This window comes from Brucella pituitosa (genome assembly GCF_965577835.1).
GTDB lineage: Bacteria > Pseudomonadota > Alphaproteobacteria > Rhizobiales > Rhizobiaceae > Brucella > Brucella pituitosa.
The window spans coordinates 288,356-514,981 of the sequence record NZ_OZ264092.1 but is presented as its reverse complement, the minus strand read 5'-3'; the positions used below and the strand labels follow the sequence as shown (position 1 = coordinate 514,981).

Below are 226,626 nucleotides of genomic sequence, written 5' to 3'. Positions count from 1 at the left end.
TCTTCGGCTCCATTATCTTCGGCATGGTGTTGATTGGCCTGACCTACACGACGATTGATCAGGACTGGTATCTGGTGTTCCTTGGCGGGATGCTGCTGATCGCCGTTCTCTTCAACAACTTCATCCGCAAGCGCGCCACTGGCGAGCGATAGGTTTCAGCATTCACGCGGTTTCGAACGGAAAACCGTTCCCACTTTTCCTGAAACTGTGTTGATAAAAGGGATTTGTCATGACAACCCCAATCATTGAAGTTCGTAATCTTGTCAAACACTTCGGCCCGGTTATTGCACTGAACGGCGTTTCACTGAGCGTGGAACCAGGGCAGGTGCATTGTCTGCTCGGCGATAACGGTGCCGGAAAGTCGACACTGATCAAGACTCTATCAGGCGTACATAAACCGACCAGCGGCGAGTTCTTTGTTGATGGCAAGCAGGTTGTCTTCAACAGTCCACGCGATGCGCTGGATCACGGTATTGCGACGGTCTATCAGGACCTTGCTATGATCCCGCTGATGTCTGTGATGCGGAATTTCTTTCTCGGACGCGAACCGACCAAGGGGATTGGACCAGTTCGCTGGTTCGATGCACAGTTTGCCGAAGATGTGACGCGCGAAGAGATGAAGAAGATCGGCATTGATGTGCGCGATCCGCAGCAAGCGGTTGGAACGCTTTCGGGTGGTGAACGGCAATGTGTGGCGATTGCGCGTGCGGTTTATTTTGGCGCTAAGGTGCTGATCCTTGATGAACCGACGTCCGCTCTTGGGGTGCGCCAGACAGCTATGGTGCTGAAATACATCAATCTCGTTCGCGAACGTGGGCTCGGCGTCATCTTCATCACCCATAATGTGCGCCATGCCCATGCCGTCGGTGACAAATTCACGGTTCTCAATCGCGGGGCCACGCTTGGAACACGCACCAGAAGCGATGTTGATATGGATGAGTTGCAAAGTTTGATGGCGGGCGGTCAGGAACTGGCTGATCTGTCGTCAGCACTTGGTGGACGTGTTTAAGCCAGTTATTGGAGTTAACAATGAGCGGACAATTGACCGGTAAGGTTGCTGTCATCACCGGCGGCACTCAGGGACTTGGTGCGGCCACCGCGCGGCTTTTCGCAGAACGGGGTGCAAAAGGCATCGTAATCTGCGGGCGTTCAGCGGAGAAGGGCAAGGCACAGGTAAGTGTCCTGGAAAAGCTGGGTGCGAAGGCCGTCTTTGTTCAGGCTGATCTCGAAAAGATCGAAGATTGCCGCAAAGTAATTGCCGAGGCTGATCGGTCGTTTGGCAGGATTGATATCCTCGTTAATGCGGCAGGGCTGACAGATCGCGGTGATATACTCGACACCACGCCGGAATTGTTTGATCGGCTTTTTGCCGTCAACACGCGCGCACCGTTCTTCCTCATTCAGGACGCAGTCAAGCTCTTCCGCCGCGACAAGGTAGAAGGCGCGATTGTCAATATATCCTCCATGTCTTCCATGGGAGGTCAGCCCTTCATTGCGGCTTACTGCGCTTCCAAAGGTGCGCTTGATACATTGACCCGCAATGTCGCTTATTCGGTGTTGCGCAACCGTATCCGCGTCAACAGCCTCAATATCGGCTGGATGGCATCGGATGGCGAAGATCGTATCCAGCGCGAGTTCCATGGCGCGCCAGCCAACTGGCTTGATGAGGCCGTCAAGGCGCAGCCATTTGGTCGCTTGATCGATCCCGCCGAAGTTGCCCGTGCGATTGCGTTCCTGGCATCTGAAGAGTCCGGCCTAATGACCGGCGCTATCGTCAATTTTGATCAGTCGATCTGGGGCGCATACGATTCGTCACCACATCCTGAAAAGCCACTTTGATGTTCTTGCCAGATTATTCTGTGCAAAATCCTTCATAAATGTGCAGGATTTTTGCACCGGATGGTCAAAAAACTCAGATCTCTCGCGATCCTGCTTGCTCTTACAAATTCTTGTGATTAACCAATCAATCCTTAGATACCGTTGAAATTGCGCTAAAAGGATGAGAAATCGTGGAGCAGGCAACGAGCGGAAAACGCAAAGGCGGACGCAAAGCGCTTTGGGCAGCTGTAGCAGTCATCGCCATCGCCGCAGCAGGTGCTGTCGGATATAAGATCACTCTTGAGAAAACTATCAACGCTCAGCTTGAAAGACGTGGCGGTAAGGCTGCTTCGGTTTCTGCCGATTTTCTCGGTCGTATTCATCTGACCGATGTAGTTCTGCCACTGAAAGACGGAACGAATGTAACAATCGCTTCGATTGAAGGTCGCCCGAAAGTCCTGTTTCTGAATGGTATGTTGGATGCCAAGGGCATCAAGACCGAAATCGCTCAGTTCAAGATTGAGATGCCGAGCGTTCGTGTTGACGATGCGAATTTCGATATCCAGATGTTGCGCGACACCTTCGGTAATGGCGAGCTGAGCCTTGCTGAGCGCGTGGGACGCGTTTCGGCCAAGCGTATGTCAGTGCCGGAAATCAACATTGTTCAGATTCTGAACGATAAGGAACAGAAGACGTCTTATAAGGACGTCACTCTGGAAGACATCGTTCATGGCCATGTCGCGCGCTATTCTTCGAGCGGCGCAACCTTCGATCTTGACCTGTCATTGCCTGATGAAAACGGCACGATCAACGAAGAGCGTATGGCTGGCACGATCGGTGTTTCCGAGGGCAAGGATATCGACGGCGTGTTCATCGCGCGTCTTTATACGGAAAAGGCTGGCCCGAACGATACCGAAGCCAATCCCGTTTACGGTCCTTTTTCGGCAAAAAATATTGTCGTGAAGAGCACGAAGACGAGCTTCAGCTACGATGAAGTTCGCAGCAATGGCTTTACCATGCGCCTGCCTGCAGAGCCGTTTACGGAAACACTGCAGAAGCTTGAAACTGTCAAGAATATCGAAGACCTTTCGCTAGAAGAACGTAAAGAGTTCTTCACACGCCTGATCGGTCTCTTCGACACGATTGGCAAGGGCGATGTCGAACTCGTCGGCATGAAAATTCAGCCTGGCGAAGGCAAGGAAGGCGAAGGCAGCATCGACAAGATGGCGATGGCTTTCGACAACAAGAAGCTGGACATGTCGCTGAACGGCTTTTCGGCTGGCAATGGCACAGATTATGTAAAGCTGGAAGAGTTCTCGCTTAAGGGTTTCAACTGGGCGCCTTCGGCAGAAGCGGTGACGAAATTTGCCGGGTTGAGCGACGAGGAAATTGAGAACTTCCCGTTCACAACGATGCTGCCTGAATTTGGCACGTTGGTCGTCAAGGGTATTGATGCCGATTTGCCGGGCGACGAGCATGCCAATGATGACATCGATGTTGAACAGGATCAGGATAGTGCTGCGACACCACCTGCAACCGGTCTGCCTGAACGCATCAAGTTCAGCATGAAGAGCTATGAGCTTGCACTGAACAAGCCATATAACGGCATTCCGACCGATATACGCGTTGCATACGAAGACATGTCTTTGCCGGTGCCAGCGAACAGCAACGAAGAAATGTATCAGCAGCTGCGTAAGCTCGGTTATGATCGCGTGAGTATTTCTTCCAATCTGGAAGCCAATTGGAACGAAGCGGACCAGAGCCTCATCATCAAGGACCTTTCGGTCAGCGGCAAGGATATGGGCAAGGTTTCCATGTCTGGTCTGATGGGTGGTTTCACCAAGGAGTTCTTCTCCGGTGACAAGGTGCTGGCACAGGTTGCGCTTCTGGGTCTGAAAGCTCGTGAAGTTAAGCTCAAGATCGAAGAGCAGGGCATTATTGCCAAGGGTCTTCAGTTCTATGCCGATGAAAACGACATGACGGTCGATGAAGCGCGCAGCACGCTAACGCTGATTGCGAGCGCGGTACTGCAGGAGCTCGCGGCTGATCAGCCGAAACTTCAGGATGCGATTACGGCATTCTCCACTTTCATCGCAAAGCCGAACATTTTTGAGCTGACCGTGAAATCCAAGTCCGAAAAGGGTATTGGTGCATTGGAAATGGTTGCTGCATCGCAGGACCCACTCTTAATGCTCGACAAGGTCGATATCGAAGCGAAAGCTGAATAAGGGGCATTATTCCCTTTATCAAATGATCAACAGGAAACGCCGGCTTTGATCAGCCGGCGTTTGCTTTTTTTGAGCGCTTTCAGATAGGGTGGTAGAAGTAAAATCCTCCATCATTCGGATTCACCAAATGCTAAAAAACATAAACCCACTGCTCACCGGATCACTTCTCGAAGTGCTTGCAGATATGGGCCATGGCGACGATCTGGTTATTGTTGACGCCAATTATCCCGCACAGGCTTCTGGTGTGCAGGTTCTGGACTTTCCGGGCATCAGCGCGACTGATGTTGCAGAAGCTGTGCTCTCGTTGCTGCCGCTCGACGACTTTGTCGATAAGCCAGCAGCCGTGATGGAAGCACCGAATGAAACGCCTGCGATTTTTGGTGAGTTCGAAGCCATCATCGAGAAGGCTGAAGGACGCAAGATCGCGGTCGATCCGATTGAACGCTTTGCATTCTACGATCGCGCGAGTGCTGCCTATGCAGTCATTCGCTCTGGCGAAAAGCGCCTTTACGGTAATATTATTTTCAAGAAGGGCGTTATTCGCTCGTAACTGAAATAAAATAAGCCCCGCAATGCGGGGCTTTTTCTTGGCGTGGATTTTTATTGCTGTGGCTTAGGCTCATGATGTCCCATCTTGCCCATGTCGCGGTGATGCTGACCTTTCGGACCATGGTGATTGAACTTCTTTGCGCCTCGCAATTCGTGGCGATCAAGTTTGCCGTCTTCGTTGCGGTCAAGGGCCGCGAATTCCTTCTGGCGCTGCTTTTCAATCGCTTCCAGCGTTATCTTGCCGTCGCCCTTCACGTCGAGGCGGCGCTCCATGCGGTCGGCTGCGCGGCTCACCATACGCTTAAGCGCAAGCGCTTCGATTTCATCGCGAGAGAGTACACCGTCGCCATTGGTGTCAGCGGCTTTCAATTCATCCATACGAGAGAATTTCTCAAGATCAATCGGACCGCGTTTTCCCTTGGCTCCATCATTTTGCGTAATGGAAGTATCCGTCGCTGACTTGTCTGTATTTTCGCTCGATTTATCCTGCGCGAATGCAGGGGTGGATAGCAATGCCGATGCGATTACAGCGATATACAATGTCTTCGATTTCATAGTGCTTTGACTCCATCACTCTATACAAGGGCGCCGTTGATTGGCGTGTGAGTAATGTCGGCCATATTAGGTGAACCTGATATGAACAGGCCAATTAACAATTCGTAATGTTATGATGGATTCTTTGCGAGGCGTCTTTCCCTGAACATAGAGAAGAGGCCCGCAGCCACAACGATGCCCGCGCCGGTGATGACATTCCACGTCAGTTGTTCATGGAACACAAGCACAGCGATGAAAGCGCCGATGACGAGCTGCAAATATGTAAGTGGCTGTACTTCACCGGCTTCAAGAATGTCGTAGGCTCGAATGAGGCAGTAGTGGCTTGCAATTCCACAGGCGCAGAGCGCTGCCATCCACGGCCAATCGTGTGGGGCAATCGATTCCATATGAAACAAGCCGACGGCCGTGAGGACAACCGCGCCGCCGATGCCCGTATAGAAGAAGCTTGTCATTGCGCTGTCGTATTTGCTGACTGCACGCGTTGCGATGACATAAATGGCAAACATCGTTGTTGCAGTCAGCGGGAACAGCAGGTTCCAGTCAAAATAAACATGCGTTGGGTCGATAATGAGCAGAACGCCGAACAGTCCGACGACAATAGCGGTCCAGCGCCGCCAGCCCACCTTTTCGCCAAGGAAGGGCACAGAGAGCATCGTGACGAGCAGAGGTCCAACCTGGAAGATTGATTGCGCCATCGCCATACCAACCCTGCTAAGGCCAAATACGAAGACAACAATTTCCGTTGCGAGCAGCACGCCACGAAAAATCTGCAATACGGGTTTCTTGGTTGCCGCTGCACGGGCAATTCCCCCGGACCGTATGGCAAGCAGAATCACGAAGACGGCAAAAGCCCAATACCGCACCATCGTGATGAAGATGGGCGAGTAATGCGATCCAAGATACTTCGAAATACCGTCCTGCGCAGCGAATATGGCGACGGCAACAAGTGTAAATGTGTAACCAAGGCTTTTGGGGGTCATGGGGCACTCATAATCCCACCGTGCCGGTTTCGCCATGTTTAATTATGCATGGCTGTCGCTATTTATGATCGACATTATTAGGGGTTCAAAAGAACACTCATCGCCGAACAGATGAATTCTGCCGGATCATCCGGCTATCGTGTAATCAGCGGTAACTCTTTGAAAGAAGAGGAGAAAATGGTGGGTGATGTAGGGATCGAACCTACGACCCGCTGATTAAGAGTCAGCTGCTCTACCAACTGAGCTAATCACCCACTCGCTTCTCCGAGGCAGCGGCCCCGGTGAGGTGAGCGGTTCTATAAAGGCCGCTTTTCTGTCTGTCCAGCCTTCAATGGAAAAAAAACGAAAAAAAGTTTGATTGATTTCGAAAAGCCCAGAAATGCGCAGTTTTCTGAAAGTGGCTTCTGCACGCATTTCGAGCATAAGTGGCGGATAATCGTTTTAATTGCTGATGAATGATCCTTTCAAAGGAATCAAATCATTCATGATTCTATTTTTGAATCATTTTTTCTGTTCGACGTTGTAACCAGCCTTGCGAATTTCCATATCAGCAAAGCTCGATCAGAATACGTCCAGGCCACGCAACACGGGGGATTGGCATTGTTCGTTTGGGCTAAATCATCTGCGCTGCAAATGTCGCAGTCATGTCATCAATTTTTGATGCTTGTCTGAGATGCTTCGGCATATAAAAGACTTGATAAGCAAATATGAATTTTGCCATTGAGTAAAAATGCTGCAAGCGTTCGTAACGCGCAGGCAGGCGAGGGGTTCATGCACCGGATTGTCCTCGTTTCAGAAAACCCGAAGTCGCCTCAAATTTGGGGGCTGCTTCATAATCCGGTTCGCGGCATTTTGAGGACGGAATGGAAAGCATAATTAGCGATCTCGGGCAGTTCATTTCCGATCATCGGACGTGGGCGGGCCCTATCGTGGGCGTTATTGCCTTCGGCGAGTCTCTCGCTATTATCGGAATGTTCATTCCAGCTACCCCGATCATGCTCGCGATTGGTGGTCTGGTGGGGGCCGGAATCGTGGAGCCCTGGCCAATCATCATCGGTGCGATCATCGGTGCAGTTATCGGCGATATCGTTTCTTATTTCCTTGGCTGGTGGCTTGGTCGCAGCATTATCCATAAGTGGCCGCTGAACAAACACCGTAGCGGTGTAGCGCGTGCGCGCCTGCTGTTCAGACGTTATGGTTTTTCTGCAGTCTTCCTTGGGCGTTTCTTCGGTCCAATACGTTGTACCGTGCCGATGGTCGCTGGTATGATGTCTATGGATCAGAAGCGTTTTCAGACAGCCAACATTCTCTCAGCCATGGTTTGGGCGCCTGTCATGTTCCTGCCAGGCTGGCTTGCTGGTCGCGGTTGGCTTGCTGGTCGCGATTCAGGCGTCTTCGCCAAAGTGAACGGTGACCACATGTTCTGGTTTGTCATCGGCATAACAGTTGTCACTATCGTGGTAACTGTTATCGGCATGCGCTTCTTCAAAGGCCGTCCGCGTCGCGAGCGCAAGCGTGGCGTGCATGTTTCTCCAGCTGAATAGCATATGGTCTTGCGCACGGGCTGCGCGTCTGCATAATGCAGCGATCATATGTTTATATGACAACATGGCATTCAGGAGCAGGCAGAGAGCCTGCTTCGTGTCTCTTTAAAAGGTTCATCGCGCTTTATGCCCGACGACAGTTCTGACGATTCGTCTTCACGAAGTCCCGCTCCCTGTATGGGAGCATCGGACTTAAAGGGCTTTGAGCTTTCTCACGCCGTTTGCAGTTTCTTTTGGCCGATCCGTGTTTCAACGGTTCGGGAGGGAAACGCATGCGGCGTTTTTTCTGTTTCCTTGTTCTTCTGATTCAGAACACCGACCTGCTGAAATCAGATCGGCGTTCTAATTGTTTGTTTTAATCCGCATCTTGTCCGAAAACCGTTCATACTTTCGGGATGCGCCCTTATAGGAGCCGACACATCATGGATTGGTCCATGGACTGGATTGCCGACCCCAATGCCTGGATAGGTCTCGTGACATTGGTGGTGCTGGAAATTGTTCTCGGCATCGACAATCTCGTCTTCATCGCAATTCTGGCCGATAAACTTCCGCCCCATCAGCGTAACCGTGCGCGTATAATTGGCCTTACCCTGGCCTTGCTGATGCGCCTTGTGCTGCTCGCATCCATCTCGTGGATTGTGACATTGCGCGAGCCGTTGATTACCGTGATGGAGCTTTCGTTCTCCGGCCGCGATATCATCATGCTGGTTGGTGGTCTGTTCCTGCTCGCCAAGGGTACGATGGAGTTGCACGAGCGTCTTGAAGGCGCACATGGGCCCAAGAACACCCGTGTTGCACATGCAATCTTCTGGCAGGTCATCGTTCAGATCGTAGTCCTTGATGCTGTCTTCTCGCTTGATAGCGTGATCACGGCTGTGGGCATGGTGCAGCATCTGCCGGTCATGATGATTGCTGTCATTATTGCTATCGCAGTGATGATGCTGGCTTCTCGTCCTCTGATGGATTTTGTCAACAAGCATCCGACGGTTGTTATCCTCTGTCTCGGCTTCCTGATGATGATCGGCTTCAGCCTTGTCGTTGAAGGTTTCGGCTTCCATATTCCAAAGGGCTATCTCTACGCAGCCATCGGCTTCTCGGTGTTGATCGAGGCTGCTAACCAGATGGCGCGCAAGAATCGCGAGAAACTGGTGACGACCAATGATCTGCGCGAAAGAACTGCGGGCGCGGTGCTTCGCCTGCTGGGCGGTTATCGCGACGATAATCCTTTGTCTGATACGGTCGATGTCATCGCGCAGCAAACTGCTGCAAGTGACGTCTTCTTGCCAGAGGAGAAAGAAATGATCCGTGGCGTTCTCGATCTTGCAGATCGTCCCGTGCGCTCGATCATGTCGCCGCGAAACGAAATCGAATGGCTTGATCTGGATGAAGATGAAGCGGAGATTCATCAGGCGATCCGCAAGCTTTCCCATTCGCGCGTCATCATTGCCCGTCGTCAGGTTGATGAGTTTGTTGGCGTCGCTTCGGTCAAGGATCTGTTGCTTGATATGAGCGATAAGAAGCCGATTGATTGGGATAATCTCGTCAAGCAGCCGCTCGTCATCCACGAAAACGCGAATGTGTTGCGGGTCATGGAGCAGCTTCGTGTTTCACCCGTGCAGCTTGCGATCGTTGTAGATGAGCACGGCTCCTTCGAAGGTGTGGTGACGCCCACCGACGTGCTTGAGGCAATCGCTGGCGAATTTCCTGATGAGGACGAAGAAGCTGCGGTCGCAGAATCAGACGGGCAAGGTGGCTATCTCGTTGATGGCTTCACCGATATTCGCCGTCTCAGCAGCATCCTGCAGCGCGATCTGGTCGATGATAGCGACCGCTACACGACACTTGCAGGCTATGCGCTCTGGCATCTCGGTCATCTGCCTTTGGGCGGTGAAAGCTTCATTGCGGATGGGTATCAGTTCACGATCGAAGCGATGAACGGTCGTCATGTCGAAAAGGTCCGCATCAGGCCTGTTGACGACTACGAAGTGTAAAATGGAATAATTTTGCGGGCAGCTATATGGTTGCTCGCAAAATATTTCCCTCTGTTAACTCCCATAAAATAAGTGGGATATTGACTTTATCGCAGAAGCCTTCAAAATTAACGCATCGTTCATTGTTGCGGCGAAAGCGTGGCCCTAATTGGCCCCCTGAAATCGTAGCATTGACTGGTGATCGCGAAACGGGCGCGAACTGGAGGCTTTTATGAACCGCAAACTTCTATTGCTGGCGCAAAGTGTAAAAGATGCTGTGCTTCGCATGACGGCTTATCTGGAGCAGCCTTGGCGTGGCATGAAGCTGAACGCCGAAGAAATCGCCGAGCGTCGTCGTAGCCGATTAGATCGCGGCGAGCAAAATTTTCTGTGGTGCTGGCAGCATCGCGGATTTTGGTGATGCCTAGAGCATTTCCTGTTTTTCTTGAATCATTGGTAATGTTCTATCTCTTTATTTTTTCGCATTATCCGACGCAAAACCGCTTCGCACTTTTGCTGGAAATGCTCTAAACGTTGAAAAAAGTTTTGAAAGCCGGGAGCGAAAGCTTCCGGCTTTCTCGTTTTTATTGCGCTTTTTTGCCTGTCTTTGGAAAAATATTCTCAGGCCAATTTTGCCGTTAGATGAGGTTTCCAAGAACGGCTATGAAAGTAGTTTATATATTTAAATCAATGATTTAGATTGATTCTTGCTTGTCTCTCTGTAGATTTGTTTCCCAACAGAAGTCGATTTACGGGCGCTTTGCGCAAGCAAAGTGAGAAGGGTGCGATCTATGAAGAAAATTATTCTATACGCGGCTGTTGCTCTCGGTTTGGGCGCAGCTCCGGTCAACGCGCAGGAGCCAAAGGAAATCCTCAACGTATCCTATGACATTGCGCGTGAGCTTTACGAGCAGGTCAACAAGGCGTTCGTGGCTGACTGGAAGGCCAAGACTGGCGAAGACCTCACCGTCAATCAGTCTCATGCCGGTTCATCCAAGCAGGCACGTTCCATTCTCGAAGGTCTGGAAGCCGACGTTGTTACCTTCAATCAGGTGACAGACGTTCAGGTCTTGCATGACAAGGGCGACCTGATCCCGGCCGATTGGCAGAAGCGTTTGCCAAACAATTCTTCGCCTTACTATTCGTTCCCGGCTTTCCTCGTGCGGGAAGGCAACCCGAAGGGCATCAAAAACTGGGATGATCTTGCTCGTGATGACGTAAAGGTCATTTTTCCGAACCCAAAAACCTCGGGCAATGCGCGCTATACCTATCTGGCGGCTACCGCCTACGCCAATGAAGCTTTCAAAGGCGATCAGGAAAAGGTTCATGAGTTCATCGGCAAGATCTTCAAGAATGTGCCGGTGTTCGATACTGGCGGTCGTGGCGCGACGACAACCTTTGCAGAGCGCGGCATCGGTGATGTTCTCGTAACCTTTGAAGCCGAAACACGCGGCACTGAAAAGGTTCTGGGCGAAGACAAGTATGATGTCGTTGTGCCTGAAGTGAGCCTGCTTGCCGAGTTCCCTGTAACGGTGGTCGATAAGGTCGTCGATAAGCGCGGTTCACGCAAGATCGCAGAAGCTTATCTTAATTACCTCTATGCACCGGAAGGTCAGGAGATCCTTGCGCAGAACTTCAACCGCGTCCACGACAAGGATGTGATTGCCAAGCACAAGGATATTTATCCGGATGTACGCCTCGTAACCGTGGAAGATGCTTTCGGCGGTTGGGAGAAAGTGCAGAAAGATCACTTTGCCGAAGGCGGCGTACTTGATCAGCTCTTCACGGCTAAGTAAACAAGACTACCTGGCGAGGGCACCCAGCTCTCGCCTTTCTTTTGGAAAAATCCAGTGTCGCTTCTGAGCATGAAACGCAATTCGGTGCTGCCGGGGTTCGGCCTAACCCTTGGCTGCACTTTGCTTTATCTGGCTATCATCGTAGCCCTGCCGCTTCTGGCAATGATCCTTAAAACTGCAAGCCTTGGCTGGAGCGATTTCTGGACCATCGTCACATCGGATCGCGCACTGGCAACCTATCGCATAACGTTAAGTGCTGCAGCCGTTGCCACGATTTTCAACGGACTGTTTGGCTTGCTGTTAGCTTGGGTGTTGTCGCGCTATCAGTTTCCGGGCAAGCGATTGATCGATGCAGCAGTTGATCTGCCATTCGCTCTTCCGACTGCAATTGCCGGTTTGGCGCTGGTGACATTGTTTGCGCCGAATGGCTGGTTCGGGCGCTATTTGGAGCCGTTGGGTATCAAGGTTGCTTATGCGCCGCTCGGCATCATGATCGCGATGTTCTTCACCAGCATTCCTTTTGTCATCCGTACAGTACAGCCGGTGCTGGAAGACATGAGTGCGGATGTAGAAGAGGCCGCCCGCAGTTTGGGCGCCAGTCCGTGGCAGATATTTTCACACATCATCTGGCCAACCATTTTCCCAGCTTTTCTGGCTGGCGCGTCGCTGTCATTTGCACGCAGTCTGGGCGAGTTCGGATCAATTGTTTTCATCTCCGGCAATCTGCCCTTTGAAACAGAAGTGACGTCGCTGCTCGTCTTTATCCGGCTTGACGAATATGACTATCCTGCCGCCGCAGCGCTGGCTTCCGTCATGTTGCTGATGGCGTTCTTCATGCTTCTCGTGACCAATCTCATTCAGGCAAGGCAACTTCGTTATGCAGACCGTTAGTGCGAGCCTGCAGGCGCGCAATGCGCCCGGACCAGTGCGCAACCTGCTGATCTGGCTTGCGACCATTCTGTCGATCATTTGCATTGGTGCGCCGCTGGCACTTATTTTCTCCTATGCTTTCAGCAAAGGCGTTGGTGTCTTTTTCGGCGAAATCCTCAAACCCGATACGCTGCATGCCATTTGGCTTACTATTCTGACTGCAATTGTGGTCGTGCCGATCAATATGGCGTTCGGTGTCTGTGTTGCATGGCTCGTCACGAAGTTCCGCTTCCCGGGCCGCAGGTTGCTGATCACCTTCGTCGAAATCCCGTTCTCTGTTTCACCGATCGTTGCCGGCGTGACCTATCTCTTCCTCTATGGTTCGCAGGGGCTGCTTGGGCCGCTGCTCGAATCCTATGATGTGAAGATCATGTTCACGGTTCCGGCGATCTTTCTGGTGAGCCTGTTCGTGACATCGCCATTCGTGGCGCGCGAACTCATTCCGCTGATGGAAGTGCAGGGCAGCGATGAGGAAGAGGCGGCGCTTACGCTTGGCGCCAACGCGTGGCAGACATTTTTCTATGTCACGCTGCCCAATATCAAATGGGCGCTGCTCTATGGCGCTGTGCTTTGCAATGCGCGTGTCATGGGCGAATTTGGCGCCGTGTCGGTTGTATCGGGCGCTATTCGCGGGAAGACCAACACGCTACCGCTGCAGGTCGAGCTTCTGTTCAACGACTATAATGTTGCCGGCGCGTTTGCCGCTGCTTCAACACTGGCCGGCATTGCGCTTCTGACGCTCGTTCTTAAGATTTGGCTCGAACGCAAGCAGCATAGCTAAAAAGAAACCGCCCGTTCTCTAGAGCGCCGGGCGTCCTATTGGACGCCCAAAGGTCGCTCTAACACTTTAAAACTAGAGCATTTTCTGTTTTTCTTGAATCATTAGAAACGCTCTATCTCTTTGTTTTTTAGCATTATCCGACGCAAAACCGCTTCGCACTTTTGCTGGAAATGCTCTAGTTGTCACGGGCGGTTCGCGGTCACGCTGCTTGGGAGAGCGTGTTTGTTATGGGCTCGCGGTGAAGCGAAGAGGCGAGGATTGAGCCTTCCGGCCAGCGGCTGAAACCGCTTTCCACATTGATGTGTCCGGCATGGCCAACATCAACGAAGCCTGAACCCCAGACATTTGCGAGCGCTTCTGCCTTGGCGAAGCTCATGTAATTGTCATTGCGGCTTGCAACGACGATCGACGGGAAAGCCAGCTCATGACGCGGCAGGGGAGCGAAACTCGCAAAGCGGCTGTCTCTGCGGGCCATGGTTTCAACGTCGGCTGGTGCGACCAGAAGAGCGCCTGCAACGTGAGCCGCAGCCGGGCGGCTTGCGAGATGCGATACAAGAATACAACCAAGACTGTGGGCGACCAGAACTGCGCCGGGGTTTTCGGCGAGTTTGGCTTCGAGCGCGTGCATCCAGTCGGATAGCACCGGATAGTGCCAGTCGTCCTGTTCGACGAGCACTGCTGACGGATCGTCATGCAACCATTGGCGCTGCCAGTGGCCTGCTTCCGATCCCTTGTAACCGGGGATGATCAATGTCGCAGGCATGCGTTAGTTCCTCTTGGAAAAAGCCTTGGGAGGCTGGTTTCGCTCTGCATCGGGAGGGTATGCGAAGCAATTTCCAAGATAAGGGCTGTTTGATGCCGTTTTAAGGAAGATTAATTCAATTTGAGGCGGATAAGTGAAAATTATACCCGCCCCTCAGGCACTATTTCTTTTGCTTGTCGTTCCAGCGGAGAACGAATTGCGACTTCTCGAAAACCAGAACCACAATCAGCGATATGGCGAATGGTATCAGAAGGTAGAGCAGGCGGAAGACAATAAGAGCCGCCAGAACGTCAGCCTGATCCATATCCGGCAGACCGGTTAGAAACACCAGTTCAAGAACGCCCAGCCCACCCGGTGCATGGGATATAAGAGCTGCCGAGAATGAAACCAGAAAGATGCCGAGAATGATCAGGAAGCCGGGATTCCCTGCTTCCGGAAGCGCAAAGTAAATAATGCCAGCAGCGCCGATAAGTTCGAGGGGAGCCACGATGAGCTGTTGGGTCACAACTGGCAGGCGCGGATATTCCAGACGAAACTTGCCGATCTGCAATGGGCGCAGCTGTAACCAGCTACCGAATATATAGAGAAGAATGAAAGCCAGCATCAACAGCGCAATGACAATCGATACCGTCGGCGTGAGATCGGCATTGAAACGCATGAGAATATGCGGTTCCAGCAATAGGACAATGCTGGAGGTTATGATCACGCCAAGAATAAATGTGAATGAGCAGAAGGCAATCAGTACTGCAATTTCACTGCCCGGCATACCTTGCGAGGAATAAGCGCGGTAGCGGACAACAGCGCCGGAGACGACTGATGCACCGATATTGTGCGACAATGCGTAGGTCGTAAACGAACAAAGTGCGATGAAGAGCCAGGATATTTTGCGGCGCAGGTGAAGAAGCGCGATGCGGTCGTAGCCTGCAAGCGAGCTATAAGCGAGAAGTGCTGCAGCGGTTGCAAGCAACCAATGATGAGCGCGGATCGCATAAAGACTGTCCAGAACATCATCGAGAGAGATGCTGCGCAATTCCCGATAGAGAAGCCATGCCGAAATAACGACTGCGCAGATGCCTATTACCGGCCAGATATAATCCTTGAATTTCATTAACTGGCCACCGCACATTCAATTCGCATGTTTTCCCCTTTTGCTCTTCTATCGTTCTGAACCTTCAGGTTGCTTTAGCTTCAACCGATGGTTCGAATGGTGCGTGAGGTGCCTGAACGCTCTCGCTCCGCTTCTCATTTTTAATTGCTCTCTCCATGGCACCCGCGATTTCCGCTTCGCCAAGAATGACGGAATCTGCACCAAGATCGTGCAGATATTGTGCTTCAGCCGGCGAACAGGCACGCACAATGATGCGCAAGCCTGGGTTCGCCGCGCGGGCGAGCGATGTAGCACGTCCCGCTTCAAATGCATTTGGTATAGCAATCACAAGATTGATTGCTTCCTCAGGATTCGCTGCTTTCCATATTTCAGCATCAGAGGCATTACCCGCAATAGCTTCAATGCCGATTTCTTTCAATCTGAAATAAATCTTGGGCGCATCTTCGATGACGAGGAAAGGCATGTGCTTTTCCTGAAGGTTTGCGGCCACACGCTTGCCGATTTGGCCATAGCCGACAATGATCGTGTGTTGTTTGAGACCAGTCAGCGGCAACGGTGCAGGTTCAGATACGTCCACATTCGTTTCGCCCAACTCTGCCGAGGTAATGTCGTTACCCATACGCTTCTCGATCCATGGCCGCATCCGTTCAGCGACGATGAACATGACTGGATTGAGGAAGATGGACAGGATTGCGCCAGCGAGAATCAAATCACGACCCTCGGGTGGTAGCAGATTGAGGCTGACACCGAGTCCGGCCAGAATGAACGAAAACTCGCCGATCTGTGCGAGGCTTGCCGAAATGGTCAGAGCAGTGCCGACCGGTCGGCGAAAAGCGCGGACGATGAAAAACGCAGCGACTGATTTTCCAGCCAAAATGATGGCGAGGGTTGCAATCAGGGGCAGGGGATCGCGGATGAGGCTCATCGGATCAAACAACATGCCCACGGAAATGAAGAACAGAACCGCGAAAGCATCACGCAGCGGCAGGGATTCTTCTGCAGCCCGATGACTGAGCTCGGACTCGCTCATAACCATGCCTGCGAAAAATGCACCAAGTGCGAAAGATACGCCAAACAGATGGGCCGCACCGAACGCGACACCGAGCGCAATGGCAAGAACACCCAGTCGGAAAAGTTCGCGTGAGCCAGTCTGAACGATGACGTTCAAGACCCATGGAATTACCTTGCGTCCAACCACCAGCATAAGCGCCACAAAAACGGCCACCTTTGCGATAGTGAAAAGAATGATGCCGCCAATACCGAGGCCGAGCCATGCGACGATTGGATCGCTTGCTGCGGCCTGGTCGGTCTGGCCGCCGATGCTTGCAAGCGCAGGCAAAAGAACCAGCGCCATGACCATGGCCAGATCTTCGACAATCAGCCAACCAACGGCGATGCGCCCCCGCTCAGTATCGATGAGACGAAGATCCTGCATCGCGCGCAAAAGTACCACTGTACTTGCGGTCGAGAGTGCAAGACCAAAAACCAGCCCGGCTTTCACATCCCAACCAAGCGCCAGGCCAAGGGCTGTGCCCAATGCTGCTGCTGTCGCAATTTGCGCCAGCGCGCCGGGAACCGCAATGGCTTTCACTGAGAGAAGATCTTTAAGGGAGAAGTGAAGACCAACGCCGAACATCAGCAGAATAACGCCGATTTCAGCCAGTTGGAGAATGAGTTCCTGATCGGCGACGAAACCGGGCGTATGCGGACCAGCAATGACACCAGCAAGCAGATAGCCGACGAGGGGAGAGATTTTAAGACGGGTGGCAATGGTGCCGAAAATGAAGGCTAGGCATAACCCAATGACGATTGTCGCAATCAAAGGCGTGTCATGGGGCATAGGGGTGCCTTCCCGTTCTTCAGTCTTATAAGATTGTCATGGAAAGCCGGGCATGGTCGAAACCATGCCCGGCAATGAGATTACTTCTGCGCTGCCGCAGTGTCTTCAAGCGCCTTGTGCGCTTCCTGGCGGTGCTGCCACCAGTTACCCAACAGAAGCAGGATAGGTGCCGCAATGAAGATCGACGACGAGGTCGCAATGAAGATACCGAACAGCATAGGCACAGCAAAATTGTGAACGGCGCTGCCGCCCCAGATGGCCATTGGAAGCATACACAGGAATGTCGTGACCGATGTGTAGATACAGCGGACGAGCACCTGATTGATACTCATATCGACAATCTCGCGCAGTGGCTTCGATTTATAAAGACGCATGTTTTCACGCATGCGGTCATAAACAACGACCTTATCGTTTACCGAGTAACCGATAGCGGTCAGAAGTGCTGCGATGGCCGTCAGGTTGAAGTCGAGCTGGAATAGCGCGAAGAACCCAACCATTTTTGTAGTGTCGAGGATAAGCGTGATGATCGCGCCCATCGCAAAGAACCACTCAAAGCGCCACCAAAGATAGATGAGCATACCGAGCGCCGAAAGCACGACGGCGATGAAGCCGGAGCGAGCAAGCTCGCCGGAAACCTTCGGTCCGACTACTTCTGTGCGTTCGATCTTTACGCCAGCATCAAGCTCAGTCACGGCTTCGCGCATTTTGTTGACGGCAACCGTCTGCGCTTCCTCGCCACCATCCTGACGCTGGATACGGATCAGAACATCATTTGGGCTACCTGCTGATTGGAGGGCAACTTCACCTAATCCCAATGTAGCAAGTTTCTCACGCAATTGCCCCAGATCGGCAGGCTGTGATGTAACGATTTCAGCCTGAATGCCGCCCTTGAAGTCAATGCCATAATTGAGGCCCGGCTTGAAGAACAGGCCAATCGACAGGATCGACAGAACGATCGAAACACCAATGCCGATAAAGCGCGCGTTCATGAAGCTGATATTCGTCTTTTCTGGAACGAACTTCAGGAATGGCTCAATGATGAGTACTTTGAGCTTACGCTTACGAACGTACCAGGCCATCGCCATGCGGACGAGTGTGACGTCGGTGAACATGGAGATTGCAATACCGAGCATCATGGTGATCGCGAAACCGCGTACCGGACCTGTACCAAATGTAAAGAGCAACAGGGTAGAGATCAGCGAGGTAACGTTCGCATCCACAATGGTCGAGAAAGCCGCGTGGAAGCCCTTGTCGAGGGCGGCCATGGCGCCCAGGCCTCTTCGCGTTTCTTCGCGGATACGTTCGTTGATAAGAATATTCGCATCAACCGCGATGCCGATACCGAGAATGATACCAGCGATACCCGGCAATGTAAGCGTCGCTCCGATAAGGCTCAATGCTGCGAAGGTCAACAAGGTGTGGAGCAGAAGTGCCACGTTGGCAATTGTACCCCATACGCCATAAAGGAGCTGGATGAAGACGGCTACGAGAACGAAGCCGATGATGCCTGTAACGAGACCCATCTTGATGGCGTCGCCGCCCAGATCCGGCCCAACGGTACGTTCTTCGATAACGGTTAGCGGGGCAGGCAGGGCGCCTGCGCGCAAGAGTGCCGAAAGAACAACACTGTCCTGAACTGTGAAGCTGCCGCTGATCTGGCCGTTACCACCCGTGATTGGCTCACGAATGACCGGTGCGCTCAGCACCTTGCCGTCAAGAACGATAGCAAAAGGACGATTGACGTTCTTGGTCGTAATATCCGCGAACTGACGTGCGCCAAGGCTGTCGAAACGGAACGAGACGATTGGCTCATTGGTACGCTGATCAAAGCCAGCGCGGGCATCAGTCAGGCGCTCGCCGGAGAGGGCGATCTGATCCTCAATAGGATATTTGATATTCGGATCTTTGGAATCCGGCAGGATGCTGACACCCGGAGGCGGTGTATCGTTCGGATTGGCGTCCGCTACCATGTGGAAGCTCATCTTCGCGGTACTTCCAAGAAGCTGACGAAGCTGCGCCGGGTCCTGAAGGCCAGGAAGCTGAACAACGATACGATCGGAACCGACGCGCTGAATCGATGGTTCGGCAACGCCGACCTGATCCACACGCTGGCGGATGATTTCAAGGCTCTGCTGAAGAGCCGAGTCCAGACGATAGTTGAAGCCCGCTTCTGTCAGTGTCAGACGAATCTGATTGTCACTGGAAGTGACGTCGATATCGTTGATCGCTGTACCGAAGCCGCTGGTATTGACCTGCGAAATCAGAGTGCGCAGCGCAATGTCGGCCTTTGCACGCTGATCGGCATCCGGGATGCTCACAATAACAGCATCACCGACAGCACGGATTGATTGCGGCTGAATGCGCTCGGTGCGCAGCTTGCTGCGTGCGTCATCGAGCAAGGAGCGCAGGCGATCTTTCTTGAGAGTAGCCGCGTCCACTTCGAGAACGAGATAAGAGCCGCCACGCAAGTCGAGACCGAGCGTAACCTGTCGTTTGGGGAACCATGACGGCAACGCGTCGAGGTGCTGCTGTGTGAAGAAGTTGGGCAAGGCGATAATGACACCGATCAGAACGATCAGGCCATAAAGCACAGCGACCCATTTAGAAGTACGCATGAGTTGAAATTCCGGATATTGAGTACTTCAAATTTCGTATCAAATACAAAAGCTTAAAGCACATTTCTTCGTAAGTGATTCAGGACTGGCAGTGCCAGTCTCAAAGATGGTCTTTCAGGCGCGCAATGGTGGCGCACGAACCGAAGCATAAGTGCTTCGCGAAAGCCTCAGAAACCTGGTGGCGCTTGCGGCTTCGACATGCTTTGTGTCGAAGAAGGCCAGTTCATTTGGCGATGCCGAAAGGCCAGCGCCATTTCCGTCAGGATAAGTCGCTTTGATTTTTGCAGCAACTGCCTCGGCAAGGACCGCGCGCATTGGCTGGGGTGCAGGCGTCGATTGCTGACGAGCCGGTATTGCAGGTGCATCCGCGACCTGTTGTGCGGCCATGTTTTTAGGTGTGTTGCGGCAGGCTTCGTCACCGAGTGCAGAAAGGTCCACAGCAAACATAAAGGCTGCAAACGACAGGACGCACGTCACAAACAGCATGAAACCATGCTGACGATGACGATCAGTGTGCTGATCCCTGTTGTTCATGCCCTTAATCAAAACGCTCGGACTTTCCTCTACAGTCGTTCCGCAGAAATTAGCCAGTGCCAGAGCGGTTCTCCCAATGGTCTAACCCGCTCTAGTTATTCGATTTTATGCAAAGCCCGATAGGAAAAGTTCGTCATCTTATCGGTACTTAGCGTTGACACCTACAGCATCGATTCACAAATTGGAATCTATTTCTGTCGTGTTTCGCTTGTTGGTGAGAATGAAGCGGGTCAACATGGTTTTGAATCTCCGGTGCGGGAAAACAGATCCATCCTCGTCTGGGCACGCTCGATTATAAAACCGATTTCGATTTTCAGACCAATGTTGTAGGGGTTGTTTCCGCTTTAACGCGCTTTATGTTGAAACAGTGATCGTGAAATTGGCAGAGTTCAAATTGGCATATTTACCGACGTTCCGCGCCATTGCATTTGCAATGACCACTTTTGCTGTGTCGCTTGGAGCGCTGGATAGTTCGTTTGCTCAGGATAGCAAACCTGCTCAGCCTGCTGCCGCGCAAGTGGCGCCAGCCCCAGCTGCGCCAGCGGGAACGGCCGTTCCTACCGCTCCTGCACCTGCTACGAATAGCGCGCCCGTATCAAGCGTGGTGCAGCAGCAAAAGCCGATTATCAACGATCTCAAGCAACAAACCAAAACCATCAACGATCAGTTGCAGAAGTCTGCAACCAGCGATGAAACGCTGGCCAATCTCAAGCTGCAGCTTGATAGCCTTTCCAAGAAGCTGCTTGATGCCGGTGTAGCGTTTCGTCCGCGTCTGACCGAAATCAACACGCGCCTTGAACAATTGGGTGCAGCCCCTTCGGGCGATCAACCGGCAGAGCCAACTATTGTCGCAGAAGAGCGTGCGCGATTGGCTGCTGAAAAGGCAGAAATCAATGCGGTCATTGGCGAAACCGAAGACGCATCGCTTTCAGTCAATCAAATGTCGGCAAGAATCGGCAATATGCGCCGTGATTTGTTCACACAGACGCTGTCACAGCGCGTCAGCCTCGACCTGACGCTTGGATCGGAAGTGACATCGGCCGCAGGCGACCAGATGGTTTCGCTATGGAGTGTCGTGAAGTCGTGGTGGCGCTTCGTTTTCACTTTCAAGCTGAACTCGTTTCTTGCAGCGGCCTTTTTCGCATTCGTTGCAGCACTGATCATCCAGCTTGGCGCGCGCCGTATGCTCGGTTCTCTTTATGAGCGTGATCCGACAATTGAAGCACCGTCCTATCTGAGCCGCTTGTCCGTGGCTTTCTGGTCAACAGCTATCCCATCGGGCGCGGTTGGGGTTTTCCTTGCCACAACATATTTCTTTCTTAACTACTTCAATGTCTTAAGACCCGATATTGCAGCGCTTTTACAGTCGCTCTTTATCGTTCTGGGCATTGTTTTCTTCATCAGCCGGCTAGCATTTGCCTGTATCAGCCCTTACACGCCCGCGTGGCGGCTGGTGCCTGTTGCCCCCCGTCCGGGACGGGTTCTTGTCTGGCTGATTACGGGTATGGCGCTGATCAACGGGCTCGACTCGTTCTTCGGCAAAGTCAATCAGATCCTTTCTTCACCGCTTTCGCTGACAATGGCGAAAAGCCTGCTCTCAACCGTAGTAATCGGCGTTTTGATACTAATCATCGCGTTGTTGAAACCCATTGAGAGAAACGGTGAAGAGGGCGTCCGTCCCTGGCCTAAAGCATTTCGGATTTTCCTGATTATTATCGGGCTTTTGCCGATCTTTGCGGCAGGTTTCGGCTTTATCGGTCTTGCACGTTTTGCGGCACAGCAGATTGTCGTAACCGGCGCCTTCCTTGTCACGATGTATCTCGGCTTTCTGACGGGACGGGCGATTTCGGAAGAACAGGCTTTCGCTTCCAGCCCGATTGGGCGCGTGATGCGTGACCGCTTTCATTTTGATGAAGCGACTCTCGACCAGATCGGGCTTGCGGTTGGCATTCTGATCAATTTTGTCGTGGCATTGGTCGGCATACCGCTTGTGCTTATGCAGTTCGGTTTCCAGTGGTCGGAGCTGAAAAGCACATTCTACAATCTGATGACGGGCTTCCAGATCGGAAATATTTCCATCTCGCTGATGGGGATACTGACGGGTATCGCACTTTTCGTTCTTGTTTATCTGATGACGCGCTGGTTCCAGAACTGGCTCGACAATAGCGTCATGGCGCGCGGGCGCGTCGACTCAGGCGTGCGCAATTCGATCCGCACAGTGATCGGCTATGTCGGATTGGTTCTTGCAGCACTTGTCGCGGTATCTGCCGCAGGTTTCAATCTTTCCAGCCTGGCACTGATTGCCGGCGGTCTGTCACTTGGTATCGGTTTTGGTCTTCAGAATATCGTCCAGAACTTTGTTTCCGGTCTGATTCTGCTCGCTGAGCGGCCATTCAAGGTTGGTGACTGGGTTGAGGCGGGAACCGTCAGCGGTATCGTCAAAAAGATCAGTGTTCGTGCGACAGAGGTCGAAACGTTTCAGAAGCAATCGATTGTGGTTCCCAATTCCACGCTTATCAATGGCAATGTCGGTAACTGGACGCTTCGCAACAAGCTTGGCCGCATCGATATCAATGTGCAGGCAGCCTATACGGATGAGCCGCGTCGCGTTCACTCTTTGCTGCTTGAAATCATCCGCAGCCATCCGTCGATCTTGAAGAATCCGGAGCCGTTCGTTGCGTTTCAGAGCATGACTGACTCGCTGATGATTTTCGATGTCTATGCGCATGTTGCTGATATTACATCGACTGGTGGTATCAAAAACGAGCTGCGATTCCAGATTGTAGAGCGATTCCACGCGGAAGGTATCCAGCTCGCTTCGTCCTCAACCGATCTCGTACTTGGTGTTTCTGAAATCGAGAAGCTTTCGGAGCTGGTTAATAAGGATGTCTCCCGCGCAGCAAAAACGCGGAAGGAAAAGCCAGCAGAGCCTGAAAAGGCTGAAAAGCCGGAACATGATGACAAGGTCTGAATAAACGGGTGTAATTTATGAACATGTCGTTCAGTTGCAGTTCAGTTTTGAAGCTTTATAAATGATCATGAAAAGGGGGCAGGCACACTGTCTCGGAGCAATGGGGCCGAATATCAGGCTTGTAGCGGGAGCGGCGGAAACGCTGAAACGATATGAACAGAACTCAGGTCAATTATGCTGGCAAGGTTGCGATTGGTGCGATGCTCGCTATTTCGTTCTCCATACCGAGCCTTTATGCTGCAACCGTTGCCAATAACGACAGCGCAGCGCAGACTATTGTCGTTACCGAAGGCGCTTCCAAGCGTGAAATGCTGGTTGCACCGGGTGAGACGGTAGACTTTTGCAATGGTGGCTGCTTCGTAACATTCCCGAACGGTGATCGTGAGGCGCTGAAGGGTGACGAAACGATCACGATTTCAGGTGGCAAGGCGACTATTCAGTAAGCAACTGTGTGACATTGAAAAGCCGGGGTGTTCGCCCCGGCTTTTTGTTGCCTGTCATCAACTGCGCGGCTTGAGGTTTTCCGGATCGTAAAGCGGCTTGTAGCCAATTGATACGACTTCGACCGGATAGGTTTCGCCGAAATATTCCACGTTGAGCTTGCGACCTTCCTGGCAATAGGACCAAGGCAGATAAGCAAGTGCGATGTTTTTGCCGATTGTCGGGCCGTAAGCGATGGACGAAGTGAACGAACGGCGGCCGAGGTCATCGACCAATGTTTCGCCGGTTTCCGGATCCATAACTGGCAGGATGCCAACCGGATAACGAGCGACGCCTTTGGAATCGACATTCTCGCTCATAACCAGCGTGCAGAGCATGGCTGGCTGGTGCTCGCGAGCTTTATATTCAAGGTGTTTGGCCTTGCCGCAGAAATCCGCTTCCTTGACCTTTGGGCGCGCGAGGTCGGCTTCGAGCAGATTATACTCGGTGAGCAGGTCCGCATTTTGGAGACGCAGGCTCTTTTCCATGCGGCGCGTATTCGCATAGGTTTCGACGCCCACGGCAATAGCACCAGTCGAGCGCAGCGCATCCCAGATGGCCAGGCCATCCTCATAGCGCATATGCAATTCCCAGCCCTGTTCGCCAACATACGAAATGCGGAACGCTGTCACGTCCTTGCCAGCAATACGGATCGGCTTGATGGCTGCAAATGCAAAATTCTCGACATTGAGACCATCGGGATCTTCAACGACTTTCTTGAGATTGTCGCGCGCATTTGGTCCCCAGATGCCAATGGTTACGTATTTTTCCGTGACATCGGTGATGGTGACGTCAAAGCCCTTATCTTCGGCTACGCGGCGCATGTAATGGAAATCGCGCGGACCAGCATCAGCGCCGTTGATCATACGGATGTGGTCAGCCATGCGGATTGCGGTGAAGTCAGCACGAACCATGCCTTCATCGTCGAGGAAGTGGGTGTAGATGCCTTTTCCGATATTGGCATCGCCGCCGATCTTGGCAGCACATAGCCATTCCATCAGCTCGACATGATCTGGGCCTTCAATATCGTACATGGCGAAGTGCGAGAGATTGATGATGCCGCAATCATCGCTCAGAGCCAGATGCTCGGCGTTGGATACGCGCCAGAAATGGCGGTTGTCCCATTCGTTCTCACGCACCGGGACGCGGTCGCCATATTTTTCCAGCAGGTGCTCGTTGGCCGCATAACCGTGCGCGCGCTCCCAGCCGCCGAGCTCCATGAAATGGCCACCTAGCTCCTTCTCGCGTTCATAGAATGGCGAGCGGCGAATATTCCTGCCCTTGGAGAATGGCTCACGCGGATGGACTGCTGGGTTATAGACCTTCATCGCGGTTTCAGTGCAGCGATCCCAGATGAACTGCTCAGTCATCTGATGCGGATAGAAGCGCGAATAGTCGATGGCATGGTGGTCGATGGAAGTACGGCCATCGGTCATCCAATCGGCGATGAGCTTGCCCATGCCGGGGCCATCCTTGACCCATATGGCAACTGCATACCAAAGCCCGCGCACCTTCTGACTTTCGCCCATGGATGGGCCACCATCGGTCGTGACCTGAAGAAAGCCATTGAAGGAGTGGCTTTCATTGTAGCCCAGTTCACCAAGGATCGGCGTCAGTTCGATGGCGCGTTCGAGCGGCTCAAGTACCTGTTCCATGTCGAGATCGCGCTGGGATGGTGAAAGACGGGCTTCATGCTTCTCCAGTAGATCACGCGGATGGCAAAGGCGCGGATTGGTTTCCTCGTAGTAACCCCATTCGATCTGGCCGCCTTCAGCAGTCTTCGGATCGCCGGTGTCGCGCATATAGGCCGAGTTGCCCTGATCACGCAGAAGCGGCCAGCCGATTTCCTTGCCGGTTCCGGCAAATTCATTATACGGGCCGAAGAATGTCAACGGATGGTCAATTGGCATCACCGGCAGGTCTTCGCCAACCATTTCGGCAATCAGACGACCCCATAGCCCCGCACAAATGACCACATAATCCGCTTCTATCGTACCGCGATGGGTGACGACTCCCTTGATGCGACCGTTCTCAACAACAAGCGACTGCGCCGGGGTATTGGCAAAGCTTTGCAGTTTGCCTGCAGCTTCGGCCTGATCGATCAGCTTGCCAGCAACCGTCTGCGAGCGAGGGATGACAAGACCCGCATCTGGGTCCCACAAGCCGCCCTGAACGAGGCTCTCTTCAATAAGCGGAAACTTTTCTTTGACCTCGGATGGTTCCATCAGGCGGGCGCGGGTGCCAAAGGCTTTCCCAGACGCCACTTTGCGCTTCAACTCATCCATACGGGAATCGTCACCGACGCGGGCAACTTCAATGCCGCCAACGCGGGCGTAATGGCCCATCTTTTCGTAGAAATCGATGGAGTAGAGCGTCGTCCAGCACGACAGGAAGTCATGGCTGGTGGCGTAGCAGAAGTCGGATGCGTGCGCTGTCGAGCCAATATCGGTGGGGATGCCGGATTTATCGATACCGACAATATCGTCCCAGCCACGCTCAATCAGGTGGTGGACGACCGACGCGCCAACGATGCCGCCGAGCCCGACAATGACTACTTTCGCCTTCTTAGGAAACTCTGCCATTTTATGCGATCCCATTTTGTATTTGATGGAATCATAGTGATTGGCATGGACCAACAATTGTCATTCTACGACATAATCACGGCGTGGGGCGACCGAAGCTTATTGGTTGCTGCACGTCGGTGCGTATGCGCATGGTCTGACCATGTATCAAGCTGATGATTTGATTCAGGGGTTAGGCTTATCGATATGATTTTAAAAGAAAAGCCGCATCGTGAGAGATGCGGCTTGTGAGGCAGAAATGGCGGTTAAGCCGCGATGAGCATTTTACGATCAGCGCGCTCCTGCTGTGGCGAACGCCCGTAAAGCTCACGATAGCACTTGGAAAAATGCGACGCGGAAACGAAGCCACACGCGACGGCCACTTCGACCACTGGCATGGATGATTGCAGCAGCAGATGCCGCGCTCTGTCGAGGCGTATTTCGAGATAGTAGCGCGCGGGCGAGCGCCCCATCTCCTGGCGGAAGAGACGTTCGACCTGACGACGCGACAGGCCAATATTATGGGCTACGTCGATGAGTGCTTCTGGTTCAGAAAGATTAGCCTCCATCATTTCGATGATGGTGAGTATCTTCGAGTTCTGAATGCCGAGACGTGCGCGTAATGGCAGACGCTGACGATCATGTGGATTGCGAACCCTGTCGGTGAGGGCCTGTTCGCAAATTCGATTGACCAGATTATCGTCAAAGTCGTCGCCGATGAGCTTTAGCATCATATCAAGCGATGCCGTGCCGCCTGCGCAGGTGTAGATGTTGCTGTCTACCTCAAAGAGATCGGCATAAACCTCCGCCTTTGGAAAGGCTTCCGAAAAACCGGGCAGGTTTTCCCAGTGAATGGCACAGCGTTTGCCAGATAGAAGGCCTGCTGCCGCCAGAATATGCGCGCCGGTACAAAGACCGCCAACCGCGACCCCGCGATTGTATTCCTCGCGGAGCCACGCAAAGACGGACTTGTTGCGGAAGTCTTCGACATAGACGCCGGAGCAGACAAACACCATAGATGGGCGCTGTTCGCGCTGCAGAAAGCGGCGCTCGTCTTCCAGCGACGCATTGACCGCGCATTCCACGCCATTTGACGCTTTAACCGGCTTGCCATCAGTGGAGGTGAGCCGCCAGCGATAGGCCTCATAACCCAGCATTCGATTAGCAATGCGCAGCGGTTCGATCGCTGTCGCAAATGCGATCATCGAGAAGTCAGGGACCAGAAAAAAAACAATAGACCGCTTAATCGATGAAGCTTGATTCATAGCCTGATCGTTCCCATTCTCGAAAGCCTTTACTGCGGTTCCCGACGCAATTCAGGCTTTGTGCCTCCGTCATGACATGGGGACCTCATTCAGGCCCAGTCATCCGGTCGCATTTTGACCGGTTATCCTGTTGCAACAGCCCGGATTTATAGGGGGTAGGCTATGACGCAAACAGGACAGACATATTGAGACATAGAACTTTCAGATTGAATAGTGCGGCTAAATGCCTGCCGTATAATGGCATCTATATGTCGCTAAATTGAGGGCAGGGCTTATCCTGCCCTCAATTGTCTTTTTGCATTGTTACTATTTTGGGTTTCTGGTGATGCCCGGGAGGCGATCATCCACGCAAGGCCAGCCAATATCGTGCAAGATATGCTCCGGTAAAGCTTCCAGCATTCTGCGGCTTTTCTTGATGCGCCGCTGATACGCCCAGTAAGAATAATACGAGACTACTGATGTAATCTTATCTTGCAACCAGTACGGGATTATCGTTGGGCGCGAACCGCATTCGCTTTTCAGTGCTTCACATTGAATGCTCATTTTCGTTCTCCTGACAAAAAGTGAGACCAAGTGGTTGAGTTGAGATGCTCTGATCTCGATGTTGACAGCTTGCGACCATCTTGACGTTCAATCAAATGAAATATAGAAAGGTATAACATCAGAAAAATTGAACTAATAAAATGCGGATTCCACTATGACAGCGCCGGTTCAGCATCCCCTGCCAATGCTCGATATTGATGTGCTGCGTACATTTGCAGCCATTGCAGATACGGGTAGCTTTTCGGCGGCGGCAAATGTGGTGTTTCGCACGCCTTCAGCCGTTTCGATGCAAATCAAGAAGCTTGAGGAGCAGCTCGGTGTCGCCGTCTTTGAACGCGACGCCCGGTCTGTGACACTGACCAGCGATGGCGAAGTGCTGCTTGGCTATGCACGGCGTTTGCTCGCTCTCAATCGCGAAGCAGTAGCAAAATTTGTGGCCCCGACCGTTACGGGCGTGGTTCGGCTCGGTTCGCCGGATGACATTGGTGAATGCGTTTTGCCTCTTGTCTTGAAGCGCTTTGCTGAAACCCATCCGGGTGTAACTGTTGATGTGGTGATCGATCAGAGCAGCAATTTACGTAAGCGATTGGATGAACGTCGTCTGGATGTGACGCTTATAAACCTCTCGCATACGGTCCCGAGCAAAGGCGATGTTGAGATATTGCTCGATGAAGAGCTGGTGTGGGCGGGCGCTAAATGCGGCACCGCCTATCGCCGTGATCCGCTGCCACTTTCAATATGGGAAGAGGGCTGCGCCTGGCGGGGAAATGCGCTGGAGGCTCTTGAGAAGTCTGGACGTCCTTACCGCATCGCCTATATGAGCTCTCATTCAACAGGCCAGCGCGCTGCGATCATGGCTGATCTTGCCATAGCACCTTTCGGTAAAACCTTGCTTGGTGAAGGGATCGTCGCTCTTGGTGCGGAACATGATCTCCCGCAGCTTGGGCGTTATCAGCTTGGGATGATTATCAAGCCTGATGCGCGGCAGCATATTCAGGTTGTCGCTGAACATTTGCGCACTGTCTTCGAAGCCTATCGGCGTAGCGGTCGTTTCGATACTTTTCGTAATGCGTGAGCGAGCAAGCAAAATCTTGGGAAGTTTTACTCATTCCCTCTCTTGCCAGCAAATAAAGCTGCTCTAGATTTCATATGTGACAGCCGACTAACGGCTTCACCGCCAGAATGCCCGGCAGCGCGCGTCAGGTAGTTTGGGAGGCATATTTGGTTGAATTGAACATCTCAATGGAGAGACTGTTATGAAGTTATCCCGTATTGTCCCCGTTGCCATCGTTCTGTGTGCTTTCACGCTAGCATCTTGCGCGAATACGGTGCGTGGCGTCGGACGTGATGTCAAAGGCACCGCGCACGCTGTGCAGGAAACTGTTGAATAAACTAAAATGGTCCGGGCTCGTTACCTGGACCATTTTTTTGAGCAGTTCCAGTTTAGACTGAAACGTTGAAACCACTCTGACTTTTTTACGTATTATCCTACGAAAAACCGCTTCACGCTTTTGCTGGAAGTGCTTTAATTTTGCAGGAAATAACTTACTTTCATACTCATGTCTGGACGGGTTTTATACGCGATTGTGGTCGTGGTGATACCCGTCTCAGGAACCGTGATTTGCGCCTCATTGATAAGCGCAGTTATACGCTCGTTGGGCGTTGCTTCTCCAAACCACATGACCAGAGTGGGTCTGGCAGCATTTGCCGCACCAAAAGGCGTTTCGGGGTGAATGACCTGAAGCGACGGATCAAATAAGCGGAAATTCCCCGGGATCTGTGCATTGTCTGTGAGGATAGTCTTAAACTCACCGTGCTGCTTCACTTCATCATAAAGCCGCTGATATTCCAGTTGCCCATAAGGCGGTGTGCTTGAGCCATATGTCAGATAATAACCAAGAATAGGCGGTACGATCAGTGCCGCAAAAATGCTGACCCTCGCGAAATCGCGTAGAGCATTACTACCAGCGCGATAATGCGAAAACCAGGCAGCGGTCGCTGCAGGCAACAAGAATAGTACTGGCTGCAACCAACGATCCTTAATATTGTTCACGCCTGCAGCAACGACGCCAAAAAATACGATCAGCATACCGATCACCAGCAGGTGACGCATGAATGTTTCGCCGGGTGAGAATGGCTTTGGCGGCGATGTACGTTCTTTGAAATGAATGAGTGCGATAATTCCGGCAATCGCAAGTACAACGATCGAAAACAGAAATGCCGCTTCAACGAAGCTTCCCACGCCGTTCAAACGATCTGCAAAAAGATTACCGGAAGCGCCAATTTGCAGCTTGGCAGATCGGGCGATGACGCTTGATTTATGCGCCAACATCCACGAACCGGTCGGTGCGAATGAAGCGCCGAAGGCAAGAATGGTAACCAGCGAGAGCTTGGAAAGAAGGATTCTTCTATATTCTGGAACAGACAGGCCGGTAGCGATCAGCATGATAACGAAGATCGATGCGTTGAATTTACCCAGAATGGCCGCCGTCATGGTAATTCCAAGTACGGCTGCCGAACCCACATGACGGGAACGCATGTGCCAGGCGAAAGCCAGGAAGGCCCAACCACATCCTGCTGTACCTGCGATGGAATGCGTCAGCGCTCGTTGAGATTCCCAGCCAATCTGCGGCACGAGAAACAGCCCCAGCATCGATGTGGATGCAACAATGCGCGAGAAACCGAGCAAACGCATTGCGCCAAACACGCTCAGGAACAAGCTTGCAAGCATGCCGAATTTGACGATTTGCAGCGTCAGCATTGAGGTGCCAAGCACCGAGGCGGCGATATTTGTTATCCATGTATAGAGCGGGGGCTGCGAGCCGCCATATCCCCAATCGAGATAGCCGATATTGGCGAGCTGCTCGGCATCATCAAGGCCAGCACCATTTGATACAAGCGTGACAAAAACTGCCTGGAAGGCGAAATAGCAAAGGACAAAAAGCACTGCCGCCGGCAGACCGAAGGTATTTTTTTCGGCTGAAGGTGCCGTTATTGGTCTTGTTGTATTCAAAATCTATTGGCCCCAGAAAGAATTAGGTTTTGTTCGGCTAGCAAGCAGCGGCTAGCTTTCACAGGATTGTGGCCTTAATTCAATCGCAGCAGCTAATTCTTATGCAAAAATCACGGATAAGTTATAATTATAACAACGGCAAAAACCGCGCTGCCTCGTCAGGTGCACGGTCTTGCCAAAAACGCATGGCGTTCCCGCCAAACAATACACAGGCGGGAGAGACTGAAGCTCCGGTACGCAGTACCAGATCCGGAGCAACGAGAGGGTTTGACCCGTCTCTTGCTCCCTTTTAGCGCAACATCGTTACCGGACGGTTATCAGATACTTAAGCAAATCTAAACAAAGCAAGTTTTTTCACTTTTCTGGAGAAAAACTCCTTAGAGCGGTTCCAGTTACGGTTGAAACGTCGGAACAGCTCTAAATCTTCGTGCATTTACCTCGGGCATAACGACATCGTATTTTTTACCCAGAAGTTTTAGTCCCCCGCTTTGGTTGCGCGTAGAAAATTGATAATGCCCGAAAAATCTTCTCCGCCATGGCCGTCACTGTCGAAGCGGCTGTAAAGTTCTTCCGCATGTGCTCCCAACGGTGTTGCTGCGCCAGCACTTTTAGCGGCTTCCTGCGAAAGCTTCAGGTCTTTCAACATCAGAGCTGCTGCAAATCCGGGTTTGTAATCACGATTGGCGGGCGAAGTTGGCACTGGGCCCGGTACTGGGCAGTAGGTGGTCAGGGACCAGCATTGGCCGGAGGATGTTGAGGCTACATCGAACAGCGCCTGATGAGAGAGGCCCAGTTTTTCGGCCAGTACAAACGCCTCACTGACGCCAATCATGGAAATGCCCAGAATCATGTTGTTACAGATTTTCGCGGACTGTCCCGCACCATCGCCACCGCAATGGACGATTTTGCCGGCCATAGGCTTGAGAATTGGCTCTGCTTTGCCAAATGCGTCATCGCTGCCGCCCGCCATGAAGGTGAGCGTGCCTGCGGCAGCGCCGCCTGTCCCGCCAGATACAGGCGCGTCGATCGAAAGGTGACCGTATCTGGTCGCGATCTCGTGTGCCTTGCGCGCCGAATCAACATCGATTGTCGAGCAATCGATGAAAACTGAATCTTTTCTGGCTTTAGGCGCGATGTCTTCATAAACCGAAAGAACATGTCTACCTGCGGGCAGCATGGTGATGACTGCATCCGTATCGCTGACAGCGTCCGCAGCACTTGCAGCAATCTGGAGCCCGTTGGCTTTCGCTTCCTCAAGATGAGCAGGCAATAAATCGAAACCTATGACCTTATGCCCGGCTTTTACCAGATTGGCGGCCATTGGGCCGCCCATATTGCCGAGGCCGATAAATGCGATAGTGGCCATGATTTTCTCCCATTCAATATGTGTATCAGCGTCCGATCAGCTGGCGTGCAATGATGACGCGCATAATCTCGTTTGTACCTTCAAGGATCTGGTGAACGCGCAGATCGCGGACAAGCTTTTCGATGCCGTAATCGTGCAGATAGCCGTAGCCGCCAAGAAGTTGTAAAGCGTCGTTGGCGACATCAAAACCTGTGTCTGTCACAAAACGCTTGGCCATAGCAGACCACTTGCCTGCGTCGTGGGTTTTGCGGTCGAGCTTGCTTGTGGCCGTGTAAAGGAGCTGGCGTGCGGCCGAAAGCTCGGTTTCCATGTCGGCGAGGCGGAACTGCAAAGCCTGAAAACGATCAATCGTCTGGCCGAAAGCTTTGCGCTGCCCGCAATACTCCAGCGCTTTGTTAAGTGCTGATTGCGCACCGCCCATTGAACATGCGGCGATGTTCAGCCTTCCGCCATCAAGTCCGGCCATTGCAATCTTGAAGCCGGTACCTTCGTCGCCCAAACGATTGGCAACTGGAACGCGGCAATTGTCGAAAATGACTGTGCGAGTTGGCTGCATATTCCAGCCCATCTTGTGCTCATTGGCTCCAAAAGACAGTCCGGGTGCATCTTTCGGCACAACGAGAGTAGAAATTCCTTTTGGGCCGTCCTCGCCGGTACGCACCATGGTAACGTAAAGATCAGTCGCGCCAGCTCCAGAAATGAATTGCTTGGTTCCGTTGATGACATAGTGTTCGCCATCACGCTCAGCGCGCGTACGAAGGGCTGCCGCGTCGGAACCGGAGCCAGGCTCGGTAAGACAGTAGCTTGCGAGGGTTTCCATAGATGTCAGTTTGGGCAGGAACATCTGGCGTTGGTTTTCATCGCCAAATGTGTCGATCATCCACGCAGCCATATTGTGAATGGAAATAAACGCCGAAAAAGCCGGACAGGCTTCGGCCAGTGCCTCAAAAATAAGGACTGCATCCGAGCGCTTGAGCGCTGAGCCGCCGACATCGTCGCGCACATAAATACCACCCATCCCCAGTGGGCCGGTTTCTTTAATGACATCTATCGGAAAGTGTTTGTCGCGATCCCACTGCAGCGCGTGAGGCGCTACAAAATCGGCAGCAAAACCACGCGCCATCTCTTGAATAGCGAGTTGGTCTTCGTTGAGTTCGAATTGATTCTGGTCCGCCGTATCCATGGTTTCCTCCCTATGAGCACCGCGCCTCCTAGCCCGACTAGATCACAATGGCGCGTTGCTGCCAACGCTCCATTGGAATAATGTTGCTCACTTTTGTAATAATCGGATGCGCATTTTTGCATATAAGCTTGCGGAAAGGTGCAGCGATTGCCAGTCGCAGAAACTTGGGATAGGCACGGGACATGACACGCGCGATCATGTTTCAGGGAACGGGTTCGGATGTCGGCAAAAGCGTGCTTGTTGCGGGTCTTTGCCGGGTTGCCCGCAATCGCGGACTGAAAGTCCGGCCATTTAAACCGCAAAATATGTCCAACAATGCAGCCGTCAGTGACGATGGCGGCGAAATTGGCCGCGCGCAGTGGCTGCAGGCATTGGCTTGCGGTGTGCCATCATCTTTTCATATGAATCCGGTTCTTTTGAAGCCGCAAACCGATATGGGCAGTCAGGTGATTGTTCAGGGGCAAGTGCGGGGAGAGGCCCGCGGGCGCTATTATCAGCAGTTGAAGCCGCAACTTATGGCGGCGGTGATGGAATCTTTTGGCATTGTCAGTGACGGCGCTGATCTTGTACTGATCGAAGGAGCCGGTTCGCCTGCAGAGATCAATCTGCGCGCTGGCGACATTGCCAATATGGGCTTTGCCACCCAGGCCAATGTGCCGGTGGTGCTGGTGGGAGATATTGACCGGGGCGGTGTTATTGCATCGCTGGTCGGTACGCACACAATTTTGTCGGAAGAAGATCGCGCGATGGTGCGTGGTTTTCTTATCAATAAGTTTCGCGGTGATATTTCGCTGTTTGATGATGGCTTGACTGCGATCACAGACTTCACGGGTTGGCGGTCTTTCGGCGTCGTTCCGTGGCTCAAAGCAGTTTCACGTTTGCCTGCAGAAGATTCGGTCGTGCTGGAGCGGGCAACGCGCGGTGATGCCAAAGCTTTAAAAGTGGCAGTACCAATGCTGCCGCGTATAGCAAATTTTGATGATCTCGATCCATTGAAAACAGAGCGCCAAGTCGAGGTCGTCATGGTTCCACCGGGGCAGCCATTGCCACATGATGCGGGCCTTGTCGTTCTGCCGGGAACCAAATCCACGATAGCTGATCTGATTGCCTTCCGTGAAAACGGTTGGGAGCGAGATTTACGGGCCCATGTGCGGCGCGGCGGGCATGTGCTTGGCATTTGTGGTGGGTTTCAGATGCTCGGAAGCCGCATCAGTGATCCTGAAGGCATCGAAGGGCAGGTTCACGAGATTGAAGGACTTGGATTGCTCGACGTTGAGACTGTGATGGAGCCGGAGAAAGTTGTGCGTAACGTCGCGGCCCGCTCGGTGCTCTTTGATACAGCTCTTGAAGGTTATGAAATTCACATCGGTCGCACTGGGGGGGCAGATGTTATTCGCCCGTTTGCCCGCATTGGCGATCATGATGATGGAGCCATGTCAGCGAATGGCCGGATCATAGGGACATATCTGCATGGTGTTTTTGGAGCAGATGATTTTCGGCAGCATTTTCTCGCAGCACTCGGCGTAAGCAGCTCAGGCGGGAATTATCGTGCTGGCATCGAAGCGGCACTTGATGAGTTGGCTGAAGGTTTGGAAAGCTGTCTGCATATCGACGATCTATTTAGTTTGTCCTAATTTTAAATCAGACGTTATGAAACCCCAAAGAATTTATTGCAAAAATCATTCCGTAATAAATTATTTCTAGCAATTTTTGCGACAGAATTTATTGCGATTTATAGTTTAGTATTTATGTCTTAAATATAGAATAATATTTACTTGAATTGATATTTTATTTGTATTGTTTTTAGAGGTAATTGTGAAGTCTGATTCAATTTTATTAGAAAATACTAATAATAATTATACGGATTTGAATAAGAGGTTTTTGTATTTTTCTATTGCCTTCACAGGTGTATTTATAATTTTTCCGCAAATTGATCTTGCTGTATCAAGATATTTTTTTAGTTCAGGTTCTTTCTTTATTTCTGAGAATTTTTTTTGGACTTCTCTAAGAGATATGCATCGGTCAAGTCAGTGGTTTTTTTTGATCGCTGTGTTGGTCTTGCCGGTATTGTATGCGGTGTGGCGATGCCCGCTTCCTTCAATTGCACCGCATAAAATTCTCTATGTCAGTTTGACCTTTATCCTTGGGTCGGGGGCCTTGGTTCAAGGCTTGAAGATACTCATAGGGAGAGCGCGGCCAAGGCATTTGATCGAGTTTGGCGGTTTGTCCGATTTTACGCCTGCATGGCAATTGGCGGGCATATGTCGCAACAACTGCTCATTTCCATCAGGAGAATCGTCTGCAGCAGCAGTGATGTTATCTCTGCTCGTTTTTGTTCCTGCCCGCAGACGTAAGGTTGCCGCGCTTATCCTTGTACCATTGTTGGTGCTCATTTCGTTGAATCGTGTGTTTATGGGTGCGCATTTTCTATCGGATGTGGTTATTGCCTGGACGCTGATCGTTGGTCTTATGCTTTGGCTGCGGCCTAGAGTTTTGCGTAATGCGGATGCAATTGACAACTGGGTAAGGCTTCGAGGGGAGGCTGCCCGCAAGCGTCTATACCCGATAGGCTGATTGACGCCGCATTGGCGAAGGCCTAGTGTCGATTTATGCAACAGGTTTTGCCGGGACGAAGCCCCGGCGATACCAAAAGGGAATGCGACGGACGGACCCAATCCGGGCGTCTTTATCGCAGCCGACCCCGCGACTGTAGAGCGGAGAGGGATGAGGCAAGCCGGTTAACCGGCAGCCACTGGAAACCATCAGCGTTTCTGGGAAGGCAGCTTCAGACCCTGCGACCCGTGAGCCAGGAGACCTGCCTGTTGCGTGAAGGGCATTATGCCCGCACCTGATGGGAGGTTTTCCCTGCTGCCTGCACGGAGGTTGTCATGGCTGCGCATAAAGAAAATTCACTTTCAACTACACTCCCTCTGCCACTTGCTGCCCGTCTTGGTACTGCGGTGGTTTCGCTCATGCTCGGCGCTTTCCTGATCTACGGCGTCGGTCTCGCGCATTCGGATACGCTGCATGATTCGGCGCATGACACGCGTCACTCTTACGGTTTTCCTTGTCACTGAGCAGTTAAAGCGTCTGTTTTAGGATTTGGTGCTTTGCAGCGCCCGATGGTGAATGGCCGTCGGCGCGAGTTTTTTGTTGAGGGACAAGAATGTTGATCCGTTATCTTCTGGCCACGCTTGCTGCTGGCCTTCTGGCAGGGCTTCTCGTGACGCCTGCCATGTATTTGAAAACTGTTCCGCTCATCATTCAGGCGGAAACTTATGAAGACGCTGGCGGCGGTCACAGCCATGGTGAAGCAGAAGCTGCCGCGCCACATGATCATGCCGCTGCTGCAACTGCTGCTAGTGAAGGTGAAGAAGCTGGAGCCGAACTGCCGTTTGGTCGTCTTGGCAATACATTGCTTGCCAATCTCGTGGCCGGTGCAGGTTTTGCGCTTCTGCTCGGCGGTGTAGCGTTGCTGCTCGGTCGTCGCATCACCCCGCAGAACGGTATTCTCTGGGGTATGGCTGGTTTCTTTACGGTCGCTTTCCTGCCAGCTTTAGGGCTTTCGCCGGAATTGCCTGCGATGCCCGCTGCGGATTTGGCTGAACGTCAGCTTTGGTGGCTTTCCACGGTGGTCTTGAGCGGTGTTGGTATTTATCTGCTGGTTCTGCGTGGAGAAGTGGTTTCCAAGATCCTTGGTCTGGTGCTGATCGTTGCACCACATCTTTATGGCGCGCCGCATCCGGAAGATATTTCCTCGCCAATTCCATCGCTGCTGGCCTCGCAATATGCTGTCGCATCTCTGGCAACCAACCTCTTTATGTGGGCTGTGATCGGTCTGGCACTAGGCTGGTTCATTCAGACTTACGCAAAGTCGGAAGTGGAAGGCTGATAGGAATGGCTTCGTCAGGAAAAATTACATTCGTTCTCGGCGGAGCCCGTTCCGGTAAGTCGTCTTATGCAGAGAAACTGGTTGAAGACTCAGGACTTCAGCCAGTCTATCTGGCAACTGGACGCGCATTCGACGAGGAAATGGAAAGCCGCATCTCCATTCATCGCCATCGTCGCGGAAGCGAATGGCAGACGGTGGAGGAACCGCTTGATCTTGTTGGAATGCTCGAAAAACATGCAAGGCATGACCGCTTTGTGCTGGTCGATTGCCTGACACTCTGGATCACCAATCTGATGATGGCAGAGCAGAATATCGCTGCTGAAACTAAGACACTGATAGCGGCGTTGCGCCAGCTTTCAGGTCCGGTTGTATTCGTTTCGAACGAAGTTGGACTTGGCATTGTGCCGGAAAATCGGATGGCGCGGGAGTTTCGCGATCATGCCGGTTTTTTGCATCAGGCCGTGGCATCAGTGGCGGATGAAGTTTATTTCATGGCGGCAGGTCTGTCGCTCAAAATGAAGGGATAATTCGATGCAGGGACAAAAGATTCCAGCGACCGTGATCACCGGCTTTTTAGGTTCGGGCAAGACCACGATGATCCGCAATTTGCTGGAAAACGCCAATGGCAAACGTATTGCGCTCATCATCAATGAGTTCGGCGATCTGGGCGTCGATGGCGGAATTCTGAAAGGTTGTGGTATCGAAAGCTGCCGTGAGGAAGACGTGATTGAACTCAACAATGGTTGCATTTGCTGCACTGTTGCCGATGATTTCATTCCGACCATGACCAAGCTTCTCGACCGTGCGGATCGTCCTGATCATATCGTGATTGAAACGTCGGGTCTGGCGCTGCCACAGCCCCTGGTCGCAGCCTTCAACTGGCCTGAAATCAAGACGCAGGTTACGGTTGACGGCGTGGTGACTGTGATTGATGCAGCCGCCGTTGCTGAAGGTCGTTTTGCCGATGATCACGACAAGGTGGATGCACAGCGCGCAGCGGACGAATCTCTTGATCATGAAAGCCCTTTAGAAGAACTTTTTGAGGATCAGATTCATGCGGCCGACCTTATCGTTCTGAATAAGGCCGATCTCGTTGATCCATCGAAACTCGATATCGTGAAGGCCGATGTGGCTGAACGCTCAACACGCCGCGTCAATATGGTGTCGGCAAGTTTTGGCAAGCTTGGTGCCGATGTACTGCTCGGTCTTGGCGTGGGTACGGAAGACGATATTGCCAACCGCAAGTCGCATCATGAAATCCATCATGCTGATGGCCATGAGCATGATCACGACGAGTTTGAAAGCTTTGTTGTTGAAGCAGGCTCTGTTGCCGATCCGAAGGCATTTACCGAGAAGCTTATGGCCGTGATTGCGGAACATGATGTTCTGCGTCTCAAGGGCTTTGTCGACGTACCGGGTAAGCCGATGCGTCTGGTTGTGCAGGCCGTTGGTCCGCGTATTGAGCATTATTTCGACCGCCCATGGGGCAAAGATGAAGTGCGCAATACGCGCCTTGTCGTCATTGGTCTGCATGAGATCGATGAGCAGGCAATCACCAAAGCCGTGAAAGACGCTGTTTCGTAATGCACTTATTGCTTGCCCAGAAAGGAACGATCAGCGACGGCAACGAGGCCATCGATCTTGGCCAGACGCCGGGCGAAATATTGTTCCTTTCCGCTGCTGACACCGAATTGGCCAGCCTTGCCCAAGCTCATAAGCTTGTGCAGGGCGGGCCAAGTCTGAGGCCAAGTCTAAGGCTCGCCAATTTTCTAAGCCTTACCCATCCGATGTCAGTGGATACCTATGTGGAGCGCACGGCACGTCACGCGAAGCTGATCGTGGTGCGTATCATTGGTGGTGAAACCTACTGGCCTTATGGGCTTGAGGCACTGCATGCTTCTGCGCTTGCGCATGGGGCAAAGATAGCCGTGCTGCCGGGCGACGACAAACCTGATCATGGTCTGGACAGATTTTCCAATGTGCCTGTCAGCGAGCGCGAGGCACTTTGGCATTATCTGATCGAAGGCGGAGCGGCGAATACGAGCGCTTTCCTCAGCTATTGCGCTGCAATGATTTCTGGTTTGGAAAAGCCGGAAGAAGCCACGCCCCTATTGAAGGCTGGTTTGTGGTGGCCGGGTGATGCGGTGTCGTCGCTTGATAGTATTAAAAATCATTGGCCGAACGCAGACGCGCCAGTTGCTGCAATAATCTTCTATCGTGCTCTTGTGCAAAGCGGTCAGACGCAACCGGTAGAAGCGTTGATTGATGGCTTGAAGACTCAGGGTCTCAACCCGCTGCCGGTTTTTGTTTCAAGTCTCAAGGACCGGCTTTCCGCTGCCGTAGTCGACGGTGTGTTTGAAGATTGCACACCGGATATCGTGCTGAATGCTACCGGTTTTGCTATTTCCTCACCAGGAGCAGAACGCAAACCGACTGTGCTGGATAAACGCGGCAACATGGTTCTGCAGGTGATTTTCTCAGGCACGCCGAAGGCTGTATGGGAAACATCACAGCAGGGTCTGCTCGCGCGTGATCTTGCGATGAATGTGGCACTTCCGGAAGTCGACGGGCGTGTGCTGTCTCGCGCTGTGTCGTTCAAATCGGCAAAGCAGTTTGATGCTTCCGTTGAAGCCAATATCGTTACTCATGAGCCGGATGACGGCCGCGTGGCTTTTGTGGCAAAGCTTGCCGCGCGTTGGGTGCGGCTGAGGCGCAAGAAATCGCCGGAGCGTCGTGTTGCGCTGATCCTTGCCAATTATCCAAATCGCGACGGGCGGCTAGGCAATGGCGTTGGGCTCGATACGCCAGCCGGTACTGTCGAAGTGCTGCGCGCCATGAAAGGTGAGGGCTATGTAGTCGGTGATATTCCAGCCGATAGCGATGCCCTGATGCGCCAACTTATGGCTGGGCCAACCAATGCCGCACGCGATGGACGCGAAATCCGCGAAATCATTTCCCTGAATCAATACAAGCGCTTCTTTGAAATGCTTCCCAGTGTGATTCAAGGTGAAGTGAACGCACGCTGGGGTGCTCCGGAGAACGATCCTTATTTTGCGAACGAGCTTGATGCCTTCGCATTGCCGCTTATGCACTTTGGTGAAACGCATGTCGGTATTCAGCCTGCGCGCGGGTACAATATCGATCCGAAAGAAACCTATCACTCGCCTGATCTGGTGCCGCCGCACGGCTATATCGCCTTCTACGCTTACTTGCGTGATGTGGCAGAGGTCGATGCCATTGTGCATATGGGCAAGCATGGCAATCTGGAATGGCTGCCCGGCAAAGCGCTAGCGCTATCGGAAAATTGCTATCCCGAAGCGGTCTTCGGGCCCACACCGCATGTCTATCCTTTCATCGTCAATGATCCGGGTGAGGGTACGCAGGCCAAGCGCCGTGCGGGTGCTGTGATCATTGATCATCTGACGCCGCCGCTGACACGTGCGGAAAGCTACGGCCCCCTCAAAGATCTCGAAGCGCTGGTCGATGAATATTACGAGGCGTCGGGTGTTGATCCGCGCCGCCTGTTGCGGCTCAAAGGTCAGATACTCGATCTGGTGCGCGATATCGGTCTTGATCGTGATGCGGGCATCCATGCCCATGACGATGAAGACATGGCGCTGCAAAAGCTCGATGCATATCTCTGCGATCTCAAGGAAATGCAGATCCGTGATGGCCTGCATATTTTTGGACTGGCGCCCGAGGGGCGATTGCTCACCGATCTGCTGGTCGCACTTGCACGCGTTCCGCGCGGCATTCCTGTTTCGCTGGGTGGTCTGCCCGGCGATCAGAGCCTGCAACGGGCTATCGCCAGAGATGCGGGGCTTGGTGATGAGTTCGATCCGCTCGATTGTGCAATGGCTGATCCGTGGGTCGGGCCGAAGCCTCAATTGCTTAATGCTGTAAGTCCGGCAAGCTGGCGCATTGTCGGCGATACGGTTGAACGGATCGAATTGCTTGCGGCGCAATTTGTTGAAGGCTCGGCGAATTGCCCTAATGATTGGGTACAGACAACTGCTGTGCTGCAATCCATCAATGAACATTTGCGGCCCATGGTGACATCATGCGGACCTTCGGAGATTGAAGGCTTTCTATCGGCCATTTCGGGGCGCTTCGTTCCGCCGGGACCGTCCGGTGCGCCAACACGCGGTCGTCCTGATGTTCTGCCGACTGGACGCAATTTCTTCTCGACAGATAGCCGTGCTGTGCCGACACCGGCAGCGTGGGAGCTGGGTTGTAAATCAGCTGAACTGCTGATTACGCGTTACACGCAGGATCATGGCGAGTGGCCAACCTCGTTCGGTTTGACTGCATGGGGTACATCCAACATGCGCACGGGCGGCGACGATATTGCACAGGCCCTGGCGCTCATCGGCGTGAAGCCGGTTTGGGATATGGCTTCACGTCGGGTCACGGGCTACGAGATCGTGCCAATCGCTAAGCTTGGTCGCCCGCGTGTGGATGTGACTTTGCGCATCTCCGGCTTTTTCCGCGATGCCTTCCCGGAACAGATTGCTCTGTTTGACAAAGCTGTTCGCGCTATCGGTGCACTTGATGAAGATGCAGAAGACAATCCTATCGCTGCGCGGATAAAAACGGAGCGAGAGCGGTTGATTGCAAGCGGCGCAGATGAAAAGACCGCCGAACGCCGTGCCGGTTATCGCGTATTCGGCTCAAAACCCGGCGCCTATGGCGCAGGTTTGCAAGCTCTTATCGATGAAAAAGGCTGGGCCGGTCGTAATGATCTTGCCGAAGCATGGCTTGTCTGGGGCGGCTATGCCTATGGCGCTGGCGAGGAAGGGCAGGCCGAGCGCGGACTTCTTGAAGAGCGGCTTCGTTCCGTGCAGGCCGTGGTGCAGAATCAGGATAATCGCGAGCATGATCTGCTCGATAGCGACGACTATTACCAGTTTGAAGGCGGCATGGCCGCAACCGTCGAGAAGCTGACTGGCTCAATGCCGGAGGTTTATCACAATGACCATTCGCGGCCTGAAAAGCCGGTGATCCGCACGCTGGAAGAAGAGCTTTCGCGTGTGGTGCGTGGACGCGCCGCGAATCCCAAATGGATCGCTGGCGTGATGCGTCATGGCTATAAGGGCGCAGCTGAAATTGCGGCTACTGTTGATTATCTCTTTGCCTTTGCGGCCACGACCGGCAAAGTCGGCAATCATCATTTCGAGGTGGTCTATCAGGCTTATATCGCTGATAAGGCGGTGCATGATTTCATGCTTGATAAAAACCCCGCTGCACTGAGCGAAAGCGCATCGAAGCTCTATGAGGCCATCGAGCGTGGCTTCTGGGCGCCGCGTTCCAATTCAGCACGTTTTGAGCTGGAAAATCTTATGAAACTGATTCCGGGCGCTTGATCCCGAAAAGTTGCAGACTTTTCGGATAAGATCACGCGTTAACAAGGAGGCATTAAATGGCTGAGAAATCTGCAAAACTTCTTTCGATGACGGAAGAGGAACTGAATGCCCGCCACGCGGATAAAATGCGCAAGAAGAAGGTCGCACGCGACAAGATACAAGCCACCAAGACCGAGGAAAAAGGGCTTGTGATTGTCAATACCGGCAAGGGCAAGGGCAAGTCGACCGCAGGTTTCGGCATGGTTTTCCGCGCGCTCGGTCATGGTATGAAGATTGGTATTGTTCAGTTTGTCAAAGGTTCATGGGATACTGGCGAACGTTGGGTGCTGGAGAAATTTCCCGAACAGGTGACGATTTCTGCACTTGGCGAAGGCTTCACCTGGGAAACGCAGGACCGTGCCCGCGACATTGAAATGGCGCGCGGTGCCTGGGAGCAGGCCAAGGCGATGATCATGGACGAGAGCTATGACATGGTGCTGTGCGACGAGCTCAACATCGTGCTGCGCTATGATTATCTGCCCGTCGAGGAAGTGATAGAAGTACTAAACGCCAAGCCGGAAATGAAGCATGTCATCATTACCGGCCGCAATGCCAAGGATGAACTTATCGAAGCCGCAGACCTTGTCACCGAGATGGAAATGATCAAACATCCTTTCCGTTCGGGCGTGAGAGCACAAAAGGGTATCGAGTTCTGATCATGGTGGCGAGCTGGCAATTCTGGGCATTGATGTCGGCGGTCTTCGCCGCCCTGACCGCGATTTTTGCGAAAATTGGTATTCAGGGCATCAATTCAGACTTTGCTACGCTGGTCCGCACGCTGGTCATTATCGGTGCATTGTGCCTGTTCCTGACCATCACCGGGCAATGGCAAAGGCCGGGCGATATTTCCGCAAGATCATGGCTGTTTCTTGTGCTGTCGGGCCTTGCCACCGGGGCGTCGTGGCTGGCTTATTTTCGCGCGTTGCAGATTGGCGATGCGGCGCGCGTTGCCCCCGTCGACAAGCTTTCGGTGGTGCTGGTGGCCTTGTTTGGTGCAGCATTTCTCGGCGAGCGCATGTCTGCCATCAACTGGTTTGGCATTGTGCTGATTGGCTGTGGCGTGGTGCTGGTGGCGTTGCGTGTTTAAAAACCAATCCACTGGCGTAGCGGATTGGTTCCGTCCATCAGCAGACGAACCGCGAGTGCCAAACTAACAACAATCAGCAACGGCTTGATGATGCGGGAGCCGATCTTCATGGCAAGGCTTGCGCCGATCTGCGCGCCTATGAACTGCGCGATGCCCATGCAGATGCCGATTTTCCAGTTGATGACGCCAACAAGCGCAAAAGTGGCGAAACCCCCGACATTGGACGCGCAGTTGAGCAACTTGGTGTGGGCCGTAGCTTTCAGGACGCCGAAACCTGCCAGCGCGACAAAAGCTAGCATGAAGAATGAGCCGGTGCCGGGACCGAACAGGCCGTCATAAAAGCCGATCAGCGGAACGATTGTGACGCCAAACAGAAATGGACCGATGCGGCGGGTGCGGTCAACGTCGCCAAGGCTTGGCTTCACGGCAAAATAGACGGCAATTGCAATGAGAAGCATTGGCAGTGCTGCGCGCATAATATCGACCGGTAGCACAGTCGCCAGCAACGCGCCAAATACAGAACCGATGAGCGAAGCGAGCGCTTCCGGCCATTGTTCTTTGATATTCACATGGCCTTTGCGAGCATAGGCGATTGTTGCGGAGGAAGAACCGAAAAGCCCTTGCAGCTTGTTTGTACCGAGCGCCTCCACTGGGGGAATGCCCGCAAGAAGCAGAGCGGGGATTGTAATCATTCCGCCGCCACCCGCGATGGAATCAATGATCCCGGCAATGAAAGCGGCCATAGTCAGAAGGAGCGTTAAGGTGTCGAAGAATTCAAGCATGGAGGGGGATTCCGGGATGAGATGGCGCAACATAGAGCAGACAGTCCCGTTACGCCAGCCGGGGTGCGACTTAGAGTATTTCTGGATTAAGTTTACTCATTTTGTTTGACGCAGATCTTGGTCCGAAAACCGGTTCCTACTTTTCGGGATTTGCTCCAGGCGCTTCCGAAAATCCTTAGCTGTTGCATTGTGGCGCTTGCGTTGTTTACTGGTTAGGGCATCATTGGAAAAAGTTGCTAACACAACACAGGAGAGGGTAGCCCATGAGTGAAAGCATTTTCGAACGCATCTCTGCGTTTCTCAGCAAAAAAAGCGCTGTGCAGCGTGTTGCCGAAGATCCGGCCCTCGCTTCGGAATTGCTTCTCCTGCTTCATGTGGTCTTCGCAGACGGCGACCGTCACCCGGCTGAAATTGCTGCTTTCAAAGCGATTGCTTCAGAGAGCTTTGGGATTTCGGCAGAGGAATTGCCAGAAGTGACTGAGTATCTGAAGGATTTCGGATATGAAACCACGACGAAGCAGGCAGCCAGCATGTTGGCTGAAATGGCACCTGAGCGCCGTGCTTCCTTGCTGCGCGATTTGATGAGAGTTGCTTGCGCGGATAACCATATCGATCAGTCTGAAACCGCAATGATCAAGCGTATCGCTGATGTGCTCGGCGTAACGGCTGACGATTTGCGTCAGGCACAGCAAGCATCGCCCTGTGGTCTCTGACGCAACGCGCATTGTTTTGGGTATGGGCAGCTCCTCAAGCGTGTACCTTGAGGAGCTTGTTTCATTGGCGGATAAGGTGCTCGCGGGTGCGGGTGTTATAAAGCCCGATATGATCGCAACACTGGACACGAAACAAGGTGAGCCGGTCTGGCTGGCTCTTGCCGAGCATTATGGGTGCAGCTTGCGCTTCTTTGCTGCGGAACGGCTTGAGCAGGAAACATTTCGCATCAAGAACCCGTCGGAGGCGGTTTTCGCAACAATCGGTTGTCATGGTGTCGCGGAATCTGCCGCGCTGGCGGCAGCAGGACCGGCAGCTTTTCTAAGGGTAGAAAAGACTTTGGGTGGTCGTGTCACCGCAGCATTGGCGGTGACACGAGTTTGATTATTGGGCCGTTTCAGTTTTGCGGCGTTGCACAATGTAAGTTGCAATGGTCGCAAAGATTAGCAGTAGAGCCGTGGCTACGATCACTGCGACATAAGCATTCTCAAAAGAGGATGCGGCAAGTTTGGTCAATAGGCTGGCATCTTCCGGCGGCAATGATTGCGCTGCCAGCAATGCTTCATCAAGACTGTCACGAGCAATGATCGGGATATTCCGTCCCGCCGGTAGCACGAGGCTTGCCGTGTAGAAGGCCGACAGGATGGTGCCGAAAATCGTTACACCCAGCGCATTGCCAAGTTCGAATGATACTTCCTCGACAGACGCTGCCATGCCAGCCTTCTCTGCAGGCGCATTTCCCATGATCGAGGACGATGCGCCCGTCATCGCACAGCCAACACCAAAGCCGAGCACTGCCAGTCCCGCAAGATAGAACGGGGCAGAGAGCTTATAGGTCAGAATGTAGATCACGACGCCAAGCGCTGTAATTGCGAGCGATGCCCATAGCACCTTGCCTGCGCCAAGGCGCGGCAATTGCATGCCAGCGATTGGACCAGCAACGAATGCAGCCAGCGGGATAGGCAGGATTACAAGACCGGCCTGCAAAGGTGACATGCCTTCGATCAACTGCATGCGCTGGCTGAAAACAAGTTCCATACCGGTCATGGATCCTGATGCGACAAGGGCTGCAAACACGCCCATTGAGAACAGTCTCGTCTTGAACAGCGAGAAATCGATGAGCGGTTCAGTGCTTGCAAGCTGCCTGCGGACGAAGATCGTCGTGGCAATAAGGCCGATGACGAGCACCACTGCGAAAATGGTCATGGATGCATCGCGCTTGGCGAGTTCCTTGACGGCATAGGTGAGCGCGATCAGACCGATCATGATTTGGATCGAGCCGACGAGGTCCCATTTGCGTTTTGAGCCGAGTGGGCGGTTTTCAAGGTTGATGGCAGATAAAGCCAAAGCCACCAGAACAACTGGCACGTTGATCAGGAATACCGAACCCCACCAGAAATATTCAAGCAACACACCGCCCGCAACTGGACCGATTGCGGCACCGCCGGAAGCGATTGCGGCCCAAATACCAATAGCAAGTGAGCGTTCTTTCTCATCGGTGAAGGTGAGGCGGATGATCGACAATGTGGCAGGCATCATCATTGCGGCACCGCAGGCAAGGAATGCACGGGCTGCGATCAAGATTTCAGGATTGGGCGAATAGGCTGCGCAAAGCGACGCAAGGCCAAACACGGCCAGACCATTCATGAACATGCGCTTGTGGCCGAGCTTATCGCCCAGTGTGCCGAGGCCCGGCAGAAGACCTGCCACAACCAGCGGATAAATATTCATGATCCAGAGCTTTTCCGAAGCGCTGGCTGCCAGATCATGGGTGAGACGTGGCAATGCCGTGTAGAGGACCGTCATATCCACAACGATCAGGAACAACGCGCTGGAAACGATTGCGAGAACGAGCCAGCGATTTTGCGGCAACATCGAATTATACCTTTTCAATACGAGCGTATTCAAACTTGTCAGGGTGGCTGACATAATATAAATCCGTTCGTATGGAAAGTAAGAAATTGCAGAAAACTGGCCGTCCACGTTCGATTGATCGCGATCATGTGCTCGATATGGCCGAAAAAATCGTGACAGAAGGCGGGATCGTCGCGCTGACCATGGATGCCGTTGCGCAGGCCTCCGGTGTTACCAAGGGCGGCGTACAATATTGTTTCGGCAATAAGGACGGACTTCTGAAAGCGATGATCGAACGCTGGGGCGACCGGTTTGATGATCAGGTTACAGCGCGCAAGCAGAATAAAAGTGACGCGATTTCCCATATTGCTGCGCATATCGGCATAACCCGCCAAAGCAATGCTGAAGACGATTCCCGCTTCGCGGCGATGATGGCCAGCCTTATTCCAAATACTGAATATCTCAATGAAACCCGTATCTGGTATCGCAAGCAATGGGATGGTCTGGATGTGTCCACACCGGAAGGACGCAAAGCCCGCCTTGCTTTCATCGCCAATGAGGGCGCGTTTTTGCTCAGAAGCTTCAACTTCTTCGAACTAACGCAGGACGAATGGCAGTCGATCTTCAATGATATTGAAGGGCTTTTGCCCAAAAGCGCCTGAAAGCAATTGACTTGCCCGTTACCAAACAGGCATTCGGAATTCCTGAATTGAGGAAAAAAGCGTGACAGTTCATTTCATTGGAGCCGGTCCGGGTGCTGCCGATCTTATTACCGTGCGCGGTCTTCGATTGATCGAAAGCTGTCCGGTCTGCATCTATGCGGGGTCGCTGGTGCCGAAAGAAGTGGTTGCCTCAGCTCCAACAGATACGCTTCTGATCGATAGCTCCGCGCTTACGCTCAATGAAATTATCGCTGAAATCGAAGCGGCACATGCGAAAGGCTATGATGTTGCACGGGTGCATTCGGGCGATCCGTCGATATACGGCGCAATGGCTGAACAGATGCGCAGGCTCGATGCACTTGGGATTCCCTATGATGTGACGCCGGGTGTGCCAGCCTTTGTTGCGGCTGCGGCTGCCATGAAGCAGGAATTGACTATTCCAGAAATCAATCAGAGCATTATTCTCACTCGCACATCAGTGAAGTCGTCTGCCATGCCGGAAGGCGAAGACCTCGCAACGCTTGGCAAATCGGGTGCGACGCTGGTTATCCATCTTTCGATCCGCAATGTTGCGAAGATCAGAACCGAACTCACCCCACTTTATGGTGCGGATTGCCCTGTGGTGGTCGCTTACCGCGTGGGATGGTCGGATGAGCAGATTTTGCGTGGTACCTTGTCGGATATCGAGGCCAAGATTGAAGCGACTGATCTCAAACGCACCGCGATGATTTTCGTTGGCCGGGGACTTGATCCAAAGAATTTTCGGGATTCAGCGCTTTATCATGAAGCGCACAGCCATGTTGCGCGATCAAAGCTTGAGGGCTAAGCGGGTAAAAGCCATAGCTTCTTCTACTGTCGCAACAACGGTTTTTGCTGCGACTGGCGGACGGGCTATCATCATGACGGGAATGGCGAGATCGCGCGCAGCCTCGATTTTGGCATAAGATATGCTGCCACCCGAATTGCGGCTGATAATCAGACCGATTCTGCGTGCCGAGAGGAAATGCTTTTCAGATTCACAATTTCCCGGTTTTGCCAGAACAATTTCGCAATCTTGCGGCAGTTTTACGTGTGGCGGATCGATCATCCGGATGACAAAATGCACATCGTTCCGCTCTGCAAATGGTTCGATGTGTTGTCGTCCCAATGCGAGAAACACACACTCGTCTGCCGGGATTAAAGCGGCTGCCTGCGCTTCGCTTAGAATATCAATCCAGTTATCGCCACTCTGTTTTTGCCAGGTAGGGCGTTCCAGCCGCAGCAGCGGAATATCTGCTGCCTGAGAGGCTATAACTGCGTTTTGCGAAATACGCGTCGCATAGGGATGCGTTGCATCGATAATGAGGTCAATCTGTTCCGTGACGAGATAGTCCGCAAGACCTTCTGCGCCGCCGAAGCCACCAATTCGAACCGCGCCGTTGATTGCAGCGGGATTAGCCGTGCGGCCCGCCAATGATGTTATGGCATCGACGGGGAGGGGCTGTAATGCGAAAGCAAGCTTTGAAGCTTCCGCTGTGCCGCCAAGGATTAGTATCTTTGGCTTAGAGGCGGGCAAGAATCGTCCCCTTGCGGTCCGTTACGATAATTTCGACTTCAACGGGCGCGCCGCGCAAGGTTTCGAGTGCTGTTTCTTTGGCTTTCTGTGCAATTGGTGTCGCCATGTCGATGCCAATGCTTTGAGTCAATTCAAGCACTTCCATTGCCGTGTTGGCAAAAAGAATCCGGTCCTTCATGTCGTCTGGTGCGCCTGCTTTTTCGGCGATAGCCCAGAGAAAACCTTTGTCGACCTGCGAGCGCGAAGAATGAAGATCGAGTGCACCTTGCGCAAGCTTTGTAAGCTTGGCGAAGCCGCCTGCAATGGTGAGTTTATCGATTGGGTGTTCGCGCAGGTATTTGAGTACACCGCCTGCAAAGTCGCCCATGTCGAGAATGGCGAAGTCCGGTAAATCGTAAATGGCTTGCGCTGCATCTTCCGACGTTGAGCCTGTCGCACCCAGAACGTGTTTCTGCCCTGCCGCACGTGCGACATCAATGCCGCGATGGATCGAATGAATCCACGCCGAGCAGGAGAATGGATGAACGACGCCGGTTGTGCCGAGGATGGAAATGCCGCCAACGATACCAAGACGAGGGTTCCACGTCTTTTGTGCGATCTCCTCACCACCCGGAACTGAAATCGTAATGACGAGATCGGCTGGCAGGCCATATTCGGCGCAAATCTGCTCGCAGATTTCTGTCATCATGCGGCGCGGAACAGGATTGATTGCCGCTTCACCAGGAGGGATTTGCAGACCGGGCCGCGTAACGGTGCCAACACCTTCGCCTGCCTGAAATACAATGCCTGTGCCGGGAGGGGCGGGGAAAACAGTTGAAATGATCGTGGCACCATGAGTTACGTCCGGGTCGTCGCCCGCGTCCTTGACGATGCCTGCCATCGCATAGCCTTCGCCAAGGCCTTCATAAGCAAGCTGAAAATAGGGCACATCGCCTTTGGGCAGGATAATACCAACCGGGTCGGGGAATTCGCCGGTGATGAGCGCAGTCAGTGCTGCCTTGGTTGCGGCTGTGGCGCAGGCACCTGTGGTCCAGCCGCGACGTAAGGGTTCTTGTCCGCTATTTTGCGCTTTTTCCTTGCGGGCTGTAGTTTCGTCGTTCATGGATGCCTGCGGATTTATCTGGTGACACATTTCAAAATGACTGAAAATATTCAACCGAACATTACCCCATCTGGCACCGGCAGAATAGCTTTGCCTGCAATGGAGCCCGGACATGTCTGGTTGGTGGGCGCTGGGCCCGGCGATCCGGGTTTGCTAACGCTTCATGCGGTCAATGCCTTAGGTCAGGCGGATGTGATTGTCTATGATGCTCTAGTCGATGAATCGTGTCTTTCGCTGAGAAATGCCACGGCGACACTCGAATATGCCGGAAAACGCGGCGGCAAACCTTCACCGAAACAGCGTGATATTTCGTTGCGACTGGTTGAACTTGCCAAAGAGGGCAAGAAGGTTTTGCGCCTCAAGGGTGGGGATCCGTTTGTCTTCGGGCGCGGAGCCGAAGAAGCGCTGACGCTCGTTGAACATGGCGTTCCATTTCGCATTGTTCCGGGCATTACGGCGGGCATAGGTGGTCTTGCCTATGCAGGCATTGCTGCCACGCATCGCGATATCAACCAATCCGTCACCTTTCTGACAGGGCATGACGCAACCGGATTGGTGCCTGACCGCATTAATTGGGAGGGCATTGCACAGTCTTCTCCGGTTATTGTGATGTATATGGCGATGAAGCATATCGATCTTATCACATCGCGGCTGATGGCTGCCGGGCGCTCACCCGATGAGCCGGTAGCCTTTGTTTGTAATGCCAGCTTGCCGGAACAGGTGGTTCTGGAGACAACATTGGCACGCGCCGTTTCAGATGTGGAAGCGGCTGGCCTCAATCCGCCTGCAATCGTCGTTGTGGGTGAGGTGGTGCGGTTGCGCTCTGGCCTCGATTGGCTGGGCGCCGAGGGTGGACGGCAGCTCATAAGTGATCCGCTTCATCTCAATCAGAAAAAGCGTGGAGTGCAAAGCGCATGAATGGCTTTATGATTGCAGCCCCGGCATCGGGATCTGGTAAAACAACTATCACGCTTGGTCTGCTGCGGGCGCTCAAGCGTCGTGGTGTAGCACTTGCTCCAGTCAAGGCAGGGCCGGATTACATCGATCCCGCTTATCATAAGGCTGCGAGCGGAGCAGAATGCTTCAACCTCGATCCATGGGGTATGCGGCCTGAACTTATCAGTGCGCTTTCTTCGCGTATGACCGAAGGCGGTAAGCTGCTCGTCGTGGAAGGCATGATGGGCCTGTTCGACGGGGCCATGAATGGCAAAGGCTCGTCGGCTGATCTTGCAAAGGTGCTTGATCTGCCGGTGGTGCTGGTCGTGGATTGTGCAAAGCAGTCGCAGTCTATTGCAGCGCTTGTTTCTGGATTTAGCCAGTTTCGCAAGGATGTGTTGATAGCCGGTATTGTACTGAACCGTGTGGGCAGTGCGCGTCATGAAATGATGCTGCGCGAAGCATTGAAGCCGCTCGGCATTACCGTTCTGGGTGCGATCCCACGCGACGATGAACTCGTCTTGCCCGAGCGTCATCTGGGGCTTGTGCAGGCCGGTGAACATGCAGATCTGGAAAGATTTCTCGATCACGCAGCCGATGTTTTGGAGGCGCGGTTCGAATTTGCAGCACTTGCGCATATCTGGTCGGGGCCGAAGCGTCATACAGCGATGGCCAATGTGCCACGTCTCAAGCCATTGGGTGACCGCATTGCGGTGGCGCGTGATGACGCGTTTGCTTTTGCCTATACGCATCTTTTTGAAGGCTGGCGTAGGCGTGGGGCTGAGATTTCGTTCTTCTCGCCGCTGGCCGATGAAGCACCGGATGAAAATGCCGATGCGATTTATCTGCCCGGTGGGTATCCCGAACTTTTTGCGGGCAAACTGGCTTCTGCCAAAAAATTCCAGTCGGGCATGAGGGCTGCTGCATCAAAGGGTATCGTCATCTATGGCGAATGCGGTGGCTATATGGTGCTCGGTGACGCGCTGGAAGATGCTCAAGGCATGAGCCACCCGATGCTGGGACTTCTGCCGCTTGAGACAAGCTTCGCCAAAAGAAAGCTTCACCTTGGCTATCGGTCACTCGCACCACTGGCTGGTGCGCCCTGGCAAATGCCGCTCAAGGCACATGAATTTCACTATGCGACGATTGTGCGTGAAGGGGATGCCGAACGACTTTTCAAAGTACGCGATGCAATGGGCGAAGAGTGCGGTGAAGCCGGCCTGCGTGTTGGCTCTGTTTCCGGCTCATTCATGCATGTGATTGATTTCAGCGGAGAAGATGCGTGAACACGCATATTGAACATGGTGGTGCGCTGGATCGTGCTATGGCCCGATTTGGCGGGAAGGCGGAAGAGTGGCTCGACCTTTCAACGGGCATCAATCCTGAACACTTTCCTCTGCCGGATTTCACGCCAGCACTTTGGAACCGATTACCCGATGAGGGGCTTCTGAAGCGGGTTCTTGTCTCAGCACGGCGATATTACAACGTTGCCGATGATGCCTCTATTGTGGCCGCACCCGGAACCCAGTCGCTTATTCAGCTTATCCCGACGCTGGCCAAACCTTCTACCGTCGCTATTTTAAGCCCAACCTATCAGGAACATGCTGCATCTTTTGCGAGCGCGGGCTGGAACGTGGTCGAATGTGCGACGCTTGAAGATATTCCGCAAGATGCGCGCGTTGTCACAATCGTTAATCCGAACAATCCGGATGGGCGAATTATCGCGCGTCCTGATCTGCTTGAGTTGGCGATGACACTTGGCGAGCGTGGCGGTTTTCTCGTTGTTGATGAAGCCTTTGCTGATCCGCATGTCGAGGTGAGTGTTGCGGCCCAGGCTGCCACAGCACCGATGATTGTGCTGAAGTCTTTTGGCAAGTTTTTTGGTCTTGCAGGCGTCCGTCTTGGTTTCCTGCTTGCAAGCACGGAAATCGTGGAGGAAGTAACTAAGCGTCTTGGCCCATGGGCCGTGTCTGGACCTGCCTTGGCGATAGCCGAACATGCCTTTGAAGATGATACGGAATTACAAAGGTTTCGTGAAAGCATCGATTGGCGGCGGGCGGAACTCGCAACGGTTCTGACGCGATGCGGCTTGCGGGAAGTGGGTGGCACGGCACTCTTCACTTTGGTCGCGCACCGCGATTCTCATGCGATATATGATGCGCTTTGTGAAAAACACATTCTGGTGCGAAAATTCGCCTATGCGCCGCAATGGCTGCGCATTGGACTTGCTGCCGATCAAGCGGCCTTTGCGCGTCTTGAGCAGGCGTTGCGTGATATTCTGCGCTTGAAAGATTGATTCAGGGAAATCTGGCAAGGCTATGGAAATAAAGCTGATTGTTCTTTCATTAGCGCTTGTTCTGGATCGCGTCGTTGGCGACCCACCATTGCTTTGGCAAAGATTTCCGCACCCGGTCGTACTGTTTGGAAAAGCAATCAGCTGGGGTGAAAAGCGTTTCAACAACAATGAGCTTTCGGTTCAAACGCTGCGCCGCAATGGCATGTGGCTCACCATCGGACTGGTCGCCCTTTGCGTATTTATCGGACTGGCTATCGAAAATCTTCTACCGTTCCTCGGCTCGGCTGGCGCGCTGATTGAGATCGTCATCGTCGCGGTCTTTCTGGCACAAAAGAGCCTCGCCGATCACGTGAAGGCGGTGGCGAATGGTCTGCGTGAAGAGGGGATTGAAGGTGGCCGCAAAGCAGTTTCGATGATTGTTGGGCGCAACCCCGAACAGCTTGACGAAGGCGGAGTCAGTCGGGCGGCAGTTGAAAGCCTCGCTGAAAATGCGTCGGATGGCATTGTTGCGCCTGCGTTCTGGTTCCTCATCGGCGGATTGCCGGGCCTGTTTGCCTATAAGCTCATCAATACCGCCGATTCGATGATAGGTCACCTGAATGAACGCTATCGTCATTTTGGACGGTTCGCAGCGCGCCTTGATGACGTGGTGAACTATATTCCCGCGCGCCTGACCGGGTTGCTGGCTGCTCTGGCTGCTGCTTTCACTCATAATAAGGAGACGGGAAAGCGTGCATTTGCTGTGATGTGGCGCGATGCGCGTCTGCATCGTTCGCCCAATGCCGGCTGGCCGGAATCGGCGTTTGCTGGCGCACTTGGACTGGCACTTGCCGGTCCCCGCCAATATGGAACAGAGAAGGTCGAAGGACCTATGCTTAACAGCGACGGCAAGCGCGATGTGAATGCCGAAGATATTGACGCAGCAATTCAATTATTCTGGACATTGATGAGCCTGATGACAGGGATATTGATCGTCGCGAGCCTGATAGGGCTTATCAGTCAGCTGATATAAACTGCGTTCCATCAAAGCGTTGCAGACGATTTGGATTGTCTGTGCGCGTACCATTGCCATCGAATTTGAGCGTACCAAGCGATGTCTCGAAAGAATTGTCGCGCAGAATATCGATCAAAGGCTGTTTCTGATCCGTCGCCTGTCTGATAGCCGCTTCCGCCAGTTCAATCGTGGCAAATCCGATGACTGAGTAGGCCTCTGGCAATTTTCCGGCCTGATTGATTGCATCAACGGCAGGCTTTGCAGTTGAAAGATCCTGTGGCTTTAACGGCGCGATCATCAGCGTGTCTGCGCTTAATGGCTGTGTGCCCGGCGCTGCATTCAAAACGCTGCCACCTGCGATCACCAGCGGATATTTGAGTGTCGCAGCACTCGCGCCAATTGCCGCGATATCATCGCGCTCTCCACCGACATAGACATGTGTTGCGCCTGCACGGCGCAGGCGGGCAACAAGCGCATTCTGGTTTTCTAGGCCCGGTCGATAAGTATCGGTGAAGACCGGCCGAAGTTGCTGTTCTTTGAGGTTGGCCAAAACATGCGATGCGCGCTCACGGCCCTCAATCGTACCGTCGTCAATGACAGCGAAGGGCTGGGAACGCCAGAGACTGCCCAAAAAGCTACCCGTAGCGAGTGTTTCTTTATCAAGGCCGGTTGTAAGACGAAACACAGGGAGCGGGGTGGCAGAACGCTTTTCTGTCAGCGTCGGGTCACTGACGCCCGAAGTAATGACCGGAATATTGCGCTGGTTCAATAAAGGCAGAGCAGCTTCCAGCGCTTCGGAACAAAGAAAGCCTGTAGCTATCTGTACATTGCCAGCGATGAAGCTTTCTGCAGCTGCTTTGCCCCCTTCGGCATTGCAGCGATCGTCCGCGACGATAAGTTCAGCGTTCTTCGCGGTTGCCGCCACGAGTGCACCATCGATAAGCTGATTGCCGAGTGGGGCAAATCCACCGCTCAAAGGCGCTGCAACTCCTATGCGTATTCCGGTTGGGTTTTCCTGCGCTATGGTCGGCAGGCAAAGCATCGTGAAAGCCGACAGTGCGGCGACAAATATCTTCGTGAAGTTGTGCACGCGTAATTCCGGGCGGAGAGCCGCTTTATGTTGTCCCGGCAATGGCACTGGTTTGATCACGCGATTTATCTTCATCAAACATTTCATGGCTAATTGAACGAAAAGTGGGTAGCGGTTTCCTCGCCTTTGTGCAATGCCCGTATATGTATACAGGTAAACAGATATTGGTCTGTGGAAGCCTGTCAGACAATACGGATGCTTGCTGACGTGCAAACAGATAAAAACATCACCTCAAATACTGTGCCGGTAGAACCGAAGACTTATCGTGATGCGATGAGCCATTATGCGGGCGCGGTACAGGTTGTAACCACAGCCGGTTCTGCTGGAAGACGTGGACTTACTCTGACAGCTTCTTGCTCGGTCTCGGATAATCCTCCGACTCTGCTGATCTGCTTGCAGAAAATGCATGAGGATAACCTGCTTTTCATCAAGAATGCGGTTTTTGCGGTCAATACGCTGGCAGGATCACACCAGCAGCTTGCGGATGCCTTTTCGGGCCGTATCGGCCTTACGCAGGATGAGCGCTTTGAACTCGCCGCGTGGGACGTGCTTGCGACGGGTGCGCCGACGCTGAGAGGTGCGTTGGCGGTTTTCGATTGCCGGGTTGTCAGTGTGCAGGATCATTCCACACACCACGTTTTGTTTGGTGAAGTGGTGGGATTGCGCTCCAATGCAGATGAAGAGGCACTGATCTATCTCAATCGTCGTTATCATACGCTTGAGCTTTGAATGTGCTTTTGGGAGGGGTGATGCACAAACGGATTGGATTAATTGCAGGGCTTTTGCTGACATTCGGCAGTTCAGCCCTCGCACAAGGACCGCTTCCACCTTTCAAAGACAGTTATTTTGCCTATCCGGGTGTTTTGAGCAGCGCTGACAATGGCGATTATAAAGTCATTGATTACAATGAAATGCGTGACATCAATGGCCGCGATGCTGTGCCCGAAAAGCGCGTTAAAGACGCCTATGTTTCGCTGAAAGCGCGTGCTTACCAGAAAGATGTCGTCTTTCAGACGGCGGCGGGTCCGGTAAAGGCCATGGCTGCTGGAAAGCAGCAAGGGGCGGCTTTTATCGTCATCTATCTGCATGGGCGCGGTGGTAACCGCCTGCAGGGGATGAATGATTTTACTTTCGGCGGTAATTTCAACCGTGTGAAGAATTTAGCTGCGCTCAATGGCGGGCTTTATCTGACGCCGGACTTCAAGGATTTTGCGACGACAGGTGAAGCGCAGATTGCGGGACTTATTGAAGCTGCAAAGGCAACGTCGCCATCGGCCCCGCTCGTCCTTGCTTGTGGGTCGCAGGGTGGTGCTCTCTGCTGGCGTATTGCTTTGAATGAGAAGGCGGCCAATCAGCTTGCTGGTCTGATCTTGTTGGGATCATTGTGGGATAGTGATTTTTTCAAATCACCTGCGTTCAAGAAACGCGTGCCGGTATTTTTCGGGCATGGCAGTCGTGATCCGGTTTTCGCAATTGACAAGCAGGAAGCCTTTTATCGCGACATACGCAAGAATGTTCCCGGATATCCTGTTCAGTTCCGACGCTTCGAAAGTGGCAATCATGGAACGCCGATACGAATGAGCGATTGGCGTGAGATGTTGAACTGGATATTCGCGAAACAATGATGATGCTTTTGTGGATGTGAATCGAAAAACTGGCAATGTGGCCTTCCTGCCACTCGACAATCCGTCAAAAGCGAATAGTTATCTCAGTTAAAATTTTACCTAATCAGCAGATCGTAAGAGGTTGATCATGTACGGACGCACCCGCATCGGAGCCCGTTTTTTTGTCATTGCCATGCTGGCTCCATTGGCTGCCGCTTGTACGACAACCACGCAAAATGCGACGGTTCCCGGCAAGTCCGAGGCACCGGTCACTGCGTCGACCATATCGCTGCCACGTTTCGTTCCGACCGCAACGGTTGATTCTTCGCTGGTCCAGCCTTGCATTACCGCTGCTGCCAACAAGTATTTCTTGCCTGAACGTGTCATCAGCGCGGTTAACTCCCGCCCGGGTGCTGGCGGCGGTACAGATGTTGATCTGAAGGTCGATCTGCGCACAGCAGTTTGTCAGGTTTCTGCGAACGGTTCGGTTCGCTCGGTTATCGATACTTCACCAAAGAGCGCAGATCAGGTCGCTGCTGAAGCTGCTGCTGCTCAGGCCGCATCGGTTGCGCCAGCTGCACCGAAGAAGTCGAAGAAGAAGTGATTCAATAAAACTTCATAACATACGAAAAAGGCAGGGATTTCCCTGCCTTTCTGTTTCTGTTCATTTGTCCGGTTTTTCGCCATACCATCGCGGCGTATAGACCCATTCTCCGCCCTCTGCTCGCGGAAAACGAACAGTGTGGGACGAGCCGACAATCACCACAGTTCGCATGTCTACATCATCGGGTGTGAGTTGCGACAGCGAAAGAACGCGGGTTGTTTCCGCAGGTCTGCCAATATCGCGGCCAAGCACGACGGGCGTTTCAGCATTACGATATTGCCGGAGAATTTCCAGTGCACGACCGAGCTGATGCGGGCGAGCTTTGGAAATAGGATTGTAGAAAGCCATGGCCAGATCGGCTTGTGCTGCCAGCGCCAGACGTTTCTCGATCACATCCCAAGGCTTGAGATTGTCGGAAAGCGAGATGATGCAGAAATCGTGCCCAAGCGGCGCGCCGATACGGGAAGCCGCAGCCATCGCCGCCGAAATGCCGGGCTGGATGACCAGCTCAACACCATGCCATGACGGATCGGATGATTCATGCAGTGCTTCGACAACCGCTGCTGCCATGGCAAATACGCCCGGATCGCCTGACGATACCATCACCACATCACGGCCTGAAGCCGCGAGTTCAAATGCATGGCGTGCACGCTGCATTTCCTCGCGATTGTCGGTCATATGGATGATCTGGTCGTCCCGGAACGGGCCAGCCATGCGCACATAGGTTTCATAGCCAAGCACATCTTCGGCCTGTTCCAGATCGCGCTGGACAGCGGGTGTCATCAGGTCTCGTGCGCCGGGGCCAAGGCCAACCACAGTCAGCTTGCCACGCTTGCGCCCGATGAAGAGAACATCGGCCGGTGAAGGTGCGACAGCCAGTGTCAGTTTTTCGTCCCTAATGCACTGAACAGGGTTTTCTACAGAGGCCATCGCAAGATCGGCATTGCCTGTCACAAAGCGCAATGGTGTTTTGAGTGCCTGTGCTACCTGATGAATATGCAGTGACTCGCAATCTCTTTCGTGAGCGAGAAGCAAGGCGAGGGAATCCCTGGATAAGCCAGCATGATCAAGTGCTTGCCCGATCAGGCTTGTCAGGTCTTCTGTCGGCTTTTCGATTGCAATAGCAATTGTTCGGGGATGATAGACCAGCTCATTTGCCTGCGGCGCGCGCGTTTCAGGCGTGATGCTGATTGTGAGTTGCCCATTATCAGAGAACGGTAATTTTGATGTTGTGAGCCAGCGAGACTGCCCATTGAGGCATAGAGTTTTTCCAGCCAGCAGATCGGACATGAAGGTCTTGACGGATTCAGGATTGGCGAGAGTCAATTCTGCGGGCGGGTGTAACAGATTGATACCAAAGCGGAGCTCGCCCGTCGTGGTGATTGCAGGGGCTACTGCGAGCGCGTGAGCGATTGTTCGCGCCACATCATTGACGCCAGAAAGGCCACCAAGCAACGGCACGACAGCACTGCCGTCTTCTGCAACGGCCAGAACCGGCGGCTCTATCCGTTTGTTTTGCAGAAGGGATGCAAGCGCGCGGATAACGATGCCAGCGGCGCACAATGCGATGATTGGACGGCCTTCCTCGTAAAGCATACGTATCGTGTCGCCGAAATGCGTGAAACGCTTGTCCGCACTGGTAACGCGACTTTCCAGCCCGAGAACTTCCGCATTTCCAAGCGCAGACTGTATTTTGCGCGCGGTAGAAATTGCAGCTTCACCTAGAACGAGAATGGCCGCTTTCATGCGCCGTTCCACTTGCTGCCCGGAACGAGAATGATCGAGAAATAAGGGCAATCGCTGCCGCTGACTTCCGCCAAGGGCGCAATGCGCTGGTTCTGCATAGTTGCGCGCTCGATATAGAGCGCGCGATCCATCAGCCCAAGCTCAGTCAGGACGTTGCGAACCTTGTCGAGATTTTTGCCGAGTTTCATGATAGCTGCGGCCTCGGTGCCAGCAAGACGTTTTTTGAGCTCTTCCGCGCTCATGACGCCGGAGAGGATCGAAAGCGTCTGATTGCGATAGACGAGCGGTGCACCAAGTACGGCGGCGGCACCCAAGACCGAGCAAACGCCGGGCACGACTTCCGTTTCGTATTTTTCGGCCAATCGGTCGTGAATATACATGAACGAGCCGTAGAAGAATGGATCGCCCTCGGCAATCACCGCCACGTCACGACCCGCATCGAGATGGCTTGCGATTGTGCTCGTGATCTCGCTGTAGAAATCGCTGACGATCTGCTCGTAGTCCATATGAGCGGGCAGTTTCTCTGTCGTCACCGGATAGATGAGTGGAACCAAAGTCTGTTCTGAAGACAGATAGGTTTCGACAATCGTCAGTGCGTTGCCCTTTTTGCCCTTGGCTGCGTGGTAGGCGACCACAGGGGCAGATTTGAGCAGTCGAAGCGCTTTGAGCGTGATGAGTTCAGGATCGCCGGGACCGACGCCCAGACCATAAAGCTTACCTTTTTGCGCCATTATTCGCGCTCCGAAGCAAGTGCATTGACGGCAGCTGCGGTCATGGCGCTGCCACCACGACGTCCGCGCACGATGACGAAAGGGACACCACGGCTGTTTTCAGCCAGTTCGTCTTTGGATTCGGCAGCGCCCACAAAGCCGACCGGCATGCCGATGATAAGCGCAGGTTTCGGCGCGCCATTGTCGAGCATTTCAAACAGGCGGAAGAGGGCGGTCGGTGCATTGCCGATTGCAACTATGCTGCCTTCAAGATGTGGAAGCCAGAGACCGAGCGCTGCTGCAGAGCGCGTGTTGCCGATCCTCGCTGCCAGTTCCGGCACGGATGGATCGTTCAATGTGCAGATGACTTCATTATTGGCTGGCAGACGTGAGCGGGTAATGCCTTCTGCGACCATGCGTGCATCGCAGAGGATCGGAGCGCCTTTGAGAAGAGCGTCGCGCCCGGCGTGCCCTGCGTCATTCGAAAAGACGAGGTCTTCAACAATATCAACCATACCGGATGCGTGGGCAACGCGTACGGCAAGCTTTTCGAGATCGGCGGGAATGCGGCTCAGATCGGCCTCAGAACGGATGATGGCGAAGGAGCGGTCATAAATGGCCTGTCCGTCGCGGATATAGTCTGTCATGGCGTCCGCTCTACCTGTTGTTTAACGCGCATCTTGCCCGAGAACTGTTTCGCACTGTTCGGGATACACTCTTATAGATTCCGGGCGTTCAAAATAAACGCAGCCTCGTCAATAGTGACGTTTGAGGCCAATAGCTGCCCGAAACGCGATGGTCCAGCACTGTCTTGCGAAAAGAGATCATAATGACCATGCGAACGCGCCAAAAGCGTGTGTGGCAGAGGAGAAAGCGCTGCGCAGGATTTGGCGCAACCCGTAACATGGACCTGTTTGTTGCCGGAAATCAGCAAATCTGCGAGATGTTGAGAGTCGGTCAAAGTGTCAGCAAGGGCGGAAGCACAGCCGGTTGAACCGGAACAGGCCCGAAGGCGTGCTTGTGGGGCTTCTGGTGACGTTGCCAACCCCAGTTCGTTCAATCTGGCTGAGGCCCGGTTGCAGTCTGCTTGCCCGATGTTTGGCAGGAGAATGCCTTGCCATGGTGTGAGGCGAATTTCGCCGCCATTCACGCTCTCCGCAAGCCGGGCCAGCTTATGCAATTGTTCCGTCTGCAATCTTCCGAGAAGTGGCATTGCGCCTACATAAAATCGTCCGTCATTCTGCAAGTGTGTCCCGAGCCATGAGAAGGGTTTTGTCGGCTTTCGTTCCCAGCTTGGTACGGGAGAGAACTCAAAAGGCAGCTCTCGCAAGAATCGATCCCGCGGTAAGGTTTCAAATAGGTGCTTCATCCGTGCCACGCCTGCTCCGGCGCGGCTTTGAAACAGATCAAGCAGGGCTTCGATCAACGAGAGCGCTTGCGTTTGTGTGATCATGCCGACAGGCTGGGTATCCGGCGACGACGCCAGGCCGAACACGTAATGTGCGCCATCGTCCATTGCCGAGAGCCAGATATCACCCGTATGTGAAATCATCGCGCAATTTTCGCCGCCATCAATCTGGAAAGAAAATTTTGGTGATAATGCGTGATATTTTTCGGCGCTTTCAAGCATTGTCAGCAACGAAGTCGCAAGGCCGGAGGTATCGGCAAGCTGTGCCTGATCGATTGATGCGGTGGGGCTTACCATCACATTGCGAATGTCATCGGCAGACGGATTGTCTGCACCAAAACCGGCATCATAGAGCGCTGTAATTGCCTTAGCCCAATTGGCGGGTGCAATGCCGCGTATTTGTACGTTTGAGCGAATCGAAAGTTCGACCGTGCAGTTTCCAAACTCTTGAGCAATTTCGGCCAAAACATGTGCTTTGGAAGCGCTGATCCTTCCCAAGGGAAGCTTGATGCGGGCAATTGCCCCATCTTTAGCCATGACCATGCGTGACAAGCCGGGGCAGGCATTGCGCCGGTCGGGTCTGCTCGCGTCGGTTTGGCTGCTTTGCTGGCTCAACATATTGGCCTTATACGCCTTCGTGCTTGCACTTGCTACTGCGCCGCCATACGAACGGAAAAAAGGAGCAACGCTTATGAGCTGCTGGTTGACAGTTATCGGTATTGGTGAAGATGGATTGGCGGGCCTTGGTAAAAATGCCCGCAACGCGCTCGTCAATGCGGACGTCATTTTCGGCGGCAAGCGTCATCTGGCTTTTCTCGATGATGAGGCCAAAGCCGAGCGAGTTTCATGGCCATCTCCGTTCGACAATTCGTTTCCGATGATCGAGGCGCAGCGCGGCAGGCAGGTTGTGGTTCTGGCAAGCGGCGATCCGATGTTTTTTGGCATGGGCGCATCTCTGAGCCGTCATTTCTCGTCACAAGATATGCAGATCATCCCGTTTCCATCCTCATTGTCGCTGGCGGCGAGCCGTATGGCATGGGCATTGCAAGAGGTGCGTACGGTCAGCGTGCATGGGCGTCCGTTAGAATTGCTGGCACCACATGTTCTGCCGGGAGAGAAAATTCTTGTGCTCAGCAATGATGGCACAACACCTGCAAAAGCCGCCAAGCTTCTGAACGGCAAAGGCTTCGGTCAAAGCCGTCTGACGGTGCTTGAACATTTGGGTGGGCCAAAGGAAAAGTGCATCAGCGGTCGGGCGGAAGACTGGTCACAGGAGAACTGCGCCGATCTCAATGTTCTGGCAATTGAATGCATCGCTGCGTCAGATTCTGTTGTTTTCTCAGCCGTCAGCGGATTGCCCGATGCAGCTTTTGAAAATGACGGTCAGCTGACCAAACGCGATATTCGTGCCGTGACGCTCTCGCGGTTGCAGCCCCTTCCGGAGCAACTTCTCTGGGATGTCGGCGCAGGTTGCGGTTCTATTGGCATTGAATGGATGCGTGTTCATTCGTCGTGCCGCGCCATTTCTATTGAGGCTGATGAAAACCGGCAAGGCATGATTGAGCGCAATGCGCGCGCGCTGGGCGTGCCCGGCTTACAGCTGATAAAAGGCGAAGCACCCGGAGCGCTAAACGGGCTTGAAGCGCCTGACGCGATTTTCATCGGCGGCGGTGTTACGGATGAAGGTGTGATCGAGGCCTGCTGGGCGGCGCTGAAACCCGGCGGCCGACTGATTGCCAATGCGGTGACATTGCAGAGCGAAATGCAGCTTTTCAACTGGCGACAACAGCATGAGGGGGAGCTTACGCGGCTGCAGGTCGCACAAGCAGGCGCTCTTGGTTCATTTGATGCATGGCGCCAGGCTTTACCCGTCACAATTTATTGCGGCATCAAACCGCGCTGATCGAGAAAAGATGACTTGTATTGTCATCTTACATTCAGGTAAGGCTTGCTCACCGTTTAAATATAGGAGAGCAGGCATGTCTGATCTGAGCCTGAACGCCAATACCCGCATCGCACTCAGCAATCCTGATCGCATCGTTAATCAGTTGCTGGATCATTTTGTTGAACATGCTGACGTACAACGGCAGGAGAGCAGCGCAAAGCTGGTCCTGAGCTTTGGTCAGGCAGATGTGCAGTGGGACGACGAGGTCGTCAGCGTTGACGTAAAGAGCGGTGATGAAACCGGTCTCGCCTATATGAAATATTCCATCGCCGAACATGTGCTCGAATTTCTTGACAAAGGAAGTCCGAAGCCAAAGATCATCTGGGAAGGTGACGGTGCCGCTGGTTTGCCGCTACCTTATTTCCGTGAAATGCAGGTCGTTGCCGTCAGCAATGTTACGCCGCATATGCGTCGCGTACGTTTAAAAGGTAACGAGCTTGCTCGCTTCGCCCACACGGGTCTGCATATTCGCTTGCTGTTTCCGCCAAAGAGCCTCGCCAAGCCGCAATGGCCCGTATCGGGCGAAGATGGTCGCCCTGTCTGGCCAGATGGTGATGCCAAACTTGCGACACGTGTTTATACGATCCGCCAGATCGATGCCAAGGCAGGTTGGGTGGATATCGACATGGTTGTTCATGGCGATGACTGCAATGCCCCGGGTTCCGGCTGGGCGATCAGCGCCAAGCCCGGCGATATTGTCGGTATGACAGGCCCCGGCGGCGGTGATGCTGCTGATGATGCGAATTGGTATCTGCTGGCTGGTGATGAGACCGCACTTCCGGCGATTGGCCGTATTCTGGAGCGCCTTCCGGAAGGTGCCAAGGCGGTCGTCCGTGTCGAGATCGACAGTGAGGCGGAAGAACAGGCCATTCAGTCCCGCGCCGATGTGGACCTGCAATGGCTGCATCGCAAGGGAGCTGAAGCAGGCACAACGACGCTTCTGCAGGATGCGGTCCGCGCCGTGGAGCTGCCAGAAGGCGAAGAGAGCATCTATGTTTGGGCGGGGTGCGAGTTCAACGCGTTCCGTTCGATCCGCACCTATATGCGCAAAGAACGAAACATCCCGAAGGACAAGCAATTGATTGTTGCTTATTGGCGGCGCGGTCAGGATGGCGACAATGCGCGCCGCGGCTCGGATGATTAGAGCGTGTCCCAAAAAGTGTGAAACGGTTTTCGGGCAAGATGCGCGTTAAAATAAGCAGTTAGAGCGCGTTTCACTCCGGTCGGATTATGCTCCAATAAAAAGGGGACCTTGCGGTCCCCTTCATTTTAGCGCTTGAAGCCTTCGCTGGCTCGCATCAGGTTCTTTGTATAATCGGCGTTGATATTGCCATTTACGAGGTCTGATGCCTCAAGCTGTTCCACAACTTCGCCATTGCGCATAACGGCGAGCCGATCACACATATGGGTGACGACTCCCAGATCATGGCTCACCATTACAAAGGTCAGCTTGCGATCACGGCGTACCTGTTCAAGCAGGTTTAGCACTTCCGCCTGAACGGAAGCATCAAGCGCCGAGGTTGGTTCATCGAGAAGCAGGATGCTTGGTTCGACAATCAATGCGCGTGCAATAGCGATACGCTGTCGTTGGCCACCCGACAGCTGATGCGGATAGCGGAAGCGGAAGCCTGAACCCAGGCCCACTTCATCCAGTGCGCGGACAATACGCTTTTCGCTGTCTTCCACGCCATGAATGGCGAGTGGTTCGAGCAAAAGGCGGTCGACTGTCTGGCGCGGGTGAAGGGAGCCATAAGGGTCCTGAAACACCATTTGCACAGTGCGGTAAAACGCCTTGTCACGCGGTGTCTTGAGCATATTCCCATCAATGCGGACTTCGCCGTCATCAATGGGTGCAAGCCCTGCCACTGCGCGCAGCAGTGTGGATTTTCCGGAACCGGATTCGCCAACGAGCCCATAGGACTCGCCGCGCGCCACTTCGATACTGACTGACTTCAATGCATGGAAATGATCGAAGAATACGTCGACCTTATCAACGCTGAGTGCTGATGCAGTGCTCATAGCCGCCATGCCTCCTGACGCTGCAAGGTAGGCAGGGGATGTTGATCCGCTCCGATCTTGGGCATGCAATTCAGCAGTCCTTGCGTATAGGGGTGTTTCGCGTTGGCGAGATCGCTTGCTGCAATCTCTTCAACGATCTTGCCTGCATACATGACGATAACGCGGTCGCAGAAGGATGAAACGAGACGCAGATCATGACTGATGAAAATCAACCCCATACCGCGTTCCGCTACCAGCTTGTCGAGAATGCCCAGCACTTCGAGCTGAACCGTCACGTCAAGTGCCGATGTCGGTTCATCGGCAATCAGCAATTCAGGTTCTGCAACGAGCATCATGGCAATCATAACACGCTGCCCCATGCCGCCTGAAACTTCGTGCGGATAGAGCTTCATCACGCGCTCAGCATCACGAATTTGTACAGCTTCAAGCATTGAAATCGAACGCTTGCGAATTTCACCGCTGCTATACTTACCGTGAGCCTTGAGCGTCTCGGCAACTTGCCTGCCGATCGTCATAACCGGATTGAGCGAGTATTTCGGGTCCTGAAGCACCATGGCAACGCGACCGCCGCGCAATGCGCGACGCTCCCGTGCAGAGATGTTCAGCAGATCGATGCCGTCGAACTGCAACGTCTTCGCAGTGATCTGCGCGTGCGGAGGTGTGAGCCCCATGATCGCACGCCCGGTTTGCGATTTGCCCGAACCGGATTCACCCACGATGCCCAGACGTTCGCGGCCAAGCGTAAAGCTCACGCCGCGCACGGCTTCAATCGCACCGGTACGGGTGGGGAAGGTGACGCGGAGATCATCAACTGTCAGAAGCGGCTTCATTGGTTGTTACCCCGCGGATCGAGTGCATCGCGCAGGCCGTCGCCGAGGAAGTTGAAGCCAAGGCTGACGATGAGGATCGCGATACCTGGCATGGCTGCAACCCACCACTGGTCGAGAATGAAACGGCGACCTGATGCAATCATTGCACCCCATTCCGGTAGTGGCGGCTGCGCACCGAGACCAAGAAACCCGAGGCCTGCCGCAGTCAGGATGATACCTGCCATATCAAGCGTCACACGGACGATCAGCGAAGAGGTGCAGAGCGGCATGATGTGACGCAGAACGATACGGAAAGGTGAAGCACCCATCAGACGAACAGCGGAGATGTAATCGGAATTGCGCACGGTCAGCGTTTCTGCACGTGCAATACGTGCATAAGGCGGCCAAGAGGTAATCGCGATTGCAATGATGGCGTTTTCAATGCCCGGTCCCAATGCTGCAACGAAGGCGAGCGCCAAGATAAGCTTTGGGAAGGCAAGGAAAATATCGGTTATGCGCATCAGAACGGCATCGACCCAACCGCCTGCATAGCCTGCAACTGTACCGACCAAAAGGCCAATAGGCGCTGCAATGACAGCAACCAGCAGCACCACATAAAGTGTGATGCGGGAGCCGAAAATCAGGCGAGAGAGAATGTCACGTCCCTGATCGTCAGTACCAAGCAGATAACCTGGTGTACCGGGCGGCAGGAGACGCGCATTGGCGAGATCGCCTTGCGTCGGCGAATGCGGTGCGAGCACGTTTGCAAATGCTGCAACCAGAACCAGTGCGACGATAATCATCAGGCCGATCACTGCGAGTTTGTTCGCGGTGAAACGACGCCAGATCATGTAGGAGCGGCCCATGCGGGCTTGCATGCGGGACTGTGGACGCTCGGAAAGCAGCCATTCGCGCCATGAAAGATTTGAAGTGTCTGTCATTTGACTCATCTTACGCGCGTCCTCGGATCAAGGAGCCGATACAGGAGATCGGACACAAGGTTGAGCGCGATAAAGACCGAACCGATGATAATAGTACCACCCAGAACGGCATTCATATCGGCGTTTTGCAGCGAGTTGGTGATGTAAAGACCAAGGCCCGGCCACGCAAAGATCGTTTCGGTCAGAACCGAACCTTCAAGCAGGCCAGCATAGGAAAGCACAATCACAGTCACGAGCGGTACGGCTGCATTGCGCAGAGCGTGGCCCCAGATGATCCGCGTTTCAGAAATGCCCTTGGCACGTGCTGCAATGATATACTCCTGCTCAAGCTCATTGAGCATGAACGAGCGTGTCATGCGGCTGATATAGGCGAGGCTGAAATAGCCAAGCAGCGCCGATGGCAGAACAAGGTGCGAGATGATGTTGCGCAGGGCTTCCCAATCGCGCTGGATGATAGCGTCGATTACGTAAAATCCGGTAATCGGCGTAAACGTATATTCAAAGGTGATGTCGATACGGCCGGGGCCTGACGTCCAGCCAAGGCGGGCATAGAAAATCAGCAAGGCCAGCATGCCAAGCCAGAAAATCGGCACTGAATAGCCAACAAGGCCAATGATGCGCACGATCTGGTCGATGATGCTGCCGCGCTTGACTGCCGCCAGAACACCCAATGGAATGCCGAACAGCGCGCCGATAATCGTGCCGATGGTTGCAAGCTCCATGGTCGCCGGGAAGACGCGGCGAATATCGGTCATGACCGGATTTGTGGTCAGAACAGATGTTCCGAAGTCGCCTTGCAGCACACCTTTCACATAGAGGTAAAACTGCTGGTAATAGGGCAGGTTGAAGCCCATTTCCTGACGCACACGTTCAACCACATGCGCAGGTGCGCGATCGCCGACGATTGCCAGAACAGGATCAATCGGGACAACGCGCCCAATGAAGAATGTCACGGCCAGAAGGCCAAGATAAGTTGTTGCTACGATCACCAGAAAGCTGGCGACTGCTAAAGCGATGGAAGAGGAGCGCCGTCGGGCGCCCCTCTTTTTAGTTGCGGTTGTTGTCGTGCTCAATTGTCTGACCGTTCTTCAGATCAGTCTTTGCTGATCGGTGCGAGGAAGTTCGAGTCGAATGTTGGGCCGAGCTTGTAGCCCTTCACGCTGCCACTAACACCGGCAACTTCGGTCTGCTGAAAGAGCATCACGAATGGGCTCTGATCAAGGGCTTCCTGCTGAAGCTTCTGATAGATCGCGGCGCGCTTATCGTTGTCGCGTTCCAGAAGCGCAGACTTGGTTTCTTCGGTCAGCGCTGGAATGTCCCAGGCATTGCGCCATGCAAGCGTCTTGTTGGAAGCATCGTCGCCATTGTCCGGGTTCGACGTGAAGGCTTCAGCATTGGAGTTCGGATCCCAATAGTCCATGCCCCACTGACCGATATAGAGATCGTGGTTACGTGCACGATACTTGGTCAGCGTCTGCTTGCCATCGCCCGGAATGATGTCGATCTTTACGCCAGCTTTGGCAGCAGACTGCTGGAAGGATTCAGCAATACCGGTGACAGGCTGCGTGTTGCGAACGTCGAAGGTAATTGAGAGGCCGTCCTTAAGACCTGCCTTTTCGAGCAGTTCCTTCGCCTTTTCAACGTCGAGCTTGTATGGTGCAGCTTCGAGAGCGCCGAGAACACCCTTTGCCTGATAGGTCTGGCGAACTTCGCCAATACCCTTGATGAGGGTTGCGCCGATCGCATCGTAATCAACCAGATACTTGAAGGCTTCGCGAACTTCCGGCTTGGCCAGGTTCGGGTTTTTCTGGTTGAGCGAAATGTAATAGACGGTGCCCTTCGGAGCACTGGCGACAGCCAGATCCTTGTTCTTCTGAACGGCTTCCAGATCACCCGGTTCGAGATTGCGTGCGACATCGACGTCACCCGATTCAAGCATCAGGCGCTGTGTGGCGCTTTCCTTGACGTGACGATAGAACACGCGGGCGAGCTTCGCTTTTTCGCCATAGTAATTGTCGTTGCGTTCCAGAACGACGACTTCGTTTGCACGCCAGTCACGGATCTTGAATGGACCCGAACCTGCATAGCCAGTCTTAAGCCATGCTGCAGCATAGTCGGTTTCGTACTTATAATCGTCGGTTGGAGTGACCTTTACGGAATGCTCTTCGAGCAGCTTCTGGTCGACAACAGCGCCAATGGTGGCGGTAAGACAGTTCAGCACGAAGCTTGGAGCATAAGCCTTGTCGACTTTTAGAACGAAAGTGGCATCGTCAACTGCCTTGGCATTTTCTGTGACATTCTCGCCATTGAGACCGAACTGGGTCAGAATGAAAGCCGGGCTCTTGTCGAGGCGGACAGCGCGCTCGAACGAGTAGGCTACGTCTTTTGCGGTCAATGGGTTGCCAGAGGCGAACTTGATGTCTGGCTTCATCTTGAATGTGTAGGTGAGACCATCATCCGAAATGGTCCAGCTTGCAGCCACGCCTGGGACAACCTTGGATGTGTCGTTGGAGTCAAGACGCACCAGCATGTCATAGGCGTTGCCGATGAATTCTGCTGGCGTCAGCTCAAAGGATTCAGCTGGATCGAGCGTGATGGTGTCATCAATGGCCCAAGCCTGAACGAGCGTATCGGCAGGTGTTGCCGACAAAGCCGGATTTGCAGCCATAACTGCAGCAAGAGCTGCACCGGCTGCGAGAATACGAAAACGTCCGAAATGCATCATTTTAGTTCCCTTTCGTTGATTTTGTTTGGGATTTTGTTATCGAGCGATCAGGCTGCTTCGTGCCACGCCTGCTTCAAGACCCTTATCCAGTTTTCGCGGCAGAGTTTCGCGAGTTCTTGCTCACTATAGCCTGCATCGCGCAGGGCAGTGACGAGATTCTGCGTGCCGGCGGCATCACCGATTTCATTCGGAATGGTCGCGCCGTCGTAGTCGGAGCCAAGTGCTACGCAGTCGATGCCCATGCGCTCGACCATGTAATCAACATGGCGAACCATATCGGAAAGCGGTGTGTTGGCGTTTTCTTTGCCATCGCTGCGCAGCATGGTGGTCGCATAGTTGAGGCCAGCAAGACCTTTGCTCTCACGGATTGCATCCAGCTGGCGGTCGGTCAGATTGCGCGCAACAGGGGTGAGGGCGTGCACGTTTGAATGGCTGGCAATCAATGGCTGATCGCTCAGTTTAGCCACGTCCCAGAAGCCTTTTTCCGTGATGTGCGCAAGATCTATCAGAATGCCTTTGCGATTGCATTCCGTGACGAGCCGCTTGCCTGCTTCAGTAAGGCCGGGGCCGGTATCAGGGCTCATTGGATAGGCAAATGGCACGCCATGCGCGAAAATATTGTTCCGGCTCCAGACGGGGCCGAGCGAGCGCAGGCCGGCAGCGTAGAAAACGTCGAGAGCCGCAAGATCGGCATCGATGGCTTCGCAGCCTTCCATGTGAAGTACGGCGGCGAATGTGTCGCTGTTAAGCGTTTCATCCAGCTCTTTACCGTTACGGCAAAGCTTCCAACCACCCGCCTCTTCGAGGCGCAACGCCAGCGAAGCAAATTCAAGGGCAATGTCCAGCGATGGAGCGCGCTCCAGCGGCTGTGAAAGCGGCGTTTCATAGTGGCCATTTTCATCGGCCTTGCCGAGTTCGATATGGTGACCTGCCGGAATATAGATCGCACAGATACCGCCAGCCAGACCGCCCTTTAGCGACCGGGGCAGATCGATGTGACCAATCTTTGTGCCGTCGATGAATTCCTTGATCGGGTCACCGCCATTACGCTGGTTTTCCCAAAGACGCAGAAGGACATCATTGTGTCCGTCAAAAACGCGCTGCATTTTACATTCCTAGCTGAACGGCTGGGTAAGCTCGCCGCCCAATTCAAAGCCCGCCCGCAACAGGGTGTCAACACAAACGGAATTCATTCAGAATTGCGGATGATGAGCGCCCCACTCGAACTCGTGATATATAAGATGTTGCCCGCTAAAGGAGTCAAGCTCTCTGCTATCGAAGGTGGTATTTCTCGATTGGGAAACGGTGCAAAAACAAAAGGCTGCACGGGGAGTGCAGCCTTTTATGCAAAAATAGCATATACCGATGCTTAAACGGAATGAACTCCGCCTAAAAGCTATCAGAAGCGGTAGTTCACGCCTGCTTTGATCGAATGATTCTTCAGGTTGTTGTACTGGGTAACGCCGTTTACCTTGGATTTTACGTCGTTGAAGCGCTGGAAATCGTATTCGGCCTTAATCGAGATCGGGCCGGAAATTGCCTGCTCGACACCTGCGCCAATTAATGCGCCGCCTTCCCAGCCGGGAGCCGAAGTGGTTGCATCCTTGGCTTTGAATTTGGTTACGCCGTAACCTGCTGTGCCGTAAACGAGGGTCTTGTCGAACGCGTAGCCGACTTTGCCTTTTGCATTGCCGTTCCATGACTGCTGCAGGCTGCCACCGTTACCAATGCGGTGTTCGGCTTCTGCAAAATTACCTTCCAGCTCGCCGCCGAAAACGAGGTTACCGCTCTGCATGTTCTTGCCGACGACTGCGCCACCGAGGAAGCCAGTGCGGTTCGTGAATGGGCCTGGAACACGGGACGAAGAAGCGCCAATCTGAGCACCAACATAATTGCCGGACCAGTCGTGTGGGCCTGACGCAACAGGTTCATTGTAGGTGTAGTCGGATCCGCCCATCATGTCGGCCGCAAAGGATGGGCCAGCAAAGGCAACAATTGCGGCACCGAACGCCGTGGCGATGTATGAACGCTTCAACATTTTTTACTCCAGTTTTCCCGTCAAAAACGCTGGCGGGAAATATGCTTGAACTCTTCTTTGAGGGCGCGATTTGGCTAGCCCTCATGCTGTTTGCTTCGTCGCTTGTGAATGTGTCCAAATTTAAGAAAATTCGAGCTAATTCGCAGGGGCAGACCTGCGTTTTCGTTCATATGCTTAATGAAAGGTAACGATCCACAGCCCCTAGAGCATAATTCCTTAAACTTGGATCAGTTTAAGGTAAAATTATGCTCTAATTTTAAAGTGTTAGAGCGACCTTTGCGCGCCCAATAGGGTGCCCGGCGCTCTAGAGCATTTCCTGTTTTTTTGAATCATTGGAAATGCTCTATCTCTTTGTTTTTTCGCATTATCCGACGCAAAACCGCTTCGCACTTTTGCTGGAAATGCTCTAAATCAGTTTCAGCCCGCGCATGCTGATATGGCCGTGTTTGCCGACGATGATGTGGTCATGCACGGCAATGCTTAACGCTTTCGCAGCATCAATCAGCAGCTTGGTCATGTCGATGTCGGCGCGTGATGGTGTCGGGTCGCCCGATGGGTGATTGTGGACGACAATAATTGCTGTGGCTGAAAGCTCGAGCGCGCGGCGCACGACTTCGCGCGGATAGACCGGGGTATGATCGACTGTCCCTTGTTGTTGCACTTCGTCTGCGATGAGGCGGTTCTTTTTGTCGAGAAACAGCACCCGGAATTGTTCGCGCGTCTCATAGGCCATCGCTGTCGTGCAATATTGTACGACCTGGCTCCAGGAGCCGAGCACTTCACGTTCCATCACCATGCTTCGGGCAGACCGTTTGGCAATCGCTTCGACGATTTTAAGTTCCATAGCAATGGAAGGGCCGACACCAGGTGTTTCGGCAATCAGTTTTTCAGGCGCACCAAGAACTTCGGCGAGAGAGCCAAAGCGGGTGAGCAAGGACTTTGCAAGCGGCTTGGTATCAGCACGCGGTATGACCCGGAAAAGAAGAAGTTCAAGCAGTTCATAGTCTGCGAGTGCATCGGGAGCGTTCTTGAAGCGCTGACGCAACCGGTCACGATGACCCAAATGGTGCGGCTTCTCCAGCGAAGCCGCCATTTGTATGCCTTCATTGAAGCCGGGAATGTCGATGCTTCCCGGTTTTTTGTCGTTTGATGCCATTCTGTTTAAACCCCCGCAGAAACAGACAGACAGACAGTATGGAAAACTTTTTACCGCATGGATGGCGGGCCGAAAACATTCTTTGGTGACAGCGTGAAGATTTCACAGCCGTCTTTGGTGACGCCGACAGTATGCTCATATTGGGCAGTAAGCGAGCGGTCGCGTGTCACTGCGGTCCAGCCATCGGCCAAAACCTTCACGCCCGGTTTACCGAGGTTGATCATTGGCTCGATCGTGAAGATCATGCCTTCCTTGATCTCAACGCCTTCGTTGACAGTGCCATAATGCAGAATGTTCGGCGCATCATGGAAAAGCTGGCCGACGCCATGGCCGCAGAAATCGCGAACCACGGAGCAACGTTCACCTTCCGCATAGGTCTGGATAGCCGCGCCAATCGCACCGGTTTTAGCACCTGGTTTGACTGCAGCAATGCCGCGCAGAAGACTTTCGTATGTTACCTCAAGCAGACGCTCAGCAGCGCGCTTGATATCGCCAACCGCATACATGCGGCTTGAGTCACCATGCCAGCCATCGAGCAGATAGGTGACGTCGATATTGACGATATCGCCTTCGCGTAATGGCTTGTCGTCAGGAATGCCGTGGCAGACCACGTGATTGATCGATGTGCAGGTTGATTTGGTATAGCCGCGATAGTTCAACGTCGCCGGGAAAGCGCCGTTATCCATGCCAAACTCAAACACGAAGCGATCAATCTCGTTGGTCGTGATACCGGGCTTTACAATATCATTGAGTGCATCGAGACAACGGGCGGTGAGGTTGCAGACCTTGCGCATACCTTCAAAAGCGTCCGGGCCATAAAGCCTGATCTGCCCCGTGTATTTCATCGGTGCGCTTGTCGCTTCGATATAAGTCACCATCTCAATCCGTCTTTCCAGAGCGTTTTTCGATCTGATGGGATCAGATCAGCGCCCTATCGTTTATTTTGACACGCATCTTAGTCCGAAAAACATTCCGTACTTTTCGGTGCGCGCGCTAATACTCTATCGGCACTACAGTTTCAGCATCGATGCCGTTTTCCGTTATTTGGCATCGAATAGCCCAAGCCTCAACCCCAGCGGCCCTTGCTCGATCAAATGCGCGTGCATAAGCAGGGTCGAGATCGCCTGAGATGCTGAATCTGTTGCAATCGCTTCGCTGGATAATAAACACCATCACGCCCCGATAGCCAGCGGATACCACATCAGCGAGCTCATCGAGATGTTTCGCACCGCGCGTAGTGACGGTATCGGGAAACTCGGCAAGGGTAGGCGTGCGAATGAAGTGAACATTCTTCACCTCCACATAGGCACGAGGTCGATCACCTTCATCGAGAAGAATATCAATACGGGAATTTCGGCCATATTTCTGTTCGCGTTTGAGAAGCCCATAATTTTTCAAATCGGGAATCATTCCCGATAGAATGGCTTCTTCCGCGATTTTGTTGGGCAGACCCGTATTCACGCCAACAAGCGTGTTGTCAGCTTCAACAATCTGGAGCGTATGCGGGTATTTGCGATGAGGGGCATCCGACACACTCAACCAGACGCGGGAGCCGGGAGCAGTCAGGCCGAGCATGGAGCCGGTATTGGGAACCGAGGCGGTAATAAAGCTTCCATCGTCAAGCGTAACGTCGGCGAGGAATCTTTTATAGCGCCGTTCTAAGCGACCGGTAACAAGGGGAGTGGGGAAAAGCATGAGCCGATGTAGGCTCATGAATGCTCTGTTGCAAGTAGGTTGATCGGATGGATCAGAACAGAACCCTGGCCACGTCTGCCCAGCTCATATCTGCTCCAAGGACCAGCATTGCTGCGATGAGCCCCGCGCTGAGCAAGGTGAGCGTTGTTCTCGTTTCACTGGTCATCTTCATCACCACCAAATCAATCATGAGTTGGTGGGAATTTTGCGCGGGATTTAGCCTGCAATGTGATGTGAAGATGGCTATTCGGGGTATTTTGCGGGCAATTTATCGGAAGAATAAAGGGGCACCAAAGCGCCTATTCCTTCACCCAGTTGAAAACCAGCTCTTCACGGAATGCAAAGCGCACGATGTGGCTTGCGACGACGTCTTCCATCTGTGAAAGGCTTTCTTCGGGTGCTTCAACCGTTGTAACGAGATTATCCGGTTTAGCATCCATCAACACGATGCGATTCTCGCCAAGGTCGATTCGACCATGTTCGGGCGTGAACTCAACGGTGAACTTATGCGCCCAATGTTTGCATAGTTGTTGCAAATAGCGGCTGGCGTGTGTGGTTGGTACGATTGCTGTTGTTTTAGCCATAATCTTGCTGTCCATTTTCAAGTTTTACGGACAGTGCGTAACATTGCAATCGAAGCGATGTCACTGAAGAAGATATCAATTTTTCGGGAGAAAAATAAAAACCAGCAAGTGGTACGCCCAAGGGGAATCGAACCCCTGTCTGCGCCGTGAAAGGGCGCTGTCCTAACCGCTAGACGATGGGCGCCTGTTGCTGGTGTGGGTCGGCTTATAGGCAGGAAAATTCTGACGCGCAAGCCCTTTTTTAGAAATTATCCAATAAAAATTCATCTGCACAGTTCAGGCGAGGTTTCCAGCGAAAACAAGGAGATAGTCAGGATCTTGAAAGGTGTGCATGTCGAAAATCTGACGGCAAGCCTGGCAGTGGAGCGGCTCGTCTTTACATACAGTCAGCGATGTTTCTGGAAAAGAAAAACCAGCAAGTGGTACGCCCAAGGGGAATCGAACCCCTGTCTGCGCCGTGAAAGGGCGCTGTCCTAACCGCTAGACGATGGGCGCCTGTTGCTGGTGTGAGTGGGCTTATATTCAGGAAGAACCTGACTCGCAAGCCCTTAATCTAACTTTTCTAAAAAAAACTCAGATTAGGCCGAATTTACGTACTGCCGCACTGTGGATGACGTGCTCAACCCTTTGTAAAATAACAAAAAAGCCGGGATTTTATATCCGGCTTTTCTTCCTTATGATTTACGGCAGCTCCAGTTCCAATCACGTTCCGGCCCCACATCCACGTGAACTGACGTGGTATGGCAATAGGTGCCAACGCCGCCACGTCCCGGCATATTGCGGGCGAAACGGGCGATTTCGTGCTTTGAAACGCCATCGATCTGAATATCGGCTGCGGCACAAATCATATGAAGTGATTTGCGAGCGCCATTGACCTTGCGATTGTAAGATGGACTGCGGTAGCCCGATGTAACCATGACAGGCTTACGGAAGTGCCGTTCCATGGTTTTTAGCATGCTAACAAGTTGTGGCTTGAGACAGGCTACATCCACTGTTTCGCGCTGCACCTTAAGGCCGTTTGGCGTAAGGCGTGCGAGGCCGGGAGCCGATGCCAGCTGGACGCCAGCGTAATCATCATACTCGTTGGCATCGATATCGCTGTCGTCGTAAATGCTTTTGCGATGCTTGATTTCGAACCCACCATTGGGGCGCACGCCAGGCAGCGAATAATTATATTCATGCTTTGATTTGGCGCCCGGCCTTACGACCGCAAGTTTCTTATTTTGTGAGGTGCCTGAACCGCTTGCAGCTTCATCGTTAAAGAGGCGCGCAATGCTACCTTGACCTGCGGTAGTAGGACGTTGTGGCGAGGCAAAGGCGTTGGCATTTTTGGCTGAGCCAAATAGCGAGGTGACCTGCGTCGGTTTTTCTGATTCGGCGGGCTTAGGCGATTCAGCCTGTTTGGTCTCTTCTGCCGCAGGCTTGGTCTCAGCGGCAGCAGCCTGCTCTTTTGTCTGTTCCGGCTTTGCAGCTTCTGTCGCTTCAGGGGTAGGTTCGGGCGTTGCAGCTGCTGGAGATTCGCTCGATTTCTTGCCAAACATGCCAAACAGGGAAGTCGACTTCGTCTGCGGGGCGAGGGCTGCGACCTGAATCGATCCGTCTTGAGCTGATTCTGCTTCAGTTGCTGCGACTGTTGTCGGCTTTTGTTCTTTATCGGCTGGCTTTGCTTCAGCGACAGTGGTTTTCGCTGTGTTGGCCGTTGCAACGGTCTTTTGTGTTTCGCTCTTACCGGCTTCGCCAGACGCTTCGGCTGCGACCGTCTGATCGGCTGCACTCTGAAGCGTGTCGGCAATCATGGAACCATCGGCGCTGTTCGTCATTTGTAAAGGTGACGTGCCGTTGCCAGTAGACGTGCAGGATGACAGAACGAGCGCAAGGAGGGCTACGCTACCTGAAAGTAGTCTTCTGGTTGTCCGATGCGATGGTTCTGCGAATTTCAATGTCTGCTCCAGATCGACGTTTCAGCTTTTCGGCCTGTACCAGCCTGATAATCCGAAAAAAATCGGCGTCCTGCTGATTTCGGGAGAGTAGTTCTCCCGTGTGAAACCCGCGACAATCAATCGATGGCGAGCTTACTCACAGAAACCGGTCGTCTGGACCGGGGTAGATAAACCAAGAGTTTCAGCGCTTTATTACGAATACATCATATTTGTAATCGCGTTGACGCGTGAATGTATAAATCACTGACTGATCATTTGTAACCAATTTTTAGGATTTTTACCTGCCAAACGCAACTATTGAAAGCACTATGTGTTTCATGCGGGCGTAAACTACACGCATATTACAGCGATATAACGCAATATTACTGATTGTAATTTTTGTTTATACTTGCCGATGGTCGCCGTTTCAGACGGTGAGGAATGTCCCAATTTCAACTCGCTTGTTGACATGACACATCGAGTTGGTGCTATCCCTTTCACATTATATTATCTGTGTTGAGCTAGGTAACCCTCCTGGCGCATTCAGAACATCAAGATCGGACCGGAAACATGACCAAGAGCACGCGGCAGATTGCCAATCTTATGCTGGCAGCAACGGCCGTGGCGTTTCTTGCGGGCTGTGCCGGTGGTCCTGAATTTCAGGGTACGCCGCAGGAAGGTGCCAAGCGTTCGGATACCTATCCAACCTTTGGCCGCATGCCAAAGGCCGCGACCACTCAGATCACCCCGGAAGAAAAAGCACAACTTACTTCCAAGCTTGATTCTGACCGCACACGTCTTGCGGCCACTCGTTCTTCCAATGCAGCGATGACGCCTGCTCAGGCTGCTGCCTTGCGCAAACAGGCGCAGGAAGAAACAGATGCCACCCTCAAGCAGATCGAATCCGGAGCAGAGTAGCCTTTTTCAACGGAAAAAAGCTTCATTTCAGGACTGTAACAAGTCTCGACCCGATTCGATAACAGGTGTATAGCTCCTAACCCGGTGCATACGCGCCGTTTCATTCAACCCCCCTTCTGGAACAGGATCATGTCGGAAGAATTTCATAAAGTCCGTCGTTTGCCACCTTATGTCTTTGAACAGGTTAATCGCCTGAAGGCATCGGCGCGAGCGGCCGGCGCCGACATCATAGATCTCGGAATGGGTAATCCTGATCTGCCGACGCCAAAAAATATCGTCGACAAGCTTTGCGAAGCTGTTCAGGATCCACGTGCGCATCGCTATTCATCGTCGAAGGGTATTCCCGGCCTTCGTCGTGCACAGGCACAATATTATGCGCGCCGTTTCGGAGTGAAGCTCAATCCGGATACACAGGTTGTTGCGACGCTAGGTTCCAAGGAAGGCTTCGCCAATATGGCGCAGGCCATCACGGCGCCGGGTGATGTCGTGCTTTGCCCGGACCCGACTTATCCGATTCACTCATTCGGCTTCATCATGTCGGGCGGCGTGATCCGTTCAATCCCTGCAAAGCCTGATGAAGAGTTTATCCGTGCGCTGGATCGTGCGGTAAAGCACTCCATCCCAAAGCCGCTCGCGCTGATCCTGAACTTCCCTTCGAACCCGACGGCTTATACCGCGACGTTGGATTTCTATAAGGACGTGGTCGATTTCGCGCGAAAGAATGACCTGATCATTCTGTCGGATCTCGCTTATTCGGAAATCTATTTCGACGACAACAATCCACCACCATCGGTTCTTGAAGTGCCGGGTGCGATGGATGTTGCGGTCGAATTCACGTCGATGTCGAAAACATTCTCGATGCCGGGCTGGCGTATGGGCTTTGCAGTGGGCAATGAGCGCCTGATTGCGGCACTTACCCGTGTGAAGTCTTACCTCGATTATGGCGCGTTCACACCTATTCAGGTTGCGGCAACCGCTGCACTCAATGGTGACGGCTCTGACATTGCCTATGTACGTAATGTCTATAAGCAGCGTCGTGATGTGTTGGTGGATAGCTTTGGCCGGGCAGGCTGGGATGTACCTCCGCCAGCTGCAACGATGTTCGCATGGGTTCCGATTCCAGAGCGCTTCCGCGCGCTGGGCTCGCTCGAATTCTCGAAGCTGCTGGTTGAGATGGCCGATGTGGCTGTTGCTCCGGGTGTCGGCTTTGGCGAACATGGCGACGAGTATGTTCGTATCGCACTGGTTGAGAACGAGCATCGCATCCGTCAGGCTGCACGCAACATCAAGCGTTTCCTGTCCGCCAAGGACGAGAATCTGCAGAATGTCATTCCGCTTGAAGGCCGCCGTTAAGCGGTTTTAACCAAGCAAAGCAGGGGCCGCATGTTATCGGCCCTTGTTTCCCACCACGTACAAATTCAACAGTTCAGAAAGACAGAACAATGAGTGATGCATTGCGGATCGGCGTTGCCGGACTGGGCACCGTTGGTGCTTCGGTGTTGCGTATTCTACGTGACAAGGCCGAAATGCTCACTCGTCAGTGCGGTAAGCAAGTTACGGTTACAGCGGTGAGCGCACGCGACCGAACTCGGGATCGCGGCGTTGATCTTGATGGAATTGAATGGTTTGACGATCCGATTGAATTGGCGAAAAGCGCCGACATTGATGTGTTCGTTGAACTGATCGGCGGCGATGAAGGTCCGGCCAAAGCATCGGTCGAAGCTGCATTGCGCGCAAGCCGTCATGTGGTGACCGCCAACAAGGCGCTTCTCGCAAAACATGGCGTGGCATTGGCCAAGATCGCTGAAGAAAAGGGCGTGCTTCTCAATTTTGAAGCAGCCGTTGCTGGCGGTATTCCCGTCATCAAGGCGATGCGTGAATCGCTGACCGGCAATACGGTTTCGCGCGTTTACGGTATCATGAACGGTACCTGTAACTACATCCTTACCCGCATGTGGGAAGAGGGCATCTCGTTCGAGGATTGCCTGGCAGATGCACAGCGCCTTGGCTATGCTGAAGCTGATCCCACTTTTGATATTGAAGGCAATGACACGGCGCACAAGCTTGCGCTGCTCACAAGTCTCGCATTCGGCACACAGATTGCTGCCGACGATATTTATCTCGAAGGCATCAGCAATATTTCTCTGGCCGATATTCGTGCGGCCGATGAGCTTGGCTATCGTATCAAGCTGCTCGGTGTTGCGCAGAAGACCGATACCGGCATCGAACAGCGTGTGCATCCGACCATGGTTCCGACTTCGTCGGTGATTGCTCAGGTGCATGGCGTGACCAATGCGGTTGCTATTGAGACCGATCTTCTCGGCGAACTGCTGCTTTCTGGTCCGGGCGCTGGTGGCAACGCGACTGCATCGGCTGTCATCGGTGATCTGGCAGATATTGCCAAGAGCCGCCCCGGCTTCCAGCATGGTCCGGTTTTCGGCACTCCTGCGAAGGCCTTGCAGCCTTATAAGCGCGCAAAAATGCGCAAACATGCCGGTGGCTATTTCATTCGCCTGACAGTCTATGATCGCATCGGTGCATTTGCGGCAATTGCCAAGCGCATGGCCGAGAATGACATTTCGCTTGAATCAATCGTTCAGCGTCCTCTGATGGACAGTGACGTGAGTGACGGTATCAAGACGGTTATTCTCGTCACGCATGAGACGACTGAAGCTGCAGTGAAGAAGGCGCTTGAAGCGATCTTCAAGGACGATCATCTGGTGAGCAAGCCACAGATGATCCGTATCGAACGTGCAGGCTGACATACTCCAATAAGGTTGCCGCTCTTGAAGGGCGGCAACGTTTTTGCTAGAACGCACCCATCGGAATAATCCGATTTAGAGACAAACACGGAAAAGGAGGGCTGTAAGATGGAAGTGACACGTCACGATCGTCATCGTCAGTATGGCCCTGATTTTGCCCTGCAGCATTAAATTGTGCAGGGCCGATTAAGACTGAAATCAAAGTCTTTTTCTGCCTTTTCTAAAGGCGCAGCTTGAATTGCTGTAGCCGAAAATTTGCAAGCACTTCGATCGAAGCTATTTGGACGCTGTTCATCAGTGCTTGGGCCAAATTGGGCTTATTGCCATGTCTCTTATCTCTGTTCAAAATCTTTCGCTCACGCTCCATGAAACCCTGTTCTCTAACCTCGATTTCGTCTTGGATGAAGGCGAGCGGTTAGGGGTTGTTGCCGCCAATGGTCGCGGAAAGACCAGTCTTTTGCGCCTTATTGTGGGTGAGGGGGAGCCGACCAGCGGTGCTATAACCCGCTCGCGTGGACTGAAGGTTGGCTATGTAAGCCAGTATGTCTCCGATGATCTGATGGATCTGTCTTTCTATGACGTTGTACTCGGCGGACTGGACGAAGATGCGCGCGACTATGAAAGCTGGCGCGCTGATATTGTACTCGACGATCTCAACGTTCCTGCTGAATTGCGTGAGCTTACCATTCGTCAGCTCAGTGGCGGCTGGCAGCGGCTTGCGCTTCTGGCACGCACATGGGTTTCCGACCCTGACGTGCTTTTGCTGGACGAGCCGACCAACCATCTCGACCTTGAGAAAGTGCATCTGCTGGAAAACTGGCTTGATGCGCTCCCGCGTTCAGTAGCCGTCATTGTTTGCAGTCACGACCGTGCCTTTCTCGACGTGGTAACGAAACGAACGCTTTTCTTGCGCGCGGAGAAGTCGGTTGTCTTTGCTTTGCCTTATAGTCAGGCGCGTGTGGCGCTTGACGAGATTGATGCGGCCGATGCCCGTCAGTTTGAAAAGGACATGAAGACTGTTCAGCAATTGCGCAGACAGGCAGCCAAGCTCAATAATATAGGCATCAATTCCGGCAGCGACTTGCTGGTGGTAAAGACCAAGCAACTGCGTGCGCGGGCTGAGAAGATAGAGGAAAGTGCGAAAGCCGCGCATGTCGAGCGCTCTGCGGGCAAGATCAAGCTTGACGGTCGCGGCAGTCATGCCAAGGCACTGATCGTGATCGATCAGGCCGAGATTGCAACGCCGGATAACCGATCACTTTATAAAACCGGTCAATTCTGGATCAATCCCGGCGATAGAATAGTAGTGCTTGGTGCTAATGGTACAGGCAAGACTCGGCTCCTGACACTGGTTCGGGAAGCGATACTAAATCCGGAAGGGTCACTTGCAGGCATCAAGGCGACGCCTTCGCTGGTGCTGGGCTATAGCGATCAGGCTTTGTCCGAGCTGAATGGTTACTGGACGCCGTTTGAAACGATCATGAAGCGTTTCGATGTTGGCGATCAACGTGCTCGATCTTTGCTGGCCGGAGCGGGTATGACACTGGAAATGCAAGCCAAACCTTTGTCCCGGCTTTCGGGTGGGCAGAAGGCGCGTCTTGCCATGCTGGTTCTGCGTCTGACCAAGCCGAATTTCTACATTCTCGATGAGCCAACCAACCATTTGGACATTGATGGCCAGGAAGCGCTCGAAGCCGAATTGCTGAGCGATGAAACTGCGAGCCTCATCGTATCGCATGATCGCAGTTTTGTGCGCAATGTGGGCAATCGTTTCTGGGTGATCGACAGAAAAAAGCTGCTCGAAGTGGATAGCCCGGAGGTTTTCTTTGAAACAATTGCAGGTTGATCAATAGGTAATTCTTCTGGTTGCTTTCGCGCTTTCTGGTAACATTTATCGGGTGTGTTGGTTCACGCCCGATCAGGACATGAAACCAAGCGTGTAGAGCTAAATCGATTAAGAGCTTGAGAGCAAAATATTTTTACCGTTCTTTCTGTTGCAGGAACCTCTTTCTCTTGCAGAGAACCGGGGACTTTGACAAAAGATTTGCATAATGTCGCTATAAGCAGCGACACTGGCGTTATACGAACGCATCAACGTAATTCGAATTCAGGACTTTGTTCACATGGCCAAGACTGCAGAACAGCAACCGCACGGACTGGATCGCATTCTCACACTGGAACTCGTTCGTGTGGCTGAACGCGCGGCAGTGGCTGCAGCACGCCTTCGTGGACGTGGCGATGAAATGGCTGCTGATCAGGCTGCCGTTGATGCCATGCGTCAGGAACTGAATCGCCTTCCGATTGCTGGCACGGTCGTGATCGGTGAAGGCGAACGCGATGAAGCGCCGATGCTTTATATCGGCGAAGAAGTCGGCACCAAACAGGGGCCGGACGTTGATATCGCTCTCGATCCGCTGGAAGGCACGACAATCTGCGCCAAGAACCTGCCGAATTCGCTGGCTGTTATTGCCATCGCCGAAAAAGGCAATCTGCTCTACGCGCCAGATGTTTACATGGAAAAGATTGCGGTTGGTCCGGGCTATCCTAGGGGCGTCGTCGATCTCGATGCAACGCCGACTGACAACATCCATGCTATTGCCAAGGCAAAGGGCGTGAAGCCGCATGAAATTACGGCCTGCATCATGGATCGCCCGCGCCACGCGCGTCTGATTGAAGAAGTGCGGGCAACCGGCGCTTCCATTCGGCTGATCGGCGATGGCGACGTTGCAGGTGTGATGCACACGACCAACCCGGATGAAACCGGCATCGACATTTACATCGGTATTGGCGGGGCGCCAGAGGGCGTGCTGGCCGCTGCAGCACTGCGTTGCATTGGCGGCCAGATGCAGGGCCGTCTTCAGCTCAATTCTGATGAGAAGATTGCACGTGCTGCCAAGATGGGCATTTCGGACCCTAAAAAGATTTATACGATGGAAGAAATGGCAAAGGGCGACGTGTTGTTCGCAGCAACCGGCGTAACCGATGGCAATATGCTTTCCGGCGTCAAGTTCGCTCGTGACTATATCCAGACGCATACAATCGTCATGCGCTCAAGCTCACAGACTGTTCGTGAGATTAAAGCGCGCCATCAGGACCTTTCAAAATTTTAAGATTACGAAAAGCGTAATGAACAAAGGCGGCATTGCAAAAATGCCGCCTTTTGTGTCTTTAAGAAACCATGACAACAGAACGCTTTTTTCTTGGTATCCGGAATTCTGTCACTGGCCAAAAGTGGATGGACCGTCTTGGTCCGCGCGAGGCTAACACAGCATTGGCGATAGCCCAGCATCACGGTATTTCTGATCTGGTATCGCGCGTGCTTGCCGGACGTGGTGTGACGGTAGAAGGTGCGCCGGAATTCATCGATCCAAGCTTGCGCAATCTGATGCCAGATCCGGCAACGCTGACTGATATGGATAAGGCGGCCAACCGGATTGCCGATGCTATCATGCGTCGCGAAACTGTAGCGATTTTTGGTGACTACGATGTGGATGGGGCATGCTCATCCGCTTTGATGGCGCGTTTTCTGAAACATTACGGCATCGCGCATTCGATCTATATCCCGGATCGCATTTTTGAAGGCTATGGGCCTAATCCAGATGCCATGCGCGAACTGGTCGCAAAGGGTGCTTCGCTGATTGTGACGGTCGATTGCGGTACTAATAGCGCACCGTCAATCACCGCTGCGAAAGACGCCGGTGCCGATGTTGTGGTCCTTGATCACCATCAGGTTGGCGGTGACCTGCCGGATGATGCGGTGGCAATCGTCAATCCCAACCGCGAAGACGACATTTCACAGCAGGAGCACCTTTGTGCGGCAGGCGTTGTTTTCCTGACGCTTGTTCAGGTCACCAAAATTCTGCGTGAACGTGGAAAAGGTGCAGGACCGGATCTGCTCGGTATGCTCGATCTGGTCGCACTTGCAACGGTTTGTGATGTGGTGCCGCTTAAAGGCGTCAACCGTGCCTTTGTGGTCAAGGGCCTGCTGGTAGCGCGCAGTCAAAGCAATGCAGGGCTTGCAGCGCTTGGTCGTGTTTCGCGCATTGGCGAACCGCTCAACGTTTTTCATCTCGGTTATCTGATCGGTCCGCGTATCAATGCGGGTGGCCGTATTGGTGATGCAGGACTGGGCGCCCGCCTGCTGACACTTGATGATTCTACTGCTGCTGACCCGATTGCTGTTGAGCTCGACCGGCTCAATCAGGAACGGCAGGCGATGGAAGCCGAAATGCTGATGGAGGCAGAAGCGGAGGCTTCGCTGGAGATTTCCGGCGGGGCGGGTGCTTCCGTAATCGTGACCGCGAGTGACCATTGGCATCCCGGTATTGTTGGACTCCTCGCCTCGCGCCTTAAGGAAAAGGCACGTCGTCCGGCTTTTGCCATCGCCTTCAACGCCAACGGAACTGGCTCTGGTTCGGGACGCTCGATCACAGGATTCGATCTCGGCAGGCTTGTTCGCAATGCTGTCGATAAGGGATTGTTGATCAAGGGTGGCGGTCATGCCATGGCGGCGGGGATTACCATTGAGCGCGGCAAACTTGGTGCGCTTCGGGCGTTTCTGGAAGAAGAATCTGCGGATATCGTCTCACGGCTGCGTCAAAATCAGAGTCTTTCCATCGACGGTGCGGTTGCCGCTTCAGGGGCAACAGTCTCGCTTTATGAATCGTTGCAGAAGGCAGGGCCTTTCGGGTCGGCGCATCCGCAGCCGGTGTTGGCATTGCCACATCATGTGCTGGCAGATGTGCGTGGCGTAGGACGTGATCATGTTCGTGTTGCTTTGCGTGGTGCAGACGGCAAACGCGTCAATGCCATAGCATTCCGGGCGGCGGAGGGCGATTTAGGGCGCTTTTTGTTCAATAATATCGGCCAGAGCGTACACGTGGTTGGCAATCTGTCGCTCAATCACTGGAATGGTTCGGTGACGCCTCAGATTCAGATTCTGGATGCGGCTGTGCCTATTTGAATTTTCTCAACTTTTTTGTCTTCACGCTCTTGTGAAAGTGGGGGGTGAATTCCCATATGATCACGGAATAAAATAATCTGTGATTACTCTATTGGGAGATACTTATGCCGGGTTCCGGAAACCGCCTGACCAAACTGACCGCTGCAATGGTCCTTGGGCTTATAGCCTCTTTTGCCGCTGTTGATTTCGCCGAGGCTCGCCGTGCTGGCGGGGGCGGTTTTGGTAGCCGTGGTGCGCGTACTTATCAGGCGCCAGCGCCGACACGTACCGCGCCAAACAATGCGGCTCCGATGGAACGTTCAATGACGCCGAACACAGGCACCAACACGCAGGCTAATCGCCCAGCAGCTGGTGCTCAGAATGCGGCGGCTGCACAGCGTTCGGGCGGTATGTTCGGCAATTTCGGCCGCTCCATGCTTGGTGGCCTGCTTGTCGGTGGTTTGATTGGCATGATGCTCGGTAATGGCCTTGGTGGTCTTGCCGGTATGTTTGGTCTTCTTCTGCAGGTTGCCGTCATTGCGTTGATTGCGATGTTCGTTATGCGCATGTTTGCTAACCGTCGTCAGACGGCAGCGGCAGGTGCGGGCAACACTGGTGCGCAGCCTTTTGGCGCTGCGAAGAGTGCAGCACCACAGGCAGGCTTCGGCAGCCGTACCCCTTCGGTTAATCCATTTGAGGCCAAACAAGCTGAAACTCCGGCAGCCCCTGTCGTTGAAGAAGAGCCAATGGATGTCGGTCAGGAAGAGCTCGACCGTTTCGAACAAATGCTTTCGGAAATCCAGACCGCTTATGGCCGCGAGGATTATGCAGCCCTTCGCAAGCTCGCAACTCCAGAAGCCATGTCTTACCTTGCTGAAGAGCTGGGCGAGATTGCTTCCAGCGGTATGCGTAATGAAGTCAAGGACGTAAAGCTACTTCAGGGCGATGTTTCCGAAGCATGGCGTGAAGGCAATGTCGAATATGCGACTGTCGCCATCCGCTACTCGGCTATCGACGTTATGCTCGACCGCAACACAGGTGCAGTCGTCGAAGGCAATCCTGATGAGCCGGTTGAAAGCGTCGAAGTCTGGACATTCACTCGCGTTGACGGTGGGGATTGGTTGCTCGCAGCCATTCAGGGCACCGAATAAACTTAACTATTGCAAAGAAAAGGCCCGGTCGAAAGACCGGGCCTTTTTCGTAATTACCAGCTGCCGATATTCTCGGCTGAAGCCCATGGCTCCTGTGGGGCAAGGCGCTCGCCCTTCTGGATCAGCTCGATGGAAATTCCGTCAGGCGACTTGATGAAAGCCATGTGGCCATCGCGTGGTGGCCGGTTGATGGTGACGCCTGCATCTTTCAGTTTCTGACAAGCCTCATAGATATCATCAACCGCGTAGGCGAGATGGCCGAAATTACGACCGCCACTATAGGTTTCAGGGTCCCAGTTATAAGTAAGTTCCAGTTCCGGCGCGCGTTCTGCTTGCGCTTTGTCCTTATCCGCTGGAGCAGCAAGGAAAATCAGCGTGAAACGGCCTTTTTCGTTTTCGGTACGACGAATTTCTTCAAGGCCGAATTTGTTCACGTAAAAGTCCAGAGATTCATCAATATCGCGAACTCTAACCATCGTGTGCAGATAGCGCATAGTCTTCTCCTGTTTTGCAGATAGGCCGGTTACAGAACTTAACACTTTCCCAAAAGAATGGTTCAGTGCGTTTTCCGTGACCGCTTTAAAGAGCTGTTATCGTGGATAAGTGGCCGTCGTAAAAACGCAAGTAAACAAGTTGTCGAATGATCATGCTGCCTTATGTTTTCGACAGACCAGTTTCTGATTGAGAAATTTAGGAATTAACGATGAACGCATAAAGCCTGTGGTCATCTTCAATTCAACAAAAGATAGGGCTTGCCGCCTACGGTTAAGGAAGTGTTATTCTTTGAGCAAGAATCAGGTCAGAATCGCAACGGAACACAAAGAGGAGGGACGAGCGCATGGCAGACAAATCTGTGTCAAATGACCAGTTTCGCAGTCAGGCCTCCTCAGAAGAGATTGGCGAACTCGTTGAGCTTTCGGGCCATATTAAATGGTTCGACGTTGCAAAAGGCTATGGTTTTATCGTTCCTGACCAGCCTGGTTTTTCTGATATTCTGCTACATGTGACCACACTTCGTCGCGATGGCTTCCAGACTGCCCTCGAAGGTGCGCGTATTGTTTGTGAAGTTCGCAATGGTGACCGAGGCATGCAATGCTTTCGTGTTCTCTCCATGGATACATCGACTGCTGTGCATCCAGCGCAGATGCCGCCGCAGCGCACCCATGTTACCGTTACGCCGTCCAGCGGTCTGGAACGAGTTATCGTCAAGTGGTTCAACCGCACCAAGGGCTTTGGCTTTTTGACGCGCGGCGAGGGCACTGAGGATATTTTCATTCATATGGAAACGCTACGCCGTTTCGGAATGATGGAACTACGCCCCGGTCAGGTCGTCCTCATTCGCTTCGGCAACGGGGACAAAGGCCTTATGGCCGCTGAAATCCATCCGGATATCGGTACGGCGATTCCTGTTTCGCACTGATTTGGTTCTTTGCGAGGATCTCACAAGCCGGTGATGCCAGTGACAATGCAGTGACTGGGCCTTGCCGCATTAAGCTCCCGTTGATAGTCTCCGCCGCTCAAACGCACCATTCGTGATTGCCCGCCTTATAGCGGTCCCAATCAAGACTGAATCGTTGAAACCGCTAGAACTATTTACCTTATGCAAAACGCTTCGCGCTTTTGCTGGAAATGCTATAGGGCATTCAACGCGAGCACGCAGGACAAGAGCAGGTAATGGGTCGCATTCTTTTCGCATTTGCATTTATTTTCTTTGCGTTTTCCGCCCAGGCGCAGGAAACCAAGCCCATGCTTTTGCCAATGGACAAAGAACCGCTCACTTTCACAACATCGAATGGCAAAGTTTCATTTGGATTGGAAGTTGCTGCGACTGATGAAGCGCGTATGCGCGGGCTGATGTGGCGCACGGACTTCCCAAAGGATAGAGCCATGCTCTTTGTATTCGGTGAAATGCGCAGTGTTATGATGTGGATGCAGAACACGCCTTCGCCGCTGGATATGGTTTTCCTTGATGACACAGGTCACGTATCTGCAATTCATGAAAACGCGGTCCCGTTTTCGGAAGACATTATTTCTTCGCAAGGTCCGGCGGCTTACGTCGTTGAACTTCTTGCCGGTACTGTTAAGCGGACCGGAATCAAGCGTGGTGACAGAGCGATCCACAGAGCAATTTGTGGCGAGTGTCGCAACTGATCTGTCAAAAACCCACAGTCTGAAAAATCAAAAGGAATACAAAATTGAGTGCGCTCGATATCGAATATTTCGAACATGATGGTTTGCGCCTTGCGTATCGTCAAGACGGAGAAGGCGATCCGATCCTGCTCATTCACGGTTTCGCGTCCTCAAGCCTTGTCAATTGGGTGTCGCCCGGTTGGTTCCGGACACTGACCGAAGCTGGCTATCGTGTGATTGCGATCGATAATCGTGGACATGGTTTTTCTGCGAAAAGTCACAATGCCGATGATTATACGCCGAGCGCCATGGCTGGTGATGCCGCAGCGCTGCTTGATCATCTGGGTATCGAAAAAGCGCATGTGATGGGATATTCGATGGGAGCGCGTATCAGCGCGTTTCTTACAATCGAACATTCTGATCGTGTTCGTAGTGCTGTATTTGGTGGTCTTGGCATCGGAATGGTGACAGGTGCGGGTGATTGGGAGCCGATTGGAGAAGCATTGCTTGCTGAAGATCCGTCGACGATTACGCATCCACGTGGACTGATGTTCCGTAAATTTGCTGATCAGACCAAAAGTGATCTTATAGCGCTGGCCGCTTGCGTCATTACCTCCAAGGAACTGGTTTCTGCCGAGGCAATTGCGCGCATAATGCAGCCGGTCCTTGTCGCCGTCGGTACAACTGACGATATTGCAGGAAGTGCACAGGAACTGGCAGACATGCTGCCAAATGGCCAGGCACTCGATATTCCTGACCGCGATCATATGTTGGCAGTCGGTGATAAGGTTTACAAGAAAGGCGTTTTGGCCTTTCTGGAGGAAAATCCTCTTTGAGTTCGCACGAACTGGATTTCATTCAGTTACGCGAAACGCAGCTATAAGATTTATGCGGTGTAAAGGCACGGTATTTTGCGATATGTTGTTCGCTGAACTCACGTCGCGTTTAGAAAAATTGGAGCGTGCATAATGTCGGTTCGTACGAACGCGAAAGTATCCCCATCTTTGGGGCAGGTTGATCCGATCTGGCATTCCGTCCGCGCTGAAGCGGAAGAAGCAGCCAAGAACGATCCCGTGCTTGGAACGTTTCTTTATGCAACGATTATCAACCAGTCGACACTGGAAGATGCCGTGATGCATCGTATTGCGGAGCGTCTGGGACATGCTGACGTGAGCGCAGATATTCTGCGCCAGACATTCGATGCAATGTTGGAGGCAAACCCGGAATGGTCTCATATCGTACGGGTGGATATTCAGGCGGTTTACGATCGCGACCCGGCCTATAACCGTTTCATGGACCCTGTTCTTTATCTTAAGGGTTTTCATGCGATTCAGACCCATCGTCTGGCGCATTGGCTTTATAATGAAGGGCGTAAGGACTTTGCCTATTATCTGCAAAGCCGTTCATCGTCTATTTTTCAGACGGACATTCACCCAGCTGCACAGTTCGGCAGTGGATTGTTCCTCGATCATGCCACCGGGCTTGTGGTCGGCGAGACAGCAGTGATCGAAGACAACGTCTCCATCCTGCATGGTGTGACCCTTGGCGGCACCGGCAAAGCCAGTGGTGATCGCCATCCAAAAATCCGTCACGGTGTGCTGATCGGTGCAGGTGCCAAAATTCTTGGCAATATCGAAGTGGGGAACTGCTCAAAGATTGCGGCAGGCTCTGTTGTGCTGAAATCGGTTCCACATAATGCTACTGTAGCAGGTGTGCCTGCGAAGGTGGTCGGTGAAAGTGGTTGCTCTGAGCCTTCGCGTGTCATGGATCAGATGTTGAGTGAAGCTGCGTTCGGTGAACACATGTTCGGAGAAGGCATCTGATCGTCTTATCGCTCTAAAAAACGCGAATAGTGCCGCGTTCTGGTTTTTTATTTTGGACGGCCTATATGACGCTTAGAGCGGTACCAGTTATGAGTGAATCGTTGAAACTGAGTCTCGCTATCTGGTTTAAGCATTATCCAGCGCAAAGCCGGTTCCCACTTTTGCTGGAAATGCTTTAACGGTTCAGAACTATTCGCGCGTGCGTGCATCAACGCATGTGTTAATGCTTTACATCGCATAAGGGCGGGTGCATTAAACCGGCCTCAAATCAATATCAGGAGAAGCCGGTTGAAACCCGAAGAACTCAAGAAACTCGACGCCTATTTCAAGCGGACTTTCAACAATCCGGGCCTTCAGGTGAAGGCGCGTCCACGCAAGAACGATTCCGCTGAGGTGTATTTGGAAGACGAGTTCCTGGGTCTTGTCTACAAGGATGAGGACGAAGGCGAACTGTCCTATAATTTCTCGATGGCTATTCTCGACGTCGATCTCTGAGATCCGTTGCGATGAACAAGAACGCCCTTCCTGCTTTACAGGGAGGGCGTTTTTTATTGGCTTGATGGTCCCTGACGCCTTCTCTAAAAAACAACTGATTGAATGCATGGCGGGAGAAATCATGACACGTTCGTTTGCGAGCCATATTACAGTTGTGGCGCTATGTTTGAGCTGCGCTACATTCTCAGCTGTAGCGCAAACAATTGATGATGATGGAACGTGCCCGGAACTGGCTCAGAAAATGAGCAAAATCTATTTTGGCTTTCCAGAAATTGTTGATGGCTCCATTGAACGCTTCGCAAGCTGGAAGGCATCCTGCGCGACAAAAGCACCAGCCGGGCAGGGCAATGTTGTTGCTCTGTGTCAGGGCAAACTCAAGGGCGACGGAAATGTCTTTTACTGGATAAAGGCGGCGGTCGAAGCGGAAAGCAGCGGCTATGAAATCTGTGATTATCCTTGACCATGACGCAAGGCGATGGCGACAAGCGGCTTCCTTCCTGGCTCGACATACGCAAGCGCGAAACGCGCGAAGTAGAGCCTGACCCTGAGAACCGACCTCTTGGGGAAATGCGAGCTTTTTCAAGGAGCTCGCTGTGGGCAAGCACGATATTAGGCGCGTTGGTGGCGTATTTTCTGATCCGTAGCGCATTTCACAACATATCGACCGGCAAAATGACAGTCTCGTCCCAGATGGGGCGACTGCGCAGCACCTATCGCTGGCCGGACGATTGGGGATTCTTTTCAACGCTCGTCGGTTTCAAATTATTAGCGGGCGCTATCTTTCTGATTGCGGCGATCTCTTGTCTGAAAGCCGCATTCCGTTCCCACGATAAATAACGCATCTTGTTTCGAGACTTTGTGATGGAGGAAAGCTCATGCCAATTTACGTGTACAATGGTCACCAGCCGGAATTTGCTGATCGTGCCAGCAATTGGATCGCTCCAGATGCAACGCTGATTGGCAAGCTTGTGATTGGAGTGAATGCGAGTTTCTGGTTTGGAGCTGTTCTGCGCGGCGATAATGAGCCGATCACAGTTGGTGCGAACACCAATGTGCAGGAACATACCATCATGCATACCGATATTGGCTTTCCGCTTACGATTGGCAAAGGCTGCACCATCGGCCACCGTGCTATCCTGCATGGCTGCACGATTGGCGAAAACACACTGATTGGCATGGGTGCAATTATTCTCAATGGGGCAAAGATCGGGAACAATTGCCTGATTGGCGCCGGCGCACTTGTGACGGAAGGTAAAGAGTTTCCGGATAATTCGCTGATCGTCGGATCGCCTGCGCGCGTCATTCGCGAACTTGATTCTTCGGCGATTGAGAAATTGAAACTGTCTGCGCAGCATTATGTTGAGAAGGGGCAGTCTTTTATGCGTGGTTTGGAACCCGCATAAAAAGAGACGGGGAATGACGACCCGTCCTTTTCTTCATTAGAGCATTTCCTGTTTTTCTTGAATCATTGGAAATGCTCTATCTCTTTGTTTTTTCGAATTATCCGACGCAAAACCGCTTCGCACTTTTGCTGGAAATGCTCCAGATTTGTCGAAATCAGTTGCGAATGCTGCTTACAAACTGATCGCGACCATTTTTGATCGATACCCATGCGCCGGTATTGGTCGTCGATTGGCGCTTCAGGAATGTGTAGTCGGTTTCGTTCCAGATGCGCACACGCTTATCGAGATTGTCGAGAATGAAATCGCCGCGATCCGTACGCAGAGTCAGAACCGCATGCCCTTCACCATTTGACTGACGAACAACGGTCATCAACAGCGTGTTGGCAGGAACGCCGAGGGCTATCAATTCGCGGCGCTTGAGCAGCATATAGTCATCGCAATCGCCAGCAGTGGTTGGGTATTCCCAATATTCTTCTTTTCCCCAGACTTCCATGTCGGTACGCGGCGCGATCCGTTCGTTTACGCTGGCATTAACGGCGACAATTTCCTGCCAGACTTTCTGATTAAGTGTCAGAGGCGCACTGTTGGTGCTGCTGATTTTGCACTCGGCTGCATGACGTTCGCAAAACTCGTAATGCCCGATTGGCTGCGAAGTGCGTTCGCCAGTTGGCATCCAATGCGAGTTTGATGCCGGGTTTGCGGCTTGTGCGAAAGCTGTTCCCAGAAGGATCAGCATTGCTGCGATGATCGTCTGCTTTGTCATTCTTTTTGTCTCCCTGTTGGAAACAAGAATGCGTGCAAGACTTTGAGAGCGGGGAAATTCAGACGCGAAAATGCGAATCTAATTTGAATAAAACTGCACGAAATTCAGCAATGTTTTGTTCAGAAATAGCGCAATAAGAGCCATAATAGCACGATTTATGGCGTTTTGATGCCCAATATGGCTCTTAACTCAATTTGCCAATCCGTAACCTTAGTGCGCGTTTACCTTTTAAAATATGCCACTGAAAGCCGGTTCAGGCTTTGCCGCCGGGAATGACGCGAAGAGCGGGCATATCGCGAGTTGGCACAGGTGTGGCCCAGCGACGGGTGCTGTTTGCGGCGTTCGCCCCGTTCATGGTGACAATCGAAGGCTTGCGGATTTCCTGTGTCACGACAAGATCAGGGGCCAGCGGTTCAATTCTGTTGAGGTTACCGAGCACCAGCGGATCAGCACCGGCCCAGGCGACGTCATTGAGCACAGAGATACTGCCAAGCAGATTGAGCCTTCCGTCTTCGCCTGATTCGAGTGGAGCGAGCAGCATTTCAAAAGACAGGCTGCGCCCGGAAAGGCTTATTCCATCATTCTGGCTCAATGCAGGAACCAGATGAGAATTGATGTTTCGCGCCAGTTCATTCAGGGCAGGGCGGTTGCGCTCTGGCCAAAGGGACAGGAAACGGGTGGTCTTCAGTTCACGCCCGAACAGAGCACAGATGCGGGTGCCAGCAAGACGAAAGATCAGCTCGCCGTTCTGGTCTTCTTCAAGAAAGAACAGATCGGACAGGTGACGTCCGAGTTTACGCGGCTGGATCGATTCGCGCTGCGGTGCAAACAAGCTGCCGCTCTGACCCAAAGCCAGTCGCTGCCATTCGCTGAAGATTGCGATCGTGCTGCGGTTTTTCATTGTGCGCTGCTTGTTGCTCTCTGGCCGTTCATCTGAATTTGCGGGCAGTGCCCGTCGGTCCGCGCATTAAAATAGTATTAACAGACGGGATGCCAGCTTAACCCTTTATTCATCCACGACACGTGCTTGTTAAGGTTAATAAGAAGTAATAGTTGCAAATTTTCTTTTATAGCAGTTTGATGAGTTATCAGAAGAAGCCATTGTCTTGGTTGGCTTTTTCCTGATCTCCAGATTTTGTCTCGCAAATATCAGACATTTGCGACAAGGCCGTGCGGGACCCTCCGGCGGCCTTTATTTTTAACGAATTGTCACTTATCAAGAATCCTTATCTCTGGGGTGTGCAATCGGCGCACCCGGTCTCTGGAACATTTCCAGTTTAAGTTGAGTCATTGGAAGTGCTCTATATCTTTGTGTTTCCGCGCATCTTGTTCCGAAAAGCGTTTCACACTTTTCGGGATGCGCTCTAGCAGATGGAAAGCGGCAATTTATGAATACGCCTCAGCCTGAAATGCGCAGAAATGCCAATGATTCGAGACGGCCGGGCGGTGGTGAGCCGATATTCAACATACCGAGCGTCATTCTTGCGCTGATGGCAATTTGTGCGGGCGTTTATATTTATCAGAACTATATTATCAGCGAGCAGCAGAACTATGAGTTCATGCTGAACTTCGCTTTGATTCCAGCGCGGTTCTCATTGGCGGGCGGCTTTTCGGATCCGGCGGCACTGTTCACGCTCATCAGTTACTCTTTCATGCACGGTGGATTTGCCCATATAGCGGTCAACATGATCTGGTTCGCCGCTTTCGGTTCCCCACTGGCGGGACGTATTGGCACCGGACGAATGATCATTTTCTGGATTTTGACATCGGTGATTGCGGGACTGACGCATTATGCCATTTATCCCGAAAGCGTGACGCCCCTTGTCGGGGCTTCCGGGGCTATTTCCGGCATGATGGGCGCTGCTGCGCGTTACGGTTTCCGCCGCGTTGGTGCTGGACGCCGATCTGAATTTGCGGGACCGGTTTTACCGATTGGCCTTACGCTGACATTAAAGCCTGTACTGACCTTCGTGGGTATATGGTTTCTGATCAATATCTTTACGGGATTGTATTCCACTGGCGGGGCTGATTTGTCGGGTATCGCCTGGGAAGCCCATATTGGCGGATTTATTGCCGGGTTCTTTGGCATTTCACTGCTGGATAAGCCGCGCAGCTATGACGCAGTCATAAGGCGCTGACCTGATCCCTCCCTATTTAGTCCGCTTGCAAAGCAGGCATTGAAAGCGCACCATCTTGGGAACACAGCTGGAGGAGCTGCGTTAGAGCGCCGTGCGCCGTCTTGGGCGCTACACACGGACGCTCTAAACTATTGAATCTACGCATCGTGCTTTCCAAAAATCGATTCCGATTTTTGGGCCGATGCTGTAGAATCATGCGGCAGAGCCGCAAGATTGATTGCTGAACCTTGGGAGGGATTTTGGCATGACCGTTAGATCGATTCTCGAAAACAAGGGCAGGGATGTCGTTGTCATCAAACCTGATGATACGCTTTCACACGCCATTGCCATTCTCGTCCAATATAAAATCGGTGCGATTGTGGCCTGCGATGAGGCAGGGCACATCAAAGGCATTCTTTCCGAGCGCGATGTTGTTCGGGCATTGGCAGCGCTGGATACAGGAATCGGGGCACGTCCGGTTTCTGAATTTATGACGTCCAAAGTGCAAGTTTGCCGCGAGCATCATACGATTAACCAGGTAATGGAGATCATGACGCATAATCGCTTCCGTCATATGCCGGTGGAAGAAAACGGGAAGCTCGCGGGAATCATTTCGATTGGTGACGTTGTGAAACGACGCATCGAGGATGTGGAGCGCGAGGCGGAAGATATTCGCACCTATATTGCGACTGCGTGATTAAACGCGCATCCTGGAAAGCATCAGCCGTTTTCGGAAAAGATGTGCGTTGGGAAACGTCAGAGCGACGAATCATTATCTGGAGCGAATGAAACGCTCCAGATGTTGGAGTTGAGCTGATTCTTTACGAAGGACGACGCGCACGCAGATAACGCTCAGCAGCGTAAAGCGAAATCGCCGCCGCGTTCGAGACGTTGAGTGATTTGATCTCGCCCGGCATGTCGAGCCGTGCCAAAGCAGTCACTGTTTCGCGGGTCTTCTGACGCAATCCCTTGCCTTCAGCACCGAGAACAATGGCTACCCGATCACCGGTCAGTGTCGATTCCATTTCCTGCGGACCTTCCGAATCAAGACCAATGGTCATGAAGCCGAGGGAGTGAAGCTCTTCGATTGCTTCAGCCAGATTGCGCACTTCGATATGGGGAATCAGTTCAAGCGCACCGGACGCAGCTTTCGCCAGAACGCCACTTTCCTGCGGGCTATGGCGGCTCGTTGTAATCAGTGCGCCTGCACCAAAAGCCACTGCCGAACGAATGATAGCGCCGACATTATGCGGATCGGTTACCTGATCGAGAACCAGCAATAGCGGGCTTTCTTTCAGTTCCGATAGTTTTTTGGGGCGAAGCGGCTGCGCTTCGATCATGACACCCTGATGCACGGCATCCGAGCCTGTCTCTTTGTCGATATCTTTCGGTTCGACGATTTCAACAGGGAAGGGCAGAGCTTCCGCTTCACCAATTTCGAGGCGAGCGAAGCCGTTGCGTGTGGCGCGCATGCGCAGAATCTTGCGCGCGGGATTCTCTACTGCAGCGCGTACGGTGTGCAGGCCGTAAAGACGGACTGTTCCTTCCGCTACACGACCTGCAGGAATCGGAGCACGCTGCGGCTTATGCGGAGCTTTGCCTTCCGACACGGCCTTGTGATCGCGATGTTCGCGACGCAGACGCGCATAGTGAGAATCTTTTGGGGTACGGGGAGAATTTTGATCGTTCATGGGGCGCTTATATCCTGTCCACAGCAGGGAAGATAGCTGGATAGCAGTTAAATGAACCCTGAAATTTTGATGCTCAACCGGCTATAAGCCCTGATTTCCGGCGGTTCCGCCGAAACCTCGATAAGTCGCCACCTGCAACTATTGGAAGGATATGCATTCTTTTCACTTTTACCCTGTTGACAGGAGGAGCGCATATCGGCATAAGCCCCCTCGCAGAACGACGGCGGGCTCAACAGCCAACCAGACATTCTGCAGAAAATGCCTAGTTACTCGACTCTGCTGATAGTGATATTAGGAGGAATGCCCGAGCGGTTAAAGGGGACGGACTGTAAATCCGTTGGCTAAGCCTACGTTGGTTCAAATCCAACTTCCTCCACCACTGTCGGATCAGAGTTTAGAGTATGCGGGTATAGCTCAATGGTAGAGCAGCAGCCTTCCAAGCTGAATACACGGGTTCGATTCCCGTTACCCGCTCCAGTTTTCAAGAGCGGATAGGCGTGTAAGGAATCATCGACGGGCGGTTCGCCGTTCCGTTTTGGCATAAATGTCGGCCTGAAAGTCTGATGGATTTTCGTGCTGGCGCTCGAGCGGTTCTAGAACAAAGAGAACAACGGCGATGGCAAAAAGCAAGTTTGAACGTAATAAGCCCCACGTAAACATCGGCACGATTGGTCACGTTGACCATGGCAAGACGTCGCTGACAGCAGCAATCACGAAGTTCTTCGGTGAATTCAAGGCATACGACCAGATCGATGCTGCACCGGAAGAACGCGCTCGCGGTATCACCATTTCGACGGCACACGTTGAATATGAAACTGCAGCTCGTCACTATGCACACGTCGACTGCCCAGGCCACGCTGACTATGTTAAGAACATGATCACCGGTGCTGCACAGATGGACGGCGCGATCCTGGTTGTTTCGGCAGCTGACGGCCCGATGCCACAGACCCGTGAGCACATCCTGCTCGCTCGTCAGGTTGGCGTTCCTGCGATCGTCGTGTTCCTGAACAAGTGCGATCAGGTTGACGATGCTGAACTTCTCGAGCTCGTAGAACTCGAAGTTCGCGAACTGCTTTCGAAGTACGACTTCCCAGGCGACGAAGTTCCAATCATCAAGGGTTCGGCTCTTGCTGCTCTGGAAGATTCTTCGAAGGAACTCGGCGAAGACGCAATCCGCAACCTGATGTCTGCTGTTGACGATTATATCCCAACGCCAGAACGTCCGATCGACCAGCCATTCCTGATGCCAATCGAAGACGTGTTCTCGATCTCGGGTCGTGGTACTGTTGTTACCGGTCGTGTTGAGCGCGGTATCGTCAAGGTTGGCGAAGAAGTCGAAATCGTTGGCATCAAGGCCACCGGCAAGACGACTGTTACCGGCGTTGAAATGTTCCGCAAGCTGCTCGATCAGGGCCAGGCTGGCGACAACATCGGCGCACTGGTTCGCGGTGTAGGCCGTGACGACGTTGAACGTGGTCAGGTTCTCTGCAAGCCAGGTTCGGTTAAGCCACACACCAAGTTCAAGGCAGAAGCATACATTCTGACCAAGGACGAAGGTGGCCGTCATACGCCATTCTTCACCAACTACCGTCCACAGTTCTACTTCCGTACGACTGACGTGACCGGTGTTGTTACCCTGCCAGAAGGCACGGAAATGGTTATGCCTGGCGACAACGTTACCGTTGACGTTACGCTGATCGTCCCGATCGCAATGGAAGAGAAGCTCCGCTTCGCTATCCGTGAAGGTGGCCGCACCGTCGGTGCAGGCATCGTCGCTTCGATCATCGAGTAATGAATTTGACTGGCGGTAACGCCGCCAGTCTGGCATCCTGGATGCCGCATAGGGGTATAGCTCAGTTGGTAGAGCGACGGTCTCCAAAACCGTAGGTCGCGGGTTCGAGCCCTGCTGCCCCTGCCATTTTTAAACGAGTGCTCATAGCTTGACTATGGGCGCTCGTTTTCTGTATTCTATCTGGATGGGCTTTTGCTCATTCATCCGATATGCGCCCGTAGTTCAGCGATGCGAGATCGGCGAAGATAACTTCCTGCCGGAATTTGTTGGCCGGGCAGGGATGGTCGCTACCGTCAAAATTGTGCTGCCGCCGGTGGGGTGGGCATGATTGAATGGTCGGTTAAGCGAATTTAGCAAGGATCGGTTATCTCCGATAAGCCTGTATGGTATTCTTTTAACCAATGGGCTTGTTTTTTTTGAGAATCGATTCTATGTAACGTCAACAGACACGCGGTGCGTGGGGCTGAATCTTCAGCTTTGCGTACCGTATACGCGTGGGTTCCCGTTTTTGATTCGCTTTTGGGTCAGGGATGGTGGTTCACCAAGCAAACAGAGTGGCAGATGGCATCCAAGACGAATCCGATCACCTTTTTCCAGCAGGTTCGCGCCGAAACGGCGAAAGTGACCTGGCCTACAAGGCGTGAAACGATCATCTCCACGATTATGGTGGTGGTCATGGCGTTTCTGGCTGCTGCATTCTTTTTTCTTGCCGATCAGCTTATGGCCTATGGCGTAGAATTTATACTTGGCCTTGGCCGCTAAGCAGGATTGGGGAGTTACGAGATGACAGCGCGCTGGTACATCGTTCACGCCTATTCCAACTTCGAAAAGAAGGTGGCCGAGGATATTGAAACTAAAGCTGCTCAGAAAGGCCTTTCCAGCCTGATCGAGCAGATTGTTGTGCCTACCGAGAAGGTTGTTGAAGTTCGCCGCGGCCGTAAGGTTGATGCTGAGCGCAAGTTCTTCCCGGGTTATGTACTCGTGCATGCCACGCTGACTGATGCTGTGTTTTCTTTGATTAAGAATACGCCGCGTGTGACTGGGTTCCTTGGTGATTCAAAGCCTGTTCCGGTCTCTCAGAAGGAAGTCGATCAGATTCTGAATCAGGTTCAGGATGGTGTTGATCGGCCAAAATCATCGATCACCTTTGAGATCGGTGAAAACGTTCGCGTTTCCGATGGTCCGTTTGCTTCGTTCAACGGTATCGTTCAGGAAGTCGATGATGAGCGTGCCCGTCTCAAGGTTGAGGTTTCTATCTTCGGGCGTGCTACGCCTGTGGATCTTGAATACAGTCAGGTCGATAAGCTCTGATTGTTTGCCCGCAAGGGTGTCCACTGTGAAAAGTGGAAAAGGTGGAAGGATAGGCGGCTTAGCCGGTCGCTGATTTCGCACCACCAAACTGCCAGTCAGTTCGTCTGACGTCAGTCGAGAGCCGGATCTCCGGCATTAATCGAGAACACCGGTTTCCGGTATTTTTATGAAGGCAGAATGCAATGGCTAAGAAAATTGCAGGCCAGCTGAAGCTCCAGGTAGCAGCAGGTGCGGCCAATCCATCGCCTCCGATCGGCCCAGCACTGGGTCAGCGCGGCATCAACATCATGGAATTCTGTAAGGCATTTAACGCTGCCACACAGGAACTGGAAAAAGGTTCGCCGATTCCAGTCGTGATCACATACTATCAGGACAAGTCTTTCACTTTTGTGATGAAGACTCCTCCGGTAACCTACTTCCTTAAGAAGGCTGCCAACCTCAAGTCGGGTTCCAAGGCACCTGGCAAGGAAAAGGCAGGCACAATTGCGCGTGATAAAGTTCGCGAAATTGCTCTTGTTAAGATGAAGGATCTGAACGCATCTGACGTGGAAGCGGCAATGCGCATGATCGAAGGTTCTGCCCGTTCGATGGGCCTGGAAGTGGTGAGCTAAGACCATGGCAAAGATTTCCAAGCGTGTAGCTAAGATCCGCGAAGGCGTTGACGTCAACAAGCTCTACGACCTGTCCGATGCAATCGGTCTGGTTAAGGAACGTGCAGTTGCCAAGTTCGACGAAACCATCGAAATCGCAATGAACCTCGGCGTTGATCCGCGTCACGCCGACCAGATGGTTCGTGGCGTTGTCAACCTTCCTAACGGCACAGGCCGTACCGTTCGCGTTGCTGTTTTTGCACGCGGCGACAAGGCTGAAGAAGCTAAGAAGGCTGGCGCCGACATCGTTGGTGCAGAAGAGCTTTTCGAAATCGTCAATGGCGGCAAGATCGATTTCGATCGCTGCATTGCCACTCCCGACATGATGCCACTCGTTGGTCGTCTCGGTAAGGTACTCGGCCCACGCGGCCTGATGCCAAACCCTAAGGTTGGCACCGTGACTGTTGACGTTGCAGCTGCAGTTACCGCTTCCAAGGGCGGCGCAGTTGAGTTCCGCGTCGAAAAGGCTGGTATCATCCATGCTGGTATCGGCAAGGTTTCCTTCGACAGCCAGAAGCTCGAAGAAAACATCAAGGCCTTTGCTGATGCGGTCATCAAGGCTAAGCCTTCGGCTGCAAAGGGTGAATACGTCAAGCGCGTATCGATTTCCTCGACCATGGGCGTAGGCGTCAAGGTCGATCCGGCAACCGTTAAGGTCGTCGCTTAAGTTATTTGGGCTCCGGTTCGCCGGAGCCTGAGCCTTCCTTTGAAGGGGAGGCAGTGGTGGCACACCGGTACTGCGAGAGTGGTCGAAAGTGTAAGAATTCCGGATCGCAAGATCCGGATAGCCGGACGAAAGTCCGGTTATCCTGTCCGAGATTGCAGGCGGATCATCATCTCCGGGTGATAGTCCTTAAACATATGGCCTGCATGAGACGTGGAATAACCCTGTTTCGCACGAAAGTGCATGCGAGGTTTGAACCGTAGTTGCCTTTGAGTGAAGTCCGTTTTGCGGGTGAAGCTGAAGGGGACAGGATCCTCGAACGTCAGATGAGCCGTCAGGTTTATCTGGCAAAGGCAACCCGGCAGGACCAATTGGTCCTGTCTACTGGAGAGACACAGTGGATAGAGCGGAAAAGCGCGAATTTGTCGCGTGGCTGAACGGCGCTTTCAAAGAGTCCGGTTCGGTCGTCGTGGCCCACTATACCGGTCTCACCGTTGCGCAGATGAGCGATCTTCGTTCCAAGATGCGTGATGCTGGTGGCACCGTTAAAGTCGCGAAAAACCGCCTTGCCAAAATCGCTCTTCAGGGCACGGAATCGGAAGGTATCGCAGACCTGTTCACAGGTCAGACGGTCGTTGCATATGCAGACGACCCGATTACTGCTCCGAAAGTAGCCGTCGAGTTCGCTAAGGCTAACGAAAAGCTCGTTATTCTTGGCGGTTCCATGGGTGCAACAACGCTTAACGCCGATGGCGTAAAGTCGCTTGCTTCGCTCCCATCGCTCGACGAACTGCGCGCAAAGCTGGTTGGAATGATCCAGACCCCGGCTCAGCGTCTTGCAGTACTTACCAGCGCTCCAGCGGGCCAGATCGCCCGCGTTATCGGTGCGCACGCCCGGAAGAACGAGGCGGCTTAAGGCCGTTTCTCATTACAAACAGTTCAAACCTTAAACTAAGGAAATACCAAAATGGCTGATCTCGCAAAGATCGTTGACGACCTTTCGGCTCTGACAGTTCTGGAAGCTGCTGAACTTTCGAAGCTTCTCGAAGAAAAGTGGGGCGTTTCGGCTGCTGCTCCTGTAGCAGTTGCTGCTGCTGGCGCTGCTCCTGCTGCTGCTGCTGAAGAAAAGACCGAATTTGATGTCGTTCTCGCTGACGGCGGCGCAAACAAGATCAACGTGATCAAGGAAGTTCGCGCAATCACCGGTCTCGGCCTCAAGGAAGCTAAGGACCTCGTTGAAGCAGCTCCTAAGGCTGTCAAGGAAGGCGCTTCCAAGGACGAAGCTGAGAAGATCAAGGCACAGCTCGAAGCAGCTGGCGCTAAGGTCGAACTCAAGTAAGTTCGAGTATTCCGGCGGACGGTTTCCGTCCGCCGGTTTCATTCTGGGTCTTGCATCCGGAGTAAATGCATGAAAAGAAACGAAAAGCGCGGAATTAGGTTTTCTTCATGCAGATTATAATCAGAACGATTGTTAAGAGAATGTTCTGATCACTTTAAACCCTTTTCCTGATGGCCCTGACCGGGCCTTCAGGAAACGGGTTTTAGCCCGTTAGAAGGACCGCCGAAAGGCGGCGCACGATAAAGGCCGCAAGGCGTGAGCAAGCCGTAAGGCTATAGAACGAGGAGCGACGATGGCTCAGACCCATTCTTTCAATGGTCGCAAGCGCGTACGCAAATTTTTCGGCAAGATCCCCGAGGTCGCGGAAATGCCAAACCTCATTGAGGTTCAAAAGGCATCATACGACCAGTTCCTCATGGTTGAGGAACCAGCTGGCGGGCGTTCTGAAGAGGGTTTGCAGGCGGTTTTCAAGTCTGTTTTCCCAATTCAGGATTTCTCCGGCGCTTCAATGCTGGAATTCGTTCGCTACGAATTCGATGCACCGAAGTTCGACGTTGACGAATGCCGTCAGCGCGATTTGACATATTCGGCACCTCTCAAGGTGACGCTGCGTCTGATCGTATTCGATATTGATGAAGATACCGGCGCGAAGTCCATCAAGGACATCAAAGAGCAGGACGTTTACATGGGCGATATGCCGCTCATGACGGACAACGGCACCTTCATCGTCAATGGTACCGAACGTGTTATCGTTTCGCAGATGCACCGCTCGCCGGGCGTATTCTTCGATCACGACAAGGGCAAGACGCATTCCTCGGGCAAGCTTCTGTTTGCTGCTCGCGTCATTCCTTACCGCGGTTCATGGCTTGACATCGAATTCGATGCCAAGGACGTGGTCTATGCGCGTATCGATCGTCGCCGCAAGCTTCCAGCAACGACGCTTCTCATGGCGCTCGGCATGGACGGCGAAGAAATTCTGTCGACGTTCTACAACACCGTTACGTATTCGCGTGATGGCGATAACTGGCGCATTCCGTACTCGGTAGAACGCTTCAAGGGCATGAAGATCATTTCTGATCTTATTGATGCCGACACAGGTGAGGTTGTTCTCGAAGCAGGCAAGAAGCTGACTGCTCGCTCCGCGAAGCAGCTTGCTGAAAAGGGCCTCAAGTTCATCAAGGCAACCGAAGATGATCTCTTTGGCTCCTACCTTGCTGAAGACACTGTCAATTACGCAACGGGTGAGATTTATCTCGAAGCCGGTGATGAAATTGATGAGAAGGTTCTCAAGACGCTTCTCGACACAGGTGTTGATGAGATCAACGTCCTTGATATTGATCATATCAATATCGGTGCGTATATCCGCAACACGCTGGCTGTCGACAAGAACGAAAGCCGTCAGGAAGCGCTGTTCGACATCTACCGCGTGATGCGTCCGGGTGAGCCGCCGACAATGGATTCGGCTGAAGCCATGTTCCATTCGCTGTTCTTCGATTCGGAACGCTATGACCTGTCCGCTGTTGGTCGCGTGAAGATGAACATGCGTCTCGACCTCGATGCAGAAGACACTGTCCGTGTTCTGCGCAAGGAAGACATCCTTGCTGTGGTCAAGATGCTGGTTGAGCTGCGCGATGGCCGTGGTGAAATCGACGATATCGACAATCTCGGTAACCGTCGTGTCCGTTCGGTCGGCGAGCTGATGGAAAATCAGTATCGCGTCGGTCTTCTGCGCATGGAACGTGCGATCAAGGAACGTATGTCCTCGATCGAAATCGACACGGTCATGCCGCAGGATCTGATCAACGCGAAGCCTGCTGCAGCGGCTGTTCGTGAGTTCTTCGGCTCCTCGCAGCTGTCGCAGTTCATGGATCAGACCAACCCGCTTTCGGAAATCACTCACAAGCGCCGTCTTTCGGCTCTTGGACCTGGTGGTTTGACCCGTGAGCGCGCTGGCTTCGAAGTCCGCGACGTGCATCCAACGCATTATGGCCGTATCTGCCCGATTGAAACGCCGGAAGGCCCGAATATCGGTCTGATCAACTCGCTTGCAACCTTTGCCCGCGTCAACAAGTACGGCTTCATTGAAAGCCCGTATCGTAAAGTTGTCGATGGCAAGGTCACGAACGACGTTGTTTATCTGTCGGCTATGGAAGAAGCGAAGCACTCGGTTGCTCAGGCAAACGTAGAGCTGGACGAGCAGGGTGGTTTTGTAGACGAATTCGTCATCTGCCGTCACGCTGGCGAAGTTATGATGGCTCCGCGTGAAAACGTGGACCTGATGGACGTTTCGCCGAAGCAGCTCGTTTCGGTTGCTGCAGCGCTTATTCCGTTCCTTGAAAACGACGATGCGAACCGCGCTCTCATGGGCTCGAACATGCAGCGTCAGGCTGTTCCGCTCGTTCGTGCAGAAGCACCGTTCGTCGGAACTGGTATGGAAGCAGTTGTTGCGCGTGACTCTGGTGCCGCTATTGCCGCTCGTCGCGGTGGTATCGTCGATCAGGTTGACGCAACGCGTATCGTTATCCGCGCTACCGAAGACCTCGATCCGTCGAAGTCTGGCGTTGATATCTATCGTCTGCAGAAGTTCCAGCGCTCGAACCAGTCGACCTGTATCAACCAGCGTCCGCTTGTACGCGTTGGCGATCCTATCGGTAAGGGCGACATCATTGCTGATGGTCCGTCGACCGATCTGGGCGATCTGGCTCTTGGCCGTAACGTGCTCGTCGCGTTCATGCCTTGGAACGGCTACAACTACGAAGATTCGATCCTTCTTTCCGAGAAGATCGTTTCGGAAGACGTCTTCACCTCGATCCATATCGAGGAATTCGAAGTTGCTGCTCGCGACACGAAGCTCGGACCTGAGGAAATCACCCGCGACATTCCGAACGTTTCGGAAGAAGCACTGAAGAACCTCGACGAAGCTGGTATCGTTTACATCGGTGCTGAAGTGCATCCTGGCGACATTCTTGTCGGCAAGATCACACCGAAGGGCGAAAGCCCGATGACGCCGGAAGAAAAGCTTCTGCGCGCCATCTTCGGTGAAAAGGCATCTGACGTTCGTGACACCTCCATGCGTATGCCTCCGGGAACATACGGTACCGTTGTTGAAGTTCGCGTTTTCAATCGCCACGGCGTTGAAAAAGACGAACGCGCAATGGCGATCGAACGCGAAGAGATCGAACGTCTTGCGAAGGACCGTGACGACGAACAGGCTATCCTGGATCGTAACGTTTACGGACGTCTCGCCGACATGATCGACGGTAAGGTTGCTGCTGCAGGGCCTAAGGGCTTCAAGAAGGGCACGACCATTACTCGCGAAATCATGACCGAGTATCCGCGTTCGCAATGGTGGCAGTTCGCTGTTGAAGACGAAAAGCAGCAGGGTGAACTGGAAGCTCTGCGCGGCCAGTACGATGAATCCAAGAAGCTGCTCGAAGCTCGCTTCATGGATAAGGTCGAGAAGGTACAGCGCGGCGACGAGATGCCTCCAGGCGTCATGAAGATGGTCAAGGTCTTTGTCGCTGTGAAGCGCAAGATCCAGCCGGGCGATAAGATGGCTGGCCGTCACGGCAATAAGGGTGTGGTTTCCCGCATTCTGCCTGTCGAAGACATGCCGTTCCTCGAAGACGGTACGCATGCCGATATCGTTCTTAACCCGCTTGGCGTGCCGAGCCGTATGAATGTGGGCCAGATTCTGGAAACCCATCTTGGCTGGGCTTGCGCAGGTATGGGCAAGAAGATCGGTGAGCTGATCGACGTTTATCGCAAGACGGCAGACATTCAGCCGCTGCGCGATACGCTTGAGCACATCTATCCGGACAACGACCGCAACGAGCCGGTTCGCTCTTATGACGATGATTCGGTCATGATGCTGGCGAACCAGGTTAAGCGCGGCGTGTCGATCGCAACGCCGGTATTCGACGGTGCGGTGGAAGCTGACATCAATGCGATGTTGACGGATGCAGGTCTTGCGACCTCGGGTCAGTCGACGCTGTATGATGGACGTACGGGTGAGCCGTTCGACCGTCAGGTGACCATGGGCTACATCTATATGTTGAAGCTCCACCACCTGGTCGACGACAAGATCCATGCTCGTTCGATCGGACCTTACTCGCTCGTCACCCAGCAGCCGCTCGGTGGTAAGGCGCAGTTCGGTGGTCAGCGCTTCGGCGAAATGGAGGTCTGGGCTCTGGAAGCATATGGTGCGGCTTACACGCTGCAGGAAATGCTTACAGTCAAGTCGGACGACGTTGCAGGCCGTACCAAGGTCTACGAAGCGATTGTTCGTGGCGACGATACGTTCGAAGCTGGCATTCCAGAAAGCTTCAATGTTCTTGTCAAGGAAATGCGTTCGCTCGGTCTCAATGTTGAGCTGGACGATACACGCGACGAGCAGCAGCCGGCACTTCCGGACGCGGCGGAATAAAAACATCAAGGCGCGCCATGGTATTGCCGTGGCGCGCCCGTAAGGTATTTCCAGTAAAAGGCTAAAGATGCTTTGCGCACGGGAATGCTGAACGGAATGTGCAGTTCCAGACTGCTTAATACCGCGAATTCTTTTCAAGATGGCAGGGACTTTCAGCTTGTCATCGACGACACACAGGGCGGCGGATCGCCCTCAAGGAGAACGGCATGAACCAAGAGGTCATGAATCTTTTCAATCCTCAGGCTCCGGCACAGACGTTCGATTCCATCAGAATCTCGATTGCCAGCCCTGAGAAGATTCTGTCCTGGTCATACGGCGAGATCAAGAAGCCGGAGACGATCAACTATCGTACGTTCAAGCCTGAACGCGATGGTCTCTTCTGCGCGCGTATCTTTGGCCCGATCAAGGATTATGAATGCTTGTGCGGCAAGTACAAGCGTATGAAATACAAAGGCATCATCTGCGAAAAGTGCGGCGTTGAAGTCACGCTGTCGCGCGTTCGTCGTGAGCGCATGGGCCATATTGAGCTCGCAGCACCTGTTGCCCATATCTGGTTCTTGAAGTCGCTGCCATCGCGCATCGGCACGCTGCTGGACATGACGCTCAAGGATATCGAGCGCGTTCTGTATTTTGAAAACTACATTGTTACCGAACCGGGTCTCACTTCGCTGAAAGAGCACCAGCTTCTTTCGGAAGAAGAATATATGATTGCCGTCGATGAATTCGGCGAAGATCAGTTTACAGCCCTTATCGGTGCAGAAGCTATCTTTGAACTTCTGGCTTCGATGGATCTTCCGAACATCGCCGCAGACCTGCGCGTCGATCTGGCAGAAACCACGTCGGAACTGAAGACCAAGAAGCTGATGAAGCGTCTCAAGATCGTTGAGAACTTCATGGAATCCGGCAACCGTCCTGAGTGGATGATTATGAAGATCGTTCCGGTTATTCCACCGGATCTGCGTCCTCTGGTTCCGCTCGATGGCGGTCGTTTTGCTACATCCGATCTCAACGACCTTTACCGTCGTGTGATCAACCGTAACAACCGTCTGAAGCGTCTTATTGAACTGCGCGCTCCTGGCATCATTATCCGTAACGAAAAGCGTATGTTGCAGGAAGCTGTTGACGCGCTGTTCGATAACGGCCGTCGTGGCCGCGTCATCACCGGTGCTAACAAGCGTCCGCTGAAGTCGCTCTCCGACATGCTCAAGGGTAAGCAGGGTCGTTTCCGTCAGAACCTTCTCGGTAAGCGCGTCGACTATTCGGGTCGTTCGGTTATCGTGACTGGTCCTGAACTGAAGCTTCACCAGTGCGGTCTGCCTAAGAAGATGGCGCTCGAACTGTTCAAGCCATTCATCTACGCTCGTCTTGACGCCAAGGGTTATTCCTCGACCGTTAAGCAGGCGAAGAAGCTGGTTGAAAAAGAACGTCCGGAAGTCTGGGATATTCTTGACGAAGTGATCCGTGAGCATCCGGTTCTTCTGAACCGTGCGCCTACGCTGCACCGTCTTGGTATTCAGGCATTCGAACCCACGCTGATCGAAGGCAAGGCCATTCAGCTGCATCCGCTCGTCTGTACAGCGTTCAACGCTGACTTCGACGGTGACCAGATGGCTGTTCACGTTCCTCTGTCGCTTGAAGCTCAGCTTGAAGCACGCGTGCTGATGATGTCGACCAACAACATCCTGCACCCGGCAAACGGCGCACCGATCATCGTTCCTTCGCAGGACATGGTTCTCGGCCTCTATTATCTGTCGATCGTGGCAGACAAGGAGCCAGGCGAAGGCATGATGTTTGCCGATATGGGCGAACTTCAGCATGCGCTTGAGAACAAGGTTGTCACGCTGCACACCAAGATCAAAGGCCGTTTCAAGACGGTTGATGCGGAAGGCAATGTCGTTTCCAAGGTTTACGACACAACGCCTGGTCGTTTGATCACTGGCGAGCTTCTACCGAAGCATGTCAATGTGCCGTTCGACATCTGTAATCAGGAGATGACGAAGAAGAACATCTCCAAGATGATCGACCACGTCTACCGCCATTGCGGTCAGAAAGAGACGGTTATCTTCTGCGATCGCATCATGCAGCTCGGCTTTGCCCATGCATGTCGCGCCGGTATTTCGTTCGGTAAGGATGACATGGTCATTCCGGACTCGAAGGCGAAGATCGTTGCAGAAACCGAAGCGCTGACGACCGAATACGAACAGCAGTACAATGACGGCCTGATCACTCAGGGCGAAAAGTACAACAAGGTCGTTGATGCCTGGGGTAAGGCGACTGACAAGATCACCGAAGAAATGATGGCCCGCATTAAGGCTGTTGAATTCGATCCGGTGACCGGACGTCAGAAGCAGATGAACTCGGTTTACATGATGTCGCATTCGGGTGCCCGTGGTTCGGTCAACCAGATGCGTCAGCTTGGCGGTATGCGTGGTCTTATGGCCAAGCCGTCGGGTGAAATCATCGAAACCCCGATCATCTCGAACTTCAAGGAAGGCCTGACCGTTAACGAGTACTTCAACTCGACACACGGTGCCCGTAAGGGTCTTGCTGATACCGCCTTGAAGACCGCTAACTCGGGTTACCTGACGCGTCGTCTCGTTGACGTTGCACAGGATGCGATCATTTCGGAAGTCGATTGCGGCGCCGAAATCGGTCTCACCATGCAGCCGATCGTTGATGCCGGTCAGATCGTTGCTCCAATCGGACAGCGCGTTCTGGGCCGTACAGCACTTGATCCGATCATCAATCCGGCAACTGGCGATGTTATCGTTGAAGCTGGCCGCATGATCGAGGAAAAGGACGTCGAAGTCATCGAGAAGGCTGGTATCCAGTCGATCCGTATTCGCTCGGCCCTTACCTGTGAAACCCGTAACGGCGTTTGCGCCAAGTGCTATGGTCGTGACCTTGCACGTGGTACTCCTGTCAACCAGGGTGAAGCTGTCGGTGTTATCGCTGCACAGTCGATCGGTGAGCCAGGCACTCAGCTGACCATGCGTACCTTCCACTTGGGCGGTACTGCACAGGTTGTTGACTCGTCCTACCTCGAAGCTTCGTATGAAGGCACCGTCAAGCTGCGCAATCGCAACGTGGTTCGCAACTCCGATGGTAACCTCGTGGTCATGGGCCGTAACATGGCGGTTCTGATCGTCGATGCTACGGGCAAGGAACGTGCGGTTCACCGTGTAACCTACGGTTCGCGTCTGTTCGTTGACGAAGGTGATGCAGTCAAGCGCGGTCAGCGTATTGCCGAGTGGGATCCGTACACCCGTCCAATCCTTACGGAAGTGGAAGGCTACGTCGAGTTCGAAGATCTCGTCGACGGCCTCTCGGTTTCGGAAACTGCGGACGAGTCGACTGGTATCACGAAGCGCGTTATCATCGATTGGCGTTCGACCCCACGTGGTGCAGACCTCAAGCCTGCAATGGTCATCAAGGACAAGAGCGGCAAGATCGCAAAGCTGTCGAAGGGTGGCGAAGCTCGCTTCCTGCTTTCGGTGGAAACGATCCTTTCGTTCGAGCCGGGTGCTCACGTTAATGCTGGTGACGTTATTGCGCGTCTGCCGATGGAAAGCGCGAAGACCAAGGATATTACCGGTGGTCTGCCACGCGTTGCGGAACTGTTCGAAGCTCGTCGTCCGAAGGACCATGCCGTCATCGCAGAGATCGATGGTACTGTCCGCTTCGGTCGCGATTACAAGAACAAGCGCCGTATCATCATCGAGCCAAACGACGATACGATCGAGCCTGTTGAGTATCTGATTCCTAAGGGCAAGCCGTTCCATCTTCAGGACGGTGACGTTATCGAAAAGGGTGAATACATCCTCGACGGTAATCCAGCGCCGCATGACATTCTGGCCATTAAGGGCGTGGAAGCTCTCGCTTCCTACCTCGTCAATGAAATCCAGGAAGTCTACCGTCTTCAGGGCGTTCTGATCAACGACAAGCACATCGAAGTGATTGTTCGTCAGATGCTCCAGAAGATCGAGATCACGGAATCGGGCGATACCGGTTACATCACCGGTGATCATGTCGATCGCATCGAACTCGATGAGGTCAATGATCGTCTGATCGAGGAAGGCAAGAAGCCAGGTTCGGGTAATCCGGTTCTGCTTGGTATTACCAAGGCTTCGTTGCAGACTCCTTCGTTCATCTCGGCGGCGTCGTTCCAGGAAACCACTCGCGTGCTTACCGAAGCGGCTGTTGCCGGCAAGATGGACATGCTGCAGGGTCTCAAGGAAAACGTTATCGTCGGCCGTCTCATCCCGGCCGGTACTGGTGGCATGACCAACCAGATCCGTCGTATTGCGACGGCTCGCGACGAACTGATCATCGACGAGCGTCGCAAGTCGACCGGTTCCGCAGCAGCCAATGCGATGCTGACAGACATGACCAACAGCGCAGCCGAATAAGGCAGCGTTCAGGAAAAAGAAAAGGCCGCCTTTCGAGGCGGCCTTTTTGTTTGTGGCTTTTTGATTGTGAAAAAAAGGGCGGTCAGAAACCGCCCTTTATCTTAGCGCAAAACCTTGAACCCAATCCTGGGTCAGGCTGCGTGATTTCAGCCAAACTTATTCTTCTTCCTCGTCATCGCCTTCGAATTCGATCAGCGCTACTTCACCGGTGAGGGCGGTGTGCCATGCACTCTTGTGAGGTTCTTCTTCTGGTTCTTCGGTGATTGTGCCCATCTCGATCAACTCAGCTTCGTGATAACCTTCTTCCGCCAGGATCGCGAGGACGGTCTGAACGAGATCTTCGTCTTCATCGGATTTCAGCAGAATGTGTACTTCTACAGATTCCTCTTCGCCTTCGTTCCAGACGTCGGCAATGACCAGGTGAACGATTGGCGAATCGTTATCTGCAATCGGGGTAGTGGATGACATTGAGAATCCCTTAATATTCTGTTGTGTTTCGACTCGGATGTGCTTCAATAGCGGCTGTTCGGGTCCGGCGCTATGCTGGCACACAAAAATGACAGTTTTGTCTGCGAAATAATCGCGAATTGACGTCGAATACGGCGCAATAACCTGTCCGGCTGGCACCAAAACGCGGCTTTACGGCCTTTTGGTGAAGAAACTTAATGTCCTGCCCTTGACGAAACGCCTCCAAACACGTATCAGCAGCCCATCTGAGCCGATGTGAGGCTGGCTGTTTCGGGGCGACGCGCTCTGAAGTTCGCCTCAAACAGGGTTCGTTTTACGATCGAAATGCAACTTGCCGTTCGCATGAAGCTTTTGCTTCCTCTGCTTTTGTTCGGGGTGGCCACATACAGTGTGGCTGGTCCCGAATTTGTGCATGAGCACTCCGGTGAAACGGCCCTCATGGGGCGCTGATACGAGATTTTTTATAGAGGAAGGTTCAATGCCTACCGTAAACCAGTTGATCCGCAAGCCGCGCACTGCGCCGGTAAAGCGTAATAAGGTTCCTGCTCTGCAGGCAAACCCACAGAAGCGCGGCGTTTGCACCCGCGTTTATACGACAACCCCTAAGAAGCCGAACTCGGCTCTCCGTAAGGTTGCCAAGATTCGTCTGACCAATGGCTTTGAAGTCATCGGTTACATCCCAGGTGAAGGTCACAACCTTCAGGAGCACTCCGTGGTTATGATCCGCGGCGGCCGCGTCAAGGATTTGCCGGGTGTGCGTTACCACATCATCCGCGGCGTTCTCGATACCCAGGGTGTTAAGAACCGCAAGCAGCGTCGTTCGAAGTACGGTGCGAAGCGTCCTAAGTAAGAATTTTCCGGGGATACCGGCCGCCAGAATGGCGAGTTGAGCCCGATGTAATTGAAAGTTGAGACGAAATGTCCAGACGCCATAAAGCAGAGAAGCGCGAGATTAATCCGGATCCAAAGTTCGGCGATCTCGTGATCACAAAGTTCATGAATGCAGTTATGCTTCATGGCAAGAAGTCGGTTGCAGAAAGCATCGTTTACGGTGCGCTTTCGGCGATCGAAGCCAAGGCGAAGTCAGAGCCGGTCGCGCTGTTCCATCAGGCGCTCGACAATGTTGCTCCGCACGTTGAAGTCCGTTCGCGCCGCGTTGGTGGTGCAACCTACCAGGTTCCGGTCGATGTGCGTTCAGAACGCCGCCAGGCGCTTGCCATTCGTTGGCTGATCAATGCAGCTCGTGGTCGTAATGAAACCACGATGATTGATCGTCTTTCCGGTGAATTGCTTGATGCTGCAAACAACCGTGGTTCTGCTGTGAAGAAGCGTGAAGACACGCACCGCATGGCTGAAGCCAACCGCGCATTCTCGCATTACCGCTGGTAATCGTCGAACCCTATTCAAAGAGCAAAAACATGGCCCGCGAATATAAAATCGAAGACTACCGCAATTTCGGTATTATGGCTCACATCGACGCCGGTAAGACGACGATGACCGAGCGTATCCTGTTCTATACCGGTAAGAACCACAAGATCGGTGAAACCCATGATGGCGCGTCCACCATGGACTGGATGGAGCAGGAACAGGAACGCGGTATCACCATCACGTCCGCTGCTACGACCACGTTCTGGCAGGGTCAGGATGGCAAGAAGCGTCGCTTCAACATCATCGACACCCCGGGCCACGTTGACTTCACCATCGAAGTCGAGCGTTCGCTCCGCGTTCTCGACGGTGCAATCGCTCTTCTCGATGCGAATGCTGGCGTAGAGCCACAGACCGAAACTGTTTGGCGTCAGGCTGAGAAGTACCACGTTCCACGTATGGTCTTCGTCAACAAGATGGACAAGATCGGTGCAGACTTCTACCGTTGCGTAGAAATGGTCGGCTCGCGTCTTGGCGCAATCGCTCTTCCAGTTCAGCTGCCAATCGGCGCTGAAAATGAGTTCGAAGGCGTTATCGATCTGATCGAAATGAATGCCCTGACCTGGGATGGCACCATCGGCGCATCTGCGATCGTTGGCGAAATCCCTGCAGACCTTAAGGACAAGGCTGAAGAGTACCGCGAAAAGCTCATTGAGCTGGCCGTGGAAATCGATGAAGCTGCAATGGAAGCTTATCTCGAAGGCACCATGCCTACGAACGAACAGCTTCGTGCACTGATCCGTAAGGGCACCATCGACGTTAAGTTCCATCCGGTTCTTTGCGGTACGGCGTTCAAGAACCGCGGCATTCAGCCACTTCTCGACGCTGTTGTGGAATTCCTTCCGGCTCCAACCGATGTTCCTGCGATTAAGGGCATCGACGTTAAGACGGAAACCGAAACCACCCGTGAATCTTCGGATGAAGCACCGCTTTCGATGCTTGCATTCAAGATCATGAACGATCCGTTCGTTGGTTCGCTTACTTTTGCTCGTATTTACTCGGGCAAGATGACCAAGGGCATTTCGCTCGAAAACACCGTTAAGGGCAAGCGTGAGCGCATCGGTCGTATGCTGCAGATGCACTCCAACAGCCGTGAAGACATCGAAGAAGCTTATGCAGGCGACATCGTTGCTTTGGCTGGCCTCAAGGAAACCACAACTGGTGATACGCTCTGCGATCCGCTGAAGCCGGTTATCCTTGAACGCATGGAATTCCCTGATCCGGTTATCGAAATCGCGATTGAACCAAAGACCAAGGCTGACCAGGAAAAGATGGGCATCGCGCTCAACCGTCTGGCTGCTGAAGATCCTTCGTTCCGCGTTAAGTCCGATGAAGAATCCGGTCAGACGATCATTGCTGGCATGGGCGAACTTCATCTCGACATTCTCGTCGACCGCATGAAGCGTGAATTCAAGGTAGAAGCAAACGTCGGCGCGCCGCAGGTTGCTTACCGTGAATCGATCACCCGTCAGGCTGAAATCGATTACACCCACAAGAAGCAGTCGGGTGGTTCGGGTCAGTTCGCTCGCGTCAAGATCATTTTCGAACCGCATGACGGCGATGACTTCATCTTCGAATCCAAGATCGTTGGTGGTGCTGTTCCTAAGGAATACATCCCAGGCGTTCAGAAGGGTATCGAAAGCGTCATGGGTGCGGGTCCGCTTGCTGGCTTCCCGATGCTCGGCGTAAAGGCAACCCTGATCGACGGCGCATACCACGACGTTGACTCCTCGGTTCTCGCGTTCGAAATCGCTGCTCGCGCAGCGTTCCGTGAAGGCGCACAGAAGGCTGGTGCACAGCTTCTCGAACCGATCATGAAGGTTGAAGTCGTAACTCCTGAAGATTACGTCGGTGACGTAATTGGCGATCTGAACTCACGTCGTGGTCAGATTTCAGGTACGGAAGCTCGTGGCATTGCTACGGTCGTCAACGCAAACGTTCCACTGGCCAACATGTTTGGTTACGTGAACAACCTGCGTTCGATGTCTCAGGGTCGTGCACAGTACACCATGCAGTTCGACCATTATGAGCCGGTTCCGACCGCGGTCGCACAGGAAATTCAAAAGAAGTTCGCGTAATTTCTGATTACGCCAAACAGTAAAAAGCCTGAGCAGGCTAGATTTTAGGAGAGCTCAGATGGCAAAGAGCAAGTTTGAACGCAATAAGCCCCACGTAAACATCGGCACGATTGGTCACGTTGACCATGGCAAGACGTCGCTGACAGCAGCAATCACGAAGTTCTTCGGTGAATTCAAGGCGTACGACCAGATCGATGCTGCACCGGAAGAACGCGCTCGCGGTATCACCATTTCGACGGCACACGTTGAATATGAAACTGCAGCTCGTCACTATGCACACGTCGACTGCCCAGGCCACGCTGACTATGTTAAGAACATGATCACCGGTGCTGCACAGATGGACGGCGCGATCCTGGTTGTTTCGGCAGCTGACGGCCCGATGCCACAGACCCGTGAGCACATCCTGCTCGCTCGTCAGGTTGGCGTTCCTGCGATCGTCGTGTTCCTGAACAAGTGCGATCAGGTTGACGATGCTGAACTTCTCGAACTCGTAGAACTCGAAGTTCGCGAACTGCTTTCGAAGTACGACTTCCCAGGCGACGAAGTTCCAATCATCAAGGGTTCGGCTCTTGCTGCTCTGGAAGATTCTTCGAAGGAACTCGGCGAAGACGCAATCCGCAACCTGATGTCTGCTGTTGACGATTATATCCCAACGCCAGAACGTCCGATCGACCAGCCATTCCTGATGCCAATCGAAGACGTGTTCTCGATCTCGGGTCGTGGTACTGTTGTTACCGGTCGTGTTGAGCGCGGTATCGTCAAGGTTGGCGAAGAAGTCGAAATCGTTGGCATCAAGGCCACTGGCAAGACGACTGTTACCGGCGTTGAAATGTTCCGCAAGCTGCTCGATCAGGGCCAGGCTGGCGACAACATCGGCGCACTGGTTCGTGGTGTAGGCCGTGACGACGTTGAACGTGGTCAGGTTCTCTGCAAGCCAGGTTCGGTTAAGCCACACACCAAGTTCAAGGCAGAAGCATACATTCTGACCAAGGACGAAGGTGGCCGTCATACGCCATTCTTCACCAACTACCGTCCACAGTTCTACTTCCGTACGACTGACGTGACCGGTGTTGTTACCCTGCCAGAAGGCACGGAAATGGTTATGCCTGGCGACAACGTTACCGTTGACGTTACGCTGATCGTCCCGATCGCAATGGAAGAGAAGCTCCGCTTCGCTATCCGTGAAGGTGGCCGCACCGTCGGTGCAGGCATCGTCGCTTCGATCATCGAGTAATTAGATTTGTGCAGGGGCGTCTCCTCGGAGGCGTCCCGCGTAACAAGGAACAGATCAAATGAACGGTCAAAACATCCGCATTCGCCTTAAGGCGTTTGATCATCGGATCCTTGACGCTTCGACGCGGGAAATCGTGTCGACTGCCAAGCGTACCGGTGCCAACGTGCGCGGACCGATCCCACTTCCAACGCGGATCGAAAAGTTCACAGTAAACCGGTCGCCGCACATCGATAAGAAGAGCCGCGAACAGTTCGAGATGCGCACGCACAAGCGTCTTCTCGATATCGTTGACCCAACCCCACAGACAGTTGATGCGCTGATGAAGCTTGATCTGTCCGCCGGTGTTGATGTCGAGATCAAGCTTTAATCGGCTTGAGGACGGAAGGAACGAACCCGATGCGTTCAGGTGTTATTGCACAAAAGCTGGGCATGACCCGCGTCTATAACGACGCCGGCGAACATGTACCAGTGACAGTTCTCCGCATGGAAGACTGCCACGTGGTAGCTCAGCGTACAGTTGAAAAGAATGGTTACACGGCTGTTCAGCTTGGCGTTGGACTTGCCAAGGTAAAGAACACAACCAAGGCTCTGCGCGGTCACTTCGCGAAGGCTGAGGTTGAGCCTAAGGCAAAAGTTGCGGAATTCCGCGTTTCGCCTGAAAATCTGCTCGAGGTCGGCGTGGAAATCACTGCCGAACATTTCGTCGCCGGCCAGAAGGTTGATGTGACGGGTACTTCGATCGGTAAAGGCTTTGCCGGTGTAATGAAGCGTCATAACTTTGCTGGTCATCGTGCTTCGCACGGTAACTCAGTTACCCACCGCGCTCACGGCTCGACCGGTCAGCGTCAGGATCCAGGTAAAGTATTCAAGGGCAAGAAGATGGCCGGTCACATGGGGCAGACCCGTGTAACCACGCAGAATATCGAAGTCGTTTCTACCGACCTCGATCGCGGCCTTATTCTTGTTCGCGGTGCGGTTCCTGGTTCGAAGGGTGCATGGATCTATGTTCGCGACGCCGTTAAGGTTTCGCTTCCAGAAAATGCTCCCAAGCCAGCTGGTCTGCGCCAAGCAGCACAGGCCAAGGTAGAAGCTGCTGTAGTTTCTGAAACTGCAGCGACTGAGGGAGCCGAATAATGGATCTCACAATTACAACTCTTGAAGGCAAGGATGCCGGCAAGGTCAAGCTGAACGAAGATATCTTCGGCCTTGACCCACGCGACGACATTCTTCAGCGCGTCGTGCGCTGGCAGCTGGCTCGCCGCCAGCAGGGCTCTCATGATGCCAAGGGCCGCAGCGACATCAGCCGCACCGGTTCGAAGATGTACAAGCAGAAGGGTACGGGTCGCGCTCGTCACCATTCGGCTCGTGCACCTCAGTTCCGCGGCGGTGGTCAGGCTCACGGACCAGTTGTCCGTACGCATGATCATGATCTGCCAAAGAAGGTTCGCGCTCTCGGCTTGCGTCACGCTCTGTCGGCTAAAGCAAAGGCATCTGACCTGATCATCATCGATGATCTGGCTGCCTCTGAAGCCAAGACAAAGCAGCTTGTTTCGCAGTTCGCAAAGCTCGGTCTCGAAAATGCACTCCTCATCGGTGGTGCAGAGCTCGACGTGAACTTCCAGCGCGCTGCTTCGAATATTCCAAACATCGACGTTCTGCCAGTGCAGGGCATCAATGTTTACGACATTCTGCGTCGTGGCAAGCTCGTGCTTTCCAAGGCAGCTGTCGAAGCACTCGAGGAGCGTTTTAAATGACCGATCTTCGCCACTACGACGTGATCGTCAGCCCAGTCATTACCGAGAAGTCGACCCTTGTTTCCGAACATAACCAGGTTGTCTTCAACGTAGCTCGCAAGGCGACGAAGCCGGAAATCAAGGCTGCAATCGAGGCGCTCTTCGGCGTCAAGGTAAAGGCCGTTAACACCACTGTGCGCAAAGGCAAGGTGAAGCGGTTCCGCGGCATTGTCGGGCGCCAGAGCGATGTCAAGAAAGCGATCGTTACTTTGGCTGAAGGTCAGAGCATCGACGTTTCGACAGGTCTCTGAGAGGCCATGGAGTAAAGACAATGGCACTCAAGCACTTTAATCCGACCACGCCAGGCCAGCGTCAGCTGGTCATCGTGGACCGTTCGGAACTCTACAAGGGCAAGCCGGTCAAGTCATTGACCGAAGGTCTGTCCAAGAAGGGTGGCCGTAACAACACCGGTCGTATCACTGTTCGCTTTCAGGGCGGCGGTCACAAGCGTTCTTACCGTTTCATCGACTTCAAGCGTCGCAAGCATGACGTTGTCGCAACGGTTGAACGTCTGGAATACGATCCAAACCGCACCGCGTTTATCGCGCTGATCCGCTACGAAGACGGCGAGCTGAGCTACATTCTGGCTCCGCAGCGTCTGGCAGCCGGCGACAAGGTCATTTCTGGCCAGTCCGTCGACGTTAAGCCAGGTAACGCAATGCCGCTTTCGTCCATGCCAGTTGGTACCATCATCCACAACGTGGAGATGAAGCCAGGCAAGGGCGGTCAGATTGCTCGTTCGGCTGGTGCATATGCACAGCTCGTTGGTCGTGACCAGGGTATGGCTATCCTGCGTCTGAACTCCGGCGAACAGCGTCTGGTTTCCGGTGCATGCATGGCTACGGTTGGCGCAGTGTCCAACCCAGAGCACAGCAACATCAATGACGGTAAGGCCGGTCGTTCGGTCTGGCGCGGCAAGCGTCCACACGTTCGCGGTGTTGCTATGAACCCAGTTGACCACCCGCATGGTGGTGGTGAAGGCCGCACTTCTGGTGGTCGTCATCCGGTCACGCCTTGGGGCAAGCCTACGAAGGGTAAAAAGACCCGTTCGAACAAGGCGACCGATAAGTTCATCATGCGTTCGCGTCATCAGCGCAAGAAGTAAGAGAGGTAGTCTGAAGTGGCTCGTTCAGTTTGGAAAGGTCCGTTCGTCGATGGCTATCTTCTCAAGAAAGCTGAGAAGGTACGCGAGGGCGGTCGTAGTGAAGTCATCAAGATGTGGAGCCGTCGCTCCACTATCTTGCCGCAGTTCGTTGGCCTGACCTTCGGTGTGTATAACGGCAACAAGCATGTTCCGGTATCGATCTCCGAAGAAATGGTTGGACATAAGTTCGGTGAATTCGCGCCGACACGTACCTATTACGGTCACGGCGCGGACAAGAAGTCAAAGAGGAAGTAACAGATGGGCAAGGCCAAGGCTCCCCGCCAGCTTAAGGATAACGAGGCGAAAGCCGTCGCCCGTACGCTTCGCGTCAGCCCGCAGAAGCTTAATCTTGTCGCGGCACTTATCCGCGGCAAGAAAGTAAATGCGGCACTTGCTGATCTCACTTTCTCGCGCAAGCGGATCGCTGAAACAGTGAAAAAGACGCTCGAATCGGCTATCGCCAACGCAGAGAACAATCATGATCTCGATGTTGACGCGCTGATCGTTGCTGAAGCTTATGTCGGCAAGTCAATTGTCATGAAGCGTTTCCACGTTCGTGGACGTGGTAAGGCAAGCCGCATCGAAAAGCCGTTTTCGCATCTCACCATTGTTGTCCGCGAAGTTGCGGAAAAAGGGGAGGCCGCATAATGGGCCAGAAGATTAATCCGATCGGTTTTCGTCTCGGCATCAACCGCACCTGGGATTCGCGTTGGTACGCGAATACCGGTGAGTACGGCAAGCTGCTGCATGAAGATGTCAAGATCCGCGAGTATCTTAAGAGCGAACTCAAGCAGGCTGCGATCTCCAAGATCGTAATCGAGCGTCCGCACAAGAAGTGCCGCGTGACGATCCACTCGGCTCGTCCGGGTATCATCATCGGCAAGAAGGGTGCAGACATCGAAAAGCTCCGCAAGAAGCTTTCCGAGATGACGAATTCCGATACGTCCCTCAACATCGTTGAAGTTCGTAAGCCGGAAGTCGATGCTACGCTGATCGCTCAGTCGATCGCTCAGCAGCTCGAACGCCGTGTGGCATTCCGTCGCGCCATGAAGCGTGCCGTTCAGTCGGCAATGCGTCTCGGTGCTGAAGGTATCCGTATCAACTGCTCCGGTCGTCTTGGCGGCGCTGAAATCGCACGTATGGAATGGTATCGCGAAGGTCGCGTTCCGCTTCACACGCTGCGTGCCGATATCGACTACGGTACGGCAGAAGCGCAGACCGCTTACGGCATCTGCGGCGTGAAGGTTTGGGTATTCAAGGGCGAGATCCTTGAGCACGACCCAATGGCTTCTGAACGTCGTGCGGTTGAGGGTGACAATCAGGGTTCCCAGCAGAACCGCCGCCGCGAAAACGCTTAAAAAGCGGGCCGCGGGCGAGAAAATTGGAGTAGAGAACAATGATGCAGCCAAAGCGCACCAAGTTCCGTAAGCAGTTCAAGGGCCGTATCCACGGCAACTCGAAGGGCGGTACGGATCTTAATTTCGGTGCATTCGGTTTGAAGGCAGTAGAGCCTGACCGCGTCACAGCACGACAGATCGAAGCGGCTCGCCGCGCGATCACCCGTCACATGAAACGTGCGGGTCGTGTATGGATCCGGATCTTCCCGGATCTGCCAGTAACATCGAAGCCTACCGAAGTCCGTATGGGTAAAGGTAAGGGTTCAGTTGACTACTGGGCAGCCCGAGTTGCACCAGGTCGTATAATGTTTGAGCTTGACGGCGTACCCGAAGATGTGGCACGCGAAGCCTTAAGACTCGGCGCTGCAAAGTTGTCGGTCAAGACGCGCTTCATTCAGCGCATCGCAGAGTAAGAGAGGCAGTCATGAAAGCCGCAGACGTTCGGGCGAAAAGCCTCGATCAGATCAACGATGAGTTGGGCGCACTGAAGAAAGAGCAGTTTAATCTGCGCTTCCAGAAGGCAACCGGCCAGCTCGAAAAAACCGCGCGCGTGAAGCAAGTTCGTCGCGACATTGCGCGTATCAAGACCATCGCCCGCCAGAAGGCGGCCGAAAGCAAGGCATAAGGAACAAGTATAATGCCTAAACGCGTTCTGCAGGGCGTTGTCGTCAGCGACAAGAATGATAAGACTGTTGTGGTTAAGGTTGAGCGTCGCTATTCGCACCCGCTCCTCCAGAAGACCATTCGTCAGTCTAAGAAATACAAGGCGCATGACGAAAACAACCAGTTCAAGATTGGCGATCAGGTTTCTATTGAAGAATCCAAGCCAATTTCGAAGGACAAACGCTGGGTCGTTCTCTCGAACGTAACAGCGGGCTAAATTACAAACACGCAGCTTAGGTAGGGCAGGAGCCCTTAACCAGCTGAAGGAAAAGAAGGCGGCCAGTCATGATTCAGATGCAAACAAACCTCGACGTGGCGGATAACTCCGGCGCACGTCGTGTCATGTGCATCAAGGTGCTGGGCGGTTCCAAGCGGCGTTACGCTTCCGTGGGCGACATCATTGTGGTGTCGATCAAGGAAGCTATTCCGCGCGGCCGCGTCAAAAAAGGTGACGTGATGAAGGCGGTAGTCGTACGGACTGCCAAGGACATCCGTCGCGCAGACGGCAGTGTTATTCGTTTTGATAACAACGCAGCTGTTCTCATCGATAACAAGAAAGAGCCTATCGGCACGCGTATCTTCGGACCGGTTCCGCGCGAACTCCGCGCTAAGAGCCACATGAAGATCATCTCGCTGGCTCCGGAAGTTCTGTAAGGAAGCAAGACGATGCAAAAGATTCGCAAAGGCGACAGCGTTGTCGTGCTGTCCGGTAAGGACAAGGGCCGTAAGGGCGAAGTTCTTCAGGTTATGCCAAAGGACGACAAAGCGCTCGTTCGTGGCATTAATGTTGTAAAGCGTCACCAGCGCCAGACACAGACTCAGGAAGCCGGCATCATCTCGAAAGAGGCGCCGATCCATTTGTCTAACCTGGCTGTTGCTGATCCTAAGGATGGCAAGCCAACTCGCGTTGGTTTCCGTATCGAGGACGGTAAGAAGGTTCGCGTTGCAAAGCGTTCGGGAGCGGTGATCTGATGGCTGAAGCTAAGGCACTTCCACGCTTCAAGAAGATTTATCAGGACACGATCCGTAAAGCTCTTCTTGAAGAATTCAAGTACGACAACGAGATGCAGATTCCACGCATCACCAAAGTTGTCCTGAATATGGGTGTAGGCGAAGCAACTGGCGACTCTAAGAAGCCAACTGTTGCTGCAGCAGATCTGGCCTTGATTGCCGGTCAGAAGCCTGTCATTACTCGCGCCCGTAATTCGATCGCAACTTTTAAGTTGCGCGAAGACATGCCAATCGGTACGAAGGTCACTCTTCGTTCAGATCGTATGTACGAATTTCTTGATCGTCTGATCACGATCGCGCTTCCGCGCGTTCGAGATTTCCGCGGTCTGAATCCGAAGAGCTTTGACGGTCGTGGCAACTTTGCCATGGGTGTTAAGGAACACATCGTGTTTCCAGAAATCAACTACGATAAAGTTGATCAGATCTGGGGCATGGACATCATCGTTTGCACGACCGCTAAGACGGATGATGAAGCCCGCGCTCTTCTGCGCGCCTTCAACTTCCCATTCCGGCAGTAACGGCAAGCGTAGCGAGGTATAATAATATGGCCAAGACTAGCGCAGTCGAAAACAATAAGCGCCGCGAAAAGTTGGTTAAGCGTCATGCTGACAAGCGTGCACGTCTGAAGGCGATCGTAATGGATCAGAGCCTTCCGCTGGATGAGCGTTTCCGCGCTACTATCCAGCTCGCCGAACTACCGCGCAATTCCGCTAAGGTCCGTATTCGCAATCGTTGCGAAGTTTCGGGTCGTCCGCGTGGTTATTACCGTAAACTGAAGATGTCGCGTATTGCGCTTCGCCAGTTGGGTTCGCTTGGACAGATTCCAGGCATAGTTAAGTCGAGCTGGTAAGGAGTAGCATATGTCTGTGTCAGATCCTATCGGCGATATGCTGACCCGTATTCGCAACGCAGTAGGCCGCAAGAAGACCAAGGTTTCGACCCCGGCTTCGAAGCTCCGCGCTCGCGTTCTGGATGTTCTTCAGTCTGAAGGTTACATTCGCGGATACACGCAGAGTGAATTCGTGAACGGCAAAGCCGAGATCGAAATCGAACTGAAGTATTATGAAGGCGTTCCAGTCATTCGTGAACTGACCCGCGTTTCGAAGCCTGGCCGTCGCGTTTACGTGTCGGTCAAGTCGATCCCGCAGGTTGCGAATGGTCTTGGCATCTCGATCCTGTCCACCCCTAAGGGTGTGATGGCTGATCATGAAGCTCGTGAACAAAACGTTGGTGGTGAGCTGCTCTGCCGCATCTTCTGATGCGGCTGACAGCGAACAGATAAAAGACAGGTATAAAAATGTCTCGTATCGGTAAAAAACCCGTGCCGGTCCCGGCGGGCGTGACCGCCAGTGTTGATGGGCAGATCGTCAAGGCTAAGGGCGCGAAGGGCGAATTGTCTTTCGTCGTGCACGATGAAGTACTGGTTAAGCTCGAAGACGGCGCTGTAAGCGTCGATCCTCGTGATCAGTCCAAAGAAGCTCGCTCCAAGTGGGGCATGTCGCGTTCGATGATCGTTAACATCTTCGAAGGCGTTGAAAAGGGCTTTGAAAAGAAGCTTGAGATTAGCGGCGTTGGTTATCGTGCTGCTATGCAGGGCAAGAATGTCCAGCTTTCTCTCGGCTTCTCTCACGAAGTAATCTATGACGTGCCTGCTGGCATCACTGTTGCCGTGCCAAAGCCGACGGAAATCGTCGTCACTGGTATCGACAAGCAGCAGGTCGGTCAGGTCGCGGCTGAGATCCGTGAATATCGCGGCCCCGAGCCTTACAAGGGCAAGGGCGTCAAGTATGCTGGCGAGAAGATCGTCCGCAAAGAAGGCAAGAAGAAGTAAGGGAAGCGCGTCATGGCATCGCCAAAAGAAACTTTGCAGCGTCGCGCTGCTCGTGTACGCCGTCAGGTCAAGGCCGTCGCAAACGGCCGTCCACGTCTCAGCGTACACCGCTCTTCCAAGAACATCTACGTTCAGGTTATCGACGACGTTCGCGGTGTTACCATCGCAGCAGCATCGACCCTCGATGGCGATCTGAAGGGTAAGCTCAAGACCGGTGCGGACCAGGCAGCTGCGGCTGCTGTTGGTAAGCTGGTTGCAGAGCGTGCCGTTAAAGCAGGCGTCAACGAAGTAGTGTTCGATCGTGGTGCATTTATTTACCACGGCCGTGTGAAGGCTCTCGCCGAAGCTGCCCGCGAAGGCGGACTGAGCTTCTAATAGCATTTTGTGCTTCCGGAAAAAAATAAAGGAATAGGATATGGCACAGAGAGAACGTAACCGCGAGGATCGCGGTCGTGAGGAGCGCGACAGCGAATTCGTTGACAAGCTCGTTCACATCAACCGCGTTGCCAAGGTCGTTAAAGGTGGCCGTCGCTTCGGTTTCGCCGCGCTCGTCGTGGTTGGAGATCAGAAGGGTCGCGTAGGTTTCGGTCATGGTAAGGCACGTGAAGTGCCTGAAGCTATCCGTAAGGCTACAGAAGCTGCCAAGCGCGATATGATTTTCGTACCACTGCGTTCGGGTCGTACACTGCACCACGATGTGCAGGGTCGTCACGGCGCTGGCAAGGTTCTGCTTCGTGCAGCTCCTGCTGGTAAGGGTATCATTGCTGGTGGTCCTATGCGTGCGGTGTTCGAAACGCTTGGCGTTCAGGACGTTGTTGCTAAGTCGCTCGGCTCGTCGAACCCTTACAACATGGTTCGCGCAACCTTTGACGCTCTGAAGCATCAGATGCATCCAAAGGATATCGCTGCACAGCGCGGCATCAAGTACTCGACCCTTCAGGCTCGTCGCCATGATGTGGTCGGTTCGGAAGAATAGCCGATAGTTTGTGCCAGTCCGGTGCGCGAGCACCGGATACGCCATAGACAAGGGATTTGAGTGATGGCTGAGAAGAAGGGTAAGACGGTTACGGTCGAACAGATCGGAAGCCCTATCCGTCGTCCAGCCGAGCAGCGTGCAACGCTGATCGGTCTCGGACTTAACAAAATGCACCGCCGCCGCACACTGGAGGATACTCCTTCAGTTCGCGGCATGATCGCCAAGGTTCAGCATCTCGTCCGCGTTGTGGACGAGGCTTGATAACGCAGGGGATAGAGACATGAAACTCAATGATCTGCGTGATAAGCCAGGTTCTGTAAAGGCGCGCAAGCGCGTAGGCCGTGGTATCGGCTCCGGCACCGGCAAGACCGCTGGCCGCGGCGTCAAGGGACAGAAGTCCCGTTCTGGCGTAGCGATCAACGGCTTTGAAGGCGGCCAGATGCCAATCTACCGCCGTCTTCCGAAGCGTGGCTTCACCAACATCTTTGCAAAGAGCTTCAACGTTGTATCGCTCGGCCGTGTTCAGGCTGCGATCGATGCAGGCAAGCTGGATGCAAAGGCAGTGGTGAACCTCGAGTCGCTGAAGGCTGCAGGCGTGATTCGTCGCGCTCTGGACGGCGTTCGTATCCTTTCGGATGGCGAACTGAAGGCTAAGGTAGCGTTCGACGTTGCTGGAGCTTCCAAGGCTGCGATCGAAAAGATCGAAAAGGCCGGTGGTAGCGTCAAGCTTCCCGAAGCAGCTGCTGAATAAGACTTCGATATACAAAATAAAAAGCGGCGGCCCTAGTGCCGCCGCTTGCACCTTTATGCCAATGCGCATATCTGGGTAGGGTCTTCTTTGTCTGAGGGTGCGGGTCTCAGGGATTCGTATCGGCAGAGGGGGAGGGCCGGAGACTTTTCACCGGAGAAATTTAATGGCATCGGCTGCTGAACAGCTAGTTTCCAATCTCAATTTTTCGGCTTTCTCGAAAGCGGAAGAACTTAAGAAGCGTATCTGGTTCACATTGGGCGCTCTGCTCGTGTACCGGTTTGGAACGTATATTCCGCTTCCCGGGATCAATCCTGAAGCGCTTGCGCAGGCATTCCAGCAGCATAGCCAGGGTGTTCTTGGGCTTTTCAACATGTTCGCCGGTGGTGCTGTTGGTCGTATGGCCATTTTCGCACTTGGCATCATGCCCTACATTTCCGCTTCCATCATCGTGCAGCTCATGACGTCGGTTGTTCCGTCTCTTGAAGCGCTGAAGAAGGAAGGCGAATCCGGCCGCAAGATCATCAATCAGTACACGCGCTACGGTACAGTGCTTCTCGCACTCGTGCAGGCTTACGCGATTTCTGTTGGTCTTCAGTCGGGTAACGGCATTGTTACAAATCCTGGACCAATGTTCCTGGTTTCATCGGTCATCACGCTCGTTGGCGGTACGATGTTCCTGATGTGGCTCGGCGAGCAGATCACTGCGCGCGGTATCGGTAACGGTATTTCGCTCATTATCTTCGCCGGTATTGTCGCAAACCTTCCTCATGCTATTTCCGGTACGCTGGAACTGGGCCGCACGGGCGCTTTGTCCACTGGTCTTATTCTTGGCGTTATCGTTTTGGCTGTCGCGCTTATTGCGATCATCGTCTTTGTCGAACGTGCACAGCGTCGCCTTCTGATCCAGTATCCGAAGCGCCAGGTTGGCAACCGTATGTTCCAGGGCGATACATCGCACTTGCCGCTCAAGCTGAATACTGCTGGTGTTATCCCTCCGATCTTCGCTTCGTCGCTTCTGCTTTTGCCTGCGACTGTTGCAGGTTTCGCAAATACGGCTGAAATGCCGGCCTGGGGTACGACCATTCTGAATGCTCTCGGCCATGGTCAGCCGCTTTACATGCTGTTCTATGCTGCACTGATGGCATTCTTCTGCTTCTTCTATACGGCCATCGTGTTCAATCCCAAGGACACGGCAGACCAGCTCAAGAAGCATTCCGGCTTTATTCCGGGTATCCGCCCGGGTGAACGTACAGCAGAGTACATAGACTATGTGTTGACACGCATTACGGTTGTCGGCGCCATCTATATCGTGCTTGTCTGTCTTCTGCCGGAATTCCTGATTTCTGCGACCGGCGTACCATTCTATCTTGGCGGTACTTCGCTGCTGATCGTGGTCAGCGTAACGCTCGATACGGTTGCGCAAATTCAGGGACATCTTGTTGCCCATCAGTATGAAGGGTTGATCAAGAAGTCCAAACTCAGAGGTGGGAAACGTAGTAAATGAGACTGATACTTCTTGGGCCGCCCGGAGCAGGTAAGGGGACGCAGGCTGGACTTCTTACCAAGAAGCATGGAATACCACAGCTTTCGACGGGCGACATGCTGCGTGCAGCAGTCGCTCAGCAAAGCGAGATCGGGAAGCGCGCCAAGGCTGTGATGGATGCGGGTCAGCTGGTTTCCGATGAGATCGTAAATCAGATCGTATCCGAGCGCATTGATGCGCCAGATTGCGCAGCCGGTTTCATTCTCGACGGTTACCCTCGTACTGTGCCTCAGGCGCAGGCACTTGGCGAAATGCTCATTGGTAAAGGTCTTAAGCTTGATGCAGTCATCGAGCTGAAGGTCGATGAGAATGCATTGGTCAACCGGATGGAGAACCGGGTGGCTGAAACGATTGCTAAGGGTGGTCAGGTTCGCTCCGACGACAATCCAGAAGCTTTCCGTAAGCGTCTTATTGAGTATCGCGAAAAGACTTCACCGCTTTCCAACTACTATGCCGGAACCGGTGAACTCCGGGTCATTAATGGTATGGCCCCGGTTGAGGAAGTTACCGCAGAGATCGAGAGAATTCTTGTTCCTGCATGAAATGGGCCGGTTTAAGGCTCATTTGAATCATTGAGAATTGCGGACAGAGGGACATTTGATGTTTTTCTGTCCGTTTATTGCTTCCAAAAGTTGCTTTTAATGTCTGCAAGGTCGCTATGGTGACTTTACGGACAGTTAAGAGTTGACTTTTTCGGGCGATTCCGTCAAAGACTGCGCCACTTCAATTGGTTTTGAATGGTCGGTTCTGGCGGAAATAGTAAGAGGCCGGGACCGGTCAAACAATGCTGTCTGGTTGATCGCATCTGCCAGGTGGATTTTTATGTAACTCAAGGAGAACAGACGTGGCACGTATCGCTGGCGTCAACATCCCGACGAACAAGCGCGTAATCATTGCGCTTCAGTACATTCACGGGATTGGACCAAAATTTGCTCGTCAGATCGTAACGAAGGTCGGCATTGCTGACGATCGTCGCGTGAACCAGCTTTCGGATGCTGAAGTACTTCAGATCCGTGAAGCAATCGATGCTGACTACCGGGTCGAAGGCGACCTGCGTCGTGAAGTTTCGATGAACATCAAGCGCCTGATGGACCTTGGCTGCTATCGCGGTCTGCGTCATCGTCGTTCGCTGCCGGTTCGCGGTCAGCGTACGCATACCAATGCACGCACCCGTAAGGGTCCTGCAAAGGCTATCGCAGGTAAGAAGAAGTAATTTTCGGCAGAACCAATCGTTCTGCCGGGCTTACCCGATAAGCGGGTGGGTTCGGTGCTGGTCCTTATCAAAGGGCCGGTGGAGCCGCTGGAACTACGGCGGTGTCGAGATCGAGTTTTGAGAGGACTATCATGGCTAAGGAAGCCCAGCGTATTCGCCGTCGCGAGCGCAAAAACATCTCGTCGGGCGTTGCCCACGTGAATTCGACGTTCAACAACACCATGATCACCATCACGGATGCACAGGGCAATGCGATTGCCTGGTCTTCTGCAGGTGCTCAGGGTTTCAAGGGTTCGCGTAAGTCGACCCCGTTTGCCGCACAGATCGCTGCTGAAGATTGCGCCAAGAAGGCTCAGGAACATGGCATGCGCTCCCTCGAAGTCGAGGTTTGCGGACCGGGCTCTGGCCGTGAATCTGCGCTGCGCGCCCTTCAGGCTGCCGGCTTTGTGATTACGTCGATCCGCGATGTTACGCCGATCCCGCACAACGGTTGCCGTCCGCGCAAGAAGCGCCGGGTCTGATTTTCACTTATATGCCGCATGAGCCCCGGATTCAGGTCCGGGGCTCCTCTGCGGTTCTTCACAAGATCGCTACGATAGGATGGTAGCGACGGTTGATAGAGGAAAACCACATGATCCAGAAGAACTGGCAGGAACTGATCAAGCCGAACAAGGTGGAATTCAACACCAACGGCTCTCGCACGCTTGCAACCGTCGTTGCTGAGCCGCTGGAACGCGGTTTTGGTCTGACGCTCGGTAACGCACTGCGTCGCGTGCTTCTGTCGTCGCTGCGCGGCGCTGCCGTGACCGCCATTCAGATCGATGGCGTTCTGCATGAATTCTCTTCCATTCCGGGCGTCCGCGAAGACACCACGGATATCGTTCTGAACGTCAAGGAAATCGCCATCCGTATGGAAGGCGAAGGCCCGAAGCGCATGGTTGTCCGCAAGGAAGGCCCGGGCGTTGTTACGGCTGGTGACATTCAGACTGTTGGCGATGTCGAGATCCTTAATCCGGATCACGTCATCTGCACGCTGGATGAAGGCGCTGAAATCCGTATGGAATTCACCGTCAACACCGGTAAGGGCTATGTGCCTGCCGACCGTAATCGTGCGGAAGATGCTCCAATCGGTCTCATTCCGGTTGACAGCCTTTACTCGCCGATCCGCAAGGTATCGTACAAGATTGAGAACACCCGTGAAGGTCAGGTTCTCGATTACGACAAGCTGACGCTCAACATCGAAACCAATGGTTCCGTGAGCGGTGAAGATGCAGTTGCTTATGCAGCGCGCATTCTTCAGGACCAGCTCGCGGTCTTCGTCAACTTCGAAGAGCCACAGAAGGAAGCTCCGCAGGAACAAGTTGCGGAACTGGCTTTCAACCCGGCTCTGCTCAAGAAGGTAGACGAGCTCGAATTGTCTGTACGTTCGGCAAACTGCCTGAAGAACGACAACATCGTCTACATCGGCGATCTGATCCAGAAGACGGAAGCCGAGATGCTGCGGACTCCGAATTTCGGCCGCAAGTCGCTCAACGAGATCAAGGAAGTTCTGGCGTCGATGGGTCTCCATCTTGGTATGGAAATCCCAGCCTGGCCGCCTGAAAATATCGAAGATCTCGCCAAGCGCTACGAAGACCAATATTAAGACCGGACAATTCCGGCTGAACTGAATTAAAGGAGAAGGCCATGCGCCACGGTAATGGACAGCGTAAGCTGAACCGCACTGCCTCGCATCGCAAGGCAATGTTCGCCAACATGGCGGCTTCGCTCATCGAGCATGAACAGATTGTGACCACGCTTCCTAAAGCTAAGGAAATCCGTCCAATCGTAGAAAAGCTTGTCACCCTCGGCAAGCGCGGTGACCTGCATGCACGTCGTCAGGCGATTTCCGCCATCCGCGACGTACAGCTCGTTGCTAAGCTGTTCGACACACTTGCTACTCGTTACGCAACCCGTAACGGCGGCTACATTCGCATCATGAAGGCAGGCTTCCGCACTGGTGACAATGCACCAATGGCAGTTGTCGAATTCGTTGAGCGCGATGTGGATGCCAAGGGCAAAGCTGATCGCGCGCGCGTTGAAGCTGAAGCCGCTGCAGAAGCAGACGCAGCGTAATCTTACGCTTCGCATTGAATAAAAAAGGGCCGCCTCGTGTGGCCCTTTTTTTGCGTTTAGTGCGCATTTTGATCTGACTATTATGGAGCGCTTATTGGCGTGCCATAATTCATTGCGAAGCTGTAATGCGCTTTGCCATATTCCAGCCCTTTATACTTGGCTTTGTTACCTCCATATTGCCGATAATGGCTCCGAGGAATCGGAGCTGGATTAAGGAAACTGGAGTTTGCGAATGAATTGGCGACGTTATGGGATTACGGGTCTGGTTCTTGCTTCGATCAGCATGGTCGCGTTGCCTGTGATCGCTCAGGAAACTGCTGTTCCTGCTCAGGGCAAACAGATACCTCTTAGTCGCGCAGATATGCAGCTTTCCTTCGCACCTCTTGTTAAGGAAACGGCACCAGCGGTTGTCAATGTCTATGCAGCGCGACAGGTGCAGCAGCAATCACCGTTTGCCGGCGATCCGTTTTTCGAACAATTCTTTGGCAAACAGTTTGGCGGTGGCGGCAAATCACGAACCGAACAATCGCTCGGCTCGGGCGTCATCGTCGATGCATCGGGTATCGTTGTCACCAATAATCACGTCATCAAGGATGCGGATGAGATCAAGGTCGCGCTCTCTGATGGTCGACAGTTTGAGAGCAAGGTTCTTCTTCGCGATGAAACCACTGATCTTGCTGTATTGAAAATTGATGCCAAGGAGAAATTCCCGGTATTGGCTCTGGGGAACTCCGATGAGGTCGAGGTTGGCGATCTGGTTCTGGCGATAGGCAATCCGTTCGGGGTGGGACAGACGGTGACGAGTGGTATCGTTTCGGCCCAGTCACGAACCCAGGTTGGCGTTTCAGATTTTGACTTCTTCATTCAGACCGATGCCGCGATCAATCCCGGCAATTCCGGTGGTGGTCTCCTCGATATGCGCGGTCGTCTGATTGGTATCAATACGGCAATCTTCTCGCGTTCGGGTGGTTCGGTAGGCATTGGCTTTGCCATTCCGTCGAACATGGTGCGCGCAGTTGTTGATGCTGCATTGAGCGGAAGCTCAAGCTTCGAACGCCCGTTTATTGGCGCTACTTTCCAGAACATTACGCCTGATGTTGCCGAGAGTCTCGGCATGGATAAGTCGTTCGGTGTTCTTGTGACAGCTGTTATCAAGGGTGGTCCTGCAGAAGAAGCCGGACTGAAAGTCGGTGACGTAGTTATGTCGGTTCAGGGAGTGCGGGCCGACAATGTCGATGTGCTTGGTTATCGCCTATCGACAGCAGGTATCGGAAATACCGTCACGCTGGATATCGTTAGGAACGGCGAGGAAAGCAAGCTGCCGGTGAAACTGGCGAAAGAGCCGGAAGCCAAGCCACAGCAGAAGCAGACCATCAAAGGGGACAACCCGTTTGAGGGTGCAGTGGTTGAGGAGCTTACCCCGTCAATGGCTTCCAAGATGCGGCTGCGTGATGGCGCACGCGGCGTCATCGTCACGGATGTTATTATCAATTCGCAAGCAGCCCGGCTTGGTTTGCGTCAACGTGACATTATTCGCGGGATCAACGGCAATCCGATCCGCACAATTGACGATCTGACGACTGCATTGAGCAATGGGCGCGGTCTGGCATGGCGACTTGAGGTGGAACGCAATGGTGCATTGATCCGCCAGTTTGTGCGCTAGAGCGCGTTTCGATCTGATTGGATCAGATCGGCGCTCTAAATATTTGTTTTAGCGCGCATCTTTTCCGAAAAACGTTTCACCCTTTTCGGGATGCGCTCTAATACACCGTCCCAAACAGTTGCATGTCGTTTCAGGCGGGACTATGCCTGAAACGACATTTGCTTTTCTGACATTGAGCGACGCAAAATGAGTGATCTATTCTCCACTGCATCTGATCCGAATGCGGACCGTAACAGGCCACTCGCTGATCGCTTGCGTCCGCGTCATCTGTCGGAAGTAACCGGTCAGGAACACCTGAGCGGGCCGGAAGGTATTCTCACGCGTATGATTGCATCCGGTTCGCTTGGGTCCATGATTTTCTGGGGGCCACCGGGAACTGGCAAGACAACCGTTGCACGGCTGCTTGCTGGCGAAACCGAACTTGCCTTTGAACAGATTTCCGCAATTTTTTCGGGTGTGGCTGATCTGAAAAAGGTGTTTGAATCTGCACGTGCGCGGCGCATGTCGGGCCGTCAGACCCTGCTGTTTGTGGACGAAATTCATCGCTTCAACCGCGCTCAGCAGGACAGCTTTCTGCCGGTAATGGAAGATGGCACGGTTATCCTGATTGGTGCCACGACAGAAAACCCTTCGTTTGAACTGAATGCCGCTTTGCTGTCGCGGGCGAGGGTGCTGACATTTCATCCGCATGATGGCACAAGCATTGCAACGCTTCTGACGCGTGCGGAAGAACAGGAAGAACGTCAGTTACCTCTGGATGAAGAGGCTCGAGCAAGCCTCATTCGCATGGCCGACGGAGACGGTCGCGCGGCCCTGACGCTCGCTGAGGAAGTGTGGCGTGCAGCCCGACCTGAAGAAGTGTTTGATGCTGCAAAACTGCAGGATGTGGTTCAGCGCCGCGCCCCGGTTTACGACAAGGGGCAGGACGGGCATTACAACCTGATTTCGGCTCTGCATAAGTCTGTGCGCGGTTCTGATCCTGATGCCGCTCTTTATTATCTCAGCCGCATGTTCGATGCAGGCGAGGACCCGCTTTATCTGGGGCGCCGACTGGTTCGGATGGCTGTGGAAGATATTGGTCTTGCCGATCCACAAGCGCTTGCGATCTGCAATGCTGCGAAGGATGCCTACGACTATCTTGGTTCGCCCGAAGGTGAACTCGCTTTGGCACAGGCCTGCGTTTATCTCGCGACGGCACCCAAATCCAACGCGGTTTATATGGCTTACAAAGCCTCTATGCGTGCGGCGAAGGAAAATGGCTCACTGCTTCCGCCCAAGCATATTCTAAACGCGCCGACGAAGCTGATGAAGAATGAAGGCTATGGCGATGGTTATGCCTATGACCACGATCAGCCGGATGCGTTCTCAGGTCAGGATTATTTCCCAGAGGCGATGGGACGGCAGGTTTTCTATGATCCGCCGGAACGTGGTTTTGAACGGGAAATTCGAAAAAGGCTCGATTACTGGTCACGTCTTCGAGCGGAACGCCAAGGTCGGCGCTGAAACTACAACGACAACTGTGCTTCGATGGCTGATTTATCGATGATGGACCAAACTTTGTCGATTTTGTAATCGACGAATTCGTAGAAAACATTCTCCGAAAACTGGATTTTTTTGCCGTTGACCGGCAGACTGAGAAAACTTCCGGCTGGCGTGCAGTCAAAATCAAGACGGCTGGCCAGGGTTGGCGGTTCGACTACCAGCAATCCGATGTTGAAGTGGAGATCAGGGATCTGCTGATAATCGCGGATAAGCATTTCCAGATATCCGGCTACACCCAAATGTCGGCCGTTATGCTGGGCTGTTTCTGCAACGAAATGATGTAACGACTGCCAATCCTGGGCATTGAGGCAGGAAATATATCTCGTGTAAGCGTCGCGAAGCATTTGAACGTTCATTTAGGTTCCTCCAGCCCGCTTAGAGCGCGTTTCGATCTGATTGGATCAGATCGGCGCTCTAATCATTTGTTTTTATGCGCATCTTTTCCGAAAACCGTTTCACACTTTTCGGGATGCGCTCTAATCGTGCCTTTTATAGCGAAATGCCGCTTGCATCGCACCCTATTCAACGGAGCTAATTGTTGCCGAGATAACTGAAATCACAATTCGGCCTTCATCGCGTACGGTGAACTGCGGTAAGACACAATCGCTAGTCGTATTCCACAGGCTAGGCCAGGGGATGATTTATCAATGATTTCAACAACCCGACAACCTTGAGAAGTGGCAATAAATGTTACAGTAACCATAATAAAATCAACGCTTTAATTTAATTCCTCTTTAATATTTACGTTTTATCAATTTTTAAAAGCAACGAGGTTTCCCCATGACGCGCGTTTTGTTTCTCGTCGCGCTCGTTATTCTTGGTGGCTGCGCGACCGCCCCACGGCAGGTCAGCAATGTTTGCGCAGTCTTTGATCAACGCGACGGCTGGATAAATAATTGGCAGAAGGACGCGACCCGCACTTCGCGTGAGTTCGGCGTGCCTGTCCATGTTCTTATGGCGACGATATACACTGAATCTGGTTTCCGCCCTTATGCGCGTCCGCCGCGCACCAAACTGCTTGGTTTCATTCCATGGAAGCGCGCTTCCACTGCCTATGGCTATTCGCAGGCGCTCAATGGAACGTGGGATCGTTATAAACGGGAGACTGGACGCTGGACTGCATCACGAAGCAATTTCGGCGATGCTATTCATTTCATCGGCTGGTATCACTATCAGAGCTATCAGAAGAACGGCATTAACCGGGCCGATGCTTACAGCCTGTATCTCGCTTACTATTCCGGTCACGGCGGCTATTCGCGTGGTGTCTGGCGCGGCAACGCAACCGCGTTGAACGGTGCGAAACGCGCGCAGTCGATGGCCAATCGCTACGCCACACAGTTGCGTTCCTGTGGGCGTATTGGGTAAGGCGTAGCGATCAAATGGTCGGTGATCTGTTGCAATCAGAACAAAACGCGTTTTAAAAGTCGCGGATGGGGATTTAAAAACACCATCCGGCCTTAATCGAAGTTATCATTCGCGACGAATCGACAATTGAGGATAACCTATACATGCTGAAAAAAATCGGGATTGCCCTTATCGGTGCCACATTTCTGGCAGGCTGCACCACCGATCCATATACCGGCGATCAGAAGGTGTCTAACACCGCTGGCGGTGCTGCAATTGGTGCGGCTGTCGGCGCTCTCGGCGGACTGATGGTTGGCGGTTCCAGCCGTGCACAGCGTAACGCTGTTCTGATCGGCGCAGGTATTGGTGCGCTCGGTGGCGGCGCTATCGGAAATTACATGGATCGTCAGGAATCCGAGTTGCGAAATCAGCTGCAGGGAACCGGCGTTTCAGTTACCCGTAATGGCGATCAGATCATCCTGAACATGCCATCGGCCATCACTTTCGACACGGATCAGGATCAGGTTAAGAGCCAGTTCTACCCAACGCTTAATTCCGTTGCGATCGTGCTGCGCAAGTTCAATCAGACTCTTGTCGACGTTATCGGTCACACGGACTCGACTGGTAGCGCAAGCTACAATCAGGGTCTGTCGCAGCGCCGTGCTTCTTCTGTTGCAAGCTATCTTGGTTCGCAGGGTATCGATCCACGTCGCTTTGCGGTCATCGGTTTGGGCGCAAGCCAGCCGGTTGCAACCAACGCAACGTCGGACGGACGCGCGCAGAATCGTCGCGTAGAAATACAGATTTCACCGCTACGTGGTGCTAGCTCCTAAATTAGAGAATCGGATTTGATCCGTATTGTGACGCAGCTCTTCGTAAGAAGGGCTGCGTTTTCTATGCGTAGATTGCGAATCGAATGGTTCGGCTACACTTTTTTAGAACTAAAGCGTGGACAGTCTTACAAATTACAAGTTCCTAATGCATAGGAACAATAATAGAACAAAAATATTAAATCTATCGAAATCAATGTCTTGACCATATTGCAAAATGAGAACAAAACGGATACAAATAGATATCGGCAATGAGCCCACCGGGCTTCTAGCGAGACAAGAGGATGGTGTAAGATGTCTCAGAATTCATTGCGACTTGTTGAGGAAAATTCAGTGGACAAGACAAAGGCTCTCGATGCGGCTCTGTCGCAGATCGAACGGGCGTTCGGCAAAGGCTCGATCATGCGCCTTGGTCAGAATGATCAGGTAGTAGAGATTGAAACGGTGTCGACCGGTTCGCTTTCTCTCGATATTGCATTGGGCGTCGGCGGTCTGCCCAAGGGACGTATCGTAGAAATTTATGGTCCGGAAAGCTCGGGTAAGACGACGCTTGCACTCCACACGATTGCAGAAGCTCAGAAAAAGGGCGGTATCTGCGCATTTGTGGATGCGGAACATGCTCTTGATCCGGTCTATGCCCGTAAGCTTGGGGTCGATCTTGAGAACCTGCTGATCTCGCAGCCAGATACTGGTGAGCAGGCGCTTGAAATCACGGATACGCTTGTGCGGTCTGGCGCAATTGATGTTCTGGTTATCGACTCGGTCGCAGCTCTGACGCCACGCGCCGAAATCGAAGGTGAAATGGGCGATTCCTTGCCTGGTCTTCAGGCGCGATTGATGAGCCAGGCATTGCGCAAGCTCACGGCTTCGATCTCGCGTTCGAACTGCATGGTGATCTTCATCAATCAGATTCGTATGAAGATCGGTGTCATGTTCGGTTCGCCTGAAACGACGACTGGCGGTAATGCGCTCAAGTTCTACGCATCGGTGCGTCTCGATATCCGCCGTATTGGTTCGATCAAGGAGCGTGACGAGGTTGTGGGCAATCAGACCCGCGTGAAGGTGGTCAAGAACAAGCTTGCACCTCCATTCAAGCAGGTTGAATTCGATATCATGTATGGCGCGGGCGTTTCCAAGATGGGCGAATTGGTCGATCTTGGCGTTAAAGCCGGTGTTGTTGAGAAATCGGGCGCTTGGTTCTCCTATAATTCCCAGCGTCTGGGGCAGGGCCGTGAAAATGCCAAGCAGTATCTCAAGGATAATCCGGAAGTCGCGAAAGAGATCGAGACGACGCTCCGTCAGAATGCAGGCTTGATTGCCGAGCAGTTCCTTGAAGATGGTGGACCGGAAGCGGATGATGGTCCGGAAGCCGCAGAAATGTAAAATTCGTCTGATGACGAAACGGAAGAAAGCCCTGCGCTATGCGCAGGGCTTTTTGTTTTTTAGCTTACAGCGGCTTCAGTTAAGACTGAATCGCTGAAACTGCTGTAACTATTTGTTTTTGAGCATCATCCTTCGAAAAACCGCTTCGCACTTTTGCTGGGAATGCTATGAACACTGTTGCATAGTCGTTATTTTCATATTTTCCGGGAGAAATTGCTTTTATAGCGCACACTGCTTATCTGGACAGAAAAGCGGTGCCCCGTTAAAAGCGGTCAACCGAAACTCCACCTCACGGACTTTCCATGATCGGGCAGTCGAAGCGTGGCGGCATGAAAATGCCGGACATCGTTGCAACCTTGCGGGTGGTGAAAAGATAATCGATGCGCCTTGTTGAAAGGTGTGTCTCATGTAGGGCAGAAAATGTCCAAGGGTGAATTATGGCTGGCGTCAACGAGATAAGGTCCACATTCCTCGACTATTTCCGTAAGAACGGACACGAGGTTGTTTCATCAAGCCCGTTGGTGCCGCGCAACGATCCAACGCTGATGTTCACCAATGCGGGCATGGTGCAGTTCAAGAACGTTTTTACTGGTCTTGAACAGCGTCCATACAGCCGTGCGACCACTTCGCAGAAATGTGTGCGCGCTGGCGGTAAGCACAACGATCTGGACAATGTCGGCTACACAGCTCGTCACCACACTTTCTTTGAGATGCTCGGCAATTTCTCCTTTGGCGATTACTTCAAGGAAGAAGCGATCAGTCATGCCTGGAACCTGATCACAAAGGAGTTTGGCCTGAACAAGGACAAGCTGCTGGTCACCGTTTATCACACCGATGATGCTGCCGCGAATTTCTGGAAGAAGATTGCCGGTCTTTCGGATGATCGCATTATCCGCATTGCGACGAGCGACAATTTCTGGGCAATGGGTGATACCGGACCTTGTGGTCCTTGCTCGGAAATCTTCTACGATCACGGCGATCATATCTGGGGTGGCCCTCCTGGATCAGCAGATGAAGACGGCGATCGGTTCATCGAGATCTGGAACCTCGTTTTCATGCAGTTCGAGCAGCTCTCTCCGGAGCAGCGCATCGATCTGCCACGTCCCTCGATTGATACGGGAATGGGCCTGGAGCGCGTTGCAGCTGTTCTGCAGGGCGTACATGACAATTACGATATCGATCTTTTCAAGGCATTGATCCGCGCATCGGAGGACGCAACTGGCGTTAAGGCTGAAGGCGATTTCCGTGCGAGCCATCGCGTTATCGCTGATCACCTGCGTGCATCGAGCTTCCTGATTGCCGATGGCGTTCTGCCATCGAATGAAGGCCGTGGCTACGTGCTGCGCCGCATCATGCGCCGCGCTATGCGTCATGCGCAGCTGCTCGGCGCAAAAGAGCCATTGATGTGGCGTCTGCTGCCAGCGCTCATCCGCGAAATGGGACAGGCCTATCCAGAACTGATCCGCGCTGAAGCATTGATCTCTGAAACCCTCAAGCTTGAAGAAACCCGTTTCCGCAAGACGCTGGAACGCGGTCTTGGTTTGCTTTCCGATGCTTCGGAAAGTCTGGTTGAAGGTGATCGCCTTGATGGCGAGACGGCTTTCAAGCTTTACGACACCTACGGCTTTCCGCTTGATCTTACACAGGATGCACTGCGCCAGCGCGGTGTGACAGTCGATACCGACGGTTTCAACGTCGCCATGGAACGCCAGAAGGCAGAAGCACGCGCCAACTGGACTGGTTCGGGCGAAGCTGCCACTGAAACCATCTGGTTCGGTATCAAGGATAAGGTCGGCGCGACCGAATTCCTTGGTTATGAAACCGAAAGCGCTGAAGGTGTGATCACTGCGCTTGTCCGTGACGGTGCAGAGGTTGCATCGGCTGCGGAAGGCGAAACCGTTTCTGTCATCGTTAATCAGACACCGTTCTACGGCGAGTCCGGTGGTCAGCAGGGCGATACAGGAACGATTTCCGGCGAAGGCTTTGCAATCACGATCAAAGACACGCAGAAGAAGGGCGAGGGCGTTTTCGTTCATACCGGCCAAGTCACCAAAGGTTCGGCCAAGGTCGGCGATGCAGTCGAATTGAAGGTAGACGCTGTGCGTCGTACACGCATTCGCTCCAACCACTCGGCAACCCATCTTCTGCATGAAGCGCTGCGCGAAACGCTCGGCTCACATGTCGCTCAGAAGGGTTCGCTCGTTGCTCCCGATCGTCTGCGTTTCGACTTCTCGCACCCGAAGCCAATTTCGGCTGAAGAACTGACTGCTGTTGAAAATCTCGCCAATGAGATCATCCTGCAAAACGCACCGGTTTCGACGCGTTTGATGGCGGTTGATGATGCGATTGCTGAAGGTGCAATGGCGCTGTTCGGCGAAAAGTATGGCGACGAAGTTCGTGTTGTTTCAATGGGGACGGCTACGCATGGCGAAAAGGCTGGCAAGGCTTACTCTGTTGAGCTTTGCGGCGGCACGCATGTTCGTCAGACGGGTGATATTGGCCTCGTGCGTATTCTGTCCGACAGCGGTGTCGCTGCCGGTGTTCGCCGTATGGAAGCGCTGACGGGTGAGGCAGCTCGCCTGTACCTCGAAGAGCAGGACGAGCGCGTCAAGGCAATCGCCGGTGTTCTTAAGACGACGCCATCAGAAGCACTTGAGCGTGTCAACGCTCTGGTTGATGAGCGTAAGAAGCTGGAACGCGAGCTTACCGAAGCCCGCAGACAACTGGCGCTGAGCGGTGGTGCGTCTGATGGCGGCAGTGCTGTGGAAACCGTCAATGGCGTCAATTTCCTCGGCAAGGTTGTGACTGGCGTTTCGCCGCGCGATCTCAAGCCACTTGCTGACGAAGGCAAAAAGCAGGTTGGCTCAGGCGTTGTTCTCTTCATCGGTGTCGGTGAAGATGGCAAGGCAAGCGCGGTTGCTGCTGTGACTGACGATCTGGTTGGCCGTTTCAGTGCGGTTGATCTGGTGCGTGCTGCATCTGGTGCTCTTGGCGGTGCCGGCGGTGGCGGTCGTCCGGACATGGCGCAGGCCGGTGGGCCTGATGGCACGAAGGCAAGCGAAGCAATCGCTGCTGTTAAAGCGCTGATCGTCTGATTGTACTTAGATTAGAACTGCAGAAGGCCGGGTTTTCCCGGCCTTTTTCTTTATGCAGCATGCGCATTCCGACTATCGTCGGGAGCTTCTTCACGTTCATCGAGACCATAATCGCGTGAGACCTCTGCAATGCGCAAGCGGTAGTTTTCAAAGACACCACCTCGTCCCTTTGCCTGTGCGATCCGATGAGTGGGCAAGTTGCGCCACTGTTTGACAGCTTCTTCGTCACGCCAGAAGGAGAGCGACAGCAATTTTTCTGGTTCAACCAGACCTTGAAAGCGCTCGATGGATATGAAACCATCGATTTTGACCAGATCAGCGCGCAGGCTTGCCGCGATATCAAGATATTGCTCGCGCCGCTCATCATCCGCAGGCCAGACTTCAAAAATAACAGCGATCATGGCTTGATAAACTCCGCATGTGGGGCCGATTGCAACTTGAGAAAGATACGCTCTTCCGAGCGGATAAACTGTTCGCGTTTTGCAAAATCATAATTTGCCTGACCGATTGGATCAGATGCAAGTCGCGCACGAAATGCTTCATAGGCGGCAAGATCTTCGACGGAATAGACGCCATAGGCCGTAGTAGTTGAACCCTCATGCGGGCCGAAATAACCAATCAGGTTCGCGCCGCAACGTGGGCTTGCTTGTCCCCAATTGCGCGCATATTCCGCGAAAGCTTCTGCTTTGTACGGGTCGATCTGATAGCGGATAAAGCAGGTAATCATCGTCGTCTCCTGAGTTGGTGGATTTGGTGGAGACTGTTTAGCCTATTGAAATGCGTCCATGCTTCGGTTAGCATCGAAGTATGAAAGACGGACCGATCATAGCTTCAGTTGCATCCCTGCTGGGTGACCCGGCGCGCGCAAACATGCTGACCGCGCTGATGGACGGGCGTGCTTTGACGGTAAGCGAACTTGCAGCAGCAGCGGGTGTGACGATTCAGACTGCCAGCGGGCATCTCTCAAAGCTTGATGCAGCCAATTTGCTCGTAGCCGAAAAGCAGGGCAGGCACCGTTATTTCAGGCTTTCAGGCACGGATGTGGCGCAAGTTCTGGAAGGACTTATGGGGCTTGCACAACGCACCGGCGCAGTGCGTGTTCGTACTGGTCCTAAGGACAATGCGCTGCGTAAGGCACGAATTTGTTACGATCATCTGGCAGGCGAGCGCGGCGTTGAAATGCTCGACGCATCCCACAGGCTTGGTCTGATCGATGATGCCGGTGAACCTCTGCTCACCGATGAAGGGAAGTCATTCTTCTCTTGCCTCGGCATTGATGTGGATATGCTGCAAAAGGGCAAGCGACCGCTTTGCCGTCACTGCCTCGACTGGAGCGAAAGGCGCAACCATCTTGGCGGGGCACTTGGCGCGGCACTCCTGAAAAACTTCATCGATAAAGGCTGGGCGCGTCGGGAAGAAGGCCGCGTTATTGCTTTCTCACCCAATGGGGCTCAGGCTTTTGCCAAGGTTTTTCAGCTTTAGCTATTGTTTCGAGCCGCTGCTGCGGCGTCATCCAACTCATTGGCGCGTTTCAGGGCAGGGCGATCTTTCAAACGATCCCAATAGGCCGTAAAGGCAGGTTTTGCTGGTAATGTGCCAAAGCGCAAACCCCAGCCAACATGTGAGCCGACATAGACGTCGGCTGCGGTGAAGCGTGAGCCGGTAATATAAGGGTGACGGGAAATGGCTTTGTCGAGCGTATTCACGACGGTATCGTAATTGCCATACCCCACCATGCCCTGTTTGTCGGCTGGCACTTCATAACCCAGCGCGTGATTGGATAGAGCGGCTTCGACCGGGCCCGATGTGAAGAAAAGCCAACGATAGAAATCGGCACGCTCGTCAGGATGCGGAGCGAGACCAGCTTCTGGAAATGTGGTTGCAAGATAAGCACAGATGGCTGCAACTTCTGTCACGATATCCTTGCCGTGGCGAATTGCTGGCACTTTGCCCATTGGGTTGATGGAGCAGTAATCTGGCCCTTTCATGGGGGGGCCAAAATCGAGGATTTCTACATCGTAGGGTTTACCGATTTCCTCTAACATCCAGCGCGCAATGCGTCCGCGTGACATGGGGTTGGTGTAAAGCTTCAAATCGCTCATTTTTCATCCTCCCTGCAAGCTGAGCAACAGGATGCTCTTTCTCGTGCTAAAAAGAAACGAAAAACCAGTCGGGTATATCAGGCGGCTTATAAGGCCTTTCGATATTGGATGAAGCCGGACTGTTGGGCGATGGCGTCATAAAGACGGCGTGCGGTGGCATTGCTTTCGTGTGTGAGCCAATAGAGCCTGCCTGCGCCTTCTTCGCGTGCGAGATCAGCCACTGCATCAATCAGTGCTGCGCCGGTGCCTTTTCCACGCTGGCTGTTTTCGACATAGAGATCCTGAAGATAGCAGGTCCATTTTGGCAGCCAGCAAGAGCGGTGAAATATTGCATGGACAAAGCCGACGAGGCATCCGTCGTCATCAAACGCGCCTAATGCGTGCATTGGTTCCGACGCGTCGTGAAAACGTTCCCATGTGAGGCTCGTGGTTTCAGCTGGAATATCGACTTCGTAAAAGACCTGATAGGCTTTCCATAATGGCTCCCATGCTGTCCGGTCTTGCGGCGCTAATGTCTGAATTGTCGACATATCAGTCCTCCCTATCTCGTTAGGGACAGACTAGCCAGCGGGCCTGTTGCTTGCGAGAGGAAATAGTTAAACGCAAACAAAAAACGGCGGGAAAAACCCGCCGTCTTGATCTGACTTAGCGTTGGCTTCAGTTTAAGCAGCCATTGCCTTCTGAAGGTTTTCATCGATCTTGTCGAGGAAGCCGGTGGTCGAGAGCCAAGGCTGATCCGGACCGATGAGCAACGCCAGATCCTTGGTCATGTAGCCGCTTTCAACGGTATCTACACAGACCTTTTCAAGCGTGTCGGCAAAGCGCTTCAGTTCTGCATTGTCGTCAAGCTTTGCACGATGTGCGAGGCCGCGGGTCCATGCGAAGATCGAAGCGATCGAGTTGGTCGAGGTTTCCTCGCCCTTCTGATGCTGGCGATAGTGACGGGTTACGGTGCCGTGTGCAGCTTCAGCTTCAACGGTCTTGCCATCTGGCGTCATCAGAACCGAGGTCATCAGGCCAAGCGAGCCGAAGCCCTGTGCCACGATGTCGGACTGCACGTCGCCGTCATAGTTCTTACAAGCCCAAACGTAGCCGCCGGACCATTTGAGGGCCGAAGCAACCATGTCGTCGATCAGACGATGTTCGTACCAGATCTTTGCTTCCTTGAACTTTTCAGCGAATTCAGCCTGATAGACTTCTTCGAAAATGTCCTTGAAGCGACCGTCATAGGCCTTGAGGATGGTGTTCTTGGTCGACAGATAAACCGGGTAATTGCGCTGCAGGCCGTAGTTCAGCGAGGCGCGCGCAAATTCACGGATCGATTCGTCGAGGTTGTACATGGCCATAGCCACGCCAGCCGCTGGAGCCTGATAGACTTCGTGCTCGATGGTTTCGCCATCTTCACCGACGAACTTGATCGACAGCGTGCCCTTGCCTGGGAATTTGAAATCGGTCGCGCGGTACTGATCACCGAAAGCATGACGGCCAACGATGATTGGCTGGGTCCAGCCCGGAACCAGACGAGGGACATTCTTGCAGATGATTGGTTCGCGGAAGATAACGCCGCCGAGGATGTTACGGATGGTGCCGTTAGGCGACTTCCACATCTTCTTGAGCTTGAATTCTTCAACGCGGGCTTCGTCCGGCGTAATGGTTGCGCATTTTACGCCAACGCCATGTTCCTTGATGGCATTAGCCGCATCAATGGTAACCTGGTCATTGGTTTCATCACGATGTTCTACTGACAGATCGTAATATTTCAGATCGATGTCGAGGTAGGGATGGATCAGCTTGTCCTTGATGAACTGCCAGATGATGCGGGTCATTTCATCGCCGTCGAGTTCAACGACCGGGTTCGCAACCTTGATTTTTGCCATTGATAAAGCCTCTCATTTAATGCGTCGCGACCGTATAGCATCGGTGAACGCGAAGGCAAAGTGTCAGAGGCTTATTCTTTGGCCTATAGGCACATTTTCAGGCGGCGTGATGTGCCGGTTTTTGCCATTTTGAGCGTTGATCACGATAAGTTTCCTGCTCGCGTAGCAATATGGCATCTGCGTCGAGCGTCGAAATTGCTGTAGTCTTATCCATTGGGACAAGACCACTGACCTGCAGGGCGAGATAGCGACCACAGCAGACACGCAGGAACGATGCAAAATTATCGAGATCGTGGCCTTCGGCACGCGATTCATCATAAAGGCGACCCAGCAGGCGATTGACGGTCAGGTCGTCGCGCGAAGCGATATCTTCCAGCGCAAACCAGAAGAAGTTCTCGAGCCGCACGCTGGTCACGACGCCATCAATACGCAACGAGCGTGTGACGCTTTGCCAAAGTTCCGGATCAGCCCCGATGAACAATCTGCACATGCATTCCTCCCGAAATGTCTCCCATGTTAGTGTTGCGCAGTTTGATGCTGCCTGCAACCGGATTAGAGTTGCAGGCAAAGCGTCACTTAAGCGTGGGTAATTTTGGTGCCAAGAACAGCGAGGAACTGCGACAACCATGCAGGATGAGCAGGCCATGCGGGCGCTGAAACCAGATTGCCGTCTGTGACCGCCTGATCAACGGGGATATCGGCATATGTGCCGCCTGCAAGCTCCACTTCCGGACGACAGGCGGGATAGGCCGAGCAGGTGCGGCCTTCGAGAACGCGCGCCGCGGCAAGAAGCTGTGCGCCGTGACAAACGGCTGCCACGGGTTTGTTGGCGTCAAAGAAATGTTTGACGATGGCGATGACTTTATCATCAAGGCGCAGATATTCCGGTCCGCGACCGCCGGGAATGACAAGCGCGTCATAGTTTTCGGCCTTCACATCGGCAAAGGTGGCGTTAAGTGTGAAATTATGGCCTGGCTTTTCGGTATAGGTCTGATGCCCTTCAAAGTCATGAATGGCCGTTGCGATTGAATCGCCCGCCTTCTTGCCGGGGCAAACGGCATGGACCTTGTGTCCGACGGCGAGGAGCGTCTGGAACGGAACCATCGTTTCGTAATCTTCGCAGAAGTCGCCGCAGATCATGAGAATCTTTTTGCCGGACATGATTTTCCTCCCTGTAAACTTCGATGTCGGTGCCGACAGTGTGACATGGATGGGAGGCAGACTGGTGTTATTCCGCTACTACACGCGATTTTCGATATCGAATGTAAGGGGAATCTTTGCGATTTTTTGCCAATTATGTCAGGGAAGCGCCACGATCCTAAAGCATCAGAGCGTATAGCACTTAATTTTACCGGATTTGCTCGCTCTGATTTCTTACAATTGTCGCATGGTCGCGGACGCTGAATGAAACATTTGGCTGCACTATGCTTTAGCGGAAAATATCATGGCAGGAACAGACAAACAGCGCCCAATGATCACCGAAGGACCGGCGATCATTCTGGTTAACCCGCAATTGCCGGAGAATATCGGCATGGTGGCGCGCGCCATGGCAAACTTTGGTCTTGCCGAGTTACGACTTGTCCAGCCACGTGACGAGTTTCCGAGCGAAAAGGCGCGGGCCGCAGCAAGTAAGGCGGATCATATCATCGACAATGCGGTCGTTTATGATGATCTGCCTTCAGCGCTTGCTGATCTCAATTTCGTTTATGCCACCACAGCGCGCGAGCGCGACGGCTTTAAACAGGTGCGCAGCCCTGTGGAAGCCAACGGTGAATTGCGCCGCCGTTTCGGAGCTGGTGAGAAAACCGGCATTATGTTCGGCCGGGAACGTTTCGGCTTGAGCAACGAAGAGGTTGGTCTCGCAGATGAGCTGGTGACTTTCCCGGTCAATCCAGCCTTTGCCTCACTCAATATCGCACAAGCCGTACTGCTTATGTCATATGAGTGGATGAAATCGGGTCTCGAAAGCCAGACAGATACGGTTTTCCGTGGACCGGAAATGGAAGCGGCGCCCAAGCTGGAATTGCAGAGTCTTTTCAATCATCTGGAAGAGGCGCTTGATGTTCGCGGTTATTTCCGCCCTGAGGCGAAAAAAGAAATCATGGTCAATAATCTGCGCTCGGTGCTGACGCGTGCGGGTTTTGCATCGGCAGAACTCAAACTTCTGCGTGGCGTCATTACATCGCTTGATGTGTTTACGCCGAAAAAGCCGCGTGGCTCGGGGGCACCTGAGGGGCGCGCCCGCAAAACTGCAATTGAGGACAAGGCTGAATGAAACACGCGTCCGCAGCTCGCCTTTCCGACACGTCGTCTGCCACCTATGAAAAGCCCATATTGGTCTTTGATAGCGGTATTGGCGGTTTGACGGTTCTGCGTGAGGCGCGGGTGCTGATGCCTGACCGGCGATTTGTCTATATCGCGGATGATGCCGGTTTCCCCTATGGTGGATGGGAAGAAGAAGCGTTGCGCGCGCGCATTGTCGAGCTTTTTGGCAGGTTCATTGCGGAGCACGATCCCGAAATCGCAGTTATTGCCTGTAACACGGCTTCAACATTGGTGCTGGATGATCTGCGACACGCTTATCCGGCCGTGCCTTTTGTCGGCACTGTGCCTGCGATTAAGCCTGCTGCTGAGCGTACTTCTTCGGGACTGGTTTCTGTTCTTGCGACACCAGGGACTGTCAAGCGCGCCTATACCCGCGATCTTATCCAATCATTTGCCACGCAATGTCACGTGCGATTGGTCGGAGCAGACAGGCTTGCCGCAGTCGCTGAAGCCCATATTCGTGGCGAAGAAATCGATGAGGCGCTGGTTATTGAGCAGATCACGCCTTGCTTTGTCGAAAAAGACGGAGAACGTACGGATATCGTTGTGCTCGCCTGCACCCACTATCCGTTTCTCGCGAATGTGTTCCGCCGATTGGCTCCCTGGCCAGTTGATTGGCTTGACCCAGCGGAAGCTATAGCACGGCGCACCGTATCGCTGTTGCAACCGCGGCAGATTGATGAGGAATTGCATCATCACGATGATCTGGCGGTGTTTACATCACAGAAGCCGGATTATGCCATTCGTCGCCTGATGCAAGGCTTTGGCTTGCAGTTTGCCTGATGTAGCCTATGTTTTTTCGATGTCGCGATTTTATGCGCATCCTGAAAGCATCAAGAGGCGAGCCATGACCGGAACAATCCCGCAAGTGAAACTGGCATCGGGTACCCATGTGCCTGCACTTGGGCAGGGCACTTGGTATATGGGCGAAGATACGCGCCAACGGCGACTGGAAGTCGAGGCGCTGCAATGCGGCATCGAACTTGGCATGACACTGATCGACACTGCTGAAATGTATGCGGATGGCGGTGCAGAAGAGGTCGTGGGCGAGGCGATCAAAGGTCGCCGTGATAGTGTCTTTCTCGTCAGTAAGGTGCTGCCATACAATGCCTCCTTAGAAGGCACGATTGAAGCGTGTGAGCGTAGTCTCAAGCGGCTTGGCACTGAAAAGATCGATCTTTATCTTTTGCACTGGCGTGGGCGATATCCGCTGGAGGAGACCCTGGCTGCTTTTGAGAAACTGCAGCAGGCAGGCAAGATTGGCGCATGGGGCGTCAGCAATTTCGATACCGACGACATGAAAGAACTGACGATCGTTACAGGCGGCACAGCCGTGGCGGCCAATCAGATACTCTATAATTTGATCCGGCGTGGGCCAGAATTTGATTTGATGCCATGGTGTGCAGGGCAGAAAACTCCCCTGATGGCCTATTCGCCGATCGAACAGGGCAGGCTTTTGGGCAATAGTGTATTACATGAAGTTGCCGATGAAATCGGGGTTTCGCCGGCGGCTGTTGCGCTTGCCTGGACCATGCGCAATGGCGATGTGATTGCAATTCCGAAGACATCAAAGCTCGGTCATGTGCGTGAAAATCGCAATGCTGCGGACATAAGGCTGACAGAGGAACAGCTGACTTTGCTGGACAGAACCTTTGCTCCGCCAACGCGCAAAACAGCATTGGAAATGCTGTAAGTTGTTCTATAAGAAATTTCTTTAGAAGATTGTTTTCATTGTCTCTTCTGGAAGAATTAAAATCTTCCAGAAGATGTTTTATGCTGGTTTAGCTCGCAGCGTCCTGTCGAGAGTCGCGCTTGGCCTGGGCGACACTGGCGGCTTTTTTCAGACGACCGCGCTCCATAGGTCGGATGAGACTATCGGCCTTCTCGCTGGGTATGTTGCGCATGCCATGCCGTGCATGACGTGTATTGAAAGTATTATCCTTCTTTTCATTGGCTTTCTTCGTGGCTAACGCCTTCTGCGCATTCGCAATCAGATCATTGCTTGCAGACATGCTGCGACGACGATCCACTTCAGCATTGATGCGACGCATCGCCATTGCCAGGACTGAAACCTTTAGATGCGAACCTTCATCAGCCTTGGATGCCGAAGCACCTCTGGCGGCAGCTTTCCCGCGCATCTCGCGGCGGCGCTGGTGGGCCTGATCGCGCGCTTTGCTGCGACGATCACGTAAGAGCTTGGCCAGTTGCGAAAGCTCTGAGTCAGGAACATCCTGAAGAATCGGATGGTGCGATTTTTCTACCAGCTCTTTTTCCTCAGCGTTCAACGCACGAGCTTCTTCTTTTCGAGTTATGGCCATAAAAATCTCCTTCCGGTTGTCACTCCTCATTGGCATATAGGCCTGACGTTCGAGCGGGAAAGGGTGATAGCATAAAGCTCATTCATTTTGATTCTGAGAGCTGCTTGAAACGCTGGGATGTCGACCTTCTGCTTCAAGATGCTTGATCATGGCTTTCAACTTATCCAACGGTAGATGCTCGGCGCCGATTGTCTCACTTTTAAGAATACAGAGGTGGTTCAATATTTCATCGAGTTTGGCTTGGGTGGCACTCGCTTCGCGGTCCTGCGAGTTCTGGATCAGAAACACCATCAGGAACGTGATAATGGTAGTCGAGGTGTTCACAACCAGCTGCCAGGTATCAGAAAAATCAAAAAAGGGACCACTCACACCCCAGAACAGGATGAAGAGCGTCGCGAGAATAAACGCAGCATAGTGCCCCGCAAGTTCGGAGGCCTTTTCACTTAGTTGCGTAAAAAACTGAGACATGGCGTCCTCCCATAATATGCCGGAAACGTTTCAGCATCGGACAGGTTCCTTTTCGGGAACTATCGGTGCGGATGACCGTTGTGTCCGAAGGTGAAATGCGGAGGTGAAGCTATGGACATTGTTGAAACACGCGTCAGTTCGCTTGGTGGTTTTGCAACCTATATCGTTGAATTCGTAACCGAGAGCGAAGAGCGGATTACGGTCAAGGTTGAGAATGATACTGAGGCCGAGCTGTCACGGGATGCTGTGATACGCAAAGCGGTACTCAAGCTTGGAGAGGCCTTAAGCGTTGCCTGTATCGAGTGCGGTATTGAACCTGCTAGCTTGTTGACTGTTCCAAGCGCGCGTCGCGCAGGCGACAAATCAGAACTTGAACGTCAGCTGGATGAAGGGCTGGAAGATACATTTCCGGCAAGCGATCCGGTGTCGGTCACAAGCTCAACCATTGCCGGGTTTGCTGGCCCCAAGAATTGATAGAATTCATTGATGGGACTTTAGGACAATGAAGCCGGGCTTTTCGCCCGGCTTCTCAAGAGGTTCAGAAAATGAGTCTCTTTTCTTGTTTATCTATCTGTTTATGCTCAAAGATTGCGGCGCTTTCCTTCCATGAGATCAAGCACTGCACGTGCGCAATCGAGCACATTGGAGCCGGGGCCGAACACAGCCGATACGCCGTGGTCGAACAGATATTGATAATCCTGACGCGGGACGACACCGCCACAGACAACGATGATATTTTCGGCACCCTTCTTGCGAAGTGTATCTACGAGTTGGGGCAGCAGCGTTTTGTGACCGGCTGCCAATGATGAAACGCCCAACACATGAACCTTCGCCTTGATGGCCATATCAGCTGCTTCCTCAGGTGTTTGAAACAGCGGACCGGCGAGCACTTCAAAGCCAATGTCACCGAAAGCTGAGGCGATAACTTTCGCGCCGCGATCGTGGCCATCCTGACCGAGCTTGGCCACCATGATGCGGGGCTTGTCGTCTGTATGTTTGGAGAACTCTTCCAGACGTTCCACGAGGGTCAGATACTCCGGCTCATTTTCGTAGGCTGCGCCATAGACTTTTCTGACGACCTTCGGCACGGCCGCATGATCACCAAAAGCGCTACGCATGGCATCTGAAATTTCACCGACAGTTGCACGAGCACGCGATGCTTCTACTGCGGCTGCGAGAATGTTGCCTTCGCCGGTTTTTGCAACTTTTTCCAGTTCAGCCAGCGCTGCTTCAACTTTCGCTTTGTTGCGTGTTTCCTTGATCCGGTTAAGGCGGGCAATCTGCGAACTGCGGACGGCGGTGTTATCGATCTCAAGAATGTCGATTTCGTCTTCCTGTTCGAGGCGGAACTTGTTGACGCCAACGATGACTTCTTCACCCTTATCAACCGCTGCCTGCCGTTTAGTGGCTGCTTCTTCAATCAGTCGCTTGGGCAAACCACTTTCGACGGCTTTGGTCATGCCGCCGAGGCTTTCGACTTCTTCAATCAGCGCCCATGCTTTTTCCGCCAGTTCATTGGTCAGGCTTTCAATGTAATAGGAGCCTGCAAGCGGATCCACGACCTTGGTGACCCCGGTTTCATTTTGCAAAATAAGCTGCGTGTTGCGGGCTATGCGCGCAGAGAATTCCGTTGGCAAAGCAATAGCTTCGTCGAAAGAATTGGTATGCAGCGATTGTGTGCCACCAAGCGCTGCCGACATAGCCTCAAACGCTGTGCGAACGATATTGTTGTAAGGATCCTGCTCTTGCAACGATACACCGGATGTCTGGCAATGAGTGCGCAGCATCAGCGATCCTGGCTTCTTCGGATCGAACTCCTTCATGATACGCGACCAGAGCAGGCGGGCTGCGCGCAACTTGGCGATTTCCATGAAGAAGTTCATGCCGATGGCGAAGAAGAACGACAGACGCCCTGCAAACTCATCGACATTGAGGCCTTTATTGAGCGCGGCACGCACATATTCACGACCATCGGCCAGTGTGAAGGCCAGTTCCTGCACCAGCGTGGCACCTGCTTCCTGCATGTGATAGCCGGAAATGGAAATCGAATTGAATTTCGGCATTTCGGCTGCCGTATAGGCGATGATGTCCGCAATGATCCGCATGGATGGTTCCGGCGGATAGATATAGGTGTTTCGGACCATGAATTCTTTCAGAATATCATTCTGAATGGTGCCTGAAAGCAGATCGCGCGACACGCCTTGTTCTTCACCAGCGACGATGAAATTGGCGAGGATCGGGATCACTGCGCCGTTCATGGTCATGGAGACGGAGATTTTTTCAAGCGGGATACCGTCAAAAAGAATTTTCATGTCCTCGACGGAATCAATGGCAACGCCAGCTTTGCCGACATCACCTTCAACGCGGGGATGATCGCTGTCATAGCCGCGATGAGTGGCAAGGTCGAAGGCCACCGACACGCCCTGCTGACCCGCGGCAAGTGCCTTGCGGTAAAAAGCGTTGGAGGCTTCCGCCGTGGAGAAGCCCGCATATTGACGAATAGTCCACGGGCGGCCCGCATACATGGTCGCACGTGGGCCACGTAGAAACGGCTCGAAGCCGGGCAGGGTGCCAAGATGCCCGACATGATTGAGATCATCCTCAGTATAGAGCGGCTTAACGTCAATGCCTTCCGGTGTGTGCCAGACAAGGCTGTCTGCGGGGCGTTTCAGTTCCTTTTCGGCCAACGCCTCCCAGTCCGCACGGGTCTTCTGCGTCATTGGCTTATTCTCCATCCCACGAAGCCCCTCACTCGAATTCCATAATGAGTTCATCAACCGCCAGGCTTACGCCTTCCTCCGCAGCGATGCGTTTTACGGTAGCACGGCGTTCCGCACGCAGCACGTTTTCCATCTTCATGGCTTCTACCGTAGCAAGTGGTTGGCCAGCCTCGACCGTGTCACCGTCTTTCACAAGTACGGAGGTGATGACGCCCGGCATTGGGCAAAGCAGCATTTTCGATGTATCGGGCGGCAGCTTAATGGGCATGAGTGTTGCCAGTTCGGCCACGCGCGGCGAACGCACATGCGCAACGACATCGATGCCACGCCAGCGCAAGCGCCAACCGGTTCCTGAACGCAAAACCTTTACGGCGACTGGTTTGCCACCAATCGTGAATGATCCAAGCTGATTGCCTGGATGCCAATCGCTGGCGACTGGCAGACTGAGGCCATCGACAAAGTTGATTGTCGTTCCGCCTTCACCTTCTGCAATCCGGATCGGCAGGCTGAAGCCACTGAATGTAACAACCCAGTCGGTTGGAAGAGACTGTTTTTGTGTGGAAAGTTTGCCGGAAATTTGGCTGTTGCGCTGTTCAACGACCATGTTGATCTGAGCTGCTACCGCAGCCAGAACATGGGCGTCTTGCTCTGACACTGTTACGCCTGCAAACCCATCGGGATACTCTTCTGCGATGAAGGCTGTGGTCAATGCGCCAGCCCGAAAACGCGGATGATCCATAACGGCCGAAAGGAATGGCAGGTTGTGGCCAATGCCTTCCACTTCAAACGCATCAAGCGCTTCGCCCATGGCGTCGATTGCGCTCAATCGATCTGGTGCCCATGTGCAGAGCTTTGCGATCATGGGGTCATAATACATCGAGATTTCACCACCCTCGAAGACACCCGTATCGTTGCGGATGATTGAGCCATTTTTGTCTTGGCCTTCGACCGGAGGGCGATAGCGCGTCAGCCTGCCAATGGAGGGCAGGAAGTTGCGATATGGATCTTCTGCATAGAGGCGGCTTTCAATGGCCCAACCGTTGAGCTTCACATCAGCCTGCGTAATGCGCAGCTTCTCGCCCGAAGCCACACGGATCATTTCTTCAACCAGATCAATGCCGGTGATGAGTTCTGTCACCGGATGTTCGACCTGCAATCGCGTGTTCATTTCGAGGAAATAGAAATTGCGCTCGCCATCAACGATGAACTCGACAGTGCCTGCCGAATAGTAGCCGACGGCTTTGGAAAGCGCGACGGCCTGTTCGCCCATGGCTTTGCGGGTTGCTTCATCAAGGAAGGGCGAGGGTGCTTCTTCGATGACCTTCTGATTGCGGCGCTGGATGGAGCATTCACGCTCGCCAAGATAGACGACGTTGCCGTGCTGATCGCCGAGGACCTGAATTTCGATATGGCGCGGTTGCGTGACGAATTTTTCAATGAAGATGCGGTCATCACCGAAAGAGGATTTCGCCTCATTACGCGATAACTGGAACCCTTCACGGGCTTCGTCGTCGTTCCATGCAATGCGCATACCTTTGCCACCACCACCGGCAGACGCTTTGATCATTACCGGATAGCCGACAGAATTTGCGATTTTCACCGCCTCGTCGGCGTCTTCGATCAGCCCCATATGACCGGGAACGGTAGACACGCCTGCCTCAGCGGCCAGTTTTTTCGAGGTGATCTTGTCACCCATGGCCTCAATGGCATTCACCGGCGGGCCAATGAAGGTGACGTTGGCGGCTTTCAATGCTTCGGCAAAGCGCGGGTTCTCGGACAGAAAACCATAGCCTGGGTGCACTGCATCGGCCCCGGTTTCCTTGATTGCCGCCAGAATTTTATCGACAACGATATAAGACTGGTTCGAGGGCGCTGGTCCGATATGTATGGCCTCGTCAGCCATTTTGACATGCAGCGCGTTACGGTCGGCATCGGAATAGACTGCGACCGTCGCGATGCCCATTTTCTTTGCCGTTTTGATAACCCGGCATGCGATTTCGCCACGATTGGCAATGAGGATTTTCTTGATCATTTTGTTCCCACCCATCGCTATCACAGCGGAATTGTGTCGTGTTTCTTCCATGGCGCGTTCTGGCTCTTGTTACGCAGAGCAGAGAACGCGCGGGCGATGCGGCGGCGGGATGAATGCGGCATGATCACCTCATCGATGAAGCCGCGTTCGGCAGCAACGAATGGGTTGGCGAAGCGTTCTTCATATTCTTTTGTACGAGCCGCGATTTTTTCGGTGTCGCCAAGTTCCGAGCGGTAGAGAATTTCGGTGGCGCCCTTGGCGCCCATGACGGCGATTTCTGCGGTGGGCCATGCATAATTCATATCGGCACCGATGTGTTTGGATGCCATCACATCATAAGCGCCGCCATAGGCTTTGCGGGTGATAAGCGTGACCATCGGAACGGTAGCCTGGCTATAGGCAAAGAGCAGTTTTGCACCATGCTTGATGACGCCGCCATATTCCTGTGCCGTGCCGGGCAAGAAGCCCGGAACGTCGACAAGCGTCAGGATCGGAATATTGAAGGCATCGCAGAAGCGCACGAAACGTGCAGCTTTGCGCGACGAGTCGATATCAAGGCAGCCAGCCAGCACCATCGGTTGATTGGCGACGACACCAATTGTTTGCCCCTCCATGCGGATGAAGCCTGTGATGATATTCTTGGCAAAAGCTTCCTGAATTTCGAAGAAATCGCCTTCATCCGCCAGCGCGAGGATCAGCTCCTTCATATCGTAGGGCTTATTGGCGCTATCGGGGATCAATGTATCAAGTCGCATTTCAAGACGCGCGGGGTCGTCGTGGAAGGGACGGGTCGGTGATTTTTCGCGATTATTAAGCGGCAGGAAGTCGAACAGAAGACGCACTTGTTCCAGCGTTTCAATATCATTTTCGTAAGCGCCGTCGGCAACAGATGATTTTTTCGTATGGGTTGAAGCGCCGCCCAGTTCTTCTGCAGTGACAATCTCATTGGTGACGGTTTTGACCACATCCGGGCCTGTCACGAACATGTAGGATGAGTCGCGCACCATGAAAATGAAATCTGTCATGGCTGGCGAATAAACCGCGCCACCGGCACATGGGCCCATGATGACTGAAATCTGCGGAATAACGCCAGAAGCATCGGCATTACGCTTGAAGACATCGGCATAGCCCGCGAGTGAGGCCACACCTTCCTGAATGCGTGCGCCACCCGAATCATTGAGCCCGATCACTGGCGCACCGTTCTGCATGGCCATGTCCATGATCTTGCAGATTTTCTGGGCATGGGTTTCTGACAGTGAGCCGCCAAGAACTGTGAAATCCTGACTGAACACATAGACTTGCCGGCCATTGATCGTGCCCCAGCCGGTGACGACGCCATCACCCGCAATCTTCTGCTTTTCCATGCCGAAATCGGTGCAGCGGTGTGTGACATACATGTCAAACTCCTCGAACGATCCCTCGTCGAGCAGCACTTCCAGTCTTTCGCGGGCCGTGAGCTTGCCCTTGCCGTGCTGGGCATCAATACGTTTTTGCCCGCCGCCGATGCGCGCCTCAGCGCGACGCGCTTCAAGTTGTTCGAGAAGTTCCTGCATTCGCTATGCCTTTGGAAAGCTATGAAATTGCGGATTGTTGTTCCAATGATTAGAGCCAGTATGCCGCATTCTGAAAGCTTGAAAAGGTGTGGCTGTGTAATTTATAAATTTGCAAATAGCGAAATGCGAATTTGCAAATATGGCACCGAGAAAACTTTACGTTGGCAGAAAAATCCGTGAGATACGCGAGCAGCATCGGACAACCCAGTCTGGCTTTGCTGAACGCTTAGGTATTTCAACGAGTTATCTCAACCAAATCGAGAATAATCAGCGGCCGGTTTCAGCTGCTGTTCTTTTGGCACTTGCCGAGAATTACCAGATCGACATTGGTGCGATTTCGCTGGGCGATGATGATCGTTTGTTATCCGCTGTTTCAGAAGCCCTGGCTGATCCAGTCTTTGATAACTACAAGCCGAATTTGCAGGAGCTGAAGCTGATCACGCAGAATGCGCCGGGATTGGCGCATGCGCTGATCGCCTGTCATCAGGCCTATCGGCGCAATAGCGAGCAGCTTGCGAGCCTCGATAATCAACTTGGGCGCGCGCCATCGGTTGCCGAGCCTGCACCCTATGAAGAAGTACGCGACTTTTTCCATTTTATCGATAACTACGTACATGAGATTGATATTGCAGCAGAAAATCTTGCTGCAAAACTTGATATTCCAGGGCGCGACATTGGTGTGGCGCTGCCGCAATATATGGAGAATCATCATCGGGTGCGTGTTGCGCGTGCTGACCCGGATGAGGCAATTCTGCGCCGTTTCAATCCTGAAACCCGTATTCTACATCTCAATCCTTATTCGCCCGCTTCGACACGAAACTTTCAGATTGCATTTCAGATTGCAGAACTGGAAATGGAAGAAATCGTCACGGCAATTGCGAAACGTGCAGACTTTCGCTCAACCGAAGCTGTCGAAATTTGCAAAATCGGACTGCGTAATTATTTTGCCGGTGCGTTGATGCTGCCCTATCAGACATTTTTGTCGGCGGCGAAGGAACTGCGGCATGATCTGGAATTGCTCGCCTCACGTTTTGGCGCCAGTCTTGAGCAGGTCGCGCATCGGTTAAGCACCTTGCAGCGCTCCGGCCAGCGCGGTGTGCCGGTGTTTTTTGCGCGTATCGACAGAGCCGGAAATATCACCAAGCGTCACAGTGCGGCCAAACTGCAATTTGCGCGTTATGGTGCAGCTTGTCCGTTGTGGAATGTGCATCAGGCGTTTGAAATGCCGGGGCGCATTATTCGTCAGCTCGCCGAAACGCCAGATGGTGCGCGTTATCTCTGTGTCGCGACGGAGCTTACGAAGAGTGAAGGCGGTTTCAATGCCCCGCAGCGCCGCTATGCAATAGCACTCGGCTGCGAGGTCACACATGCGCAGGATTTTGTCTATGCGGATGGGCTTGATATCGCCACCCGCTCTGCTTTTGATCCGATCGGTGTTTCTTGCCGAATCTGTGAGCGCGCTGAATGTGTTCAGCGCGCCGTACCACCACTCAAAAGCCGCATATCGGTCGATCACGACCGCCGTGGAATTCTGCCTTACAAGCTTTTATGAAATCAGAAGCCTGCATGTTCCTTGAGGAATTCCGCTTCTTCGCTGGTCGTTTCGCGATCCAGCACCTTATTGCGGTGCGGGAAGCGGCCAAAGCGCTCGATAATGTCGTGATGCTGTTGTGCAAAGCCCAATGAGAACTCATCACCCAGTTTTTCGTAAAGATCGACACAGCGCTTCTGATCGCTAAGATGTTCGCTATGCATGAAAGGCAAATAGAAGAACTGACGTTGTTCAGCCGACAGTTTGCGGTCGAAATCATGGTCGAGCGCCTGAGCCGCCACATCGCGAGCAAGACCGTCGCTTTCAAATGAGCGTGGAGAGCTGCGGAACATGTTGCGTGGAAACTGATCGAACAGAATAGTCAGCGCGAGAGCGCTTTCCGGCTGTTGTTTCCAGTCTTCGAGCTTGTCGGCGCGAGCGTCTTCGTAGGCAGCCAGAAATTTCTCGCGGATTTCAGCATCGATTTCGTCGCTCTTGGTAAACCAGTTCTCCCGCATTTTGACGGAGAACCAGAAATCGAGGATGTCGTTGGGTTGAATGGCCATGGCTGCCTCTTTCCGGGTTTATGGAGTCTGGTTTGGCTGGTTTGGACTATCAGGCTGGGGGCAGGGCGGTTCGCCTTTGAAATTGCGCGACGCGCAAGCGAATCGGTCGAACCCTTTACCCGCATCCATTGCCGCTTTTCCGGCACCGCAGCCGGAAAGAACAGCAAGCGAAATCAGTAGAACAACTTTAGTCATCTGAAGTGTTTCCGGTTTTAATGTTGATGCCAATCATAGGCATCGCGGTGCATAGCGGCAATAGATACCCATATTTGTGATCAGCCGCGACCACGATAATTGGGTACAGACTGTTCAGGAATCCAAACATTCTGAGGTGCTGCACCTGTTTGATAAAACACATCAATCGGGATGCCACCGCGCGGATACCAGTAGCCACCAATACGTAACCACTCAGGCCGAAGCAGTTCGACTAGACGCTTGCCGATTGTCACGGTGCAGTCTTCATGAAACGCGCCATGATTGCGGAATGAGAACAGGAAAAGCTTGAGCGATTTGCTCTCAACCAGCCATTCTCCAGGAACATAATCGATCATCAGATGTGCGAAGTCTGGCTGTCCCGTCATGGGGCAGAGAGAGGTGAACTCAGGTGCTGTGAAGCGGATGCAGTATGGTGTTCCGGCCTGCGGGTTTGCGACCCGCTCAAGTACGGCCTCTTCAGGTGATTGCGGTACCGTGCTGTTCGATCCGAGTTGTTTCAGATCGGAATATATTGTCTTTTCAGACATTTGCGTGCCTTTTTAAAAGCCACGGTGCAGTCTTTGCGCTTGCATATCAAGCGCTTGTCCTTGTTTTGACCGGGTAGGCTGCGACCGGTGGCAGATTGCCAATGGCTCCGAGTAGCAGTCATGGTCGAGCAGGTAAAGCCCATAAGAAAACCCGCGCTGTGGAGGCGCGGGTTAGTCAGGAGGAGTCTTTATGTCAGTTAGCGGCGATCAGAGAGTGCGCAGCCAATCGCCACGCCGATCAGGATGCCTAGGATACCAGCAGTGCCGAAGAGTGTCGTGGCTGTGCCGGGATTTTCCTTAACAGTCTCTGCCACCGCCTGACCGCGTTCGCGAACAGCCTGAGCTGCATGGCGGAAACGACCGGAAGCATCGTCCAATGCGTCTTCGGCGGTATCTCTGAAGTCGCTTGTGCGGGATGCCAAAGACTTAGACAGGCGTTTCAGCTCACCGCGCAAATCAGAAATCTGTTGTTCCAGAGCCTGCTGAACGTCGTTAGCTGTTTTGTTATCGGCCATTTCAAACCTCCGTTGGAATTGATGCTGATAGAACGCTCATGCATCAGTTTGGTTCCAACGAGGAAAACAGAAGTCTAAGTGCTAACTTCCGGTCTTCTTTGAAAAGAACGGCAGAAGGCTAAGGCCACGCCCGATAAAAACGCCACCGATTGCACCCACTGCTTTGAAGACAAAGTCTGCGAATTCGCCGTGACGGCCCGGAGCTAAGCGTTGAAGCATCTCAAACATGCCTGCGCATCCAACGGTCAATAACAGCACAGCGATCCAGTGGCGTGGATAGGCGAGCGCAAACAGGAAGCCGACAAGAAAAAAGGCTGCGAAGCGTTCCACATCGGCAGGTTCACCGGTGATGGGACGGAACTGGATCGGGCTTATCGTCACGATAAGAATTATTGCCAGAACCAGCCACGCGGCAAAGCGCAAAAAACGCGTCATTAATTAAAAGGCCTTCTATTCTGCCGTGTAATTTCCGATAGGTTCGTCCTGATTAGGATCGCCGCAACGCTGATACATTCGATCAGTTATCGACTTTTTCAGTCCATTGCCAAACGGCAATTCATAATGCGCGATGACATCCACGCCCATACACCATTTAACGTTCTCGGGAGAGAGGCCATAATTGGTTTCGAGGAAGCCAATGGCATAGTTTATGCCTTCTTCGCAATCATCCGTTGTACAGAAATTGCCGTCTCTCGCCAGTTGCCGGATCGAACCTTCGCCGATCTTCTGGACAACAGGTTCAACTGCAAAAGGTGCTGCGCCGACAAGCGCAACAATAACCAGTCCAATCAAGGTATATTTTATAGAACGCCGCATGAATCGCTGTCTGTTACCAATCCTGTCGTCACTTCATAACGCATGAGCGGCACTATGATGGCAAGGCTGTGCGATAAATGTGGTGGCTACTTATAGGTAATATTAGCAATTGTGACGGTTTAATATTGACTTTTACGTAAGTGCGGTTGCACAACAATTGCCTGCATATTGCAAGGCTGGGATGTTGTAGTGCGCGAATATTATACGATCACGGAGCTGACGCGGGAATTCGGGATATCGACCCGTACGTTGCGTTTTTATGAGGACGAGGGGTTGATCGCACCTGTGCGGCGTGGCCGCACACGCTTGTTCAGGCCGTCTGATCGGCACCTTCTCAAGCAAATCATGCGGGGAAAGCGTCTCGGATTCTCGATCGCCGAGATTCACGAGATTGTGCAGATGTATCGCGAACCGCCGGGTGAAACCGGCCAGCTCAAGCTTTTGATGAAGCGCGTTGAAGAAAAACGCGGCGACCTTAGGCAAAAGCGTCGCGATATTGACGAGACGCTTGCAGAGCTCGATCAGGTTGAAGAAGCCTGCATTGAGCGTTTGGCAGAGCTTGGTGTTTCAACATAACAATCAGGGCTGATTATCTGGCACTGGTGAGCAGATTTCCGCGATTTGCTGGACTGTGCTGTTGTTGTTCTGGTCAGCTTTTCCGCTGAAGACGTCGTCAAAGAGCTTTGCCTTGTCGAGCTCACTGACCACGCAACCACAGAATTGGGTACAGAGCGCTTCACCGCCATTCTGCATACAGGAGGATACGCAGGATTGCGTGAACGCTTCACGCGGCGCTGGTTGTGCTGGTGGCATGATCTGTGAAAAGATATAGACCAGCCCGATCAACACCGGCTGATGGATCAGATAGAATGCCAAGCTATGGCGACCGATGAAGGTCAACGGCTTTTGCAGAAATTGCGGTTGAATGCCGCCTGAAAGCATAGGCAGCCAGTTGAAGCGCTCGAAGATGCGGGCAGCCGCAATGCCGAGCAAAACAGCGCCAAACCATGGAAACAGTGGTACATAATCGTTGGAACGGGGCGGAACCGTCGAAAGTCCGATCCAGGCAAGCCACATCCGGTTGAAAATATCAGATTGTGCGTAAAGCGGCGCTGTAATGACAAAGGCTGCCACTATGAGCGTTACCACGGCGGGCAGGCGTAGGAACAACAGGCCGAGCACGCTTGCCAACGCGATTTGGTGCAAAATGCCAAAGAAGATGAAATTATCCGGCGACATATAATAGGTCACCGCTGAGATCGCCGCTGCGGCTGCCACGATCTGCAGGAGACGCTTTCCTACGGCATTCCAGCGAATGGCGCGGCCATGTGCGAGAACGAGGCTGAATCCGACCAGAAACAGAAAGCTTGATGCGATGCAGCGGGCAAACAGTTTCCATCCACCATGCGCAGTGGTGGCTGGCGCCATATAGCCGAAGAATTCGAGATCCCAGCCGAAATGGTAGATCGCCATTGCAATGAGCGCTACGCCGCGCGCAATATCGATGCGCTCCAGGCGCGGGCGGGTTGACGGCGTTACGGTCGCTTCAGCATTGCTCTGCATATTTCTTCCCGAGCTATGACATTGGAGCGCCGATCTGATTGAATCAGATCGGCGCTCTATACCTTTGATTTAACACGCATCTTGTCCGAAAACCGTTTCACCCTTTTCGGGATGCGCTCTAAGAGTCGAGCAGATTCCTATCACATGCAACTGCATGGCTATAGTATGTCAGAGAACCGGATTCGTTCGGATCGGATTGAATGTGCACTTTATCGGCGGAGCTCGCGTTGTTTTTCAGTATTTCCAAGCTTTTCTGGCTGTTTTTTCAGCCGCTGACAATCATCTTCGTGTTTCTGCTGCTTGCACTCGTGCTGATCTGGACCAGGTTTAAAAAACTTGGGCTGACAACACTTGTTGTCGGTGCAATCGTTTTGTTTGTCAGTGGATATACAACGCTTGGTTCCGTGCTCCTCGTTCCGCTGGAGGATCGTTTTCCGAAACAGACTGAGCTGCCGAAGCGTGTGGATGGTATTGTGGTTCTGGGCGGCTATATGAACGGCGATATCAATGCTGGCCGACCGGGATTTGAGCTGAATAGCGCAGCTGATCGTATCTTTGAAACGATGCGACTTGCGCGGCTTTATCCTGATGCAAAGATCGTCGTATCGGGCGGAGATGGTGCCTTTTTTGAAGAATCCGCGCCTGACGCCGATAGCACACGCACGATGCTGGCTGATCTCGGCTTTTCCGGCGAACGCTTCATTTTCGAGAACAAATCACGGAATACGGTGGAGAATGCCGAGTTTTCGAAGGCATTGGCACAGCCAAAGCCCGGTGAAACATGGCTTCTTGTCACGTCGGCATACCATATGCCGCGTTCGATCGGATGCTTTCGGAAAGCAGGTTTCGAGGTGGTTGCATGGCCGGTCGACTACAAAACACCTGCAAAAGAGAGTTTTTCTCTTTATCTCGAATCACCCAATGAGGCCCTGTCGCGCTTCAGTGTGGCAATGCGTGAGTGGGTAGGGCTGACCGCGTATTGGCTAACCGGTAAGACAGATATGCTGCTGCCTCAACCCTGATGCCGCATTTCTGCCGTGACTTTAAAGCTTTTGTTAAGCATACCTGTTGTTAAGGTTCTGATACTAAACTAGTTTTTGAAAGGCCATGTGATGAGGTGGTTAAGTGTGCCGCATTTCCGCCATTTTTCACGGTTGCGTTTCATTGGCTTCAGGATTATATCTCCGGTAACAGCGTTGTGAAGGACGCTGATTATAAGAGTTGCACAACAAGGTTTTAAAAATCTCCATGGACGAAACCGTTCAAAAATCCTGCTGGGGCGTCACGCTCTGGGCAGTCGTTGGCCTCGCCACTATCATCCTCATGGCCTACCTTTTCTCCGCTTGATGCGGGTGCGATAGTTTCCGAAAAGCTGAAGAACTTTTCGGATAGAGCTTTCCATTTGATATGAATAGAACGGACGTTTGCATTCGGACTGGAATGCGAAGGTTGCTGCTTTGCGTAAACCGGAAATTTAATGCCGCATTTCGGCATTCTGTTGGCGTTGCTCCTCTCCTACACTATCTGATAATGGTGTAATATTATTGCGCGTGTCTGATAGACCGATGCTGTAGATTGCACTCCCCATTTGTGGGTCGGAATAGGTGTAGAATGTTTCTGTCGGTATTCGATCTTTATAAGATTGGCATTGGGCCTTCGAGTTCACACACGATGGGTCCGATGACGGCTGCCCACATGTTTCTCGATGAGCTGATCAGTGGCAATTGGCCGAAACCAGCCAATGCCAAGGTTTATCGACTGAAGGCCAGCCTTCATGGCTCGCTCGCCTATACCGGCGTTGGACATGCCACAGATCGCGCGGTGGTTCTGGGTCTCTGCGGCTACACACCTGATTCGATTGATCCCGATATTATGGACAGTGAAGTCGAAAAGGTTTCGCGCGCAAAGACTGTGCAACCTGCCGGCCATCCAGCCTATCAGTTTGATCCAAAAACCGATCTGGTTCTTGATCGCAAAACACCTTTGCCCGGCCATGCCAATGGCATGGCTTTCGAGGCCTACGACAAGAGTGATCGACTGTTGCTTCGTCGCGTCTATTTCTCGATTGGTGGCGGTTTCGTTGTCACCGCGGAAGAACTGAGCCGTGTACAGACCAGCGGAGGCAAGCGCGAGGAAAAGGCTGATGTGCCTTATCCATTCAACAATGCTGCTGAAATGCTGGAGATGGCGCGTAAAAGCGGCCTTTCTATCGCTGATATGAAGCGCGCCAATGAAGAATGCCATATGTCCTGCCTTGATCTCGACGAAGGTCTGGATCGCATCTGGGGTGCAATGCGTGGCTGCATTGAGCGTGGGCTGAGCCGTGATGGTATCATGCCTGGCGGCTTGAAAGTGCGTCGCCGTGCACGTCAGCTTTTTGAACGGCTGGAAGACGATTGGCGCAATAACAAAGTCAATCCGTTGCTCGCCAATGACTGGCTGTCTGTCTATGCGATGGCGGTCAATGAAGAGAATGCATCGGGTGGTCGAGTTGTGACCGCTCCGACCAATGGCGCGGCGGGCGTTGTGCCTGCGGTTCTGCGTTATTACTTGCATTTCCACGACGATGCCGATGAGAAGGGCATTCGCGATTTTCTGCTGACCTCTGCCGCTATCGGTGGCGTGATCAAACATAATGCTTCCATTTCAGGCGCAGAAGTGGGTTGTCAGGGTGAAGTCGGTTCGGCCTCCGCCATGGCTGCGGCTGGTCTTGCTGCCGTTCTTGGTGGTACACCGGAGCAAATCGAGAATGCTGCTGAAATCGCTCTGGAGCATCATCTTGGCATGACCTGTGATCCTGTGGGTGGGCTTGTTCAGGTGCCTTGCATCGAACGCAATGCGCTTGGTGCCGTAAAGGCTGTGACTGCTGCATCACTGGCAGTTAAAGGCGACGGTCAGCATTTCGTGCCGCTTGATGCCTGTATCGAAACCATGCGTCAGACAGGTCACGATATGAGCGAACGTTATAAGGAAACCAGCCAGGGTGGTTTGGCTGTTAATGTGGTTGCCTGCTGAGATAATGTTCTTATCACTTGAAGCCTTCATCGAGCTTGGCTAAATCAGCTCCATGGCACTTAATCTCGTCAAACTTTGCGTCGGCTGCGATAGCATCGAAGATCTCGCGGCCTGGATCGATTTCAGGCTTGCTGAGCAGCGTGCTGCCGGGCTCGTTCCTGAACAGTTTCACACCACGCGAATGGTTCCCAAGCGTGTTGACGAATTGCTGGAAGGCGGTTCGCTCTACTGGGTGATCAAGGGCAATGTGCAGTGCAGGCAGCGCCTGCTGGATATCCGTCCATTTACAGATGAACAGGGCATCAATCGCTGTCATCTGATACTCGAACCGAAGATCCACCCGACCCAATGGCAGCCGCGGCGCGCCTTTCAGGGGTGGCGTTATCTCAATGAGAATGAGGTTCCGCTGGATGAAGCTGCCGGAAAGTCCGGTAGGGCTGCTTTGCCATCCGAGTTACGGCAGGAGCTTGCTGCGCTGGGACTGCTCTGACGGTTTGCTTTTGCGTATTTTTCCAACAACAGTTCAGAAATGAAAAAGGCCTGCCAAAACCGGCAGGCCTTTTGTTTTAGCTTGTGACGGCCTCAGCTTTCGATGGTGAGACGTACTGCAACTTTGTCTGATGTTACCGGCAAGGTCATACGCATCATTGTGCGCGGCTGCACCATACGACGGTTGCGAGCGGCGTGGCTTACCAGCAATCCAACCAGATCGCGTGTATGGAAACCTTTTCCATGACGCACGTCAGCAATGCGAATCGCAGCCTGCTTCAAAGCCTGAACAGAAAACAGGGAACCCAGTCCTGAGGGGCGGTGTGCCTGTTCGGTCCATGTGTGGGCCTTCAAAGCATATTGTCCGATCGGTTCATTCATATTCGACATCTCGAAACCCTCTACACAATACAAATTTCGGGTTTAAAGCGGTGCAAGAGGGGTATCCCTCCTGCGTTCGGATCGTTCTCTAGTCGCATTGTCCCAGCAGAACTGCTTCGCCCTTTTGGGAGACATGCTTAGTTCGCGACTGCGTAGCAGCCAAAATTCTTCTTTTTCAGCGATGCGCATGCATCCCATGCAGCCTGCTTCGAGGAGAAGCCGACGAAGCGTGCACGGTAGAAAGTGGAACTGCCCTTGGTGAAGGTTTCAGTGTAAGGCGAAGCGGAGCGCAGCGAGCCACCGACCGAAGCCGAAGCTTTTGCGAGCATGTCGCGTGCCTGACCTTCACTTGGAAGCGAGCCGACCTGGATTGCCCAGCCACCGCTTGCAGGTGCTGATGCGGTCGTAACTGGATCAATGTCGTGAGCAGGCGCGGCGGGAACCGCTGCCTTTGGGGTCGGGCGAACGGCTGCCTGTGCAGCCATAGCTGCCGGACGCTGCGTTGGAGCTGCCAGAGCCAGAACCTGTGGCTGGTCGACGTCGCCTTCGCCGCTTTCGTTGTTGATGACGTCTGCGACTTCATTGATCTGGCGAGCAACGGGAACAGGAGCATTACGTGCCTTTGGAAGATCGACAGATGCAACGACCTGTGGAACTTCGCCGCGCATTGCGACCAGCGGTTCGGAAACGCGGCCACGCGTGGCTGCAGGCAGATATTTGCGGATCAGCTGGGTCATGTGAGCGTCACGGCTTGCGCCGGTGTTGCCACCCATGACGACGGCAACCAGACGACGGCCATCAAGATTGACCGAAGAGGCGAGGTTGTAGCCGGATGCATTGGTGTAGCCGGTTTTGATGCCGTCAACGCCTTCAACGCGACCGAGCAGACGGTTGTGACCATTGATCGTCTGGCCACGGAATACGAAATTGCGGCGCGAGAAATAGGAGAATTCTTGCGGAAAGTGCTGACGAAGCGCGATACTGAGGATCGCCATGTCGCGTGCAGTCGTAACCTGCGACATGTTTGGAAGGCCCGAAGCATTGCGGAATGTGGTGTTGCTCATGCCAAGGCGACGGGCTTTGGATGTCATCATCTGCGCAAAACGTTCTTCAGACCCACCGAGGAATTCACCCGATGCTGTTGCAACGTCATTGGCAGATTTTGTCACCATGGCAAGGATAGCGTCTTCAACACGAATGCTCTGACCCGGCTTGAAACCGATCTTTGTCGGAGGACGTGCGGCGGCATAGGCAGAGATTGGAATGCGGGTATCTTTATTGATGCGACCGGATTTCATTGCTTCGAAAAGCATATACATGGTCATCATTTTGGTCAGCGACGCAGGATAACGTCTGGCGTCTGCATTGGATGCAAACAACGTTTTACCTGTGTTCGCATCGATTACGATCGCGGCATACCGATCGCTAGCTGCAACGGCTGGCACTGTTGTGGAGGCTGTGGAGCAACCTGTTACGACAGCGAGAAGAAGAGTGGCTTGCGCTGCTCTTTTCAAGGCGTATGCGACTTTACTGAATGCGGTACGCACGATGATGACCTGCCTGTATCCCGGTTTTTTTGAACTGCGGCGCAAAGGGCACACAGCAATCTAATTCCGTGACCTTACTGTCATCAGCGTTACCAATCCGTTTATGGTAACCGACTTATTCATAAAACTTGAAAAAAATTGCCTGTCAGTTTTTTCAGTCGAACCGTGAATTCCGCTGAAGCGACAAGGTTTGCCTTTCGGGGAACTGGAATTTCCCGATAAACTTATTGAGATAATTGTGCCAATGCTGCGGCTTGTCATAAGTCTCGGTTGCAAGTGTCGCCGAAGGGCTTAAAATCATCGCATGACGCCCTACATATATGGGCAAGCAGGCAGATAGTTGGGGCCAGACATCTGGGCCCCAGCATTGGGCATTGGGTGATAGTTTTCATGCGGCATTCTAATCCAGTCATGCAGAGCAAGACCAACGGCGGGAACGGACCGGACAACGGTACCGTGGTGGTCACGCGTACGCAGCCGAAAACAAAGAAGCCAAGCCTCTATCGCGTCCTGCTTCTCAATGATGACTATACTCCCATGGAGTTTGTCATTCATGTCCTGCAACGTTTTTTTCAAAAGAACATGGACGATGCGACGCGTATAATGTTGCATGTTCATAACCACGGTGTCGGCGAGTGTGGCGTATTTACATACGAAGTTGCCGAGACCAAGGTTAGTCAGGTCATGGATTTTGCCCGCCAAAACCAGCATCCATTACAATGTGTAATGGAGAAAAAGTGAGGTCATATGCCATCGTTTTCTCCCAGCCTTGAAAGGGCGCTGCATCAAGCGCTTACCATCGCGAACGAGCGGCATCACGAGTATGCGACGCTCGAACACCTTTTGCTTGCCCTGATCGACGATCAGGATGCAGGTGCAGTGATGCGCGCCTGTAACGTCGATCTGGAGCATCTCAAACGGATCGTTACAGATTACATCGACCGTGAACTGGATAATCTCGTCACAGGCTATGATGAGGATTCCAAACCCACGGCCGCTTTCCAGCGCGTGATTCAACGCGCAGTCATCCACGTTCAGTCTTCAAACCGCGAGGAAGTGACGGGCGCCAATGTGCTCGTTGCCATTTTCGCGGAGCGTGAAAGCCATGCTGCTTACTTCCTGCAGGAACAGCAGATGACGCGTTATGATGCCGTCAATTATATCTCGCACGGCATTTCGAAGCGTACACAGAGCAGCGAACCACGCACGCCGCGTGGTGCGGAAAGTGCCAGCGAAGAACGCACAAGCGTAGAACCGGAAGAAGGCGCAAAGAAAAAGCAGGATGCTCTTTCTGCCTATTGCGTCAATCTGAACGAAAAAGCCAAATCCGGTCGCATCGATCCGCTCATCGGACGTGACAGCGAAATCAGCCGCACCATTCAGGTTCTTTGCCGTCGGTCCAAGAATAATCCGCTCTATGTGGGTGATCCTGGCGTCGGTAAGACTGCGATTGCCGAAGGTCTGGCCAAGCGTATCGTTGAAGGCGAAGTGCCGGAAGCGCTCGCCGATGCCACGATCTTTTCGCTCGATATGGGTACGCTGCTTGCCGGCACCCGCTATCGCGGTGATTTCGAAGAGCGCTTGAAACAGGTTGTGAAAGAGCTCGAAGATTATCCGGGCGCAGTTCTCTTCATTGACGAAATTCATACGGTGATCGGCGCGGGTGCTACGTCGGGCGGTGCAATGGATGCATCGAACCTGCTCAAGCCTGCTCTGTCTTCCGGTGCAATCCGTTGTATCGGTTCGACCACCTATAAGGAATATCGTCAGTTCTTCGAGAAAGACCGTGCACTGGTTCGTCGCTTCCAGAAGATTGACGTCAATGAGCCTTCCATCCCGGATGCCATTGAAATCATGAAGGGTCTGAAGCCGTATTTTGAAGACTTCCATAAGGTCAAATATACGGGGGATGCCATCAAGTCGGCTGTGGAGCTTTCCGCGCGCTACATCTCGGACCGCAAGTTGCCGGACAAAGCCATCGACGTGATCGATGAAACTGGTGCAAGCCAGATGCTTCTGCCGGAGAACAAGCGGAAGAAGACGATTGGCGTGAAGGAAATCGAAGCAACGATTGCTACCATGGCCCGGATCCCGCCCAAGTCGGTTTCCAAGGATGATGAGGTTGTGCTTTCGCATCTCGATGCGGAACTCAAGCGAGTCGTCTATGGTCAGGATCTGGCAATTGAAGCACTTTCGGCTGCAATCAAGCTCGCTCGTGCGGGCTTGCGTGAGCCGGATAAGCCAATCGGTTCTTATCTGTTCTCCGGTCCGACCGGTGTTGGTAAGACAGAAGTGGCCAAACAGCTGGCAAGCTCGCTTGGCGTGGAACTCCTGCGTTTCGATATGTCGGAATATATGGAGCGCCACACCGTATCGCGTTTGATCGGTGCACCTCCCGGCTATGTCGGCTTCGATCAGGGCGGCCTTCTGACTGATGGCGTTGATCAGCATCCGCATTGCGTGCTGCTGCTCGATGAAATCGAGAAGGCACATCCAGACCTTTACAACATCTTGTTGCAGGTCATGGATCACGGTTCGCTGACCGATCACAACGGCAAGAAGATCGACTTCCGCAACGTGATTCTGATCATGACCACCAATGCCGGTGCTGCCGATATGGCAAAGGCTGCGATTGGTTTTGGTTCGACACGCCGCGAAGGCGACGATATGGAAGCGATCAACCGGCTGTTTACGCCGGAATTCCGCAACCGTCTCGATGCAATCGTGCCGTTCGGTCCGCTTCCGGTGCCTGTCATTCATCAGGTTGTGCAGAAGTTTGTGCTTCAGCTTGAAGCCCAGCTTGCAGAACGTGGTGTGACTTTTGAACTGACAGAAGCCGCTATCGCGTGGCTTGCGGACAAGGGGTATGACGAGCGCATGGGCGCGCGTCCGCTGGCTCGTGTTATTCAGGAGCACATCAAGAAGCCGTTGGCCAATGAAGTGCTGTTTGGCAAGCTCAAGCATGGTGGTACAGTCCGGGTCGATGTAACGACGAAGGACGATGGTAAGACCGATCTCGTACTTGAAAGTGTCGCTGACAAGCCTGTGAAGCCTAAGAAGGATATTCCTCCGGAAAAGAAGCTTCCGCAGCGCAAGAAAGCGGCACCTAAAAAGGCCGAGAAGGAGAAGGTATTGGCTGGTAAGGACGATGAAGTCTCGGCCAAGCCTGCAACCAAATCCACCACGGCAAAGTCGTCGGTGCCCAAAGTGCCACGCAAGAAATAAGCTCTACGAAACGGCCCTTCTTCGGAAGGGCCTTTTCATTTTAAGTGCTTCTAAGCGGACAGGTCGCGTTAGAGCGCGTCCCGAAAAGTGTGAAACGGTTTTCGGACAAAGATGCGCTCTAAATGCAGGTGCTCTTTTCTGTGTCATGATCTATTTTTAAGATATGTCTTCGAGTCGCTCCCCCAGTTCTGAATCTCATCCGGCAGAACAAGCCAACGCCTTGCGTTGGTTTTTTCGCGGTACGCGACGCATTATCAGCGTGCCCGCAATCTTGCTGATGAGTTCCTTCATTGGTTTTTCAGGATTGGCGATTGAAAGCGGGATAACGGTCGGGCAGGCGGTTTTCATGACGCTGACCATCTGGGCACTGCCCGCCAAGGTGGTTCTGATCGGCGCAATCAGCGCTGGCGCCTCAATCCCTGCGGCGGCATTGGCCGTTGGATTGTCGTCTGTCCGTTTGATGCCGATGGTCGTAGCACTTCTGCCGGAGCTGAAAGGACCAAAGACCCGAAAACTGACGCTCGCAGCTCTTTGCCATTTCGTGGCAGTTACCGCCTGGGTCATGGCAATGGAAGAGTTGCGCAACATACCGCGCGACATGCGTACAAGTTACTTCGCTGGAATTGGTACGGTCCTCGTCGGCACAAATGCGCTGGTCGTCGCGGTGGTCTATTTGCTCTCCGCGTCATTTCCACCGGTGGTGTTCGCAGCGCTTTTCATGCTTACGCCGATGTATTTTCTCACATCACTCTGGCGTTCGGCGCGCGAACGGGCAGGTCAGATTGCCATGGTATCGGGGATCGTGTTGTTCCCGATTTTTCATCAGTTCGCACCAGGCTACGATTTGTTGATGACGGGTATCGTGGGCGGATTGATTGCGTTTGCTTTTCACCGGTCGCGTAATCCCGGCAAGGATGTGGCCAAATGAACTGGGATAGTTTTTCCGACTGGTGGTGGCCGTTTATCTTCATCCTGCTTGCAGGCGCGCTTCCGACTTATCTCTTCCGCGTCTTGGGGGTGATCGTTGGCGGTCGTGTACGCGAAGATTCGGAAGTGCTGGTGTTTGTTCGCTGTGTCGCGACAGCACTTGTTGCAGGTGTGATCGCGCAACTTATTCTGTACCCGAACGGGGAGCTTGCCAACTCCCCGATGTGGCTGCGCGTTGGATCAGCTGCGGCTGGCTTTGCCGCCTATCTCATTGCTGGAAAGCGCCTGCTCGTGGGCATTCTGGTTGCCGAAGCACTGTTGATAGCCGGTTTGCTAAGCTTATAAAGTCATTTCTTATCAAAGTGCTGTGCGGATCTTCTCAGCATTTGATTCAACTACGGCAGCGTCTTCCATTTTCCCCGTATGTGGTTTGAGTTCTACGCCTTCAAAACGCGGGATAACGTGGAAGTGCAGATGGTAAACTGTCTGGCCTGCGGCAGGTTCATTGAATTGAATGACAGTGACGCCATCGGCGTTGAACGCCTTCTTGACTGCATTGGCGATCTTCTGCACGACCTGAATGGTTTCAGCCAGAGTTTCGGGCTTGGCGTCCAGCAGATTGCGGGATGGCGCTTTGGGAACCACGAGCGTGTGACCCGTTCCCTGCGGCATGACATCCATGAAAGCGACAACATTATCCGTTTCGTAAACACGCGTTGACGGAATTTCGCCGCGCAGGATTTTTGCGAAGATGTTGTTGTCATCATAGGTGGCGGACATGCTGTTTTCTCCAGTTCAGTCTTTTATTCGTGTGGTGGCGGTCATTCGTGCCTGAAAGGCGTATGCTCTTCCAGTGCCGCATGTATCTGCTCGACTTCGCGGCGCTCATGTTCCAGATAATCGCTAACCGCTCTACGGAAACCCTCATGCGCAATGTAATGCGCGGAATGCGTTGTAACCGGAATATAGCCGCGGGCGAGCTTATGTTCACCCTGCGCTCCTGCTTCGACAATCCGTAATTTGCGGTCGATCGCGAAGTCGATTGCCTGATGGTAGCAGACCTCGAAATGAAGATAGGGATGATCCTCGATGCAGCCCCAGTGTCGTCCATAGAGCGTGTCGCTGCCAATGAAGTTGATCGCGCCTGCGATATAGCGTCCGACGCGACGCGCCATGACGAGCAATATGTCGTCGGCCATCGTCTCGCCAATCAGCGAGAAAAACTTACGGTTGAGGTAAGGACGCCCCCATTTGCGGCTGCCGGTATCGATATAGAACTCAAAAAAGTCATCCCAGACGGCTTCAGTCAGATCTCTGCCGGTCAGCCAGTCGACTTCAATGCCTTCTGAAAGAGCGTCGCGCCGTTCTTTTTTGAGTGCTTTGCGCTTTCTGGAGACGAGCTCATTTAGAAAGTCATCATACCTAGAAAAGCTATTGTTTATAAAATGAAACTGCTGATCCGTTCGGTGCAGAAAATTAGCCGATTCAAGCGCAAAAATCTCGTTTTTCGGTGCAAAGGTCACATGGGCAGAAGATGCACCAGTCTGATCGGTTAGCTGTCTTAACCCGTTTGCGAGAGCAAGTTGAACCGCATCGGGTTCAAACTCTGCGTGATGGAGTAAGCGTGGGCCCGTTGCAGGCGTGAAAGGAATTGAAGCCTGAAACTTGGGGTAGTAGCGCCCGCCAGCGCGCTCGAAAGCATCGGCCCAACCATGGTCGAAGACATATTCGCCCTGACTATGCCCCTTGAGGTAGTTCGGCACAGCGCCGATAAGATAACCCTTGTCGTCTTCAAGGCGCAGATGTCGCGGCAGCCAGCCCGCATGCTGCGACACGGATCCGGATTGTTCGAGTGCATTCAGAAACGCACGAGAAATGAAGGGATTGTAGCTTCCGCCTTGCCGGGACGTGCCGGCAAGGTGGTTCCATTCGTCTTCCGAAAAATCGCCGATGCCTTCGACGACGCGGAGAACGAAGCTTTGCTCTGTCTGCCTTTCGTCGTCGCTCATCACCGAATTTTCCTGTTAAGCCAACAGCGACCGAGGATCGAAACCTTCAAAGGTAATCTGATCCACGTTGAGATCGCTATGCTTCCTGGTCTCGGTATCGCGGACTGTCCAGCTGATGACCGGAAGGTTGAGCTTTTCGCGCACAAAGCTGACAAACGGATTTGGCAGATGATGCACATTGTAAGACACGAAGGAAATCTGGTGCGCGAGCATCGAGAAGTGGGCTTCAAAATCCTTGGTGCGCGTGCCTTCCGCAGTCAGTCCGCCGGGAATTCCTGGCGCGTCGCTTGCAAACAGTCGGACCAGATGGTGGTCGAATGACATGATCGCAGCTTCGCCTTTATAAGAGGCCAGCTCTTTGGCTACAGCGGCAACCAGACCATCGTCACGGCCTTCAATGCCCTTAAGCTCAATGACGACCGGCACACGACCGGCAACGAGCTCAAGCATCTGGCGCAGTGTCGGCGCATGATCTTCAGTGCCGCCAATGCGCAGTGCACAGGCTTCTGGAAGTGTCAGGTCACTGATGCGGCCTTCGCGTCCGGTGAGGCGCTTGAGATCGTCATCATGAAAAACGATGACACCGCCATCCTTGGTAAGATGTACGTCGCATTCGATTGCAAAGCCTGCTTTTGCAGCAGCATCAAAGGCTGCGAGCGTGTTTTCCCAGCGCTTATTGTTCAGATCGTGCAGGCCACGATGCGCAATTGGCTGTTTTTTGAGCCATTCAGGAGATGACATTATGCAACCTCGATGATTGCTTCGATTTCAACGGGTGCATTGAGTGGCAGGCTTGCAACGCCGACGGCTGAGCGTGCATGCTTGCCCGCGTCGCCAAGGACTGCAACGAGAAGGTCAGATGCGCCATTGGCAACCAGATGCTGTTCGACGAAATCTGCGGTCGAGGAAACGAATACAGTGATTTTTACAATCCGCTTTATGCGGTTCAGATCACCAAGGGCTGCCTTTGCCTGCGCCAGTATGTTGACAGCACATGCGCGGGCTGCAGCCTGACCGTGTGCGACTGTAAGTGCATCGCCAACCTGGCCTGTGTGTACGAGCTTGCCATTTTCCAGCGGAAGCTGACCCGATGTGAGCAGCAGAGCGCCCGTTTGTGCGAAAGGTACATAGTTTGCAGCTGGTGCTGCGGCTTCGGGCAAAGATATACCCAGATTTTTAAGACGGCTGTCGATTGTGTCGGTCATTCCATTAATCCTTACTAACTTAATGCCTTTCGCACCCGATATATGAGATAGAATCGGTGAAGCTTTTGGGGAGGGTGCGTTTTTTGCCTCGCTTCCGCCATGAGTTTTTTTATCATGCTCCTCAACAGATCGGGAGATTCATGTATGCGTTTTTTGAGTATGGCATTTGCGGCAAGCGGAGCAGCGGTTTGCGTTTGGGGTAGTTCGGTTGGCGTTGCCGCCGCTGCTTCGACGGTAACGTTGGTCCCGCATCGCGCAGTGTATGATCTCACATTGGATCGAGCGGATGAGAAATCCGGGATCAGTGGGCTTACCGGCCGTATGGTCTATGAGTTCAACGGTTCAGCCTGCGAAGGTTATACGACGAATTTTCGTTTCGTAACGCGCATTGACATGGATGAACAGCCGCAGCGCGTGACCGATCAGCAGACGACAACTTTTGAAAGCGGCAACGGTAAGGATTTCCGTTTCGTCAACAAGACCTTTGTTGATAAGGAACTGGTGAAAGAAGTGCGTGGTGATGCCAAGGTCGAAGGTGGCAAGACGATTGTTGCCCTGTCCAAGCCCAAAGAAGACAATATCGATCTGAAGGCGACACAATTCCCGACGACTCATATGGAAGAGCTGATCGGAAAGGCACAAGCGGGCGAGAAGTTCTACCAGACGTCTCTTTATGATGCCTCGGAAGATGCGGATCGCGTTGTTGCAACGACGGTTGTTGTCGGCAAGGAGCAGGAAGCCAAAAGCGACGAAACCAAAGCCATGGGCAAGTTCACGAAGGACAATGTCTGGCCGGTGACGATCTCCTATTTTGATGACAAGGAAAAGCAGGATGGTCTGCCGATCTATCGTATCAACTTTAAGCTATACCGAAACGGCATCACCCGCGACCTGACCATGGATTATGGTGATTTTTCCATGCGTGGGAAACTGGTGAAGCTTGATGTGTATGATGACAAAGCGCCCAAAGCGGATTGCAAATAGGTCGTTTGCCACAGCCTTTGGCGTTATAATGGTCACAAGGCTTGCATTTATTGGCGCGATAAGTTAACAGCGCGCCTATTCCACACACGGGATTGGGCTTTTGCAGGGAGAAATCCTGCTTCAGCCTCCGGTGGCGAGCAATCGCCTCAGCCCGTGGAGGTTCAACCGGAAAAGGAAAATACAGATGGCATTGCCTGAATTCAGCATGCGCCAGCTTCTGGAAGCTGGTGTTCACTTCGGTCACCAGACCCACCGCTGGAACCCAAAGATGGCTCCTTACATCTATGGCGACCGCAACAACATCCACATTCTCGATCTGTCCCAGACCGTTCCTCTGCTGCACAATGCGCTGAAGGTCGTTTCGGACACTGTTGCTCGTGGTGGCCGCGTTCTCTTCGTTGGTACCAAGCGTCAGGCTTCGGACATCATTGCTGATGCCGCTGGCCGTTCGGCTCAGTACTACGTCAATGCACGCTGGCTCGGCGGCATGATGACCAACTGGAAGACGATCTCGAACTCGATCCAGCGTCTGCGCAAGCTCGACGAAATTCTCTCGGGCGATGCTCAGGGTTACTCGAAGAAGGAACGCCTGAACCTCGAACGCGAGCGTGAAAAACTCGACCGCGCACTCGGCGGCATCAAGGACATGGGTTCGGTTCCTGACCTGATGTTCATCGTCGACACCAACAAGGAAGCAATCGCTATCCAGGAAGCCAAGCGTCTTGGTATTCCAGTTGTGGCTGTTATCGATTCGAACTGCGATCCAGATCAGATCGACTACCCAATCCCAGGTAACGACGACGCCGCACGCGCTATTTCGCTTTATTGCGATCTGGTTGCACGCGCTGCTCTTGACGGCATCGCACGTCAGCAGGGCGCTATGGGCATCGACGTTGGCGCACAGGCTGAAGCTCCTGTTGAGCCAGCTCTCGAAGCTCCGGCTGCAGGCGCATAATCAGCGCTTATGAATTTCATCCATCCGTCACATGACGGGTGGATAACTTCATTCGTTCCGATGCAATCAGCGTCGGTTAAAAGTTGGCACACCCATTCGGTGTGCCTTCGCTTTCGTGAAAGGCGACACAATGAGCATTTCCGCATCACAGGTTAAAGAACTCCGCGAACTGACCGGCGCAGGCATGATGGACTGCAAGGCAGCGCTTGCTGAAACCAACGGTGACATCGAAGCCGCTGTTGACTGGCTGCGCGCCAAGGGTATGGCAAAGGCTGACAAGAAGGCTGGCCGTACGGCTGCTGAAGGTCTGGTTGGTGTTGCAGCTTCCGGCAACAAGGCTGTTGTTGTTGAAGTCAACTCCGAGACCGACTTCGTTGCTCGTAACGATGCATTCCAGGATCTCGTTCGCAAGATCGCTCAGGCTGCTCTGTCGACCGATGGTTCGTCGGAAGCTGTTGCTGAAGCAAACATCGACGGCAAGTCGGTAACGCAGGCTGCAAAGGACGCAGTTGCAACCATTGGTGAAAACATCAGCTTCCGTCGTTCGGCAGCTCTTGAAGTTTCCCAGGGTGCAGTTGCTACCTACATCCATAACGGCGTTGCAGACGGCCTCGGCAAGCTCGGCGTTCTCGTTGCAATCGAAACCGCTGGCGACGCAGAAGCTGCAAACGCATTTGGCCGTCAGGTTGCAATGCATGTTGCTGCTATCAATCCGCTTGCACTGACTGCTGCTGACGTTGATCCGGCTGCTGCTGAGCGTGAAAAGGCTATTTTCATCGAGCAGGCTCGTGAATCCGGCAAGCCAGACAACATCATCGAAAAGATGATCGAAGGTCGTATGCGCAAGTTCTACGAAGAAGTTGTTCTTCTTTCGCAGGCTTTCGTCATCAATCCCGACCTGACTGTTGAAGCAGCGCTCAAGGAAGCTGAAAAGTCGATCGGCGCTCCTGCGAAGATCATTGGCTTTGCACGCATCGCTCTCGGTGAAGGCATCGAGAAGGAAGAAAGCGACTTCGCTGCTGAAGTTGCTGCTGCTGCCAAGGGCTAAACAATCTTTCGAAGTGCATTCTGTTTCGGCATGCGCTCGCTCTAAAGATTTGTCTTGCCGCATTATCCTGCGCAAAAGGCTCAGGCACTTTGCTGGAAATGCTTAAAAGGCTTTTGATTATGAAGGGCATCGCGTGACAACGCGGTGCCCTTCGTGTATCGGAACCCCAATAGTAACAGTTGATCATGATCTGCGGAGAACACTCCATGCCCGTTAAGTCCGCCTATAAGCGTATTGTCCTCAAAGCATCCGGTGAAGCATTGATGGGCAGTCAGGGCTTCGGCATTGATGTGTCGGTTGCTGACCGCATTGCCAGTGACATCGCTCAGGCGCGGGATCTCGGCGTTGAAGTGGGTGTCGTGATTGGCGGCGGAAATATTTTCCGCGGCGTAGCGGTTGCCTCCAAGGGTGGCGACCGTGTCACTGGCGACCACATGGGTATGCTGGCAACGGTGATCAATTCTCTGGCTCTGCGTACATCGCTTCACAAGATTGGTGTGGATGCCGTCGTTCTTTCCGCCATAGCAATGCCTGAAATCTGCGAGAGCTTCTCGCAGAGAAAGGCAACTGCCTATATGGATGAGGGAAAGGTTGTGATTTTCGCAGGTGGTACAGGTAATCCATTCTTCACAACAGACTCGGCCGCAGCATTGCGCGCAGCCGAAATTGGTGCGGACGCGCTTCTGAAGGGCACGCAGGTCGATGGGATTTATTCGGCTGACCCGAAGAAGGAGCCGAATGCAACACGTTTTGACAAACTCACACACAAGGAAGTTCTTGATCGCGGGCTTGCGGTGATGGATACGGCTGCTGTCGCCCTTGCGCGTGAGAACAACATTCCGATAATAGTCTATTCCATCCATGAAAACGGCGGCTTGGCCGAAATTCTGCAAGGCAAGGGACGCAGCACGATCGTTTCCGATAATTGATCGGCAATATTGATCGTTTGTCTTGTCGCGCACTGAAGGAGAACATGTATGAGCGATGTTTTTGACATCAACGACCTGAAGCGACGCATGGAAGGCGCAGTTAATGCCCTGAAGCATGACCTCGGTGGTCTGCGCACGGGCCGCGCTTCTGCAAGCTTGCTCGAGCCAATTACGATTACGGCTTATGGCGCTGAAATGCCGATCAACCAGGTCGCCAATATTACTGTGCCTGAATCGCGCATGCTTTCGGTTTCCGTATGGGACAAGACCATGGTTGGCGCGGTTGAACGCGCGATTCGTGATTCCGGTCTTGGCCTCAATCCAATCACCGATGGCATGACGCTTCGCATTCCTTTGCCGGAACTCAACGAACAGCGCCGTAAAGAGCTGGTCAAGATCGCGCATCAGTATGCCGAACAGGGCCGTATCGCTGCGCGTCACGTTCGTCGCGATGGTATGGACACGCTGAAGAAGCTCGAGAAAGACGGCGACATCAGCCAGGATGACAGCCGTGGCCTTTCCGAAAAGGTTCAGAAGCTCACCGATGATACGATCGCCGAAATGGACAAGATCGTTTCGGTCAAGGAAGGCGAGATCATGCAGGTCTAGTTTCCTGATTTCAAAGTCTGCACGATTTCATACGGTGATCGAATACGGGCTTTGAAACCGAGGGGTACTAGAAACAATTTGTTGCCAGTGTCTGGTAAGTTGTGAAATTCTGATTGCGTTTTTCAAAGCGCTACAGATTTATGACGTTAGGCACTGGCTGTGCATGATTTATCAATGAGGAGAGCTTCGCCATGTCCGATCCGCGCCACATAGCCATTATTATGGATGGCAATGGCCGTTGGGCGAAGGCACGCGGTTTACCGCGCAGCGCCGGACACAGAGCCGGAGTGGAAGCTTTGCGCGAGACAGTGAGGGGCGCGGGTGATCGCGGCCTTGGCTATCTTACCCTTTTTGCATTTTCTTCTGAGAACTGGTCACGCCCGAGCGGTGAAGTTGGCGATCTTATGGGATTGCTGAAGCTTTTCATCCGTCGTGATCTTGCCGAGCTGCATCGCAATAATGTCCGGGTGCGGATTATCGGCGAGCGGGAAGGGTTGGCATCCGATATTTGCGGATTGCTCGGTGAAGCCGAGACACTGACACGGCACAATACTGGCCTTAATCTGATTATTGCCTTCAATTACGGTTCGCGTGATGAAATCGCGCGCGCAGTTAAAAGTCTGGCGCGCGATGTCGCTGCAGGACGCCTTGACCCGTCATCGATTTCCGCTGAGTTGATCTCCGCAAATCTGGACACTGCAGGTATTCCCGATCCGGATTTGATCATTCGCACGAGCGGTGAAATGCGGCTTTCCAATTTTCTGCTTTGGCAGGCTGCTTATGCAGAGTTTCTGTTTGTTCCTGGCCACTGGCCAGACTTCAGACCTGCCGATCTCGATACTGCCTATGAAGTCTTCCGCCAGCGCGAGCGCCGTTTCGGTGGCGTAGAAGTGCGCGACAAGCTCGAAGAGTGTTCACCCGCAATCGAATGCACGTCAGCAAAAGGTGCAGCGGTTTGATGCGGCTTGTCCGCTCCATCGAAGGGTATAAATGTCAAATCTGCAAACTCGTATTCTGACCGCCATAGTTCTCGGCGCCGCGGCCCTCTGGCTGACCTGGATAGGCGGGTTGGGGTTCACTCTGTTTTCTATCGCCATTGGGTTGGCGATGTTTTACGAGTGGACTGAACTCAGTGCGACAAAGCAGACGTCATTCTCACGTATTTTCGGTTGGGTCTGGTTGCTCGCGACCTTCATTCTTCTGATTCTTGACCGAAGTGCGTTGCTGACAATTGGCGTGTTGCTTACCGGTTGTATCATTCTTTTGGCAACGCAGTGGAAGACCGGGCGCGGATGGCCTGCCGCCGGTCTTTTCTATGCTGGTTTTTCAGCTATCTCCCTTTCGCTGCTGCGTGGCGATGAGCCGTTCGGCTTTACAGCTATTTGTTTCCTTTTTGCGGTCGTATGGTCGACTGATATAGCAGCCTACTTCAATGGACGTGCTTTGGGTGGTCCCAAGCTTGCACCACGTTTTTCGCCAAACAAGACCTGGTCAGGAGCTTTGGGTGGTGCGGCGGCAGCTGTTGCCGGTGGCATTCTGGTTGCCTCGCTTGTGGCTGCTCCTGGTAGCTGGATCGTGCCATTGCTTGCCCTTTTGCTGTCTATCGTTTCGCAGATTGGCGATCTCGCAGAATCATGGGTGAAGCGTCAGTTCGGCGCAAAAGATTCCGGACGTCTTTTGCCGGGACATGGCGGTGTTCTGGATCGGGTGGACGGACTTGTGGCGGCGGCAGCACTTCTATACCTCTTTGGTGCTATTATCGCCGAACCAGATGTACCATCTGCAATCTTTTTTAGTTTCTGAGCGCGTATGAATTCGTAGGAGTGGTGATTTGCAGGAGGCTCTGGCCTTTTTTATCGGCAGTGAAAGTCTGCTCGTCGGAACCATAATTCCATTTCTGTTTGTGCTGACGGTCGTCGTTTTCGTGCACGAAATGGGGCACTATCTCGTTGGCCGCTGGTGCGGCATTGGAGCAAGCGCCTTTTCTGTCGGGTTCGGACCTGAACTGATTGGCTTTACCGATAAGCACGGTACGCGCTGGAAGCTTTCTGCGATTCCCCTTGGTGGCTACGTAAAGTTTCTGGGCGATGAAAGTGCTACGAGCTCACCTGTAGGTGTGGATAACTCCAGTCTCAGCGCAGAAGAACAGAGCAGGGCTTTCCATACGCAGCCAGTGTGGAAACGCGCTGCGACGGTTTTTGCTGGCCCTGCTTTCAACATCATTCTTACAGTTGTCATCTTCAGCGTGTTCTTTGCGCTTTATGGTCGGCAGATTGCCGATCCACTTGTTGCTGGCGTTCAGCCGGGTAGTCCGGCTGCTGAAGCCGGGTTCGAGCCGGGTGATCGTTTTGTTAGTGTCGAAGGTGAAAAAATCACGACGTTCTCCGATGTTCAGCGGATTGTTTCTGGTCGTTCGGGCGATGTGCTGGACTTCACTGTCGAGCGCAATGGCAAAATGGTGGATCTGAAGGCTACACCTGCGCTCGTTGAACGTACTGACCCTCTGGGCAACAAGGTCAAGATGGGAGCCATCGGCGTGGAAACCACGCAGGCGGTCGGAAATTTCCGCCGCATTGAATATGGCCCGCTCGAATCAGTCGGGCAGGCGATTGTTGAAACCGGGCATATCATCAGCCGGACTGGTGAGTTTTTTCAACGCTTTGCTGTTGGTCGTGAAGATAAATGTCAGCTCGGTGGACCGGTGAAAATCGCCAATATGGCGGGCAAGGCTGCAAGTCAGGGATTTGACTGGCTTATCCAGCTGACTGCGATGCTCTCCATCGGCATAGGGCTTTTGAACCTGTTTCCATTGCCGCCGCTGGATGGTGGGCATCTGGTTTTCTACGCCGTGGAGGCGATCAAGGGCAGCCCTGTGTCTGTTTGGGCGCAGGAAATTTTTTATCGCGTTGGATTCCTTGTTGTGATGGGATTCATGGGGTTCGTACTTTTCAACGACCTGTTTGCCTGCTAGATCACTGTCCGGCTGGTTGACGGGGAACTGGGTCGCGCTGCTCATCTGGCGAGACTCTCTACCGCAAGAAGCGCCGCGCACGGTGGAAGCTGTGTAGAGGTGTTAATCAGAAATGAACGTTGGGAGTGAGGACTGGAAAAGCGTAGTGATTTGTTTACCATAACCGTTAAATCGCGTGGCACGGATGTCACGCTGGTTGCTTAAGTAAACAGATTTTAACCGCGACGCTTGCTTGTATAGAAAAACCGGCTATTACGGTTGTATCTATACGTGCATTTCTGGGAAATTCGCCCCGGGGACAGAAAGAAACGAAGGTTCGGAAAGCCTATGACGGCAAGTTCTAAATTCTTTGGCGCCGCTTCAGCGCTCGCCATGTCGGTGGCTCTTGTAGCTTCGGGTACAGCTGCGCTCTCTCTGGCATCGGTAAATGCTGCTGAGGCCGCGGTCGTCAATCGTATTGAAGTGCGCGGTAATACGCGTGTCGATGCGCAGACAATCCGTGACAATATTGACATTCGCCCGGGCAAGGCTTTCAACAGCAATGATATTGATGCTGCTGTTAAGCGCCTTTTCGCAATGGGTTTGTTCTCTGACGTTCGCATCAACCAGTCTGGTGGATCGCTGATCGTTCAGGTGAGTGAACGTCAGGTTGTGAACAACGTTCTCTTCCAGGGCAACAAGAAGGTCAAAGATCCTGATCTGGCCCGCGCTGTTCAGCTTAAAGCCCGTTCGCCGTTTGATGCGGCAACGATGGAAGCTGACAAGGAAGCCATCAAGGGTGCTTACGCGCATGTCGGCCGCAGCGATGCGACGGTTAATGCTCGTACCGTTGATCTCGGCCAGGGCCGCGTGAACGTGGTTTATGAAATCAACGAAGGTTCGCGCACCAAGATCGCCAACATCAACTTCGTTGGTAATAGTGCATACAGCGCGCGTCGTCTGCGCGACGTGATCTCCACCAAGCGCTCGAACCCGCTTTCGTGGCTGACACGTAATGACGTTTATGATGAAGGTCGCCTGCAGGCTGATGAAGAAACGCTGCGTCGTTTCTACTACAACCGCGGCTATGCGGATTTCCGCGTACTTTCGTCGAATGCTACGCTGGATCCATCGATCAACGAATACACGATCACGGTTACCGTTGATGAAGGTCAGCGCTACACCTTCGGTAATGTAGGCGTTGAAAGCACTGTTGAAGGTGTGGATACGCAAGCTCTTGGTGGTCTTCTCAAGACACGCGAAGGTAAGCCTTACAGCGCCAAGCAGATCGAAGATTCCGTTACAGCTATCACTGAAAATGTTGCTGGCAGCGGTTACGCATTTGCCAAGGTCGAGCCACGTGGCGACCGCGACTTTGACAATCACACGATTTCACTCGTCTACAGTGTTGATCAGGGTCCGCGCGCTTACGTTGAGCGCATCGAAATCCGTGGCAACGACAAGACCCGCGATTTCGTTATTCGTCGTGAGTTCGACATGAATGAAGGCGATGCCTTCAATCAGGTCATGGTTCAGCGCGCGAAGCGTCGTCTTGAAGCCCTCGACTTCTTCCAGACTGTCAACATCTCGACTGCTCCGGGTGCTGAGCCTGATCAGGTTATCCTGATTGTTGACGTTGTCGAAAAGTCGACCGGTGAATTCTCGATTGGTGGTGGTTACACAACCGGCGGTGAATCGCCAGGTGCGCAGGTTGAAGCTGCTATTACCGAGCGCAACTTCCTCGGTCGTGGTCAGTTCATCCGAATCAGTGCCGGTGCCGGTCAGGACGAAATGCGTAACTACGCGCTGTCGTTCACCGAACCATACTTCCTCGGCTATCGTATGTCGGCCGGCTTCGACGTATTCCGTCGCTCGTACCGCGTAGATAGCGGTGGCCGTTATGATGTTCAGCAGACGGGCGGCACGATCCGTTTCGGCTTGCCGATTACCGATAACTTCTCTGCTGGTCTGGCCTACAACCTCGTTCAGGAAAAGTACGACCTGTACGTTTCTGGTCCTGATGGTCGGCCTGATCCAGATTACTACGCACCTGCTCTTATCGATGCAGCAGAATTCAGCCCATGGTTGCGTTCGTCGGTTAGCTACTCGCTCACCTACAACTCCATCGACGATATGAAGAACCCGCATGAAGGTATTTATGCGAAGTTCACGCAGGAATTTGCGGGTCTCGGTGGCGACGCCAAGTATGTGAAGACGACTTTCAAGGGTAATTACTATACCACGCTTATGCAGGAAGCCGACATTGTCGGTATGCTGGGTGTAGGTGGTGGTTACATCCACGAATTTGGTAATGACGGCGTTCGTATCTTCGATCTGTTCAAGAACAATTCGGATATGATCCGTGGCTTCAAGTTCAACGGTATCGGTCCTTATCAGGATGCGAACAACGGGAACCGTTACTGGATGGGTGGAACGACCTATTTCAACGGTACGGCTGAAGTTCAGTTCCCGATGCCGATTGTTCCAGAAAGCCTTGGTATCCGTGGTGCTCTCTTTGCAGACGCTGCAACCCTGTATGGAAATGATACCACGGGCGTTAACGGCGACGACAAGAAGCTTCGCGCTTCGGCTGGTGTGAGCTTGATGTGGGCTTCGCCATTCGGTCCGTTGCGTTTTGACTACGCGTTCCCGATTGCAAAGGCTGATACCGATAAGGTTCAGAATTTCAACTTTGGTGTTTCGACCAAGTTCTAATAGATTTGCCTTTTCCCGGGGCAGACATGCCCCGGGCAAGAAAGTGCTTTGATGGCAGATCCCATTTTCTTCAAGCCTTCTCGTGAACTCACGATCGGCGATATAGTAGATTTTACCGGTGCAAAACTTCGCAACCCGAAGTTTGCACCGCGTTCTGTTGCGCGTTTAGCTTCATTGAATGATGCGAGTGAAGATGCACTCGTTTTTGTCGATGGAAAAAAGAATGCTGCCGCACTTGCTGGTATGAAAGCCGCAGGCGTTCTTTGCTCGGAAGATGTGGCCGATAGTGTTCCTTCCGATATTGCCGTGCTTATTACCAGAAGTCCCCAGCGTGATTTTTCGTCGGTCGGACGGATGTTGTTCCCTGTATCAGTGCGGCCATCCAGTTGGCTGGGCGAAACAGGGATTTCCCCGGCTGCATTCATTCATCCTTCTGCAAAGATCGAAGATGGTGCGACGATTGAAGCGGGTGCGATGATTGGCAGGAATGTCAGCATTGGTACAGGCACGCTCATTGCTGCAACGGCTGTTATTGGCGAGGGCTGCCAGATTGGTCGCGATAGCTATATTGCGCCGGGTGTAGCTGTTCAGTTTGCCATGATCGGTAATCGCGTGTCTCTGCATCCGGGTGTTCGTATCGGGCAGGATGGCTTTGGCTATGTGCCTGGCCCCAGAGGTCTTGAAAAAGTGCCTCAGCTTGGACGCGTTATTCTTCAGGATGATGTTGAAATCGGTGCCAATACCACGATTGATCGTGGCGCTTTGAACGACACGGTGATCGGTGAGGGCACTAAGATCGATAATCTGGTGCAGATCGGGCATAATGTGCGATTTGGCCGATTTTGCGTTGTAGCCGCACTTTGCGGTGTTTCGGGAAGTTGCGTTATCGGTGATCAGACCATGATCGGCGGTAGCGTGGGCCTTGCCGATCATGTGGTTATCGGTTCGCGCGTACAGATTGCTGCGGGAAGCGGCGTAATGAATGACATACCCGATGGCGAGCGTTGGGGGGGCGTCCCTGCTCGACCAATAAAACAATGGTTCAGAGATATTGCAAATATCCGGAGCATCGGGAAACCAAGAAAGGAGCAGTCCTCTGATGAGTGATGCTAATCAGAAGAAGCTGGAAACCGCAGATATTCAGGCAGTTTTGCGTGCGCTCCCGCATCGCTATCCATTTTTGCTGATCGACCGTATCATCAATATTGATGGCGATCAGTCAGCGACAGGCATCAAGAATGTCACGATCAATGAGCCGCATTTTACCGGCCATTTTCCTGACAAACCGATCATGCCGGGCGTTCTGATCATTGAAGCCATGGCACAGACAGCCGGTGCAATTACTGTACTCAAGCAGGGAACAGATGCGCCCAGCCTTGTTTATTTCATGACGATCGACAAAGCCAAGTTCCGCCGTCCGGTGGTTCCGGGCGACCAGCTTCACCTTCACGTGAAGAAGGTGAAACAGCGCGGAAACATCTCTAAATTTGAGTGCGTGGCGGAAGTTGATGGCGTAAAGGTTGCCGAAGCTGAAGTCGCCGCGATGGTTGGCGTAGCCGAAGAAAAGGCGTGAGTACCTCGATGAAGGAAACTTTTATCCACCCTACAGCTCTTGTCGAGCAGGGTGTGGAGCTGGGACAGGGCGTATCCGTCGGTCCATTTTGCCATATTCAGTCTGGCGCCGTCATTGGTGATGGTTCCGAATTGATGAGCCATGTTGTCGTCACGGAGGCGGTAACGCTTGGTGCTGGGGCAAAGGTTTATCCGCATGCCGTTCTCGGCTGCGATCCGCAGAACGGAAAGCATAAAGGCGGCCCGACGAAGCTTATCGTTGGCACAAACTGCCTTATCCGCGAAGGTGTCACCATGCATCGTGGTTCAGACAGCAGTCGCGGATATACGAGTGTTGGCGACAACTGTCAGTTTCTCGCTTACGCTCACGTCGCTCATGACTGCGATGTCGGCGACCATGTCACATTCGCCAACAATGTGATGATTGGCGGTCACGTGGAAATTGGTCATCACGCCATTCTCGGCGGTGGTTCTGCTGTTCACCAGTTCACGCGCGTCGGTCATCATGCTTTTGTTGGTGGCATGGCAGCGCTTGCGCATGATCTCATTCCTTATGGCAGTGCGATTGGCAACCACGCTTATCTTGGCGGCTTGAACATTATCGGCATGAAGCGTTCGGGCATGCAGCGCAAAGATATTCATAATCTGCGCCATGCGGTGCATATGCTGTTTGATCGCTCCAAGCCGGTGCGTGAACGTGCTCAGGACGTTTTGAAGGCAATTCCCGATTCGGACGGTGTGACCGATCTTATCTCCTTTATTCTGGTGGATAATAAGCGCGCCTACTGCACCCCGCCGCTCGGTTCATCCGTAGGCGGAGCGATGGATGACGGTGACGACGCTTGATAGCGGGCAGAGCGTGACTAAGCGCCCCCGCACGGCTATCATTGCTGGCAATGGTCTTTTGCCTATTAAGGTGGCCGAGGCTTTAAAGGCGGATGGAAATCCGCCTTTCGTGCTTCCGCTGCGTGGTGAAGCCGATGCTTCGCTTTACGATTATGATCATCAGGAAATTTCGGCGGTCGATTTTGGCATGTTGATGCGTGCCATGCGTTCCGCTGGCGTTTCGCAAGTGGTTCTGGCCGGTGGGCTCCGTAATCGTCCGCATTTAAGCGATTTGAAGCTTAATTTGCCCACAATCAGGGCGATGCGTTATGTTCTCGTTGCTCTCAGTCAGGGCGATGATGCACTGCTGCGCGCATTTATGCGCCTGCTGGAACGTTACGGTTTCAAAATGGTCGGAGCACACGAAGTTGTGCCAGATCTGTTGTCGCCAGAACCAGCCCGCTGTCTCACACGATTGACCCCAGATTCGCGCGAGCGCGGTAATATTGCGCTAGCGATGGAAGCAGCCCTTCGTTTGGGTGAACTCGATGTCGGGCAGGGTGCCATTGCAACTGGCGGCCGGGTTGTGGCTCTAGAAGGTGCAGAAGGCACCGACTTGATGATTGAGCGGGTTTTTGCCTTACGTCAGGAAGGCAGAATTTCGCGTCGTGGCGGCGTGCTTGTAAAAATGGCGAAGCCAAGACAGGATGAGCGTGCCGATCTGCCTGCGATTGGTGTATCGACGGTCGAAAATGCCGCGCGTGCAGGCCTTTCCGGCATTGCTATTGAAGCAGGACGCACCTTCATTCTTGGCCTGGGTGAAACTTTGGCCGCAGCAAATGAAAAAGGCCTTTTTATCGAGACGATTAGTCGAAGCACAAAGGACACGACAGGGTGAGCAAAACCAGCCGGCCATTGAAAATCGCAATCGTGGCCGGAGAGGAATCCGGCGATCTGCTTGGAGCCGACCTGATTGATGCTCTTCGTGGCCAGACTGACAGGCTTGTCGATATCGTCGGAGTTGGCGGCGAGCATTTGACTGAGCGCGGATTGAAGAGTTTTTTCGATCCGCATGAAATTGCTCTGATGGGTCTAGGTGCCATCCTCAAGAACCTTCCGGGTCTTATTCTGCGTATCAGTCAGACGGCGAAGCGGATTGTATCTGAAAAGCCAGATTGTGTGTTGTTGATCGACAGTCCGGAGTTCACGCATCGTGTTGCAAAGAAAATACGTGCAGCGGATCCGTCGATACCAATCGTAAAATACATTGCACCGAGCGTTTGGGCCTGGCGTCCGCAACGCGCAAAAGCCATGCGCGCCTATGTCGATCATGTGCTCACGGTATTGCCGTTCGAGGTTGAGGTGATGAGGCGCCTCAATGGTCCGCAGTCGACTTATGTTGGTCATCGTCTCAGCAGTTATGCACCTATCCTGAAGGTACAGGCAGCGCAGCAGGCCGCCGAGCAGAAACGCTGGCCTGACGACACGCGATGCCTGTTGCTGCTTCCCGGCTCTCGTCGTGGGGAGATTCAGATGCTTATGGAGCCGTTCGGCAAGGCGGTTGCGGAACTGGCAACACGTGTCGAAAAGCTTGAAGTCATTCTGCCTACATTGCCTCGTGTTGAGGAAATGGTGCGCACACTATCCAATGACTGGGCAGTAAAGCCGCTTATCGTGACTGGCGACGAGGCAAAGTGGCAGGCTTTTGCACGCGCAGATGCCGCATTGGCTGCGTCGGGCACCGTCTCATTGGAATTGGCCCTGTCACATATTCCGACTGTTCTTTCCTATAAGGCAGATTGGTTTGCACGTCAGTTTCTGATTTCCAGAATTACGATCTGGAGTGCAGCACTGCCCAATATTATCGCGGACGCGCCTGTTGTACCGGAATTCTTCAATGAATCCGTGAGGCCCGGCAACCTCGCGCGCTATATTGAGCAATTGATGCAGAAAGGCGCTTTTCGGCAGGCTCAGCTCGATGGCTTCGACAAGGTGACGTCCATCATGGCCACCGAGCGGCCATCAGGAGAGATCGGTGCCCGCGTTTTGCTTGATCTTGCTGAAAACGGCAGAAAGCACTAGAGCACTTCCTCTTTGTCTTGAATCATTGGAAATGCTCTATCTCTTTGTTTTTTCGCATTATCCGACGCAAAACCTCTTCGCACTTTTGCTGGAAATGCTCCAATTTTGAAGTGTTAGAGCGATCTTTGCGCGCCCAATAAGGCGCCCGGCGCTCTAATTTTCCAAAATCGGTACAAACAAAAACCCCGGCAGATTGCCGGGGTTTTTTATTCTGGTTTAGATTATTTACGCTTTGCGACCGGTACGTAGTCGCGTTCTGCAGCGCCAGTGTAGAGCTGACGCGGACGACCGATTTTCTGCTGTGGGTCTTCGATCATTTCTTTCCACTGTGCAACCCAGCCGACGGTACGGGCAAGGGCGAACAGAACCGTGAACATTTCGGTCGGGAAGCCAAGCGCCTTCAGCGTGATACCGGAATAGAAGTCGATGTTTGGATAGAGCTTCTTCTCGATGAAATATTCATCAGTCAGAGCAATCTTTTCCAGTTCCAGAGCGACGTCGAGAAGCGGATCGTCCTTGATGCCCAGTTCGCCGAGAACCTCATGGCAGGTCTTCTGCATGATCTTGGCGCGCGGATCGTAGTTCTTGTAAACGCGGTGACCAAAGCCCATCAGACGGAATGGATCGTTCTTATCCTTGGCGCGTGCGATGAATTCTGGAATGCGGTCAACCGAGCCGATTTCTGCAAGCATGTTGAGCGCGGCTTCGTTTGCGCCGCCGTGGGCAGGGCCCCAGAGGCAGGCAACGCCAGCTGCAATACAAGCAAACGGATTGGCACCCGACGAACCGGCCAGACGCACGGTCGAAGTAGAGGCGTTCTGTTCGTGGTCTGCGTGCAGGATGAAGATACGATCCATGGCACGTGCCAGAACCGGATTGACCTTGTACTCTTCACACGGAACAGCGAAGCACATGTGCAGGAAGTTCGACGCGAAATCGAGATCGTTCTTCGGATACATGAACGGCTGGCCGATATGATACTTATAGGCCATTGCTGCGAGTGTCGGCACCTTGGCGATCAGGCGGATCGAGGCGACCATGCGCTGATGCGGATCGGTGATATCGGTCGAGTCGTGGTAGAAGGCGGACATTGCGCCTACGCAGCCTACGATCACGGCCATCGGATGCGCATCGCGACGGAATCCGGTGAAGAACTTCGTCATCTGCTCATGGATCATCGTGTGACGGGTCACGCGATAATCGAAATCAGCCTTCTGAGTTGCTGTTGGCAGTTCACCATAAAGCAACAGATAACAGGTTTCGAGGAAGTCGCCGTGTTCAGCAAGCTGATCAATTGGATAGCCACGATAGAGCAGAACGCCTTCGTCGCCATCGATGTAGGTGATCTTGGATTCGCACGAAGCAGTCGACGTGAAGCCAGGGTCGTAAGTGAAGGCGTTTGCATTCTTGTAAAGTGGACCGATGTCGACAACGTCCGGCCCGACAGTGCCTTGTCGTACAGGCAGGTCGAACGTTTTGCCGTCGAGGGTAAAGCTTGCTGTCTTATCTGACATCGTGTTTCCTTTCGTGTCCACTTTTGCCGCCCATGTGGTGGCTGAAATTTCAATCGTCTCTATAACTTGTCTTCTCAACTTCTATAGGTTTCCCACTTTCGCGGGAAACCTATTTTTCAACGCATTATCCAAACGATTTCGCCCGCCAAACTATCCCAATGATTTTGCGATGCAATGCGTAATTTGGTCTAATTAAGTCCGTTTTGTCACGTCAGCGTGAATGCTAACAGTTCAAACGATTTGATCTTTTATGCGTGCAAGTGACTCTTCACGGCCGAGCACAAACAGTACGTCGAATACACCCGGAGATGTAGCTCGACCTGTAAGGGCAGCGCGCAGTGGTTGTGCTACCTTGCCAAGCTTCAGGCCTACTGTTTCTGCATGGGCGCGAACTGCCGCATCAAGCGCGTCTACGGTCCATTCGCTGACTGATTCCAAATGCGGAAGGACAGCTTTCAGAACTTCGCGACCTTCGTCGTTAAGCAGAGATGCGGCCTTCTCATCAAATACAAGCGGGCGCTTTGCGAAGATAAACTTCGCACCATCAGCAAGCTCCACCAGTGTCTTCGCACGATCTTTAAGGCCCGGCATTGCTGTAAGCAGCTGCGCGCGACCCTTGTCGTCGAGAGAGGCTTCCAGTTCTTTGCCGCCTTCGATTTCCGGCAATACGGCGATCAGAGCATCGAATAGTGCCTTGTCGCCGCTGGCGCGCATATAGAGGCCGTTGATGGCTTCCAGCTTCTGGAAGTCAAAACGTGCCGCACCTTTGTTGATATCCTTGACGTCAAACCACTCGATCATCTGTTCGGTCGACATGATTTCGTCGTCGCCATGGCTCCAGCCAAGACGAACCAGATAGTTGCGCAGAGCTTCCGGCAGATAACCCATCGCGCGATAGGCATCAACGCCAAGTGCGCCGTGGCGCTTGGAGAGCTTTGCACCATCCGCGCCGTGAATGAGCGGAATATGCGACATCTGGGGGACGTCCCAGCCCATTGCATCGTAAATCACGGTCTGACGCGCGGCGTTGGTCAGGTGATCATCGCCGCGGATAATGTGGGTGACGCCCATATCATGATCATCGACGACGACGGCGTGCATATAGGTTGGCGTACCGTCGGAGCGAAGGATGATGAAATCATCCAGATCCTTGTTCGGGAAGCGAACATCACCCTGAACGGCATCGCGAACAAGGGTTTCGCCTTCCTGCGGTGCTTTGATTCGGATGACCGGCTTCACACCTTCCGGTGCTTCGGATGGATCACGGTCGCGCCAGCGACCATCATAACGTGGTGGACGGCCTTCGGCACGTGCCTTTTCGCGCATATCTTCGAGTTCGGCTGGCGTGGCATAGCAATAATAAGCCTTGCCCTTGGCGACCAGTTCTTCTGCTACTTCGCGATGGCGTGGCGCGCGTTCGAACTGGGAGATGGCATCGCCGTCCCAATCAAGACCAAGCCATGTAAGGCCATCAAGGATAGCCGCCGTTGCAGCATCCGTGGAGCGCTCGCGGTCTGTATCTTCGATGCGCAGCAGCATCTTGCCGCCACTATGCTTGGCATAAAGCCAATTGAACAGGGCGGTCCGGGCTCCGCCAATATGTAGGAAACCCGTGGGCGAAGGGGCAAAACGGGTTACGACCGGTTTCGACATGACAGCTCCACTATAACAGGCCTCGTTGGGCTGCAGCGGACGCGCAGTGCGAGGCGGAATTTTGAATATGTAGCGCCCGATTGTACTCAGTCTACGGGCGGCAAGGATTCTCGATGCGGGAACCCTCTCGATTTTGGCTGGCGTTCATGTACCATAGGCAGCACAGCGCGCAAGGGCTTGAAGGTTCTTTCGCGCTAATCCGGTATTCTTCTTTAGATTAGCGGGGGACACTTTTGCAGTCAGGCGGGGGCATGACGGGCACAAGCGAAACGCGGGAGATCAATGAACGGGCGTTCGTCAAAGACATGCCCGGCGGTCTTGCACGTTCCTTACTACCCGAACCATGGCCGCCTTATAAACCAACAGAAGATCCGCCGCCAGTACTGCCACTAAAACAACGAACAGCATCCGAGCGGCTGAAGGAACTGGCGTCTGTTGTCCGGCAGAGTTTTGCTGCAGCCATGACGCGGGAAATCGGCAGAGGAATGCTTTTCCTGCTGTTTCCTATCTTTATGGGTATCGGGGCAATTATCTATTTCACAGTGTCGGTCGAACCTGCATGGCTGCAACTTACTTCGGTTCTTGGGGTATCCGTCTTTATTCGTCTTCTGTCTCGTGGGCATTTCCTGCCGTCACAGCTATTGACGCTCGTGATAGCACTCCAGCTGGGAATGATTGCGGGAAAGATCGAAACGGAGCGACGTGGAACCCAGATGCTTGGCTCTGAAGTGGCAACCCGCGTTACGGGTCGGGTTGTCGCTCTCGAATATCGGGATAATGGTAGCTGGCGCGTCACGCTCGACCTTATTGAAACGCAGAGGCCCAAGCTTCGTTTTGCCCCACAGCGCATCCGGATTACTGCGCGTGATATTCCGGCGCAAACGACGATTGGGAGTGGCCTGAACGGTTTTGCACGTCTGCGTGTGGCATCAGGCCCGGTACGACCGGGAAACTACGATTTTGGCTTTCACGCTTATTTTGGCGGTATCGGTGCAAATGGCTTTTTTCTGGGGACGCCGAAGAGTGTGGAAGTGCCCGGGCCGAGCGACATAGTTGCCAAAATTTCCGGCTCTATCGCCCAGTTACGCGTACATGTTTCCGAGCGGATTGCAGAGGTGCTGTCCGGTGAAGACGGCAGCGTTGCGGCCGCACTGATCGCAGGTGAGCGGGCAGGGATCAGTGAAGAGACCAATGAACATCTGCGCAAGGCTGGGCTCGCGCATATCTTGTCGATTTCAGGCCTGCATATGGTGTTGGCAGCCGGGGTGGTCATGATGTCGTTGCGGTCGTTGTTTGCCCTGTTTCCGGCATTCAGCGCACGATATTCGGTTAAGAAATATGCAGCTTTTCTTTCGTTGCTCAGTTGTACGTTCTATCTTGCTATGTCTGGGGCCGATGTGGCGGCACAGCGCAGCTACGTGATGATTGCCGTAATGCTTTGCGCGCTTCTGGCTGACAGAGCGGCGATCAGCATGCGTAATCTGGCGATTTCAGCAATTGCGATGATCGCAATCTCCCCGCACGAGATATTGGGCCCAAGCTTCCAAATGTCGTTCTCGGCGACAGCAGGGCTGATCGCGGCTTTCGCCTGGTGGAGTGAAAGAAAAGCCATAAGACAGTCAGGCGCAGAGAATCGCCAAGCCTCATCGCGTGGGCCTTTGTCAAAAATATTTATGCCAGCAATAGCCACGGCTGCGACGTCCATTGTAGCAGGGGTGGCCAGCGGGATTTTTGCGGCTTATCATTTCAACAACACCGCCCCTTTGGGCCTTGTCGGCAATGTGCTGGCCTTGCCGGTCATTTCGATACTGGTAATGCCATTCGCAGTTTTGAGCCTGTTGTTGATGCCGCTGCAACTTGATTGGTTGCCATTGCAAGTCATGGGATTTGGCGTTTTGCTCGTGCGACACATTGCTGAGTTTGTTGCCAGCCTTTCACCCGACGGTAATCCCGGTGTCATGCCGGTCGCAACGCTCATCCTCTGGACGGTAGCTCTTGTCGTTGCGGTTACGTTCACAACGCGACTGCGGTTAATGGCGCTTCCATTTATTGTGATGGGTCTGATCGCTTTCATACGGATGCCGATGCCGGATATCCTTATCAGCGAAGATGCCAAGTTTGTGGCCGTGCGACTATCTGATGGCAATTTCGCGGTTAACCGCAACAGGCCACCGCAGTTCACAGCGCAGAACTGGCAGACGGCCTATCTGGTTGAAGCCTTTGTTCCTCCGCACATAGTGAAGAAACAATCGGTTGCCGCTGATGAGCGTGCTTTTCTCTGCGAAGATGGGCTCTGTACCATTCCTCTCAGGGATGGTCGAATGCTGGCCTATACTGCGCAGGAAGATATGCGCGAGATTGCCTGTAATGTAGGCGATATTGTTGTTCTTGCTATTGCCGGAAAAAAACTAAGCTGTGAGCGGTCAGGCTCGCTCGTCGTTGACAGGCAGGAACTGGCCCTAAAAGGAACTCTTGAAATAAGGTTAGGGCAAAAACTAAGCGCAGACAAAATGGTTCAGGCAAAGTCTCCGGAGCGAGAGCCGGTCAGCGAGCGCGAGACTTATCGTTTCGCGCCTGCAATGCCTCGCAATATCGAAGACTATGCGGACAAACTGGACTTTTCCGTCGATGCGCCCACACGCCCCTGGCATCTCTATCGCCTCTACTCACGAGCAGCGCGCGGTCTGCCCGATCGGGAATACAAGAAGAAAGCCGGAACAGAAAATGCGACAGGCTCTGATCTCTCGCAATGATTTAGAGCGCCGATCTGATTGGATCAGATCGGCGCTCTAAATATTTTTTTAAAGCGCATCTTTGTCCGAAAACCGTTTCACACTTTTCGGGATGCGCTCTAATAGCGCCGGATCAAACCGATCAGCTTGCCCTGAACACGAACTCGGTCAGGACCGAATATCCGCGTCTCATAGGCTGGATTTGCAGCTTCGAGCGCAATGGAAGCGCCTTTGCGGCGGAAACGTTTCAGTGTCGCTTCTTCGTCATCCACCAGAGCAACGATGATTTCACCTGGATTGGCTGTGTCGCCGCGCTTGATGATGACAGTATCACCATCGAAAATTCCGGCTTCGATCATCGAATCGCCCTTGACCTCAAGCGCGTAGTGTTCGCCTGCGCCAATCATTTCTGGCGGAAGGCTGAGCGAATGGGTCTGATTCTGGATCGCCGAGATTGGTACACCAGCAGCGATACGTCCCATCACAGGGATGGACACCATGGTCGATACATCGTCATTCGCAGTCGCCGGAGCTGGGCGAATAGGCGTAGGGGCAGGTGGCGCCTTGCCGAGACTGCCTTCGATAACGCTTGGCGCAAATTTCTTTTGCGAATTCAGTCCGGGAGCAATGGAATCCGGCAAACGGAGCACTTCCAGTGCGCGGGCGCGATTTGGAAGCCTGCGGATGAAGCCGCGTTCTTCCAGCGCTGTGATGAGCCGATGAATGCCCGATTTCGAGGCTAAATCAAGAGCCTCTTTCATCTCGTCGAAAGACGGAGGAATGCCCGTCTCTTTCAGACGTTCATGAATGAACAGCAGAAGCTCGTGCTGTTTACGGGTCAACATGCGCTACACCCTCCAGACCAGAATCAAATAAAAACAAAACCAGAACGAACACTATATGTTCCAGTCTTGTTCTGCAATGGTTTTAAAATGATTAACGGACTGGCGGAATTGGATGCGTTCGTTACAGCATCAATATTATGCAGGCGTCACCGGTCAATGAAGCGGGTGCGTTTTCATCTCTGACCAGCAGCGCATCGGATCGAACCAAGGCGGAAAGCATTGATGAATCCTGGATAGGAAAAGGCGTTGCGATCAATGTTCCGTCAGCATCCTGTTCGACTGTTGCCCGAACAAAATCGCGCCGGTGATCATTCGCATTCATTGCCTGACCAAGCTTTGCGGGACGAATATCTGCAGTCAGATCCGTGCCGGATAGTTTGGCTACCAATGGGCGTAGAAATACGAGGCTGCAAACAAGGCTGGAAACGGGGTTGCCTGGCAGGCCGATGACGTGGACCGTTTTGCCTGAAATGCTCTTGCGACCATACATCAACGGTTTACCGGGACGCATGGCGATTTTCCAGAAATCGAGATCGACACCGCAGTTCTTCAACGCGCCATGCACGTAATCACGATCACCAACGGACGCGCCGCCGATAGTGACGAGAATATCGATGCCATCGTCGAGCACCTGGCTGATCGCTGATTCGATCTTTGTCGGATCGTCAACGATAATGCCCATGTCTTCGGGCTTGCCACCTGCGCGGCGCACAATTTCAGCTATTCCCAAACTATTGGAGGCTACAATCTGATCAGGACCGGGGAGTGCTCCGGGCGGGACGAGTTCATCGCCAGTGGCGAGAATGGCAATTCGGGGCTGCCTGAAAACGGAAATCATTGCATTGCCGCTGGCAGCGGCAAGAGACAGTGCCGGGGCGTCAAGTTCCCGCCCAACTGGAAGAACGGTGTCACCGGGTGCAAAGTCGAGACCCGCGCGGCGGATGTGACGGCCTTTATCAAGCCCATGTTGGACTGTCAGCTTGTCACCGGAACGTTCGGTGTCTTCCTGAATGACGATGCAGTCAGCGCCGACCGGTATGGGTGCGCCTGTGAAGATGCGCACGGCTTCGCCTTCGTTGAGCTGGCCATCAAATCGCTTACCCGCTGCCGATTCGCCGATCACTGTAAGCTCAATCGGATATTCGATGTTCTGAGGCGCGATGAGCGCATAGCCGTCCATGGCCGAACAATCGAATGGTGGTTGGCGTAGTTTTGCTATGACCTGCTCAGCAACAACGCGGCCGCCTGCGGAAGCAAGTGCAACCTGCTCAAAATCATGCGGCTCGGCGGTGCTCAGGATGCGGGCAAGGGCTTCATCGACCGGGAGAAGGGACATATGGTTTCCTCTCGTCTGGATATCAGGCTTTCCAGTCACCTGACTTGCCGCCGCTTTTTGCCGAAACGCGGATGTCGGTGATCTCCATATGGCGATCGACAGCCTTCGCCATGTCATAAATGGTCAGGCAGGTGACGGATACGGCAGTCAGTGCTTCCATTTCTACGCCGGTACGGCCTTTAAGCTTTGCCGTGGCACGAACACGCAAACCGGGAAGCATCTGATCAGGCTCGATATCGACCGACACTCTGGTCAGCATCAGCGGGTGGCAAAGCGGGATAAGATCAGCCGTTTTCTTCGCAGCCATGATACCAGCGAGACGCGCGGCACCGATAACGTCACCCTTGGTTGCATTGCCTTCCAGAATGAGCGCCAGCGTTTCGGGCTGCATCCTGACAGCACCTTCAGCTGTGGCCTGACGCTCGGTTTCAGCCTTGTCGCCGACATCGACCATGTGGGCAGCGCCGGTCTGGTCGATATGGGTGAGCTTGGCCGCCATATCTCAGGCCTTGCCGGTCAGAAGTTCGCGGGTTGCAGACGCAACATCTTCTTTGCGCATCAGGCTTTCGCCGATGAGGAATGTGCCGATATTCGACTTTTCGAGACGCAGACAATCATCATGGGTGAAGATGCCGCTTTCGCCGACCAGCAGACGATCCGAAGGCACCATCTTTGCGAGCCGCTCGGAAACCGCAAGGTCGACTTCAAATGTACGCAGGTTGCGATTGTTGACGCCGACGAGACGCGACGAAAGCTTGAGTGCGCGTTCCGTTTCCTCTTCATCATGGACTTCAATCAATGTATCCATGCCGAGCTCGAAAGCGGTTTCTTCAAGCGCCTTGGCAAGATCGTCATCAACACTTGCAAGAATGATAAGAATGCAGTCTGCACCCCAACTGCGCGCTTCATAGACCTGATAGGTATCGAACAGGAAATCCTTGCGTAGCGCGGGCAATGAGCATGCATTGCGTGCAGCTGTCAGAAATTCCGGTGCACCCTGAAAAGATGGCGTATCGGTCAGTACGGAAAGGCAGGCAGCACCGCCATCTTCATAGGCCTTGGCCAGTACCGGTGGATTGAAATCCGGGCGAATAAGCCCCTTCGATGGACTTGCCTTTTTAATCTCGGCGATAAGCGCAAACTTGTTGGCAGCGCGCTTGGCTTCCAGTGCTTTGAGGAAACCGCGCGTCGCAGGCTGATCCTTGGCTTGTGCCTTTACTTCTTCCAGTGGAAGGCGAGCCTTGGCAGCAGCGATCTCTTCAAGCTTATAGGCTTCGATTTTCCGCAGAATGTCGGTGGACATGGTTTGATCCTCTCCGTCAGAGCGGTTTATCGTTGGACACGGCGATAACTTTTTGCAGGACTGCAAGTGCTGAACCGCTGTCGATGGATCGCGCAGCGAGAGCGATACCGTCCTTCAGGTCTTTTGCCTTACCTGAAATGACAAGTGCTGCGGCAGAATTCAACAAAACGATATCGCGATAGGCGTTTTGATCGCCTTCGAGAACGCCATGCAGAGCTCTGGCGTTTACTTCGGCTTCGCCACCTTTAAGTTCCGACATATCGACACGGCGCAAGCCCACATCTTCAGGCTCAATCTCGAATGTGCGAATCGTACCGTTTTCAAGCGCTGCGATTTTCGTGGTGCCTGCTGTGGTCATCTCATCGAGACCATCGCCATAGACAACCCATGCAGTTTCAGAACCAAGTTCTTTGAGAACCTGCGCCAAAGGCTCGACCCATTCCGCCGAGAACACGCCAACCAGCTGACGCTTGACACTCGCTGGGTTCGACAATGGACCAAGCAGATTGAAAATCGTGCGAGTTCCAAGTTCGACACGCGATGGGCCGACATGACGCATCGCCGAATGGTGAGTCGGTGCGAACATGAAGCCAAGACCGGCTTCGTTGATGCTGCGGCCAATCGTGTCTGCGTCGGCTTCGATGTTGACCCCAAGGGCTGCGAGCGCATCGGCAGCACCCGAACGCGAGGAGAGGGCGCGATTGCCGTGCTTGGCAACAGGCACGCCTGCACCTGCGACGACAAAAGCCGAACAGCTCGATACATTGTAGGAACCAGACTGGTCGCCGCCAGTACCAACGATATCAACAGCGTTGGTCGGCGCGGAAACCGGCAGCATACGCGACCGCATGGAGGCAACTGCGCCGGCAATTTCCGGCACTGTTTCACCGCGTACCCGCAGAGCCATCAGGAAGCCACCCACCTGTGAAGGCGTTGCCTGTCCAGACATCATGATGTCGAAGGCTGCTTTGGAATCCTCGAACGACAATGGATTGCCGGAGGCAGCCTTGGCGATATAGGGTTTTAAGTCAGCCATTATCTTATACCTGTCTGGGACCTGTCGCGGGTCAGAATGCCAACGCGTTGTTGATGACCGTCTGATTGATCCGCACCGGATACTGCTTCTGCAACTCGCCTACCAGCTGTTCGAGAACGTCATCGGTAAGCGTCGTCGACAGATAGGTCTGCTGCTGTTCAGGAATTGCTTCCGGACCTGCGGCAGTTGGTTCGGTGACTTCGATAACCTTGAACAGGATCTGAGCGTCATCAGATGCAGCAGCAGCCGTACCTGTGTGTTCGTTCGGCCCGCGGAAAACCTGTGCGGTCGCAGCAGAGTTGAAATCAGCATCGTTTGTATTGCGGGTGATGCCGCGTTTGGTCTGCTTTTCAACACCCGCAGCTGTAGCAATCGCGTCAAGCGTTTCGCCACCGTCGAGGCGCTTCTTCAGATCTTCCATACGCTGATTCAGACGCTTCACAGCTTCTTCACCCTTCCACGCAGCAACGACCTTATCCTTGACTTCATCAAGTGTGCGGTCACGGGCAGGGGTGGTGCCATCGATCTGGTACCAAAGGTAACCGGTATTGCCCAAGGTCAGAGCGTCGTTGTCAAAGCCTTGTTCAGCCTGAAATGCAGCTGAGAGAAGTGCTTCTGAATTTGGAAGCTCGACTGCATTGCCGGCCGGATCGTTGCCTTCAGCGTCAATGGCGTCGACCGTAACGGCCTTGAGGCTCAGGCCCTTGGCGACGTCTGCCATATTGGCACCGTCCGAACGCTGCTGTTCATAGGAATCGTGCAGGCCATTGATGCCGGTGATTGCAATATTGGTTGCAACTGTGTCGCGAATTTCGGCTTCAACTTCCGACTGCGCTTTGACGTTCGCTGCGTTCACCTTGGTGACACGGAGAATGACCGGGCCGAATGCACCCTTGACCACATCACTTACGCCGCCTTCGTTGAGCGCAAATGCTGCGTCGGCAATAGTCGCATCAGGAAGAGCAGACTTTTCAAAGGTTCCAAGAACCAGATCAGCTTCGCTCTTGCCCTGTTCCGTGCCGATATCAACAAAGCTCGTACCGGCCGCGATTTTCTGATGTGCGGCCTGAGCGGCAGCTTCGTCAGCAAAGTTCAGCTGTTCGATGGTGCGCGTTTCAGTGGTGCTGAAGCGGCTTTTGTTCTTTTCATAATATTCGTTGATTTCATCCTGCGTGACGGCGGCTGGATCGGCAATATCCGATGGCTCAAGCTTCACATAGGTGATTTTGCGGTATTCCGGTGCCTTATACTCATCCTTGTGCTCATCAAAATAAGCCTTGAGAGCATCATCAGAAGGGGTAGGAACCGCATCGGCTTTTTCAGCCGGAATAGTGATGTAATCCGCGCTGCGGCTCTCACCCTGATAAAGAGCGAGCGCCTTCAGCATCGTATTTGGCATTTTCATGCCGTCGGTTGCTGCTTCAACGACCTGCTGACGACGGGCGACTTTCGCGCGGTTGTCGAGATAGTCTTGTGCACGAATGTTTGATTGGCGCAGAACAGCATCAAACTGGGCGCGGCTGAAATTGCCGCTTGCATCCTGAAATGAAGGATCTTCAGCAGTGAGACGCGCGATACCATCCTTGGAGAGGCCAAGCTGCATGTTGCGAGCCTGTTCATCCAGGACGACGCCTGCTGCGAGCTGTGCGAGAACCTGATTTTCAACGCCGAGCTGCTGAGCCTGTTCACGGGTTAGCCGCTGACGGAATTGCTGGGACAGACGCATCAGCTGTTGCTCATAGGCAAAGCGATAATCTGTTGCGCTCACTTCCGACTTGCCAGCGCTGAGCGCTGCATTGCCAGACATGTCGCCCCGGAATGCATCTGCGATACCCCAGACTGCAAAACTCAGAACAAGGAGGCCGAGAAGAAGCTTAGCAACCCAGGATCTGGCGGCATCACGCATACTGTCGAGCATTGGAAACCCTTTAAGAACAAAACATAGCCCGGCTATCGATAAAGATAAGCCGTGTGTGGGGATAACCTTAAGCTAGGCCCCGATGCAAGTTCTCATTGAGTATAGACCACCAAGAACGTTGCATTGCGTGACGAATACGCTTAGTCAGTGGCAAAATTTGGCGCTCCATACACGTTATCAGGCGGTTGGCGTCGTTCAAGGCGAGGAGAATGATATGACTCCGGGAATCCGTCCGCTGGTTGCTGGCAACTGGAAAATGAATGGTACGGGAGAATCCCTAACGGAACTGCGCGCAATTACTGCGGGCCTGAGTTCCGATTTGGGTCGCAAGCTTGATGCTGTCATCTGCGTTCCGGCAACTTTGCTATCGCGTGCGGCTGAAACGCTCGAAGGTGGAACCGTTGCATTGGGTGGTCAGGATTGCCATCCGAAAGTTTCAGGTGCGCATACAGGCGATGTTTCGGCCGAGATGCTTAAAGAAGCAGGTGCAAGCCACGTCATTCTTGGTCACTCCGAGCGCCGCACGGATCACCGTGAAGGCAATGATCTGGTTCGCAGCAAAACCGAATCTGCATGGGCCGCTGGCCTTATCGCGATTGTCTGCGTTGGTGAAACGGCTGACGAGCGCAAGGCAGATCGCACACTTGATGTGATCGGCGATCAGCTCGCCGCTTCACTTCCTGAAGGTGTGAAAGCAGAAAATACCATTGTTGCCTATGAACCCGTTTGGGCTATTGGCACAGGCTTGACGCCAACCGTGCAAGACGTTCGTGCGGCTCATGCTTTCATGCGTGAGAAGCTGACCGAGCGCTTCGGTGCCAGTGGCGCGCACTTGCGTCTTCTTTATGGTGGTTCGGTCAAACCGGCCAACGCCATTGAATTGCTGAGCGTGCCTGATGTTGATGGCGCATTGGTGGGTGGAGCCAGCTTGAAAGCAACGGACTTCCTCGCCATATGCGAAACCTATCGCAATCTGTGATGAGCGTCTGCGTCCTTTAAATCTAGAGCATTTCCTGCTTTTCTTGAATCATTGGAAATGCTCTATCTCTTTGTTTTTTCGCATTATCCGACGCAAAACCGCTTCGCACTTTTGCTGGAAATGCTCTATATCGGACGCAGGGCTTGGATTATCGCACAATAGCGTGTAAAGAGCCGCTCTATCTATTTGTATCATCGCTGTCCGGGGCGGAAATCTTGCTGTTTCTCCCGGTTACGCATTAGTCCAGAGATATAAAGACCGTAACCTATGCAGACCATAGTCATTGTCATTCATTTGTTGATCGTTCTGGCGCTTGTTGGCGTTGTGCTCATCCAGCGTTCCGAAGGCGGCGGCCTTGGTATCGGCGGTGGTTCGGGCTTTATGACGGCACGCGGCGCAGCTAACGCGCTGACCCGTACAACAGCTATTCTCGCGATTGGCTTTTTCGCCACGTCGCTCGTTCTGGGTATCATGGCCCGCTATGGCGAAAAGCCAACGGACATTCTGAACCGTATCCCGGCAGCAGGTAGCACACAGAATCCTCCTGCTGGTGGAACCGGAACCGGTGGCGGCATTCTTAATCAGCTGGGCGGTGAGTCTTCGCGCACCAATGAAGCAGAAACGCCTGCTTCTGGTTCGGCTCCGGCGACTGCACCAACGCAGCCACAGGCTCCGCAGGTTCCAAGCTCACAGTAAGAGCTTTGTAATTGCAGAAAATTTGAAAGCCGGTTCGAAAGAGCCGGTTTTCTTTTTGTTAAACATGAGTTCGCAAAGTGTTGCATGCTGGCAATAGGCCCTCCCGAATCGTGAGGGATAGCCATTGTGGATAATTGAGTAGTGCGACTGTTTACAGTATGGAGGGCGAAAGCCTGAACGCGATGTTGCGACAGGTGTTTTCCGCACTGCTTGGGTTTTCGGGAACAGATCATGTCTTCACGTTTTATTTTGATGGCTGGCATTGCAAGCCTTTGCATTGGACTTACGGGCCCAAGTTTTGCTGCTGGTGCTGAAGCCGAGCTTACTGCTGCGGCAACGGGTGTTCAGCAGGTCGCTATGGCAAATGATGCCAAGGAAAAGCCTGCCAAGAAGAAAAAGAAGAGTGCTTCAAACGCAGGTGCTGCGAAGAAGGTCGGCCTTAACCGCTACAACATCGACCCGCGCTATCAGGCGCAGTCTGTTACCTTCACTGGCTACGAAGCAGGGACGATTGTCATCGATCCTTCGAAGTATTTCCTTTATCTCGTTGAAAGCTCGACGACAGCCCGCCGTTACGGCATTGCGGTTGGTAAAGTTGGTCTTGAGTTCAAGGGAACAGCAACTGTCAGCGCAAAGCGCGAATGGCCACGCTGGATTCCGACCAAGGAAATGATCGAACGCAATCCTGCTCAGTACGGCCGCTACAAGAACGGCATGGATGGCGGTCCGGGCAATCCGCTTGGTTCGCGCGCCATGTATCTGTTCCAGGGCAACAAGGATACGTATATCCGTATTCACGGTACCACTCAGCCATGGACAATCGGTAGCCCGGCTTCCAATGGTTGTTTCCGTATGACCAATGACGACATTCTGGATCTGTATGATCGCGTTGGCATGGGCGCAAAAGTCGTCGTTCTCTGATTTTTTGTAGAAATACCCGAAAGGCCGGGATTTCCCCGGCCTTTTTTCGTGTGCATGTAACAAACGACGCTACATGGTGCGAGCAGGGCTGAACTTGGTGGAAGCATCCGGTTTTCCCATATGGGAAGCTGATCGGGTGTGATTTTGATGGAAAAAACGCTGGTCACACTTTTTTTAGTGGCGGAATCAGCAAGAAGGGTCTAACGACGTAAGCCCATGGCGCGATATGTATTCATCACAGGCGGCGTGGTTTCTTCCCTTGGAAAAGGCATTGCCGCAGCAGCTCTAGCTGCACTCCTTCAGGCACGTGGTTACCGCGTGCGTATCCGTAAACTCGACCCTTATCTGAACGTCGACCCCGGCACGATGTCGCCTTACCAGCACGGTGAGGTGTTCGTCACTGACGATGGTGCTGAAACAGACCTTGATCTGGGCCATTACGAGCGGTTCACCGGTCGTCCTGCAAATCAGCGGGACAACATTACCACCGGTCGCATTTACCGCAACATCATCGAAAAGGAACGCCGCGGCGATTATCTCGGTGCGACGGTTCAGGTTATTCCCCACGTCACGGATGAAATCAAAAACTTCGTCCTTGAAGGCAATGACGATTATGATTTCGTTCTGTGCGAAATCGGCGGCACGGTCGGCGATATCGAAGCCATGCCGTTCCTTGAAGCCATTCGTCAGCTTGGCAACGAACTGCCACGCAACAGCGCGGTTTATATCCATCTGACATTGATGCCGTATATTCCTGCGGCAGGCGAACTCAAGACCAAGCCAACGCAGCATTCGGTGAAGGAACTGCGTTCGATCGGTATTGCGCCGGATATTCTTCTGGTGCGTGCGGATCGCGAGATTCCGGCTTCTGAACGTCGCAAGCTGTCGCTTTTCTGTAATGTGCGTGAAAGCGCAGTCATTCAGGCGCTCGACGTTTCGACCATTTATGATGTGCCGATTGCTTATCATAAGGAAGGTCTCGACAACGAAGTGCTTGCAGCATTCGGTATCGAACCGGCACCGAAGCCACGTATGGAACGCTGGGAAGGCATTTCCCATCTTCTGCACAATCCGGAAGGCGAAGTTACCATTGCCGTCGTCGGCAAATATACTGAGCTGAAGGATGCTTATAAGTCGCTGATCGAAGCGCTGCAGCACGGTGGCATTGCCAACAAGGTCAAGGTCAATCTCGACTGGATCGAAGCCGAAGTCTTCGAAAGTGAAGACCCATCACCGTATCTCGAAAAAGTTCACGGCATTCTGGTGCCGGGCGGCTTTGGTGAACGTGGTGCAGAAGGCAAGATCCTTGCGGCCAAGTTCGCTCGCGAGCACAAGGTGCCTTATTTCGGTATCTGTTTCGGTATGCAGATGGCATGTCTCGAAGCCGCGCGTAACCTTGCCGGTATCGAAAATGCGTCATCGACCGAGTTCGGTCCGACCAAGGAACCTGTTGTCGGTCTGATGACTGAGTGGCTCAAGGGCAATATGCTCGAAAAGCGTACGAAATCGGGTGATCTTGGCGGCACGATGCGCCTTGGCGCATATGATTCCACGCTTAAGGCTGGAACGCGTATTGCCGAGATCTATGGTTCGACCGAGATTTCCGAACGTCATCGTCACCGCTATGAAGTGAACGTTGACTATAAGGACCGCCTTGAAGCGAGCGGCTTGGTATTCTCTGGTATGTCGCCTGACGGCGTTCTGCCGGAAACGGTTGAATATGCTGACCATCCCTGGTTCATCGGCGTTCAGTACCATCCGGAACTGAAGTCGCGTCCGTTTGAGCCACACCCACTATTCTCTTCCTTCATCGCGGCTGCGATGGAGCAGGGCAGACTGGTTTGATGCATGACAAATGATCTTGCGCGCAAAGCTCGTTCAGTTGACCATCTGGTGCTTCCAGTTTCTCAACTGAGTGAGGCGCGCAAGAGACTTTCCCACTTGGGATTTACAGTGGCACCGGTCGCACAACATCCGTTCGGCACCGCTAACGTCTGCAGTTTCTTTGCAGACGATACTTATCTCGAAATGTTGGCTGTGGACCGCTCGCCGCTTTATGAAGCCGCCGCGCAGCGCAACAACAGCTTTATCCAGCGTGATTTATCTTACCGTTTTCGCAACGGCGACGACGGTTTTTCCGGAATAGCTTTCAAGACGGATGATTCGCGTGGTGATCATGCGGAATTCAAGCGCCGTGGTATTTCCGGTGGTCGCATGGTCGAGTTTTCGCGAAGTTTCATCTCATCTGAAGGTAAGCGCGAAACAGGCAGCTTCCGTCTGGCTTTTGCTGCCGATCTGCGCGCGCCGGATACATTTTTCTTCACCTGTCAGCGTCTGGCTTATCCCAAGACAGACCGCTCGCATCTGATCACCCATGAAAATGGCGTGACGGGTTTGCGTCAGATATTAGTGTGCGAGGAGAAACCAGAAGATTTCTCAAGCCTGATTCAGGGTGTCTTTCATGCACCTGCTCGCAAAGAGGAAGATGGTTCACTGGCAATTTCCGCCAACAATTCCGATATAGCGGTCATGACGCCGACACAGTTTGATTGCTGTTTTGGCTGGTCGCCGGTCCTTCATGGTCGTGGTTTGCGGCTTGCCGGTCTGGTCTTCTCGGTTGCTTCGCTTTATGCGGTTGAGCAGCTTCTCGTTCGCAACGGAATCGTTTTCACAAAGAGCGAAAGCCGTATTTGCGTCACTCCGGCTCCGGGCCAGGGGACGTTGTTTGTATTTGAAGGTTCCAAGTCATGACGACCGCAAATTCTGCCGTTAAAATCGGCAATGTTACGTTCTCCAACAGTGCGCCTCTGGCTTTGATCGCCGGGCCTTGCCAGATGGAAAGCCGTGAACACGCGTTCGACATGGCTGGCCGACTGGTTGAGATCACCAATAAGCTTGGCATGGGGCTTGTTTATAAGTCGAGCTTTGACAAGGCGAACCGCACCTCGCTTAGCGCGCAGCGCGGCATTGGTCTGGAAAAGGCGCTCGAAGTTTTTGCCGATCTCAAGAAAGAATTCGGTTTTCCTGTTCTGACCGATATTCACACCGAAGCGCAGTGCGCGGAAGTCGCTGACGTCGTTGATGTCTTGCAGATTCCTGCATTTCTTTGCCGCCAGACCGACCTTCTGGTTGCTGCCGCAAAGACTGGCCGTGCGATCAATGTGAAAAAGGGCCAGTTTCTGGCACCGTGGGACATGAAGAACGTGCTTGCCAAGATCACCGAGAATGGCAATCCAAATGTCATGGCGACCGAGCGCGGCGCATCCTTTGGTTACAATACGCTTGTTTCGGACATGCGCTCGCTGCCAATCATGGCTGGCTTTGGTTCGCCTGTGATTTTCGACGCAACCCATTCCGTTCAACAGCCCGGCGGGCAGGGTGGTTCTTCCGGCGGTCAGCGTGAGTTCGTTGAGACGCTTGCAAGTGCCGCTGTTGCTGTGGGTGTGGCTGGTGTTTTCATTGAAACGCACGAAGACCCGGACAATGCACCGTCTGACGGACCAAACATGGTGCAGATCGATAAAATGCCTGCACTTCTCGAAAAATTGATGGCATTCGACAGGATTGCTAAATCGATTTAAAATTTCATCAGGAATTCACAGGCGGGGGATTTTCCTCCGCCTTTTATTTCTATAATGAAGTCTCACATCGGATTTCTTCAATGTGCCTCGTAACAAAGCGGGGCTATCTACAGGGAAGGACTTGCCCCTATGACTGCAATCATCGACATCGTTGGTCGCGAAATTCTCGACAGCCGCGGTAACCCGACCGTCGAAGTAGACGTCGTACTGGAAGACGGCTCTTTTGGCCGCGCTGCGGTGCCATCAGGCGCTTCCACTGGCGCGCATGAAGCCGTTGAGCTTCGTGACGGCGGTAGCCGCTATCTCGGCAAGGGCGTTGAAAAGGCCGTTGAAGCAGTTAATGGCAAGATTTTTGACGCAATCGCCGGTATCGATGCTGAAAGCCAGTTGCTGATCGACCAGACACTGATCGATCTCGATGGTTCGCCAAACAAGGGTAATCTCGGCGCGAATGCAATTCTCGGCGTTTCGCTTGCTGTTGCCAAGGCTGCCGCACAGGCAACCGGCCTTCCACTCTACCGCTATGTTGGCGGCGTCAACGCCCACGTTCTGCCAGTTCCAATGATGAACATCATCAATGGCGGCGCGCATGCTGACAATCCAATCGATTTTCAGGAATTCATGATTCTGCCAGTGGGCGCTTCGTCGATCCGCGAAGCTGTCCGTTATGGTTCAGAAGTATTCCACACGCTCAAGAAGCGTTTGAAAGATGCTGGCCACAACACCAATGTCGGTGATGAAGGCGGCTTCGCTCCAAACCTCAAGAGCGCCCAGGCTGCTCTCGATTTCGTACTGGAATCGATTGAACAGGCTGGCTTCAAGCCGGGCGAAGACATCGCAATCGGTCTTGATTGCGCCGCCACAGAATTCTTCAAGGACGGTAACTACGTCTATGAAGGTGAACGCAAGACCCGCGATCCAAAGGCTCAGGCCAAGTATCTTGCAAAGCTTGCTGCTGATTACCCTATCGTTTCGATTGAAGACGGTATGGCTGAAGACGATTGGGAAGGCTGGAAGTATCTGACCGATCTGATCGGCGACAAGTGCCAGCTGGTTGGCGACGATCTGTTCGTTACCAACTCGGCTCGCCTGCGCGACGGTATCAAGATGGGCGTTGCCAACTCGATCCTCGTCAAGGTCAACCAGATTGGCTCGCTCAGCGAAACGCTCGATGCCGTCGAAACTGCGCACAAGGCTGGCTACACCGCTGTCATGTCGCATCGTTCGGGCGAAACGGAAGATTCCACCATTGCCGATCTCGCAGTTGCAACCAACTGCGGTCAGATCAAGACCGGTTCGCTGGCTCGTTCCGACCGTACGGCGAAGTACAACCAGCTCATCCGTATTGAAGAAGAACTTGGCAAACAGGCTCGCTATGCAGGCCGCAGCGCGCTGAAGTTCATCTAAGCTTTAGTAACTTATGAGTTGAAAAGGCGGGCTTTGGTCCGCCTTTTTCTTTGCGTCTTCGTGCGGACATATTTGCTTGTTCTCTAAGTTTACAAACGGGGAGCAAGGTCATGTCGAACGATACGCTGGGTTTTTATGCGAATAACGCCGCTGCTTATGCAGCCCGCTCCAGCGTGAATCCAAAACTGGAGAGTTTTCTTGCGCATGTTCGTCCAGCTGGGCTTATTCTAGAGCTTGGCACAGGGAGTGGCCAGGACGCCAAGGCGATGCTAGCGCGTGGCTTTGACGTCGATCCGACCGATGGTTCAGGAGAACTGGCTGCGGAAGCCTCGGCGCTATTGCAGCGTCCTGTCAGGCAGATGTTATTCCATGAGCTTGAAGCAGTTGAGCGTTATGATGGTATTTATGCATCCGCGTCGCTGCTTCATGCAAGTCGTGCGGACCTGCCCGATATTGTGCGGCGTATGCACCGGGCACTCAATCCGGGAGGCTGGCTCTGGGCGAGTTTTAAGGATGGTCCGGGTGAAGGTCACGACGCACTTGGACGATACTATAACTATATGAGCGCCGATGAGATCGCCCGTATCTGGAACGACAATGCAGCATGGAATGCTGTGTCACTGGAGAGCTGGCAGGGCAGCGGCTACGATCAGAAGCCGACCTTGTGGCATTCGGTAATGTCGCAGCGGTGACTGTCTGGCGGTTTTAGAGCGCATCCCGAAAAGTGTGAAACGGTTTTCGGACAAAGATGCGCGTTAAAACAAATATTTAGAGCGCCGATCTGATCCAATCAGATCGAAACGCGCTCTAAACCGATTCCTTTTTGCTTGAGCCAATCATCCGACCTAAACGCTGAGGCTCGAAGCCCTTCTTTCTATCTTGCGCAGTCAGTCACGCCTTATTTGACAAATCAAATTACATTGATATCAATATAAATGCAGTTGCCCGTTTCATTTGGTGTCCTATTTCAGGGGAATGCCAAGCGAGGGTAGACGCATCTAATCAGAAATGGGCGGGCCAAAATGGGAGAGAGAAATGGCTTACATTGAAGGGTTTGTTGTCGCGGTGCCTAAGGCGAACAAGGACACCTACCAGAAACATGCTGCCAAGGCCTCGGCCTTGTTCAAGGAATTTGGCGTGACGCGTATGGTTGAGGCCTGGGGCGATGACGTGCCTGACGGCAAAGTCACTGATTTTCGCCGTGCAGTGCAGGCAAAAGACGATGAAGAGGTCGTCTTCTCGTGGTTCGAATACCCGGACAAAGCCACGCGAGACGCTGCTAATGAAAAAATGATGAGCGATCCGCGCATGAAAGAAATGGGCGACACCATGCCATTTGACGGCAAGCGCATGATCATGGGTGGCTTCTCAACCATTGTTGATGTGTAATTTGCACAGGAATTGTTGATCAGATGGCGGCTTCGGCCGCCATTTTTTATTCAGGCAACGGGAGCATGATCGCAAAAAAATCTGCTTCTGAATGCTCTGTCATCACTCTGCGGTAAAGCTCTGTTAAGCAAAATAATGCTTCATGGTGGAAATCGGATTGACGCTGTCAGAGCGCGTTCGGTCTGATTCGAACAGATCGGCATTCTGACTGTCTTTATTATCGCACACCCTGTTCCGAAAACCGGTTCCCACTTTTCGGGGTGCGCTTTAATTCAGAATCAAAGCCGCTCTGACTATCCGGGAAGGAAGCCGAAATGTGGACCAAGCAGAAACGTAAATCGATCCGCGGCCGTTTTGTGCTGCCTATTCTGACGGCTGCGTTTCTTAGCTATTTCGGTTTTCACGCCTATCATGGCGAGTTTGGTCTTTATTCCCGTATCCAGCTTGAAGAACAGAAAAGCCTACTTACCCAGCAGCTTGAGAAAGTGACTGCCGACAGGGCTGCACTTGAGAAGCGCGTCACGCTTTTGCGCGACGGGTCGATCGAAAAGGATATGCTTGACGAGCAGGCGCGCAGGGCGCTTAATCTCTCTCATCCCGATGAAATGACGATAATCATTTCAAGAGAAGACAGGTCAAATTAACTTAAATCCAGTTAATTGTCTTTTTGTGATATGTTTTTAAGGGCTTGGCGGCATAGCAGCTATGCTCTGGGTGCATATTGTATCTTGTAAATTGCCCGTATAACGTCACAATAGAACAACAATCCTAGAGCGCTGTTTGCCCTTCGGGTGTTTAATGTCGCTCTGGTAATTTGAATCGATGCATCATGTCTTCCAAAAATCGATCCCGATTTTTGGGGTGGATGCTTAAGGGAGCGAGATATGGCACCGAGGGCTAAAAGGGCGCCTGCCGGCAAAATGCAGGCGTCTTCTGTTACAACCCCCAAGGCACCTGCGCCTGCAAACTTCGACAAGAAGCAGGAACTGGCCGCTTATCGTGAGATGTTGTTGATCCGCCGTTTCGAAGAAAAGGCCGGTCAGCTTTACGGTATGGGTTTCATCGGCGGCTTCTGCCATCTCTACATCGGTCAGGAAGCCGTTGTTGTTGGCATGCAGACAGCGTTGAAGGAAGGCGATCAGATCATCACTTCCTACCGTGACCATGGTCACATGCTTGCTACCGGCATGGAAGCGCGCGGCGTCATGGCCGAGTTGACCGGGCGCCGTGGAGGCTACTCCAAGGGCAAGGGCGGCTCCATGCACATGTTCTCGAAAGAGAAGGGCTTTTACGGCGGCCACGGTATCGTTGGCGCTCAGGTTCCGCTTGGAACCGGTCTTGCCTTCGCGAACAAGTATCGCGGCAATGACAATGTTTCCGTGACTTATTTCGGCGACGGCGCTGCCAATCAGGGTCAGGTCTACGAAGCCTTCAACATGGCGTCGCTGTGGAAGCTTCCTGTGATCTACGTGATTGAAAACAACCGTTATGCAATGGGTACTTCGGTTTCGCGTTCTTCCGCTGAAACAGATTTCTCCAAGCGCGGTGTTTCGTTCAACGTTCCCGGAATCAAGGTTGACGGCATGGACGTTCGCGCCGTTGCCGCTGCTGCCGAGTTCGCTGTCGATTGGGCACGTTCCGGCAAGGGTCCATTGATTCTTGAAATGGAAACCTATCGCTATCGCGGTCACTCGATGTCCGATCCTGCGAAATATCGCTCGAAGGACGAAGTGCAGAAGATGCGTTCCGAACATGATCCTATCGAACAGGTAAAACAGCGCCTGATCGAAAAGGGCTGGGCCACTGAAGAAGAGCTGAAGGAAATCGACAAGGAAGTTCGCGATATCGTCGCTGATTCCGCCGATTTCGCTCAAAACGATCCAGAGCCGGATGCTTCCGAGCTCTACACGGATATTCTGCTCTAATTCGAGAAAGGTGTTGTCATGCCCGTAGAAATTCTCATGCCTGCTCTTTCTCCGACGATGGAAGAGGGCAAACTGTCCAAGTGGCTTAAAAAAGAAGGCGACAAGGTTACGTCTGGTGATGTGATCGCGGAAATCGAAACCGATAAGGCGACGATGGAAGTTGAAGCCGTCGATGAAGGCACAATCGGTAAAATTCTCATCGAAGAAGGCACGGAAGGCGTGAAAGTCAATACGCCGATTGCCGTCCTGCTTGGCGATGGCGAAAGTGCCTCCGACATTGGTTCTGCTCCGGCGGCCAAGGCCGAAGCACCGAAGGAAGAAGCAAAAGAAGCGCCAAAGGCTGAAGAAAAGAAAGCTGATAGCGTGCCTGCTGCTCCTAAGGTCGAAGTTGCTGCTGATCCGGATATTCCAGCCGGTACGGAAATGGTTTCGACAACTGTGCGTGAAGCGCTGCGCGATGCCATGGCCGAAGAAATGCGCCGTGACGAGAATGTCTTCGTCATGGGCGAAGAAGTTGCCGAATATCAGGGCGCTTACAAGATCACGCAGGGTCTTCTCGATGAATTCGGCCCACGCCGCGTTGTCGATACCCCGATCACCGAACACGGTTTTGCCGGTGTTGGCGTTGGTGCCGCAATGGCTGGTCTGAAGCCAGTTGTTGAATTCATGACGTTCAACTTCGCCATGCAGGCGATTGACCAGATCATCAATTCGGCAGCCAAGACGCTTTATATGTCCGGTGGCCAGATGGGCGCGCCAATGGTGTTCCGTGGTCCTTCGGGCGCTGCTGCTCGCGTGGCCGCTCAGCATTCGCAGTGCTATGCCGCATGGTATAGCCAGATTCCGGGCCTCAAGGTCGTCATGCCTTATACGGCTGCTGACGCGAAGGGCCTGCTCAAGGCTGCTATCCGTGATCCAAATCCGGTCGTCTTCCTCGAAAACGAAATTCTTTACGGTCATCATTTTGATGTGCCGAAGCTTGATGATTTCGTTCTGCCAATCGGCAAGGCCCGCATTCATAAGCAGGGCAAGGACGCGACCATCGTTTCGTTTGGTATTGGCATGACCTATGCGGTCAAGGCTGCAGAAGAGTTGGCCGGTCTTGGTATCGATGTGGAAATCATCGATCTGCGCACCATCCGTCCAATGGACATTCCGACGGTTGTGGAATCGGTCAAGAAGACCGGTCGCCTCGTCACCGTTGAAGAAGGCTACCCACAGTCTTCCGTTGGTACTGAAATTGCCACACGTGTCATGCAGCAGGCGTTCGATTACCTCGACGCGCCGATCCTGACGATCGCTGGCAAGGACGTACCGATGCCATATGCGGCAAATCTTGAAAAGTTGGCTCTGCCAACTGTTGCAGAAGTGGTAGAAGCGGTGAAAGCCGTGACCTACACCGCCTGAGGAGGTACTGGACATGCCGATTAAGATCACCATGCCAGCGCTTTCGCCAACCATGGAAGAAGGCAATCTTTCCAAGTGGCTGGTTAAAGAAGGCGACAAGGTTACGTCCGGCGATGTGATTGCCGAGATTGAAACCGATAAGGCGACGATGGAAGTCGAAGCTGTCGACGAAGGCGTTGTTGCCAAGCTGGTGGTTCCTGCCGGAACTGAAGGCGTCAAGGTTAACGCGCTGATCGCAATTCTCGCCGAAGACGGCGAGGATGTTGCGGAAGCAGCGAAAGGTGGCGATTCCGCTCCTGCACCAAAGGCAGAAGCGCCTAAGGAAGAGCCCAAAAAGGAAGCGGCACCTGCGGCAGCTCCGGCTCCTGTAAAGGCTGAAGCCCCAGCGGCTGCTCCGGCTGCAAGTAAAGGCGCTGAGAACAAGGGTGAACGCGTCTTTGCATCGCCGCTTGCCCGCCGCATCGCAAAGGATGCTGGCGTCGATGTTTCCGCTGTAAAAGGCACTGGCCCATATGGCCGCGTCGTTCAGCGTGACGTTGAATCTGCGATCAAGTCGGGTGGCACAAAAGCTGCTGCGGCTGCACCGCAGGCAACAGCATCTGCTCCAAAGCCTCAGTCGGATGATGCCATCCTCAAGCTCTTTGAAGAAGGCACATACGAAATCGTTCCTCACGACGGTATGCGCAAGACCATTGCCCGCCGTCTGGTGGAATCGAAGCAGACTGTTCCGCATTTCTATCTGACGATCGATTGCGAACTTGATGCGCTGCTGGCTCTGCGTTCGCAGATCAACGCCGCTGCACCGCTGATCAAGACAGAGAAGGGCGAGGTTCCGGCCTACAAGCTTTCTGTCAACGATCTGGTAATCAAGGCTGTTGCTCTTGCGCTGCGTGACATTCCAGAAGCCAACGTCTCATGGACTGAAGGCGGCATGATCAAGCACAAGCGTGCTGATGTCGGCGTTGCTGTCTCCATCCCGGGTGGTCTGATTACGCCAATCGTGCGCCAATCGGAATCGAAGACGCTGTCCGCTATCTCCAATGAGATGAAGGACCTTGCCAAGCGTGCGCGTGATCGCAAGCTCAAGCCTGATGAATATCAGGGTGGTTCGACCTCCGTGTCCAACCTCGGCATGTTTGGCGTGAAGGACTTTGCAGCGATCATCAACCCACCACATGCGACGATTTTCGCAATCGGTGCGGGCGAACAGCGTGCAGTGGTCAAGAACGGTGAAATCAAGGTTGCGACTGTTATGTCCGTCACCCTTTCCACCGACCACCGTGCCGTTGATGGCGCTTTGGCTGCTGAACTTGCACAGGCCTTCAAGCGTCACATCGAAAACCCGATGGGTATGCTGGTGTAATATGACATTAACGCCAAGGCTTTTCGTCGCCTCTACTATCGGGAAAAGCCTTGGCGGTTTCTCTGCTGTCAAGAACGATATACTGATGCCCAAGTTGCTCGCGTGGCTTGGGTTTGCTTTTTTTAGTTTTATTTTTCAGTTTATTGATCAGGTTTATTTGCCGCGGAGTCGTAACGTATGAAGTCTATTTTATGCTTTGGTGATTCATTGACCTGGGGCTATCAGGCCCCCAATGGTGCGCGCCTTCCACTGGAAGATCGCTGGCCATCGGTTCTGCAGAATTTACTTGGTTCACAGGCAAATGTGATTGCTGAAGGGCTGAGCGGTAGAACGACTGCCTTTGATGATTATACAGCTGCGGAAGACCGCAATGGCACTCGTATTCTGCCAACATTGCTCGGCACGCATTCCCCGCTTGATCTGGTTATTATCTTGCTCGGTAGCAATGATATGAAGCCGCAGGTCGTGGGTGACGCATTTTCAAGTTATTCCGGTATGCGCAGACTGATCCAGATCATTCGTTCGCATCCTTATGGTCAAGGCTCGAGCGTCCCTGAAATCCTTATCGTAGCGCCACCACATATCCGCGAGAGTGCTGATCCGGCTTTTGCTTCAATGTTCGCTGGCGGCATTGTTGAAACTGCCAAGTTGGGTCCGTTGCTTTCCGGACTTGCCGATGAGATGAAATGCGCGTTTTTTGATGCTTCGACTGTCGCGAAAACCACACCGCTCGATGGCGTGCATCTGGATAGAGAAAATACCCGGGCAATCGGACAAGGGCTGGAGCCTGTTGTTCGTGCGGTGCTCGGTCTGTAAATTATTGGGCCGATGATATCGGCTTTTTGAACAGTGAAAGATATGCCGGTGATCTGGCATAAAGACCACTCGAGGAGAATGAGCGTGTCCAACAGTTACGACGTTATTGTTATCGGATCGGGTCCTGGAGGCTATGTCGCGGCTATTCGCGCAGCGCAGCTTGGACTCAAGACGGCTGTTGTAGAACGCGAACATCTCGCTGGTATCTGCTCCAACTGGGGTTGTATTCCAACCAAGGCGTTGCTGCGTTCAGCAGAAGTGAAGCACCTTGCCGATCATGCTAAAAATTATGGCCTGAAGCTTGAAGGCTCTATCACTGCCGACATCAAGGCTGTTGTTTCCCGTTCGCGTGGCATTGCAGAGCGCATGAATGGTGGCGTTGGCTTCCTCATGAAGAAGAACAAGATCGACGTGATCTGGGGTGAAGCAAAGCTTTCCAAGCCGGGCGAAATCGTTGTTTCCAAGACCTCCAAAGCGCCGATGCTGCCACAGGCGCCACAGCCTAAGAACACGCTTGGTGAAGGCACTTACAAGGCCAAGCACATTATCGTCGCGACGGGTGCACGTCCGCGTGCGCTTCCCGGTATTGAGCCAGATGGCAAGCTGATCTGGACTTATTTTGAAGCCATGGTTCCACAAGAACTGCCTAAGACCATGCTGGTCATGGGTTCTGGTGCAATCGGTATCGAATTCGCTTCGTTCTATAACGACATGGGCGTTGACGTTACTGTTGTTGAACTGATGTCGAATATTATGCCTGTTGAAGACGCGGAAATCTCGACTTTCGCGCGCAAGCAGCTTGAAAAGCGCGGCCTCAAGATCATCACAGACGCCAAGGTTTCCAAGGTTGAGAAGGGCGCAAACAATGTGACCGCTCATATCGAAACCAAAGACGGCAAGGTTCAGACGCTGACCGTTGATCGCATGATCTCGGCTGTTGGCGTTCAGGGCAACATCGAGAATATCGGCCTTGAAGCGCTTGGCATCAAAACAGATCGCGGTTGCATTGCCATCGATGCTTATTGCAAGACCAATGTTGACGGCATTTACGCGATTGGCGACGTTGCTGGTCCACCAATGCTGGCTCACAAGGCTGAGCATGAAGCCGTTATCTGCGTCGAAAAGATAGCCGGTTTGCCGAATGTCCATCCGCTCGACCGCAACATGATCCCGGGCTGCACCTATTGTAATCCGCAGGTCGCCTCCGTTGGCCTCACTGAAGCCAAGGCAAAAGAGCTGGGACGTGATATTCGCGTTGGACGGTTCCCATTTGTCGCCAACGGCAAGGCAATCGCACTTGGTGAAGATCAGGGTCTGGTTAAGACCATTTTCGACAAAAAGACCGGACAGCTGCTGGGCGCACATCTGGTCGGTGCGGAAGTAACGGAACTTATTCAGGGCTTCGTTGTCGCGATGAACCTTGAAACCACAGAAGAAGAGCTGATGCATTCGGTCTTCCCGCATCCGACAATTTCCGAGACAATGAAGGAAAGCGTACTGGATGCCTATGGCCGTGCGCTGAACATGTAAACCAGAAACGCTCTTAAACAGGAGTAAGCACATTCCGCTGATCGATAATGGAGGGCCTTGGCGGCGTGCCGCCTGGCCCATGGTCAAATGGTGTACCGCAGGCGGTCTTGCACTGGGTTTTCTTGCAGGAAGCTTCAGCTTGATCGGCGGAAACACCATATCGATCAACGGAATGGCGATTGCTGGCTGGTACGGTGTCTGGACACTGACCTTGGCACTTGGCTTTGGCGGCCTTATATTCGGCCTGATATGGGCTCTGGTTTTCAGAGCGATTGGAATTGCAGCGAGACGGTAAGCCGCAGTTATAGGCATTGCGCAGCAGTGCTTCAAATTGTTAGGGCAAGCCACATTCAGAGGTCTACCCATTGTTGGAGCACAAAGCCTGCAGGCATTTTGTTCCAGATAGGCAGGAAACAGCATGGTTACAGTTCTCGATACAGTGAACGAGAGACGTCAGCGGCATCCTGAAAAGGCTCACCGTCCAGACAATGAAGTTCTGAAGAAGCCGGATTGGATCCGCGTCAAGGCACCCGTTTCGCGCGGGTACAATGAAACGCGTGAGATCGTCCGCTCCAACAAGCTTGTCACTGTTTGCGAAGAAGCCGGTTGCCCGAACATTGGCGAGTGCTGGGAAAAGAAGCACGCGACCTTCATGATCATGGGTGAAATCTGCACCCGTGCTTGCGCGTTCTGTAATGTTTCCACCGGTATTCCAAAAGCTCTCGATCCGAATGAGCCGGAAAATGTGGGCCGTGCCGTCAAGCAGATGGGGCTGACCCACGTGGTTATCACGTCAGTTGATCGTGACGATCTGGCCGATGGTGGTGCGCAGCATTTCGCAGATGTCATTCTCGCAATCCGTGAAGCTGCGCCAAAGACGACGATTGAAATTCTGACGCCAGACTTCCTGCGTAAGGAAGGCGCGCTTGAGATCGTGGTTAAGGCACGCCCGGATGTGTTCAATCACAATCTGGAAACAGTGCCTTCGAAGTATCTCAAGGTTCGTCCTGGCGCGCGCTATTTCCACTCCATTCGTCTGTTGCAGCGTGTGAAGGAACTCGATCCGACAATCTTCACCAAATCCGGCATCATGGTCGGCCTTGGCGAAGAGCGGAACGAAATTCTGCAGCTGATGGACGATCTTCGCTCTGCGGACGTGGATTTCATGACGATTGGCCAGTATCTCCAGCCGACCCGTAAGCACCATCCGGTTATCCGTTTTGTGACTCCGGATGAATTCAAGTCTTTCGAGACGATTGGTCGTACCAAGGGCTTCCTGCTGGTTGCGTCCAGCCCGCTGACACGTTCATCGCACCATGCTGGCGATGATTTTGCGAAGCTGAAGGCTGCACGTGAAGCGCAGGTCGCAGCACAGGCTTAATATCGCATGCCGCAGTTTACGAATGTCAGACGAGTTCACCACAAGGCAGAGCATATGTTCGCTTTGGTTGCGGATGTTGAAAAATATCCGCAATTCCTGCCTATGTGCGAGGCCCTTTCGATCCGGTCACGCAAGGAAAAAGACGGCAAGACACTTTTAGTTGCCGATATGACCGTGGGTTACAAAGTGATCCGTGAGACTTTTACCAGTCAGGTGTTTTTGAAGCCGGAAGAGAACGTCATCGATGTGAAATATGTCGATGGTCCATTTCGTTATCTCGATAATCGCTGGACGTTCAAACCGGTTGGCGATGGTTCGGAATGCGACGTCGAGTTTTTCATCGATTATGAGTTCAAGAGCAGAACACTTGGGCTTCTGATGGGGTCGATGTTTGATCTGGCCTTCCGCAAATTCTCGGAAGCCTTCGAGAAGCGTGCTGATCATATTTACGGTCTCGTCTGACCTAAGAATTTAGTGCGGCAAGAACCAGTGCTAGCGCAGATAGCACTGTCTCGTGACGAATATCTTCACGTGATTTTTCACCAAAACGGCATTCTTTGTGCAGTGTTGCAAAGCCTTGACGGGCGCTTGCAATATGCACAAGGCCAACGGGCTTTTCAGCCGATCCGCCGCCGGGACCGGCAATGCCTGTCACGGCGATGCTGATGCCCGCGCGCGAATGAGCGAGCGCGCCTTCAGCCATGGCAATGGCCACTTCCTTTGAAACTGCACCATTGCTGTTGATCAACGCAAGCGGAACACCGATCATTTCGTTCTTGGCTTCATTGGAATAGGTGACGAAACCCCGATCCACTACATCAGATGAACCGGCAATATCGGTCAATGCGCCAGCAATAAGCCCACCTGTGCAGGATTCTGCTGTCGCAATCATGATGCCGTGTTTGCGACATGTACTGAGAACGTCGATGGCCTGGGCTTCGGCAACAAGAGTCATTCAGGAACCTCACCGGGATAGATCACTGTTGCCGTCACAATAGCAGCAATACCTTCGCCACGCCCAACAAAGCCCATTTTCTCGTTGGTGGTCGCTTTTACGGAAATGCGGTCGAGGGAAATTCCCAGCATATTTGCCATGGCTTCCGTCATCGCGGGGCGGTGTGGTCCGATCTTGGGTTCTTCGGCGATAATCGTCACATCGGCATTGGCAATGCGCCCACCGGCTTCGCGGACGATTTTCACCGCATGTTCAACGAAAATATGCGATGCTGCCCCCTTCCACTGCGGATCGGAAGGCGGGAAGTGCGTGCCGATATCACCTGCACCGCGTGTCGCGAGTAATGCGTCAGTTAGGGCATGCAACGCGACGTCCGCATCAGAGTGGCCGTTAAGCTTCTTGTCGTGTGGAATGGCAACACCGCAGAGCGTGACATGGTCACCGGGTTCAAAGCTGTGAACGTCATAGCCATTGCCGGTGCGGATATCTGGAAATGAAGTCATGCCATGCCTCAATCGTTTGTCGGCCATTTCGATATCTTTGGCCCATGTTAGTTTCGTATTGTCCGCGGAACCCTCAATGATGCGTACTGAAAGCCCATAGAATTCCGCAATGGATGCATCGTCGGTAAAGTCGGAGCGACCGCTGGTGAATGCTTTTTCATGCGCGTCGAGGATCGGTGCAAAGGGAAAGGCTTGCGGTGTCTGTGCTGAGAAAAGACCAGCGCGCGGAACGGTTGTCTTAACGGTTCCATCACTGGCCGATTGCTTCAGCGTATCGGACACGGCGAGCGTGGGCAGTACACCTTCTTCTGGCGTCAGATTGTCGAATATCCGCGCGAGAAGGTCCTGCTCTATAAAGGGACGCACGCCATCATGAATGAGCACGTATTGCGGGGCGTTTTCGCTAAGCGCCAGTAGCCCAAGCCGGGTCGATTCCTGTCGCGTGGGGCCGCCGGTTACAACGCGTATATTCGAGGAGCGATCAGTAATGGCGTTTTCATAAAGTGTGGCGTCATCTGCATGAATGACCACGACGATCTGGTCAATCTCAGTGCAATGCGCGAAAGCACGCAACGTGCGCGCAAGCACAGCTTCGCCGCCGATCCGCCGATATTGTTTCGGCCCCTCAGTGCTCTGTCCCGCCCGTTCGCCACGCCCCGCGGCTACGATGACTGCTGCTGCCCGTGAAATGTCGATCGCCTTTGCCAAAAGATTCATCTATTCAAACAATCGTCTGCAAGCCGAATAATGCCTTGCGCAAATAATTGCCATACCGCAATGGATTTATCAGCGCAGGCACGCGCTTTTCCTTGCGTTCAATGCATTGAGTGATTAAAGTGTGTGCTAATTGCATCATGCACATCAAATGGGCATTTCTTGGTGACTCTCCTCGAACAACCTCTGAACATACGTGGCGTGGTACTTCAAAACCGCGTTTTTCTCGCGCCCATGTCGGGTGTTTCTGACCTTCCATTCCGGAAACGCGCTGCCGAGGCTGGCGCAGGTATGGTCGTTTCGGAGATGGTTGCGAGCGCAGAACTCTGCAATCGGCATAAAGAAAGCATGCTGCGCCTTTCTGGTGAGGGGTTGGGTACGCATGTCGTGCAGCTCGCAGGGCGTGAAGCACACTGGATGGGCGAAGCGGCCAGGATAGCCGAGGGAGAGGGTGCGGATATCATCGATATCAATATGGGCTGCCCCGCCAAGAAGGTGACGGGCGGCTATTCCGGTTCAGCGCTGATGCGCGATCTCGACCATGCGATGACATTGGTTGAAGCTACGGTAAATGCTGTCAAAGTTCCGGTTACGCTCAAAATGCGTCTCGGTTGGGATGAAAACAGCATCAATGCGCCGGAATTGGCAAAGCGTGCCGAAGATGCGGGCATTGCGATGGTCACGGTCCATGGCCGCACCCGTTGTCAGTTCTATGAGGGCACCGCCGATTGGGACGCTATTCGTGCCGTGCGTGATGTGGTGAAGATTCCATTGGTTGCCAACGGTGATGTGTTATCGCGTGCCGATGCGGAGGAGTTGTTGCGTCGTTCGGGCGCGGACGCTGTTATGGTTGGGCGCGCATCCTATGGACAGCCGTGGTTGGCCGGTGCGATTGCGGGGAGTGATTTTGCGCCGCATTCTCCAGAAGAAGTTCTTTCTTATATTATAAGACATTACGAAGATATGCTCGACCATTATGGCAGCAAGACTGGTATCCGCCATGCAAGAAAGCATCTCGGCTGGTATCTGGATCGCCATGTGGACGAGGCATTCTCGTCGTCAGAACAATCTAAAAAAACTAAGGCTGAAATCATGACGCTCACCGACCCTGAAGCGGTTATCGTGGCGCTCGCCCGCGTATTTTTGCGTGATGCAAATCCTGCAGACGTAATCAGAAAGGTCGCATGATGGTCGGAAGAGCAGAAGCGGGCGGCATCCCGGGCATAATTCTGGATGCGATCAATCAGCCTGTCATCATGGTCAGCACTGACAATCATATCGTTTATGCCAATATGGATGCGGAGCAGTTTTTTCGCTCTGGTTCCTCCATACTGGCGCGCAACCGGCTGGAATCCTTTCTTCCTTTCGGAAGCCCGTTATTGGCTTTGGTTGATCAGGTTCGCACCAGTCAGGTGCCGGTTAACGAATATCGCGTCGATATATCGTCTCCTAAGCTTGGTGCTGAGCGCATCGTTGATCTTTATGTGGCTCCGGTGATCGAGACTCCGGGCGCTGTGGTGATCCTGTTTAAGGAGAAGACCATGGCGGAGAAGATCGATCGCCAGATGACGCATCGTGGCGCTGCGCGTTCGGTTACAGGGCTTGCTTCCATGCTGGCGCATGAGATCAAGAACCCGCTTTCCGGTATTCGCGGCGCAGCACAATTGCTTGAACAGGTGGTAACGGATGAAGATCGTGCACTTGCGCGGCTCATCACCGATGAAACTGATCGTATTGTTAAGCTCGTCGATCGTATGGAAGTGTTTTCCGACGAGCGTCCAATCGAGCGCACTGCAGTCAATATTTATTCGGTGCTCGACCATGTGAAGGCCATAGCACGCAATGGATTTGCGCGGCATATTCGCTTCGTTGAGGAATATGATCCCTCATTGCCGCCTGTCTTTGCCAATCGGGATCAACTGGTTCAGGTGTTTCTTAATCTGGTGAAGAACGCAGCTGAGGCTCTCGGTGACCGCGAAGGGGCTGAGATCACACTTTCAACAGCCTATCGTCCGGGCATTCGCTTGCAGGTTCCTGGCGCGAGTGACCGCGTGGCGTTGCCACTCGAATTCTGCGTGCACGATAATGGTCCGGGCGTTCCCGAAGATATGCTGCCGCATCTGTTTGATCCATTTGTGACCACAAAGACCAATGGTTCTGGCTTGGGACTGGCGCTTGTTGCCAAGATTATCGGTGATCATGGCGGTGTGATTGAGTGCGACAGCCATCCGTCCCGTACAACATTCCGCATACTCATGCCTGCATGGAAGAGTTCTGCCGATAACACGAGTTCAAAGAGCTCAAAGATGTCTGCAAAGACAGGAGATAACGAATGATTGCCGGACGTCCGACAGGTACGATTCTCGTCGCAGATGACGATGCTGCAATCCGTACGGTGCTTAATCAGGCACTGTCTCGTGCAGGCTATGATGTTCGGGTGACGTCCAATGCAACATCGCTCTGGCGCTGGGTAGCCGCTGGTGACGGTGATCTGGTCATCACAGACGTCAACATGCCGGACGAGAATGCCTTTGATCTGCTTCCGCGCATCAAGAAGATGCGCCCTGATCTGCCGATCGTGGTGATGAGCGCGCAGAATACTTTCATGACCGCAATCCGCGCTTCGGAAGCCGGTGCCTATGAATATCTGCCAAAACCTTTCGATTTGACTGAGCTTATCAACATTGTTGGTCGTGCGCTCTCTGAGCCCAAGCATAAGCCAGCAGCCGCGATGCCTGATGAGCAGGCCGAGAACATGCCGCTGGTCGGTCGTTCGCCTGCTATGCAGGAAATCTATCGCGTGCTTGCCCGTATGATGCAGACCGATTTGACCATGATGGTCACAGGTGAGTCGGGTACGGGTAAGGAACTCGTTGCACGAGCGCTTCATGAATATGGTCGCCGCCGCAAAGGGCCGTTTGTCGCAATCAATATGGCTGCGATCCCGCGTGATCTGATCGAGTCCGAATTGTTCGGCCATGAAAAGGGTGCCTTTACTGGCGCACAGAACCGTTCAAGCGGACGTTTTGAACAAGCCAATGGCGGCACGCTGTTTCTTGATGAAATCGGCGATATGCCAATGGAGGCGCAGACGCGCTTGCTGCGTGTGTTGCAGCAGGGCGAATATATGACAGTTGGCGGTCGCACGCCGATCAAAACCGATGTGCGCATCGTGGCTGCAACCAACAAGGATCTGCGTCAGCTCATCGCGCAGGGGCTTTTCCGCGAAGATCTTTATTACCGTCTCAATGTTGTGCCGCTGCGCCTGCCGCCATTGCGCGAGCGTAGTGAGGACGTGCCCGATCTGGTACGTCATTTCTTCAAGCGAGCTGCTGAGGAGGGGTTGCCGGAGAAGCGTATTACTGCTGCCGGGTTCGACATGATGCGTCGCTATCCATGGCCGGGCAACGTGCGCGAGCTGGAAAACCTTGTGCGCCGGTTGGCCGCTCTTTACCCGCAGGACGAAATCTCACCGGAGATCATCGAAGCCGAACTGAAGTCCGAGCTATCAAAGCCTGACGTTCCGGTTTCCACATCTGCCGATATCGAGAATATCACCATTTCGCAGGTGGTAGAGCACAATATGCAGCGTTATTTCGCGTCCTTTGGCTCTGATCTGCCACCGCCGGGTCTCTATCACCGTGTTCTCGCAGAACTGGAATATCCGCTGATCCTTGCTTGCCTAACCGCGACGCGTGGCAATCAGATCAAGGCAGCAGAGATTCTTGGACTGAACCGCAATACGTTGCGCAAGAAGATCAGAGAGCTTGGCGTCAACATTTATCGTGGTGCTAAACAGAGTTAAGCCATCATTACGCGCCGAAATCCGCTTACTCTTTTGAGAAGTCGTAGTTAGATCATCGATCTAACTATTTGTCTGGCGCATTATCCAACGCAAAACCGCTTCGCACTTTTGCTGGAAATGCTTAAAAGCTGTAAACAATCGTTGCATTTTCGCCACAATGCGTTGCATAGATGCAACGCTATTGGGTAACATGGTTAACATGAACACAGCGAATCTGACGACGGATATGGACGGGGAAGAGCGATCATCACGTGCGGGTGAGGGGCGCAGGCTTCTCGCATTGCCCGGTATTATCACCGTTGTTTCGGCGCTGATCACGGCATCGATTTCTTTTGCCATTCTTATTGGTATTACGCCAATCACACCTGATCGCAACG

Annotated in this window: 225 protein-coding genes, 6 tRNA genes and 1 riboswitch (2 of these 232 only partly in view); of the genes, 155 read left to right on the top strand and 76 right to left on the bottom strand. The window is 53.2% G+C overall.

Annotated features, from left to right (window positions below; translation table 11 throughout):
• From ACSME1_RS02505 to ACSME1_RS02485, 5 genes are all read left to right on the top strand, one after another.
• Positions 1 to 152: the 3' portion of an ABC transporter permease gene (locus ACSME1_RS02505; RefSeq protein WP_181151604.1), read on the top strand. It extends 1,003 nt beyond the left edge of the window; only the last 152 of its 1,155 coding nucleotides appear in the window; its start codon lies beyond the left edge, outside the window; the stop codon is at positions 150 to 152.
• Between the two features lie 77 nt (positions 153 to 229).
• On the top strand, positions 230 to 1,009 hold the full coding sequence (locus tag ACSME1_RS02500; RefSeq protein ID WP_100558807.1) for an ATP-binding cassette domain-containing protein: 780 nt from the start codon (positions 230 to 232) through the stop codon (positions 1,007 to 1,009).
• A gap of 20 nt (positions 1,010 to 1,029) precedes the next feature.
• Complete coding sequence (locus tag ACSME1_RS02495; RefSeq protein WP_100558808.1) at positions 1,030 to 1,839, top strand: SDR family oxidoreductase; 810 nt, start codon at positions 1,030 to 1,032, stop codon at positions 1,837 to 1,839.
• A gap of 170 nt (positions 1,840 to 2,009) precedes the next feature.
• The gene (locus ACSME1_RS02490) at positions 2,010 to 4,046 is read left to right on the top strand and encodes a hypothetical protein (RefSeq protein WP_105534488.1); all 2,037 of its coding nucleotides are present in this window, start codon (positions 2,010 to 2,012) and stop codon (positions 4,044 to 4,046) included.
• A 127-nt stretch (positions 4,047 to 4,173) separates the two neighbouring features.
• Positions 4,174 to 4,596 (top strand): RbsD/FucU family protein, encoded by a 423-nt coding sequence (locus ACSME1_RS02485; protein ID WP_100558810.1) that lies wholly within the window; start codon positions 4,174 to 4,176, stop codon positions 4,594 to 4,596.
• Between the two features lie 50 nt (positions 4,597 to 4,646).
• Here ACSME1_RS02485 and ACSME1_RS02480 read toward each other — a convergent pair whose 3' ends face one another.
• The 3 genes from ACSME1_RS02480 to ACSME1_RS02470 form a co-directional block, all read right to left on the bottom strand.
• Positions 4,647 to 5,150, bottom strand: a complete 504-nt coding sequence (locus ACSME1_RS02480) for an EF-hand domain-containing protein (RefSeq protein ID WP_105534489.1) — start codon at positions 5,148 to 5,150, stop codon at positions 4,647 to 4,649.
• Positions 5,151 to 5,260: 110 nt separating this feature from the next.
• A complete protein-coding gene (locus ACSME1_RS02475) occupies positions 5,261 to 6,130 on the bottom strand; it encodes a DMT family transporter (RefSeq protein WP_105534490.1) in 870 nt (289 codons plus the stop codon).
• A gap of 178 nt (positions 6,131 to 6,308) precedes the next feature.
• A tRNA-Lys gene (locus ACSME1_RS02470) sits at positions 6,309 to 6,384 on the bottom strand.
• 609 nt (positions 6,385 to 6,993) lie between these two features.
• Between ACSME1_RS02470 and ACSME1_RS02465 the strand changes: the two genes are divergently transcribed.
• The 6 genes from ACSME1_RS02465 to cysW all read left to right on the top strand — a co-directional run bounded on the left by ACSME1_RS02465 (position 6,994) and on the right by cysW (position 13,151).
• Positions 6,994 to 7,674 carry a DedA family protein gene (locus tag ACSME1_RS02465; protein ID WP_024898897.1) on the top strand — a complete coding sequence of 227 codons (681 nt, stop codon included), beginning with the start codon at positions 6,994 to 6,996 and terminating at the stop codon, positions 7,672 to 7,674.
• Positions 7,675 to 8,096: 422 nt separating this feature from the next.
• Positions 8,097 to 9,665, top strand: coding sequence for a TerC family protein (locus tag ACSME1_RS02460; protein ID WP_100558813.1), 1,569 nt, complete (start codon positions 8,097 to 8,099; stop codon positions 9,663 to 9,665).
• 211 nt (positions 9,666 to 9,876) lie between these two features.
• Positions 9,877 to 10,065: a hypothetical protein gene (locus tag ACSME1_RS02455; protein WP_024898899.1), complete on the top strand. Its 189-nt coding sequence runs from the start codon at positions 9,877 to 9,879 to the stop codon at positions 10,063 to 10,065.
• A gap of 370 nt (positions 10,066 to 10,435) precedes the next feature.
• Complete coding sequence (locus ACSME1_RS02450; RefSeq protein ID WP_024898900.1) at positions 10,436 to 11,440, top strand: sulfate ABC transporter substrate-binding protein; 1,005 nt, start codon at positions 10,436 to 10,438, stop codon at positions 11,438 to 11,440.
• A gap of 69 nt (positions 11,441 to 11,509) precedes the next feature.
• Positions 11,510 to 12,331 carry a sulfate ABC transporter permease subunit CysT gene (gene cysT / locus ACSME1_RS02445; protein ID WP_105706053.1) on the top strand — a complete coding sequence of 274 codons (822 nt, stop codon included), beginning with the start codon at positions 11,510 to 11,512 and terminating at the stop codon, positions 12,329 to 12,331.
• Entirely contained in the window at positions 12,318 to 13,151 is an 834-nt protein-coding gene (gene cysW, locus ACSME1_RS02440) for a sulfate ABC transporter permease subunit CysW (protein WP_024898902.1), read from the top strand. The genes cysT and cysW overlap by 14 nt, the downstream gene beginning before the upstream one ends.
• 199 nt (positions 13,152 to 13,350) lie before the next feature.
• On the opposite strand, the gene ACSME1_RS02435 is transcribed toward cysW, so the two are convergent.
• From ACSME1_RS02435 to ACSME1_RS02415, 5 genes are all read right to left on the bottom strand, one after another.
• Entirely contained in the window at positions 13,351 to 13,914 is a 564-nt protein-coding gene (locus tag ACSME1_RS02435; protein ID WP_100558814.1) for an alpha/beta hydrolase, read from the bottom strand.
• A 160-nt stretch (positions 13,915 to 14,074) separates the two neighbouring features.
• Entirely contained in the window at positions 14,075 to 15,022 is a 948-nt protein-coding gene (locus tag ACSME1_RS02430) for a lysylphosphatidylglycerol synthase domain-containing protein (RefSeq protein ID WP_024898904.1), read from the bottom strand.
• Between the two features lie 64 nt (positions 15,023 to 15,086).
• Entirely contained in the window at positions 15,087 to 16,862 is a 1,776-nt protein-coding gene (ybaL, locus tag ACSME1_RS02425; protein ID WP_024898905.1) for a YbaL family putative K(+) efflux transporter, read from the bottom strand.
• 80 nt (positions 16,863 to 16,942) lie between these two features.
• Positions 16,943 to 19,477 (bottom strand): protein translocase subunit SecD, encoded by a 2,535-nt coding sequence (secD, locus tag ACSME1_RS02420; RefSeq protein ID WP_024898906.1) that lies wholly within the window; start codon positions 19,475 to 19,477, stop codon positions 16,943 to 16,945.
• A gap of 114 nt (positions 19,478 to 19,591) precedes the next feature.
• On the bottom strand, positions 19,592 to 20,011 hold the full coding sequence (locus ACSME1_RS02415) for a hypothetical protein (protein WP_024898907.1): 420 nt from the start codon (positions 20,009 to 20,011) through the stop codon (positions 19,592 to 19,594).
• A 433-nt stretch (positions 20,012 to 20,444) separates the two neighbouring features.
• Here ACSME1_RS02415 and ACSME1_RS02410 point away from each other — a divergent pair, with 433 nt between their 5' ends.
• Together ACSME1_RS02410 and ACSME1_RS02405 are read left to right on the top strand one after the other, a co-directional pair.
• A complete protein-coding gene (locus ACSME1_RS02410; protein ID WP_051514855.1) occupies positions 20,445 to 22,982 on the top strand; it encodes a mechanosensitive ion channel family protein in 2,538 nt (845 codons plus the stop codon).
• A gap of 152 nt (positions 22,983 to 23,134) precedes the next feature.
• A complete protein-coding gene (locus ACSME1_RS02405) occupies positions 23,135 to 23,425 on the top strand; it encodes a hypothetical protein (RefSeq protein ID WP_105705797.1) in 291 nt (96 codons plus the stop codon).
• A gap of 57 nt (positions 23,426 to 23,482) precedes the next feature.
• On the opposite strand, the gene ACSME1_RS02400 is transcribed toward ACSME1_RS02405, so the two are convergent.
• Positions 23,483 to 26,044: a GcvT family protein gene (locus ACSME1_RS02400; RefSeq protein ID WP_105706055.1), complete on the bottom strand. Its 2,562-nt coding sequence runs from the start codon at positions 26,042 to 26,044 to the stop codon at positions 23,483 to 23,485.
• A gap of 245 nt (positions 26,045 to 26,289) precedes the next feature.
• A complete protein-coding gene (locus ACSME1_RS02395; RefSeq protein WP_024898911.1) occupies positions 26,290 to 27,288 on the bottom strand; it encodes a GlxA family transcriptional regulator in 999 nt (332 codons plus the stop codon).
• A gap of 697 nt (positions 27,289 to 27,985) precedes the next feature.
• Here ACSME1_RS02395 and ACSME1_RS02390 point away from each other — a divergent pair.
• Together ACSME1_RS02390 and ACSME1_RS02385 are read left to right on the top strand one after the other, a co-directional pair.
• Positions 27,986 to 28,906, top strand: coding sequence for a LysR family transcriptional regulator (locus ACSME1_RS02390; protein ID WP_100558818.1), 921 nt, complete (start codon positions 27,986 to 27,988; stop codon positions 28,904 to 28,906).
• A 181-nt stretch (positions 28,907 to 29,087) separates the two neighbouring features.
• Positions 29,088 to 29,222, top strand: coding sequence for an entericidin A/B family lipoprotein (locus ACSME1_RS02385; RefSeq protein WP_007875604.1), 135 nt, complete (start codon positions 29,088 to 29,090; stop codon positions 29,220 to 29,222).
• A 134-nt stretch (positions 29,223 to 29,356) separates the two neighbouring features.
• Here the strand turns inward: ACSME1_RS02385 and ACSME1_RS02380 are convergent, their stop codons facing one another.
• From ACSME1_RS02380 to ACSME1_RS02370, 3 genes are all read right to left on the bottom strand, one after another.
• Positions 29,357 to 30,778, bottom strand: coding sequence for an ArnT family glycosyltransferase (locus ACSME1_RS02380; protein ID WP_235822346.1), 1,422 nt, complete (start codon positions 30,776 to 30,778; stop codon positions 29,357 to 29,359).
• Between the two features lie 541 nt (positions 30,779 to 31,319).
• Complete coding sequence (mmsB, locus tag ACSME1_RS02375) at positions 31,320 to 32,210, bottom strand: 3-hydroxyisobutyrate dehydrogenase (protein WP_105705801.1); 891 nt, start codon at positions 32,208 to 32,210, stop codon at positions 31,320 to 31,322.
• 25 nt (positions 32,211 to 32,235) lie between these two features.
• Positions 32,236 to 33,393 (bottom strand): isobutyryl-CoA dehydrogenase, encoded by a 1,158-nt coding sequence (locus ACSME1_RS02370; protein ID WP_105705803.1) that lies wholly within the window; start codon positions 33,391 to 33,393, stop codon positions 32,236 to 32,238.
• Positions 33,394 to 33,575: 182 nt separating this feature from the next.
• Between ACSME1_RS02370 and ACSME1_RS02365 the strand changes: the two genes are divergently transcribed.
• From ACSME1_RS02365 to ACSME1_RS02325, 9 genes are all read left to right on the top strand, one after another.
• A complete protein-coding gene (locus ACSME1_RS02365; RefSeq protein ID WP_105705805.1) occupies positions 33,576 to 35,027 on the top strand; it encodes a cobyric acid synthase in 1,452 nt (483 codons plus the stop codon).
• Between the two features lie 181 nt (positions 35,028 to 35,208).
• The gene (locus ACSME1_RS02360; protein ID WP_210202166.1) at positions 35,209 to 35,967 is read left to right on the top strand and encodes a phosphatase PAP2 family protein; all 759 of its coding nucleotides are present in this window, start codon (positions 35,209 to 35,211) and stop codon (positions 35,965 to 35,967) included.
• A gap of 25 nt (positions 35,968 to 35,992) precedes the next feature.
• Positions 35,993 to 36,230, top strand: a riboswitch (cobalamin riboswitch).
• Positions 36,231 to 36,281: 51 nt separating this feature from the next.
• On the top strand, positions 36,282 to 36,470 hold the full coding sequence (locus ACSME1_RS02355) for a CbtB domain-containing protein (RefSeq protein WP_024898918.1): 189 nt from the start codon (positions 36,282 to 36,284) through the stop codon (positions 36,468 to 36,470).
• Between the two features lie 89 nt (positions 36,471 to 36,559).
• The gene (locus ACSME1_RS02350; RefSeq protein WP_100558822.1) at positions 36,560 to 37,285 is read left to right on the top strand and encodes a CbtA family protein; all 726 of its coding nucleotides are present in this window, start codon (positions 36,560 to 36,562) and stop codon (positions 37,283 to 37,285) included.
• 5 nt (positions 37,286 to 37,290) lie between these two features.
• Positions 37,291 to 37,812 (top strand): bifunctional adenosylcobinamide kinase/adenosylcobinamide-phosphate guanylyltransferase, encoded by a 522-nt coding sequence (cobU, locus tag ACSME1_RS02345; RefSeq protein ID WP_100558823.1) that lies wholly within the window; start codon positions 37,291 to 37,293, stop codon positions 37,810 to 37,812.
• 4 nt (positions 37,813 to 37,816) lie between these two features.
• A complete protein-coding gene (cobW, locus tag ACSME1_RS02340) occupies positions 37,817 to 38,869 on the top strand; it encodes a cobalamin biosynthesis protein CobW (protein ID WP_105705808.1) in 1,053 nt (350 codons plus the stop codon).
• Entirely contained in the window at positions 38,869 to 42,648 is a 3,780-nt protein-coding gene (gene cobN, locus ACSME1_RS02335; RefSeq protein ID WP_435654933.1) for a cobaltochelatase subunit CobN, read from the top strand. The genes cobW and cobN overlap by 1 nt, the downstream gene beginning before the upstream one ends.
• Positions 42,649 to 42,704: 56 nt before the next feature.
• Positions 42,705 to 43,343 carry a cob(I)yrinic acid a,c-diamide adenosyltransferase gene (gene cobO / locus ACSME1_RS02330; RefSeq protein ID WP_024898923.1) on the top strand — a complete coding sequence of 213 codons (639 nt, stop codon included), beginning with the start codon at positions 42,705 to 42,707 and terminating at the stop codon, positions 43,341 to 43,343.
• Between the two features lie 2 nt (positions 43,344 to 43,345).
• A complete protein-coding gene (locus ACSME1_RS02325) occupies positions 43,346 to 43,774 on the top strand; it encodes an EamA family transporter (protein WP_024898924.1) in 429 nt (142 codons plus the stop codon).
• Here the strand turns inward: ACSME1_RS02325 and ACSME1_RS02320 are convergent.
• Positions 43,771 to 44,556: a TSUP family transporter gene (locus ACSME1_RS02320; RefSeq protein ID WP_024898925.1), complete on the bottom strand. Its 786-nt coding sequence runs from the start codon at positions 44,554 to 44,556 to the stop codon at positions 43,771 to 43,773. The two genes, ACSME1_RS02325 and ACSME1_RS02320, sit on opposite strands and share 4 nt — an antisense overlap.
• A gap of 263 nt (positions 44,557 to 44,819) precedes the next feature.
• Here ACSME1_RS02320 and ACSME1_RS02315 point away from each other — a divergent pair, with 263 nt between their 5' ends.
• Positions 44,820 to 45,269, top strand: coding sequence for a TerB family tellurite resistance protein (locus ACSME1_RS02315; RefSeq protein ID WP_024898926.1), 450 nt, complete (start codon positions 44,820 to 44,822; stop codon positions 45,267 to 45,269).
• A gap of 22 nt (positions 45,270 to 45,291) precedes the next feature.
• Complete coding sequence (locus tag ACSME1_RS02310; RefSeq protein WP_036567749.1) at positions 45,292 to 45,651, top strand: cobalamin biosynthesis protein; 360 nt, start codon at positions 45,292 to 45,294, stop codon at positions 45,649 to 45,651.
• Here the strand turns inward: ACSME1_RS02310 and ACSME1_RS02305 are convergent, their stop codons facing one another.
• Positions 45,652 to 47,142 (bottom strand): MFS transporter, encoded by a 1,491-nt coding sequence (locus ACSME1_RS02305; protein WP_024898927.1) that lies wholly within the window; start codon positions 47,140 to 47,142, stop codon positions 45,652 to 45,654. It abuts the gene before it with no gap.
• Positions 47,143 to 47,228: 86 nt separating this feature from the next.
• On the opposite strand from ACSME1_RS02305, the gene ACSME1_RS02300 reads away from it, so the two are divergent.
• On the top strand, positions 47,229 to 47,783 hold the full coding sequence (locus ACSME1_RS02300) for a TetR/AcrR family transcriptional regulator (RefSeq protein WP_024898928.1): 555 nt from the start codon (positions 47,229 to 47,231) through the stop codon (positions 47,781 to 47,783).
• A 61-nt stretch (positions 47,784 to 47,844) separates the two neighbouring features.
• The gene (gene cobM, locus ACSME1_RS02295) at positions 47,845 to 48,609 is read left to right on the top strand and encodes a precorrin-4 C(11)-methyltransferase (protein ID WP_024898929.1); all 765 of its coding nucleotides are present in this window, start codon (positions 47,845 to 47,847) and stop codon (positions 48,607 to 48,609) included.
• Here cobM and ACSME1_RS02290 read toward each other — a convergent pair.
• Together ACSME1_RS02290 and ACSME1_RS02285 are read right to left on the bottom strand one after the other, a co-directional pair.
• Positions 48,592 to 49,338, bottom strand: coding sequence for a cobalt-precorrin-6A reductase (locus ACSME1_RS02290; protein WP_024898930.1), 747 nt, complete (start codon positions 49,336 to 49,338; stop codon positions 48,592 to 48,594). The genes cobM and ACSME1_RS02290 overlap by 18 nt on opposite strands.
• Entirely contained in the window at positions 49,325 to 50,440 is a 1,116-nt protein-coding gene (locus tag ACSME1_RS02285; protein WP_024898931.1) for a cobalt-precorrin-5B (C(1))-methyltransferase, read from the bottom strand. Before ACSME1_RS02285 ends, ACSME1_RS02290 begins: the two co-directional genes overlap by 14 nt.
• A 36-nt stretch (positions 50,441 to 50,476) precedes the next feature.
• Between ACSME1_RS02285 and cobA the strand changes: the two genes are divergently transcribed.
• Genes cobA through cbiB form a run of 4 tightly spaced genes read left to right on the top strand, consistent with a single transcriptional unit; the run spans position 50,477 to position 54,684 of the window.
• Positions 50,477 to 51,358, top strand: coding sequence for a uroporphyrinogen-III C-methyltransferase (gene cobA / locus ACSME1_RS02280; RefSeq protein WP_024898932.1), 882 nt, complete (start codon positions 50,477 to 50,479; stop codon positions 51,356 to 51,358).
• On the top strand, positions 51,355 to 52,662 hold the full coding sequence (locus ACSME1_RS02275; protein WP_024898933.1) for a cobyrinate a,c-diamide synthase: 1,308 nt from the start codon (positions 51,355 to 51,357) through the stop codon (positions 52,660 to 52,662). Before cobA ends, ACSME1_RS02275 begins: the two co-directional genes overlap by 4 nt.
• Positions 52,659 to 53,672: a threonine-phosphate decarboxylase CobD gene (gene cobD, locus ACSME1_RS02270; RefSeq protein WP_024898934.1), complete on the top strand. Its 1,014-nt coding sequence runs from the start codon at positions 52,659 to 52,661 to the stop codon at positions 53,670 to 53,672. The genes ACSME1_RS02275 and cobD overlap by 4 nt, the downstream gene beginning before the upstream one ends.
• A gap of 22 nt (positions 53,673 to 53,694) precedes the next feature.
• The gene (cbiB, locus tag ACSME1_RS02265) at positions 53,695 to 54,684 is read left to right on the top strand and encodes an adenosylcobinamide-phosphate synthase CbiB (RefSeq protein WP_024898935.1); all 990 of its coding nucleotides are present in this window, start codon (positions 53,695 to 53,697) and stop codon (positions 54,682 to 54,684) included.
• Here the strand turns inward: cbiB and ACSME1_RS02260 are convergent.
• Positions 54,668 to 55,843: a branched-chain amino acid ABC transporter substrate-binding protein gene (locus ACSME1_RS02260; protein ID WP_111787275.1), complete on the bottom strand. Its 1,176-nt coding sequence runs from the start codon at positions 55,841 to 55,843 to the stop codon at positions 54,668 to 54,670. The genes cbiB and ACSME1_RS02260 overlap by 17 nt on opposite strands.
• Positions 55,844 to 55,963: 120 nt before the next feature.
• On the opposite strand from ACSME1_RS02260, the gene ACSME1_RS02255 reads away from it, so the two are divergent.
• The 3 genes from ACSME1_RS02255 (at position 55,964) to ACSME1_RS02245 (ending at position 57,964) form a co-directional block, all read left to right on the top strand.
• Positions 55,964 to 56,485, top strand: coding sequence for a flavin reductase (locus tag ACSME1_RS02255; RefSeq protein ID WP_024898937.1), 522 nt, complete (start codon positions 55,964 to 55,966; stop codon positions 56,483 to 56,485).
• 20 nt (positions 56,486 to 56,505) lie between these two features.
• Positions 56,506 to 57,381: an alpha/beta hydrolase gene (locus ACSME1_RS02250; RefSeq protein WP_036567743.1), complete on the top strand. Its 876-nt coding sequence runs from the start codon at positions 56,506 to 56,508 to the stop codon at positions 57,379 to 57,381.
• 127 nt (positions 57,382 to 57,508) lie between these two features.
• Entirely contained in the window at positions 57,509 to 57,964 is a 456-nt protein-coding gene (locus tag ACSME1_RS02245) for a hypothetical protein (RefSeq protein WP_105705816.1), read from the top strand.
• Positions 57,965 to 58,024: 60 nt separating this feature from the next.
• On the opposite strand, the gene cobJ is transcribed toward ACSME1_RS02245, so the two are convergent.
• The 4 genes from cobJ to cobG all read right to left on the bottom strand — a co-directional run bounded on the left by cobJ (position 58,025) and on the right by cobG (position 62,446).
• On the bottom strand, positions 58,025 to 59,710 hold the full coding sequence (cobJ, locus tag ACSME1_RS02240; protein ID WP_024898940.1) for a precorrin-3B C(17)-methyltransferase: 1,686 nt from the start codon (positions 59,708 to 59,710) through the stop codon (positions 58,025 to 58,027).
• The gene (locus ACSME1_RS02235) at positions 59,707 to 60,441 is read right to left on the bottom strand and encodes a precorrin-2 C(20)-methyltransferase (protein WP_024898941.1); all 735 of its coding nucleotides are present in this window, start codon (positions 60,439 to 60,441) and stop codon (positions 59,707 to 59,709) included. The genes cobJ and ACSME1_RS02235 overlap by 4 nt, the downstream gene beginning before the upstream one ends.
• Entirely contained in the window at positions 60,441 to 61,067 is a 627-nt protein-coding gene (locus ACSME1_RS02230) for a precorrin-8X methylmutase (protein ID WP_024898942.1), read from the bottom strand. Before ACSME1_RS02230 ends, ACSME1_RS02235 begins: the two co-directional genes overlap by 1 nt.
• A 71-nt stretch (positions 61,068 to 61,138) precedes the next feature.
• Entirely contained in the window at positions 61,139 to 62,446 is a 1,308-nt protein-coding gene (gene cobG / locus ACSME1_RS02225) for a precorrin-3B synthase (protein WP_024898943.1), read from the bottom strand.
• Positions 62,447 to 62,519: 73 nt separating this feature from the next.
• Here cobG and cbiE point away from each other — a divergent pair, with 73 nt between their 5' ends.
• Positions 62,520 to 63,731 carry a precorrin-6y C5,15-methyltransferase (decarboxylating) subunit CbiE gene (gene cbiE, locus ACSME1_RS02220; RefSeq protein ID WP_105705817.1) on the top strand — a complete coding sequence of 404 codons (1,212 nt, stop codon included), beginning with the start codon at positions 62,520 to 62,522 and terminating at the stop codon, positions 63,729 to 63,731.
• A 76-nt stretch (positions 63,732 to 63,807) separates the two neighbouring features.
• Complete coding sequence (locus tag ACSME1_RS02215) at positions 63,808 to 64,917, top strand: siderophore-interacting protein (protein WP_105705818.1); 1,110 nt, start codon at positions 63,808 to 63,810, stop codon at positions 64,915 to 64,917.
• A gap of 125 nt (positions 64,918 to 65,042) precedes the next feature.
• On the opposite strand, the gene ACSME1_RS02210 is transcribed toward ACSME1_RS02215, so the two are convergent.
• Genes ACSME1_RS02210 through ACSME1_RS02185 form a run of 6 tightly spaced genes read right to left on the bottom strand, consistent with a single transcriptional unit; the run spans position 65,043 to position 71,373 of the window.
• Positions 65,043 to 65,792 carry an ABC transporter ATP-binding protein gene (locus ACSME1_RS02210; RefSeq protein WP_024898946.1) on the bottom strand — a complete coding sequence of 250 codons (750 nt, stop codon included), beginning with the start codon at positions 65,790 to 65,792 and terminating at the stop codon, positions 65,043 to 65,045.
• Complete coding sequence (locus ACSME1_RS02205) at positions 65,789 to 66,622, bottom strand: ABC transporter ATP-binding protein (RefSeq protein ID WP_024898947.1); 834 nt, start codon at positions 66,620 to 66,622, stop codon at positions 65,789 to 65,791. Before ACSME1_RS02205 ends, ACSME1_RS02210 begins: the two co-directional genes overlap by 4 nt.
• Positions 66,619 to 67,551, bottom strand: a complete 933-nt coding sequence (locus ACSME1_RS02200) for an ABC transporter permease (protein ID WP_105705820.1) — start codon at positions 67,549 to 67,551, stop codon at positions 66,619 to 66,621. The genes ACSME1_RS02205 and ACSME1_RS02200 overlap by 4 nt, the downstream gene beginning before the upstream one ends.
• On the bottom strand, positions 67,548 to 68,615 hold the full coding sequence (locus ACSME1_RS02195) for an ABC transporter permease (RefSeq protein ID WP_105705821.1): 1,068 nt from the start codon (positions 68,613 to 68,615) through the stop codon (positions 67,548 to 67,550). The genes ACSME1_RS02200 and ACSME1_RS02195 overlap by 4 nt, the downstream gene beginning before the upstream one ends.
• Before the next feature lie 20 nt (positions 68,616 to 68,635).
• Positions 68,636 to 70,267, bottom strand: coding sequence for an ABC transporter substrate-binding protein (locus ACSME1_RS02190; RefSeq protein ID WP_105705823.1), 1,632 nt, complete (start codon positions 70,265 to 70,267; stop codon positions 68,636 to 68,638).
• A 47-nt stretch (positions 70,268 to 70,314) separates the two neighbouring features.
• The gene (locus ACSME1_RS02185; protein ID WP_105705824.1) at positions 70,315 to 71,373 is read right to left on the bottom strand and encodes a dipeptidase; all 1,059 of its coding nucleotides are present in this window, start codon (positions 71,371 to 71,373) and stop codon (positions 70,315 to 70,317) included.
• Between ACSME1_RS02185 and ACSME1_RS02180 the strand changes: the two genes are divergently transcribed.
• Positions 71,350 to 71,640 carry a hypothetical protein gene (locus ACSME1_RS02180; RefSeq protein ID WP_105642854.1) on the top strand — a complete coding sequence of 97 codons (291 nt, stop codon included), beginning with the start codon at positions 71,350 to 71,352 and terminating at the stop codon, positions 71,638 to 71,640. The two genes, ACSME1_RS02185 and ACSME1_RS02180, sit on opposite strands and share 24 nt — an antisense overlap.
• Before the next feature lie 26 nt (positions 71,641 to 71,666).
• Here the strand turns inward: ACSME1_RS02180 and ACSME1_RS02175 are convergent, their stop codons facing one another.
• From ACSME1_RS02175 to ACSME1_RS02140, 8 genes are all read right to left on the bottom strand, one after another.
• Positions 71,667 to 72,305, bottom strand: coding sequence for an outer membrane protein (locus ACSME1_RS02175; protein WP_105705826.1), 639 nt, complete (start codon positions 72,303 to 72,305; stop codon positions 71,667 to 71,669).
• A 406-nt stretch (positions 72,306 to 72,711) separates the two neighbouring features.
• Positions 72,712 to 73,461 (bottom strand): RadC family protein, encoded by a 750-nt coding sequence (gene radC / locus ACSME1_RS02170; RefSeq protein WP_094539795.1) that lies wholly within the window; start codon positions 73,459 to 73,461, stop codon positions 72,712 to 72,714.
• A 50-nt stretch (positions 73,462 to 73,511) separates the two neighbouring features.
• Entirely contained in the window at positions 73,512 to 74,339 is an 828-nt protein-coding gene (gene map / locus ACSME1_RS02165) for a type I methionyl aminopeptidase (RefSeq protein WP_105705827.1), read from the bottom strand.
• A 115-nt stretch (positions 74,340 to 74,454) separates the two neighbouring features.
• Positions 74,455 to 75,156, bottom strand: a complete 702-nt coding sequence (gene sfsA, locus ACSME1_RS02160) for a DNA/RNA nuclease SfsA (RefSeq protein ID WP_105705828.1) — start codon at positions 75,154 to 75,156, stop codon at positions 74,455 to 74,457.
• Between the two features lie 299 nt (positions 75,157 to 75,455).
• Complete coding sequence (locus ACSME1_RS02155) at positions 75,456 to 75,740, bottom strand: DUF2218 domain-containing protein (RefSeq protein WP_024899037.1); 285 nt, start codon at positions 75,738 to 75,740, stop codon at positions 75,456 to 75,458.
• A gap of 109 nt (positions 75,741 to 75,849) precedes the next feature.
• A tRNA-Glu gene (locus ACSME1_RS02150) sits at positions 75,850 to 75,924 on the bottom strand.
• Between the two features lie 236 nt (positions 75,925 to 76,160).
• Positions 76,161 to 76,235: transfer RNA gene (locus ACSME1_RS02145), tRNA-Glu, on the bottom strand.
• 179 nt (positions 76,236 to 76,414) lie between these two features.
• Positions 76,415 to 77,680 carry a D-Ala-D-Ala carboxypeptidase family metallohydrolase gene (locus ACSME1_RS02140; protein WP_105705830.1) on the bottom strand — a complete coding sequence of 422 codons (1,266 nt, stop codon included), beginning with the start codon at positions 77,678 to 77,680 and terminating at the stop codon, positions 76,415 to 76,417.
• A gap of 549 nt (positions 77,681 to 78,229) precedes the next feature.
• On the opposite strand from ACSME1_RS02140, the gene ACSME1_RS02135 reads away from it, so the two are divergent.
• From ACSME1_RS02135 to ACSME1_RS02105, 7 genes are all read left to right on the top strand, one after another.
• Positions 78,230 to 78,577 (top strand): hypothetical protein, encoded by a 348-nt coding sequence (locus tag ACSME1_RS02135; RefSeq protein WP_024899039.1) that lies wholly within the window; start codon positions 78,230 to 78,232, stop codon positions 78,575 to 78,577.
• A 129-nt stretch (positions 78,578 to 78,706) separates the two neighbouring features.
• Positions 78,707 to 79,930 carry an LL-diaminopimelate aminotransferase gene (locus tag ACSME1_RS02130; RefSeq protein ID WP_024899040.1) on the top strand — a complete coding sequence of 408 codons (1,224 nt, stop codon included), beginning with the start codon at positions 78,707 to 78,709 and terminating at the stop codon, positions 79,928 to 79,930.
• An 89-nt stretch (positions 79,931 to 80,019) separates the two neighbouring features.
• Positions 80,020 to 81,339: a homoserine dehydrogenase gene (locus ACSME1_RS02125; protein ID WP_024899041.1), complete on the top strand. Its 1,320-nt coding sequence runs from the start codon at positions 80,020 to 80,022 to the stop codon at positions 81,337 to 81,339.
• A 325-nt stretch (positions 81,340 to 81,664) separates the two neighbouring features.
• Positions 81,665 to 83,185: an ABC-F family ATP-binding cassette domain-containing protein gene (locus tag ACSME1_RS02120; RefSeq protein WP_024899042.1), complete on the top strand. Its 1,521-nt coding sequence runs from the start codon at positions 81,665 to 81,667 to the stop codon at positions 83,183 to 83,185.
• Between the two features lie 277 nt (positions 83,186 to 83,462).
• Positions 83,463 to 84,449: a class II fructose-bisphosphatase gene (gene glpX / locus ACSME1_RS02115; protein WP_024899043.1), complete on the top strand. Its 987-nt coding sequence runs from the start codon at positions 83,463 to 83,465 to the stop codon at positions 84,447 to 84,449.
• A 68-nt stretch (positions 84,450 to 84,517) separates the two neighbouring features.
• The gene (recJ, locus tag ACSME1_RS02110) at positions 84,518 to 86,302 is read left to right on the top strand and encodes a single-stranded-DNA-specific exonuclease RecJ (protein ID WP_024899044.1); all 1,785 of its coding nucleotides are present in this window, start codon (positions 84,518 to 84,520) and stop codon (positions 86,300 to 86,302) included.
• A 104-nt stretch (positions 86,303 to 86,406) separates the two neighbouring features.
• Positions 86,407 to 87,432: a Tim44 domain-containing protein gene (locus ACSME1_RS02105; protein WP_024899045.1), complete on the top strand. Its 1,026-nt coding sequence runs from the start codon at positions 86,407 to 86,409 to the stop codon at positions 87,430 to 87,432.
• A 53-nt stretch (positions 87,433 to 87,485) separates the two neighbouring features.
• Here ACSME1_RS02105 and gloA read toward each other — a convergent pair whose 3' ends face one another.
• Positions 87,486 to 87,926: a lactoylglutathione lyase gene (gene gloA, locus ACSME1_RS02100; protein ID WP_024899046.1), complete on the bottom strand. Its 441-nt coding sequence runs from the start codon at positions 87,924 to 87,926 to the stop codon at positions 87,486 to 87,488.
• 344 nt (positions 87,927 to 88,270) lie between these two features.
• Between gloA and ACSME1_RS02095 the strand changes: the two genes are divergently transcribed.
• The 8 genes from ACSME1_RS02095 (at position 88,271) to ACSME1_RS02060 (ending at position 93,283) form a co-directional block, all read left to right on the top strand.
• Entirely contained in the window at positions 88,271 to 88,852 is a 582-nt protein-coding gene (locus tag ACSME1_RS02095) for a cold-shock protein (RefSeq protein WP_024899047.1), read from the top strand.
• A gap of 254 nt (positions 88,853 to 89,106) precedes the next feature.
• A complete protein-coding gene (locus ACSME1_RS02090; protein WP_024899048.1) occupies positions 89,107 to 89,583 on the top strand; it encodes a DUF192 domain-containing protein in 477 nt (158 codons plus the stop codon).
• A 44-nt stretch (positions 89,584 to 89,627) separates the two neighbouring features.
• A complete protein-coding gene (locus ACSME1_RS02085; protein ID WP_105705831.1) occupies positions 89,628 to 90,398 on the top strand; it encodes an alpha/beta fold hydrolase in 771 nt (256 codons plus the stop codon).
• A gap of 132 nt (positions 90,399 to 90,530) precedes the next feature.
• The gene (gene cysE / locus ACSME1_RS02080; RefSeq protein ID WP_024899050.1) at positions 90,531 to 91,385 is read left to right on the top strand and encodes a serine O-acetyltransferase; all 855 of its coding nucleotides are present in this window, start codon (positions 90,531 to 90,533) and stop codon (positions 91,383 to 91,385) included.
• Between the two features lie 288 nt (positions 91,386 to 91,673).
• A complete protein-coding gene (locus ACSME1_RS02075; protein WP_024899051.1) occupies positions 91,674 to 91,880 on the top strand; it encodes a DUF3126 family protein in 207 nt (68 codons plus the stop codon).
• Between the two features lie 121 nt (positions 91,881 to 92,001).
• Positions 92,002 to 92,340: a hypothetical protein gene (locus ACSME1_RS02070; RefSeq protein WP_024899052.1), complete on the top strand. Its 339-nt coding sequence runs from the start codon at positions 92,002 to 92,004 to the stop codon at positions 92,338 to 92,340.
• Positions 92,337 to 92,717: a hypothetical protein gene (locus tag ACSME1_RS02065; protein ID WP_146111740.1), complete on the top strand. Its 381-nt coding sequence runs from the start codon at positions 92,337 to 92,339 to the stop codon at positions 92,715 to 92,717. Before ACSME1_RS02070 ends, ACSME1_RS02065 begins: the two co-directional genes overlap by 4 nt.
• A gap of 38 nt (positions 92,718 to 92,755) precedes the next feature.
• Entirely contained in the window at positions 92,756 to 93,283 is a 528-nt protein-coding gene (locus tag ACSME1_RS02060) for a gamma carbonic anhydrase family protein (protein ID WP_024899054.1), read from the top strand.
• Between the two features lie 154 nt (positions 93,284 to 93,437).
• Here the strand turns inward: ACSME1_RS02060 and ACSME1_RS02055 are convergent, their stop codons facing one another.
• Both ACSME1_RS02055 and ACSME1_RS02050 read right to left on the bottom strand, forming a co-directional pair.
• Positions 93,438 to 94,046: a transglutaminase-like cysteine peptidase gene (locus tag ACSME1_RS02055; RefSeq protein WP_024899055.1), complete on the bottom strand. Its 609-nt coding sequence runs from the start codon at positions 94,044 to 94,046 to the stop codon at positions 93,438 to 93,440.
• A 253-nt stretch (positions 94,047 to 94,299) separates the two neighbouring features.
• Positions 94,300 to 94,947 (bottom strand): PAS domain-containing protein, encoded by a 648-nt coding sequence (locus ACSME1_RS02050; RefSeq protein ID WP_024899056.1) that lies wholly within the window; start codon positions 94,945 to 94,947, stop codon positions 94,300 to 94,302.
• Between the two features lie 487 nt (positions 94,948 to 95,434).
• Here ACSME1_RS02050 and ACSME1_RS02045 point away from each other — a divergent pair, with 487 nt between their 5' ends.
• Complete coding sequence (locus ACSME1_RS02045) at positions 95,435 to 96,184, top strand: rhomboid family intramembrane serine protease (RefSeq protein WP_024899057.1); 750 nt, start codon at positions 95,435 to 95,437, stop codon at positions 96,182 to 96,184.
• A gap of 244 nt (positions 96,185 to 96,428) precedes the next feature.
• Positions 96,429 to 96,860, top strand: coding sequence for a CBS domain-containing protein (locus ACSME1_RS02040; protein ID WP_024899058.1), 432 nt, complete (start codon positions 96,429 to 96,431; stop codon positions 96,858 to 96,860).
• 124 nt (positions 96,861 to 96,984) lie between these two features.
• Here the strand turns inward: ACSME1_RS02040 and rlmB are convergent, their stop codons facing one another.
• Positions 96,985 to 97,854, bottom strand: coding sequence for a 23S rRNA (guanosine(2251)-2'-O)-methyltransferase RlmB (gene rlmB, locus ACSME1_RS02035; protein WP_100558854.1), 870 nt, complete (start codon positions 97,852 to 97,854; stop codon positions 96,985 to 96,987).
• Between the two features lie 294 nt (positions 97,855 to 98,148).
• Between rlmB and ACSME1_RS02030 the strand changes: the two genes are divergently transcribed.
• The 12 genes from ACSME1_RS02030 to rpoC all read left to right on the top strand — a co-directional run bounded on the left by ACSME1_RS02030 (position 98,149) and on the right by rpoC (position 112,445).
• Positions 98,149 to 98,233, top strand: a tRNA-Tyr gene (locus ACSME1_RS02030).
• A gap of 24 nt (positions 98,234 to 98,257) precedes the next feature.
• Positions 98,258 to 98,331 (top strand) — tRNA-Gly (locus ACSME1_RS02025).
• A gap of 139 nt (positions 98,332 to 98,470) precedes the next feature.
• Positions 98,471 to 99,646, top strand: coding sequence for an elongation factor Tu (tuf, locus tag ACSME1_RS02020; protein WP_100558855.1), 1,176 nt, complete (start codon positions 98,471 to 98,473; stop codon positions 99,644 to 99,646).
• A 50-nt stretch (positions 99,647 to 99,696) separates the two neighbouring features.
• Positions 99,697 to 99,772 (top strand) — tRNA-Trp (locus ACSME1_RS02015).
• A gap of 435 nt (positions 99,773 to 100,207) precedes the next feature.
• The gene (gene secE, locus ACSME1_RS02010) at positions 100,208 to 100,408 is read left to right on the top strand and encodes a preprotein translocase subunit SecE (protein WP_024898620.1); all 201 of its coding nucleotides are present in this window, start codon (positions 100,208 to 100,210) and stop codon (positions 100,406 to 100,408) included.
• Between the two features lie 21 nt (positions 100,409 to 100,429).
• A complete protein-coding gene (gene nusG / locus ACSME1_RS02005) occupies positions 100,430 to 100,957 on the top strand; it encodes a transcription termination/antitermination protein NusG (RefSeq protein ID WP_024898619.1) in 528 nt (175 codons plus the stop codon).
• A gap of 182 nt (positions 100,958 to 101,139) precedes the next feature.
• Entirely contained in the window at positions 101,140 to 101,568 is a 429-nt protein-coding gene (gene rplK / locus ACSME1_RS02000; RefSeq protein ID WP_007875441.1) for a 50S ribosomal protein L11, read from the top strand.
• Between the two features lie 4 nt (positions 101,569 to 101,572).
• Positions 101,573 to 102,274, top strand: a complete 702-nt coding sequence (gene rplA / locus ACSME1_RS01995) for a 50S ribosomal protein L1 (protein WP_024898618.1) — start codon at positions 101,573 to 101,575, stop codon at positions 102,272 to 102,274.
• Positions 102,275 to 102,668: 394 nt separating this feature from the next.
• On the top strand, positions 102,669 to 103,187 hold the full coding sequence (gene rplJ / locus ACSME1_RS01990) for a 50S ribosomal protein L10 (protein WP_024898617.1): 519 nt from the start codon (positions 102,669 to 102,671) through the stop codon (positions 103,185 to 103,187).
• A 51-nt stretch (positions 103,188 to 103,238) separates the two neighbouring features.
• Positions 103,239 to 103,610: a 50S ribosomal protein L7/L12 gene (gene rplL, locus ACSME1_RS01985; protein WP_024898616.1), complete on the top strand. Its 372-nt coding sequence runs from the start codon at positions 103,239 to 103,241 to the stop codon at positions 103,608 to 103,610.
• A gap of 292 nt (positions 103,611 to 103,902) precedes the next feature.
• A complete protein-coding gene (gene rpoB / locus ACSME1_RS01980; RefSeq protein ID WP_105534491.1) occupies positions 103,903 to 108,036 on the top strand; it encodes a DNA-directed RNA polymerase subunit beta in 4,134 nt (1,377 codons plus the stop codon).
• Positions 108,037 to 108,242: 206 nt separating this feature from the next.
• Positions 108,243 to 112,445 carry a DNA-directed RNA polymerase subunit beta' gene (gene rpoC / locus ACSME1_RS01975; protein WP_024898614.1) on the top strand — a complete coding sequence of 1,401 codons (4,203 nt, stop codon included), beginning with the start codon at positions 108,243 to 108,245 and terminating at the stop codon, positions 112,443 to 112,445.
• A gap of 156 nt (positions 112,446 to 112,601) precedes the next feature.
• Here rpoC and ACSME1_RS01970 read toward each other — a convergent pair whose 3' ends face one another.
• Positions 112,602 to 112,961: a hypothetical protein gene (locus ACSME1_RS01970; RefSeq protein WP_024898613.1), complete on the bottom strand. Its 360-nt coding sequence runs from the start codon at positions 112,959 to 112,961 to the stop codon at positions 112,602 to 112,604.
• 430 nt (positions 112,962 to 113,391) lie between these two features.
• Here ACSME1_RS01970 and rpsL point away from each other — a divergent pair, with 430 nt between their 5' ends.
• The 33 genes from rpsL (at position 113,392) to ACSME1_RS01805 (ending at position 135,253) form a co-directional block, all read left to right on the top strand.
• Entirely contained in the window at positions 113,392 to 113,763 is a 372-nt protein-coding gene (rpsL, locus tag ACSME1_RS01965) for a 30S ribosomal protein S12 (protein ID WP_006168377.1), read from the top strand.
• Positions 113,764 to 113,831: 68 nt separating this feature from the next.
• Positions 113,832 to 114,302 carry a 30S ribosomal protein S7 gene (gene rpsG, locus ACSME1_RS01960; RefSeq protein WP_007875422.1) on the top strand — a complete coding sequence of 157 codons (471 nt, stop codon included), beginning with the start codon at positions 113,832 to 113,834 and terminating at the stop codon, positions 114,300 to 114,302.
• Between the two features lie 29 nt (positions 114,303 to 114,331).
• Positions 114,332 to 116,416, top strand: coding sequence for an elongation factor G (gene fusA, locus ACSME1_RS01955; protein ID WP_024898612.1), 2,085 nt, complete (start codon positions 114,332 to 114,334; stop codon positions 116,414 to 116,416).
• 58 nt (positions 116,417 to 116,474) lie between these two features.
• Positions 116,475 to 117,650 (top strand): elongation factor Tu, encoded by a 1,176-nt coding sequence (tuf, locus tag ACSME1_RS01950; RefSeq protein ID WP_100558855.1) that lies wholly within the window; start codon positions 116,475 to 116,477, stop codon positions 117,648 to 117,650.
• A 58-nt stretch (positions 117,651 to 117,708) separates the two neighbouring features.
• Positions 117,709 to 118,017 carry a 30S ribosomal protein S10 gene (gene rpsJ / locus ACSME1_RS01945; RefSeq protein ID WP_002964363.1) on the top strand — a complete coding sequence of 103 codons (309 nt, stop codon included), beginning with the start codon at positions 117,709 to 117,711 and terminating at the stop codon, positions 118,015 to 118,017.
• A 29-nt stretch (positions 118,018 to 118,046) separates the two neighbouring features.
• Entirely contained in the window at positions 118,047 to 118,784 is a 738-nt protein-coding gene (gene rplC, locus ACSME1_RS01940; RefSeq protein ID WP_024897010.1) for a 50S ribosomal protein L3, read from the top strand.
• Positions 118,784 to 119,404, top strand: coding sequence for a 50S ribosomal protein L4 (gene rplD, locus ACSME1_RS01935; RefSeq protein ID WP_024897011.1), 621 nt, complete (start codon positions 118,784 to 118,786; stop codon positions 119,402 to 119,404). Before rplC ends, rplD begins: the two co-directional genes overlap by 1 nt.
• Positions 119,401 to 119,694 carry a 50S ribosomal protein L23 gene (locus tag ACSME1_RS01930; RefSeq protein WP_007875343.1) on the top strand — a complete coding sequence of 98 codons (294 nt, stop codon included), beginning with the start codon at positions 119,401 to 119,403 and terminating at the stop codon, positions 119,692 to 119,694. The genes rplD and ACSME1_RS01930 overlap by 4 nt, the downstream gene beginning before the upstream one ends.
• A gap of 20 nt (positions 119,695 to 119,714) precedes the next feature.
• Positions 119,715 to 120,548 (top strand): 50S ribosomal protein L2, encoded by an 834-nt coding sequence (rplB, locus tag ACSME1_RS01925; protein WP_024897012.1) that lies wholly within the window; start codon positions 119,715 to 119,717, stop codon positions 120,546 to 120,548.
• Between the two features lie 15 nt (positions 120,549 to 120,563).
• A complete protein-coding gene (gene rpsS / locus ACSME1_RS01920) occupies positions 120,564 to 120,842 on the top strand; it encodes a 30S ribosomal protein S19 (protein ID WP_024897013.1) in 279 nt (92 codons plus the stop codon).
• A gap of 3 nt (positions 120,843 to 120,845) precedes the next feature.
• The gene (gene rplV, locus ACSME1_RS01915) at positions 120,846 to 121,235 is read left to right on the top strand and encodes a 50S ribosomal protein L22 (protein WP_007875336.1); all 390 of its coding nucleotides are present in this window, start codon (positions 120,846 to 120,848) and stop codon (positions 121,233 to 121,235) included.
• Positions 121,235 to 121,945 carry a 30S ribosomal protein S3 gene (rpsC, locus tag ACSME1_RS01910; RefSeq protein ID WP_024897014.1) on the top strand — a complete coding sequence of 237 codons (711 nt, stop codon included), beginning with the start codon at positions 121,235 to 121,237 and terminating at the stop codon, positions 121,943 to 121,945. Before rplV ends, rpsC begins: the two co-directional genes overlap by 1 nt.
• Before the next feature lie 38 nt (positions 121,946 to 121,983).
• Positions 121,984 to 122,397 (top strand): 50S ribosomal protein L16, encoded by a 414-nt coding sequence (gene rplP / locus ACSME1_RS01905; RefSeq protein WP_024897015.1) that lies wholly within the window; start codon positions 121,984 to 121,986, stop codon positions 122,395 to 122,397.
• An 11-nt stretch (positions 122,398 to 122,408) separates the two neighbouring features.
• Positions 122,409 to 122,609, top strand: a complete 201-nt coding sequence (gene rpmC / locus ACSME1_RS01900) for a 50S ribosomal protein L29 (RefSeq protein WP_024897016.1) — start codon at positions 122,409 to 122,411, stop codon at positions 122,607 to 122,609.
• Positions 122,610 to 122,621: 12 nt separating this feature from the next.
• Positions 122,622 to 122,864, top strand: a complete 243-nt coding sequence (gene rpsQ, locus ACSME1_RS01895) for a 30S ribosomal protein S17 (RefSeq protein ID WP_024897017.1) — start codon at positions 122,622 to 122,624, stop codon at positions 122,862 to 122,864.
• A 68-nt stretch (positions 122,865 to 122,932) separates the two neighbouring features.
• Positions 122,933 to 123,301: a 50S ribosomal protein L14 gene (gene rplN, locus ACSME1_RS01890; protein ID WP_007875329.1), complete on the top strand. Its 369-nt coding sequence runs from the start codon at positions 122,933 to 122,935 to the stop codon at positions 123,299 to 123,301.
• Positions 123,302 to 123,313: 12 nt separating this feature from the next.
• On the top strand, positions 123,314 to 123,619 hold the full coding sequence (rplX, locus tag ACSME1_RS01885) for a 50S ribosomal protein L24 (RefSeq protein WP_024897018.1): 306 nt from the start codon (positions 123,314 to 123,316) through the stop codon (positions 123,617 to 123,619).
• Positions 123,619 to 124,176, top strand: coding sequence for a 50S ribosomal protein L5 (gene rplE / locus ACSME1_RS01880; protein WP_024897019.1), 558 nt, complete (start codon positions 123,619 to 123,621; stop codon positions 124,174 to 124,176). Before rplX ends, rplE begins: the two co-directional genes overlap by 1 nt.
• Before the next feature lie 26 nt (positions 124,177 to 124,202).
• A complete protein-coding gene (rpsN, locus tag ACSME1_RS01875; protein ID WP_024897020.1) occupies positions 124,203 to 124,508 on the top strand; it encodes a 30S ribosomal protein S14 in 306 nt (101 codons plus the stop codon).
• A gap of 10 nt (positions 124,509 to 124,518) precedes the next feature.
• Positions 124,519 to 124,917, top strand: a complete 399-nt coding sequence (gene rpsH, locus ACSME1_RS01870) for a 30S ribosomal protein S8 (RefSeq protein ID WP_007875325.1) — start codon at positions 124,519 to 124,521, stop codon at positions 124,915 to 124,917.
• Positions 124,918 to 124,955: 38 nt separating this feature from the next.
• Positions 124,956 to 125,489 (top strand): 50S ribosomal protein L6, encoded by a 534-nt coding sequence (gene rplF / locus ACSME1_RS01865; RefSeq protein WP_024897021.1) that lies wholly within the window; start codon positions 124,956 to 124,958, stop codon positions 125,487 to 125,489.
• Positions 125,490 to 125,501: 12 nt separating this feature from the next.
• Complete coding sequence (rplR, locus tag ACSME1_RS01860; protein WP_024897022.1) at positions 125,502 to 125,864, top strand: 50S ribosomal protein L18; 363 nt, start codon at positions 125,502 to 125,504, stop codon at positions 125,862 to 125,864.
• 40 nt (positions 125,865 to 125,904) lie between these two features.
• Positions 125,905 to 126,465 (top strand): 30S ribosomal protein S5, encoded by a 561-nt coding sequence (gene rpsE, locus ACSME1_RS01855; RefSeq protein WP_024897023.1) that lies wholly within the window; start codon positions 125,905 to 125,907, stop codon positions 126,463 to 126,465.
• 63 nt (positions 126,466 to 126,528) lie between these two features.
• Positions 126,529 to 126,726 (top strand): 50S ribosomal protein L30, encoded by a 198-nt coding sequence (gene rpmD / locus ACSME1_RS01850; RefSeq protein ID WP_007875314.1) that lies wholly within the window; start codon positions 126,529 to 126,531, stop codon positions 126,724 to 126,726.
• A 19-nt stretch (positions 126,727 to 126,745) separates the two neighbouring features.
• Entirely contained in the window at positions 126,746 to 127,216 is a 471-nt protein-coding gene (gene rplO / locus ACSME1_RS01845; RefSeq protein ID WP_024897024.1) for a 50S ribosomal protein L15, read from the top strand.
• A gap of 163 nt (positions 127,217 to 127,379) precedes the next feature.
• Positions 127,380 to 128,720 (top strand): preprotein translocase subunit SecY, encoded by a 1,341-nt coding sequence (gene secY / locus ACSME1_RS01840; RefSeq protein ID WP_024897025.1) that lies wholly within the window; start codon positions 127,380 to 127,382, stop codon positions 128,718 to 128,720.
• Positions 128,717 to 129,301, top strand: coding sequence for an adenylate kinase (locus ACSME1_RS01835; RefSeq protein WP_024897026.1), 585 nt, complete (start codon positions 128,717 to 128,719; stop codon positions 129,299 to 129,301). The genes secY and ACSME1_RS01835 overlap by 4 nt, the downstream gene beginning before the upstream one ends.
• Before the next feature lie 302 nt (positions 129,302 to 129,603).
• On the top strand, positions 129,604 to 129,972 hold the full coding sequence (gene rpsM, locus ACSME1_RS01830) for a 30S ribosomal protein S13 (RefSeq protein ID WP_024897027.1): 369 nt from the start codon (positions 129,604 to 129,606) through the stop codon (positions 129,970 to 129,972).
• 131 nt (positions 129,973 to 130,103) lie between these two features.
• The gene (gene rpsK, locus ACSME1_RS01825) at positions 130,104 to 130,493 is read left to right on the top strand and encodes a 30S ribosomal protein S11 (protein WP_024897028.1); all 390 of its coding nucleotides are present in this window, start codon (positions 130,104 to 130,106) and stop codon (positions 130,491 to 130,493) included.
• A gap of 110 nt (positions 130,494 to 130,603) precedes the next feature.
• Entirely contained in the window at positions 130,604 to 131,617 is a 1,014-nt protein-coding gene (locus ACSME1_RS01820) for a DNA-directed RNA polymerase subunit alpha (protein ID WP_024897029.1), read from the top strand.
• Positions 131,618 to 131,658: 41 nt separating this feature from the next.
• Positions 131,659 to 132,087, top strand: a complete 429-nt coding sequence (gene rplQ, locus ACSME1_RS01815) for a 50S ribosomal protein L17 (RefSeq protein ID WP_024897030.1) — start codon at positions 131,659 to 131,661, stop codon at positions 132,085 to 132,087.
• A gap of 232 nt (positions 132,088 to 132,319) precedes the next feature.
• Entirely contained in the window at positions 132,320 to 133,750 is a 1,431-nt protein-coding gene (locus ACSME1_RS01810; RefSeq protein ID WP_024897031.1) for a DegQ family serine endoprotease, read from the top strand.
• A gap of 186 nt (positions 133,751 to 133,936) precedes the next feature.
• Entirely contained in the window at positions 133,937 to 135,253 is a 1,317-nt protein-coding gene (locus ACSME1_RS01805; RefSeq protein ID WP_024897032.1) for a replication-associated recombination protein A, read from the top strand.
• 2 nt (positions 135,254 to 135,255) lie between these two features.
• On the opposite strand, the gene ACSME1_RS01800 is transcribed toward ACSME1_RS01805, so the two are convergent.
• The gene (locus tag ACSME1_RS01800; RefSeq protein ID WP_348265994.1) at positions 135,256 to 135,636 is read right to left on the bottom strand and encodes an ester cyclase; all 381 of its coding nucleotides are present in this window, start codon (positions 135,634 to 135,636) and stop codon (positions 135,256 to 135,258) included.
• A gap of 436 nt (positions 135,637 to 136,072) precedes the next feature.
• Here ACSME1_RS01800 and ACSME1_RS01795 point away from each other — a divergent pair, with 436 nt between their 5' ends.
• From ACSME1_RS01795 to alaS, 4 genes are all read left to right on the top strand, one after another.
• Positions 136,073 to 136,657, top strand: coding sequence for a transglycosylase SLT domain-containing protein (locus ACSME1_RS01795; RefSeq protein ID WP_024897034.1), 585 nt, complete (start codon positions 136,073 to 136,075; stop codon positions 136,655 to 136,657).
• A 143-nt stretch (positions 136,658 to 136,800) separates the two neighbouring features.
• Positions 136,801 to 137,469 (top strand): OmpA family protein, encoded by a 669-nt coding sequence (locus ACSME1_RS01790; protein ID WP_024897035.1) that lies wholly within the window; start codon positions 136,801 to 136,803, stop codon positions 137,467 to 137,469.
• Between the two features lie 291 nt (positions 137,470 to 137,760).
• Positions 137,761 to 138,849: a recombinase RecA gene (gene recA / locus ACSME1_RS01785; protein WP_024897036.1), complete on the top strand. Its 1,089-nt coding sequence runs from the start codon at positions 137,761 to 137,763 to the stop codon at positions 138,847 to 138,849.
• A gap of 437 nt (positions 138,850 to 139,286) precedes the next feature.
• Positions 139,287 to 141,944 carry an alanine--tRNA ligase gene (gene alaS, locus ACSME1_RS01780; protein ID WP_105705833.1) on the top strand — a complete coding sequence of 886 codons (2,658 nt, stop codon included), beginning with the start codon at positions 139,287 to 139,289 and terminating at the stop codon, positions 141,942 to 141,944.
• 50 nt (positions 141,945 to 141,994) lie between these two features.
• Here the strand turns inward: alaS and ACSME1_RS01775 are convergent, their stop codons facing one another.
• Both ACSME1_RS01775 and ACSME1_RS01770 read right to left on the bottom strand, forming a co-directional pair.
• Positions 141,995 to 142,345: an antibiotic biosynthesis monooxygenase family protein gene (locus ACSME1_RS01775; RefSeq protein ID WP_105705834.1), complete on the bottom strand. Its 351-nt coding sequence runs from the start codon at positions 142,343 to 142,345 to the stop codon at positions 141,995 to 141,997.
• Positions 142,342 to 142,671 carry an NIPSNAP family protein gene (locus ACSME1_RS01770; RefSeq protein WP_100558861.1) on the bottom strand — a complete coding sequence of 110 codons (330 nt, stop codon included), beginning with the start codon at positions 142,669 to 142,671 and terminating at the stop codon, positions 142,342 to 142,344. Before ACSME1_RS01770 ends, ACSME1_RS01775 begins: the two co-directional genes overlap by 4 nt.
• Before the next feature lie 80 nt (positions 142,672 to 142,751).
• On the opposite strand from ACSME1_RS01770, the gene ACSME1_RS01765 reads away from it, so the two are divergent.
• The gene (locus ACSME1_RS01765; RefSeq protein WP_100558862.1) at positions 142,752 to 143,426 is read left to right on the top strand and encodes an ArsR/SmtB family transcription factor; all 675 of its coding nucleotides are present in this window, start codon (positions 142,752 to 142,754) and stop codon (positions 143,424 to 143,426) included.
• Here the strand turns inward: ACSME1_RS01765 and ACSME1_RS01760 are convergent.
• The 5 genes from ACSME1_RS01760 to ACSME1_RS01740 form a co-directional block, all read right to left on the bottom strand.
• On the bottom strand, positions 143,423 to 144,046 hold the full coding sequence (locus ACSME1_RS01760) for a glutathione S-transferase family protein (RefSeq protein ID WP_100558863.1): 624 nt from the start codon (positions 144,044 to 144,046) through the stop codon (positions 143,423 to 143,425). The genes ACSME1_RS01765 and ACSME1_RS01760 overlap by 4 nt on opposite strands.
• Before the next feature lie 86 nt (positions 144,047 to 144,132).
• Positions 144,133 to 144,576, bottom strand: a complete 444-nt coding sequence (locus ACSME1_RS01755) for a GNAT family N-acetyltransferase (RefSeq protein WP_105705837.1) — start codon at positions 144,574 to 144,576, stop codon at positions 144,133 to 144,135.
• A gap of 132 nt (positions 144,577 to 144,708) precedes the next feature.
• Positions 144,709 to 145,923, bottom strand: a complete 1,215-nt coding sequence (locus ACSME1_RS01750) for an NADP-dependent isocitrate dehydrogenase (RefSeq protein WP_105705839.1) — start codon at positions 145,921 to 145,923, stop codon at positions 144,709 to 144,711.
• A gap of 97 nt (positions 145,924 to 146,020) precedes the next feature.
• The gene (locus ACSME1_RS01745) at positions 146,021 to 146,413 is read right to left on the bottom strand and encodes a ribbon-helix-helix domain-containing protein (protein ID WP_024897044.1); all 393 of its coding nucleotides are present in this window, start codon (positions 146,411 to 146,413) and stop codon (positions 146,021 to 146,023) included.
• A gap of 86 nt (positions 146,414 to 146,499) precedes the next feature.
• Positions 146,500 to 147,084 (bottom strand): DJ-1/PfpI family protein, encoded by a 585-nt coding sequence (locus ACSME1_RS01740; RefSeq protein WP_024897045.1) that lies wholly within the window; start codon positions 147,082 to 147,084, stop codon positions 146,500 to 146,502.
• A gap of 283 nt (positions 147,085 to 147,367) precedes the next feature.
• Between ACSME1_RS01740 and ACSME1_RS01735 the strand changes: the two genes are divergently transcribed.
• The 3 genes from ACSME1_RS01735 (at position 147,368) to ACSME1_RS01725 (ending at position 149,941) form a co-directional block, all read left to right on the top strand.
• On the top strand, positions 147,368 to 148,198 hold the full coding sequence (locus ACSME1_RS01735) for an RNA methyltransferase (RefSeq protein ID WP_105705841.1): 831 nt from the start codon (positions 147,368 to 147,370) through the stop codon (positions 148,196 to 148,198).
• Positions 148,195 to 149,031 carry a glutamate racemase gene (murI, locus tag ACSME1_RS01730; RefSeq protein ID WP_100558866.1) on the top strand — a complete coding sequence of 279 codons (837 nt, stop codon included), beginning with the start codon at positions 148,195 to 148,197 and terminating at the stop codon, positions 149,029 to 149,031. The genes ACSME1_RS01735 and murI overlap by 4 nt, the downstream gene beginning before the upstream one ends.
• Positions 149,032 to 149,095: 64 nt before the next feature.
• On the top strand, positions 149,096 to 149,941 hold the full coding sequence (locus ACSME1_RS01725; protein ID WP_100560146.1) for an aldo/keto reductase: 846 nt from the start codon (positions 149,096 to 149,098) through the stop codon (positions 149,939 to 149,941).
• 88 nt (positions 149,942 to 150,029) lie between these two features.
• Here the strand turns inward: ACSME1_RS01725 and ACSME1_RS01720 are convergent, their stop codons facing one another.
• Together ACSME1_RS01720 and ACSME1_RS01715 are read right to left on the bottom strand one after the other, a co-directional pair.
• Positions 150,030 to 150,566, bottom strand: coding sequence for a hypothetical protein (locus ACSME1_RS01720; protein WP_024897050.1), 537 nt, complete (start codon positions 150,564 to 150,566; stop codon positions 150,030 to 150,032).
• A gap of 78 nt (positions 150,567 to 150,644) precedes the next feature.
• Positions 150,645 to 151,034, bottom strand: a complete 390-nt coding sequence (locus ACSME1_RS01715) for a low affinity iron permease family protein (RefSeq protein WP_024897051.1) — start codon at positions 151,032 to 151,034, stop codon at positions 150,645 to 150,647.
• Between the two features lie 111 nt (positions 151,035 to 151,145).
• On the opposite strand from ACSME1_RS01715, the gene ACSME1_RS01710 reads away from it, so the two are divergent.
• Positions 151,146 to 151,508 carry a hypothetical protein gene (locus tag ACSME1_RS01710; protein ID WP_100558867.1) on the top strand — a complete coding sequence of 121 codons (363 nt, stop codon included), beginning with the start codon at positions 151,146 to 151,148 and terminating at the stop codon, positions 151,506 to 151,508.
• A 107-nt stretch (positions 151,509 to 151,615) separates the two neighbouring features.
• On the opposite strand, the gene scpA is transcribed toward ACSME1_RS01710, so the two are convergent.
• The 3 genes from scpA to ACSME1_RS01695 are packed head-to-tail and all read right to left on the bottom strand — an operon-like array spanning position 151,616 to position 157,339.
• Positions 151,616 to 153,754 carry a methylmalonyl-CoA mutase gene (gene scpA / locus ACSME1_RS01705; protein WP_024897053.1) on the bottom strand — a complete coding sequence of 713 codons (2,139 nt, stop codon included), beginning with the start codon at positions 153,752 to 153,754 and terminating at the stop codon, positions 151,616 to 151,618.
• Positions 153,755 to 153,782: 28 nt separating this feature from the next.
• Entirely contained in the window at positions 153,783 to 155,786 is a 2,004-nt protein-coding gene (locus ACSME1_RS01700; RefSeq protein ID WP_105706057.1) for an acetyl-CoA carboxylase biotin carboxylase subunit, read from the bottom strand.
• A 20-nt stretch (positions 155,787 to 155,806) separates the two neighbouring features.
• The gene (locus ACSME1_RS01695; RefSeq protein ID WP_105705843.1) at positions 155,807 to 157,339 is read right to left on the bottom strand and encodes an acyl-CoA carboxylase subunit beta; all 1,533 of its coding nucleotides are present in this window, start codon (positions 157,337 to 157,339) and stop codon (positions 155,807 to 155,809) included.
• A 139-nt stretch (positions 157,340 to 157,478) separates the two neighbouring features.
• On the opposite strand from ACSME1_RS01695, the gene ACSME1_RS01690 reads away from it, so the two are divergent.
• Complete coding sequence (locus ACSME1_RS01690; protein WP_105705844.1) at positions 157,479 to 158,891, top strand: helix-turn-helix domain-containing protein; 1,413 nt, start codon at positions 157,479 to 157,481, stop codon at positions 158,889 to 158,891.
• A gap of 2 nt (positions 158,892 to 158,893) precedes the next feature.
• Here ACSME1_RS01690 and ACSME1_RS01685 read toward each other — a convergent pair whose 3' ends face one another.
• From ACSME1_RS01685 to ACSME1_RS01665, 5 genes are all read right to left on the bottom strand, one after another.
• Positions 158,894 to 159,436 (bottom strand): DUF924 family protein, encoded by a 543-nt coding sequence (locus ACSME1_RS01685; RefSeq protein WP_105705845.1) that lies wholly within the window; start codon positions 159,434 to 159,436, stop codon positions 158,894 to 158,896.
• A 275-nt stretch (positions 159,437 to 159,711) separates the two neighbouring features.
• The gene (gene queF / locus ACSME1_RS01680) at positions 159,712 to 160,179 is read right to left on the bottom strand and encodes a preQ(1) synthase (RefSeq protein ID WP_105705847.1); all 468 of its coding nucleotides are present in this window, start codon (positions 160,177 to 160,179) and stop codon (positions 159,712 to 159,714) included.
• A gap of 197 nt (positions 160,180 to 160,376) precedes the next feature.
• Entirely contained in the window at positions 160,377 to 160,694 is a 318-nt protein-coding gene (locus ACSME1_RS01675; protein ID WP_024897059.1) for a DUF883 family protein, read from the bottom strand.
• 81 nt (positions 160,695 to 160,775) lie between these two features.
• Positions 160,776 to 161,129, bottom strand: coding sequence for a VanZ family protein (locus ACSME1_RS01670; protein WP_100558871.1), 354 nt, complete (start codon positions 161,127 to 161,129; stop codon positions 160,776 to 160,778).
• A gap of 15 nt (positions 161,130 to 161,144) precedes the next feature.
• Positions 161,145 to 161,510: a hypothetical protein gene (locus ACSME1_RS01665; RefSeq protein WP_024897061.1), complete on the bottom strand. Its 366-nt coding sequence runs from the start codon at positions 161,508 to 161,510 to the stop codon at positions 161,145 to 161,147.
• Between the two features lie 189 nt (positions 161,511 to 161,699).
• On the opposite strand from ACSME1_RS01665, the gene ACSME1_RS01660 reads away from it, so the two are divergent.
• Positions 161,700 to 162,086 (top strand): MerR family transcriptional regulator, encoded by a 387-nt coding sequence (locus tag ACSME1_RS01660; protein WP_024897062.1) that lies wholly within the window; start codon positions 161,700 to 161,702, stop codon positions 162,084 to 162,086.
• A gap of 3 nt (positions 162,087 to 162,089) precedes the next feature.
• Here the strand turns inward: ACSME1_RS01660 and ACSME1_RS01655 are convergent, their stop codons facing one another.
• Positions 162,090 to 163,073 carry a DUF1624 domain-containing protein gene (locus tag ACSME1_RS01655; protein WP_024897063.1) on the bottom strand — a complete coding sequence of 328 codons (984 nt, stop codon included), beginning with the start codon at positions 163,071 to 163,073 and terminating at the stop codon, positions 162,090 to 162,092.
• Positions 163,074 to 163,300: 227 nt separating this feature from the next.
• Here ACSME1_RS01655 and ACSME1_RS01650 point away from each other — a divergent pair, with 227 nt between their 5' ends.
• From ACSME1_RS01650 to ACSME1_RS01640, 3 genes are all read left to right on the top strand, one after another.
• Positions 163,301 to 164,095, top strand: coding sequence for a YdcF family protein (locus tag ACSME1_RS01650; protein WP_105705848.1), 795 nt, complete (start codon positions 163,301 to 163,303; stop codon positions 164,093 to 164,095).
• Positions 164,096 to 164,684: 589 nt separating this feature from the next.
• On the top strand, positions 164,685 to 166,088 hold the full coding sequence (locus tag ACSME1_RS01645) for an L-serine ammonia-lyase (RefSeq protein WP_024897066.1): 1,404 nt from the start codon (positions 164,685 to 164,687) through the stop codon (positions 166,086 to 166,088).
• 52 nt (positions 166,089 to 166,140) lie between these two features.
• On the top strand, positions 166,141 to 166,578 hold the full coding sequence (locus ACSME1_RS01640) for a DUF1489 family protein (protein ID WP_024897067.1): 438 nt from the start codon (positions 166,141 to 166,143) through the stop codon (positions 166,576 to 166,578).
• Positions 166,579 to 166,670: 92 nt separating this feature from the next.
• On the opposite strand, the gene ACSME1_RS01635 is transcribed toward ACSME1_RS01640, so the two are convergent.
• Positions 166,671 to 166,967 (bottom strand): hypothetical protein, encoded by a 297-nt coding sequence (locus tag ACSME1_RS01635; RefSeq protein ID WP_024897068.1) that lies wholly within the window; start codon positions 166,965 to 166,967, stop codon positions 166,671 to 166,673.
• A 128-nt stretch (positions 166,968 to 167,095) separates the two neighbouring features.
• Complete coding sequence (locus ACSME1_RS01630; protein WP_024897069.1) at positions 167,096 to 168,505, bottom strand: D-alanyl-D-alanine carboxypeptidase; 1,410 nt, start codon at positions 168,503 to 168,505, stop codon at positions 167,096 to 167,098.
• Positions 168,506 to 168,895: 390 nt separating this feature from the next.
• Between ACSME1_RS01630 and clpS the strand changes: the two genes are divergently transcribed.
• The 4 genes from clpS (at position 168,896) to ACSME1_RS01610 (ending at position 173,002) form a co-directional block, all read left to right on the top strand.
• Positions 168,896 to 169,246: an ATP-dependent Clp protease adapter ClpS gene (gene clpS / locus ACSME1_RS01625; RefSeq protein WP_024897070.1), complete on the top strand. Its 351-nt coding sequence runs from the start codon at positions 168,896 to 168,898 to the stop codon at positions 169,244 to 169,246.
• 6 nt (positions 169,247 to 169,252) lie between these two features.
• Positions 169,253 to 171,730 (top strand): ATP-dependent Clp protease ATP-binding subunit ClpA, encoded by a 2,478-nt coding sequence (gene clpA / locus ACSME1_RS01620; RefSeq protein ID WP_094539719.1) that lies wholly within the window; start codon positions 169,253 to 169,255, stop codon positions 171,728 to 171,730.
• Positions 171,731 to 172,007: 277 nt separating this feature from the next.
• Positions 172,008 to 172,658, top strand: coding sequence for an AzlC family ABC transporter permease (locus ACSME1_RS01615; RefSeq protein WP_235822344.1), 651 nt, complete (start codon positions 172,008 to 172,010; stop codon positions 172,656 to 172,658).
• The gene (locus ACSME1_RS01610) at positions 172,655 to 173,002 is read left to right on the top strand and encodes an AzlD domain-containing protein (RefSeq protein WP_024897073.1); all 348 of its coding nucleotides are present in this window, start codon (positions 172,655 to 172,657) and stop codon (positions 173,000 to 173,002) included. The genes ACSME1_RS01615 and ACSME1_RS01610 overlap by 4 nt, the downstream gene beginning before the upstream one ends.
• A 12-nt stretch (positions 173,003 to 173,014) precedes the next feature.
• On the opposite strand, the gene ACSME1_RS01605 is transcribed toward ACSME1_RS01610, so the two are convergent.
• Genes ACSME1_RS01605 through ACSME1_RS01590 form a run of 4 tightly spaced genes read right to left on the bottom strand, consistent with a single transcriptional unit; the run spans position 173,015 to position 175,871 of the window.
• Positions 173,015 to 173,437 (bottom strand): HIT family protein, encoded by a 423-nt coding sequence (locus ACSME1_RS01605; protein ID WP_024897074.1) that lies wholly within the window; start codon positions 173,435 to 173,437, stop codon positions 173,015 to 173,017.
• 41 nt (positions 173,438 to 173,478) lie between these two features.
• Entirely contained in the window at positions 173,479 to 174,666 is a 1,188-nt protein-coding gene (locus ACSME1_RS01600; protein ID WP_024897075.1) for a GNAT family N-acetyltransferase, read from the bottom strand.
• A gap of 15 nt (positions 174,667 to 174,681) precedes the next feature.
• Complete coding sequence (locus tag ACSME1_RS01595; protein WP_024897076.1) at positions 174,682 to 175,407, bottom strand: glycerophosphodiester phosphodiesterase; 726 nt, start codon at positions 175,405 to 175,407, stop codon at positions 174,682 to 174,684.
• The gene (locus ACSME1_RS01590) at positions 175,407 to 175,871 is read right to left on the bottom strand and encodes a RidA family protein (protein WP_105705850.1); all 465 of its coding nucleotides are present in this window, start codon (positions 175,869 to 175,871) and stop codon (positions 175,407 to 175,409) included. The genes ACSME1_RS01595 and ACSME1_RS01590 overlap by 1 nt, the downstream gene beginning before the upstream one ends.
• A 144-nt stretch (positions 175,872 to 176,015) precedes the next feature.
• Here ACSME1_RS01590 and eipB point away from each other — a divergent pair, with 144 nt between their 5' ends.
• The 14 genes from eipB to lpxB all read left to right on the top strand — a co-directional run bounded on the left by eipB (position 176,016) and on the right by lpxB (position 190,540).
• Entirely contained in the window at positions 176,016 to 176,855 is an 840-nt protein-coding gene (eipB, locus tag ACSME1_RS01585; protein ID WP_024897078.1) for a cell envelope integrity protein EipB, read from the top strand.
• Positions 176,856 to 177,039: 184 nt separating this feature from the next.
• Positions 177,040 to 177,810 (top strand): 30S ribosomal protein S2, encoded by a 771-nt coding sequence (gene rpsB, locus ACSME1_RS01580; protein WP_036567086.1) that lies wholly within the window; start codon positions 177,040 to 177,042, stop codon positions 177,808 to 177,810.
• Positions 177,811 to 177,940: 130 nt separating this feature from the next.
• A complete protein-coding gene (gene tsf / locus ACSME1_RS01575) occupies positions 177,941 to 178,858 on the top strand; it encodes a translation elongation factor Ts (RefSeq protein ID WP_024897080.1) in 918 nt (305 codons plus the stop codon).
• 206 nt (positions 178,859 to 179,064) lie between these two features.
• Positions 179,065 to 179,787, top strand: coding sequence for a UMP kinase (pyrH, locus tag ACSME1_RS01570; RefSeq protein ID WP_024897081.1), 723 nt, complete (start codon positions 179,065 to 179,067; stop codon positions 179,785 to 179,787).
• A gap of 48 nt (positions 179,788 to 179,835) precedes the next feature.
• On the top strand, positions 179,836 to 180,396 hold the full coding sequence (frr, locus tag ACSME1_RS01565) for a ribosome recycling factor (protein WP_024897082.1): 561 nt from the start codon (positions 179,836 to 179,838) through the stop codon (positions 180,394 to 180,396).
• Between the two features lie 191 nt (positions 180,397 to 180,587).
• On the top strand, positions 180,588 to 181,355 hold the full coding sequence (locus ACSME1_RS01560) for an isoprenyl transferase (protein WP_024897083.1): 768 nt from the start codon (positions 180,588 to 180,590) through the stop codon (positions 181,353 to 181,355).
• A gap of 31 nt (positions 181,356 to 181,386) precedes the next feature.
• Positions 181,387 to 182,199: a phosphatidate cytidylyltransferase gene (locus ACSME1_RS01555; protein WP_105705852.1), complete on the top strand. Its 813-nt coding sequence runs from the start codon at positions 181,387 to 181,389 to the stop codon at positions 182,197 to 182,199.
• A 28-nt stretch (positions 182,200 to 182,227) separates the two neighbouring features.
• Positions 182,228 to 183,367 (top strand): RIP metalloprotease RseP, encoded by a 1,140-nt coding sequence (gene rseP, locus ACSME1_RS01550; RefSeq protein WP_024897085.1) that lies wholly within the window; start codon positions 182,228 to 182,230, stop codon positions 183,365 to 183,367.
• Between the two features lie 327 nt (positions 183,368 to 183,694).
• The gene (gene bamA / locus ACSME1_RS01545; protein WP_105705854.1) at positions 183,695 to 186,061 is read left to right on the top strand and encodes an outer membrane protein assembly factor BamA; all 2,367 of its coding nucleotides are present in this window, start codon (positions 183,695 to 183,697) and stop codon (positions 186,059 to 186,061) included.
• Positions 186,062 to 186,112: 51 nt separating this feature from the next.
• Positions 186,113 to 187,168: a UDP-3-O-(3-hydroxymyristoyl)glucosamine N-acyltransferase gene (gene lpxD / locus ACSME1_RS01540; protein WP_100558882.1), complete on the top strand. Its 1,056-nt coding sequence runs from the start codon at positions 186,113 to 186,115 to the stop codon at positions 187,166 to 187,168.
• Positions 187,161 to 187,634 (top strand): 3-hydroxyacyl-ACP dehydratase FabZ, encoded by a 474-nt coding sequence (fabZ, locus tag ACSME1_RS01535; protein ID WP_024897088.1) that lies wholly within the window; start codon positions 187,161 to 187,163, stop codon positions 187,632 to 187,634. The genes lpxD and fabZ overlap by 8 nt, the downstream gene beginning before the upstream one ends.
• An 8-nt stretch (positions 187,635 to 187,642) precedes the next feature.
• A complete protein-coding gene (gene lpxA / locus ACSME1_RS01530; protein ID WP_024897089.1) occupies positions 187,643 to 188,479 on the top strand; it encodes an acyl-ACP--UDP-N-acetylglucosamine O-acyltransferase in 837 nt (278 codons plus the stop codon).
• The gene (locus ACSME1_RS01525) at positions 188,460 to 189,356 is read left to right on the top strand and encodes an LpxI family protein (RefSeq protein ID WP_105705856.1); all 897 of its coding nucleotides are present in this window, start codon (positions 188,460 to 188,462) and stop codon (positions 189,354 to 189,356) included. The genes lpxA and ACSME1_RS01525 overlap by 20 nt, the downstream gene beginning before the upstream one ends.
• Complete coding sequence (lpxB, locus tag ACSME1_RS01520) at positions 189,353 to 190,540, top strand: lipid-A-disaccharide synthase (RefSeq protein ID WP_105705858.1); 1,188 nt, start codon at positions 189,353 to 189,355, stop codon at positions 190,538 to 190,540. The genes ACSME1_RS01525 and lpxB overlap by 4 nt, the downstream gene beginning before the upstream one ends.
• A gap of 221 nt (positions 190,541 to 190,761) precedes the next feature.
• Here lpxB and gltA read toward each other — a convergent pair whose 3' ends face one another.
• Together gltA and gltX are read right to left on the bottom strand one after the other, a co-directional pair.
• On the bottom strand, positions 190,762 to 192,054 hold the full coding sequence (gltA, locus tag ACSME1_RS01515) for a citrate synthase (RefSeq protein ID WP_024897092.1): 1,293 nt from the start codon (positions 192,052 to 192,054) through the stop codon (positions 190,762 to 190,764).
• A 231-nt stretch (positions 192,055 to 192,285) separates the two neighbouring features.
• Positions 192,286 to 193,707: a glutamate--tRNA ligase gene (gene gltX, locus ACSME1_RS01510; RefSeq protein ID WP_105705860.1), complete on the bottom strand. Its 1,422-nt coding sequence runs from the start codon at positions 193,705 to 193,707 to the stop codon at positions 192,286 to 192,288.
• Between the two features lie 251 nt (positions 193,708 to 193,958).
• Here gltX and ACSME1_RS01505 point away from each other — a divergent pair, with 251 nt between their 5' ends.
• A complete protein-coding gene (locus tag ACSME1_RS01505) occupies positions 193,959 to 196,460 on the top strand; it encodes a ComEC/Rec2 family competence protein (protein WP_105705862.1) in 2,502 nt (833 codons plus the stop codon).
• Between the two features lie 98 nt (positions 196,461 to 196,558).
• On the opposite strand, the gene lexA is transcribed toward ACSME1_RS01505, so the two are convergent.
• The 6 genes from lexA to ACSME1_RS01475 form a co-directional block, all read right to left on the bottom strand.
• Positions 196,559 to 197,284 (bottom strand): transcriptional repressor LexA, encoded by a 726-nt coding sequence (gene lexA, locus ACSME1_RS01500; protein WP_024897095.1) that lies wholly within the window; start codon positions 197,282 to 197,284, stop codon positions 196,559 to 196,561.
• 121 nt (positions 197,285 to 197,405) lie between these two features.
• A complete protein-coding gene (locus ACSME1_RS01495) occupies positions 197,406 to 198,620 on the bottom strand; it encodes a molybdopterin molybdotransferase MoeA (RefSeq protein ID WP_105705864.1) in 1,215 nt (404 codons plus the stop codon).
• A gap of 22 nt (positions 198,621 to 198,642) precedes the next feature.
• Positions 198,643 to 199,119: a cyclic pyranopterin monophosphate synthase MoaC gene (moaC, locus tag ACSME1_RS01490; protein ID WP_105705866.1), complete on the bottom strand. Its 477-nt coding sequence runs from the start codon at positions 199,117 to 199,119 to the stop codon at positions 198,643 to 198,645.
• A gap of 3 nt (positions 199,120 to 199,122) precedes the next feature.
• Positions 199,123 to 199,923: an indole-3-glycerol phosphate synthase TrpC gene (trpC, locus tag ACSME1_RS01485; RefSeq protein WP_105705868.1), complete on the bottom strand. Its 801-nt coding sequence runs from the start codon at positions 199,921 to 199,923 to the stop codon at positions 199,123 to 199,125.
• A gap of 16 nt (positions 199,924 to 199,939) precedes the next feature.
• Complete coding sequence (gene trpD / locus ACSME1_RS01480) at positions 199,940 to 200,959, bottom strand: anthranilate phosphoribosyltransferase (protein ID WP_105705870.1); 1,020 nt, start codon at positions 200,957 to 200,959, stop codon at positions 199,940 to 199,942.
• A gap of 31 nt (positions 200,960 to 200,990) precedes the next feature.
• Entirely contained in the window at positions 200,991 to 202,877 is a 1,887-nt protein-coding gene (locus tag ACSME1_RS01475; protein WP_105705872.1) for a peptidyl-prolyl cis-trans isomerase, read from the bottom strand.
• 214 nt (positions 202,878 to 203,091) lie between these two features.
• On the opposite strand from ACSME1_RS01475, the gene tpiA reads away from it, so the two are divergent.
• The 18 genes from tpiA to ACSME1_RS01385 all read left to right on the top strand — a co-directional run bounded on the left by tpiA (position 203,092) and on the right by ACSME1_RS01385 (position 220,734).
• Complete coding sequence (tpiA, locus tag ACSME1_RS01470) at positions 203,092 to 203,856, top strand: triose-phosphate isomerase (RefSeq protein ID WP_024897101.1); 765 nt, start codon at positions 203,092 to 203,094, stop codon at positions 203,854 to 203,856.
• A gap of 267 nt (positions 203,857 to 204,123) precedes the next feature.
• Positions 204,124 to 204,552: a preprotein translocase subunit SecG gene (secG, locus tag ACSME1_RS01465; protein ID WP_024897102.1), complete on the top strand. Its 429-nt coding sequence runs from the start codon at positions 204,124 to 204,126 to the stop codon at positions 204,550 to 204,552.
• 231 nt (positions 204,553 to 204,783) lie between these two features.
• Positions 204,784 to 205,473 (top strand): L,D-transpeptidase, encoded by a 690-nt coding sequence (locus tag ACSME1_RS01460; RefSeq protein ID WP_024897103.1) that lies wholly within the window; start codon positions 204,784 to 204,786, stop codon positions 205,471 to 205,473.
• Positions 205,474 to 205,689: 216 nt separating this feature from the next.
• Positions 205,690 to 207,318, top strand: a complete 1,629-nt coding sequence (locus tag ACSME1_RS01455; protein WP_105705874.1) for a CTP synthase — start codon at positions 205,690 to 205,692, stop codon at positions 207,316 to 207,318.
• 3 nt (positions 207,319 to 207,321) lie between these two features.
• Positions 207,322 to 208,224 (top strand): VOC family protein, encoded by a 903-nt coding sequence (locus ACSME1_RS01450; RefSeq protein WP_105705876.1) that lies wholly within the window; start codon positions 207,322 to 207,324, stop codon positions 208,222 to 208,224.
• Positions 208,221 to 209,054 carry a 3-deoxy-8-phosphooctulonate synthase gene (gene kdsA, locus ACSME1_RS01445; RefSeq protein ID WP_024897106.1) on the top strand — a complete coding sequence of 278 codons (834 nt, stop codon included), beginning with the start codon at positions 208,221 to 208,223 and terminating at the stop codon, positions 209,052 to 209,054. The genes ACSME1_RS01450 and kdsA overlap by 4 nt, the downstream gene beginning before the upstream one ends.
• Before the next feature lie 129 nt (positions 209,055 to 209,183).
• The gene (gene eno, locus ACSME1_RS01440) at positions 209,184 to 210,461 is read left to right on the top strand and encodes a phosphopyruvate hydratase (RefSeq protein WP_024897107.1); all 1,278 of its coding nucleotides are present in this window, start codon (positions 209,184 to 209,186) and stop codon (positions 210,459 to 210,461) included.
• Between the two features lie 110 nt (positions 210,462 to 210,571).
• Positions 210,572 to 211,153 carry a class I SAM-dependent methyltransferase gene (locus ACSME1_RS01435; protein WP_024897108.1) on the top strand — a complete coding sequence of 194 codons (582 nt, stop codon included), beginning with the start codon at positions 210,572 to 210,574 and terminating at the stop codon, positions 211,151 to 211,153.
• A 343-nt stretch (positions 211,154 to 211,496) separates the two neighbouring features.
• Positions 211,497 to 211,850 (top strand): DUF1428 domain-containing protein, encoded by a 354-nt coding sequence (locus ACSME1_RS01430; protein ID WP_024897109.1) that lies wholly within the window; start codon positions 211,497 to 211,499, stop codon positions 211,848 to 211,850.
• A 314-nt stretch (positions 211,851 to 212,164) separates the two neighbouring features.
• Positions 212,165 to 212,494, top strand: coding sequence for an FtsB family cell division protein (locus ACSME1_RS01425; protein ID WP_024897110.1), 330 nt, complete (start codon positions 212,165 to 212,167; stop codon positions 212,492 to 212,494).
• 240 nt (positions 212,495 to 212,734) lie between these two features.
• Positions 212,735 to 213,775 carry a pyruvate dehydrogenase (acetyl-transferring) E1 component subunit alpha gene (pdhA, locus tag ACSME1_RS01420; protein ID WP_024897111.1) on the top strand — a complete coding sequence of 347 codons (1,041 nt, stop codon included), beginning with the start codon at positions 212,735 to 212,737 and terminating at the stop codon, positions 213,773 to 213,775.
• A gap of 18 nt (positions 213,776 to 213,793) precedes the next feature.
• Positions 213,794 to 215,182, top strand: coding sequence for a pyruvate dehydrogenase complex E1 component subunit beta (locus ACSME1_RS01415; RefSeq protein ID WP_105705878.1), 1,389 nt, complete (start codon positions 213,794 to 213,796; stop codon positions 215,180 to 215,182).
• Positions 215,183 to 215,195: 13 nt separating this feature from the next.
• Positions 215,196 to 216,545, top strand: a complete 1,350-nt coding sequence (locus ACSME1_RS01410; RefSeq protein WP_105705880.1) for a pyruvate dehydrogenase complex dihydrolipoamide acetyltransferase — start codon at positions 215,196 to 215,198, stop codon at positions 216,543 to 216,545.
• A 177-nt stretch (positions 216,546 to 216,722) separates the two neighbouring features.
• Positions 216,723 to 217,361 (top strand): SGNH/GDSL hydrolase family protein, encoded by a 639-nt coding sequence (locus ACSME1_RS01405; protein WP_105705882.1) that lies wholly within the window; start codon positions 216,723 to 216,725, stop codon positions 217,359 to 217,361.
• Between the two features lie 84 nt (positions 217,362 to 217,445).
• Positions 217,446 to 218,891 carry a dihydrolipoyl dehydrogenase gene (lpdA, locus tag ACSME1_RS01400; protein WP_100558899.1) on the top strand — a complete coding sequence of 482 codons (1,446 nt, stop codon included), beginning with the start codon at positions 217,446 to 217,448 and terminating at the stop codon, positions 218,889 to 218,891.
• A gap of 79 nt (positions 218,892 to 218,970) precedes the next feature.
• Complete coding sequence (locus ACSME1_RS01395) at positions 218,971 to 219,186, top strand: hypothetical protein (protein ID WP_036567093.1); 216 nt, start codon at positions 218,971 to 218,973, stop codon at positions 219,184 to 219,186.
• A 123-nt stretch (positions 219,187 to 219,309) separates the two neighbouring features.
• The gene (gene lipA / locus ACSME1_RS01390) at positions 219,310 to 220,272 is read left to right on the top strand and encodes a lipoyl synthase (RefSeq protein WP_024897118.1); all 963 of its coding nucleotides are present in this window, start codon (positions 219,310 to 219,312) and stop codon (positions 220,270 to 220,272) included.
• A gap of 6 nt (positions 220,273 to 220,278) precedes the next feature.
• Positions 220,279 to 220,734: a type II toxin-antitoxin system RatA family toxin gene (locus ACSME1_RS01385; RefSeq protein WP_024897119.1), complete on the top strand. Its 456-nt coding sequence runs from the start codon at positions 220,279 to 220,281 to the stop codon at positions 220,732 to 220,734.
• Between the two features lies 1 nt (position 220,735).
• Here ACSME1_RS01385 and ACSME1_RS01380 read toward each other — a convergent pair whose 3' ends face one another.
• Both ACSME1_RS01380 and ACSME1_RS01375 read right to left on the bottom strand, forming a co-directional pair.
• Entirely contained in the window at positions 220,736 to 221,227 is a 492-nt protein-coding gene (locus tag ACSME1_RS01380) for a CinA family protein (protein WP_105705884.1), read from the bottom strand.
• Positions 221,224 to 222,447, bottom strand: a complete 1,224-nt coding sequence (locus ACSME1_RS01375; RefSeq protein ID WP_105705886.1) for a bifunctional 2-C-methyl-D-erythritol 4-phosphate cytidylyltransferase/2-C-methyl-D-erythritol 2,4-cyclodiphosphate synthase — start codon at positions 222,445 to 222,447, stop codon at positions 221,224 to 221,226. Before ACSME1_RS01375 ends, ACSME1_RS01380 begins: the two co-directional genes overlap by 4 nt.
• Positions 222,448 to 222,609: 162 nt before the next feature.
• On the opposite strand from ACSME1_RS01375, the gene dusB reads away from it, so the two are divergent.
• The 4 genes from dusB to ACSME1_RS01355 all read left to right on the top strand — a co-directional run.
• Positions 222,610 to 223,632: a tRNA dihydrouridine synthase DusB gene (dusB, locus tag ACSME1_RS01370; protein ID WP_181153617.1), complete on the top strand. Its 1,023-nt coding sequence runs from the start codon at positions 222,610 to 222,612 to the stop codon at positions 223,630 to 223,632.
• Positions 223,632 to 224,780 carry a two-component system sensor histidine kinase NtrB gene (locus ACSME1_RS01365; protein ID WP_024897123.1) on the top strand — a complete coding sequence of 383 codons (1,149 nt, stop codon included), beginning with the start codon at positions 223,632 to 223,634 and terminating at the stop codon, positions 224,778 to 224,780. The genes dusB and ACSME1_RS01365 overlap by 1 nt, the downstream gene beginning before the upstream one ends.
• Positions 224,777 to 226,249 (top strand): nitrogen regulation protein NR(I), encoded by a 1,473-nt coding sequence (gene ntrC, locus ACSME1_RS01360; protein WP_024897124.1) that lies wholly within the window; start codon positions 224,777 to 224,779, stop codon positions 226,247 to 226,249. The genes ACSME1_RS01365 and ntrC overlap by 4 nt, the downstream gene beginning before the upstream one ends.
• Before the next feature lie 157 nt (positions 226,250 to 226,406).
• Positions 226,407 to 226,626: the beginning of a sensor histidine kinase NtrY-like gene (locus ACSME1_RS01355; protein WP_024897125.1), read on the top strand. Its footprint extends 2,096 nt past the window's final position; only the first 220 of its 2,316 coding nucleotides appear in the window; it begins with the start codon at positions 226,407 to 226,409; its stop codon lies off the right edge, out of view.

Bases quoted from the DNA above. Each gene is read 5' to 3' on its own strand.
- ACSME1_RS02500 (WP_100558807.1), top strand. From the start codon at position 230: ATGACAACCCCAATCATTGAAGTTCGTAATCTTGTCAAACACTTCGGC.
- ACSME1_RS02495 (WP_100558808.1), top strand. From the start codon at position 1,030: ATGAGCGGACAATTGACCGGTAAGGTTGCTGTCATCACCGGCGGCACT.
- ACSME1_RS02485 (WP_100558810.1), top strand. From the start codon at position 4,174: ATGCTAAAAAACATAAACCCACTGCTCACCGGATCACTTCTCGAAGTG.
- ACSME1_RS02480 (WP_105534489.1), bottom strand. From the start codon at position 5,150: ATGAAATCGAAGACATTGTATATCGCTGTAATCGCATCGGCATTGCTA.
- ACSME1_RS02475 (WP_105534490.1), bottom strand. From the start codon at position 6,130: ATGACCCCCAAAAGCCTTGGTTACACATTTACACTTGTTGCCGTCGCC.
- ACSME1_RS02465 (WP_024898897.1), top strand. From the start codon at position 6,994: ATGGAAAGCATAATTAGCGATCTCGGGCAGTTCATTTCCGATCATCGG.
- ACSME1_RS02460 (WP_100558813.1), top strand. From the start codon at position 8,097: ATGGATTGGTCCATGGACTGGATTGCCGACCCCAATGCCTGGATAGGT.
- ACSME1_RS02455 (WP_024898899.1), top strand. From the start codon at position 9,877: ATGAACCGCAAACTTCTATTGCTGGCGCAAAGTGTAAAAGATGCTGTG.
- ACSME1_RS02450 (WP_024898900.1), top strand. From the start codon at position 10,436: ATGAAGAAAATTATTCTATACGCGGCTGTTGCTCTCGGTTTGGGCGCA.
- cysT (WP_105706053.1), top strand. From the start codon at position 11,510: ATGAAACGCAATTCGGTGCTGCCGGGGTTCGGCCTAACCCTTGGCTGC.
- cysW (WP_024898902.1), top strand. From the start codon at position 12,318: ATGCAGACCGTTAGTGCGAGCCTGCAGGCGCGCAATGCGCCCGGACCA.
- ACSME1_RS02435 (WP_100558814.1), bottom strand. From the start codon at position 13,914: ATGCCTGCGACATTGATCATCCCCGGTTACAAGGGATCGGAAGCAGGC.
- ACSME1_RS02430 (WP_024898904.1), bottom strand. From the start codon at position 15,022: ATGAAATTCAAGGATTATATCTGGCCGGTAATAGGCATCTGCGCAGTC.
- ybaL (WP_024898905.1), bottom strand. From the start codon at position 16,862: ATGCCCCATGACACGCCTTTGATTGCGACAATCGTCATTGGGTTATGC.
- secD (WP_024898906.1), bottom strand. From the start codon at position 19,477: ATGCGTACTTCTAAATGGGTCGCTGTGCTTTATGGCCTGATCGTTCTG.
- ACSME1_RS02415 (WP_024898907.1), bottom strand. From the start codon at position 20,011: ATGAACAACAGGGATCAGCACACTGATCGTCATCGTCAGCATGGTTTC.
- ACSME1_RS02410 (WP_051514855.1), top strand. From the start codon at position 20,445: ATGACCACTTTTGCTGTGTCGCTTGGAGCGCTGGATAGTTCGTTTGCT.
- ACSME1_RS02405 (WP_105705797.1), top strand. From the start codon at position 23,135: ATGAACAGAACTCAGGTCAATTATGCTGGCAAGGTTGCGATTGGTGCG.
- ACSME1_RS02400 (WP_105706055.1), bottom strand. From the start codon at position 26,044: ATGGCAGAGTTTCCTAAGAAGGCGAAAGTAGTCATTGTCGGGCTCGGC.
- ACSME1_RS02395 (WP_024898911.1), bottom strand. From the start codon at position 27,288: ATGAATCAAGCTTCATCGATTAAGCGGTCTATTGTTTTTTTTCTGGTC.
- ACSME1_RS02390 (WP_100558818.1), top strand. From the start codon at position 27,986: ATGACAGCGCCGGTTCAGCATCCCCTGCCAATGCTCGATATTGATGTG.
- ACSME1_RS02385 (WP_007875604.1), top strand. From the start codon at position 29,088: ATGAAGTTATCCCGTATTGTCCCCGTTGCCATCGTTCTGTGTGCTTTC.
- mmsB (WP_105705801.1), bottom strand. From the start codon at position 32,210: ATGGCCACTATCGCATTTATCGGCCTCGGCAATATGGGCGGCCCAATG.
- ACSME1_RS02370 (WP_105705803.1), bottom strand. From the start codon at position 33,393: ATGGATACGGCGGACCAGAATCAATTCGAACTCAACGAAGACCAACTC.
- ACSME1_RS02365 (WP_105705805.1), top strand. From the start codon at position 33,576: ATGACACGCGCGATCATGTTTCAGGGAACGGGTTCGGATGTCGGCAAA.
- ACSME1_RS02355 (WP_024898918.1), top strand. From the start codon at position 36,282: ATGGCTGCGCATAAAGAAAATTCACTTTCAACTACACTCCCTCTGCCA.
- ACSME1_RS02350 (WP_100558822.1), top strand. From the start codon at position 36,560: ATGTTGATCCGTTATCTTCTGGCCACGCTTGCTGCTGGCCTTCTGGCA.
- cobU (WP_100558823.1), top strand. From the start codon at position 37,291: ATGGCTTCGTCAGGAAAAATTACATTCGTTCTCGGCGGAGCCCGTTCC.
- cobW (WP_105705808.1), top strand. From the start codon at position 37,817: ATGCAGGGACAAAAGATTCCAGCGACCGTGATCACCGGCTTTTTAGGT.
- cobN (WP_435654933.1), top strand. From the start codon at position 38,869: ATGCACTTATTGCTTGCCCAGAAAGGAACGATCAGCGACGGCAACGAG.
- cobO (WP_024898923.1), top strand. From the start codon at position 42,705: ATGGCTGAGAAATCTGCAAAACTTCTTTCGATGACGGAAGAGGAACTG.
- ACSME1_RS02325 (WP_024898924.1), top strand. From the start codon at position 43,346: ATGGTGGCGAGCTGGCAATTCTGGGCATTGATGTCGGCGGTCTTCGCC.
- ACSME1_RS02320 (WP_024898925.1), bottom strand. From the start codon at position 44,556: ATGCTTGAATTCTTCGACACCTTAACGCTCCTTCTGACTATGGCCGCT.
- ACSME1_RS02315 (WP_024898926.1), top strand. From the start codon at position 44,820: ATGAGTGAAAGCATTTTCGAACGCATCTCTGCGTTTCTCAGCAAAAAA.
- ACSME1_RS02310 (WP_036567749.1), top strand. From the start codon at position 45,292: ATGGGCAGCTCCTCAAGCGTGTACCTTGAGGAGCTTGTTTCATTGGCG.
- ACSME1_RS02305 (WP_024898927.1), bottom strand. From the start codon at position 47,142: ATGTTGCCGCAAAATCGCTGGCTCGTTCTCGCAATCGTTTCCAGCGCG.
- ACSME1_RS02285 (WP_024898931.1), bottom strand. From the start codon at position 50,440: ATGAACGACGAAACTACAGCCCGCAAGGAAAAAGCGCAAAATAGCGGA.
- cobA (WP_024898932.1), top strand. From the start codon at position 50,477: ATGACTGAAAATATTCAACCGAACATTACCCCATCTGGCACCGGCAGA.
- ACSME1_RS02275 (WP_024898933.1), top strand. From the start codon at position 51,355: ATGAATGGCTTTATGATTGCAGCCCCGGCATCGGGATCTGGTAAAACA.
- cbiB (WP_024898935.1), top strand. From the start codon at position 53,695: ATGGAAATAAAGCTGATTGTTCTTTCATTAGCGCTTGTTCTGGATCGC.
- ACSME1_RS02260 (WP_111787275.1), bottom strand. From the start codon at position 55,843: ATGAAATGTTTGATGAAGATAAATCGCGTGATCAAACCAGTGCCATTG.
- ACSME1_RS02250 (WP_036567743.1), top strand. From the start codon at position 56,506: ATGCACAAACGGATTGGATTAATTGCAGGGCTTTTGCTGACATTCGGC.
- ACSME1_RS02245 (WP_105705816.1), top strand. From the start codon at position 57,509: ATGTACGGACGCACCCGCATCGGAGCCCGTTTTTTTGTCATTGCCATG.
- cobJ (WP_024898940.1), bottom strand. From the start codon at position 59,710: ATGAAAGCGGCCATTCTCGTTCTAGGTGAAGCTGCAATTTCTACCGCG.
- ACSME1_RS02235 (WP_024898941.1), bottom strand. From the start codon at position 60,441: ATGGCGCAAAAAGGTAAGCTTTATGGTCTGGGCGTCGGTCCCGGCGAT.
- ACSME1_RS02230 (WP_024898942.1), bottom strand. From the start codon at position 61,067: ATGACAGACTATATCCGCGACGGACAGGCCATTTATGACCGCTCCTTC.
- cobG (WP_024898943.1), bottom strand. From the start codon at position 62,446: ATGTTGAGCCAGCAAAGCAGCCAAACCGACGCGAGCAGACCCGACCGG.
- cbiE (WP_105705817.1), top strand. From the start codon at position 62,520: ATGAGCTGCTGGTTGACAGTTATCGGTATTGGTGAAGATGGATTGGCG.
- ACSME1_RS02215 (WP_105705818.1), top strand. From the start codon at position 63,808: ATGTCTGATCTGAGCCTGAACGCCAATACCCGCATCGCACTCAGCAAT.
- ACSME1_RS02210 (WP_024898946.1), bottom strand. From the start codon at position 65,792: ATGAGCACTGCATCAGCACTCAGCGTTGATAAGGTCGACGTATTCTTC.
- ACSME1_RS02205 (WP_024898947.1), bottom strand. From the start codon at position 66,622: ATGAAGCCGCTTCTGACAGTTGATGATCTCCGCGTCACCTTCCCCACC.
- ACSME1_RS02200 (WP_105705820.1), bottom strand. From the start codon at position 67,551: ATGAGTCAAATGACAGACACTTCAAATCTTTCATGGCGCGAATGGCTG.
- ACSME1_RS02190 (WP_105705823.1), bottom strand. From the start codon at position 70,267: ATGATGCATTTCGGACGTTTTCGTATTCTCGCAGCCGGTGCAGCTCTT.
- ACSME1_RS02185 (WP_105705824.1), bottom strand. From the start codon at position 71,373: ATGCAGCGCGTTTTTGACGGACACAATGATGTCCTTCTGCGTCTTTGG.
- ACSME1_RS02175 (WP_105705826.1), bottom strand. From the start codon at position 72,305: ATGTTGAAGCGTTCATACATCGCCACGGCGTTCGGTGCCGCAATTGTT.
- radC (WP_094539795.1), bottom strand. From the start codon at position 73,461: ATGGCATCAAACGACAAAAAACCGGGAAGCATCGACATTCCCGGCTTC.
- map (WP_105705827.1), bottom strand. From the start codon at position 74,339: ATGGTGACTTATATCGAAGCGACAAGCGCACCGATGAAATACACGGGG.
- sfsA (WP_105705828.1), bottom strand. From the start codon at position 75,156: ATGCTTTTCCCCACTCCCCTTGTTACCGGTCGCTTAGAACGGCGCTAT.
- ACSME1_RS02155 (WP_024899037.1), bottom strand. From the start codon at position 75,740: ATGGCTAAAACAACAGCAATCGTACCAACCACACACGCCAGCCGCTAT.
- ACSME1_RS02135 (WP_024899039.1), top strand. From the start codon at position 78,230: ATGACCAAGAGCACGCGGCAGATTGCCAATCTTATGCTGGCAGCAACG.
- ACSME1_RS02130 (WP_024899040.1), top strand. From the start codon at position 78,707: ATGTCGGAAGAATTTCATAAAGTCCGTCGTTTGCCACCTTATGTCTTT.
- ACSME1_RS02125 (WP_024899041.1), top strand. From the start codon at position 80,020: ATGAGTGATGCATTGCGGATCGGCGTTGCCGGACTGGGCACCGTTGGT.
- ACSME1_RS02120 (WP_024899042.1), top strand. From the start codon at position 81,665: ATGTCTCTTATCTCTGTTCAAAATCTTTCGCTCACGCTCCATGAAACC.
- glpX (WP_024899043.1), top strand. From the start codon at position 83,463: ATGGCCAAGACTGCAGAACAGCAACCGCACGGACTGGATCGCATTCTC.
- recJ (WP_024899044.1), top strand. From the start codon at position 84,518: ATGACAACAGAACGCTTTTTTCTTGGTATCCGGAATTCTGTCACTGGC.
- ACSME1_RS02105 (WP_024899045.1), top strand. From the start codon at position 86,407: ATGCCGGGTTCCGGAAACCGCCTGACCAAACTGACCGCTGCAATGGTC.
- gloA (WP_024899046.1), bottom strand. From the start codon at position 87,926: ATGCGCTATCTGCACACGATGGTTAGAGTTCGCGATATTGATGAATCT.
- ACSME1_RS02095 (WP_024899047.1), top strand. From the start codon at position 88,271: ATGGCAGACAAATCTGTGTCAAATGACCAGTTTCGCAGTCAGGCCTCC.
- ACSME1_RS02090 (WP_024899048.1), top strand. From the start codon at position 89,107: ATGGGTCGCATTCTTTTCGCATTTGCATTTATTTTCTTTGCGTTTTCC.
- cysE (WP_024899050.1), top strand. From the start codon at position 90,531: ATGTCGGTTCGTACGAACGCGAAAGTATCCCCATCTTTGGGGCAGGTT.
- ACSME1_RS02070 (WP_024899052.1), top strand. From the start codon at position 92,002: ATGACACGTTCGTTTGCGAGCCATATTACAGTTGTGGCGCTATGTTTG.
- ACSME1_RS02060 (WP_024899054.1), top strand. From the start codon at position 92,756: ATGCCAATTTACGTGTACAATGGTCACCAGCCGGAATTTGCTGATCGT.
- ACSME1_RS02055 (WP_024899055.1), bottom strand. From the start codon at position 94,046: ATGACAAAGCAGACGATCATCGCAGCAATGCTGATCCTTCTGGGAACA.
- ACSME1_RS02050 (WP_024899056.1), bottom strand. From the start codon at position 94,947: ATGAAAAACCGCAGCACGATCGCAATCTTCAGCGAATGGCAGCGACTG.
- ACSME1_RS02045 (WP_024899057.1), top strand. From the start codon at position 95,435: ATGAATACGCCTCAGCCTGAAATGCGCAGAAATGCCAATGATTCGAGA.
- ACSME1_RS02040 (WP_024899058.1), top strand. From the start codon at position 96,429: ATGACCGTTAGATCGATTCTCGAAAACAAGGGCAGGGATGTCGTTGTC.
- rlmB (WP_100558854.1), bottom strand. From the start codon at position 97,854: ATGAACGATCAAAATTCTCCCCGTACCCCAAAAGATTCTCACTATGCG.
- tuf (WP_100558855.1), top strand. From the start codon at position 98,471: ATGGCAAAAAGCAAGTTTGAACGTAATAAGCCCCACGTAAACATCGGC.
- secE (WP_024898620.1), top strand. From the start codon at position 100,208: ATGGCATCCAAGACGAATCCGATCACCTTTTTCCAGCAGGTTCGCGCC.
- nusG (WP_024898619.1), top strand. From the start codon at position 100,430: ATGACAGCGCGCTGGTACATCGTTCACGCCTATTCCAACTTCGAAAAG.
- rplK (WP_007875441.1), top strand. From the start codon at position 101,140: ATGGCTAAGAAAATTGCAGGCCAGCTGAAGCTCCAGGTAGCAGCAGGT.
- rplA (WP_024898618.1), top strand. From the start codon at position 101,573: ATGGCAAAGATTTCCAAGCGTGTAGCTAAGATCCGCGAAGGCGTTGAC.
- rplL (WP_024898616.1), top strand. From the start codon at position 103,239: ATGGCTGATCTCGCAAAGATCGTTGACGACCTTTCGGCTCTGACAGTT.
- rpoB (WP_105534491.1), top strand. From the start codon at position 103,903: ATGGCTCAGACCCATTCTTTCAATGGTCGCAAGCGCGTACGCAAATTT.
- rpoC (WP_024898614.1), top strand. From the start codon at position 108,243: ATGAACCAAGAGGTCATGAATCTTTTCAATCCTCAGGCTCCGGCACAG.
- rpsL (WP_006168377.1), top strand. From the start codon at position 113,392: ATGCCTACCGTAAACCAGTTGATCCGCAAGCCGCGCACTGCGCCGGTA.
- rpsG (WP_007875422.1), top strand. From the start codon at position 113,832: ATGTCCAGACGCCATAAAGCAGAGAAGCGCGAGATTAATCCGGATCCA.
- fusA (WP_024898612.1), top strand. From the start codon at position 114,332: ATGGCCCGCGAATATAAAATCGAAGACTACCGCAATTTCGGTATTATG.
- tuf (WP_100558855.1), top strand. From the start codon at position 116,475: ATGGCAAAGAGCAAGTTTGAACGCAATAAGCCCCACGTAAACATCGGC.
- rpsJ (WP_002964363.1), top strand. From the start codon at position 117,709: ATGAACGGTCAAAACATCCGCATTCGCCTTAAGGCGTTTGATCATCGG.
- rplC (WP_024897010.1), top strand. From the start codon at position 118,047: ATGCGTTCAGGTGTTATTGCACAAAAGCTGGGCATGACCCGCGTCTAT.
- rplD (WP_024897011.1), top strand. From the start codon at position 118,784: ATGGATCTCACAATTACAACTCTTGAAGGCAAGGATGCCGGCAAGGTC.
- ACSME1_RS01930 (WP_007875343.1), top strand. From the start codon at position 119,401: ATGACCGATCTTCGCCACTACGACGTGATCGTCAGCCCAGTCATTACC.
- rplB (WP_024897012.1), top strand. From the start codon at position 119,715: ATGGCACTCAAGCACTTTAATCCGACCACGCCAGGCCAGCGTCAGCTG.
- rplV (WP_007875336.1), top strand. From the start codon at position 120,846: ATGGGCAAGGCCAAGGCTCCCCGCCAGCTTAAGGATAACGAGGCGAAA.
- rpsC (WP_024897014.1), top strand. From the start codon at position 121,235: ATGGGCCAGAAGATTAATCCGATCGGTTTTCGTCTCGGCATCAACCGC.
- rplP (WP_024897015.1), top strand. From the start codon at position 121,984: ATGATGCAGCCAAAGCGCACCAAGTTCCGTAAGCAGTTCAAGGGCCGT.
- rpmC (WP_024897016.1), top strand. From the start codon at position 122,409: ATGAAAGCCGCAGACGTTCGGGCGAAAAGCCTCGATCAGATCAACGAT.
- rpsQ (WP_024897017.1), top strand. From the start codon at position 122,622: ATGCCTAAACGCGTTCTGCAGGGCGTTGTCGTCAGCGACAAGAATGAT.
- rplN (WP_007875329.1), top strand. From the start codon at position 122,933: ATGATTCAGATGCAAACAAACCTCGACGTGGCGGATAACTCCGGCGCA.
- rplX (WP_024897018.1), top strand. From the start codon at position 123,314: ATGCAAAAGATTCGCAAAGGCGACAGCGTTGTCGTGCTGTCCGGTAAG.
- rplE (WP_024897019.1), top strand. From the start codon at position 123,619: ATGGCTGAAGCTAAGGCACTTCCACGCTTCAAGAAGATTTATCAGGAC.
- rpsN (WP_024897020.1), top strand. From the start codon at position 124,203: ATGGCCAAGACTAGCGCAGTCGAAAACAATAAGCGCCGCGAAAAGTTG.
- rpsH (WP_007875325.1), top strand. From the start codon at position 124,519: ATGTCTGTGTCAGATCCTATCGGCGATATGCTGACCCGTATTCGCAAC.
- rplF (WP_024897021.1), top strand. From the start codon at position 124,956: ATGTCTCGTATCGGTAAAAAACCCGTGCCGGTCCCGGCGGGCGTGACC.
- rplR (WP_024897022.1), top strand. From the start codon at position 125,502: ATGGCATCGCCAAAAGAAACTTTGCAGCGTCGCGCTGCTCGTGTACGC.
- rpsE (WP_024897023.1), top strand. From the start codon at position 125,905: ATGGCACAGAGAGAACGTAACCGCGAGGATCGCGGTCGTGAGGAGCGC.
- rpmD (WP_007875314.1), top strand. From the start codon at position 126,529: ATGGCTGAGAAGAAGGGTAAGACGGTTACGGTCGAACAGATCGGAAGC.
- rplO (WP_024897024.1), top strand. From the start codon at position 126,746: ATGAAACTCAATGATCTGCGTGATAAGCCAGGTTCTGTAAAGGCGCGC.
- secY (WP_024897025.1), top strand. From the start codon at position 127,380: ATGGCATCGGCTGCTGAACAGCTAGTTTCCAATCTCAATTTTTCGGCT.
- ACSME1_RS01835 (WP_024897026.1), top strand. From the start codon at position 128,717: ATGAGACTGATACTTCTTGGGCCGCCCGGAGCAGGTAAGGGGACGCAG.
- rpsK (WP_024897028.1), top strand. From the start codon at position 130,104: ATGGCTAAGGAAGCCCAGCGTATTCGCCGTCGCGAGCGCAAAAACATC.
- ACSME1_RS01820 (WP_024897029.1), top strand. From the start codon at position 130,604: ATGATCCAGAAGAACTGGCAGGAACTGATCAAGCCGAACAAGGTGGAA.
- rplQ (WP_024897030.1), top strand. From the start codon at position 131,659: ATGCGCCACGGTAATGGACAGCGTAAGCTGAACCGCACTGCCTCGCAT.
- ACSME1_RS01810 (WP_024897031.1), top strand. From the start codon at position 132,320: ATGAATTGGCGACGTTATGGGATTACGGGTCTGGTTCTTGCTTCGATC.
- ACSME1_RS01805 (WP_024897032.1), top strand. From the start codon at position 133,937: ATGAGTGATCTATTCTCCACTGCATCTGATCCGAATGCGGACCGTAAC.
- ACSME1_RS01800 (WP_348265994.1), bottom strand. From the start codon at position 135,636: ATGCTTCGCGACGCTTACACGAGATATATTTCCTGCCTCAATGCCCAG.
- ACSME1_RS01795 (WP_024897034.1), top strand. From the start codon at position 136,073: ATGACGCGCGTTTTGTTTCTCGTCGCGCTCGTTATTCTTGGTGGCTGC.
- ACSME1_RS01790 (WP_024897035.1), top strand. From the start codon at position 136,801: ATGCTGAAAAAAATCGGGATTGCCCTTATCGGTGCCACATTTCTGGCA.
- recA (WP_024897036.1), top strand. From the start codon at position 137,761: ATGTCTCAGAATTCATTGCGACTTGTTGAGGAAAATTCAGTGGACAAG.
- alaS (WP_105705833.1), top strand. From the start codon at position 139,287: ATGGCTGGCGTCAACGAGATAAGGTCCACATTCCTCGACTATTTCCGT.
- ACSME1_RS01775 (WP_105705834.1), bottom strand. From the start codon at position 142,345: ATGATCGCTGTTATTTTTGAAGTCTGGCCTGCGGATGATGAGCGGCGC.
- ACSME1_RS01770 (WP_100558861.1), bottom strand. From the start codon at position 142,671: ATGATTACCTGCTTTATCCGCTATCAGATCGACCCGTACAAAGCAGAA.
- ACSME1_RS01765 (WP_100558862.1), top strand. From the start codon at position 142,752: ATGAAAGACGGACCGATCATAGCTTCAGTTGCATCCCTGCTGGGTGAC.
- ACSME1_RS01760 (WP_100558863.1), bottom strand. From the start codon at position 144,046: ATGAGCGATTTGAAGCTTTACACCAACCCCATGTCACGCGGACGCATT.
- ACSME1_RS01755 (WP_105705837.1), bottom strand. From the start codon at position 144,576: ATGTCGACAATTCAGACATTAGCGCCGCAAGACCGGACAGCATGGGAG.
- ACSME1_RS01750 (WP_105705839.1), bottom strand. From the start codon at position 145,923: ATGGCAAAAATCAAGGTTGCGAACCCGGTCGTTGAACTCGACGGCGAT.
- ACSME1_RS01745 (WP_024897044.1), bottom strand. From the start codon at position 146,413: ATGTGCAGATTGTTCATCGGGGCTGATCCGGAACTTTGGCAAAGCGTC.
- ACSME1_RS01740 (WP_024897045.1), bottom strand. From the start codon at position 147,084: ATGTCCGGCAAAAAGATTCTCATGATCTGCGGCGACTTCTGCGAAGAT.
- ACSME1_RS01735 (WP_105705841.1), top strand. From the start codon at position 147,368: ATGGCAGGAACAGACAAACAGCGCCCAATGATCACCGAAGGACCGGCG.
- murI (WP_100558866.1), top strand. From the start codon at position 148,195: ATGAAACACGCGTCCGCAGCTCGCCTTTCCGACACGTCGTCTGCCACC.
- ACSME1_RS01725 (WP_100560146.1), top strand. From the start codon at position 149,096: ATGACCGGAACAATCCCGCAAGTGAAACTGGCATCGGGTACCCATGTG.
- ACSME1_RS01720 (WP_024897050.1), bottom strand. From the start codon at position 150,566: ATGGCCATAACTCGAAAAGAAGAAGCTCGTGCGTTGAACGCTGAGGAA.
- ACSME1_RS01715 (WP_024897051.1), bottom strand. From the start codon at position 151,034: ATGTCTCAGTTTTTTACGCAACTAAGTGAAAAGGCCTCCGAACTTGCG.
- ACSME1_RS01710 (WP_100558867.1), top strand. From the start codon at position 151,146: ATGGACATTGTTGAAACACGCGTCAGTTCGCTTGGTGGTTTTGCAACC.
- scpA (WP_024897053.1), bottom strand. From the start codon at position 153,754: ATGACGCAGAAGACCCGTGCGGACTGGGAGGCGTTGGCCGAAAAGGAA.
- ACSME1_RS01700 (WP_105706057.1), bottom strand. From the start codon at position 155,786: ATGATCAAGAAAATCCTCATTGCCAATCGTGGCGAAATCGCATGCCGG.
- ACSME1_RS01695 (WP_105705843.1), bottom strand. From the start codon at position 157,339: ATGCAGGAACTTCTCGAACAACTTGAAGCGCGTCGCGCTGAGGCGCGC.
- ACSME1_RS01690 (WP_105705844.1), top strand. From the start codon at position 157,479: ATGGCACCGAGAAAACTTTACGTTGGCAGAAAAATCCGTGAGATACGC.
- ACSME1_RS01685 (WP_105705845.1), bottom strand. From the start codon at position 159,436: ATGGCCATTCAACCCAACGACATCCTCGATTTCTGGTTCTCCGTCAAA.
- queF (WP_105705847.1), bottom strand. From the start codon at position 160,179: ATGTCTGAAAAGACAATATATTCCGATCTGAAACAACTCGGATCGAAC.
- ACSME1_RS01675 (WP_024897059.1), bottom strand. From the start codon at position 160,694: ATGGCCGATAACAAAACAGCTAACGACGTTCAGCAGGCTCTGGAACAA.
- ACSME1_RS01670 (WP_100558871.1), bottom strand. From the start codon at position 161,129: ATGACGCGTTTTTTGCGCTTTGCCGCGTGGCTGGTTCTGGCAATAATT.
- ACSME1_RS01665 (WP_024897061.1), bottom strand. From the start codon at position 161,510: ATGCGGCGTTCTATAAAATATACCTTGATTGGACTGGTTATTGTTGCG.
- ACSME1_RS01655 (WP_024897063.1), bottom strand. From the start codon at position 163,073: ATGCAGAGCAATGCTGAAGCGACCGTAACGCCGTCAACCCGCCCGCGC.
- ACSME1_RS01645 (WP_024897066.1), top strand. From the start codon at position 164,685: ATGTTTCTGTCGGTATTCGATCTTTATAAGATTGGCATTGGGCCTTCG.
- ACSME1_RS01640 (WP_024897067.1), top strand. From the start codon at position 166,141: ATGGCACTTAATCTCGTCAAACTTTGCGTCGGCTGCGATAGCATCGAA.
- ACSME1_RS01635 (WP_024897068.1), bottom strand. From the start codon at position 166,967: ATGTCGAATATGAATGAACCGATCGGACAATATGCTTTGAAGGCCCAC.
- clpS (WP_024897070.1), top strand. From the start codon at position 168,896: ATGCGGCATTCTAATCCAGTCATGCAGAGCAAGACCAACGGCGGGAAC.
- clpA (WP_094539719.1), top strand. From the start codon at position 169,253: ATGCCATCGTTTTCTCCCAGCCTTGAAAGGGCGCTGCATCAAGCGCTT.
- ACSME1_RS01615 (WP_235822344.1), top strand. From the start codon at position 172,008: ATGAGTTCCTTCATTGGTTTTTCAGGATTGGCGATTGAAAGCGGGATA.
- ACSME1_RS01610 (WP_024897073.1), top strand. From the start codon at position 172,655: ATGAACTGGGATAGTTTTTCCGACTGGTGGTGGCCGTTTATCTTCATC.
- ACSME1_RS01605 (WP_024897074.1), bottom strand. From the start codon at position 173,437: ATGTCCGCCACCTATGATGACAACAACATCTTCGCAAAAATCCTGCGC.
- ACSME1_RS01600 (WP_024897075.1), bottom strand. From the start codon at position 174,666: ATGAGCGACGACGAAAGGCAGACAGAGCAAAGCTTCGTTCTCCGCGTC.
- ACSME1_RS01595 (WP_024897076.1), bottom strand. From the start codon at position 175,407: ATGTCATCTCCTGAATGGCTCAAAAAACAGCCAATTGCGCATCGTGGC.
- ACSME1_RS01590 (WP_105705850.1), bottom strand. From the start codon at position 175,871: ATGACCGACACAATCGACAGCCGTCTTAAAAATCTGGGTATATCTTTG.
- eipB (WP_024897078.1), top strand. From the start codon at position 176,016: ATGCGTTTTTTGAGTATGGCATTTGCGGCAAGCGGAGCAGCGGTTTGC.
- rpsB (WP_036567086.1), top strand. From the start codon at position 177,040: ATGGCATTGCCTGAATTCAGCATGCGCCAGCTTCTGGAAGCTGGTGTT.
- tsf (WP_024897080.1), top strand. From the start codon at position 177,941: ATGAGCATTTCCGCATCACAGGTTAAAGAACTCCGCGAACTGACCGGC.
- pyrH (WP_024897081.1), top strand. From the start codon at position 179,065: ATGCCCGTTAAGTCCGCCTATAAGCGTATTGTCCTCAAAGCATCCGGT.
- frr (WP_024897082.1), top strand. From the start codon at position 179,836: ATGAGCGATGTTTTTGACATCAACGACCTGAAGCGACGCATGGAAGGC.
- ACSME1_RS01560 (WP_024897083.1), top strand. From the start codon at position 180,588: ATGTCCGATCCGCGCCACATAGCCATTATTATGGATGGCAATGGCCGT.
- ACSME1_RS01555 (WP_105705852.1), top strand. From the start codon at position 181,387: ATGTCAAATCTGCAAACTCGTATTCTGACCGCCATAGTTCTCGGCGCC.
- bamA (WP_105705854.1), top strand. From the start codon at position 183,695: ATGACGGCAAGTTCTAAATTCTTTGGCGCCGCTTCAGCGCTCGCCATG.
- lpxD (WP_100558882.1), top strand. From the start codon at position 186,113: ATGGCAGATCCCATTTTCTTCAAGCCTTCTCGTGAACTCACGATCGGC.
- fabZ (WP_024897088.1), top strand. From the start codon at position 187,161: ATGAGTGATGCTAATCAGAAGAAGCTGGAAACCGCAGATATTCAGGCA.
- lpxA (WP_024897089.1), top strand. From the start codon at position 187,643: ATGAAGGAAACTTTTATCCACCCTACAGCTCTTGTCGAGCAGGGTGTG.
- ACSME1_RS01525 (WP_105705856.1), top strand. From the start codon at position 188,460: ATGACGGTGACGACGCTTGATAGCGGGCAGAGCGTGACTAAGCGCCCC.
- gltA (WP_024897092.1), bottom strand. From the start codon at position 192,054: ATGTCAGATAAGACAGCAAGCTTTACCCTCGACGGCAAAACGTTCGAC.
- gltX (WP_105705860.1), bottom strand. From the start codon at position 193,707: ATGTCGAAACCGGTCGTAACCCGTTTTGCCCCTTCGCCCACGGGTTTC.
- ACSME1_RS01505 (WP_105705862.1), top strand. From the start codon at position 193,959: ATGACGGGCACAAGCGAAACGCGGGAGATCAATGAACGGGCGTTCGTC.
- lexA (WP_024897095.1), bottom strand. From the start codon at position 197,284: ATGTTGACCCGTAAACAGCACGAGCTTCTGCTGTTCATTCATGAACGT.
- ACSME1_RS01495 (WP_105705864.1), bottom strand. From the start codon at position 198,620: ATGTCCCTTCTCCCGGTCGATGAAGCCCTTGCCCGCATCCTGAGCACC.
- moaC (WP_105705866.1), bottom strand. From the start codon at position 199,119: ATGGCGGCCAAGCTCACCCATATCGACCAGACCGGCGCTGCCCACATG.
- trpC (WP_105705868.1), bottom strand. From the start codon at position 199,923: ATGTCCACCGACATTCTGCGGAAAATCGAAGCCTATAAGCTTGAAGAG.
- trpD (WP_105705870.1), bottom strand. From the start codon at position 200,959: ATGGCTGACTTAAAACCCTATATCGCCAAGGCTGCCTCCGGCAATCCA.
- ACSME1_RS01475 (WP_105705872.1), bottom strand. From the start codon at position 202,877: ATGCTCGACAGTATGCGTGATGCCGCCAGATCCTGGGTTGCTAAGCTT.
- tpiA (WP_024897101.1), top strand. From the start codon at position 203,092: ATGACTCCGGGAATCCGTCCGCTGGTTGCTGGCAACTGGAAAATGAAT.
- secG (WP_024897102.1), top strand. From the start codon at position 204,124: ATGCAGACCATAGTCATTGTCATTCATTTGTTGATCGTTCTGGCGCTT.
- ACSME1_RS01460 (WP_024897103.1), top strand. From the start codon at position 204,784: ATGTCTTCACGTTTTATTTTGATGGCTGGCATTGCAAGCCTTTGCATT.
- ACSME1_RS01455 (WP_105705874.1), top strand. From the start codon at position 205,690: ATGGCGCGATATGTATTCATCACAGGCGGCGTGGTTTCTTCCCTTGGA.
- ACSME1_RS01450 (WP_105705876.1), top strand. From the start codon at position 207,322: ATGACAAATGATCTTGCGCGCAAAGCTCGTTCAGTTGACCATCTGGTG.
- kdsA (WP_024897106.1), top strand. From the start codon at position 208,221: ATGACGACCGCAAATTCTGCCGTTAAAATCGGCAATGTTACGTTCTCC.
- eno (WP_024897107.1), top strand. From the start codon at position 209,184: ATGACTGCAATCATCGACATCGTTGGTCGCGAAATTCTCGACAGCCGC.
- ACSME1_RS01435 (WP_024897108.1), top strand. From the start codon at position 210,572: ATGTCGAACGATACGCTGGGTTTTTATGCGAATAACGCCGCTGCTTAT.
- ACSME1_RS01430 (WP_024897109.1), top strand. From the start codon at position 211,497: ATGGCTTACATTGAAGGGTTTGTTGTCGCGGTGCCTAAGGCGAACAAG.
- ACSME1_RS01425 (WP_024897110.1), top strand. From the start codon at position 212,165: ATGTGGACCAAGCAGAAACGTAAATCGATCCGCGGCCGTTTTGTGCTG.
- pdhA (WP_024897111.1), top strand. From the start codon at position 212,735: ATGGCACCGAGGGCTAAAAGGGCGCCTGCCGGCAAAATGCAGGCGTCT.
- ACSME1_RS01415 (WP_105705878.1), top strand. From the start codon at position 213,794: ATGCCCGTAGAAATTCTCATGCCTGCTCTTTCTCCGACGATGGAAGAG.
- ACSME1_RS01410 (WP_105705880.1), top strand. From the start codon at position 215,196: ATGCCGATTAAGATCACCATGCCAGCGCTTTCGCCAACCATGGAAGAA.
- ACSME1_RS01405 (WP_105705882.1), top strand. From the start codon at position 216,723: ATGAAGTCTATTTTATGCTTTGGTGATTCATTGACCTGGGGCTATCAG.
- ACSME1_RS01395 (WP_036567093.1), top strand. From the start codon at position 218,971: ATGGTCAAATGGTGTACCGCAGGCGGTCTTGCACTGGGTTTTCTTGCA.
- lipA (WP_024897118.1), top strand. From the start codon at position 219,310: ATGGTTACAGTTCTCGATACAGTGAACGAGAGACGTCAGCGGCATCCT.
- ACSME1_RS01385 (WP_024897119.1), top strand. From the start codon at position 220,279: ATGCCGCAGTTTACGAATGTCAGACGAGTTCACCACAAGGCAGAGCAT.
- ACSME1_RS01380 (WP_105705884.1), bottom strand. From the start codon at position 221,227: ATGACTCTTGTTGCCGAAGCCCAGGCCATCGACGTTCTCAGTACATGT.
- ACSME1_RS01375 (WP_105705886.1), bottom strand. From the start codon at position 222,447: ATGAATCTTTTGGCAAAGGCGATCGACATTTCACGGGCAGCAGCAGTC.
- ACSME1_RS01365 (WP_024897123.1), top strand. From the start codon at position 223,632: ATGGTCGGAAGAGCAGAAGCGGGCGGCATCCCGGGCATAATTCTGGAT.
- ntrC (WP_024897124.1), top strand. From the start codon at position 224,777: ATGATTGCCGGACGTCCGACAGGTACGATTCTCGTCGCAGATGACGAT.